We start from the raw sequence: 223682 nt of genomic DNA, 5'->3' as shown, positions 1-223682 counted from the left end.
CGATCCGGCGCGCGACCAGTCCTACTTCCTCTACGCGACGACCGAAAGCCAGCTCGATTTCCTCCGCTTCCCGCTCGGCGGCCTGCCGAAGAGCGAAGTGCGGCAGCTGGCCGAGACGGCCGGACTGCGCAACGCGGCCAAGCCCGACAGCCAGGACATCTGCTTCGTGCCCGACGGCGACTACGCCGCGATCGTGCGCAAGTTGCGCCCGGAAGGGGGCCGGCCGGGCCCGATCGTACACGCCGGATCGGGCGAAGTCCTGGGACGCCACAAGGGAATCGTCCACTACACGGTCGGCCAGCGCAAGGGGCTGGAGATCGGGGGGCAGCCCGAACCGCTCTACGTCGTCGGAATCGACGCGGCGAACCACGCCGTGCGCGTCGGCCCGCGCCGGATGCTCGCGGTCGATGCCGCCAGGATCGTCGAGAGCAACCGGATCGGCCCCCTTCCCGATGCGCCGCTGACCGCCAAGGTCCGCAGCCTGGCCCGGCCCGTGCCGATAACGCTCGAAGGCCCTCTGGGCGACGGGGCCGCGGCAACCCTGCGCTTCGCCCAGCCCGAATACGGCGTCGCCCCCGGCCAGGCCGCCGTCATCTACGCCGGCGAGCGCGTCGTCGGCGGCGGCTGGATCGAATCGACGGCCCAGAATGATGACGGCTCGGCACTATCGCCTTGAGTCAGAAAAGTTTATGACCCCGACAAGTCGTCTGCTAGGTGCCGGGACAGTATCCAGACTGCCCGGCAGTTCCATACAAACAATCGACAGGTCGAATCGTCAGTGAGCGAACAGGTTCAATCGCCCCGTCTTGGCCCCGCTGGCAGCATCGCGTGGCGTCAGTTGCGCGAGCGCACGCTACGCTTCATTCTGGGGCGGCCGCGGCTTCATCGACAACTTCTGGCCATTCTGTTCGACGCTGCCCTCTGCTTTGCGGCGGTGCTGATCGCGTTTTCACTGCGCCTCGGGGTGTGGGACCTCGTCTCGCGGCCGATCATGACCTTCGCCGCCATAGCGATTGCCACATGGTATCCCATTGCCTGGAGAACCGGCGTTTACCGCGCCCTCACGCGCTTTTCAGGCGCCCGAACGATCGCCAATCTCGCAGTGGCTACCGGCCTGATGGCGATTCCGCTGATCGTGGTTTGCGTGATCTTCCGGTTGCCCGACGTGCCGCGCACGTTGAGCGTCCTTCATCCGATCATATTCTTCCTCCTCCTGGCCTCGAGCCGCATCGCCATTCGATTCACGATGCTGGATCTGCTGAAAGCAGTGGATGTGAACGGGAAGCGCGTGCTGGTTTACGGCGCCGGTCGGGCCGGCCAGCAGCTCGCCTTGTCGTTGAGGCATGAGCCACAGATTCACCTCGTCGGGTTCCTCGATGACGATCTTCGGCTCCACGGACAGAGGCTGGATGGAGCGCCCGTCTTCGGATCCGATCGCCTTCGCGAAGTCGTTGCCGAGCGGGAGGTGGACGAGGTGCTGCTCGCCATACCCAGCGCGTCGCGTACGCGGCGCCGAGCCATAATCGAGACGCTCCAGAAGGAAGAAGTCTACGTTCGCTCCCTACCGAATCTGACGAACGTGATCGAAGGCAAAGTGACCGTCAGCGATTTGCGCGAGATCCAGATCGAAGAGCTGCTCGGTCGCGAAGCAGTCGCGCCCAATGAACTTCTGATGGGAAAGACGATCATCGGCCGCACCGTTCTTGTTTCCGGCGCGGGCGGGTCGATCGGCAGCGAGCTGTGTCGCCAGATCGTGCAATTCCGGCCCTCGCGGCTTGTCCTGCTCGAGCAGTCGGAATACGGCCTCTACGCGATCGAGCAGGAACTCCGCGAATTCTGCGCAGACGCGGGCGCCAGCGTGCAGATTATACCCGAGCTGGCCAACGCAGCCGAGCGTTCGTCCATGCGACGTGTTTACGCGCGTTACCGGCCCGACACAGTGTTTCACGCGGCCGCGTACAAGCACGTGCCCCTGGTAGAAGCGAATCCGATAGCGGGTCTTCGCAACAACATCATGGGCACGCTCCATAGCGTCGAAGCTGCCGAGGAAGTCGGCACCACCCATTTCACCCTCATCAGCACCGACAAGGCGGTACGCCCGACCAACATCATGGGCGCATCGAAAAGGATTTGCGAACTCATCCTGCAAGCCAAGGCGGCAGAAGAAAGGCGGGGGCCGGTTTTCAGCATGGTGCGGTTCGGCAATGTCCTGGGTTCGAGCGGGTCGGTCGTGCCGCGGTTCAAGGAGCAGATCGCGCAAGGGGGGCCGATAACCCTGACTCATCGGGACATCACCCGGTACTTCATGACCATCCCCGAAGCGTCACAGCTCGTGATCCAGGCGAGTGCCATGGCGAAAGGCGGCGAAGTATTCGTGCTGGACATGGGCGAGCCGATCAAGATCGCCGAGCTCGCTTACTCGATGGTGCGGCTCTCCGGCCTCAGCGTGCGGGACGCGGACAATCCGGACGGCGACATAGAAGTGGTTGAAACCGGCTTGCGGCCAGGCGAAAAGCTGTATGAAGAGCTCCTGATCGGCAACAACCCGGAACCCACCAATCACCCCCGGATCATGCGCGCGCGAGAAAACCTGCTGCCGTGGAACGATCTGCACGAGGCACTGGATGAGCTGAATTCCGCCCTCCGAGAAACGGGCAGTTCAACGACGGCAGTCCAGATCGTAAGCAAGCTCGTACCCGAATTTGTTCCCAGCAAGGAGTGGTCGAAGCGGTGTGCGGCGCAAACGCCGTAAACAGGGGATCGGGCCCAACGCCTTCATATCGTGTCCAGAGGCGCTGGCCGCATAAATTCCGTCAAAAGCTGGATCGTCGAAAGACCTTGCCAATCGTGGCCACCAGAATTCGCACGTAGGCGCCCAGAGCGGGATGCGATAGCCATCGCCGCTCCAGCGTGACGCGTTCTTCCAGCCCTCCTTTGTTCGCGTAAACCTGGGCAGGCCCTGTAATCCCCGGCCGCAAAGCATGCCGCTCTTCCCAGTAGCCGTCCTGGTAATCGACCTCTTGGGCAGGGGTGTCGGGCCGAACGCCCACCAGGGACATGTCGCCACGCAGGACATTCAGCAACTGCGGCAGTTCGTCCAGATGCGTCGAACGCAGGAAACGCCCTACCCGGGTAATCCGCGAATCTCCGGGGACGGTCGTCCTGAACGCCGCCCGCGCGGCTTTTTTCTCCGCGAGCGACCCGGCGGTGCCGCCCTGGGCGGCAGCCGCGGGATCCCACTTCATGGTCCTGAACTTCAGTATCGTGAAATGCCTCAGCCCTCTGCCGACGCGAATCTGGCGAAAGAATATCGGGCTGCCGTCGTCGGCCCTTATGGCAACAGCGATGAGGAGCATAAGGGGCGACAGGACTACACATGCCAAGGATGCGGCCCCGACGTCCAACAGGCGCCTCATGAAGTCGTCAACGTATTTCAATACGCTTGCTCCTGATCGGACGCTGCGACACTCATGGGGCGCAAGTCGCTGATGTAGAGTGACACCGCGTATACAAATGCTACCTGGACTGCCCTGTCCGCCCCGAACAGCATTGCCTCGGTGAAGCCGCTGCCGATCAGGGCCGCATGCACGGCGACGAGATATGCCTTGCACTCGACCGGAAGCTGTCGCGCAAAGCCGCGGTGGATCATTTTCAAGCTGCCTATGAACCACAGCGCGGTAAGGAAAATTCCCAGAACACCCAGTTCGACCAGAAACTGGATATAGGTGGAGTGAAAGTGCGGGAAACCCTGGTCAGTCAGAAGTATCCTGGGAACGATTTCCGAAGACGACCCCCATCCCCATCCGAACCAGGGCCTCTGTTCCCAAAGAGCGATGCCGCCCTCGTACAACGCGAAGCGCTCTTCGTACGAGTAATTCCTGTTTCGCTCCCATACGTCTTCAAGGAGCGCGAAGTTCACGACCAGGCCCGACACTGCCGCGGCAACCAGCCCCAACCTCCACCACAAGCTGCGCCACAGGAAAAACAACATGACGCAGATGCTCGAAATGCTCAGAAGTATGTTGATCCGGCTTGTAGCCTCGATTTGGGCGATAAAGAGAATGCCGATGAAAACCAGGTACCTTGGGGCTCGCGTCTGGATAAAAAGAAAGACGCTGGGGACCACGCCCATTATGACCAGGAACGTGGAAGCCTCGTTCGCACCTCTTGCGAGGAATATGGCCGGTGCTTCCGTCATTCCCGCCGCGGCAAGCAACAAGCCCAATAGTGCGACAGCCACTGCTCCGGCGGCGGAAGCCGCCATCAAACGGTCCATCTGACCGGGCTGATATACGGCAGCGCGAAGCAGAAAGAACATCCCGACATACACAGCAAGCTGGAGCAGCTCGCTCAGGACTCTCCATCCGGCGTCGGACAACATCGTGGCAAGCACGATGGCGAGGAACACCATGCACACCATGATGAACACCCTGTCGCGACGTGGCCCATCCCCTCGCAAGTTCAGGTCGGAAACCAGGAACACGCCGAGCGCGACCAGGGCCAGGTGAATCTGGCCGGCGCCTAGCGCGAAGAAGACCATGAAAGGCCGGACGAACCTGAAGGATTGCAGTCGAACAACCGCCAGGAGAAGCGCAAGAGCGGAAATTCCGATGCTTATGATTACATCCATGTCTTAGAAAGCATTCCGCTTGACTAGAAGTCTGGGGCTCCACTCGATCTGATCAATAGCGGACAGTAGTTCTTCATCCGAACGACCGTCTCCATAGAAATTTTGAAATGGCCCTTTTAGAGCCAGCGCCTGGCTCACTGCATTCTGAATCTCCTGCTCGCGAATCTCAGGGCAATCGATCGTATTGTCGTTGCGAAGCCGATCGTTCTGGCGCGAGCCGAGATTGACGCACGGGGTTCCCAAGCTTGCACTTTCTATGATCCCCGACGACGAATTGCCCACGAGCACATCGGCTGCGGCCAGCAGGGAAAGATAATGCCTTCGCTCGAGGTGCGTCAGCACCACGATGTCGGGATGCTCCCCGACGGCGTCGAGGCTCTGGTCGATGGCCTTGCCTCCTGCATCGGAGTTGGGGCGCAGAACCACCAGCTGATGACCCAGGCTTTGCAGGGACCGGATCACCGTGCGGATCTGCCCGCCTCCGTCTCCCGCCTCCTGCACCACCGGATGGAAGACAACAAGCGATAGCGGCCTGTCCACGCTCAGCCCGTACTCCGACAGTATAGCGCGCCGATCGATGCAGGCGGCTCGCGACCGGCAAAGATCGACCAGTCCTGGCGCCCCGATCACCCGTATAGTCTCTGGAAGCTCGCCCATTCGCTTCAGTCGCTGGGCTGCGTCCTCGGTGGCAGGAAAATGAACATGCGCCAGCTTGCTGATCGCGTGCCGAAGACTTTCATCCAGTGTTCCCGAACGTTCGCCGCCATGGATATGGGCCGTGAAGATGCCGAGATGCACCGCGGCCAGCGTTGCGGCCAGCATTTCGCCTCGATCACCGAGCACCAGCACCAGATCGGGTCGGTCACGCTCCCAAAGATCGATCATGCCGTCCATCTCGGCTGTGAAGGCGCGGGCCATTTCCCCCCCGCTCTCGCCCGTCAGACGTGCGGGTATCTGGGCAGCCAGGCTTAGACCGGCCGCGCGTATATCGTTCACGCTGCTGCCGTACTTCTCGAGAAGATGCTGCCCGGTTGCCACGACCGAGAGTTCATGCCGGCTGCCAGCAAGATGCTGAAGACAGCCTCGCATGAGGCCAAAATCGGCGCGACTGCCGGACACGTAGTGAATTTTCATGAATCTATGACCCGTAAGCGTGCGTCGACGATCGCTCGCGCCAGAGCGAGATCTTCTTCCTCGTCGATATCGAGGCTGTCAATGTGGCCCATCACGTAGCCCGCAACGCCATCGGGGAAGAGTGTACCCTGGTCACGAAAAGTCTTCACGTCGCAGAGATAGAGCGCACCGTTCGGCGCCAGCAAAGGCTCTGCATCCTGACGCCGGGAAACGGCGGGAACGGCCCTTGCGAGCGGCTGTAGCCGGCCAGTTTCATCGGTTGTGAACTGCCAAGCCGCCGGCTTGCCTTTGCCGACCGAAACCACCGCCGGCGAAGGCGTCCCGTCGTATATCCGCACGGCCTGCCGAATATGTTCTGCCGACCGGAATGGCGATGTAGGCTGCAGCAGGGCAAAAGCCCCTGTGGTTTTCGTGGCGGAGAGCGCATGGAGAACCACATCGCTGGATCGCGCCGCCGACGTTGCGAGTTCCGCGGGTCGCACGAACGGAACCTCGGCGCCAGCCGCCCTTGCGGCCGACATGATCGCTGGACCATCCGTGCTGACGATTACACGCCGGAAGCACCGCGATGCCATGGCGGCGCGCACGGTCCATGCGATAAGGGGCACACCGCCGAGCTCGGCGACGTTCTTGCCCGGCAGGCCGACCGAGCCAGCCCTTGCAGTTATGATGGCAAGATCCAGCATCAAGGGGCAAGATCCTGCGCCGACCCCACGTCTTGGTGGCTCAGACCATTGCGATCGAGCCAGGCCTGGAGTGCAAGCAACGACCAAATGCGGATGGAATGCTCGGCACGGCCCGAAATATGGGCTGCGAGGAGCTGCTCCAAGTCCGTCCGACGCATCATCCCCGCCACGGGCTGTCCCGGATCAAGCAGGCGACCACGGATGGAAGAAGCCAGTTTGGTGCGGAACCAGTCAGTCAGAGGCACACGGAAACCGTGTTTGGGCCGTTTCGTCACCTCATCCGGCAGGTATCGCGACAACAGGGATCTGAGCGGTGCCTTCCCGAGTCCCCCGGCTCGCTTCTCGGCACCCGAGATGGACTGGGCAAACGCAACCATCTCGAGGTCCAGAAACGGCACGCGGCATTCAAGGCTCGCGTACATGCTAACATGGTCGGTCTTCGGTAGCATCTGCCCCGACAGCTGTCCTCGCATATCGGCCTCGAACATTGCCGTATCAGACGTCGGCAAGGCCATCATCCAGTCGGGCATATCCGGGTTGACGGTGAGAAGGCGTTCATTGGGCCCGGAAAACGGCCCCGGAATGTACTCCGGATCGTCCAGAAGCCCAAAACCAACACGGATTCTTCGCAGGTTCTCCGCGAGGCCAGTCGACGGAGAGGTCGGCAGCCGCTGCACGATGCTCCTCGCCGCGTCGCGCAACTGAGGCGGGAGCCCGTGCCAGCGCCTCTTCCAAGGGGTCAGTGCATGCCGAGGATACCCTTGGAACAGCTCGTCGCCGCCATCTCCCGACAGGCAGACCTTCACATGGTCTCGCGCAAATCTCGACATCACGAGGAGCGGGAGGCACGCCGGGTCGGCGATGGGCTGATCCATCGCTGCGAGTCCGGCATCCAGTTCCTCAAGCAAGATGTCCGCATTTACCCGAAGTTCGTGATGCTCGGCATTGCAATGAGCAGCGACGAGCGCAGCCACGTCGGCTTCGTTCGCCGCAGCGATCCCATGGCCCTCCCCTTCAAATCGGACGGTAAAGGTGCGAGGCGCAAGGCCCATCTGATGAGCAACGGAAACCAGCAGCGACGAATCGATCCCGCCAGAAAGAAAAAAGCCGACCGGTACGTCTGCGATGACTTGCCGCCGTACCGACGCGAACAATACCTCTTCAAGGTTCCCAGCCCGTGCGGCGGGAAGAGTGCGCGGCGGCAGATCCTTTGTCTGCCCGTTGGACAGATCGATCTCCATTCTCGCCCCCGGCGTCAGCTTTCGCACCCCCTGAACCAGCGATCCCGGTTGGGGCACCCAGCCCTGGGCCAGGAACTGGGCGAGCGCGCGCCGATCGATAGCGACAGGAAATTCGAGCGCGCGCAGGGCCGCCAGGATTCCCCGCAGCTCCGAGGCGAAAAGCACCGCATCGGGGCCTTCCCAAACGTATAGCGGCTTCACGCCTACGGGATCGATACCCAGCTGCAGGCGCCCTCCGCCCGATCCCCCGTGAAGACCTGCCTCGTCGAGAACCGCATAGGCGTACATCCCGTTGAGCATGTCGTCGAAAAGGCGGCCGTCCTGGATATAACCGGCCAGAAGGACCTCGGTATCGGAACGGGTCCGGAACTGCCAGCCGCGGCGCTTCTGATCCTCCATCAACTGCGCGAAGTTATAGATCTCTCCGTTGAAGCTTAGCGCCACGTTCCCGTCTGGGGACGACATCGGCTGGGGCGCACCTTCGACGTCGATAATGGCAAGTCGCAAGTGGCCGAGGGCATGACGCTCGGCGACATGACGCCCCTGCCCATCAGGACCCCGGTGCCCCATTGCATCGAGCATGGCCGTGATCGCCAGGTTCGACCTTGGCGATACGTCGCCCCGGACCGAGGGTCGCCATACCAGACCGCAAATTCCGCACATTAGTTTCGGGAAATCCCCAAGTTAAAGAACGTCGAACGACCGAAGCCGCCCAGAAGCCCGAACGCAAGCACGGCCGCTGCAACCCCGCCCCCGGCAATTATCAGCCCGAGAATGCCGCCGCCAATCTGGGTATCGACTACATAAGCAACGGAAGATGCCAAGCCAAAACCGCACAACAACCTCGCGACGTCGGCGATGGGAAACGCCACGGTCCTGAGATGCAGTGCGATCACGACGAGGTTGCCGAAAGACTGAAGGACCGTCGCCACGACGGTAGCGGCCGCCAGCCCGAGAACACCGTACTCCCCCACCAATGAAGCGCTCATGAAAATTTTCGCCGGCAACACGATGGCGCTTATAATGAAGATCCAGCGGTGTCGATGCATAAGCACCACAACCCGTGTACTGATCAAGTTGACCGCAAGAGCAACCGAACCAAACGCAAATATCATCGTAAGGGCATTGATAGTTTCGCGATCCCCTACAGAAAATGAGCCGCTGTTATATACTATCCTCGTTATTTCTTCTGGATAGGAATATAATATAACCATTGGAATGGCCATGCAGCCCAATAGCGCAACGATATCCGGGCCGATTATGGAGCGCCAGGCCGTTTGTCCTCGATCTGCCAATGCATGAGCCCAGCGAGGCTCGGTGATGACCAAGGCGGAACCGACGACGAGCATGTTGGCCAACGCCGCCAGGCGGCTGGCAAAACCCAAAAGGCTTACCGAACCGGCCGAAAGTTTAGAGGCGAAATAGAAATCGACATATACGTAAAGCTCGTTCAGCAAGGCGACCAGGGCGAGCGCCAGAACCCCATGCCAGTAGCCATGCGGAGCGCGAAGACCGAGCGCGTTCCCGGCGCTCTTCCTGATACCGCTCACCATCCGCGTCTTGGGCGCCCGCGGAATAACCCAGAATTGCAGGATGCAGACGACGTAGGCTCCTATCGCCATGCCTGCCATCATCCAGAACGCGCCTGCTGCGGCGCCGCCGTGGTAGAAGCCTATCAGAAGCCCCGCAATGGCGGCGAGATTGGTCACGATCTGCGGAACGGAATACCAGACCGCATTATTCAGCAGCCGGTTCACCAATCCCAGGAAATGGGCGAGCGCGAGCCCGACGGGGGTCGCTGCGCTCGCCAGGAGCAAAGTGGAAAAGAGCTCGACCCCATATTCGTCAAAGCCAGGAGCAATCAGGACGGCCAGATTTTCCGAAAAAACTATCGCAAGCGCCGAAGCCCCAGAGGCGACCAGCGTACAGATCAAGGCGGCGTGCAGCCAGAAACGGATGGCGGCATCTCCGCCTTCGGCCGCGTCAACCTGGTATACTCGCGACACCAGGACGGGCATGACCGCGCTGGAAATGAAGACCGTTTCCAGCAGCCACACGAGCTGCATGGCGACCAGAACAGCATCGGAATAAATGCTGACACCCAAGGTCGAAGCAATCTGCTGGAGGCGGACAAACCCCAAAAGCTTGCCGGCCATCGAAGCGGCAAATGTCAGAAGGACCTGAGAACTCAGCTTGCGCTCGTCTCGCTCTAGCCAGCGGTCGGACACTAGATGACCTGCTGGCGTGGCAATCCCGTGTCCACGGCCGCTCCCGCCGCGCGATAGGCGCCCAAGATACGATCAACCACCTTTTCGATCGTGAGCTCTGCCTGGACGTGCTTCCTGGCTGCGCGGCCGCGAGACGCACGAAGCTCTGCATCGCCTGCGAGCCGGTCAAGATTGGCCGCCAGCGCGTCCACGTCCCCGGGCGGCGAAACCCAGCCTGCGGAATCACCTGCGGTCAGCTCTTTCAAGCCGGCGATGTCGCTCCCGATCCATGGCTTGCCCATCGCCATCGCCTCGATAATCGCATTCGGAAAGAATTCGCCGAAAATTGAGGGCTGGCAGTAGATGTCCATGGCGCTCAACATCTCCGGGATGTCGAATCGGCGGCCAGCAAATATTACCCGCCCTTCCATGCCGGTTTCGCGCACCACCTCTTCCACGCATGGGCGGGCAGGACCGTCGCCCACCAGCAGCACCGATAGTTCGGGATGCCGATCCCTCAAGGCAGCCACTGCCTTCACCAGGTTATGCTGCCCCTTGGTAGGGCCATTGACCTCGGAATGGGGAACCATGGCTCCAGTGGTTCCCACCACGATGCGCCCCTCCAACCCGAGTTCGCGACGATTTCGTTCGGACGATACCCGACCCGGGTCGAAACGCGCCAGGTCAACGCCATTGTAGGTCACGCAGGTCTTCGTTGCAGGGACGCCGAAACCGATAAGCCGCTCTCGTGTGCGCTCACAAACGCCCATCAAGATTCCGGGCAAGTGCTTCCAGATCCGGTTTCGCCACTGGTGGGTATCGCGTTCCTCGACCCCGCGTACACTTGTCACACACGGAATTTTCTCGCCGCCGAGACGGGCGGCGATGTGAGCGCACATCGTCGCCGCCGCATTATGGCCGTGAATCACGTCAGGCCGGGCTTGCCGAACTATGGCGGTGAGGCGCCGGATGGCGATCGCGATACTCCACGGCTGATGCCTGTTCGGGGCCAGCTGGGGCACGATGTGAACCGTAAAACCCGCGTCGCGCACCGCCTGAACATAGACCCCGCCGGAGGTGACGAACGTCACGTGATGTCCTCGCTCGCGCATCTGCCGGGCGATCACCAGGGGCTGTGTCCCAGGACCCGACTCGGTCAAGATGGAGCGAACCATGAGTATGTGCATAGTGGCGATCTCTTCGTATCTGGTATGCAATTGCCAGGGCCAAGACCTGCTTGTGATCAATCCCCCGGCTCAGAACTCTTCAACTTTTCCCAGGATCGTGAGCTGTTATTATATCCGTCACATAACCGATCACGCTGTCCGTAGCCGTTCCCAAAGGCGGAATGCCCGCCCCTTCCGACGGCAGTGACGTGAACTGGTCGATCCTGTCGATTGCTTCGTCGAGGTCGTCGACCACGTGAGCCAAACCATATCGCGGATATACGGCATAGTCGGCAAACCCCAGGCATACCACCGGCCGCCCCATCAGCGCGGCCTGCAAGCCCACGGTGCTGCATTCGACAAAGACGAGATCGGCCGCGAGGATGGCATCCTCCACGCTCATCACGGAGCTGTCCGGATTGTGGCCGCTCTTGCATTCGGAAGGCATCTCAAATGGAGCGTTCGGGTGCGCGCGCATCATGTATGTCAGCTCCGGGCGCCGCCTGCACAGGGCTTCCATTTTCCTGGCGAAGGTGGCCGGCGAGAGAAATGCCTGCCCGTTCTTGGCGTGACTGCTGCTGGATGCAGGGCATAGCACCAAACGCTTCTGCCCGATGCCGAGCGCCGCCCTCAGTTCCCTGCGGCGGGGTTCATCTTGCGCGACAATCGCAAGCCGATCGAACGCCGGATTGCCGGTGGCCCTTATCTGCCCTGCGAAGCCGTCGTCCTCCATCGACCGGCGCACCGGTTCCGACAGGACGGCCAGTTGGCGAGCATAGCCCGGCTGCAAGATCCATTGCCGTTCGTGTTCCAGGAACAAGTCTCCCACCGCCAGGCCGGGAATGCCTTCGGCATGAGCGCCAAGCTGGGCAGCGAGTTCGAATCTCGGGCTGGTGGTGCTGATGACGAGATCGGGCGTTGTGCGGCGAAAGTACCGTCGGAATGCGTCGACCGGACAAAAGGCCATGCGCCCCTGGTCTTCTACCCGCTCGATCGCGGCCTCCTCTCCCATCTCCAGCGCCAGGTCGCGAAGACCCAGCGCGAAATAGGCACGGGTCTGGCTCTCGGTGATGTCCGGATGAGCCGATTCGCCCAGGAATCGTTCAGCCAGCGACAGCCAGCGACGGTCTTGTTCGGGCACCAACAGGGCCTCGACCGACTTCGCCGCCACCCCTTGCCGTCGCAAGAGCGCGTAGGCCGTGGTCAGACCGATCGTGTCGGTTTCGAATCCGGCCGATTGCAGCGCCGGCACCAGAGCGGCGATGATCTGGGCATGCCCACCCCCGTAGCTGGTCAGAAAGATGCGACCGTTCATCGGTTGGCGCGTTGCTGTGGCCGTGCCGGAACGCCCGTCCAGGTTCCGCCGTGCGAGATATCTCGCGCAACCAGGGCGCCGCCGCCGACGATTGCTCCTGAAGCCACCCGCACGCCCGGGAGGACGACGGCGCCAGCGCCGATCAGGACGCCGTCACCCACCACGGCGCCCCCTCCGATCACGGCGCCCGATGCCACGTGCGAGAAGCTCCCCACGCTACAATCGTGCTCGACGACCGCGTTGGTGTTGATAATGGTACCCGCACCAATCCTGGCCTCCACGTTTACCACGGCGCCAGCCAGAATTTGCGTACCCTCGGCGATGTGATCGGTGTAGACCCGGCCCGGTTCGATGATGACCGCGGAAGCGATGCGTTCGGCAAGTCGTTCATGCAACTGCCGGCGTCGCTCGTTGTCGCCCAACGTGACGACCACGCGCAGATCGGATCCTGCAGCCAGGATGTCCTGGACCGATGCGAATGGCACCGGGTACCCGCAAACGCTCTGCCCCTGCAATGCGTGATCGCAGAATACAATCGAGCGCACTCCTGCTTGAGTAAGCTGCGACGCCACGACCCTTCCGTGGCCGCCGGCACCGAACAGGCACACGGCGGGGTCAGGCGACATCGACGTCGCTCACCATCTGATCCTTGCTCACAGAAGTCGCCAACCGCTGGCCAACGAAGCGGTCGTAACACTCCGGCGCCACCCCTCCGCCGGGTCTCTTCGCGGTGAGATCGCCGGGCCCAAGGACGTGCCCCTCGGCAAGCGCGCGCCGATAGACCAGGCTCTTGCGAGCGACCGCTCGCACGTCCATTTCGACTTCCCGGGGGCGCTTGACGCCGTCGCCGAGGCCCGCCTCCACCTGGCGCAGCAGCGTCACCAGGTTCTGGAAGGCATCCGGCTCCAGCGACGCGGAGTGGTCCGGCCCCGGCATACCAGCGTCCATGGTGAAGTGCTTTTCCAACACGGCCATCCCCAGAGCCCGGGCGACAAGGGCCGCATGCGGCCCCGCCGTATGGTCGGAAAATCCGACCGGACATTGAAAATGCTGCTGCAGCACGGGCAGAACCCGGAGATTCTGATCTTCGATCGCGGCCGGATAATTCGACACGCACTGCAGTATCACAACCGGGACATCGTTGCCGAGCCAGCTACGCGCCGCAACGATCTCTTCGAAGGTGCTCATGCCGGTCGACAGGATAATCGGCAGCCCCGAACGCCCCGCCAGGTCGAGCAGTGGCTTGTTAGTCATTTCGCCCGACGCCCATTTTAGACAGACCGGATCAAGCGATACGACAAATTCCAGGCTCGGGGCATCGAAAGCCGTCGAAATGAAATCGATCCCGATCCTGTCGCAGTGAGCTTTCAGATCGACAAAGGCAGAAAAAGGAAGCTCGTATTCCTTGAGCATGTCGAACTGCGAGCCATCGCCCACGTTCCGCGACTGATATTCTGCCTTGCGGGCCTGCGGCAGTATGAGCTCTTCCGTTACGTAAGTCTGGAACTTTACTGCGTCAGCGCCAGAAGATGCGGCGAGATCGATGAGCTTGTGCGCCAGCTCGAGGTTGCCGTTATGATTTACCCCTATCTCGGCAATCACGTAGGCAGGATGATCGCCGCCGATCGGGCGCTCGCCGAAATGAAGCAGCGGGGCGTTCAAGACTCATCTCCCTTTCGCGCGCGAATAAGCTGCGCCACATCGAATACCCGATCACGGGTCGCCACACGATTGTGCTCCAGCCCCTCCGCATCCATCGCAAGAAACCGTTGATAGATGGCCCGCAATCGCGCCATCTCATCGGGGAAATCAATGCTTTTCTTCAGCTCGGCGAGATTTTCCGGATTGCGGTGAAATGTCTGACTGAGGATCGCGGCCGTCGAACCCAACCGGACATGCTCGCCCAACAGGAACTCGGGGCTCACGATACCTTCACGGGCGCGCGCCAGTCCTCCAATTCCGAACCGGACGCCCGCATTCCTCAAGGCAGCGCAAGGCTCTTCGAGATAGCCGTTCGCCAAGGGTTCGAACAAGAAGACATCCCCCAGGTCGAGGTGCAAGTCGTTCAGGCCGATGTGCAACCTTCGCAGTCCAAGCTGTTTCACCATATCCGGCAGGGCCGCGACCGACCGCGCCGTTTCGAAGAGTGGGACCGGCTCAGCCCGGTCGCCGAGCAGATCGAGGAACCGGGCAAGGGTGTCGATATCGTGGAACATGGGGAGCATGACAGCGTCGGCTCCCCTGGCGATCACTTCGTCGAGCTGAGCCTTCGTACCGTCATGGAACGGATCGATCCGCACGAGCAGTTCGGCATCGCCTACGACGCCACGGATCCGGCTCACGTCCTCGATGTCTTGCTGGCTTTTCCAGGTACCCAGGTGTCCCTGGCGTTCGGCCTTCCCCAGTCTTTCGAGATCCACCATAGGCGTGACGCCCTTGTCCCGGCATATGTACCGGGCGATCTCCGGATCACTCAGGATCATCAAGAACTGCACAAAGTCTCCTGATTTTTACGCGTGTGCCAGCAGCAGCGGCCGGACAGCAGCGCATCGTGTCGATGACGAGATTACCCAAACGGGCGATAGGGGGCGGCAGCTTTCTCCAGCCAGACAGGGTCCTGGTCGATGAACAAGCGAAACCATATCTCGAGGGAGATCAAGGCCCGGATCTGCCGGGTATAGTTGTGAGTCCCGTGTATGTGGGCCTCCAGCATCTCCGAAAGCTTCCGGCTTTCGACCAGCCCCCGGCTTTCCAAGCGCCCGTCCAGCAGCAGCTCCCTGCAATAGCCCGCCAACGACTGGCGGAACCATTCGCCGATCGGCACGGTAAACATCTGCTTCTTTCGCCATGTCAGGGCGTCACCGAGAAGATCGCGTACGGCCAGCTTGTAGATCGCCTTGGTTTCCTGACCTTGCAGTTTCATGGCACCGGGCACCGAAAACGCGAACTCTGCCATACGGTAGTCTAGAAAGGGCGAACGGACCTCCAGCGAGTTGGCCATTGCCATCCTGTCCGGCTTTACCAGATTGTTGCCCGGAAGGAGGATCGCGGTTTCCGCATGGAGAACCTGGTTGATGGGGTCTCCGCCGGGAGCGCGCTGCATCTCCTTCAACAGCGCGCGATACGGGTCCGTCTCGCGAAATGCCGCAGCCAGCTCGCCGCTCAGCAACTGTTCGGGTTCGTCGTCCAGCAACAGGCCCGACTGCCTCGCAAAGTCATCCTGCCAACCTTCCGGAAGGTCTTCGGTCCCGCTGGCAAAAAAGCGTGCGTACTTCTCATAGCCTGCAAACAGCTCGTCGCCGCCGTCGCCGGTGAGTACCATCTTAACGTCGCGGGCAGCGAGCGCCGAAACCTGATACATTGGGATGAAGGACACATCGCCGTGCGGCTGGTCGACGTGCCAGATGAATTTCGGCCACAGCTCGGCAGCTTCGTATTCCGTGACGCGCCGCTCGTGCAAGGTTCCGAAACGCCTGGCCGCGGCCCGGGCATGGTCGCTCTCGTCAAACCGTGGATCGTCGAACCCGATCGAGAAGGTGCGAACGGGGTCCGTCTGGTACATGCTCATGAACCCGACCACGGACGAACTGTCGAGCCCACCCGAAAGGAACGCGCCGAAAGGCGCATCGGCCCGCATCCTTATGCGAGTTGCATCGTCGAGAAGAGCCAGAAGACCCGATTTCGCCTCGGCTTCGCTCATGTCCCGCTCGACCGCCACGGCGCTCAGGTCCCAGTAGCGAGTCAGACGAATGCCAGCCGGCGTTATCTCCGCCCAATGCGCTGGCGGCAGGTGTCGAATACCCTCGAAGGCGGTTTGATCGGGCGGTATATAGTTGAGCGCAAGATACTGTGCGATTGCATTCAGGTCCGGTGACCGCTCGATCCCTGTCGCCAGCAACGCCTTGATTTCAGATCCGAACCAGAGCCGGCCTGATTCCGGATCGCCCGACAGATAGAGCGGCTTGACGCCCAGCCGATCACGATACAGCCGAAGAGTTCCGCCCTCGTCGCGACCATCGTAGACGGCTATCGCGAACATCCCGTTGAGACGCGTTACGAAACCCGGGCCCCACGTCTCGTAGGCTCGCAGCAAGACCTCGGTGTCACCGCTGGTTGAAAAGCGCGCGCCCTCCCTCAGCAGCGATTCCCGCAGTTCCAGAAAGTTGTATATCTCTCCGTTCTGGACCAGCACGATCTGGCCGTCTTCGGAGAAAAGGGGCTGATCGCTCCTTTCGCTGAGATCGATGATCGAAAGACGACAGTTCCCGACCGCCGCACGCTCGTTGTTCCAGACGCCGCGGGCATCGGGTCCGCGGTGCCAGATTGACCCGGCCATTTCTTCCAATACTGCTGAATCGAAATCTTGCGCGCGAAACGAATAACCGCCGAAAATGCCACACATCAGACCAGGTTCTCCGTCAGGATGGACCGCACCGCGGCAATAATTCTGTCCTGCTCCGCCACGGTCAGGTTGGACCCGGTGGGAAGGCACAAGGCTCGCTGGAAGTGCGCAGCCGACACCGTGACCTTCTCGGAATGGGGAGCGAATGCAAAACCATGGCACAAGGGCTGCATGTGCAGGGGCTTCCATCCCGGGCGCGTCTCGATGCCGCCCTGTCGAAGCTTTCGCATGATCTGATAGGGATGGATCGCCAGGCGGTTGGGGTCGAATTCAATCGATGTCAGCCACCGGTTCCCGAGTGAGCGCGGACTATCTTCCTGAAAGGCAATGCCTGGAAGATCGCTCAACCCCGCCTTGTAACGCTCGAATATCGCGCGACGTGCCGCCACTCTGTCGGACAAGACGTCGAGCTGGCCCAGCCCCACCCCGGCCAGAATGTTCGACATGCGATAGTTGTATGCGATCGTGCTGTGCTGGTAATGCTCTACCGGATCGCGCCCCTGCGTCGCGAGATAACGCGCGCGCTCTGCGATCTTCGGATCGTCGGTGACCAGGGCTCCCCCGCTCGAGGTGGTTATGATCTTGTTGCCGTTGAACGAATAGACACTGATCACGCCATGCGCCCCGCTCGGGCGATTGTCATAGACCGCACCCAAGCTCTCGGCGGCGTCCTCGACCAGGGGCAGGCCATGTTCTTCCGCGATCGTCAGGATTTCCCCCACATTCGCGGACTGTCCATAGAGATGAACCAGGAGGATCGCCGCGCCTTTCCGATCACTCGCGGCATCGGCTTCAATCTGCCGACGCAGTGCCCCGGGCGACATGTTCCAAGTACCAGGTTCGGCGTCGATGAGGGCCGGTTCGAGACGTTCGTACAACAGCGGCTGTACGCTCCCGACAAAAGTCAGGTCCGAAACGTATACCCGCGCACCGCGCGGCAAGTTGAGCGCCCGCATGGCAAGGTGCAGGCCGGCGGTCCCGGATGAAACGGCAACGGCATGCTCCCTTGTGCTGAGAACCGCCAGACGTTTCTCGAACGCGTCCAGGTTGGGGCCCGCAGGCGCGACCCAGTTGTCGTCGAACGCCTGCTGTACGTGTGCCGCCTCGCCACCTCCCATATGGGGTGGGGACAAAAGGATCGCCCCGCTGAGCATTCCGCGATCGACCAGATCGACCGGCTCCCCCGCCGCATCCGTCACAACAAGTGCATTGACGCCATGCCGGTCCATTTCCTGAAGCAACTGAGCAGGCGCGGTCTTCTCCGGCACCGTAACGGCCCGCTGGGGAGGAAGGCATGAAATGGCATCGTCCAGCAAGGCGCCGCCCAGCAAGGCCCGGCGAATGTCGCCGTCTGTCACGGTCCGAAGAAGACGTCCCCCTTCGTCCAGCACCAAGCCAAGCTTGATCCTGTTGCGATCGAGACGGGCCATCACGGTGCGGATGCTGGCGTCAGATCGCACGATAGCGCGCTGCAAGGTGTCGTTATCGGTCATGCAAATCCACAAAGATAAACCCGGAGAAGAAGTCCGGCCCTCGGGCACGAAAAGGTCAGTATCGTTTCGTCAGCAACTTACAAGGCATCTAACCCTCCCACGGCTCCATCACGCAGCCGTATCCGTCGCGCAGGGTGGTGGTTTCGGCGGCGAGGAAGGGGAAGCGGGCGGTGACGCTGCGGTTCTCGACGTCTTCGGTCAAGGTGACGAGTTCCATCCCGGCCAGCTTGTCCTTCTCGCAATCGTCGAGACTGCGCCCCGCGACGAAGCGACACGAACAGGCCACGCGCGCCGAATAGGCCGCGGCTATGCCCGAGTAACCGGCGATCGGCGCGCGGAAATGCCAGGCCAGGCCGGCCAGGACGGCGGCCGCCAGCGCGAGCCACAGGGGCCAGCGCCTGCGCCGGGCGCGCCGGGTGCCATGCCGTGTTCCGCGGGATCTGTTTGCCATTGCCAAGCCCGGTTTGCTGCGCGAGGGAAAGCCGCATGTTCCCGCGGCCCGCCTCCCTTATCGCCTGCCTCGCCCTGCTGCCAGCCCTGCTTGCCTGCAGCGGTGCCGAGCCGCCGCCTCCGCCGCTGAGCGAAGAAGCGCTGGCCGCCGTGTCGGACGATCCCGGCGCCCCGGCGCAGCAGCTGGCGCGCCAGGTGGACGACCTGTTCGCCGGCGACGCCGCGGGCGAGACCCGCGCGCTGATCGTGATGCACGGGGGCGAGATCGCCGCCGAGCGCTACGCCCCCGGATATGGCCGCGAAACCCGCTTCGCCAGCTGGTCGATGGCCAAGACGGTGACCGCGGTGATGATCGGGATGCTCGTGGCCGACGGGCGTCTGGCGCTCGACGAATCGCCCCCCGTCCCGCGCTGGCAGCGGCCCGGCGACCCGCGCGGCGAGATCACCTTGCGCCAGCTGCTCCAGATGCGCAGCGGCCTGCGCCATACTGAAGCCGGCGACCCGCCCTACGAGTCGTCAGAGGTACGGATGCTGTTCCTCGACGGGCGCGACGACATGGCCGACTGGGCCGAGAGCCAGCCGCTGGAGGCGGAGCCGGGCAGCACGTTCGAGTATTCCTCCGCCACCAGCGTCATCCTGGCCGACATCGCCGCGCGCGTCCTGTCGCGGCGCGACGAGCCGGAGGCGCGGCGCGAGGCGGTCGCCGGCTATCTCCACACCCGCCTGTTCGGGCCGCTGGCGATGGAATCGATGGTGCCCGAATTCGACGCCAGCGGCACGCTGATCGGCGGCAGCCTGATCCACGGCACGGCGCGCGACTGGGCCCGGTTCGGCGACTTCCTGCGCCACAAGGGGTCATATCGCGGGAGCCAGCTCGTGCCGCGCAAGTGGGTCGAGGCGATGACCCGGCCCAGCCCGCGTCGCGAGAACTACGGGTTCCAGACCTGGCTCAACCGCCCGGTCCCGGGCGAAAGCGACAACCCGCTGTTCCCCGGCCGCGCGCCGCGTTCGATGTTCGCGGCGATCGGGCACATGGGCCAGTACATCCTGGTATCCCCCGAACAGAAGCTGACCGTCGTGCGGCTGGGCCATTCGGACGCGGAGGAACGCGCGGTCCTGTTGCAGGAGCTGGCCGATATCGTCGAGCTCTACCCCGCGACCTGACCGCCGCCGCCATCGGCCCCGTCGGGCAGGTGGAAGGTTCCCTCCACCACCATCACGCAGGCGCCGCCCAGCCAGGCCCGATCGCCTTCCAGCCGGCAGGCGAGATCGCCGCCGCGGCGCGAGGCCTGGTGCGCGGTGAAGCTGTCGCGCCCCAGCCGCGCGGCCCAGAAGGGGGTGAGCGCGGCGTGGGCCGAGCCGGTCACGCTGTCCTCGTCCACCCCGCCGCCGGGCACGAAGACCCGGCTGACCACGTCGCTCGCGCGTCCCGGCGCGGTGCAGATGAACTGGTCGTCGCCCAGCGCGCCGAGCCCGCGCAAGTCCGGGTCGAGCGCGCGGACCGCGTCCTCGTTCGCGTAGAGGTAGATGCCGTAGCCGTCGGGGTTGCGCCACACCTCCTCGGGCTCCGCGCCCAGCAGGGCCACGGCCTCGGGCCAGTCCGAACGCGCGGTCGGGATGGCGGGCAGTGCCAGCTCGTACCCGGCGGCGCTGCGCCGCACCTCGAGCACGCCGGCCTTGCGCGTGCGGAAGCGGACGCGATCGCCCCCGTCGCGGCCCAGCAGGACGTGCCCCGCCGCGAGCGTCGCGTGCCCGCAAAGACGGATCTCGCACGCCGGGGTGAACCAGCGCAGCTGCCAGTCGGCATCGCCGCCCGCGTCCTTCACCACGAAGGCGGTTTCGGCGAAGTTGTTCTCCTCCCCGATCGCCTGGAGCACCTCGTCGGGCAGCCAGTCGTCGAGAGGCATGACGGCCGCCTGGTTCCCGGCAAAGGGCCGGTCGGCGAAGGCATCGACGTGCCAGTAGGGCAGTTTCATCCGGCGTCCTTTCCCAGTTTCTCGAACTCGTCGGCCTCCACCAGCGGGTTGCCCGGGTCGTCCACGTGGCCCCGCGGGTCGATGTGGATCAGCAGCTCCATCTCGGGGAAGTGGCGGCACAGGTCGGCCTCGACCCGCTCGATGATCGCGTGTGCCGCGGCGACCGTGGTCGTGCCGGGCAGGTCGACGTGGAACTGCACGAAGTCGCGCGTCCCGCTCGACCGGGTTCGCAAGTCGTGCAGGTTGGACAGTTCCGGGTGGCGCGCGGCCAGTTCGACGAAGCGCTGGCGCTTCTCCTCCGGCCATTCGCGGTCCATGATCTGGTCCACCGCCTCGCTGCCCGCGCGCCAGGCGCCCCACAGCAGCCAGCCGGCAATCGCCAGCCCGAACAGCGGGTCGGCGCGCGAAAGGCCCAGGTACTGGTCGAGCACCAGCGCCGCGATCACCGCGAGGTTGAGCAGCAGGTCGGACTGGTAATGGACGCTGTCGGTCCTGATTGCGAGGCTGCCGGTGCGGCGGATCACGTGGCGCTGCCACGCGATCAGGGCGAAAGTCGCCGCGATCGCGACCAGCGAGACGGCGATCCCTTCCCCGGCGGCGGCGGTCTGCGTCCCTTCCACCAGGTGCGCGATCGCGCGAAAGGCGATGCCTGCGGCGGAGAGCGCGATCAGCATGACCTGGAAGATCGCCGCCAGCGCTTCCGCCTTGCCATGGCCGAAGCGGTGATCCTCGTCCGCCGGCATGGCCGCGATCCACACGCCGGCGAGCGTCGCCAGGCTGGCCACGAGGTCGAGCGCGGTATCGACCAGGCTGCCCAGCATGGCGGTCGAGCCGGTCCGCCAGGTCGCCCACCCCTTGATCGCGGCGAGGAACAGCGCGACCGCGATCGAGGCCCAGGCCGCGCTGCGGGTAAGCGCGGCCCGGCGCGCTGCCCCGTCCGCGGTCATGGATAGAGCAGGGTGCTGTCCCACCCTTCCCCCGTGCGGGTGAACAGGCGCCGGTCGTGCAGGCGATTGGGCCGGTCGAGCCAGAACTCGATCCGCTCGGGCGCCAGGGTGAAGCCCGTCCAGTGCGGCGGGCGCGGCACCTGGCCCGCGGCGCGGCACGCCTCGCCCAGCGCCTCGACCCGGGCGACGTAGTCGGCCCGGTCGGCCAGCGGGCGCGACTGGTCGCTGGCCGCCGATCCGACCTGGCTGACGAAGGCGCGCGAATGGAAGTAGGCGTCGGCCGCGGCCGGGGAGACTTCGGCCAGCGGCCCCTCGATCCGCACCTGGCGACGCAGGCTCTTCCAGTGGAACAGCAGAGCGGCGTGGGGGTTGGCGGCGATCTCCTCCCCCTTGCGGCTGCGGGCATTGGTGAAGAAGGTGAAACCGTCCGCCCCGTGCCCTTTCAGCAGGACCATCCGCACCGAGGGGCGCCCGTCGCGCGTCGCGGTGGCCAGCGCCATCGCGCCGGGATCGTTCGGCTCGGCCTCGCGCGCCTCGGCCAGCCAGGCGTCGAACAGCGCCAGCGGGTCCGATCCGGGCAGTTCGGAACGCGCGCCCTTCACCGCCCGCCCCCCGGACATGGGCCGCCCAGACATGGACCGCCTGTTACACTGTCCTGGGACAAGAAAACCGGGCCCGCGCGCCAGTCGGCGACAGGCGCGCGGCCGAGCGCCGAACGGGGGGGCGCAGAACGGGGGGGCGCGGAACGGGGGGGCGGGGCGATCATGCCTGCCGCCCTAACGCGCCCGCGGCATGTAGGAAAGCCTGGCGCGCCTTGCGCCCGCAGACTGTTGCACCTAGCTAACACGCCATGGCCGATCCTTACGCAACGCTGGGCATATCGCGCAACGCGACCGAGAAGGAGATCAAGAGCGCCTATCGCAAGCTGGCGAAGGAGCTTCACCCCGATCGCAACAAGGACAACCCGAAGGCGGCCGAGCGGTTCAGCAAGGTGACGCAGGCCTACGACCTCCTGGCCGACAAGGACAAGCGCGCCCGCTTCGACCGGGGGGAGATCGATGCCGACGGCAACCCGGCCAATCCCTTCGCCGGAATGGGCGGTGCGGGCATGGGCGGCGGGCCCGGCGGCTTCGGCGGCGGCGGACAGCGCGGCTTCCGGGCGGAGGATTTCCAGGGCTTCCAGCAGGAAGGCGTGGACCTGGGCGACATTTTCGAAGGGCTCTTCGGCGGCGGGCAAGGCGGCTTCTCGCGCAGTGGCGCGCGCGGGCCGGGCGGTTTCGGCCATCAGCGCCGGCCGCCCCCGCGCAAGGGCGCGGACATCGCCTATCGCCTGCGCGTGCCCTTCGTCGATGCGGCCACGCGCAAGGACCAGCGGATCACCCTGGCCGATGGCAAGACGATCGACCTCAAGCTGCCTGCCGGGGTGGAAGACGGGACGCAGATGCGGCTCAAGGGCAAGGGCGAACCGGGCGCGGGCGGCCATGGCGACGGGATCGTGACGATCGCGATCGATCGCCACAAGTTCTTCCGCCGCGACGGCGACGACGTGCGGCTGGATCTGCCGATCACCTTGTCCGAGGCGGTCGGCGGGGCCAAGGTCCGCTGCCCCACGGTGGACGGGCCGGTCATGCTGACGATCAAGCCCGGGACCAGCGGCGGCACGACCATGCGCCTGAAAGGCAAGGGGTTTTCAACCAGGTCCGGCACGCGCGGCGACCAGCTGGTGACGCTGGAGATCACCCTCCCGCGCGACACGGCGGAACTCGCCCGGCGGCTGGAGGGATGGCAGGACGACAGCAACCCGCGCGCGGACATGGGGGGCTAGCGGGCCGGGGCCGAACCCGCGCGCGCGAGGAACGCCGATGAGCGAAACCGACCTTCCCGATCCAGAGGAACGCCGCATCCACACCCTCTCGCCCGAAGAGCGGCGGCGCGAGGCGATCGAGCAGAAGATGGGCCTGCGCGGGCAGGTGGCGCGCCGCGTCGGCCCCGGCACCCGCGCATTCGAGGTGGGCAAGCGGGTCTTCATCGGCACCTACAACGACGGGTTCATCCACGCCGGCAACCTCGCCTACATGTCGATGCTGGCGATCTTCCCGTTCTTCATCCTGGGCGCGGCGATCTTCTCCCTCGTGGGGGAGGAGAGCGAGCGCGCCGCGACGATCGAGGCCGTGCTCTATGCCCTGCCGCCGATGGTGGGCAACGTGATCGAGCCGGTGGCGCGCAACGTGATCCAGTCGCGCACCGGCTGGCTGCTCTGGGCCGGCGGCCTCGTCGCGCTGTGGACCGTGTCGAGCCTGATCGAGACGATTCGCGACATCCTGCGCCGCGCCTACGGAACCGCCGCGACCGAGGCGTTCTGGAAATACCGGCTGCTGTCGGCCGGGGTGATCGTGGCCGCGGTGATCCTGCTGATGCTGTCGCTGATCGCGCAAGTCGTGATCGGCGCCGCGCAGGAGATGATCGACGCCTACCTGCCGTGGCTCTCGCACGTGATCGCCGAACTGCAGATCTCGCGCCTGATCCCCGCCTTCGGCCTGTTCGGCTCGCTCTACCTGCTGTTCTTCACCCTGGCGCCCAAGGCCTATCGCCAGCGGCGCTATCCCAAGTGGCCGGGCGCGCTCGTCACCACCGCCTGGTGGGTGGCGGTCACGATCGCGCTGCCCCCGGCGATCCGCCAGTTCTTCAGCTACGACATGACCTACGGCAGCCTGGCCGGCATCATGATCGCGCTTTTCTTTTTCTATCTCGTCGGCCTAGGGGTCGTTATAGGCGCCGAGCTCAACGCCGCGCTGGCCGAAACTCCCGAGGAAGAGGAGAACCGCATCGGCCAGGCCGACGATCGGCGCCGCGCCGCGGCCCGGCAGGCGGCGGAGCAGGAACGCGAAACGAAAGAGGATACGGCATGAGCGGTTTGATGGCTGGGAAACGCGGGCTGATCATGGGCCTCGCGAACGACAAGTCGCTGGCCTGGGGCATTGCCCGGCAGCTGCGCGAACAGGGCGCGGAACTGGCCTTTTCCTACCAGGGCGAGGCGCTGGCCAAGCGCGTGCGGCCGCTGGCCGAACAGCTCGGCAGCGATTTCGTGTTCGAATGCGACGTGTCGGACATGGATGCGCTCGACGAGGCCTTCGGCCGCCTGCGCGAACGGTGGGAGACGATCGATTTCGTCGTCCACGCGATCGGCTTTTCCGACAAGAGCGAACTGCGCGGGAAGTACCTCGACACCAGCCTCGAGAACTTCCTGATGACGATGAACATCTCCGCCTACAGCCTGGTCGCCGTGGCCCGGCGGGCGGCGGCGATGATGCCCGATGGCGGCAGCATCCTGACGCTGACCTATTACGGCGCGGAAAAGGTCATCCCGCATTACAACGTCATGGGCGTGGCCAAGGCGGCACTGGAAACCAGCGTGCAGTATCTCGCCAACGACCTCGGCCCCGACAACATCCGCGTGAACGCGCTCAGCGCCGGGCCGATCAAGACCCTGGCGGCCAGCGGGATCGGCGATTTCCGCTATATCCTCAAGTGGAACGAGCTGAACTCGCCCCTGCGCCGCAACGTCACGATCGACGACGTCGGCGGGTCGGGCCTCTACCTGCTCTCCGACCTCGCCTCGGGCGTCACGGGCGAGGTGCACCACGTCGACGCCGGATACCACGTCGTCGGCATGAAACAGGAAGACGCGCCGGACATCGCGCTCGACAAGTAAGGCTCAGGCCCCGGCAACCGGCGGCGCAGCAACGCCGCCGTTGAGGCGGGGGAAGCAGCGCGCCAGGGCAAGCAGGACGGTCGGCAGGGCCATGGTGAAGACAATGTCCCACGCGGTCTCCACCGCCAGCGCCCTGCCGGCCGAGCCGTAGGCCAGCGCCCGCGACCAGTCGAGCAGTTCGTTCCAGCACTCGAGCGCGAGAACGAGCAGCCAGGGCCACCAGCTCGCAAGCCCGCGACGGGCGAACGCGGCAAACAGGATCTGCGCCAGGACCCCGAGATAGGCGTGAAGTACCGGATGGCTCACCGCCGTCCAGTCCGAAAGCCACAGCTTCCACCCGATCCACACCTCTGCGAAGCGAACGAGCCAGGGCTCCACCTGCGCCACGAGCGCCACCGCCGAAAGGTCTGTCTCCATCGGTCGCCAGATAGGGGCGAGGGGGTGCCCGGCCAAGAGGAAATCCCGTGCGTTTTGCCCGTGTTGCTTGACAGGTCCACTCTGAGAGGAGACGGCGGCGGCCTGACGTATAACGCTGGAACAAGAGTGAGACGCGATCTGTGTCGAGGCAGAGCTCATTAGGCCGGGGTCGTTTGTCGCGATCGACATCTCGCGGTCGCCCCGGAGAGGAGGCCGGCCGGCTCCCCTCGCGCGTGCACGGCATCCGCGGCCGAGTTTTCTCGCCTGCAAGCAGACTGGTCGTGCTGTGCGGCTTTCTCCTCGTGGTGTTTCTCACTGGGGGCAGCTCGCGAGAGGACATGACCGGGTTGCTGGTTTTGCGGCCGGTTTCCATTCTCGTCCTCGGCTATGGCCTGCTGACGCTGTCCGGAGAGCACGTGCGTCGCTACTGGCCGCTCGTTCTCATAGCCGGTGCCGCCGTAATCCTCGCCGTGGCTCATCTCCTGCCCTTGCCGCCGGCGCTATGGCAGGCCCTGCCCGGGCGGGAGACCGTGGTGGCGATCGACCACGCACTGGGCTGGTCGGAGCTATGGCGACCGCTGACGCTCGATCCCCAGGCCTCGCGCAACGCCCTCATGGCCCTGGTTACGCCCTGCGCGGTCATGGTCCTGGCCATCCAGCTCGACGAGCGGCAGCGAGAACTGCTTTTGACTTCTCTGCTGGCCCTGGGCGCGCTCACCGCCCTTTGGGGCATCCTGCAACTGATGGGCAACCCGCGCGGGCCGCTCTATCTCTACAGCAAGACGAGCTACAGCTTTCCGGTCGGTCTGTTCGCCAACCGCAACCACCAAGCGGTTTTCCTCGTCAGCCTAATTCCGCTGCTCTACGCCTGGGTCAGGCTTGGGCACGGCTCCTGGACCGATATCCGTTCGTCCAGAGGACGGCGCGGAAGTGTCGCAATCGGGGGCATGCTGGTTCTCATACCCCTGGTGCTGATCGCGGGTTCGCGGGCAGGGCTTCTGACCCTGGTTCTCGCTTTGTGCGGTACGGCCGCCCTGCTCGTTCTGGCTCCCGCCGGCCGTGCCCGGACTTCCCGAACCCGGCGCCTCGCCCGGTGGGGGCCGGCAATGGTCGGCGCGGCCGCCATCGCCGGACTGGTTCTGGTTACGATCGGCGTGGGTCGCGACCGGGCGTTCGAGCGGCTGCTCGGCGCGGACTCGCTCGGCGGACTGAGGGCAGATCTCCTCCCGGCCACCTGGGACATCGCGCTGAGGCAACTTCCATGGGGTTCCGGCATCGGTTCGTTCGACGACGTCTACCGCATGTACGAACCGGATGGCCTCCTCATGCCGTCTTACGTGAATCACGCGCATAATGACGTGATCGAACTGTTCATGACGGGAGGAGTGCCCGCCCTCCTCATCCTGGCTTTTGCGATGGCCCTCTACGTCCACCGGTTCTGGACACTTGTGCGCAAACGGGCCGCGGGGCTTCGCGCTGCGCCGCTTTGCGGGGCGGCGCTGCTGGCGCTGGCCATCCTGTTCGTCGCGTCCCTGATAGATTATCCCCTGCGGGCACCCGCCATGGCCAGCTTCGCGGTTCTTCTGTCTATCTGGGCGAGCAAAAGCACGGTAGAGGATGCCGGAACGGATGCCCGCCGGTCGATCGATTCTTCGGGACCATGAAGAGAAACCAGGCCGGCATCGACTAAGCTTGCTTATCAGAAATGCTCGGCTAGTGCTGCCGCAGCACGATAGATTGGACGAATAGAAACGCATGTCGATATTCAGGTATTTCCTCGGTTGTTTTCTGGCGGCCGGTCTGCTGGCCGGCTGTGCCGGTGGGAACCGGCCCGTCGGCCTGTCCCCGGGGATCGAACTGACCGAACTGGACAGCCTTCCCGTGCCCGAAAGCGGCTACGTTACCCGGGTTCAGCCAGGCGACCTGCTCGAGATCACCGTTCTGAATTCGGAAGAACTGAGCGGGACATATGTCGTCGACGACGACGGCACGCTGGATTTCCCCCTCATCGGTCGCGTGCCGGTTGCCGGCGATTCGGCGACGACCGTCGGAAAGAAGGTCGCTTCGCAGCTGGAAGGCCGCTTTCTTCTCAACCCGAATATCAGCGTCATCCCGTCCGAGCTTTCGCAACCCACGGTGTCGGTGGGCGGCGAAGTGGAAAAGCCCGGCTCCTATCCGGCACGCCTTTCACGAACCCTCCTTCGGGCGGTGAACACCGCCGGCGGACTGTCCGAATTCGCGAAGTCGGACGATGTACTCGTGCTGCGCTCGGTCGGAGATGTCACGTATATCGGGGTGTACAACATCGAGGCGATCCAGCGCGGGAACTACCCCGATCCGCAGATCTATGCCGACGACATCATAACCGTGGGCGATTCACCCGGGCGTCGTCGCCTCCAGACCATCCTTCAACTCGTCCCCCTGCTGTCGACATCGGCGATCCTGGTCGATCGCATCGGCAACTAACGATCCGAGAAAAGCATAATGGCAGAAGCAGTCATATATTCCGCCCAGCCGGATCCGGCGGGGGACACCGGCGAGAGCAGCGGCATCCTCGCGTTTGAGCGCTATTGGCGCCAGGCGATCAACTCGCGCGTCTGGATTGCCGCGATCCTGGGCGCCGGCATCGTGCTGGGCCTGCTCGTCACCTTGCTGTCGACGCCACTCTACCAGAGCACGGCGGTAATCGAGATCAGCCGGGTGACCTCGAACGTGACCAACATCGAAGAGTCGGAGATCGAGGAGCTCCAGGCCGACGAGCAGTATTTCCAGACGCAGTATGAACTGCTCGGCTCCCGCTTCCTGGCCGAGGCGGTTGTGGATGCCGGCAATCTCACTGCCTCGACGGAGTTCCGCAATGCATTTGCCGACGACCCGGAAGTGCCGCTGGAGCGGCGCGAAGCCGTCAAGATCCTTCTCGACAATGTCAGCATAGACCCGGTCCGCATGTCGAACCTGGTCAATGTCCGGTTCTCCAGCCCCAGCCGCACCCTGTCGTCCGACATCGCGAACCTGTGGGCCGAACAGTTCCTTGCCGCCAATTACGAGAAGCGCTTCGGCGCCAATATCGATGCCCGGCGCTATCTGCGCGAACAGATCGCCGAGCTGCGTGAACGGCTGGCCCAGTCGGAAAAGGAACTGGTCGATTACGCCAATGCCAACCAGATCGTGATCGTCGATGCCAGCTCGGCCAGCGACGACAGCAGCAGCAGCACGGCGCGTTCGCTGATCGGCGACAGCCTGACGACGCTGAACGAGGCTCTGGCCCAGGCGACGGCCAAGAGGATCGCGGCGGAAAGCGCCCTGCGGGCCCGTTCGACAGCGCCGGAAACACGCAATGCGTCGAGCCAGCTGTTGACCGCGCTTGCCACGGCCGAGGCGAAGCTGGCGAGCCTGCAGGCGAACTTCGGCCCCGATTATCCCGAAGTCCAGGCAGCCCGTTCGGAAGTCGAGGCCATGCGCGAAGCGATCGCGGCTTCGCGCGGACGCGACATTTCGGCCCTCGAAGCCGCCTATCGCCAGGCACGCGGCGAGGAAGCCGCGCTCGAGGCCCAGGTCCAGCAAATCCAGCAGCGGTTTCTCTCGCAGCAGGGCGGCGGGATCCAGTACGGCATCCTCAAGCGCGAGGTCGAGACCAACCGCCAGCTTTACGACGCGCTGCTGCAGCGGTCGAAGGAACTCGAAGCCGCAGGCGCGGGCAAGAACAACATGACGGTGGTCCAGCCGGCAGTGCCGGCGGAAGAACCCTATCGCCCCTCGCTGCTGCTCAATCTCGCGCTCAGCCTGCTCGCCGCGGGCGTGGTCGCGGCGGCGTTCGTCTTCCTGCGCGAGACGATGGACCAGACGCTGCGCGATCCCAACGATGTCCAGCGCCTGCTGGGCATCCCGGCGCTCGGCCTGATTCCGCGGGTCAACGAGGACGATATTCTCGAGGAACTGAACCGGCGCAGTTCGGAGCTGTCCGAGGCCTATGTCGCGGTTCGCTCGAACATCTCGTTCCTGACCCCGCGCGGCGCACCCAAGTCGCTGATGCTGACCAGCACGCGGCCCAACGAGGGCAAGTCGCTGACCTCGGTCGCGATCTGCCGCAGCTTCGCCCAGCTGGGCAAGCGCACGCTGCTGATCGACGCCGACCTGCGGAACACCGCGCTGTCGGACTTCCTCGGCAAGCAGGCGCGCGCCGACACGGGCCTGAGCAGCCTGCTCGCCGGGCAGGGAGACCCCCTGTCGCACATGATCCCGATCGAAGAGCACGGCTTCGACCTGATCCCGAGCGGCGCGACCCCGCCCAACCCGGCCGACCTCCTGGCCAGCGATGCGCTCGCCCGCCTGATCCGTTCGCTCGAGGAATCCTACGACTTCATCCTCGTCGACGGACCGCCGGTCCTGGGGCTGGCCGACGCGCTGGAAATCTCCACCGCGGTCGAAGGCGCGGTCTACGTGATCGAATCGAACGACGTGAAGATCCGCGCGATCGAGACCGCGATGCGCCGTCTGCGCTCGGCCAACGCGAAGATCTACGGCGCGATCATAACCAAGCTCGACGAGCGCAACTCCGCCTATGGCTACGGCTATGGCTACGGCTATGGTTATGGCTATGGCGACACGGACCGCGACGCCCATGCCGCGACCGGCTGACACGCCCCGCGCCTGGCGCATCGTTCTCGCCGGGCTGGTTTTCCCGGTCCTGGCCATTGGCGCCGGCGCGCAGACGCTGGCGATCGTGGGCGAGAGCACCCGCCCCAAGGAAGCTGCCGCGGCGGCCCCCTGGGACGGCTCGGCCAAGGCCCACCTCGCCAAGGGCGCCTACCAGGGACAGCTCGCCGCGGGAGAAACGGTGGCGCCGCCCGAGCCCTGGATCGTCGAGCTGGCTCGCGACGCCTATCGCCGCCAGCCGCTGACGCCGGAGGCGCTTGCCGTCATCGGTGCGAGCCTGCCGGACGAGCAGGCGGACGCGTTCTGGGAGCTTGCGGCCCAGGTCAGCCGGCGCGATACGCTGTTGCAGGGCCTGTTGCTCGATCACCACCTGGGCCATGATGATCTTGATCGCTCGATCAGAGTGCTGAACCAGCTTCTTCTGGTCAGGGAAAATCAGCGCGAGAGGTTCTTCGCCGCGCTTAGCCAGGCCCTTCCCGATCCTCGATCGATCGACCCGTTCGTCGAGATCCTCGCCGCGGATCCGAAATGGGGCGACGCCTTCCTGGTTGCCGCGTCCCGAAACGAGGAGGGCCTCGAGAACCTCAGCCGCATTCGTCATCGGTTGCCGGACGGATCCATCGAAGCGCATGTGGACCAGGCGCTGATTTCGGCGTTCGCGCGGTCCGGCCAGCTGGACCTCGCCCATGATCTCCACCGCCGCCTCGCGCAGAAACAGGGCGAGCGTCCCGGGTGGCAGGCCAGCACCATTCCGCCCTTCGACTGGCGCTTCGTCGACGAACCCGGTTTTCGGGCCCAGCGCGATCCGGAAAGCGAACAGCTGGACCTGCTCATCGCCCGAGGCAAGGGCGGGCCGTTCGTGACGAGGATCTTCCGTGCCCAAGGCTCATCGATACGGTTGCGCGCCAACCACCAGCTCGAGCCCGCGGCCCAGGCCCGGCGTCTTTCGGTGTCGGTATCATGCGCCGCAACGGGAGAAGTCCTGGCACAGGAAAACTTCAGAGAGCGGCAAATCGCTCTCGATACTGCCATCCCGGAGCGATGCCCGTTCATCGCGGTTGTGCTGTCGGGCCGAGCCTGGTCGGACGAACCGCGACTGCATGGCACCATTTCACCGATAACCGTGACCTTCGGCGCCGGCGGGCAAGATGCCGATCAATAACGTCATGAAGCCGTAGCAGTCGGCGAGGCAGAAGCAGACACCATGCGCAAAGTGCTTGTCACCGGCAGTGCCGGCTTCATCGGTTACCACCTGTCGCAGCTGCTGCTGGACGAGGGGTTCGCGGTCGTCGGCTACGACGGGTTGACCGACTATTACGACGTGCGCCTGAAGCAGCGGCGCCACCAGATGCTGATGCAGAACCAGCATTTCAGCGCCACCGTCGGCATGCTGGAGGATTTCGACACGCTCCGCGATCTTGCCATGGCGGAGCGGCCGGATGTCATCGTCCATCTCGCGGCCCAGGCCGGCGTGCGCTACAGCCTCGAGAACCCGCGCGCCTATGTCGAGGCGAACATGGTCGGCACCTTCAACGTGATGGAGTGCGCGCGCGAACTCGATGTCGACCATCTGCTGATGGCCTCGACCAGCTCGGTCTACGGCGCCAACGAGGAAATGCCGTTTCACGAGCGGGAGAAGTGCGACACCCCGCTGACGCTCTATGCCGCGACCAAGAAGGCCAACGAGGCGATGGGTCACAGCTACGCGCACTTGTGGAACCTGCCGACCACGATGTTCCGCTTCTTCACCGTCTATGGCCCCTGGGGCCGGCCCGACATGGCGCTGTTCAAGTTCACGCGCGGCATTCTCGAAGGCACGCCGATCGACATCTACAACGACGGCGAGATGTACCGGGACTTCACCTACGTCACCGATCTGGTGCGCGGCATCCGCCTGCTGATCGACGCGGCGCCGGTCCGTCCGCAGGCACCGGAAGAGATTGGCGCACACGACAGCCTGTCTCCCGCCGCGCCGTTCCGGGTGGTCAACATCGGCAACAGCGACAAGGTCCGCCTGATGGACTTCGTCGAGGCGATTGAGGCCGAGTGCGGACGCGAAGCGGTCAAGAACTTCATGCCGATGCAGAAGGGCGACGTGCCCGCGACCTGGGCCGATGCGACGCTGCTGCAGGAGCTGACCGGCTATCGTCCGCAAACCGACGTGAAGGAAGGCATCCGCCGATTCGTCGCCTGGTACCGCGAGTATTACGGCGTCTAGCTAGCCCGCGAGGCGCAGGCCTGGTCGGCGGGGCGCGACCGGCGCGACGTCCGGCCAGATGCCGCGGGTGTCGTAGATGACGGCACGGCCGCGCTCTTCCGGGGGGACGACGCGGAAAATGTCGTGGTCGACCAAAACGACGAGAACGCCGCAGGTTTCGAGCGCGGTGTCGAGGTCGATCAGCGTCGCACCCGTCCCCTCGAACTCGATCGGCAGTTCGCTGGCGTAAGGTTCCACCACGTGCATCCGGTCCCCGAACTTTCGCGCCAGGCGTGCGGCGACGAAGCGGGCCGGGCTTTCGCGAAAGTCGTCGATATTCGCCTTGAACGCGAGGCCGAGACAGGCGACCGGCACGCCGGGGTTTGCCTCGATCAGCTGCTCCGCCCGTTCGACGACGTGATGCATCTTGGCATCGTTGATCTCGCGCGCGGAGCGGATCATGCGCGCCTGGTCGGGCGCGCCATGGACGATGAACCAGGGATCGACCGCGATGCAGTGCCCGCCGACGCCCGGGCCCGGCTGGAGAACGTTGACGCGGGGATGACGATTGGCGAGCCGGATCACCTCCCACACGTCGAGCCCCATGTGATCGGCGATCATCGACAGTTCGTTGGCGAAGGCGATATTGACGTCGCGGAAGGCGTTTTCGACCAGCTTGCACATTTCCGCGCTGCGGGCGTCGGTCGTGACGCAGCTCGCCCGCACGAAACGCTTGTAGAAGGCGAGCGCCTTGCGCGCGCAACGCGGCGTGATGCCCCCGATCGAACGGTCGTTGTTGGCGAGTTCCTCGAGGATGCGGCCCGGCAGGACCCGTTCCGGACAATAGGCGATCGCGACATCGGGCGTCTCGTCGGTCCGGCCGGGAAGCCGCAGGTCGGGGCGCAGGCCGGCGATCAGGTCGCGCATCGCCTCCGTCGTGCCGACCGGCGAAGTCGATTCGAGGATGACCGTGTCGCCCTTCTTCAGCACGCCGGCGACCTCGGTCGCGGCGGCCATGACATAGGACGTGTCGGGCGTATGGTTCCCGTCCTTCTCGAACGGGGTCGGCACGGCGATCACGAACACGTCGGCCGGGCCGATCTGGGTCGAAGCCGACAACAGGCCGCGCTGGACGACGCCCCGCACGAGCCCGTCGAGATCGACTTCCTCGATATGGATCTCGCCGCGGTTGATCGTGTCCACCACGTCCTGCGACAGGTCGACCCCGGCCACCGGGCAGCCCGCGCGGGCAATGATCGCCGCCGTGGGCAGGCCGATGTAGCCCAGGCCGATAACGCATACCTGTGGTTTGTTCTCGCCGCGCATTGTCGCTCCGCTCGTGTCCGCGTTCACGGCATGGCTCTAGGCGGCGCCGGTAAACATACCGGTAACGATGACGTTCGCCCGTTTCAGGCAGCGAGAAGCTCCAGAATGCGCCCGCTGGCCCGGCCGTCGCCGAACGGGTTGTGCGCCCGGGCCATCCGGTCGTAGGCCGCCGCGTCGTCGAGCAGGCAGGCGGTCTCTGCCACGATGCGCGCGGAATCGGTGCCGACGAGGCGCGCCGTCCCCGCCTCCACCCCCTCGGGGCGCTCGGTCGTCTCGCGCATGACGAGCACGGGCTTGCCCAGCGCGGGCGCTTCCTCCTGCACGCCGCCGCTGTCGGTCAGCATCAGGTGCGCGATATCGAGAAGCCGCGCGAAGTGGGGGTAGTCGAGCGGTTCGATCAGCGCGACGTTGTCGAGCCCGGCAAGCCGATCGTTCATCACCGCGCGCACGTTCGGGTTCAGGTGGACGGGAAAGACAACCGCCACGTCGGGCCGCTCCGCCAGGGTGCGCACCGCATCCGCGATCGATTCCATGCCCTGGCCGAAGTTCTCCCGCCGGTGGGTCGTCACGCCGATGATGCGCCGACCGGCAAAGCGGCCTTCCAGCGGGGCGAGATCGGCCGCAAGCTCGGGCTGCCGACCGATCTGCCCGGTGATCCAGTGGAGGGCGTCGATCACCGTGTTGCCGGTGACGTGGATCGCCGCCGGGTCGATGTTCTCGCGCCGCAGGGCCGCAGCGGCCGTGTCCGTCGGCGCGAAGTGCAGCGCGGCCATCGTGCCGATGATCTTGCGATTGACCTCTTCCGGCCAGGGGTGGTGGATATCGCCGCTGCGCAGGCCCGCCTCGACATGGGCGACGGGCACCTTGCGGTAATAGGCCGCGAGCGCACCGGCCATCGCCGTGGCGGTGTCGCCCTGGACCACGACCACGTCCGGCTGTTCGCTATCGATCACCTGACCCAGCCCGGTCAGCAGGCGCGCGGTCAGCGCGTCGAGCGACTGGTCGGGCTCCATCAGGTCGAGATCGTGGTGCGGCTCCACCCCGGCGATCGAGAGGACCTGGTCGAGCATCCCGCGGTGCTGCGCCGACACGCAGACGCGCGATTCGAAGCGCGAATCCGCCTCCAGCGCGTGGACGAGGGGAAAGAGCTTGATGGCTTCGGGCCGGGTCCCGAATACCGAGAGGATCTTGCGCGGCGAGGTCATGCGCCCGCCCATAGCGCAAGAGGGTTAACGACGCCTCAGCCTTCGGGCGGCGGCGTGGTTTCCTGTGCCTGGGGGGTCTCCATGATCGGCTCGGCCGTCTCGCTCGGCAGGATCGCGGGGTTCTCCTCGCCCGGCAGGTCGGCATCGCGCTCGCGCTCGAGCCGTTCCATGTATTCGCGCTCGATCTGCTCGACCCGCTCCTGCTCGGCCGCGGCGGCTTCGTCGATCGTGGAGAGCCGCTCGGCCCGGGCCGCGGCGATCAATTCGCTGAAGCGCACGTTGGCCGAAGTCGCCCGTTCGCCATAGGCCTGTTCGATCAGCTGCTGGGTGCAGCCGGTGAAGCCGCCGGCGCCGGCGGTCGAGCACGACAGCGTGCCGAAATCGCCGATCATCTCCAGCGTCTCGACCCGGCGGGTCCAGGCGACGTTTTCCGGGTCGTCGCTGAAGCGCAGCGTCTCGGGAATGCGGTAGCGTTCCGATTCGGGAAGCCGGGCGACGACGCAGATCTCTTCCTCCCCGCACGCCGGCGCGGCGTCTTCGCCATAGACGATCGACATGCGGACATCGTCGGTCAGGGCTTCCCCCGTTTCCTGGGCCGAAGCCGGCGCGGTCAGCAGGGCGATCCCGGCGAGGGCCGTTGCGGCGAAGAGCGATTTCATGGCGTTTCCCATCGTTTTCGGCGGCTGCGCGCCGGTTGTCGCGGTTTCGGCGTGAACTCTATATGAAGTGTCGCGGCCCCTGAAGGGGTTCCCGGCAAGCCGCGCCAGCCCCCTTCAGACCCGCTCGGCGAGCTTGATCGCAAGCCGGCAGCCAAGGCGGATCGCACCGGAAAGCAGGGGATAGGCCGGCGCCCGTTCCGCCCCGGCCGCGAGAGCCGCCTCGCGGTGCTGGCGCTCGTCCTCGCGGAACTCCTCGATCATGGCGGACAGTTCGGGATCGTCGCCCCGTTCGGCCAGTTCGTCGAGCTGCTGCGAATAGTGGCGGTCGATCTCCTCCTCGACTGCAGCGGTGCAGGCCATCGCGGCTTCCGGCCCGATCAGCGCGGTCCCGGCGCCGAGCGCGTAGCCGGCCGCCGACCAGAACGGCTGCAACGCGGTGGGGCGCACCCCGCGCCGCGCCATCAGCGCGTCGAAGCGCGCCCGGTGGCCTTTTTCCTGCTCGGCCATTTCGGCGATCTCGGCCGCATGGGGCCCGCGGTCGCCCATGACGTCGAGCTGGCCCTGGTAGATGCGCGTGGCCCCGAATTCGCCCGCCTGGTCGACCCGGATCATCCGCGCGATATCGCGTTCGCGCATCATGCCCGCCGCTCCCGCGCCAGCAGGCCCAGGATCGCCAGCCCGCCGGCGAACGAGAGGAGGGAGTTCCAGCCCGCGAGCGAGATTGAGAACAGGTCCCACGGGGCACTGTCGCAACGAACCACCGGAGCGTTCATGATCGCTTCGAGCGGATCGTCGCCCCCCTGCGTGGTCACGGCGCAGCCGGTGATCCCTTCCCACCAGCCATATTCGACGCCCGCGTGAAACGCGCCGATCGCCCCGGAAACGAGGATCGCGACCGCGGCCAGGGCGATCCAGGCCCGGCGCGGCGGCGCGAACGTGGACAGGAGCGCCAGTGCGAAAGCGGCGAAGTGGGGCCAGCGCTGCCACCAGCACATCTCGCACGGGAACAGGCCGAAGACGTATTGCGCGATATAGGCCCCGGCGAGCATGATCGCCGGCACGCCGAGCGCGAGGCGCTGCGCCAGGCGGCCGTGGGGGGTGGCGAGCATCATCGGTCGTCCCCCGTCACTTGCGCCGCGCCAGGGCCCCGGGGGCCGTACGCCGCAGCGTCTGCAGCGCGTAGTGCAGCTGGTAATCGTCGATCCCGCGCTCCTCCAGCTCGGCGGCGGTCAGGGTGAAGCGCGGGTCTTCGCGCCGGTCGCGTTCAAGCTCCTCGTCCTTCAGCGCGGCCTCGTTGACGAGATGGCCGCGCAAGTCGGATTCGCGCATGATGAAACGCGCGCGCTTGGCAAGGTCCGGGTCGGACAGCTGCGGCACCGCGATGTCCGGCTCGATCCCGCCTTCCTGCACCGAGTGGTCGGCCGGCGTGTAATAACGCGCCGTCGTGAGCTTCAGCGCGGCGTCGCGCCCCAGCGGCAGCAGGGTCTGCACGCTGCCCTTGCCGAAGCTGCGATCGCCCATGATCAGCGCCCGGCGATGATCCTGCAGCGCCCCTGCGACGATCTCGCTGGCAGAGGCCGAGCCGGCATCGATCAGCACGATCATCGGCACGTCTTTCGCGATTTCCCCGCGATAGACCGTTTCGGCATCGTAGATATAGGTTTCCCCCCGCGCGCGCCCGCGCTGCGAGACGATCCGCCCCTTGTCGAGGAACAGGTCCGACAGCGCGACGGCCTCGTCCAGCGACCCCCCGGGGTTGGAACGCAGGTCGAGCACGAGGCCGTTGACCCGTCCGCCGGCCTCGCGCTTCAGCGCCTCCCACGCGGAAAAGACGTCGGCCCCGACATCGCGCGAGAATTCGTTGACGAAGATCACGCCGATATCGCCTTCGGCGAGTTCGTGCGTCACCGGCTCCAGCTCGATCACGCCGCGCGTCACGGTCACGTCGAACGGTTCGTCGCGGACCGGGCGGAAGACGGTGAGGCGGATCGAGGTGCCGGGTGGGCCGCGCATGCGGCTGACTGCCTCGTCCAGGTCGCCGCCGTAGATCAGGTCGCCATCGAGATGGGTGATGTAATCGCCGGCCTTGAGGCCCGCTTCCATCGCCGGGCTGCCGCGGAAGGGCGAGATGATCTTCACCGCGCCATCGTCCATCTGCACCGAGAGGCCGAGGCCGGAGTAATTGCCGTCGATCATCGTTTCGAGCCGCTGGAGATCGGACCCGTCGAGATAGGCCGAATGCGGATCGAGGCTCGCCAGCATTCCGTCGATCGCGCCGCGGATCAGCTTCTCGTCATCGACTGGGTCGACGTAGCTGGCCTTGATCCGTTCGTACGTCGCGAAAAGGCGCGCGAACTCGGACCCGGCGCGCCCGTCCACCTGGGCGACGCCGGCGGTCGTCGCGGGGATCAGCGCCACCGCGGTGACCAGCGCGGCCGACCGGGCGAGAGCGGCGAATGTCATCGGCATCGGATCTCCTTAGCGAAGGCGCTTTTATCGCGCGGGCCGGCTGAATGCCAGATGAGGATTGCACAGGCGCCCGCCGCAAGGCGGATGGCCACGGGGCGTCAGCCGATGTGGTCGAGCGGGTTCACCGGGGTGCCCTCGCGCCGCAGTTCCAGCGTGACCACCGGCGCTTCGCCCCCGGCGACGCCGAGCGGCGCACCGGGCAGGATCTCTTCGCCGACCGCCACGTCGGTGCGCGCAAGGCCGGTGACGAGGCTGGTCCATGTCCCGTCGTGCTCGATGATCACGATCCGGTCGTAGCCGCGATATGCCCCGGCGAAGGCGACCCGGCCCCGCCCGGGCGAAACCACCTGGGCCCCGGGCCGGGGCGCGATCGCGACCCCGCTGCTGACCACGCCCCCGGGCGAGACCGCGCCGAACCCGGTGACCGTGCGGCCGACGACCGGCAGCTGGAAACTGCCCGGCGGCGGCCCCGCCTGTTGCTGCCCGGCGGCCTGGCCGCCGTCGAAGGCGACTTGCGAATCCTCCGGCCGCGGGGGGCGGATGATCGGGCCCGGCAGGGCGGCCAGCTCGCGGCGCAGCGCGCTGGCCGAATCGAGCCGTTCGACCAGTGCGTCGAGATCGCGGGCCTGCTCCGCCAGGGCGAGCGCGCGTTCCGATTCGCGCGCAGCGACCCCGCTCGCGCGGCGCGATTCGAGCCGCTGGCGGCTCTCGATCGCCGCCAGCCGCTTGCGCCGCTCGGCCAGCGATCGTTCGCTCGCGCGCAGGCTGGACAGGGCCTGGCGCGCTTCCGCCTCGAGCCGGCGCCCGCGCGCGATCTCTTCGCGCAGGGCGGCGGTGCGCGCGCGTACTTCGGGGATCGTCGTTTCCAGCATGGCCCGCAGGTAGACCGTCTCGCGCAGCGAACCCGGGCGCAGCGCCGAGAGGGCGAGCGGCCGGCGGGCGAATTTCTGCAAGGCCGCGGTCAGCCGCAGCAGGGGCTCGCGCCGCTGCGCCAGGCGGGCGGCAAGGCGGCTGCGCTCGGCGTCGATCAGCGAGATTCGCGCCTCGGCCGCGGCAATGCCGGCCTCCGCCTCCTGGATCCGGGCGGCGAGGGCCGCACCTTCGCGCGCGGTCTTCTCGGCCGCCTCGCTGGCGGCGCGCGCTTCCGCTTCCAGCCGTTCGCCGCGCCGCTGCGCCTCGCGCGCCTCGCGCTGGGCCCGCTGGAGCGCGGCGCGCGCTTCCTCCGGACCGGCGGCGAGCACTTCGGGCCGCTGCGCGACGGCGAGCCCGCCGAGCGCGGCGACGAGGGCAAGCGCGGCCACGGAGGCCGCGATGGTCGCAAAGCGCCACATCGGCCTATCCTGCCCGATGATAGGGATGGCCGGCAAGGATCGCGGTGGCGCGATAGAGCTGTTCGAGCAGCATGGCGCGGGCCATCAGGTGGGGCCAGGTCGCCTTGCCGAAGGCAAGCAGGAGATCGGCCTCCTCGCGCGCCTGTGCATCGTGCCCGTCGGCGGCGCCGAGGACGAAGCGCGCCTCGCGCATGCCGTCGTCGCGCCAGCGCCCCAGCAAGGCGGCGAAATCTTCCGACGACATCTGCCGGCCCCGCTCGTCGAGCAGGACGGTGCGGCTCGGCGCCTGGGCCGGGGGGATCCTGCCGCCGGTCTCGGGCAGCTCGGTCACCGTGCAGGGCCAGGTCAGCCGCTTGCGATAGCGGGCGACCAGTTCCGCTTCGGGCGAGCGGCCGATCTTGCCCCGCGCGACCACGTGCAGCAGCATGTCAGGCCCTCCCTCGCGCAGGGGCCGCCGGCGGGACGGCGAGCGATCTCGTTCAGGCGTTGCCGGCGGCGACCGGCGGGGCGTCGCCGAAAGCCCACATCCGTTCGAGGTTATAGAAACTGCGTACCTCGGGGCGGAACAGATGGACGACGACGTCGCCGGCATCGATCAGCACCCAATCGGCCTGGGGCAGGCCTTCGAGGCGCACCGGCCCGTGGCCGGCCTGCTTGATCCGCTCGGCCAGTTTCTGCGCCATCGAGGCGACCTGGCGGGTCGAGCGGCCCGACGCGATGATCATGTGGTCGGCAATGCTCGACTTGCCCTGGAGGGGGATCGAGACGAGGTCGAGCGCCTGGTCGTCCTCGAGCTGGTCGAGAACCATGGCGTGAAGCGAGCCGGGCTCGGCCTCGATCGCGGCTCGCCCTCGCGAATCGCGGTCGGGCGAATCCTGCTGTGACACGGATGTATGCGCCTGGGTCATAGGCGGTCGTTGCGCTCCTGCTGGTTGCGGACGGGGTGGCCGAGGCGGGCGAGCGCGTCATGGCGCCTGCACGTGCTCCCGATGGGCCGGATGGGATGCGGTCCTGCTGGACATGTTCCCGCCGGAGATAGGACGTATCGGCCGAAATGTAAGCTGGTCGCGCGGCGGAACCTGCGAATAGCGATCGGCCCAGTCGGGATCGTCACGGCGAATGGCCGTGGCCGATCGGGGATCCGGATCGAAACGCAATATCACCAGGCTCGGCGCACTCCATTCGCCCCCGTTCCTGAATGCTGCGGCATCGACACGATGGCGCCGCAGCCATGCCATCGCGGGGCTTGCGAAGGCGGCGCCATCATAACCCGGCCGCGCGATCACCGCAATCGGCAAGGCGCGCGCTATGTCGCGCCAGTCCCTCCACTGGTGGAACTGGGCGAGGTTGTCCGAGCCCATCAGCCAGGCGAAGCGATGCCGCGGGTAACGCGCGGCCAGCGCGCGCAGCGTGTCTGCGGTGTAGCGGGTGCCCAGTTCACGCTCGATCGCGGTCACCCGGATCGGCGCGCCGCGCGCCTGGCGCAGGGCGGATTTCACGCGCGCCGCCAGCGGCGCCATGCCGGCGCGGGGTTTGAGCGGGTTACCCGGCGAAACCAGCCACCAGATCTCGTCGAGACCCAGCGCCTCGCGGGCGAACAGCGAGATGCGCCTGTGCCCGCCGTGCGCGGGGTTGAAACTGCCGCCGAGCAGCCCGATCCGGCGCGCGAAAGTCAGGGCCGGGCCCCTGCCGGCGCGGTAGGGGCAGAAGCGGCCAGGTCAGGCGCGGTCGGGGCAGAAGGTACCATGTCCGCCGCCTAGCACCGTCGGCGCGCACTGTCAGGCGCCCCGGGCAAAGGCCGCGCAAAACGCCGGGCCCGGCGATTCGTTCCGGCGATTCGCCGGTTATTTCGTAAGACGGCAACGCTTCACCCCGCCAGCCATTCGATTCGCCCCCTTTGACGCGCGCCCGATTCGACCCCCGCCGATTCGCATGTTAGCCGCCCTTCCACGGATAAAAAGGACGGCAAGAGCGGGGTCGTTTCGAGTGTTCAAATCTACCGTTGGCGACTGGTCAGAACGCCTGCGGACCTGGTTTCCGGATCGCGAGTTCTTCATGCGATCGCAGGGGCAGGTGCGTTTCATCAAGATTTCCTCGCGCGTGCAGATCGCCGCGGCCGGCATTGCCACCGTCGCGCTGCTCGCCTGGTTGCTGAGCATGGCGATCATGGGCTGGACCCAGTACCGGGCCGAGGCCGACCGGCTCTCGCTGCTCGAGCGCGAGGCCAAGGTCGCCACGTCCGAAGAGCGGTTCCGCGCCTATGGCGACGATCTCGACGCGGTCGCGCGCGAGCTTCAGCAGCGCCAGGCCGTGCTCGAGGAAATGGCCGAGATGCTGCCCGACGACGTGGCCGGCGCATCGACCGTTTCGGATTCGAGCGGCGAGGCGGCCGAGACCGTTTCCAAGGTCAGCGCGGTCTTCCCCCAGGCCCGCCCCCTGGCCGAGATCGAGGCCCGCCAGCTCGCGCTGGTCGAGAAGATGACCCGCTTCGCCGATGCCCGGGCGCAGCGCGCGGTCGCCGCCATGCGCAAGCTGGGCCTCGACCCGTCCGCCATACTGCGTTCGGCCAGCACCGAGGCGATGGGTGGTCCGCTCGAGCTTCTCGCCACGCCCGATCCGCGGTTCGAGCGCCTGGGCCTCAGCCTGGCGCGAATGGCCGCGCTGGAGCAGGGGCTGGACCGCATTCCGCAGTTCCAGCCGGCCAGCATCAAGTACATCTCTTCGGGCTTCGGCTATCGCCGCGACCCGTTCACCGGCCGCAGCGCGATGCACAAGGGCCTCGACTTCCGCGGCCCGATGGGCGCGCCGATCTACGCCGCGGCCGACGGGCGGGTCACCTTCGTCGGGCGCAAGTCCGGCTATGGCAAAGTGGTCGAGATCACCCACGGGAACGGCTTGACCACGCGCTATGCCCACATGTCGCGCTTCTCCGCCCGGGTGGGCCAGGAGGTCGAGGCAGGGCACGTGATCGGCGCGATCGGCAGCACCGGCCGTTCGACCGGGCCGCACCTGCATTTCGAAGTCCGCATCAACGGGCGCGCGGTCAATCCGCGGCCTTTCCTGGAGAATGCCCCCAATGTTCTCAAAGAAGTCCGAACCCTCCCCGACGGGGGCCACGACCATGGCTAGGCAATCGCCTCCCTCGGGTTCGACTTTCTCGGTGATCGGCGCCGACGTGACGATCAAGGGCGACGTTTCGGCATCGACCGAGCTGCACGTCGATGGCCGGATCGAAGGCGATGTCGCCTGCGATTCGCTGGTCCAGGGCGAATCGAGCGTGATCGAAGGCGCGGTGAGCGCGGAGACCGCGCGCCTGGCCGGCCAGGTTTCCGGCTCGATCACCGCGCGCCAGCTGGTCGTGCTCAAGTCCGCCCGGATCGAGGGCGACGTCCATTACGATGCGCTGACGATCGAGCAGGGCGCGCAAGTCGAAGGGCGTTTCGCCCACCGCCTGCCTGAACAGGCCGCCGCCGATGCCGGCCCGGGCGCGGCGCAGGACGGCGAGCCCAAGCTCACCCTCGCCCAGTAAGCGCGCGGCAAAGGCGCCCTCGTCCCGCAGCTTCGTTTCTGGGGCGTGCCGCCGCGATGGCGGCCGGCGCTCAGTCCGCCTGGGCCATGACCTCGATGCGCAGCGCCTTGCGGTCGAGCTTCCCGATCATCGTGCGCGGCAGGTCGTCGCGCACGACCACGGCGGAGGCGCGCTCGTGCTTGCCCACCCGGGCGTTGAGCCAGGTGCGCAGCGCCTCCGCGCTTTCGTCCGCCCCATCCTGCAGGGTCACGTAGGCGCGGGGCGTTTCGCCGAGGTAATCGTCGGGCACCCCGATCACGAGCGCTTCCTTCACCGCCGGGTGTTCGAGCAGGATCGCCTCGACCTGGCTGGGGAAGACCTTGAACCCGCCGACCGCGATCATGTCCTTGATCCGGTCCACGATGGCGATGAACCCCTCGTCGTCGATCGTCGCCACGTCGCCCGTCCGCAGCCAGCGTTCCCCGTCGATCTCCGCAAACGAGGCCGCGGCCGCATCGGGCCGGTTCCAGTATCCCTGCATGACCTGCGGCCCGGCAATCGCCAGTTCGCCCGGCTCCCCCGCGGGTGCGCGCCGGGCCGGGTCTTCCTTGTCGAGCAGGATCACACGCGTCTGCGGGATGACCTGGCCGATCGTCCCCGGCTTGCGCAGCCCGGTATAGGGGTTGGTCGAGACCACCCCCGCGCTCTCGGTCAGACCATAGCCTTCGACGAGGCGGGAACCGGTCGCGTCCTCGAACTTCTCGCGCACCGGCGCGGGCAGCGGCGCCCCGCCCGAGATCGCCACCTTGAGCGCGGAGAAATCGGTGCGGGCAATATCGGGATGGTCGAGCAGCGCCTGGAACATCGTCGGCACGCCCGGGAAGGCGGTCGCCCGCGTTCGCGCCAGCGTCGCCAGCACCTGCTTGGCCTCGAACCGGGGCACCATCGCGATGCACCCGCCCTTGGCCACCGTGCGGTTGAGGACGCAGGTATTGGCGAAGACGTGGAACAGCGGCAGCGCGCCCATGATCACGTCGGCCTCTTCATCGCCGAACGGGTCGATCGCATCGACCTGGAGCGCGTTGATCGCCAGGTTGGCATGGGTCAGCATGGCGCCCTTCGGCCGCCCCGTGGTCCCCCCCGTGTACTGCAGCAGCGCGAGATCCGCCGGCGAGAGCGCCACCGCGGCAGGCGCGCGCGGGCGGGTGACATCGCCCCATTGGTGCACGTCGCCGCGGCGCGGGATCGCGGCGATCCGGCCGCGCCCGAGCAGCTTGAGCGCGATCCGCTTGGGCCAGGTCAGCATGTCGCCCAGACGGCCGACCACGAGCCCTTGCAGCGGCGATGCGTCGAGCACCTCCAGCGCCGTCGGCAGCAGGCTGGCGGCATCGATCGTCACCAGCATGCGCGCGCCCGAATCCTCCACCTGCTGGGCGAGTTCGTCGACCGTGTAGAGGGGCGAGAAATTGACCACGACCGCGCCCGCCATCATCGCGCCGTAATAGGCCGAGACGTAGATCGGGACATTGGGAAGGAACAGGCCGATCCGGTCGCCGCGCTCGATGCCCATGGCCTGCAGGCCGGCGGCGAAACGGCGCGCCTCTTCATGAAGCTCGCGGTAGGACGAGACCCGGCCGAGGAAATCCACCAGCGGCGCGTCGGGGCACCGGTCGGCCGTGCGCGCGAACAGGTGCGGCAGGGTCACCGGATCGAACGGCGTATCCCACGCGGCGGCATGCTGGTACTGCGCCCTATTGACATCCATGTCAGCATGGATGCGTCAACCGGCGCGCGAGGGCAAGGATTTTCTGATTCTGCCGGCGCCCAACCGGCGGGCACGCAGCGCGCGCCCGCTTCGGCAGGCCGGGCTGCGGAGGCCGCGTCAGGCGGGGCCGTCGCCCTCGTTCTCCGACGCACGCTTCGCCTCGAGCCAGGCGGCCGCTTCGGCCTCCTGCGCCGCTTCGGCGGCGGCTTTCTCGTTCGCTTCGCGCTCGGCGCGCAGCTCGGCAATCAGCTTCTCGCGGTCGCTGCCCGAATCGGCCGCAACCGGGGCCTCGCCCTCGGTCCCGGCCTTCTTGGCCGCCTTGGCGACGACGGCGTCGAGCTCGCGCTGCGAGCACAGGCCGAGGGTGACCGGGTCCTTGGGCTGGATGTTCTGGATGTTCCAGTGGCTGCGTTCGCGAATCGCGGTGATCGTGTTGCGCGTCGTGCCGATCAGCTTGGAAATCTGCGCGTCCGAAATCTCGGGATGATTGCGCAGGATCCAGGCGATCCCGTCGGGCTTGTCCTGGCGCTTCGACACCGGGGTATAGCGCGGGCCCTTGGTCCGGGTCACCTCGACCGGGGCCTTGTGCATCTTCAGCGCGTAGTCGGGATCGGCCTGGCCGCGCTCGATCTCTTCCTGCGTCAGCTCGCCCGAGTGGACCGGGTCGCGCCCGGTGTACTTGCTGCCGGCGAGATCGTCGGCCATCGCCTGCACCTCGAGAATGTGCAGGCCACAGAAATCGGCGATCTGCGAGAAGCTGAGCGAGGTGTTGTCGACCAGCCAGGTGGCGGTCGCGTGCGGCATCAGCGGGGTGGGTTGGGGCATGGCGAAACTGTCCTGAAAATATAAGGGCCGCCCCTCGCGGAGCGGCCGTTGCCGGTGCGATTTAGGCGATGCACCCGGCGAGGGCAAGCTTTTACGGGTAGCGCGGCCGTGCGGTCAGGCCGCGAGCGGCTCTGCATCGAAGGCGGCGAGCCCGGCCAGGAACTGGTCGGTCGCGGCATCCCAGGAATAGTGCGCGCCCAGCTCCGCGCAGTCGGCACGGTCGCTGAACAGCGCCCCGGCGATCGCGCGGTCGAGGTCTTCGGACAGGGCGCCGACCTTGTCGGTCACGATATCGACCGGCCCCGGCACCGGATAGGCGGCGACCGGCGTGCCGCAGGCCAGGGCCTCTATCATCACGAGGCCGAACGTGTCGGTGCGGCTGGGGAAGACGAACACGTCGGCGTGGGCGTAGCAGCCGGCCAGCTCCGCCCCGGTGCGCCGGCCGAGATAGTGCGCCTCGGGAAAGCGCGCGCGCAGGTCGGCCAGCGCCGGCCCGTCGCCGACCACCACGCGCGAGCCGGGATAGCTGCCGCGCAGGAACGCCTCGATGTTCTTTTCCACCGCGAGCCGGCCGACGTAGAGCTGGATCGGCCGGGGCAGGTCCGCATATTCGGGCGGGGCCGGGGCGCGCGGGTGGAAACAGGCGAGATCGACCCCCCGGCTCCACGAATGGAGCCGGTGCAGGCCCCGCGCGCGCAGCTCGGCGCGAATGCTCTCGGTCGCCACCAGGACCCGCCGTGCGGGCGCATGGAACCAGCGGATATAGCGCCAGAAGAGCCCGGGGGAGAGGCCGGTGCGCCGGGCCAGGTATTCGGGGAACTGCGTGTGGTAGGCGGTCGTGAACGGGATGTCGCGCGCCAGGCAGTGACGCCGCGCCGCCAGGCCCAGCGGCCCCTCGGTCGCGATATGGATCGCGTCGGGCTCGATCGCCGCCAGCCGCCGGCCGACCGCGCCCGGCGGGGCCATGGCGAGGCGGATGTCGGGATAGGTCGGGCACGGCACGGAGCGGAACAGGTCGGGCGAGATCACCTCGACCGCATGGCCGCGCGCGCGCAGGATCTCGCATGTCGTGGTCAGCGTGCGGACGACGCCGTTCATCTGCGGCAGCCAGGCGTCGGTGACGATCGCGATCCGCTGCGGAAAAGGGTGCCGGTTCCGCGTTTCGTCGGGGAAACCGGCCATCCGGTTCATGCCGCCGCCTTTGCCGTGTCCATCGCCGCCGCGTCCTGGCGCGCCCGGCGGGCCATTTCCTCTGGCCAGTGGAGCAGTTCCATCCGGCCGTCGAAGTGTTCGACCAGCGCGTTGCAGCCTTCCACCCAGTCGCCGTCGTTGTAGTACTCGATGCCGTCGAATTCGCGGATCTCGGCAGTGTGGATATGCCCGCACACGACGCCGTCCACGCCGTGCTCCCCCGCCGCGCGCGCGACGACTTCCTCGTACTTGGAAATGAACTCGACCGCGTTCTTGACCTTGTGCTTGGCCATCTTCGACAGCGACCAGTACGGCAGGCCGAGCATCCGGCGCACGCCGTTCACGTGGCGGTTCAGCGCCATCATCACGTGGTAGAGCGCGTCGCCGACGAAGGCGAGCCAGCGATGCGCGAGCATGATCGTGTCGAATTCGTCGCCGTGCAGGACCATCAGCCGCCGCCCGTCGGCCGTGTCGTGGAACGCGGCGCGGCGAATCTCGACCCCGCCGAAGTTCATGCCCGAGAAGGGGCGCAGCATCTCGTCGTGGTTGCCGGGGATATAGACGATCCGCGTGCCGCGCTTGGCCCGCTTGAGGATCCGCCAGACGACGTCGTTGTGTTCCGCCGGCCAGTAGAACTTCTTCTTCAGCCGCCAGCCGTCGATGATGTCGCCCACCAGGTACATCGTTTCGCTGTCGGTGCTGTCGAGGAAATCGATCAGCATCTCGGCATTGCAGCCCTTGGTGCCGAGGTGGACGTCGCTGATCCAGATCGTGCGATAGCGCCGCCGCTTGCCCTCGTCCGGCTCGGGAATCGCGCTGCGTATCGGCGGGAAACTGGCGACGCTCGCCAGGTCGGTCAGTTCTGCGGGCAATCCCTTGCCGAGCCTGTCGCTCATCGTCGCAACCCCGTCTCGCGAAAGCATTTTTACGGGGAGCAGCCATGGCAGGCCAATGTTACAGGCGATTCACGGTTCGATGACGGTTCGGCGAAAGCGTGACCGTTCGGGGTCAGCCGCCGGCCACCTCCAGCACGATCTTGCCGATGTGTTCGCCCGCCTCCATCCGCGCATGGGCGGCGGCCGCCTCCGCCAGGGGGAAGCTGCGATCCATCACCGGCCGCAGCGTGCGGTCTTCGAACAGCGGCCAGGCGTTCTTCTCGATCTCCGCCGCAAGCAGCGTCTTGAACGCGTCCGAACGCGGGCGAAGGGTCGATCCGGTCAGGGTGTAGCGGCGGCTCATGACAACGGCCATGTTCACTTCCGCCTTCATCCCGCCGAGGATCGCGATCGTGACGTGGCGGCCGTCTTCGGCCAGGCACTTGAGATTGCGCGCGACATAGTCGCCGGAGACCATGTCGAGCACGATCTCGACCCCCTTGCCGCCGGTGAAGGTCTTCACTTCCTCGACGAAATCCTGGTCGCGGTAGTTGATGGCCAGGTCCGCGCCCAGCGACCGCGCGGCCGCGCACTTCGTCTCGTCGCCGCAGGTCACGATCACGCGCAGGCCGAAGGCCTTGCCCAGCATCGTCGCCATCGTGCCGATCCCGCTCGTCCCACCGTGGACCAGCAGCGTTTCCCCCTCGCTCGCCCAGCCGCGCTCGAAAACGTTGTGCCAGACGGTGAACAGCGTTTCGGGAACGGCGGCCGCTTCCGCCAGCGGCATGGCATCGGGCACCGGCAGGCAGTGGCCGATATGGGCGAGGCAATATTCGGCATAGCCGCCCCCGGGCACCAGCGCGCAGTAGCGTTCGCCGACGTATTCCTCCAGCACCCCGGGGCCGACCGCAGCGATCGTGCCGGAGACTTCGAGCCCGGGAAGCGGCGAGGCGCCCGGCGGCGGCGGATAGAGGCCCTGGCGCTGCGCCACGTCGGGCCGGTTGACCCCGGCCCAGGCCACCCGGAGGAGAACCTGCCCCTCGCCGGGCCGGGGCACGGCGACCGTTTCGGGCCGCAGCACGTCCGGTCCGCCGGGCTGGTCGAAACCGATCGCGGTCATTTCGCCGGGCACTTGCGGCGCCATTGGCATTCCCCCCTGTGGCCAAGCCGTCACGCAAGCGCACCTAACGCGCTCCCCCATTGACAGCAAGCGCGGCGAATTGCGAGATTGCCGGCAATGGAAGAGGACGATCGTCCGCGCCCCCGGGGCGACGCCGCGAGCAAGCTCGCCAGCGAGGACCTCTCGCCGTATTCGCGCGACGAGCTGGCGGAACGGATCGCCCTGCTCGAGGCAGAGATCGCCCGGGTGGAGAAACACCGCCTGTCGGCGGCCGCCCAGCGCGAGGCGGCCGACGCCCTGTTTCGAAAGACAGGCCGGTGAGGGCCCCGGTTCGCAATCCGGACGCCTGCCCCCATATAGGTTTCGTTAACCACGCCGGTTCATATTTCCCCACCTTGGGGGCCCTGCATTCCGCCACGAAAGACCGCTAGATGCCCAGTTTCGCCCAGAACCTCGAGAGAACCCTCCATTCCGCGCTGGAACACGCCGGCGAGCGGCGGCACGAATATGCCACGCTGGAGCATCTCCTCCTGGCGCTGGTGGACGACGAGGACGCGGCCCAGGTCATGGTCGCCTGCGGCGTCGACCTCGACGAACTGGGCGAGGCGGTGCGTCAGTATCTCGACCAGGAATACCAGTCGCTGAAGACCGAGGACGACGGCGATCCGCAGCCGACCGCAGGGTTCCAGCGGGTGATCCAGCGCGCGATCCTGCACGTCCAGTCGAGCGGCAAGGACACGGTGACCGGGGCCAACGTGCTCGTGGCGCTGTTTTCCGAACGCGATTCCTACGCGGTCTATTTCCTGCAGCAGCAGGACATGAGCCGGCTCGACGCGGTGAGCTTCATCAGCCACGGGATCGGCAAGGGCGGCAAGCAGATCGAAAGCCGTTCCCCCCAGGGCGCGGAAGACGGCGGCAAGGCGGACGAGAAGGGCGAAAACAAGAAGGAAACCGCGCTCGACCAGTTCACCGTCAACCTCAATGCCAAGGCCGAGGCGGGCAAGGTCGATCCGCTGATCGGCCGCGGGCCGGAAGTGGACCGTACGATCCAGATCCTGTGCCGCCGCTCGAAGAACAACCCGCTCTACGTGGGCGATCCGGGGGTGGGCAAGACCGCGATCGCCGAAGGGCTGGCGCGCAAGATCATCGAAGGCGAAGTGCCCGAGGTCCTGTCCGACGCGGTGATCTACTCGCTCGACATGGGCGCCCTGCTCGCCGGGACGCGCTATCGCGGCGATTTCGAGGAACGGCTGAAGCAGGTCGTCAGCGAACTGGAAGGCATGCCCGAGGCGATCCTGTTCATCGACGAGATCCACACGGTGATCGGCGCCGGCGCCACCAGCGGCGGGGCGATGGACGCCAGCAACCTGCTGAAACCCGCGCTGTCGAGCGGGGCGATCCGCTGCATCGGCTCGACCACCTACAAGGAATTCCGCAACCACTTCGAGAAGGATCGCGCGCTCCTGCGCCGCTTCCAGAAGATCGACGTGAACGAGCCGACGATCGAGGACACGGTGAAGATCCTGCGCGGCCTCAGGACCGCGTTCGAGGCGCACCACAACGTCAAGTACACGCACGATGCGCTGAAGACCGCGGTCGAGCTGTCGGCGCGCTACATCAACGATCGCAAACTGCCCGACAAGGCGATCGACGTGATCGACGAAGTCGGCGCGATGCAGATGCTGGTGCCGCCCAGCCGGCGCAAGAAGAAGATCACCGCGCGCGAGATCGAGGCCGTGATCGCGACGATGGCGCGCATTCCGCCCAAGACCGTGTCGAGCGACGACAAGAAGGCGCTGGAAAATCTCGAACGCGACCTGAAACACGTCGTTTTCGGCCAGGACGAGGCGATCGAGCGGCTTTCCACCGCGATGAAGCTCAGCCGGGCGGGCCTGCGCGATCCCGACAAGCCGATCGGCAGCTTCCTCTTCACCGGCCCCACCGGCGTCGGCAAGACCGAGGTCGCGCGTCAGCTGGCGAGCGTGATGGGGATCGAGCTGAAGCGTTTCGACATGTCCGAGTACATGGAGCGCCACTCGGTCAGCCGGCTGATCGGCGCGCCCCCGGGCTATGTCGGTTACGACCAGGGCGGCCTGCTGACCGACGCGGTGGACCAGAACCCGCACTGCGTGCTGCTGCTCGACGAGATCGAGAAGGCGCATCCGGACCTGTTCAACATCCTGCTGCAGGTGATGGACAACGGCCGCCTGACCGACCACCACGGCAAGACGGTCGATTTCCGCAACGTCGTGCTGATCATGACGACCAATGCCGGCGCGGCGGACATGGCACGCCAGGGCATCGGCTTCGGCGACGTGAGCAAGGAAGACGCGGGCGAGGAAGCGGTGAAGAAGATGTTCACCCCCGAGTTCCGCAACCGGCTCGATGCGATCGTGCCGTTCGGCTACCTCGGCAAGAACACGGTCGCCCGCGTGGTCGACAAGTTCATCCTGCAGCTCGAGCTGCAGCTGGCCGAACAGAACGTGCATATCCAGTTCGACAAGGACGCGCGCGAGTGGCTGGCGAACAAGGGCTACGATCGTCTCTACGGCGCGCGCCCGATGGGCCGCCTGATCCAGGAGAAGGTGAAACAGCCGCTGGCCGAGGAGCTGCTGTTCGGCAAGCTTGCCGACGGCGGAGAAGTCCACGTCAGCGTCAAGGACGGCAAGCCGGCCTTCGAACTGACGCCGGCCCCGCCCAAGGCCCGGCCGAAGCGCAAGGCCGCCAAGAAACCGGCCGCGAAGAAGGGCGAAGCCGACAAGGCGCCCGACGCGAGCGAGGGCGCCGGCGGCAAGGGCGAATAGCGCCCGCGCGGCGCCTCGCCTCCACGCGTCCCGCGCGGCCGGGGCCGGGTGCCGGAGGAACCGCAGCGCGACGGGGCCATTGCTAGGGCATGGCGCGCGATTTCGCATGGATCCGGCCCGAGCCGCACGGCATCCATGTCGTTCCCGCGGATTGCTGGATCGATCCCTCGCAGGCCGTGGGCTGCGCGCTCGTCACCCATGGCCACGCCGATCACGCCCGCGGCGGCCACGGGCGGACCGTCGCGACCCCCGAAACGCTGGCGATCATGAAGTTGCGCTACGCGACTTGCGCGGGCGCGCGGCCGGTCGCCTATCACGAGACGATCAGCCTGCCCGGCGGGGTCGATGCGACGTACATCCCGGCCGGTCATGTGCTGGGCAGCGCGCAGATCCTGCTGGAGCATGCCGGGGAGCGGGTCGTGGTGACGGGCGACTACAAGCGGATGCCGGATCCCACCTGCCCGCCGTTCGAAGTCACGCCCTGCGACATCTTCATCACCGAGGCGACTTTTGGCCTGCCGGTCTTCTGCCATCCGCCGATCGCGGCCGAGATCGGCAAGCTGCTCGATCGCCTGGCCGCCCATCCCGATCGCTGCGTGCTCGTCGGCGCCTACGCGCTGGGCAAGGCGCAGCGCGTGATCGCGGAGCTGCGCGCCGCGGGGCACCGCGCGCCGGTCTACCTCCACGGCGCGATGGAGAAGATGTGCCGGCTCTACGCGGATTTCGGGATCGACCTCGGCGAACTGCGCCTCGTGGGCGAAACGGACAAGGATGCGATGCGCGGCCATGTCGTCGTCTGCCCGCCGTCGGCGCTCAACGACCGGTGGAGCCGCCGCCTGCCCGACCCGATCACCGCCATGGCGTCAGGCTGGATGCGCGTGCGCCAGCGGGCCCGCCAGCGCAACGTAGAGCTGCCGCTGGTCATCTCCGATCATGCCGACTGGGGCGAGCTGACCCGCACGGTCGAGGAAGTGGACCCGCACGAGACCTGGATCACCCATGGCCGCGAGGAAGCCCTGCTGCGCTGGCACCAGTTGCACCAGCGGCGCGCCCGCGCGCTCGCCCTCGTCGGGTACGAGGACGAGGACGACTAGCGGTGGAAGCCTTCGCCGCCCTGCTCGACGCGCTGGTCTACACCCGCAGCCGCAACGAGAAACTGCGCCTGATTGCCCGGTACCTGCGCGATGCGCCGGACCCCGATCGCGGCTGGGCGCTCGCCGCGCTGACCGGCGGCCTCGACTTCCCGGCCGTGAAATCCTCGACCATCCGCAACCTTCTCAAGGAACGGATCGACCCGGTCCTGTGGACGTTGAGCCGCGATTTCGTCGGCGACACGGCGGAAACCGCCAGCCTGCTCTGGCCGGCAGGGGAGGCGCCCGAAGACCCGCCAACGGTGAGCGAGGCGGTTGCCGCCCTGGCGGCAATGACGCGCAAGAGCGCACCCGCGGCGCTCGCCGCGCTGCTCGACCGGCTCGATGCCTCGGGCCGCTATGCCCTGCTGAAGATGGCGACGGGGGGGATGCGGATCGGCGTGTCCTCGCGCCTGGCCAAGGTCGCCTTCGCCCAGGCGTTCGACGTGTCGGTGGAGGAGGTGGAGGAGCACTGGCATGGGCTGGAGCCGCCCTATGGCCCGCTCTTCGCCTGGGCCGCGCACGGCGCCGCTCCGCCCGACACCGCCAACCTGCCCACCTTTCGACCCTTCATGCTGGCCCATCCGCTGGAAGACACCGTGGTCGATCTGGCCGACTACGTGGCCGAGTGGAAATGGGACGGGATACGCGTCCAGCTGGTGCGGATCGGCGGGGAGACGCGGCTCTATTCGCGCGGGGGCGATGATATCTCCGCCACGTTCCCCGAGCTGCTCGATGCGCTGCCTTTCGACGCCGTGCTTGACGGCGAGCTGCTCGTGCGCGGGACGACCCAGGGGGGCGAGGCGGGCGGTGCGGCCAGTTTCAACGCGCTGCAGCAGCGGCTGGGCCGCAAGACCGTGAGCCGCAAGATGCTGGCCGAGGCGCCGGCTTTCGTGCGCCTTTACGACGCGCTGATCGTCGAAGGGGAGGACTTGCGCGAGATGCCCTGGCAGGCGCGACGCGCCCGGCTGGAGGCGCTGGTCCCCCGCCTGCCGGCGGACCGTTTCGACCTGTCGCAAATGGTGGAGGCAGACGATTTCGACGCGCTTGCCCGAATTCGCGAGGGCGCGCGCGACGACGCGATCGAGGGCCTGATGCTCAAGCGCCGCGATTCGCCTTACGTCGCGGGCCGCCGCACCGGGCTGTGGTACAAGTGGAAACGCGATCCGCTGCTGATCGACTGCGTGCTGATGTATGCCCAGCGCGGCAGCGGGCGGCGGTCGAGCTTCTTTTCCGATTACACTTTCGGCTGCTGGGACGGCGACCCCGATGCCGGGGCGGACCTGCTGCCGGTGGGCAAGGCCTATTCCGGCTTCACCGACGAGGAGCTGAAGCGCCTCGATCGCCACGTCCGCACGCACACGATCAACCGTTTCGGTCCGGTGCGCGAAACCGACAAGTCGCTGGTGTTCGAAGTTGCCTTCGATTCGGTGCACGAGAGCCGGCGGCACAAGTCGGGCCTCGCCATGCGCTTCCCCCGCATCCACCGCATCCGCTGGGACAAGCCGGTCCACGAAGCCGACCGGATCGAGACCCTGCGGGCCCTGGTGCGCGACTAGCGCGAAGTCGCGCCGCGCGACTCGCGCGCGCCGGCCGGCCGATGCACCGTCAACCTTCCGCCCGGGCCACGGCGCTGGCGTGCGCGCGGCCGTTCTCGACATAGTGGGCCACGCCGGCGCGCATCCCGGCGATCGCCGCGTCGTCCAGATCGCGCATCTTGCGCGCGGGGCGGCCGCCCCAAAGTTCGCGCGCGGCCATGACCTTGCCTTCGGTCAGCATGGCCCCGGCCGCCAGCATGGCGTCGGACCCTATGACGGCCTTGTTCATCGCGATCGCGCCGAGGCCCACGAAGCCGCGATCCTCGATCGTGCAGCCGTGGACCATCGCCATGTGGCCGATCAGCACGTCGTCGCCGATCAGCAGCGGCGAACCGTCGGGATCGCCGGGCCGCTCGGGATCGCAGTGGAGCACGCTGCCGTCCTGCACGTTGCTGCGCGCGCCGATCACGATGCGGCTGACATCGGCGCGCAGGACGCAATTGTACCAGACCGAGCTGTCCGCCCCGATCGTCACGTCCCCCACCAGGACGCAGCCGGGCGCGACGAAGGCGCTGTCGTGGATGGTGGGCGTCTTGCCGTGGATCGGTACGATCGTCACGCCGGGGCGGCTTGCTGTCACTGTGCGCTCTCCCATTGCTGCCTTGTCAGCCAATACTGGATCGTCGGGTTGTCCTGCGGCGGGAAGGCCGGGTCTTCGAAGTCGAGATCCTCGCGCCGCACCATGCCGAGCTTCTCCATCAGCTTCCAGCTTCCGACATTGGCCTTGCTGGTCAGGGCGACGACATGGGGCGCACCAACGCGCGTGAAGGCCCAGTCGAGCACGGCGCGCATGGCCTCTTCGGCGTAGCCCCTGCGCCAGCGGTCCTCGCGCACCAGCCAGCCGATCTCGTGGTCGCCCGGGTTCGGTGCCAGCGGGTTGTCGACCCGCTTGATCCCGCAGTGGCCGACCATCTCGCCGGTCGCCTTCTCGATCATGAAGAGGAAGCTGAACCCCTCCCGCGCGTAAAGCGCCATGCCCTTGGCATGCTTCGCCTCGATCTCGTGCAGTTCCTTCACGCCCCCGAGCCGGGCCATGACCGCGGGCGTGTTGAGCAGGCGATGCTGGAGCGCGGCGTCGCCTTCGTCGATCGTGCGCAGGACGAGGCGCACGGTCTCGGCGACGATATCAGTCACGCGCCCCGGCCCATGTCACGCGGTCGATCGAATAGACGATCGTGTCGCGCCACGGCGGATCGTAGCGTTTGTCGGGATAGTCGAGTTCCTCGCGCCGGCGCATGCCGAGGCGGTGCATCAGGCCCCAGCTTGCCGCATTGCCCTCGACCGTCAGGGCAACGACCTCCTCGGCGCCGAAGCGGTCGAACGCCAGGTCGAGCGCGGCGGTCGCCGCTTCCCGGGCATAGCCCTGCCCCCAGGCGTCCTCGCGCAGGCGCCAGCCGATCTCGACCGCGCCGGAGACGGTCGAGCCCGGTGCGTCGGCGCGCTTCAGCCCGCAGAAGCCGAGCAGCGCCCCGTCGGCCTGGCGCTCGACCACCCAGAAACAGAATCCATTGCGCCTGGCACTGCCTTCGACCCGCTCGCGCTGGGCGGCCATGCCCGCCGCGTCGAACTCGCCGCCGAGCCAGCGCATGACCGCGGGCGTGTTGGTGTGGCGGAAGAACTCGGCCCAGTCGTCCCCGCGCCAGTCGCGCAGGACGAGCCGTTCCGTCTCGTGGCGGAATTCAGCCAATCCTAGGCCCCCAGAAGGCGGGCGGCATGGGCCGCGTGATAAGTCAGCACCCCGCTGCATCCCGCGCGCTTGAAAGCCGTCAGCGTTTCGAGGACGAGCGCGTCGCGATCGCCCGCCCCGGCCGCGGCGGCGGCCTCGATCATCGCGTATTCGCCGCTCACCTGGTAGGCGAAGACCGGCACGTCGAACCGCTCCTTCACCCGGCGCACGATGTCGAGATAGGGCAGGCCCGGCTTGACCATCACGCTATCGGCCCCTTCCGCCAGGTCGAGCGCGACCTCGCGCAGCGCCTCCTCCCCGTTGGCCGGGTCCATCTGGTACGATTTCTTGTCGCCTTTCAGCAGGCCGCCCGATCCCACCGCGTCGCGAAACGGGCCGTAGAACGCGCTGGCGTATTTCGCCGCATAGCTCATGACCTGGACATTGTGGTGGCCGCCCCTCTCCAGCGCCATGCGGATCGCCCCGACGCGCCCGTCCATCATGTCCGAAGGCGCAATGACGTCAGCCCCCGCCCGGGCCTGGTTCAGCGCCTGGTCCACGAGGACGGCGACTGTTTCGTCGTTCACCACGTAGCCGCTGTCGTCGAGCAGGCCGTCCTGCCCGTGGCTGGTATAGGGATCGAGCGCGACGTCGGTCAGCACGCCGATGTCGTTTCCGCAGGCGTCCCGGATGGCGCGGATCGCGCGGCACATCAGGTTGTCGGGATTGAGCGCCTCGGCCCCGTCGTCGGAGCGGCGGCCCGGCTGTGTATGGGGGAACAGGGCAATGCAGGGAATGCCCAGTGCCGCCGCCTCCCGCGCGCGCCGGGCGATCGCGTCGACCGACCAGCGCGACACGCCCGGCAGGCTCGCGACGGGCTCTTCCACCCCTTCCCCCTCGGTCACGAAGAGCGGCCAGATCAGGTCGGCCGGGGTCAGCACGGTTTCCCGGTGAAGCGCGCGGCTCCAGGCACTCGCCCGGGTGCGCCGCAGCCGGAGATTGGGATAGGAAGCGGTCATGCCCGCCTGTTGCCGCAAACGCCGCGCCCTGCCAAGCCGCGTCCTCCGCCGGCGCGCGCAGGCGGGGCGCGATCAGCCGACCGTGCGCGCGGCGTCCAGCCGGTCGATCTCGCGCAGCGGCTCGGCGGCGGCAGCTTCCGACGCGGTGGGCACGAGATCCTCCAGTGCGGCGCCCGGTTCCACCGTCTTGAGATTGGCCAGCGCGGAGCGGAAGCGGCGCAGTTCCTCGCCCGAAAGCTGCGCCCGGGTGACGAACCGGACCGAGGCCGGGTTCACCGCGCGGCCATTGCGGTACATCTCGTAATGCAGGTGCGGGCCGGTCGAGAGGCCGGTCGAGCCGACATAGCCGATGACCTGGCCCCGGCGCACGCCCTGCCCGGCGCGCACGGCCATGCGGCTCATGTGGCAATAGCGCGTGGCCAGCCCGCCGCCATGGTCCAGCCTGACCGCGTTGCCGCAGCCGCCCGCGCGGCCCGCGCTGACGACGCGCGCATCCGCCACCGCAACGATCGGCGTGCCGTAGCCGGCGCGGAAATCCATCCCCGAATGCATCCTGCGATAGCCGAGGATCGGGTGCCGCCGCATGCCGAAACCGGAGGAAACCGGCCCCGGGACCGGCGCGACCAGGCCATTGCGCTGTTCCCCGACACCCGAAGCCTCGTAGAAGCGGCCGTCCTTGCCCCAGCGCATCAGCTGGGTCGTCGGTTCGCCCGCGCGCTCGATCCCGGCATAGAGCAGCTGGCCGGCCTGCCGCTCCCCCGTGGCGGCGCGGCGATACTGGACGATCATGTCGAAGGTGTCGCTGGCGCGGACCGCGCGGTCCATGTCGACCTGGTCGCTCAGCGCCTTCAGGTATTGCTGGACCGCGCTCGCCGGGGCCCCGGCCGCGCGCATCGAGCGATAGAGGCTGGAGCCGACCGTGCCGCGGATCCGCAGCGGGGTTTCGTCCACCCGGATCGGCTTGCGCGTCAGCGAGAGGTTGCCGGCGGCGTCGCGCGCGATCTTCAGCTCGAGGTCGAACCGGGCGCGGAAGGCCAGCGAATCGAGCGGGCGGGCGGCACCGGGCTGCGGGCGCCGGCCGAGGGTGATATCCACCTGGGTGCCCGGTTCGATCGCGTCGAGCGCGATCGAGCGCGCGACCAGGTCGGCCACGCGGCTGGCGTCCTGCGTCCCCACGCCGGCGCGCTGGAGCATGCGGGTGAAGCTGTCCCCCCGGGCCAGCGTGGCCAGCAGTTCGATCCGCGGGCGCTCCGGCGCGGCGCGGAGCGGCACGACCCGCTCGGTCGCGCCCATGCGGCGGCCGCTGTCGGCGCCGAGGGCAAGCGGCATGATCATCTGGCTGCGGAACTCGTCGCGGGCGCTCTCGGTCATCGTCATCGCCGGCGCCGCCTCGACCGGGGCGAAATCGGGCCAGAAGGCAAGCGCCAGGGCGGACAGGCCGATCAGCGTGCCCAGACCGCGGAACCAGCGGCGGCTGCCGATCGCCTCGGCAAGGTCGGGCGCGAGGTCCGCCGCGGCGAGCCTCCCGGACACGTCCTCGCGCCAGGTATCGAACCGCTCGGCCAGGGTTCGCGCCCGCGCGATCACGCGCGGCGCGCCGCCGGGCAGGATCTGCGCGTGCGACAGCGACGCGGGGCGCCAGACGTCCTCGCCGTCCCCGGCGATCGCGCCCATTTCTGCCTCGTTCCGCTTGTACACCGCGCCTCCTCGGGAGGGCCGCGATCCGCGCGCGCCGCGACCCCGCGCCCTTTCCCGCGTCCTATGCGGGAATTCGTGCCGGATTAAAGTAAAGACGCGCTTAAGCCGCGACGGAACGAGTCCGCCGCGCGACGACTTGCGGGAACCGCCGCGCGCCCCCGCGCCACGGCGGTTGCCGCCGGCCGCCCCGCCTGCCACATTGCCCGGGTGACCCCCGATCGAGACGGTTCCCGCATCCAGGCGGTCCTAGGGCCGACCAACACCGGCAAGACGCACCTCGCCATCGAACGCATGTGCGCGCACTCCAGCGGGGCGATCGGCTTTCCGCTGCGCCTTCTCGCGCGCGAGGTCTACGACCGGGTCGTGGCGATCAAGGGCGAATCCCAGGTGGCCCTGATCACCGGGGAAGAGCGGATCGAGCCGCCCGGCGCGCGCTATTTCCTGTGCACGGTGGAGGCGATGCCGGTGCGACCGGGCCCGCGCGCGGAAACGCCGGCATCACCGGCAGCGTCCCCCGCCTTCGTCGCGCTCGACGAGGCGCAGCTTTCGGCCGACCGCGAGCGCGGCCATGTCTTCACCGATCGCCTGCTCCATGCCCGCGGGCGGGAGGAAACGATGCTACTGGGGGCGGCGACGATCGAGCCGCTGGTCCGCGCGCTGATCCCCGGGGCGACGATCGAATCGCGCGCGCGCTTTTCCACCTTGCGCCACATCGGCCCGCGCAAGCTCTCGCGCCTGCCGCCGCGCAGCGCGATCGTCGCCTTCTCGGCCGAGCAGGTCTACGCCGTGGCCGAGATGCTGCGCCGGTATCGCGGCGGGGCGGCCGTGGTCATGGGCGCGCTGAGCCCGGAGACGCGCAATCGCCAGGTGGCGATGTTCCAGTCGGGCGAAGTCGATTACATTGTCGCCACCGACGCGATCGGCATGGGTCTCAACCTTGACGTCAACCACGTCGCCTTCGCCTCGCTCGCCAAGTTCGACGGGGTTCGCCAGCGGCGGCTGATCCCGGCGGAAATGGCACAGATCGCGGGACGGGCGGGCCGGCACCAGAAGGACGGCACATTCGGCACCCTGGCCGGGACGAAGGGCCCTGCGCCCGAGTTTTCCGAGGACGAAATCCACGCGATCGAGGAACACCGCTTCGCCCCGCTGACGAAACTCTACTGGCGCGAGGCGGAACCGCGGTTCGACAGCCTCGCGGCGCTGATCGCGGACCTGGAGGCACCGCCCGCGCAGCGCGAGCTGGCCCCCGCGCCCGAGGCGATCGACCTCGCGGTGCTCAAGCGCCTGGCGGGCGAGCCACTGGCCGGCGACGTCAAGGGGCCGGGGATGGTCCGCCGGTTCTGGGAAGCCTGCTCGCTGCCCGATTTCCGCCAGCTCGGCCCCGACGTGCACGCGCGCTTCGTCGCGCGCCTGTGGCGCGACTTGCGCAGCGGCCACCTGGGCGCGGACTACGTCGCCGCGCGCATTGCCGAGCTGGACAGGGTCCAGGGCGACATCCATGCCCTGCAGGGCCGGATCGCCGCGATCCGCAGCTGGGCCTATATCTGCCAGCGGCCCGACTGGGTCCTGGCGCGCGACGAGATGGCGGCGCGCGCGCGGGCAGTGGAAGCGCGCCTGTCCGATGCGCTACACGGGCGCCTGACCGAACGCTTCGTCAACCGGAGGACTGCAATCCTGATGAAAACCCTGGGCACCGATCCGGCCCTTCTCCCCGTCAGCCTGGCGCAGGACGGGACCCTTCTGGTCGAAGACGAGCCGATCGGCCGGATCGAGGGCTTCCGCCTGACCGTCGATCACACGGCCAGCCACGACGATCGCAAGATGCTGCTCGCCGCGGGGGAGAAGGCGTTGCCGCGAATCCTGGCCGAACGCGCCGAGACGCTCGTCGCCTCGCGGCTCGACGAGGTATCGATCGCGGGCGGCAGCCTGCACTGGGAAGACCATGCCCTCGCGCGGATCGAGGACAGCGCCGACCCGCTGCACCCGCGGCTCGTGCCGGCGCGCGAGCTGGACCATCTCACCGCGCCGGTGCGCGAGCGGCTGCTCGAAGCGCTGTCGCGATGGCTCGCCGGAAAACTCGCCCCGCTCGCGCCGCTGGCCCGCCTAGCGGAGGCGGCCCGCGACCCGGCGGCGGGATCGCAGGCGCGCGCGCTCCTGCTCAACCTGCTGGCCGGGCACGGTTTCGTCGCGCGTGACAAGGCGGGGATCGAACACCTGCCCAAGGAAATGCGGCCCTTCCTGCGCCGGCTGGGGGTGACGTTCGGGGCGCTCGACGTCTTCGCCCCGGCCCTGCTCAAGCCCGCGCCCCGGGCCCTGCTCCACGCGCTGGGCCGCGATCCGCGCCCCTTGCACGAAACCATGCAACCGGTGATCGAGGCCCCTCGCCGCATGCCGGCAGGATATCGACCCGCGGGCAAGCAGGCGGTGCGGGTGGACGTGGGCGAGAAGATCCTGCGCGCCGCGCACAAGGCCCGCGCGGAGGCCGACGCGCGCCGGTTCCGGCTCGACCCGGCGCTTGCCATTTCCACCGGGCTTACTCTCGACAGCTGGCACAGGCTGCTCGGCGCCGCCGGGTTCCGCCGCCTGCCGGCCCGAACGCTGGCAGAAGGGGCATTCGGGCCCCCGGCGCCCGATGCCTGGCAATGGCAGCCGGGCCGCGCGCGCAAGGGGCGCGCCAGGGCCGCCCCGCCCCCGCCGCCCGCGAACAGCGCCTTCGCCGCGCTGGCGGATCTCAAGGTGCGGTGATGCGGATCGACCGGTTGCTGTGCCGGCTCCGGTTCTTCAAGAGCCGGGCGCGCGCGCAGGCAGTGGTCGAAAGCGGTCACGTGCGGTGCAACGGCCGGAGGGTCGGCCGTGCCAGCCTGGCGGTCGGCTGCGGCGACGTGCTGACTTTCCCGCTCGGCCGATCGGTGCGGGTGATCGAACTGACCGCCCTGCCGGGACGCCGCGGACCGCCGGCCGAGGCACGGGCATGTTATCGCGAGCTTGACCCGGACGGGCAAAGCGCCATAGCAGCGCATGGGCCCGGCGTTCGGGCCCCAGCCAGGAAGGGAAGCGATCCGAAATGACCTATGTCGTCACCGACGCCTGCATCAAGTGCAAGTACACCGATTGCGTCGAGGTCTGTCCGGTCGATTGTTTCTACGAAGGCGAGAACATGCTGGTGATCAATCCCAGCGAATGCATCGACTGCGGCGTCTGCGAACCCGAGTGCCCGGCCGAGGCGATCCTGCCCGATACCGAGGACGGGCTGGAGAAGTGGCTGGAACTGAACACCAAGTTCTCCGCCGAATGGCCCAATATCACCGGTCAGAAGGAGCCGCCCGCCGACGCGGACGAGCACAAGGGCGAAGAGGGCAAGTTCGACAAGTACTTCTCGCCCGAACCCGGCGAAGGCGACTGATCGACCGCCCTGCGCGGGGCGTGCGCCAGGCCGATCGGCCGGACTCGCAATTTTGTTACGAGTGTGTTATATAATGCACTAACTGCATCGGCGTCCGTCCGATCGCAGGCGTGACAGCAGAGAGGTCCGGACCACTCGCGACAGGACAAGACCGGCAATCGACCGCGCTCCGTGCGGCGCGGCGGGAAGCCGATTTGACTGTTCGTGCCGTCCGGCCCGCAGAAAGGACTTGTGCATGGCCAGCAAGGCTCCCGCCTTCGATGTCGGCGACTATGTCGTTTACCCCAAGCACGGCGTCGGCCGTGTGATCGAGCTGCAGAACGAAGAAATCGCCGGGATGCAGCTCGAGCTCTACGTGCTCCGTTTCGAGAAAGAGCGCATGACCCTGCGCGTTCCCACCAACAAGGTCGAGGCGATCGGCATGCGCAAGCTGTCGAGCGACAAGACCCTGAAGGAAGCGATGGAAACGCTGAAGGGCAAGCCCAAGGTCAAGCGGACGATGTGGAGCCGCCGGGCACAGGAATACGAGGCCAAGATCAATTCCGGCGACCTCGTTTCGATCGCCGAGGTGACGCGCGATCTCTTCCGGCCCGACGACCAGCCCGAACAGTCCTATTCCGAACGCCAGATCTTCGAGGCCGCTTCCAGCCGCCTCGCGCGCGAACTGGCCGCGATGGAAAAGACCGACGAGCCGACCGCGCTGGAGAAAATCCTCGCCGTCCTGCGCGAACACGCGCCGCAGTATTACGAGAACACCGAAGACGCCTGACGCTCACGTCTCCGGAATCGAGAGAAATGGAGGGTCGCCCCCGTCGGGCGGCCCTTTTTTCGTCTGCCGCCGCAGCGCCCGCCCCTCCCGCGCTTGCCTTTCCCGCACCTGCCATGCCTTGAACGGCGAGGCGCAGTGTATTACATCGGCAATACGGGCTGGGTCATGGCCGTGCTCCACGAGATCGCGCGGCCCGGAGACGAGGAAGAGAGACACTGATGCTGCACAGGATTTTCAAGGGCCTTGCCCCGCTGGTCGCGCTGATCGCCGCGAGCGGATGCAACGGCGTGACATCGATCAAGGGCTCCGAGGGCGTGCCGCTTGCCGAGCTCGACCTGGCGGGCAAGACCCCGACCGAAGTGGTCCTCGCCGGACCCGACGACGTCGTCGTCACGCGCGGCGATTCGCTCGACATCCGGGTCGACGGGGACGACGAGGCCGTGGCAGACCTGCGCTTCACGCTCGACGACGACACGCTCGGCATCATGCGGGAAAACGACAGCTGGCGCAGCGCCGACGGGCACGCGCAAGTCCACGTCACGCTGCCGCGGCTGGAGGAAGTCGTCCTCGCCGGGTCGGGCTCGATCGAGGCCGACGTTCTCGAGGGCGAAGCCGAGATCACCGTCGCCGGCAGCGGATCGACCCGCATCGACCGGGTCGAGGCGACTTCGCTCGACGTGACGATCGCGGGATCGGGCACGCTGGTCGCGGCCGGTCGCGCCGATTCGCTCGAACTCAACGTCGCCGGCTCGGGCACCGCGCGGATGGACCGCCTCGCGGTGGACAATGCCGAGATCACGATCGCCGGCTCGGGCAATGCCGCCTTCGCGTCGGACGGGACGGTGGAAGCCTCGATCATGGGATCGGGCGATGTCACGGTGACCGGCTCGGCCCGCTGCTCGGTCAACGCGATGGGCTCGGGCACGCTCAACTGCCGCGGCGGAACGACGGCTGCCGATTCGGCCGCTCCGCCCGAGGCTCCGCAGGCGCCTGCCGGGAACTGACCGCGCCCCGCCTCGCGCGCCAACCGGGATTTCTTGCAGGTATTCATCGCCGCGAAGCCCCCGATCGGTTATGCCGCGCCGCTGGAGGTAGACCAGATGCGCGGCATAGCCCTTTTCCCGATCCTGATTCCCGCGGCCCTGACCCTGAGCGGGTGCCTGGCCAAGACCGCCCTCGACGTGGCGACGGCCCCGGTCCGCGTGGCGGGCAAGGCCGTGGACCTGGCGACGACCAGCCAGTCCGAAGCCGACGAGAAGCGCGGACGCGAACTGCGCAAGCGCGAGGAGGAGCTGGGCCGGCTCGAGCGGCGATACGACCGGGAGATGCGCGAATGCGCCGAGGGTGACCGCCGCGCCTGCGACAAGGCGCGCAAGACCTATGCCGAGATCCAGGTCCTGATGCCCAGCGTCCCGCGCGAGCCGGAACCGCGCTGATGCGCCCCGGGCCGCCTAGGCGGCCGCGCGGCGCAGGCGATCGTTGATGGCGAGCCCGATCCCGCGCGCCGGCACCGGCGCCACGGCAATGCGCGGCTTGCCCGATCGCGCCGCCGCGTGGAGGCAGGCGTAAAGCCGCGCGGCGGCCTCGCCCAGGTCACCCGTTTCGGACAGGCTGATATCGCCGGCGACGGCGCCGAACCCGATCATGTACTCGTCCGCCGCGGCCGTCTCGCACCCCAGCCGCACCGGCTTGCCCGGCGCGTAATGGCTGGCGAGCTGGCCCGGCGCCTCGATCCCGCCGCCCGCCTCGCCACGATCGCCCTCGCCCGCCGCGGCCGCGAGGTCGGCCAGGCCGATCGGGCCGGGGCGCAGTTCCTGCCAGCTGCCGTCGGCGCGAACCGCGACGATCGTCGATTCGAGCCCGGCCTGGCACGGGCCGGCGTCGAGCACGAGATCGATCCTGCCGTCGAGCGAGGCCAGGACATGTTCGGCGCGGGTGGGCGAGATGAACCCGCTGCGGTTGGCCGAAGGGGCCGCGAGCGGAAAGTCGCACAGGGCGAGCAGGCCGCGCATGACCGGGTGGGCCGGGACCCGCAGGGCCACCGTCGGCAGGCCCGCGCTGACCGCCGGCGCCAGCCCCGCCCCCGGCTTGCGCGGCAGGACCATCGTCAGCGGGCCCGGCCACCAGGCCTGCGCCAGCCGCTGCGCCGTGCGGTTGAAATCGGCATGACGCTCAGCCGCCTGTGGCGAAGCCAGGTGCACGATCAGCGGATTGAACCCGGGCCGGCCCTTGGCCGCGTAGATGCGCGCGACCGCCTCCTCGCTGTCGGCGCGCGCGGCGAGCCCGTAAACGGTCTCTGTCGGCACGGCGACCAGGCCGCCGTCGCGCAGCGTGGCCGCCGCGCGGGCCATGCCGGCGTCGTTGGCCTCTACCGTTTCCGTAACGTATTTGCCGCGCATTCCCGTCCGCTATATCTGGAGCCGCGCAAAGCCAAGAGGAATGCCCGTGACCTATACCCCCGCCACCCAGGACCAGCTGCTCGCGATCCACGCCAATGCCGGCATGGCCGAACTCGCCGCGTCCGAACGCTTCGCCGCCGCAGAACCCGACATGGTCGAGGCGATCGTCGAGGGTATCGGGCAGTTCGCCGCCGGCGAATGGGCCCCGCTCGACCGCGTCGGCGACCTGACCGGCGCCGCGCTGGACGAAGGGCGAGTGCGCCTGCCCGACGGCTTTGCCGAGGCCTATCGCCACTATGTCGAGCAGGGGTGGAACGCGATTGCCGGCCCGGCCGCCTATGGCGGACAGGGCCTGCCCTTCACGCTGGCCTGCAACGTGCTGGAGAACCTGGGCACGGCCAACATGGCCTTCAGCCTCTTGCCGATGCTGTCGGTCGGCGCGACCGAGGCGCTCGAACATCACGGCAGCGAAGCGCAGAAGGCGAAGTACCTGCCCAAGCTGGTGAGCGGCGAATGGTCGGGCACGATGAACCTGACCGAGCCGCAGGCGGGCAGCGACCTCGGCGCGCTGCGCACCACGGCGACGCCGATCGCGGAAGGCGAGCACGCCGGCAAGTACCGGATCGCCGGGCAGAAGATCTTCATCACCTGGGGCGAGCACGACCTCGCCGGCAATATCGTCCACCTCGTGCTCGCGCGCCTGCCCGACGCGCCGGCCGGCAGCCGCGGCATCTCGCTGTTCCTCGTGCCCCAGTACCACGTGGCCGACGACGGCTCGCTCGGCGCGCGCAACGACGTTCGCTGCGTCAGCCTGGAGCACAAGCTCGGCATCCACGCCTCGCCGACATGCGTGATGAGCTACGGCGACAACGGCGAATGCATCGGCGAGCTGGTCGGGGCGGAGAACCGCGGGCTGATGGCCATGTTCACGATGATGAACAACGCGCGGATCAACGTCGGCAACCAGGGCGTGCAGGTCGGCGAGCGGGCGACCCAGGCAGCGCTCGCCTATGCCCGCGACCGGGTGCAGTCCGCCCGCGCCGGCTCGCCCGACAAGAGCCCGGTGCCGATCGTCGAACATCCCGACGTGCGCCGGATGCTGCTGCGGATGAAGGCCCTGACCGAGGGGATGCGCGCCCTGCTCTATCACACGGCGGGCCAGGTGGACCGGGGCACGCTGGGGGACGAAGACGCCGCGCGCCGGGCCGAAGTCCTCGTCCCGATGATCAAGGCCTGGGGGACCGACGCGGGGGTCGAAGTCGCCAGCCTGGGCATCCAGGTCCACGGCGGCATGGGCTTCATCGAGGAAACCGGCGCGGCGCAGATCTATCGCGACGCCCGGATCGCGCCGATCTACGAAGGCACCAACGGCATTCAGGCGGCCGATCTCGTGACCCGCAAGCTGGGGCTCGGGGACGGGGCGGTCTTCGCCGCGCTGATGGAGGACATCGTCCGCGATGCCGGGGAAGAGGACGCGCTGGCCGACCTGGCCCGGACCTGCCGCGCGATCGGCGAATGGATGCGCGACGACGCGACGCTGGACGACCGGCTGGCCGGCAGCGTGCCGTTCTGCACGATGAGCGCGGTCGCGGTCGCCGGCTGGCAGCTGACGCGCCAGCTGCGCGCGATCGAAGGAGGGGCCTTTGGCGGCCTGGCCGCGGCCAAGCAGGCCAGCGTGCGCTTCTTCCTCGACCGCGTGGTGCCCGAGGCGGCCGGTCTCAAGGCCTCGGCCACCGCTGGTGCCGAAGGCCTCTACGCGATCGACGCCGACCAGCTGGCAGGCTGATGGCCGACCAGGGCGATCCTCTGGCCCGTATTGCCACCGCGCTGGAGCGCATCGCCGGCCAGGCCCCGGCACCGACCGACTGGCACGCCGCACCCGCCTACGTCTGGGACGGCGCCGCCGCGCGGCCGGTCGCGACCTTGCCGGCGCTGCCGCTGGAGCTGCTGCGCGGAATCGAGGCCCAGCGCGATGCCGCCGCGGCCAACGTTACGCGGCTCGCCCGGGGTCACGCCGCCCACGACATGCTGCTCTGGGGCGCGCGCGGCATGGGCAAGTCGGCGCTCGTCCGCGCCGCGGTCGCCGCCGCGCAGGCGGAAACGCCGGGTGCGCTGGCGCTTGTCCAGGCCGGGACCGACGCGCTCCACACGCTGCCCCGGCTCTTCACCGAGCTCGGCCCGATCGACCGCAGTTTCCTCGTCTTCATCGACGACCTCGGGTTCTCCGAGGACGATTCGGTCGGTCCGCGCCACTTGCGCTCCTGGCTCGAAGGCGGGGTCGAGGCGCGGCTGGGCAACGTGCGCCTGGCGGTGACCGCCAACCGCCGGGCGATCGTCAGCCGCCACGCGGGCGAACAGGACGATCCGATCAACCCGCGCGACGCGGTCGACGACAAGCTCGCGCTGGCCGACCGTTTCGGGCTGACGCTCGGATTCCACAACTGCGGGCAGGACGATTACCTCGCCATCGTCGCCGCGTATGCCGCCGAACACGGCCTTGCCTGGGACGAGAGCGACGCGCTCGAATGGGCGCGGCGCCGGGGCGCGCGCTCGGGCCGGACGGCGTGGCAGTATATCGTCGAACTGGCCGGGCGCGCCGGCCGGGCGCTCTGACCGGTCGGCTCTGGCCGGATCGGCTCTGGCCGGATCGGCTCTGGCCGGGTCGGCTCTGGCCGGGCAGGCGGGGGCCGCCGCGGTTCAGGGCTGGACGCTCTCGCGCGCGTAGTCCTCGCTGAAGCTCGCGCTCGTTCCGCCCAGTTCACGCTGGGGCGGGAGCGACTCGTTCACGATCCGCTCGATCGCCGGTTGCGGCTCGGCACCGGGGGCGATGACGCGCCAGATGATCCCGGCCGTGTCGTCGCTCACCAGCAGCGCCCCGTCGCCGGACCAGTCCACCCAGGTCGGGCGCCCGCGCGTCGTCCCCTTGCCCGTCAGGAACCCGGTCAGCACCGGCACCGGCTTGCCCTGCGGGTTTCCGCGTTCGTCGAAGGCGACATAGACCACGTCGTAGCCCGCGGGCGGAATCCGGTTCCACGAACCGTGGCGGGCAATGAACGCGCCCTGCTGGAACCGTGGCCCCATCCGCGCGCCCTCGGCGCTGAAGACGAGGCCGAGCGCAGCGACGTGCGGGCCCAGCGCATATTCGGGCCGGCGGGTATATTCGACCAGGAAGTTCGGCATCGGTGCCTTCACCCGGCGGTCGAAGTTGTCCTTCCAGTAAACCCAGGGCCAGCCGTACTGCGCCCCGATCGGCACGTTGGTCAGGTAATCGGGAACGAGGTCGGAGCCGAGCATGTCGCGCTCGTTCACCGTGGTCCAGAGCTCGTCGCTCCAGGGATTCCAGTCGAGCCCGTTGGGATTGCGCAGGCCGGTGGCGAACATGCGCTGGCGATTCTCCGCCAGGTCGTATTCCCAGATCGCCGCGCGGCCTTCCTCGATCTCCATCCCCTTCTCGCCGATGTTGGAGGCGGAGCCGACCGCGACGTAGACATGCTCGCCTTCCGGATCGAGCGCGATATTGCGCATCCAGTGGTTGCCGGCCGGCGGCAGGTCCATCAGCACGCGCGGTTCGGAGGTGATCCGGGTCGCGCCCAGTTCGTAGGGAAAGGCGAGCAGCGCGTCGTGGTTCGCGACGTAGAGCGTATCGTCCGCCCAGGCGATGCCCGAAGGCGATTCGAGATCGCCGGTGAGGACGAAGCGCTGTTCGGCAGCGCCGTCGCCATCGCCATCGCGCAGGAGGACGAGTTCGTCCGGCGATTCGCCGCCCGCGCCGGCGCGCGACATCAGCAGGCCGGCGACCCAGTCCACGAACCCGCCCCCGCTCTCCTTGGCCGGCGCGCGGGTGAGCGTCACCAGGACATCGCCGTTGGGCAGGGTATGAATCACCCGGGGATGCTCCAGCCCATCGGCAAAGCGCGTCACAGCCAGGCCTTCGGCGGCCTCCGGGGTTTCGCCATCGGCCCATCCGACCGGTTCGGCGATGCGAACGGTGGGGACGATCTCCGATTCGGGCTCGACCAGCGCGGGATCGGTGCCGCTCACCTCATCGACCGCGAGTTCGGCCTCGTCGCCCTGCAACAGCCAGACTGCGGCGAAGATCAGGGCGAGGAGGAGGACGAGAATCCAGATCAGGATCTTGCGCTTGGTGCTCATGGCGCGAAGATTTACGCACTGGCGGCCCTTGCGGCAATGGCCGGGCGGGCTAGATGGCGAACATGTACGATTTCTCCGCCGATCCCGGTCTGTCGAAGTCCGAACGCTATCGCGAACTGGAGTCCGCCGCGCGGGCGCTGACCGATGGCGAGCCCGACCCGGTCGCCAACATGGCCAATCTCGCGGCCTTGCTGTGGGAGTTCCTGCCCGACCTCAACTGGGCCGGCTTCTATCGCATGGTCGAGGGCGAGCTCGTCCTCGGCCCGTTCATGGGTCGCCCGGCCTGCATTCGCATCCCGCTGGGCCGGGGTGTCTGCGGCACGGCCGCGCAGAGCGGGGAGACGCAGCTGGTGGAAGACGTCCACGCGTTCCCCGGTCACATTGCCTGCGACGCCGCCAGCCGGTCGGAACTGGTGGTGCCTGTCGTGCGCGAGGGCGAGGTCGTGGCGGTGATCGACCTGGACAGCCCCTCGCCGGCCCGGTTCGACCGCGAGGATGCCGCGGGGATCGAGCGGCTGGCCCAGGTCGTGGCTAACCGCATCTAACGATTTCCCGCCCCGAAACGGGACAATTGCCGCACGTGCATGGGCGCGTGCGGATCGTGATGGTAGATTTTCCGTTAACGCCGGGAATCCTCCCGGGCTAACGACCAAGGGGAATCGACCATGTCAGCCCGCCACATGTTCTCTTCCAGCGTTGCCGCGGGCGCGCTTCTCGCCGCCTTCCCGGCATCCGCCCAGCCCGAGATGACGTACGAGTACGCGCATCCGCTGCCGGAGGACGCAGCCGTGGTCTATCGCCAGGACCCCGTGGTCCAGCCGGTCCCGGCCCCGCCCGCCCCGGCTCCGCAAGCGCCGTACCGGCCGGCGGAACCCGCCGCGCACTACGCCGACCCCGTCCCCGCGGAGGAGTACCCCTACGAGGAAGAGGCCCGCTACGAGACTCGGCACGAGTACGAGACGCGCTACGAGGATAACCGTCCCGTCCATCCTGCCCGTCGCGCAGCACCGCCCGCTCCCTACCGCGTTGCAGCGCCGCACCCTGCCCCGGCGTTCGATCGCGAGGCCTGGCTCGACGAGTGCCGCGCACGCTACCGCGCGGAGAGGAAGCGCGGCGATGGCGGCGTGATCGGTGGGCTGCTGGGCGCCGCGACGGGCGGTCTGATCGGCAACCGGGTCGCAGATGGCGAACGGCTTGCCGGAACGCTGATCGGCGCCGGCGTCGGCGGGCTTGCCGGTCTCGCGATCGGCAGCGCGATCGGCGAAGTTGCAGGCCGCGACCGGGCGAAGGACTATTGCGAGGGCTGGCTCGACCAGCACCGCCAGGCCTATGCCCCGCCCGCTGCACCCGCCTACGGCCACCCGGCACCTTACGGCTATGCCCAGCCCGCCGGATACTACGGCGCCGCCTGCGCCTGCGCGCCGGCGGTCACCTACATGCCAGTGCTCGTCGCGGTGCCGCAGCGTGCCGTCGTGCGCGAATACGTGACCGAGGAATGGGTCGAGGTCGAAGCCAAGCCGCAGCCCAGGAAGCGCCGCACGGTTCGCCGCGCGCCGCCGGCCGACAAGCGGATCAAGTACGTGAAGGGGCAGTAACCTCCGGCCGGGCCGGCGGGAACCCGGTCCGTCCGTTCGTTTTCAACGGGTTATCGCGCGAATCCGGTCAGATATCGCCGCCGGTCAGCCGCTGGCAGATCAGGTCGAGCTGGTCGAGCGTGCGATAACGGATCGTGACCGCGCCCGATCGCGGGTCGGCGTCGGTCTTTATCTTGACGTTTAGGCCGAGGAACTCCTCCAGGTGGCTCTGGACCGCGGCGATGTCGGCATCCTTCGCCGGGTCGCGCGAGCTGCGCGGCTTGCGGCGGGTTTCGGGTTGGGGGCCGGCGGCAAGTTTCTCTATTTCGCGCACCGACAGCTTGCGATCGATCGCGTTGCGCGCCAGCTCGAGCGCGGATTCGTGGCCGATCAGCGCGCGGGCGTGGCCCATCGAGAGCTCCCCGTCCTCGACCAGGTCGAGGACTTCGTCGGGCAAGTTGAGCAGGCGCTGGAGGTTGGCAACGTGGCTGCGCGACTTGTCGACGAGGCGCGCGATCTCCGCCTGGGTCATGCCCTCGCGCTCCGCCAGCGCACTATAGGCCCGCGCTTCCTCGACCGGGTTGAGATCTTCGCGCTGGATGTTCTCGATCAGCGCCAGCGCCATGACTTCGCGCTCGTCCAAGTCGCGGACGATCGCCGGAATCTCGTGCAGGCGCGCCTTCTGCGCCGCGCGCCAGCGACGTTCGCCGGCGACGAGCTGGTAACGCCCACCCGCCAGCGGCCGGACGATGACCGGCTGGATCACCCCGCGCTGCGCGATCGAGGCGGCCAGTTCCTCCAGCGCGTCCTCGTCGAAGCGGCGGCGCGGCTGCCCGGGCAGCGGCTCGATGGCAGACGTCGCGATCGAGGCCAGCCCGCTGGCGGGGGCGCCACCCGCGCCGCCTTCGCCGCCCCCCTGTCCCGCACCATTGCCGCGGACCAACGGCTCTTCGCGCTGCGTTTCGCCCAGCAGCGCGCCGAGCCCGCGGCCCAGCTTCTTCTTGCGGTCGGCCGCGCTGCGCGTCGGCACCGAAAAGCGAACCGGATCGGTCGAGTTGCTCATGCCGCTTTCCTCCTTTCGGGCAGGCGCCCGATCAGCTCGCGCGCGAGCGCGATATAGGCACGGCTGCCCGCGCAAGCGTGGTCGTAGACAAGCGCCGGAAGGCCGTGGCTGGGCGCTTCCGACAGGCGCACGTTGCGCGGGATGACCGCCTCGAACACGAGGTTGCCCAGGCAATCGCGCACGTCGTCGGCGACCTGGTCGGTCAGGCGATTGCGCCGGTCGAACATGGTCAGGACCACCCCGACGATGCCGAGATCGGGGTTGAACCGCTGCTGCACCCGTTCGACCGTCTGGAGGAGCTGGCTCAGCCCCTCGAGCGCGAAGAACTCGCACTGCAAGGGCACGAGCAGGGTATCGGCCGCGCCGAGCGCATTCAGCGTCAGCAGGCCGAGCGACGGCGGGCAATCGATGAAGCAGATATCATGCCCGGCGTGCGCCGAGAGCGCGGTGCGAAGCCGGGCGGTACGGTCTTCGACCGAGACAAGCTCGACCTCGGCGCCGCTGAGATCGACCGTCGCCGGGACGATGTCGAGCCCGGGGATCGTGGTTTCGTGGACGCATTCGGCCAGCGGCACCTCGTCGACCAGGATGTCGTAGCTCGACCCCTCGCGATCGGCCGCTGCCACGCCCATGCCGGTCGAGGCATTGCCCTGGGGATCGAGATCGACCAGCAGGGTTCGCCACCCGGTCGCGGCCATCGCCGTGGCGATATTGATGGCAGTCGTGGTCTTGCCCACCCCGCCCTTCTGGTTCGCAATCGCGATTGTGATCATGACCCCGCCTTCCCGGCCAAACGGCCGACGATGATGCCCGATCTCGGGTCGGTCTGCGACTGTTCCACGTGAAACAGCGCGCTCTGCCGCTTGGGCAAGTCCTGCAATTCTTGCGCCGCCGACTGCCCCTTGGGCAACAGCCAGAGCGTGTCGGCTGTGGAAAATCGTGCCGACAAGCTGAGGATACGCGCGAGCGGCGCGAAGGCCCGCGCCGATATGACGCCGGCGGCAAAGGTCTGGACCTGCTCGAGTCGCGCCCCTTCGACCCTGCAGCGGGGCAGGTCGAGATGTGCGACCATGCGCTCCAGCCATTCGATCCGCTTGCGGCGCGATTCGACCAGGACCACCGGCCAATCGGGCCGCATGGCCGCGATCACGAGGCCGGGGAGCCCTGCCCCGCTGCCGAGATCGAGCCACGGCCCCGTTTCACGTGGAACATGATCGAGTAGCTGCGCCGAGTCGGCGATATGACGTTGCCAGACCGTTTCCAGCGTCGGCCGGGCGACGAGGTTCTGCCGCGCGTTCTCTTCGCGCAGCGCCTCTATGAAGCGCTCGATGCGCGCCATCGCCGCGGGATCGCAGCGCGCGGCGACGTGGGCGCGGGCCTGCTCTTCGCTGGCGATCACGCGGCCTGCTGCCGATCGTGGCGGCGGGCATGGACCAGCAGCGCGGAAAGGGCCGCGGGCGTGATGCCGGGCACGCGCCCGGCCGCAGCGAGCGTCTCGGGGCGCGCCGCAGCCAGCCGCTCGACCATCTCGTTCGACAGGCCCGGCACTTCGCCGAAGGGAAAGTCCGGCCCGAGCGGCACGGCTTCGCTGGCCCTCAGATCGCGCAGCTCGGCCTCCTGCCTTTCGAGATAGGGTGCATAGATCGCGTCCTCGGCCATTTCGCGCGCAATGTCTTCGGCCGGGTCGAAGCCTTCGCCCAGCCAGGTGGACAGCCCGTCGAGATCGATCCCGTTGTATCGCAGCCAGGCCGCGATCGGCTGCCGCCCGGCGTCGCGGCGAATCGGCAGCCCCGCCCCGGCCAGCTCGTGCGCCCCGATCTCCCGCGCGAAGACGTCGGCCCATTCGCGCCGGCGTTCCTCGCGCCGGGCGAACCGTTCGGCCCGCGCGGGGCCGACGCAGCCCGCCGCTATCGCCGCGGGGGTGAGGCGCGTCGCCGCGTTGTTGGCCCGCAGGCGCAGCCGATACTCGGCCCGCGCGGTCAACATGCGATAGGGTTCGCTGACCCCTTGCAGGGTCAGATCGTCGACCATGACCGCGAGGTACGAATTGGCGCGATCGAGCGGCGCCGGATCGCGGCCCAGCACGGCCGCGGCCGCGTTCATCCCCGCGACCAGCCCCTGGGCCGCGGCCTCCTCGTACCCGGTGGTGCCGTTGATCTGCCCCGCGCAATAGAGCCCGGCCAGGTCGCGCAGCTCCAGCCGCGGCGTGAGCGAGCGCGGGTCCACGTGGTCGTATTCTACCGCGTATCCGGGCACGACCATCTCGACCGCTTCCAGCCCTTCCATGCTCCGCAGCATGGCCAGCTGGATATCGACCGGGAGCGAGGTGCTGATCCCGTTGGGATAGACGAGGTGGGTGTCGAGGCCTTCGGGCTCGAGGAAGACCTGGTGCCCTTCCCTGTCGCCGAACCGGTGGATCTTGTCCTCGATCGACGGGCAATAGCGGGGCCCCTGGGCGTCGATCGCGCCGCTGAAAAGCGGCGACCGGTCGAGGCCGGCGCGAATGATATCGTGGCTGCGGGCATTGGTGCGCGTGATCGCGCAGAACACTTGCGGGTTGAGGCGCGCGGGCGTGAGCGACGACATTGTCCAGTCGCCATCGTCCGAAGGCTGTTCGGCCAGGCGCGCCCAGTCGATCGTTCGCCCGTCGAGCCGCGGCGGCGTCCCCGTCTTCAGGCGCGCCATCGGCAAGGCGGCTTCGCGCAACTGCGCGGCCAGACGATGCGCGGCGTTCTCGCCGATCCGCCCGCCGTCGAACCGCTCTTCCCCCCGGAACAGGCGCCCGCCCAGGAATGTCCCGGTGCACAGCACGACCGCGGGCGCGGCGAGCACGCTTCCGTCGCCCAGCTCCACCCCGGTCACCCGGCCGCCCTCGGTCGCCAGCGCCACAGCTTCGCCCGGAATGACGGTCAGCCCGTCCTGCCCGCTCACCGCCTGCTGCACCGCCGCGCGGAACAGCGCGCGGTCGGCCTGGACCCGCGGGCCCCAGACGGCGCTGCCTTTCGAAAGGTTCAACATGCGATAGTGGATCGCCGCCGCGTCGGCCGCGCGTGCGATCACCCCGTCGAAGGCATCGACTTCGCGCACGAGGTGGCCCTTGCCCAGCCCGCCGATCGCGGGGTTGCAGCTCATCGCCCCGATCGCCGCCGGGTCGAACGTGATCAGCCCGGCGCGCGCGCCCATGCGCGCGGCGACAGCCGCCGCCTCGACACCGGCATGGCCGCCGCCGATCACCAGGACATCGTAGGAATGCATGGCCCGGCAAATAGGTGATCCGCGCGCCCGGGTCAAAGCGTGCGTTCCACGTGGAACATCCCGCTATTTGCCGATGCAGAACCGGCCGAAGAGCGCGTCGAGCATGTCCTCGGTCGAACTGCGCCCGACCAGGCGGTCGAAGGCGGCGCGGGCCTGCCGCAGGTGCTCGGCGACGATCAGCGGGTCGATCGCCTGCCCGATCCCGTCGAGCGCCGCATGGGCTTCGGCCACCAGCCCCGCCTGCCGCTCGGTCAGCGCCACGTCCCCCGGCGCCGGCAGGGCCGCGCGGGCATGGCCGATCATCCGTTCGCGCAGTACGTCCAGTTGCTCGCCGGTGCGCGCGGACACCGCCATCGCGCCGCGCGACTTGGTCTGCCGCGCGGGATCGTCGGCCTTGGCATCGATCTCCCATGCGCCGGCCGGCCCCTGCCCTTCCGGCCCGAGCCAGAGGACGAGGTCGGCCCGCTCCACTTCCGCCTGGGCGCGGGCAATGCCGATCGTCTCGATCTCGTCGCCGGCGGTGCTGTCGCGCAGGCCCGCGGTATCGACGAAAGTGAAGGGAACCCCGGCCAGCGCGACCGACCGTTCGATCACGTCGCGCGTGGTGCCGGCTATGGGCGAGGTAATGGCCGCCTCGTTCTCTACCAATGCGTTGAAAAGAGTTGATTTTCCGGCGTTGGGCGGGCCTGCGAGAACCACCCTGAACCCTTCGCGCAGGACGCGGGCGCGCGGGCGGGCAAGCCAGGCGCCAAGCTCGCCCGCGAGCGCGGCAACGCGTTCGCCGAAGCCCTGCCCGAGGTCGCCGGCGTCTTCCTCGTCCGAGAAATCGAGCGCGGCCTCGACCTCGGCAGAGAGCGCCAGGACACGGTCACGCCAAGTTCCGACCTCTTGCGACAACCGCCCCCCGGCCAGCGCCATCGCGGCGCGCCTTTGCAGCTCGGTTTCCGATTCGAGCAGTTCGGCCAGCCCCTCGGCCTCGGCCAGGTCGATCCGGCCATTGGCGAAGGCACGCCGGGTGAACTCCCCCGGGGTCGCCGGTCGCAGCCCGGCGCACCGGGCGAGCGCCGCCTCGACCGCGGCGACCACCGCGCGCCCGCCGTGGAGGTGAAGCTCGGCAATGTCTTCCCCGGTCGCGGTGCGCGGCCCCGGCATCCACAGAACGAGCGCGTGATCGAGCGGCCCGCCCTCCGCGTCGCGCAGCGTCCGCGCCGCCGCGCACCGCACCGGGGGCAGCCTGCCGCCCGCCAGCATGCGCAAGGCCTCGCCCGCGGCCGGGCCGCTGACGCGAATGACCGCGATGCCGGCCGGCGGCGATCCGCTCGACAGCGCGAAAATCGTGTCGCGGGGCAAGCCTGCCGCCCCTCAGTCGGTTCCGCCTTCGGGCTTCCTGTCCCCCTTCCGGTCGGCCCGCGACGCGCCTTCGACGAAGCTCTGGAACATCTTCAGCCCGATCTGCCCCATCGGCGCGAGCTGCCGGGCATAGTCCTGCAGCTGGTCGGGGTTGCTGACCCCCTTCATCGCCTTGGCCATCATGTCGACATAGACGTCGTTGGCCTTGCCCACGTCGGGCAGGCCCATGAAGGTCCGGGCCTCTTCGGGCGTGCAGTCGATCTCGATATGGACCTTCATCGCGTTTCCTCCGTTGGGGTCGGGGGACAAACTGGGTTTGGCATTGCCCCCGCGCAAGCGTTAAGCCTGCCGATGGCGATCGCAACCGCCATGATGGCCAGGACTGGAAGGGACAAGGATATGAGCGAAACCGCGAAGATCGAAACGCTTTCGGGCAGCGACAGCTTTTCCGCCTACGTCGCGCGTCCCGAGGGGCAGGCCCGCGCGGCGATCGTCGTGATCCAGGAAATCTTCGGCGTGAACGCCGGCATCCGGCGCAAGTGCGATCGCCTGGCCGAAGACGGCTATCTCGCGGTGGCGCCGGACCTGTTCTGGCGACTGGAACCGGGGGTCGAGCTCGATCCCGATGTCGAGCCCGAGTTTCAGCGCGCGCTCGACCTGATGGGCAAGTTCGACCAGGACACCGGCATCGGCGATATCGAGGCGACGATCCACTGGATCCGGCGCAGCGAAGGCGTGGAGAAGGTCGGCGCGGTCGGTTACTGCCTCGGCGGGCGGCTGGCCTACATGACCGCGGCACGCACCGACGTCGATGCCTCGGTCGGTTACTACGCGGTCGGGATCGACGATCTCCTGCGCGAAAAGCACGCGATCGCGCGCCCGCTGATGCTGCATGTCCCGACCGAGGATGGGTTCGTCGATGCGCAGACGCAGGCCGCGATGCACGAGGGACTGGACGATCATCCCAGGGTGACGCTGCACGACTATCCCGGGCTCGACCACGGCTTCGCGACCGAGTTCGGCAAGCGGCGCGACGAAGACGGGGCCCAGCTGGCCGATTCCCGCACCGCCGAGTTCTTCGCCCGCCACCTGGCCTGAGCGCGCGGCGGCGATGATCAACCGCGCACCCCTGCGGTTCTCCGGCAAAGTGGCGGGGCGCTTCGCGGCGCCGGTCGTCCTGCTGCTTCTCTCGGCCCTGTTCGCGGCCTGGCCGCCGCTGCGCTGGGGGCTGGTGGCCACCCTGCCGCTGCTGGCCCTGGCGCTGTGGGATTTCTTCCAGCACCGGCACACCTTGCGCCGCAACTACCCCCTGGTCGCGCGCATCCGCTGGCTGATGGAGGACCTGCGCCCCTATGCCCGCGCCTACGTCGTCGAAGGCGACCTGGAGGGCCGGCCGTTCAACCACGACGAGCGCGCACTGGTCTATGCCCGGTCGAAGGGGGAGCTCGATTCGCATCCCTTCGGGACCGAGCTCGACGTCTATTCGGACGAGTACGAGTGGCTCGGCCATTCGATCGTGCCCAACGAGCAGGCCCCGGCCGACTGGCGGATCGACGTGGGCAGCTCGCAGTGTTCGCGCCCCTATTCCGCCTCGCTGCTCAACATCTCGGCGATGAGCTTCGGCTCGCTCTCCGCCAATGCCGTGCTCGCGCTCAACAAGGGCGCGGCGGCGGGCGGTTTCTATCACGACACCGGCGAAGGCGGGATCTCGCGCTACCACCGCGAGCACGGGGGCGATCTCGTCTGGGAAATCGGCAGCGGCTATTTCGGGTGCCGCGACGCGCAAGGGCGCTTCGACCCGGCCCGCTTCGCCGACAATGCCCAGGCCGATCAGGTCAAGATGGTCGAGATCAAGCTGAGCCAGGGCGCGAAGCCGGGCCACGGCGGGGTCCTTCCCGGCGCCAAGGTGACTGCCGAAATCGCCGAAGCCCGCGGCGTAACCCCCGGAAAAGACTGTATTTCCCCGGCCGCCCACGCGACCTTTTCGACCCCGGTCGAGCTGCTCGAATGGGCGGCACAGCTGCGCGACCTCTCGGGCGGGAAGCCGATCGGCCTGAAGCTCTGCGTGGGCAAGCCGCACGAGGTCTTCGCGCTGGCCAAGGCGATGCGCGAAACGGGGATCCGGGTCGATTACATCATCGTCGACGGCGGCGAAGGCGGAACCGGGGCCGCGCCGGTCGAAATGTCCAACCGCGTGGGCATGCCGCTGCGCGAAGGGCTGATCCTGATGCGCAACGCGCTGGTCGGGTGCGACCTGAAGGACGAAGTCCGCCTCGCGGCCGCGGGCAAGATCCACTCGGGCGCGGGCATGGCGATGAGCTTCGGCCTCGGCGCCGACTGGTGCAATGCCGCGCGCTCCTTCATGTTCGCGCTCGGCTGCGTCCAGTCGATGCGCTGCCACGACGATACCTGCCCGACCGGGATCACGACCCAGGACGCGACCCGCCAGCGCGGGCTGGTGGTGGATGACAAGGCCGAACGGGTGACGCGGTTCCACCGCCACACCCTCCACGCCCTGCGCGAGCTGGTCGTATCGATGGGGCTCGACAATCCCTGGCAGATCGAACCGTGCAATATCTCCGAACGGCAGAACAGCGCGCGGTCGGACAGCATCGACCAGATCTACCAGTTCCTCGAGAGGGGGCAGCTCCTCGCCGATCCCGGCTCGACCCAATATGCCCGCGAATGGGCCTATGCCCGCACCGACAGCTTCGCCCGCGCGCTCTGACCCGCCCGGCCCCGGTCAGCGCCCGCCGCCCCGGTGCGGCGAGATCAGTTGAGGCGGGAAAAGTTCACCACCATCTGCCGGATTTCCGGCTCGAGCGCGCCGGGCAGGATGGCTTCCACGGCGTCGCGGCGCTCGGCCGGGTCGTCGGCCAGCCACAAGCGCTCCATCGCCCATTCGGGGCACGCGCGCTGCTGCGTCGGGCGATCGTAGAGCCGCACCATGCCGTGGTGGCGCCGGTCGCGCGCGAGGCGGTTCATCAGCACGATCAGCTCGGCCTGCTGCCCTTCGATCATCTGCAGGAAATTGCGCCCGTTGTAGAGCAGGAAGCCGGTGATCCCGTTGGTCGCGTTGTTGCGCACGGCAGTCGCGAGAATGGCCGCCACATCCCCTTCGGGGAGCGAAGGGGCGGTGCTGATATAGACGAATTGTCGGATGTCGGTCCTCCGCGCCGGGGTCGAGAAAAGCCTGGTCCCGGTCAGAGGATCAGCTGGATGCAGCGGCCGTCCTTAGACGATCGAAGCCGCGCAATCCACCCGCCCCCGCGAAACATCCGCCCACGCGAAACACGCGCGACGCCTCGAACGCCGGCCGGGCCTAGTCCCTTTCTCCGGCGGCTGCGTCCATATGGGCGAGAACGAAGGCGACCCGATCGGCAACCCCGGCCAGCGGAAGGTCGACCGGCGCATAGCCGTAGTCGCGCCAGGCAGCGCAGACGGCGGCATCGCTCGCACGGGCGTCGTCCCAGTCCTGGATCCGTTCGTCGTCGCGGCGATAGATCGCGCGCCATGGCGGGGCGCGAAAGACCGGCCCGTCATAGCGCAGGTTCCGGCAGGCCTCGTCGATCGGCGCCGGCACCGGCAGGCCTTTCAGCCGCAGGAAGCCGACGATGTCGGGAAAGCCGCGATCGTAGACGATCGGCGAACCACCCTCCTCCGCGCGGCGATATGCGGCCAGTTCGGCATCGAACATGGCCCGCGCGAACCCCTGCGGGTCGTCGCGCCGCAGCGCCATGCCGCCGGGCTCGCGCAGGAGGGCGCGGGCCACCTCGGGCTCGGTCGCCAGTCCGCGCGCGGCGAGCGCATCGATCAGGGTCGATTTCCCCGTTCCGGGCCCGCCGGTGACGACCGTGCGAAGCGGGGCCGCCACGCCCGGCCCTTACTGGTTCATCGTGGCGAAGAAATCCTCGTTGGTCTTGGAATCCTTCATCTTGTCGAGGAGGAATTCCATCGCGTCGACCGTGCCCATCTGCATGAGGATGCGGCGCAGGACCCACATCTTCGACATGATGTCCTTCGACACCAGAAGCTCTTCCTTGCGGGTGCCGGACTTGCCGACGTCGAGCGCGGGGAAGATCCGCTTGTCGGCGACCTTGCGATCGAGCACGATCTCCGAATTGCCGGTGCCCTTGAACTCCTCGAAGATCACCTCGTCCATCCGGCTGCCGGTGTCGATCAGCGCGGTGGCGATGATCGAGAGCGACCCGCCTTCCTCGATATTGCGCGCCGCGCCGAAGAAGCGCTTGGGCCGCTGCAGCGCATTGGCATCGACGCCGCCGGTCAGGACCTTGCCCGAGCTGGGCACGACCGTGTTGTAGGCCCGGCCGAGGCGCGTGATCGAATCGAGCAGGATCACCACGTCCTTCTTGTGCTCGACCAGGCGCTTGGCCTTTTCGATAACCATTTCAGCAACTTGCACGTGACGCTGGGCCGGTTCGTCGAACGTGGAGGAAATCACTTCCCCGTTCACGCTGCGCTGCATGTCGGTCACTTCCTCGGGCCGTTCGTCGACCAGGAGGACCAGCAGGAACACCTCGGGGTGGTTGTCGGTGATCGCCTTGGCAATATTCTGCATCAGCACCGTCTTGCCGGTCCGCGGCGGGGCGACGATCAGCGCGCGCTGCCCCTTGCCCTGCGGCGAGATGATGTCGATCACCCGCGCGCTCTTGTCCTTCACCGTCGGATCGAGCGTGTCGAGGCTCAGCTTCTCGTCGGGATAGAGCGGGGTGAGGTTGTCGAAATTGGTCCGGTGGCGAACCTGGTCGGGATCGTCGAAGTTGACCTTGCTGAGGCTGGTCAGCGCGAAATAGCGTTCGCCGTCCTTCGGCGCGCGGATCTCGCCCTCGACGGTGTCGCCCGTCCTCAGGCCCCACTTGCGGATCTGGTTCGGCGAGACGTAGATGTCGTCGGGCCCGGCGAGATAGTTCGCCTCGGGGCTGCGCAGGAAGCCGAAGCCGTCCTGCAGCACCTCGATCGTGCCGACGCCCATGATCTTCTCGTCGTATTCCTCGTCTTCGGCGAGCTCGCGCAGGATGCAGAACATCAGGTCCTGCCGGCGCATCGTCGAAGCCCCTTCGACACCGAGTTCCTCGGCCATTTCGACCAGCTCGGCGGGGGCTTTCTGCTTCAGTTCTTTCAGGTGCATCTTCGAAAATCCGTGGTGGAAATGGCCAGGAGGTCGGTGGGGCCCGGCGCCGCGGGGGACGCAGGGGCATGCTTGGGGAAAGCGGACCCGGCAACCGCAGGTCGTGCGGCGCCTCAGCCGTAAGGGAAGTGGGGGAAATACGCCCGCCGGCAGGCGCCGTCAATTCGCATTTCGCCGGCCCGGCCCGCGCGCGCGGCGACCGGTCAGAACGGGCGCACGACCACCAGGACGACGATCAGCGCGGCCGCGATCCCCGGCACTTCGTTGAGCAGGCGCAGCCGCCGCCCTTCCAGCCGGCGATCGCCCGCGGCAAGCTTGCGCGCGTAGCCCGCCATCCAGCCGTGATAGGCGGACAGGGCCAGGACCAGCGCCAGCTTGCCGTGGAACCAGCCCTGGCTCCACGCATCGACGGTGAAGGCCAGCGCCAGGCCGAGGATCCACACGACCGCGATCGAGGGCGCGAGGATGATCCTGAGCAGGCGCCGCTCCCGCTCGACCCAGGCGGCTTCCTCGGCCGATCCCGGCGCCGTTTCCTGGTGGTAGACGAAGAACCGCGGCAGCATGAACAGGCCCGCCATCCAGAAGATCACGAAGATCAGGTGGCCGGCCTTCAGCCAGGGGTAGAGCGTGCCGAGAATCTCCTGCATGGGCCCGGTCTAGGCCCGGGCGCCGCGTTCGTCACCCCCCGTCATCGCGCCCCCTCGTTCCGCCGCGCCGCGGACCGTTTCGATCAGCGTCTCGACATGGGCGATCGGCGTGTGCTGGCCGATCCCGTGGCCGAGGTTGAAGACGTGGGGGCGCCCGGCGAAAGCGCCGAGGATCGCCCGCGTTCGCGCGACCAGCCGGTCGCCCCCGGCCAGCAGGAGCAGCGGATCGAGATTGCCCTGGACCGGCATGTCGGCGGGCAGTTCGCGGTTGACCCACTCGGGGTCGAGCGCCTCGTCCACGCCGACCGCGTCGACCCCGGTTTCCCGCGCGTAGGCCGGCAGCTTCTCGCCCGCCCCCTTGGGAAAACCGATCACCGGCACGCCGGGGAACCGTGCGTGGATGGCCCCGGCGATCGCCGCATTGGGCGCGACGACCCAGCGTTCGAACTCGTCGGGGGCGAGGCTGCCGGCCCAGCTGTCGAACAGTTGCACCGCTTCCGCACCCGCCTCGATCTGGCCGGCGAGGTAATCGATCGTGACCGAGGCGATCCGGTCGATCAGCGTGCGGAAGGCGGCCGGGTCGCGATAGGCCATCGCGCGCGCGGCGTGCTGGTCGCGGCTCCCCTCCCCCGCGACCATGTAGGTCGCCACGGTCCAGGGGCTGCCAGCAAAGCCCAGCAGGGTCGTCCCCTCGCCCACCCGCGCCTTCACCCGTCGCACCGTCTCGTAGATCGGGGCCAGCCGTTCGGGCACGGCCTCCAGCTCGGCCAGCGCGCTTTCGGCCAGCGGGGGCGAGAGCCGCGGCCCCTCGCCGGCGACGAAGGCCAGGTCCTGCCCCATCGCATAGGGGACGATGAGGATGTCCGAAAACAGGATCGCCCCGTCGAAACCGAACCGATCGATCGGCTGCATCGTGATCTCGGCCGCGGCCTCGCTGTCATAGACCAGTTCGAGGAAACCGCCCTTGCGCGCCCGCAAGGCGCGGTACTCGGGCAGGTAGCGGCCGGCCTGGCGCATGAGCCACAGCGGCACGCGATCGCATGGCTTGCCGTTCAGGGTATCGAGGAGAAGGCCGGGCATTCGGGAAGGTCCAATCAATAAAATAAGAGTCTTTAATAAGGATTCTGGAGTCTGTTGGCCCTGTGGATAGCGGGGACGGTTCGGCCCTGCCCGATTTCTCCCGCCCTGAACAGGCCCGGGCGGTTCGGGACTCGCCGCGATTGCGCGTCAATCGATCGTTTTCCCCGCTGTCCCCAGCCTGTCGACAACCGGCCCGCCCTGTCCAGAACCCCGGCGCGATCGGGCCGGTAGCGGGCACGAATCCGGTGCCCGAACTTGTCGCCAGCCTTGTCCCGTGGTTTATGCCGCACATTCTCCACAGCCGATCGTCCAAGGACGCACCCGCCCGGATGACCCGTCTCCACCTCCATCTCGTGTCCGATTCCACCGGCGAAACGCTGGAAATGGTGGCCAAGGCGGCGCTGGCCCAGTTCGACGATGCCGAGATCGTGCGCCATTTCTGGCCCATGGTCCGTTCGCGCCAGCACCTTTCGCGCATCCTGCCCGATCTCGCCGACAATCCGGGGCTGGTTCTGTTCACGCTGGTCAACCCGGAAACGCGCGCGACGCTGGAAGAGCATTGCCGCCAGGCGGGCCTGCCGGCCGTCCCCGCGCTCGACGCCGTGACCGAGGCGCTCGAGACGCAGCTGGGCCAGGCGGCGCACGGCCGGCCGGGCCGGCAGCACGCGATGGACGATGCCTATTTCCGGCGGGTCGACGCGATCCATTTCACCATCGCGCACGACGACGGCGTGGGGTGGGAAGACTGGGAAGAGGCCGATATCGTTCTCGCCGGCGTCTCGCGCTCGTCGAAGACGCCGACCAGCATTTACCTCGCCAACCGCGGCTACAAGGTCGCCAATATCCCGCTGGTCATGGAAAGCCCGCCGCCGCCCTCGCTCTTCGCCTTGCGGCGCCCGCTGGTCGTGGGGCTGACCACCGCGCCCGAACGACTGGTGCAGATCCGGCGCAACCGCCTGCTGAGCCTGAACGAGGGGACCGAGACATCCTATGTCGACAACGAACGGGTGCGGGCCGAGGTGCAGTTCGCCCGCCGCATGTTCGCCGACAACGGCTGGCCGGTGATCGACGTCACCCGCCGCTCGATCGAGGAGACCGCCGCGGCGGTGATCCGCCTCCACGCCGAACGCGGCGACCGGCGCGACGAGACCGGGCCGTCGGCGCTGTCGGGGGGCAAGCCGATATGATCGTGCTCGCATCCAGAAGCGCCTCGCGCGCGGCCATGCTGGCGGCCGCCGGGGTCGCCTTCGAGGCCCGGCCCGCGCCGATCGACGAGCGCGCGCTGGAGGCCGCGATGGACGGCGCGGCCCCCGGCCAGGTGGCGCTCGCGCTGGCCGAGGCCAAGGCCCTCGCGGCGGGCGACCCGGCCGTGCCCGTGCTGGGAAGCGATTCGCTGGTCGTGGTCGATGGCGCGCGCTTCGACAAGCCGGCCGACCGGGACCGGGCGGCCGAGCACCTGCGGGCCTTTTCCGGCCGCACGATGGAGCTGCATTCGGCCGCCGCGATCGCGCGCGGGGGCACGATCGCCTGGCGCCACGCAGCGGTCGCGCGGCTGCAGGTGCGCCGCCTGTCGCAACGGTTCATCGAAAGCTACCTCGATGCCGAGTGGCCCGCGGTGTCGCACTGCGTCGGGGCGTTCCGGATCGAGGGGCCCGGGGTCCAGCTGTTCGAGACGATCGAGGGCGACCATTTCACGGTCCTGGGCATGCCGCTCCTCCCCGTGCTCGGCGCCCTGCGCGACATGGACGTGCTGCCGGCATGACGCGCCTGATTGCAGAAGTGATCGGCGACCCGATCGGTCATTCGAAGTCGCCGGCGATCCACGGCTTCTGGATTGCCGAACTCGGGCTGGAGGCGGATTACCGCGCGCACCGCGTCACGGCGGAGGGACTGGGCGACTATCTCGCCCGCCGGCGCGCCGAGCCGCAATGGCGCGGGTGCAACGTGACGATGCCGCACAAGCAGGCGATCATCCCCCTGCTCGACCGGATCGATCCCTTCGCCGCGCGGGTCGGGGCGGTCAACACCGTCGTGCGCGAGGGCGAGGAACTGGTCGGCTACAACACCGACGTCGCGGGCTTTCTCGAACCGCTCGGCCCGGTGCTGGAGCGCCGGCACCTGTTTCGCATGGCACGCGTGCTGGGCACGGGCGGCGCGGCGCGGGCGGTCGTCGCCGGGCTGGTCGATCACGGGTTCACGCTGGTCGTCGCGGGCCGCAACCCGGACAAGGCGCGCGCCCTGCTCGACCGGTTCGATCCCGAAGGCGAGCACCACGTGGCCGAACTGCGCCATTTCGCCGCGCCGACGGCGTTCCGGTTCGACGACCGCGCGCATTGCTGCGATCTCGTGATCAATGCCAGCCCGCTGGGAATGCGCGGCCAGCCGCCGCTCGCTTTCGACTGGAGCCATGCCCCGCCGGGCAGCATTGCCTACGACATCGTGACCGACCCGGTGGAGACCGGGTTCCTCGCCGATGCACGCGCGGCCGGCTTCGACACGATCGACGGTCTCGCCATGCTGATCGGCCAGGCGCGCGAGGCCTTCGCCCGCTTCTTCGGCCGGCAGCCCCCGCGCGAGCGCGACGCCGCCCTGCGCGAAAGAATCGCGCCATGACCCAGCCGCGCATTGTCGGGCTGACCGGGTCGATCGGGATGGGCAAGTCGACCGTCGCGGCCATGTTCGCGCGTGCCGGCGTGCCCGTGTTCGATGCCGATGCCGAAGTGCGTGCGCTCCAGGGGCCGGGCGGCGACCTGCTGGCGCCGATCGAGGCGGCTTTCCCCGGCACGACGGGCCCCGACGGGGTCGATCGCGATCGCCTGGGGCGCGAGGTGTTCGGCAATGCCGAGGCGCTGGGCCGGCTGGAGGCAATCGTCCATCCCGCCGTCGCCCGCCGCCGCGAAAGCTTCCTGCTCGAACACGCGGGCGCGCCCCTGGTCGTGTTCGACATCCCCTTGCTGTTCGAGAAAGGCGGGCACGCGTCGGTCGATACCGTGGTCGTCGTCTCCGCGCCCGAGGACGTCCAGCGCGAGCGGGTTCTCGCCAGGCCGGGAATGACGCCGGAAAAGTTCGCGCAGATCCTCGCGCTCCAGGTGCCCGACGCGGAAAAGCGTCGGCGCGCCGACCACGTGATCGACACCGGCGTGCCCCTTGCCCAGACCGAGGCCGCGGTGCGCGACCTCGCCGCCCGCCTCGCGCGCTAGCGCCGGGGGCAAAAAAGGCGCGATCCCCCTTGTCACCGGCCGGCCGGAGTCCGATAGATAGCGCAATGCGCGAGATCGTGTTCGACACCGAAACCACCGGCCTAGACCCCGCCAGCGGGGACCGGATGGTCGAGATCGGCTGTGTCGAGCTGATGAACCGCGTACCCACCGGGCAGACCTTCCACGCCTATTTCAACCCGGAACGCGACATGCCCGCCGGGGCCGAGGCGGTCCACGGCCTGTCGAGCGCCTTCCTGGCGGACAAGCCGCTGTTCCGCGACACGGCGCAGGCCCTGCTCGAATTCATCGCCGATTCGCCGCTCGTCGCGCACAACGCGGCGTTCGACTTCGGCTTTCTCAATGCCGAACTCTCGCTCTGCGAGCGCGAGGCCGTGTGCATGAGCCGGATGATCGACACGGTTGCGCTGGCGCGCAAGCGGCACCCGGGCGCGAAGCTCTCGCTCGATGCCTTGTGCAGCCGTTACGGCGTCGATCGCAGCCACCGGGTGAAGCACGGCGCCCTGCTCGATGCCGAGTTGCTCGCCCAGGTCTATGTCGAATTGACCGGCGGGCGGCAGATCGGGCTGGAATTGGCGGCCGAGACCTCGCGCACCGACGTGATCGCCGTCGTCAGCCGCCCCCGGGCGCAGCGGACCCCGCGGCCGGCGCGGCCCCACGCGGCCAGCGCCGAAGAGCTTTCCCGGCACCGGGCCTTCCTCGCGCGCATGGAGGCGCCGCTTTGGAGCAGCTGACCGGGATCGGGGGGTCGCACTAGCAACGGAGAAGACCGTCGATGGATATTCGCGTTTCAGGCCACCAGATCGAAACCGGCGCTGCCCTGCAGGACCACGCTGCCGACCGGCTCAACAGCATCGTCGACAAGTACTTCAACCGGGCGCTCGCCTCGCAGGTCACGTTCGGCAAGGCCCCGGCGGGCGCGTTCAGTTGCGACATCGTGACCCATGTCATGCAGGGAACCGTGGTGAAGGGCCATGCGGAGGCGCAGGACGCGCACCAGGCCTTCGACCGCGCGGCGGAAAAGATCGACAAGCAGCTGCGCCGTTACAAGCGCCGCCTGCAGGACCGCCATGCCCAGGCCGTCCACGCCCAGCGCGAGGAAGAGGCCGCCTATACGATCTTCGCCGCCCCGGACGAGGAAGCGGAGGAGGTCGCGGGCGACGACACGCCGATGATCGTTGCCGAAACGACCGCCGATATCCCGGAAACCAGCGTGGCCGACGCGGTGATGATGCTCGACCTGCGCGACACCAATGCCCTGTTCTTCAAAAACGCTGGCACGGGGCGGCATAATATGGTCTATCGCCGCCGGGACGGTTCGATCGGCTGGGTCGAGCCACGTTGACCGGCAGGGCATGCCAACCCGCACGCCCTGGAAAAATCCGCCGGATTGCAGGGATATAATTCCCGAACGCCGCGTTATCGACGCTCCCTTACGCCGATCCGCGGCGCGTTGGACAGAATCACGACCGAACGATGAATGCACATTTCAGATTGATTCCCGAGGCCATCGCGATGAGCGATGCGCCATCCAAGCCCGCCGTGCTGGAAGCGCTGGCCGCCTGTTTCGAGAATGCCTACGGCATTCGCGCGGCGGACGTGCTCGAGGCGCTGGACGAGCGCGAGAAGCTCGGCAGCACCGGGTTCGGCCGCGGGGTCGCGATACCGCACGCCCGGCTGGGGCAGGTCAACCGCCCGGTTGCCGCCCTGCTCAAGTTGTCGTCCCCGGTCGCCTTCGACGCGGCCGACGGCATGCCGGTGGAGCTCGCCTTCGGCCTGATCTCGCCCGAGAACGCGGGTGCGGCGCATCTCCACGCGCTCGCCGCGATCTCGCGCATGGTGCGCGAGGAAACTACGCATCGCATCCTGATGGAGGCCACCGACGCGGAAACGCTGCGCGCTTCGCTGGCCAATGCCAACGACCGTGACGTCGCCTGAAACCCCGTCCGGCGCCGGGCCGCATTACCGCGCGCTCGAATCGCTCTACAGCTCGGCCCCGGTCAACGCCCTGTTCGATTCGCGGCTGGACATCGTCGGCGAGGGGCAGACCCGGATCGAGTTCACCGTGACCGAGGCGGCCTATCACGCCGCCGGGGCGGCCCACGGCACGATCTATTTCAAGATGCTCGACGACGCGGCCTTCTATGCCGCGAACACGCTGGTCACCGATCGATTCCTGCTCACGACCTCGTTCAACCTCCATTTCACCAAGCCGGTGAAGGCGGGCAAGGTCCTCGCCGAAGGGCGCTGGGTCAGCGGCCGCCGGCGGGTCCTCGTCGCCGAATCGCGCCTGGTGGACGGCGAGGGGGACGAGGTCGGCCGCGGTACCGGGACCTTCATGCGCTCGCGCATCGCGCTTTCCAGCCTGCCCGGCTACCGCTCGCACGGGGGCTGACATGGAGGGCGCGCGCCTGCCCGCCCACCTCGAGGCCCATGCCATCCTGCGCCTGGCCGAATCGCTCGGGGGATTCGCCTCGGTTATCGAAAAAGGTGAACGCGACGCCGGCACCCTGCTGGTGGTAACGATCTATCGCAGCGAGCCGGCGCGCCTTTTCGAAAGGATGCCGCAGCTCGACGGATCGCGGCGATTCGTACAGGCTCGGATTCAAGATACTGAAAACCCTGAGGAATTTTGGGACTATCTGAAAAAGCGGAAGCGCCAGGACGGCGATATCTGGATTCTGGAGGCAGATATCGCGGACCATGCACGGTTCGTCGCAGCAATTAACGGATAAGTTGACATGAAACGGCCGCACCCTATTTGGCCGCGCAACTCTCCGAGGCGCAGGCGGTTCGGGCGGCAATGTGGCCGCGCAACTGGCACGCAGACGGGGAACGGCCGGCAGGCCCGATAACTGGACCCACCATACAACGCCAAGAAACGCGATCAGGTCCCAGCCTGCGACAGTGCTCGTTCACCGCCCAGATATGACGGATAGATGAGTCGCAAGACCCGCTTTTCCCTGTACGCGGCCCTCGCCGCATGCACGGCTTTTACGATTGCCAGCGCCGAAGGTTCCGGCGCCAATGCCCAGCCGGGCGAGAACCCCGAAATTGCCGAGACGGCCGTGACCGAAGAGGTCGTGCCGGTCTTCGTCGAAAACGAAGTCGTCCAGCCGGTGCCCGAACGGGCGGCCGAGGACGAGGTGGACGCCGCGGTGTCCTCGGCATCCTCGCTGCGCGAGCTTGTCCGCCGCATACCCGACCGCGAGGCGCTGTCCCGCGACATGGAATGCCTGGCCGGCGCCGTCTATTTCGAATCGCGCGGGGAGCCGCTTGCCGGCCAGCTCGCGGTGGCGCAGGTCGTGATCAACCGCGCCGATTCGCATCTCTTCCCCGAAAGCTATTGCGCCGTGGTCTACCAGCGCGCGCAGTTCTCCTTCGTTCGCGGCGGCACGATGCCCCGCATCCGCCGCGGTTCGGCCGCGTGGAAGCGCGCGAAGGCGGTGGCGCGGATCGCGCACGAGGGGCTGTGGGAAAGCGAGGCGGCCGATTCGCTCTATTTCCACGCGAACTACGTTCGCCCTGCCTGGAGCCGCACGAAGCAGGCCCGGGCGACGATCGACACCCACATCTTCTACCGCTGACCGGGCGATGGCCGGGAAGGGGCGGGCCGCGCATGGCCTGCCCCCTGCCCCTGCGCACAGCCCCGCCCGGGGTTTTCCGGCCGCGGATCAGTCGCCGATCTCGACCCAGACCGGGGCGTGGTCGCTGGCTTTCTCGCGCCCCCGATACTCCTTGTCCACGCCGGCCGCGGTCATCCGGTCGGCCAGCTCGGGGCTCAGCAGCAGGTGGTCGATGCGAAACCCGTGGTCGCGCGGCCAGGCCCCGGCCTGGTAGTCCCAGAACGTCCATACCCCGCCCCGCGGATTGAGCGTGTCGATCGCGTCGGTCCACCCGTCGGCCAGCAGGCGCCGATAGGCCGCGCGCGATTCGGGCTGCATCAGCGCGTCGCTGGCCATCGCGGCCGGCGACCAGACGTCCTTGTCTTCCGGAATGACGTTGAAATCGCCCACTACGGCGCAGGGAATCTCCTGCGCCCACAACTCGGCCATGCGCGCGCGCAGGCGGTCCATCCAGGCGAGCTTGTAATCGAACTTCGGGCCCGGCTGCGGGTTGCCGTTGGGCAGGTAGATGCAGGCGATCCGCACGCCGTTGACGTCGGCCTCGATATAGCGGGCGTGCAGGTCCTCCGGATCGCCGGGCAGCGTGCGCTGTGCCTCGACCGGTTCGACCCCGTCGGCGAGGATGGCGACGCCGTTGAAGCCCTTCTGGCCATGCCAGATCGCGCGATAGCCGATCTTCTCGAACTCGGCGGCGGGGAAGCTTTCGTCCTGGCTCTTGATTTCCTGCAGGCAGGCGACCGCGGGGCGGGTCTCCTCGAGCCACTCGATCAGCCGCGGCAGGCGCGCCTTGACCCCGTTGATGTTGAAACTGGCGATGCGCACCGGGCTCCCCTTCTTCGGCGGGCCGGCCCGGCATGCGGGGCGCGGCCGTTTGCGTCGGGTGCCAGCGCTAGACAATAACCGGGGGGCGCGACAAGCGCGCGCGCCCGCGACCGGTCAGATTCCGAAGCTCGATCCGCAGCCGCAGCCGGCCGCCGCATTGGGGTTTTCCACACGGAAGGCCGCGCCGCCCAGCGATTCGACGAAATCGACCGTGCTGCCCGCGACGAGGTCGAGGCTGACCGGATCGACGACCAGGCGCACGCCGTCGGTCTCGCTCACGCTGTCGTCGGCGTCGGGCGCATCGGCCAGGTCGAAGCGGTACTGGAAGCCCGAACAGCCCCCGCCCTCGACCGAGAGGCGCAGGAGCGCCGGTTTCGACTGGCGCTCGGCGATCCAGGCGACTCGCTTCGCGGCGGCGGGGGTCAGGGAAGGAATATCGGCCATGGACGGGATATGGGCGCTCCGGCCCGCGCCCTCAAGCCGTGCGGATGTAATCGCGCATCGCGGCCGCCTCGCGCTCGGCCTCGTCGATGCGCGACTTGACCAGGTCGCCGATCGAGATGAAGCCGCACATCACCTCGCCTTCCATTACCGGCAGGTGCCGGATGCGCCGCCGCGTCATCAGCGAAAGCGCCTCGTCCACCTTGGTCGCCGGGGTCGCGGTGATCGCCGGCGCCGTCATCACCTCGCGCACCGAGCGGTCGAGCGCGGCGCCGCCTTCTTCGGCCAGGCAGTAGAGCACGTCGCGTTCGGAAACGATCCCGGCGACGCGCCCCCCCTCCATCACCGGCAGGGCGCCGATCCGCCGCCGGGCGAGCGTCGCCACGACATCGCGCACCCGCGCGTCGGCATCGCACCGGACGATCTCGGCGCTCGAACGGCCTGCGATAAGCCTTGCTATCTCCATGATATTCCACCTCCTCCGCGGAAATGCGGAGGATGCCATGAAACGCGCGCCATTGCCAATCGCCGGCGGACGGCCCAAAGACGGGCCCCATGGTACCGCCTTCCCCGCTCGACGATCCCGACAAGGCCGCGTTCGCCTGGGCGCGCTACAAGCGCCTGATGCGCGCCATGGTCCTGGTGACCCTGGTGGTCGTCGCGCTGGTCCTGGCCTATCTCTACCTGACCGACAGCGCGCACTCGTTCCATTTCTACATCGCCACTGCGCTCGGCGTGGGCGCGACGATGATGCTCACGGCGGCGCTGATGGGCCTGGTGTTCCTTTCCAGCGGCACCGGCCACGACGAGAGCGTGACCGACCTGACCGAGGACGAGCGCGAGCGCTGATCCCCGCCCGGCTCAGTGCCGGTACAGCGCGTCGAGACGCGGCCCGTAGCGTTCGCGGATCTTGTGCCGGCGGATTTTCATCGACGGCGTCATTTCCTCGTTCTCGATCGTGAACGGCTCGTCCGCGAAGGCGAACTGGCGGATTTTCTCGATCACCGACAGCTCGCGGTTCACCTCGTCGATCACCGCGCGGATCGCGCTGCGGAAGGCGGGCAGGTCCTGCAGCGCCGGCAGGTCGAACTTCTCGCCATTCGCGCGCGCCCATTCGAGCGCCCATTCGGCATCGGGCACGATCAGGCCGACGACATAGGGGCGCTTGTCGCCGCTCACCATCGCCTGCGCGATCTCGGGCCGCAGCGTCAGCATGCCTTCCAGCTTCTGCGGCGCGACATTGTCGCCCTTGTCGTTGACGATCATGTCCTTCTTGCGATCGGTGATCACGATCCGGCCATTCTCGTCCAGGTGGCCGATATCGCCGGTGTGGAGCCAACCGTCCTTCAGCGCGCGCTCGGTCTCCGCCTTGTTCTGCCAGTAACCGTGCATGACCAGCTCGCCCCGGCAGAGGATCTCGCCGTCGTCGGCGATCGCGATCTCGACCCCGCGCAGCGGCGGGCCGACCGTGTGCATGGCAATCCCGGCGCGCGGGCGGTTGCAGCTGATGACAGGCCCGGCCTCGGTCTGGCCATATCCCTGCAGCATGGTCAGCCCCATCGACTGGAAGAACACGCCGACTTCGGGGTTGAGCGGCGCGCCGCCCGAAACCATCGCCTTGATGCGCCCGCCGAAACGCTGGCGGATCTTGGGCCGCAGCAGCCGTTCCAGCACGAAGTCGAGCGTCTTGTCGCCCAGGCGGTAGCGGCCTTCCGCCTTGCGCTGGCCGAGCGCGAGCGCGCGGTCCATCAGGGCCTTGGCCGCGCCGCCCTGCTTGTCCACTTGCTTCATGATCCGCTGGCGCAGGACCTCGAACAGGCGCGGGACGACGACCATGATCGTCGGGCGCGTTTCCTCTATGTTGCTGGCCAGTTTCTCTAGCCCCTCGGCATAGAAGATCTGCGCCCCCACGGCGATCGGCAGGCATTGCCCCCCCGTGTGCTCGTATGCGTGGCTGAGCGGCAGGAACGAGAGGAAGCGGTCGTCCTCGTCGAGGCCGAAGTCGTTTGCCAGGATTTCCGCCGCGCCGGCGACGTTGCACAGGATCGCGCCGTGGTGCTGCAGCACGCCGCGCGGCGCGCCGCCGGTGCCGCTGGTATAGATGATGCAGGCGGTGTCGGACCGGCCGACCGAGGCCATCCGCTTATCGACCGCCTCGCGCGCGGCGGCTGCATCGCCTTCGGTCATGGCCGACCAGCCGTGGCAGGTCAGGCTGCCCGACTGGTACTGGCGAATGCCGTCGATCGGGATCACGTGCTCGGCAATCCCGGTCCGCATGATCGCGGGCAGCAGCGGCTGCGACAGCTTCTCGGTCGAAACGATCACCGCGCGGGCGCCCGAGTTGTCGAGGATATGGACGTGGTCGCGCTCGGTATTGGTGACATAGGCGGGCACCGTCACGCAGCCGGCCGCCATGATCGCGAGGTCGGCGATGCACCACTCGGGCCGGTTTTCCGATACCAGCATGACCCGGTCCCCGTCCTCGAGGCCGAGCGCGCGCAGGTTCTGGGCCAGGACGCAGACCGTTCGGGCCGCCTCGCGCCAGGACATCGTCTGCCAGGTGCCGTCGCGCTTCGCCCCCAGGAAAGGGGCGTCCCCCTTGGCGTCGGCGCGCCGGAGAAACAGTTCGACGAGGTTGTTCGCCGCATCGATGTCAGACAATTGCAAGGCTAGGGGCTCCTGATCCCGCATCCGGCTTCGTCGTGGCCGGTCGCGGTGAATTACGCGCCTGCCGCGGCGCCAGCAAGCCTGCATCGGGGCCGCCCGGTGGCATGAGCGGTGGGATGGGCGGTGGCACGGGCGCGGGGCGGGGGTCAGGGGACCACGATCTGCGCGGCGATCCGCGGATCGCGCGCCGGCGTCCACTTGCCGTCGCGATAGAGGACCGCGTTGGCCTTCAGCCCCACTTCGCGGGCGGTGACCGTTTCGTGCCCCAGCGCGCGCAGCCGCGGGATCGCCCGTTCGAGCCAGGTGCCCTTTTCCACCAGCACGGCGTCGCCGTAAGCCATGGCGAAAGGCAGGGCGAGCGCGGCCTCGGCGTCGAGGCCGAAATCGATCACGCCGACGATGCTGCGCGCGGTCTGGACTGGGATCGTGCTGCCGCCGGCCGCGCCGATCGCCAGGACGGGCCGGCCCTGCGGGTCCCAGACCACCATCGGCGCCATCGAGCTGCGCGGCCGCTTGCCCGGCTCGACCCGGTTGGCGACCAGGCGCCCCTCGACCGTGGGCGAGCGGCTGAAATCGGTCAGCTCGTTGTTGAGGAAGAACCCGCCGCTCATCAGGCCCGAGCCGAAGGCGCTCTCGATGGTGGAAGTATAGCTGACCATCGTGTTCGCGCCATCGACCACCGCGAAGTGCGACGTGCCGCGCTCTTCCGGCTCGTCGCCGTCGGCCAGGGCGCGCGGGGCGCCTTCGGGGACCCCGGCGGCGACGGTCGCCATCGTCGCGTCGGGCGCGATCAGCGCGCTGCGCCGCGCAAGGTAGCCCGGATCGACGAGGCCCGCGACCGGCACCGATACGAAATCGGCATCGGCCAGGTACAGCTCGCGGTCGGCATAGGCGAGGCGCTGCGATTCGACGAAGAGGTGCCAGGTCACCGGGTTGTCCACGCCGAGCGCGGCAAGGTCGAAGCGTTCGAGCTGGCCGAGGATCTGCAGCACGGCGACGCCGCCCGACGTGGGCGGGCCCATCCCGCAGATGCGATAATCGCGGTAGGTCCCGCAGACCGCGTCGCGCGCCCTGGCCTCGTAGGCGGCGAGATCGCCCGCGGTCATCGCGCCCGCGCGCGGCGTCTCGGCGGCGACCGTCGCGGCCAGGGACGCTGCCCGCTCGCCGTGATAGAAGGCCTCGGGCCCGCCGGCGGCGATCGCTTCCAGCGTCTCGGCCAGCGCCGTGTTCACCACCAGGTGCCCGGCGGGGTGCGGATTGCCTTGGGCATCGAAGAACAGCGCGCGCCCTTGCGCGGTCCAGCCCGCCCGCTCGGCCGTTCCGGCCAGCGAGCGGTGGAGCCGCGGGGTCATGCGGAACCCGTCGCGCGCCAGCTCTATCGCCGGTTCGAACAGCCGGGCCCAGGGCAGCCTGCCATGTTGCCGGTGCGCCAGCGCGGCCAGCGCGACATTGCCCGGGACGCCGACGCTGAGCCCGCTCCTGACCGATTCGGAAAAGGGCGGGACTTCGCCGTTCTCGTCGAGGAACCAGTCGGGCGTCGCCCCGGCCGGCGCGGTTTCGCGCCCGTCGAAGGTTTCCACGGTGCCATCGGCCGTGCCGCGAACGAGGAAGCCCCCGCCGCCGATGCCCGAGCTTTGCGGTTCCACCACGGTCAGCGCCAGCATCGTCGCGATCGCCGCGTCGGTCGCGCTGCCACCGGCGCGCAGCATGGCGAGGCCGGCGGCCTCGGCGCGCGGGTCGGCGGCGCTGACCGTCCCGGCCACGCCGGCGGCGGAAGCGGGCGGCAGGTCGGCCGGGGTGGGCGCGGACGCGGATGCCGGCGGGGGCGGCGCGGTGCAGGCGGCGAGCGGGAGGACGGCGGCGAGCGACAGGATGGCGTGGCGGATCATGCCTGCCGGGCTATTCGCTCCCGACCGCCTCGGCAAGCGTTGCAAAGCCCTCGCGCCGCATCAGCGTTTCCAGCCCGCGAACGATGCCGCGGGCAATCCCGGGCCCGTGGTAGACCATGGCGCTGTAAAGCTGGACCAGGCTGGCCCCGGCGCGGATGCGGGCCCAGGCGTCCTGCGCGCTGGCGATCCCGCCCACGCCGACGAGCGGGATCGCGCCGCCGGTCGCCGAACGGAAATCGCGCAGGCGCTGCTGCGCCAGGTCGCGCAGCGGGGCGCCCGACAGGCCGCCGGCTTCGCCCGCGTGGGGGGAGGCGAGCGCGGGGCGCGAGATCGTCGTGTTCGACACGATCAGCGCGCCCAGTTGCCGTTCCAGCGCGATCCGCGCGATTGCGTCGATATCCGCCGGCTCGAGGTCGGGCGCGACCTTGAGGAAGACCGGCGGGCCCGCCTCGGGCCGCGCCGCCAGGACCGCGTCGAGCAGCGCGACGAGCGCGCCCTCGTCCTGCAGCGCGCGCAGGCCCGGGGTGTTGGGGCTGGATATGTTGACCGTGAGATAGCTGGCCCAGGGCGCGAAACGGCGCGTCAGCGCGACGTAATCGGCGATGCGATCGGGCGAATCCTTGTTCGCCCCGATGTTGATGCCGAGGATTCCGGCGCGCGCGCCCCGGCGGCGAAGCCGTGCCTCGGCCGCCGCGGCCCCGCCGTTGTTGAAGCCCATGCGATTGATCACCGCGCGGTCTTCCTCCAGCCGGAACAGGCGCGGGCGCGGGTTGCCGGCCTGCGGCCGCGGGGTGATCGAGCCGACTTCGACCGAGCCGAAGCCGAGGCCCAGGACCGCGTCGGGCACTTCGGCATCCTTGTCGAAGCCCGCGGCCATTCCCACCGGGTTGGGGAACGAAAGGCCGGCAACCTCGATCCCGAGCAGCCCGCCCGCCTGCGGCCTGCGTGCGGGGGCGACCTTCAGCGCCGCGATCGTCGTGCGATGCGCGGTTTCGGGGTCGAGGGCGAACAGCGCGGGGCGGACGAGGCGGAACAGCATGGGCCGATGCCTATGGCAAGCGGCCGCATCGCTGTCGACCGGGGCCGGCTGCCGACACAATTTTGCAACATAATTTCTCCGCCTGGCTGTCGCAAACATACAATCGTTCGCAGCCGACTCGTCTAGAGGAGCTTTGCGACCCGAAGGGCCCGGCGCCACCCGGCGCGGGGTTCTTGCCTTTTGCGGGGCGGTGCCGCTTTGCCGGCGCCGCCCCCTTTTTGTCCGGCTGGCCAGCAGGCGATTTTCGCGCCACAAGCCCGGTGGATGGAACAAGGAGGTCGCAGATGACGAAGACGAAACGGCTGGTCGCGCTCGGCGCATCGGTTGCCGCCCTGGCGATGGCGGGTGGCGCCCAGGCCCAGACACAGGCACAGGAAGCGGGCGCCGCCGATGCGCAGGCGCGGCAGGTCATCGTCCTGCCGGGGCCCGAGGCGGGGATCGACGCCCTGTTCGAAGCCTACGACGAGGCCCAGCTCTCGCTCTCCCCGCTGTCCAAGGCCTACCGCGGCATCCGCGACGAGGACTATGGCGAATGGGGCGACGTCAGCGATGCGGGGGAACGGCGCCAGCACGAGCTGCTCCAGGCGGCGGCCGAAACGATGCGGGCGAACTTCGACCCCGATGCCCTGCCCCCGCAGGATGCGCTGAGCTATCGCCTGTTCGATGCAATGGCGAAGCGGCGCGCCTCGCTCTTCGCCTTCCGCGACTATGGCTATATCTTCGACCAGATGAACGGCGCGCAGAGCGAGCTGCCGGCCTTCCTCATCAATATCCACTCGGTGGCCGACGTGCAGCAGGCGCGCGACTACATCAGCCGGATCAAGCGGCTCGGCCCGGTGCTCGATACCCTCGTGGCCGAATCGCGCGAACGCGCGGCGGAAGGGATCATGCCGCCCGACTGGGTCTATCCCTACGTCATCTCGGACATCGAGAACCTGCTGGGCGCCGGCGCGGACAACGCCGTGCTCGAAGACTTCGAAGGCAAGGTGGCCGCGCTCGACCTGCCGCCGGCCGAGCGGGCGGACCTGGTCGCCCGGGCGCACCAGGCCTGGGACGTGTCGGCCCGCCCGGCCTATCGGCGCCTGCTCGCCGAAATGCGCCGCCAGCAGCCGATGGCGCCGACGCAGGACGGCGTGTGGCGGTTCGAACGCGGCGACGAATACTATGCCGCCCTGCTCGCCAACTACACGACGACCGATCTCACCGCGGACGAGATTCACCAGATCGGGCTCGACAACGTCGCCCGGATCCACCGCGAGATGCGGGCGATCATGGACCAGGTCGGTTTCGAGGGGACGCTGCAGGATTTCTTCCACCACGCGCGCACCGATCCGCGGTTCTACTACGAAACGCGCGAGGAGTACCTCGCCGACGTGGAGAAGCACCGCGTCGCGATCGAGCGGGTGCTGCCCGATTTCTTCGCCACCCTGCCGACCGACCCGATGGTGGTGAAACCGGTCGAGGCCTTCCGCGAGAAGAGCGCGGGCAAGGCTTTCTATTCGCGCCCCGCGCCCGACGGGTCGCGCCCCGGCACTTATTACGTCAATCTCTACAACCTCAACGACATGAGCCGGAACGAGCTGGAGGCCCTGTTCTACCACGAGGGGCTGCCGGGCCACCACCTCCAGCTCTCGATCCAGACGCAGCTGGGCGACGTGCCGGCCTTCCGCCGGTTCGGCGGGATTACCGCCTATTCCGAGGGGTGGGGCCTCTATGCCGAGGAACTGGGCAAGGACATGGGCTTCTACACCGATCCTTATTCCGATTTCGGCCGGCTGGGGATGGAACTGTGGAGAGCCTGTCGACTGGTTGTCGATACCGGCCTGCACCACAAGCGCTGGAGCCGGGAGGAGGCGATCGCCTACCTGACCGAGAACACCCCCAACCCCGAGGGCGACATCCGCAAGGCGATCGAACGCTATGCCGTCTATCCCGGGCAGGCGACCGCCTACATGATCGGCAAGCTCAAGATCATGGAGCTGCGCGAAAGTGCGCGTGCGCAGCTGGGCGAGCGGTTCGACATTCGCGGGTTCCACGACGCGATCCTGAAGAGCGGCCCGGTCCCGCTGTCGATCATGGAGGAGAACGTCGAGGCCTGGGTCGCCTCGCAGAAGGGGGCCTGAGCCGGCGGGGCCGGGCCCGGCCACTCGCTAACGACTCGCAACTGGCGGTTTTCCGTTGAAAACCGCCGCCGCGGTCCATACCTGCAAATCGGAACGAAAAGGTCCGATTTGCCGATGCGACTGTCCAACCTGGCCGACTATGCCGTCGTGACGATGAGCGCCGCCGCACGCCATTGCGGCGGCGAACGCACGAGCGCGGCCGAGCTGGCGGCCGAAACCGGCCTTCCGGCGCCGACGGTCGCCAAGCTGGTCAGCCGCCTTTCCGCCGCCGGGCTCCTGCGCTCGGTGCGCGGGGCCGGCGGCGGGCTGCAGTTGGCCCGGCCGGCGGCGGCGATCACGCTGGCGGACATCATCGAGGCGGTCGAAGGCCCGATTGCGCTGACCCAGTGCGTCGAGGGCGACGATTGCGCGGTCGATCACACCTGCAGCGTCAAGCCGCACTGGCCGATCGTCAATGCCGCCCTTCGCGGGGCGCTCGCCGGCATTCCGCTGACGCAGCTTGCCGCCGATCCCGTGCCGCCGGGCGCCACCGGGCGGGCATCTCCCGCGCGCGAAAACACTCTATCCGGAACATCTGCATGAACGAAGAGATCGACATCCAGGACCGCGAGGCCCGCGAGGCCGCGGCGAAAGCGGCCGAGTACGAATTCGGCTGGCATTCGGACATCGACACCGAGTTCGCGCCCAAGGGGCTGAACGAGGACACGGTCCGGTTCATCAGCGCCAAGAAGCGCGAGCCGGAATGGATGCTCGAATGGCGGCTCAAGGCCTTTCGCCTGTGGCAGGACATGGCGGAGCCCGACTGGGCCAAGGTCGGCTATCCGCCGATCGATTACCAGGACGCCTATTACTACGCCGAGCCGAAGAAGAAGCCGCAGCTCGAATCGCTCGACGAGCTCGATCCCGAGATCAAGTCGGTTTACGACAAGCTCGGCATCCCGCTGGCGGAGCAGGAAGTGCTCGCCGGGGTGAAGGGCGCGCGCAAGGTCGCGGTCGATGCCGTGTTCGACAGCGTTTCGGTCGCGACGACTTTCCGCGAGGAGCTGCAGAAGGCGGGCGTGATCTTCCTGTCGATCAGCGAGGCGATCCGCGAACATCCCGAACTGGTGAAGAAATGGCTCGGCAAGGTCGTGCCCCAGCGCGACAATTACTTCGCCACGCTCAACAGCGCGGTCTTTTCCGACGGCACTTTCGTCTACGTGCCCGAAGGCGTGCGCTGCCCGATGGAGCTTTCCACCTATTTCCGCATCAATGCCGAGAATACCGGCCAGTTCGAACGCACGCTGATTGTCGCCGAGAAGGGCAGCTATGTCAGCTATCTCGAAGGCTGCACCGCGCCGATGCGCGACGAGAACCAGCTCCACGCCGCAGTGGTGGAACTGGTCGCGCTCGACGATGCCGAGATCAAGTATTCGACCGTGCAGAACTGGTACCCCGGCAATGCCGAGGGCAAGGGCGGGATCTACAATTTCGTCACCAAGCGCGGCCTGTGCCAGGGCGCGCGCAGCAAGATCAGCTGGACGCAGGTCGAAACCGGCAGCGCGGTGACCTGGAAGTATCCGAGCTGCGTGCTCAACGGAGAGGATTCGGTCGGCGAATTCTACTCGGTTGCCGTCACCAACAATTACCAGCAGGCCGATACCGGCACCAAGATGATCCACAACGGCAAGGGCAGCCGTTCCACGATCATCTCCAAGGGCATTTCGGCGGGCAAGAGCAACAACACTTATCGCGGCCTCGTGCGCGTTGGCCCCAATGCCGAAGGGGTGCGCAACTTCACCCAGTGCGACAGCCTGCTGCTGGGCGACAAGTGCGGCGCGCATACCGTGCCCTATATCGAAGTGAAGAACCCCAGCGCCCAGATCGAGCACGAGGCGACGACCAGCAAGATCAGCGACGACCAGCTGTTCTACGCCATGCAGCGCGGGCTGGACGAGGAAGAGGCGGTGGCCCTGATCGTCAACGGCTTCGCGCGCGAGGTGCTGAAGGAACTGCCTATGGAATTCGCGGTCGAGGCGCAGAAGCTGCTGGCCATCTCACTCGAGGGGAGTGTGGGGTGATCTGGATCGCGATGCTCTTTGCACTCTGCCTGCTGATGGCAGGCGCATCACTGTTTCGCCTCCGCGAAATGCTCGTCGCGCGTGAGGTCAACGTGTGGGGAACCATTTGGCGCAAGTCGGCGGAGACGAAGGGCTACTGGTTTTGGGTAAGCCTAATGGCATTCTTTGCGCTGGCTGGCTTTGCATTCGCGGTCGTAAGTTCTGTGGCCCTAGCACACGGAGCGGGTCTCCTTCCATGACTGACCGCAAAACCCTCCAGCTGCGCGATCCGTCCGAGACCACCGACGCGCCCGCGATCAAGAAGCGCGGGCGCGGGTGGGAGATCTCGGAGAAGCGGCTCGACGCGCTGCACGAGCGGGCGCGCGAGATGCGGCGGCATGCGTCGGACGCGCACAAGGCGCTGGCGGAGCGTTTCGCCAAGGCCGATCTCGGGCGCTATACCTTCAAGCGCTTCGCCGTGGTTGGCAGTGCGATCGTCGATTTCAACTGCCACAATCTCGGCATGGCGATCATCATCGACGAGGATGGCGCGGACCCGGCGCTCGCCCGCCGCCGTGACAAGAGCCTCGAGGCCGTGGGCGTGCGCGTCATGCATATCGCGGCCAGGGAAGTGCTCGAAAACATCGACGATGTCCTCGCCCGGATCACCGCCGGGATGCGCATGCGCATTGCCGACAAGAGCGAGGCGCGCCGCCAGCACAACGCCAACAATCCCCGGCAGACCCGGCCGCGCTACGACCGCGCGGGCAACGGTCCGCCGCGCAAGCCCCGGAAAGACTGATGCTGAAAATCGAAAACCTCCATGCCGAAATCGACGGCACGCAGATCCTCAACGGCCTGACGCTCGAAGTGGGCGCGGGCGAAGTCCACGCGATCATGGGCCCCAACGGCGCGGGCAAGTCCACGCTCGCCTACGTGCTCGGCGGGCGCCCCGGCTACGAGGTCACCGCGGGATCGGTGACGTTCAAGGGGCAGGACCTGCTGGAGCTGGAGCCGCACGAACGCGCCGCTGCCGGCATGTTCCTCGGCTTCCAGTACCCGGTCGAGATCCCCGGCGTCTCCAACGTCCAGTTCCTGCGCGAAGCGCTCAATTCCCAGCGCAAGGCGCGGGGCGAGGAGCCGCTTACCGGCGGGGATTTCCTCAAGCTGGCCAAGGAAAAGGCCGGGCTGCTCAAGCTCGACATGGACATGCTCAAGCGGCACGTGAACGTCGGCTTCTCGGGCGGCGAGAAGAAGCGCGCCGAGATGGTCCAGATGGGTATTCTCGACCCGGTTCTCGCCGTGCTCGACGAAACCGATTCGGGCCTCGACATCGATGCGCTGCGCGTCGTGGGCGAAGGGATCAACGCGATCATGCGCGCGCCCGACAAGGGCGTGCTGCTGATCACCCACTACCAGCGGCTGCTCGATTACGTGAAGCCGGACTATGTCCATGTCCTGAGCAAGGGCCGGATCGTGAAGACCGGCGATGCCGACCTGGCAAAGCGGCTCGAGGCCGAGGGGTACGAGGCCGTCGCGGCATGAAGCTGCTTGCATTGCCTCTCCTGCTCGCGGCCAGTGGATTGCAGGCCCAGCCGGCAGCCCGGCCTTCCGCCCCGCAGCCCGCTCCGCTCGATGCCCAGAGCGCCGCGGCCAAGCTGAAGGGATGGAAGGGCAGCGTCGCGCGTGCAGACGGGCGGCTGGTCTGCCGCACGCGCACCAGCACCGGCGATCGCCGGCTCGACGCGATCCGTTGCGGCGCCATGCTGACCTGCGCCCGCCCGTTGCAGGGCGAGATCGACCGGCTGGCAGCCACCGCCATACCCGCGGGCGAGCGGCGGCTCGCTTTCGACCGCCTGATGGCGACCGCGCGCCCGTGCATGGACCGATACCAGGACGAGGCAATCGCGCGCCTGCTGACCGAAGAAGGAGGGCGATCATGAACGCCACCACCACCCTGCCCACCCGCAAGGACGAAGCCTGGCGCTATTCGGCGGTCGAGGCGCTCGATGGCGTCGATCTCGACGCCTGGCGCGAAATCGACGTCGCGGCCGGAGAGACGTTCCGCGAATGCCTGACGATCGAGGACGGGCCCGGGACCGGCGCGAGTGAACTGCGCCGCCTGCGCGTGACGCTGGGCGCGGGCGCGCGGTGCGAGCTGTTCGCCGTCATCGCCGCTGCCGAGCTGGGCCGGATCGAGGTCGAGGTGCGCCTGGCCGAAGGCGCGCATTTCGAACTCGGCGGAGTCACGCTGGGCGGCCGCGAGACCGTGCGCGAATTCGTCACCCGCGTGGTCCATGCAGAGCCTGGTGCGACCAGCAACCAGGTGGTCCGCGCGGTTCACTGGGGCCGGGGGACGGGCAATTTCCTCGGCAATATCGACGTCGTGCGCGACGCGCAGCAGACCGACGCGGCGCAGAGCTTCAAGGGCCTGCTGCTCGAAAAGGGCGCGAGCGTGAACGCCGTGCCGCAGCTGGAGATCTTTGCCGACGACGTCAAATGCGCGCACGGCGCGAGCGTGGGCCAGATGGACGAGATGGCGCGGTATTACATGGCGGCGCGCGGTCTCTCGCCCGAGCTTTCGCGCCGGCTGCTGGTCCAGGCCTTCATCGGCGATGCTTTCGTTGCGCTCGATGACGAGGGCGAGCGCGAGCGGATGATGGACATCGCCCTCGCCAAGCTGGACAAGCACCTGTGAGCGTGGCGACGACTCTCGATATCGCCAGCGTGCGCGAGGATTTTCCCGGCCTCCGCGCGCCCGGGGGCGAACCGTGGCACTACCTCGACACCGCGGCCACGGCGCAGAAGCCGCAGGCCGTGATCGATGCCGTGTCGCGCGCGATCGGCGCGGATTACGCCACCGTCCATCGCGGCGTCTATTCGCGCTCCGCCGAAATGACGCTGGGTTACGAGGCCGCCCGGCGGCGCGTGGCCGCCTTCGTCGGGGGGCAGGAGGCGGAACTGGTCTTCACCCGCGGCGCGACCGAGGCGATCAACCTCGTCGCCCATTCCTGGCCCGACAAGGGGCGCGTCCTGCTCTCGGTGCTGGAGCATCATTCGAACATCGTGCCCTGGCAGCTCGCCGGCTGGCAGGTCGATGTCTGCCCGCTGACCGAAGACGGCGCGATCGATCTCGACGCGGCAGAGGCCATGCTGACGCGCGAGCATACGATGGTCGCCTTCGCCCATGTGTCCAACGTCCTCGGTTCGACGCTGGATGTGGAGCGCGCCGCCGCCCTGGCGCATTCGGTGGGCGCGAAGCTGCTGATCGACGGGTGCCAGGCCGTGCCGCGCCTGCCGGTCGATGTCGCGGCGCTCGGCTGCGATTTCTATGCCTTCAGCGCGCACAAGCTCTACGGCCCGACCGGCGTGGGCGCGCTGTGGGGCCGGGCCGAGCTGCTCGATGCCATGCCCCCGTGGCAGGGCGGCGGCTCGATGATCGAGAAAGTCGCCTTCGACGGGACCATTTACGCCCCGCCGCCCCAGCGGTTCGAGGCGGGAACGCCGGCGATCGTCGAGGCGATCGGGTTTGCCGCGGCCTGCGATTATGTCGCCGGGATCGGACCCGGGCGGATCCACGCGCACGAGGCCGCGCTGGTCGCGCGCCTGCGCGAAGGCCTGCGGGGGATGAACGACGTGACCCTGTTCGGCCCCGCCGAGAGCGCGGGAATCGTCAGTTTCGCGATGAACGGGGTTCACCCGCACGATCTGGGCACCATATTGGATGAAGAAAACGTCGCGATCCGCGCCGGGCATCATTGCGCGCAGCCGCTGATGGCCCATCTCGGCGTTCCCGCCACCGCGCGCGCGAGTTTCGGCCTCTATTCGAACGAGGACGACCTCGAGGCGCTCTTGCGCGGGATCGATCGCACCAGGAGGATCTTCGGATGACCGAAGCGAACGAGAAGAAGAAGGATTTCGTCGCCGCGCCGACCCCCTACGAGGCGGTCGAGAAGCCGCCGCGCGCCCGGGTGGAGGACGCCGTGGACGAGGCCCCTCGGGAAGACGCGGGGGCCGAAAGCGCGCGCGACACGATGACGCGCAAGCGCGACTATCTCGAAGGGTTCCTGCAGAAGAAGCCGGAAAACCTCCCCGCCGGGGCGCCGGGGGGCGAGCTCTACGAGGCCGTCGTCGCCGCGCTGAAGGAAATCTACGACCCGGAAATCCCGGTCAACATCTACGATCTCGGGCTGATCTACGGGGTCGATGTCGATGACGAAGGCGGGGTCGTCGTCACGATGACGCTGACCACCCCGCATTGCCCGGTGGCCGAGACGATGCCGGGCGAAGTCGAACTGCGCGCCGCCAGCGTGCCCGGCGTGCGCGATGCCGAAGTCAACCTCGTCTGGGATCCGCCCTGGGGGCCGGACAAGATGACCGACGAGGCCCGCCTCGAACTGGGGATGCTGTGATGGTCGATACGAAAACCCGCCCCGCGCCCAAGGCCGCGGTCGTCCTGACGGCGGCGGCCGAGAAGCGCATTGCCGATCTCATGGCCCAGGCCCCGGACGATGCGGTGGGGGTCAAGCTGTCCACTCCGCGGCGCGGGTGTTCGGGCCTTGCCTACTCGGTCGACTATGTGAGCGAGGAACAGGCGTTCGACGAGAAGATCGAAACGCCCGGCGGCACGTTCTACATCGACGGGGCGAGCGTGCTCTACCTCGTCGGCAGCACGATGGACTGGCGCGAGGACGATTTCACCGCCGGCTTCGTGTTCGAGAATCCCAATGCCAAGGGCGCCTGCGGCTGCGGCGAGAGCTTCATGGTCTAGCGCCCCGGCGCCAGCACCTCCGCCGCATTCTCGCCCGCAGACAAGGCCCGGCCGAGACACGCGCCGGCGACATCGCCGAGGAGGAGCGCCCATTCGGGCGAGTTCGCCCCGTCCTCGCTCGCCTGCGCGATCCGGAGCAGCGCCTCGCGCGCCTGTTCGCCGGGAATCGCCCGCTGCCTGCCGCCCGAGGCGAGGAGGATGCGGCGGGCGAGCCGGCATTCGGCCCCAGTGACGTGCCGCGGCCCCGGCGTGCCGCCCACGCGGGTCGGGCCGTGTCCTTCGATCACCGCCAGCTCGATCTGTTGCAGGGCATAGAGCCGGACGCTGTCGGGCACGGCGCCGGCCCGCTCGACGAGGCGCACGAGCAGTTCCAGCTCCGCCATCGTGATCGGCGATCCGCCGCTGTCGATCGCCCCGATCAGCCAGTGCGCCTCGCACGCGTCGCAGGTGTCGGGCGGGTCGCTCGCGCCCAGCACGAACTCGCACAGGGCATCGACGAAGAAGTCGGCCCATTCGCCGCTCGGGTGGTCGAGCGCGCGGTTGAGCATGAACAGCGTTTCGGCCTCGTGCCGCGTGATCGTGCCCTCGCTCCAGCCCAGCTGGCGCAGGGCGAGCAGCGAAGGCGGGGAGATCTCTCTCTCCGCCGCGGCAGACCGTGCCAGGTCGGCAAATCCGATGGTCATCGCGTCGGCCCTTTCTTCCCGGGACGGCCGCGATTCTCCGCCCGGGGCGTTAACGGCGCGTTACCGCGCGCTGCGGGCTGTCGCCTATCGGCGTCGCAATGCCGCAACGCAGGCGGCGCGGTCCACGTCCAGCCCGTCGGACGCCCGCCGGGCATCGACGTAGGTTGCCGTGGGTTCGGCGCCGGGCCGCAACGGGTAGAGATAGACGTCGAGCACGCAGGCCTCGCCGGTGAACTGCAGCTTGCGCGCATCGCCTTCCCACACGTTCAGCCGCGCGGTGCCGAAAGTCCGCTCCAGCGCCTCCGCATCGGCGCCGATGACGCCTTCCAGCCCCGGCAGATCCATTACGCGGGGCGCGCGAAAGCCGGCGGATGCAGGCGGCGGGGCCGGCCGGGTCGGCGGCGGGGCGGGCTGCGCCGACCCCGGGCGATCGGGGGTGTTCCCGCCCGCAGACGGGGCCGGCACCGTGGCGCAGGCGCCCAGCAGCGGGAGGGCAAGAACGGCGAGGAACCGGGAACGGGCGAGCGACGGCAATGGTTTATCCCTTGCGGCGATGGACGAGGTGGACGGCGGCGGCGGCCCCCAGCACGGGGCCGAGCAGGTTGACGAACGGCACCGCGAGAAGGCCGGCGATCGTTCCGCCGAGGAGGAAACGCTGCGCGCCGGTCAGCGGCGGTTCGGCCGCGGGGGCCGCGTGCCGGTGGCGCGCCCAGGCGAGGTCCTGGAACTCGCGGCCGAGCAGCCAGGCGTTGACCAGCCAGAAGACCAGGGCCGGGCCGATCGCGGTGAAGGCCAGCGGGATCGCGACGATCAGCGCGCCGAGGTTGGCGGCGAGCGCGCGCGCCGTGGCCCGCACGCTGGCCGCCAGCTCCGCCCGCCAGGGCAGCGCCCGCGCGCGGGCGCGCGCCTGCGGATAGTGTCGCGATTCGACGGCGGCGACGATCTCGTCGGCGAAGAACTGCAGCACGGCCAGCGCGACCAGCCGGAACAGCAGCCACCCGCCGACCACCGCGAGCAGCAGGCCGACGAGGGCGCCGATGCCTTCGCTGCCGGCGATGTCGCGCCGTTCCAGCAGGGCATCGATCGCGAAGCCGGCGCCCAGCCCCAGCAGGACGAAGACGACCAGCGTGATCGCGATCGATTTCGCCAGGACGCGCAGGATCGCGGGATCGGCCAGCTGGGCGGCAGCACGGCCGAGGGCGGAGGGAAGCGCGAGCATTGCCGGCGAAAATGCGGCCGCGCGCAGGCACAAGTCAATCGCAAAGCGGCAATGCGCGCCCTTGGCGCGAGTGCCGGCAGCCGCTAGGCGCGAAGGCATTCCTTCCCCGAGGCTTTTCAGGACCGGCCGTGACCCAGCAGACCACCGAACCCCGTTACGACGTGATCGCCATCGGCAATGCGATCGTCGATGTCATGGCCCCGTGCAGCGAGGAACTGCTGGAGGAACTGGGGCTGGCCAAGGGCGGCATGACGCTGGTCGATGCCGCGCGGGCGGAAGAGCTTTATGCCGCGATGGGCCCCGCGCGCGAGATTTCCGGCGGCTCCGCGGCCAATACGCTGGCCGGCCTCTCGGCGCTCGGCGCGCAGTGCGCCTTCATCGGCCAGGTGGCCGACGACCAGCTCGGCGCTGTCTTCGCCCACGATATCCGCGCCGTCGGGATCGATTTCGACACGCCGCCGAGGCAGGACGATCCGCCCACGGCGCGTTGCCTGATCTTCGTCACGCCCGACGCGCAGCGCACGATGAACACGTTCCTCGGCGCGAGCCAGTTCCTCCCGCCGTCGACGCTCGATGCGGAGGCGGTCGGGGCGGCGAAGATCCTCTACCTCGAAGGGTACCTGTGGGACCCGGAAGAACCGCGCGCCGCGATGCGCCGGGCGATCGAGGCCGCCCGGGCCGCCGGGCGCAAGGTGGCCTTCACCTTGTCGGAGGTGTTCGTGATCGATCGCCACGGCGACGATTTCCGCGCTCTGATCGACGACGGGCTGATCGATATCCTGTTCGCCAACCACCTCGAGCTCGCCGCCCTGACCGGCAAGGACACGCTCGACGCCGGCATTGCCGCGCTGCAGGACAAGGTGCCGACGCTGGTCGTCACCCGCAGCGCGGATGGTGCCGTCGCCGTGCACGACGGGCAGCGGGCCGAAGTGCCGGCGGAGCCGATCGAAAAGGTGGTCGACACGACCGGCGCGGGCGATCTCTTCGCGGCCGGGTTCCTCTATGGCTACGTGCGCGAGGAATCGCTGGAGACCTGCCTGCGCCGCGGTGCGATCGCCGCGTGCGAGATCATCTCGCACTATGGCGCGCGGACCGAGGCCGACCTGTCCCGCCTGATGGACGACAAGCTGGGCTGAGCGGCAGGGCCGCCGCGCGCGGCCGGCTTCAGCCGGCCTTGCCCTCGCGCTCCACCTCGCGCCAGCCGATGTCGCGGCGGCAGAACCCGTCGGGGAAATCGATCGCGGCGATCGCGGCATAGGCCGCCGCCTGCGCCTCGCCCACCGTATCGCCCATCGCGGTCACGTTGAGCACGCGGCCGCCGTTCGCGCGCAGCGTCCCGCCGTCGCGGCGGGTGCCGGCGTGGAACACCTTGGCCTTGTCGCGATCGACCTTCCCCAGGTCGATCGCGCCGCCTTTCTCGGGCGCGCCGGGATAACCCCTGGCCGCCATGACCACGGTCAGCGCGGAGCGGGGCGAACGCCGGACCGGGTCGCAGGTGCCGAGCCGGTTCTCGGCACAGGCGAGCATCAGTTCGCCCAGGTCGCTTTCCATCCGCATCATCAGCACCTGGCATTCCGGGTCCCCGAAACGGGCGTTGTACTCGATCAGCTTGGGGCCTTCCTCGGTCAGCATCAGCCCGGCGTAGAGCACGCCCGAATAGGGCATTCCCTCGTCCGCCATTGCGCGCACGGTCGGCGCGATGATCCGCTTGAGCACTTCGCCGTGGAGCGTGGGCGTCAGGACCTTGGCCGGGCTGTAGGCGCCCATGCCGCCGGTATTGGGCCCGGTATCGCCGTCGCCCACGCGTTTGTGATCCTGCGCGGTGCCGCAGGGCAGGATCGTCGCCCCGTCGGTCAGCGCGAAGAAGCTGGCTTCCTCGCCTTCGAGGAATTCCTCGATCACCACTTCGGCGCCGGCCGCGCCGAACTGGCCGCCGAACATGTCGGCGAGCGCGGTCTCGGCCTCCTCGCGGGTCTGCGCGATCACCACGCCCTTGCCCGCGGCGAGGCCATCGGCCTTGAGCACGAAAGGCGCCGTGAACCGGTCGAGCGCGGCGGTCGCCGCCTCCAGCGAGCCGGCGCGGACATAGCCGGCCGTGGGAATGCCGGCCCGTTCGCACAGCTCCTTGGTGAAGGCCTTGCTCCCCTCGAGCCGGGCCGCCGCCTTCGACGGGCCGAAGACCGCCACGCCGCCGCCGCGCAGCGAATCGGCAAGCCCGTCCACCAGCGGCGCTTCCGGCCCGATCACGACCAGGCCGATGCGCCGTTCCTCGCAGAAGGCGAGGACGGCCGCGTGGTCGCGCGCGTCGAGATCGACGCAGGTCGCGTGTTCGGCAATGCCGGGGTTGCCCGGCGCGGCGTAGAACCTATCCTCCTCGCGCGAGAGAAGGCGGGATTGCGCGAGCTTCCATGCCAGCGCATGTTCGCGCCCGCCCGAGCCCAGCAGAAGGATGTTCATGGCCGCTCCAGATTTCGAAGATGGTGGCAGTGGCGGGCTCGTAGCGCGCTCGCAGCGGGGGGACAACGCCGAGCCGCTGACGATCACCGAAGTTTCCGGCCTGCTCAAGCGGACGGTGGAGGAGCGCTTCGGCTTCGTGCGGCTGCGCGGCGAGCTGTCGGGCGTCAAGCGCGCGGCGTCCGGCCACGTCTACTTGTGCCTGAAGGACGAAGGCGCGGTGATCGACGGGGTCATGTGGCGCAGCACGGCCCAGCGGCTGAGCTTCGCGCCCGAAGACGGGCTGGAAGTCGTCGCCTCGGGAAAGCTGACGACATACCCGGGGCGCTCGAAATACCAGATCGTGATCGACCGGCTGGAAGTCGCGGGCGAGGGGGCCCTGCTCGCGCTGCTCGAGAAGACGCGGGCCCGGCTGGCGGCCGAAGGGCTGTTCGCGCCCGAGCGCAAAAGGCCGCTGCCCTTCCTGCCGCGCACGATCGGGGTCGTGACGAGCCCGACCGGCGCGGTGATCCGCGACATCCTGCACCGCCTGGCAGACCGGTTTCCCAGTCACGTGGTCGTCTGGCCCGTCCTGGTCCAGGGGCAGGGCGCGGCCGAACAGGTCGCCGCGGCGATCCGCGGTTTCGGCGCGCTTCCGCCTGATGGCGCCGTGGCGCGGCCGGATCTCCTGATCGTCGCGCGCGGCGGCGGGTCGATCGAGGACTTGTGGAGTTTCAACGAGGAGGCCGTGGTCCGCGCCATTGCCGACAGCCCGGTGCCGGTGATCAGCGCGGTCGGCCACGAGACCGATACGACGCTGGCCGATCACGCGGCCGACCGGCGCGCCCCCACGCCGACCGCGGCCGCGGAAATGGCCGTGCCCGTGCGGGCGGAGCTGGCGGCCGCGGTGGCCGACTATGGCCTGCGCAAGCGGCGCGCGATCCTGCGCCCGGTGGCGATCGGCCGCGAACGGCTGGAGGCGCGGGCCCAGCGCCTGCCGCGCGCCGACGCGCTGCTCCAGCCCCAGGCCCAGAAGCTCGACGAGCTGGCGGAGCGGCTGCGGCGCGGGCTCGCCGACCGGGCCGGGCGCGGGCGCGAGCGCCTGTCCGAACTGCGCCTGTCGCCTGCCGTGCTGCGCCACGCCCTGCGCGATGCGCGCCAGCGGCTCGACGCGCAGCGCCTGACCCCGATGCTGCCGACCCTGCGGCTCCAGCGCGAGCGGGAGCGGTTCGGCGCGCTCGAACGTCTCCACCTCTCGCTCGACCCCAAGGCGCCGCTCGCGCGCGGTTTCGTGCTGGTGAAGGACGCGCGCGGCGATCTGGTCCGCTCGCGCGCCGCGGCGGCGGGGGAGCCTTCGCTGGAGCTCGAATTCGCCGACGGCGCGCTCCACGTCGCGCCGGCCGGTTCGGCCGGGGGCAGGGCGGGCCCCGCCCGGCCGGCGAAGCGTGCGCCAAAGCCCACGAATGCCGCCGCGCCGCGGCAAGAGGATTTGTTCGGCCGCGAATGACTTGCTAGGGCGATGGTCATGTTGATGAATTCCGGCAATGGCGGCGAAGCGAAGCTCGCCTACGGCCCCAACGGCTTCCGCGTCCTGCGCGCGGGCCAGCACGTCTTCTGCGCGGTTACCGGCGAGGCGATCCCGCTGGAGGAGCTGCGGTACTGGAGCGTCGAGCGGCAGGAAGCCTATGCCAGCGCCGAAGTCGCCACCCGCCGGATGACGCAGGGCGGATGAGCGGGCGGCGTTTCGCGCTCCGCCTGGCGGGCGCCGCGGGCGCGCTGCTCGCGCTGGCGAGCTGCATCCCTTCGCCCGGCGTGCCCGACGAAGTTGTCCAGCCCGTCCCGTCGCCGGTCCCCGCCGAAACGCCGGACGCCGCGGCGCCCGAACCCGAACCCACGCCCGAGCCGCCCGCCGGCCCGACCACTTTCGTGTTCGAGGGCGAAACCACGCAGGGCGGATGGATCCGCGGCCAGGCACCGGCGGGCACGGTGTCCGCGCGGCTCGACGACCAGCCGCTGGTGCTCGACGAAGAAGGCCGGTTCTTTGCCGCGTTCGATCGCGATGCCGGAACCCGCGCCACGCTGAGCGCGCGGCTGGCCGACGGGCGCACGATCGAAAGCCCGATCGCGATCGCCCCGCGCGAGTGGAACATCGAACATGTCAACGTCGCCCGCCGTCGCGGCGGCGCGAGCGAGGCTTTCATGAAGATTCGCCGCCCCGAGCTGGCGCGGATCGTCGCGGCGCGCGCGGTCGAATCGCCGGTCGACGGCTGGCGGCAGGATTTCATCTGGCCCGCGACCGGGCGGATCTCGGGCCGGTTCGGCTCGCAGCGGATCTATCGCGGAGAGCCGGGCAGCTATCATTCCGGCCTCGACATCGCGACGGGCGAAAGCGGCACGCCGTTCGTCGCCCCCGCCGACGGGGTCGTCGTGCTCGCCAGCGAGCGCCCTTTCAGCCTCGAAGGCAACCTGCTGATCATCGATCACGGGCAGGGGCTGAACAGCGCCTTCCTGCACCTCTCGCGGATCGCGGTGGAGGAAGGGCAGGTCGTGCGCCGCGGCCAGGTGCTCGGCAATATCGGGGCCACGGGGCGGGCAACCGGCCCGCACCTGCACTGGAGCATCAAGTGGCGCGACGCGCGGCTCGACCCGCTGCTGTTCCTCGGCCCCATGCCCTGAGGCCGCCTCCCTTCGCGCGATGGCCCTGCGACCCGTGACCGTTCGCCGGATCGCGGCGCTTTTCATCGCGCTGCTCGCCGCCCCGGGCACCTGGCTGCGCTCGCCCCTGCCGGAGCCGGATTATCGCCCGATCCTGGCGGTCGAGCGGCTCGAGGTCGAGCGCGACCGGATCGGCCCTTTCACGATCGAGGGGGCCTGGGCGCTGACCAGCCCGAACAGCCATTTCGGCGGCTACTCGGGCCTCGTCTCCCTGCCCGACGGGCGGCTGCTGGCGGTCAGCGACCACGGCCGCTTCCTGCGCTTCGATCCGCCGGGGGGCGAAGGGCGCGCCCCGGTGTTCGGCGCGATCGGCGGCCGGGCCGACGTGCGCAAATATGCCGTCGATGCCGAAGCGGTGACGAGCGCGCCCGGCGGCCGGCACCTGTGGGTCGCTTACGAGGGCAGCAATTCGATCGTCCGTTTCGATCCCGGGCTGGAGGGCGGGGAAACCGTCACGCCGGCGGCGATGCGCGGCTGGTCGGGCAATGGCGGGCCCGAATCGCTCGCCCGCCTGCCCGACGGGCGGTTCCTGGCGATCGAGGAAGGCGCACCGACCGCCGGCTCCACCGGTGCGGCCGTGCTCTTTCCGGCGGACCCGGTGGACGGGGGGGAGCCGATCGCGTTCCGCTATGCCTCGCCCGAGGGATTTCGCCCGTCCGATGCCGCCGCCCTGCCCGACGGCCGGGTCCTGGTGCTCCATCGAAGGGTGACGATCGGTCTGCCCTTCGCGTTCGAAACGGCGATCGCGGTCGCCGACCCGGAGGCGATTCGCGCGGGTGCAACCTGGCGCGGAGAGGTGCTGGCCACGATCGGCGGGCCGCTGCCTGCCGACAATTTCGAAGGCATGGCGGTCGTGCCCCGGGCCGACGGTTCGGTGACGATCTGGTTGATCAGCGACGACAATCGCGGCGTTCTGCAGCGCACGCTGCTCTATCGGCTCTCGCTCGATCCCGGCGACCTGGGCTGATCCGAAGCGTCCGGGGCGACGTGCCGACGCCTTGCGGACGTGCCAGCGAAGGGCGCGCAAGCAAAAGGGCGCGCGGATCGCTCCGCACGCCCTTTTCGCGTGCCCTTTTTGCGTGCCTTGTCGCAGGGCCCGGCTCGGCGGCCGGGGGCCGGCCGATCAGGCGGCGTCCTGCGCCTTCTTCAGCTCGCGCTTCACCTTCAGCGCGCGCGCGCTGAGCTTCTCGTCGCGGGTCTTCAGCAGCCAGTTGTCGAGGCCGCCGTTGTGTTCGACCGAACGCAGGCCCTGGGTGGACACGCGGAACTTGAAGCTGCGATCCAGCTTCTCGCTCATCAGCGTGACGTGCTGCAGGTTCGGCAGGAAGACACGCTTGGTCTTGTTGTTGGCGTGGCTCACGTTGTGGCCGACCTGGCGGCCCTTGCCGGTCAGTTCGCAAATGCGCGACATGGGAAATCTCTCGTTCTTGGCTGCAGGGTTCGGGGCATGCCCGTCCCGGAAAGCGGCGCGCTTAGCGGGGCAGGCCCGAATCGTCAAGCGCGTTGCGGCCTGCCGCGCGAGCGGGTAGCGCGGTCGGGCGATGACGCGCTGGCCCATTCCCGAACCGATGGAGCGCGCGCTGGCCCTGGCCCGCGCCGCGGCGGCCGACGGCGAAGTGCCGATCGGCGCGGTGGTCGTGCGCGGCGGGCAGGTGATCGCCGAGGGGCGCAATGCCCCGCGCGTGACGCACGATCCGACCGCCCATGCCGAGATCGCCGCGATTCGCGCCGCCGCCGCCGCCCTGGGAGCGGAACGCCTCGTCGATTGCGACCTCTACGTCACGCTGGAACCGTGCGCGATGTGCGCGGGCGCGATCGTCCATGCGCGAATCGCGCGCCTTTACTACGCGGCGGCGGATGCCAAGGGGGGCGCGGTGGAACACGGCGCGCGGGTTTTCGACCACCCGCAGTGCCTCCATCGGCCCGAAGTCTACGGCGGGATCGGCGAAGGCGAAGCGGCGGCGCTGCTGCGCGGCTTCTTCCGCGATCGCCGCTGACCGTCGCCGGGCCGCGGTCACAGCGGAGTGAAATCCAGCCCGATATCGGCCGCGGGGGCGCTCTGCGTCAGGCGGCCGACCGAGACGTAATCGACCCCCGTGGCCGCCTTGGCCGCGATGGTCGACAGGTCGATGCCGCCGCTCGCCTCGGTCGGGACGCGCCCGTCCACGATCGCCACGGCCTCGCGCAGGGTCGGCGGGTCCATGTTGTCGAGCAGGAGGCGCGTGGCCCCCGCGGCCAGCGCCGGCTCGATCTGGTCCAGCCGGTCCACTTCGCAGATGACGTCGCGCACCCCGGCTGCGACCGCGCGGCGCACGGCTTCGCCCACGCTGCCGGCAACCAGGACGTGGTTGTCCTTGATCATCGCCGCGTCCCACAGGCCCAGCCGGTGGTTGGCCGCGCCGCCTTGCCGGGTCGCGTATTTTTCCAGCATCCGCAGCCCGGGCAGGGTCTTGCGCGTGTCGAGCAGGGTGCAGCCCGGGTTGGCCATGGCCTCGACATAGGCGCGGGTCATCGTGGCGATGCCCGAAAGGTGCTGCACGGTGTTGAGCGCGCTGCGCTCCGCCGTCAGCATGGCCCGTGCATTGCCCGAAAGCCGCATGACATCGTGCCCGGCGGGCACGCTTTCGCCCTCTTCCGCCAGGATCTCGATCTCGATCCGCGGGTCGAGCGCGCGGAAGAAGGCCGCGGCCACCGGCAGGCCGGCGACGACGATCGCGTCGCGCGTGTCCATCACCCCGGCGAAGCGGGCATCGGCGGGGATCACGCTCTCGCTGGTGACGTCGCGCCCGCCGCCGTCCAGCCCTTCGCCGAGGTCCTCCGCCAGCGTGTCGCGAACGAAGCGGTCGAGGTCGAAACCGGGGAGGGTGAACTGCGCCATCGCGCCGGTCTGGCCGATTTTCACCCCCGTCTCAAGCCGCCGCGCGCCCGGAGGCTCCTGCAATCGATCAGTGGACGAAGCGCGCCACCACGTCGCGATAGCTGCGGCTGACCTTCACCTCGGCGCCGCTGTCGAGCACGAGGAAGCATTCGCCGTTGGTATGCGGGCGCACCTGGCGGACCTGGTCGAGGTTGACGATGGTCGAGCGGTGGACGCGCTGGAACTTGCGCGGATCGAGCCGCCGCTCCAGATCCTTCATCGTTTCGCGCAGGATCAGCGAGTTGTCGCCGGTGTAGATGCACATGTAGTCGCCGGCGGCCTCGATATGCTCGATCGAGCTTACCTCGACGCGGAAGATCTGGCCCCGGTCCTTGACGTTGATCAGCTTCTCGAACCGGTCGCTCGCCTCGCTTTCGCTGTCGACGAATTCCTCCGCCGCATCGGGCGCGACTTCGGACAGGACGTTGAGCAGCTTCTCCGCCTCTTCCGCCGAACGCTTTTCCGCCAGGCGCAGGCGGACGCGCTCGATCGTGTCGGCCAGCTTGTCGGGATCGACCGGCTTCATCAGGTAATTGACCGCGTTCGCCTCGAACGCGCGGATCGCGTGTTCCTGGAAGGCGGTGACGAAGACGAACAGCGGCGGTTCGATCTCCATCACCCCCTTGACCACCGAGAAGCCGTCGAACCCCGGCATCTGGATGTCGAGGAAGACCAGGTCGGGCTTTTCCGTCTTGATCTTGCGAATGGCCTCGCGGCCGTTGGCGCAGGTATCGATCACCTCGACGTCGTCGAAGGCTTCGAGGCGGACCTGCAGGCCCTGGATGGCGAGCTTTTCGTCGTCGACGATAATGGTGCGAATGGTCATGTTTCGGTTCCGATTGGCCGCGCCGTCGCGGGCGCGGCAGGGGGGGATATCGATTGTTCGGAGATACGCGGGCGGGGGGCGGCCGGTTCCGCCGCCTCGGCGGGTTCGTGCGGGATTTCGATGATCACGGTGAAGCCGCCTTCGGGCGGCGTGCGGATTTCGAACAGGTGATCGTCGCCATAGGCCTGTGCAAGCCGGTTCCTGATATTGGCGAGGCCAACCCCGGTCGAAACCGCCTGCCCGTCGCCGGTGAGTGCCAGCGGCAGGCTGGGGCGCATCTGGCCCTGTTGCAAGCCCGGCCCGGTGTCGGAAACGGCGATGCGCAGACGGTTTCCGACGAGCCGAGCCGAAAGGCTGATCCGCGCCCCTTCCTCCTGCGGCGAGACCGCGTACTTGATCGCGTTTTCAACCAGCGGCTGAAGCAGCATCGAGGGCAGGCAGGCCTGGGCGGCGGCCGGTTCGATGTCGAACTCTGTCCGCAGCCGTTCCTCGAACCGCATCCGCTCGATCCCGAGGTAGAGCTTGAGCGTCTCGACCTCCTGCGCGAGCGTCACTTTCCCGCCGGGCTGGCTGATCAGCGTGTGCCGCAGGAAGGAGGACAGCCGCGTCAGCATGGCATTGGCCGGCTCGGTCTGCTTGAGCAGGACGAGCGTGCTGATCGAATTGAGCGTGTTGAACAGGAAATGCGGGTTGAGCTGGTATCGCAGCATGGCCAGCTGCGCGCCGGTGGCCTGGGCTTCCAGCCGCTCCAGCCGGTCGGCCTGTTCCTCGATCTGGAGGAAGAAGTTGATCGCGTAGTAGAGCGCCGACCAGGTGCCGAGCAGCGTCAGCGGATAGATCAGGTAGGCGATCAGCAGAGCGGTGAAGCCGGCCTCGCTCTCGGGCAGGGTCAGGCTCTTGGCCCAGACGCCGATCGCCGCGAAGGCCAGCACGGCGACCGCCAGCGCCAGGGTCGAAAGGCTCCAGGTCAGAAGCGGGCGGCGGCTGATCAGTTCGCGGTAGAGCACGGACAGGACGAGGCTGATCGAAAAGCCGGTGATCGTTTCGATCACCACGATCACGAAGAACGAGAAATCGAGCGCGTTGATCGCCCCCGAAACGGCGCGCAGCAGCAGCGCGCCGCCCCACCCGGCGAACTGGAGGTTCCAGAACGCGCGGCTCTTGTCCTCGAAAAAGGGCGTCGGTCTGAAGGGCAGCATGGCCATGGCCAGGGTCTTTAGCCGATTTGGCGTGGCTTCGTCAGATTGTTTTGACCGCCCGCGCCCGGGGCGGCTAGGCTGCCCGCGTGGGAGAGAAGACGATGGACAGCACCGCCAGCGCCGAGCGCGCGCAATTTCGCGAAATGAAGCAGGGCACGGCCGAAGACTGGGCCATTATCGGGGGCGAATACCGGGCCTTCGCCCGCGGCCTGCCCGATCGCGTGCTCGACCACTTGCGCCTGCTGGAAGGGGATTTCGGCGGTTTCCCCGTATGCCGGCTGGAGCATTCGCTGCAGACCGCGACCCGCGCCCACCGCGACGGGCGCGACGAGCAATACGTCGTCATGGCCCTGCTCCACGACATCGGGGACACGCTGGGCAGCTACAACCACCCCGACGTGGCGGCATCGATCATCGCGCCGTTCGTGCGCGAGGAAGTGCACTGGATCTGCCAGCACCACGGCCATTTCCAGGGGTATTACTTCTTCCACTTCCTCGGCATGGACCGCGATGCTCGCGAGGCCTTTCGCGGGCACGAACATTTCGATGCCTGCGCCGAATTCTGCGAGAAGTACGACCAGGCGGCGTTCGATCCCGATTACGAGAGCGAGCCGCTGTCGTTCTTCGAACCGATGGTGCGCCGCGTGATGGCCCGGCCGCTGGCGAGCCTCTACCGGCTCGACGAATCGGCCGAAGCTGCGGCGTAGATACCGCCGCCGCCGCTGGTCGTGTCGCGGCGGAAGTGGCGCGACCAGTCGGCCGCCCCCGGGGCCGCGGCGAGGCGATCCAGCAGGGCGGCCTCGGCCTCGATCGCCTCGACCCTTTCGTCCCACCCGTCATGGGTGCGCTTGCGAAAGAGACCGCCGCCGTGCCGCGGGCCCCAGCGCTGCATGAACCGGACCCCGGCCCGCGGATCGTATCCCGCGTTGGCGAGCAGCCAGGGGATCAGCCGGTCGGCCTCGCGCTCGCTCAGGCGCACGTCGCGCCGCTTGCGCCCGCGCGAATCCAGCCAGACCCGGTGGGCGAGCAGGTTGTGCGCCAGCTCGTGCGCGACGACCGCGGCCAGTTCTTCCTCGTCGTAACCGAAGGCGGGAAAATCGCGGCCCACGATGACCCGCCGGCCATCGGCCACCGCGCGCTTGCCCGCGATCACCTCGAACCGGCTGCGACAGGCGGGCACGCCGGCGAGGTCGAGCACGGTGCCGTCGCGCAGGGTCAGCGCCACGCTGCCGTCGCGCACCAGCGCCCGTTCGATCGCCTCGTGAAGGCGGGCCAGCCGCCGCCAGTCGCGGGCGGGCGCGGCCTCGATCGCCGCGACGGGCAAGTCGCCGATGGCGACGATCTCGTCGCCCGGCGCAAGGCCCGCCGCGGCCGCGGGGGAGCCGGGGGCGACGGCCTGGACGGCGACGGGCCCCTCGATCCCCAGCGCGGCGCTCACCGCGGCCGGCTCGGCAAAGGCCGCCGTGTCCTGCAGGAGGAGGCCGATCGAAGGCCACGTCTGCTCGCAATAGGGGGCGTTCCCGGTGACCAGCCGCCAGCCGATCGCGAGCAGGCGATGATCGGCTGCGCGCAGGGCGGCGAGGTCCGCGGCCAGCGCGCCCGCGCGGCTGTCGGGCGCCGCGGCAGCGCCTTCGTCCGGCGCGCGGGCGCTTGCCGGCATTGCGGCGGCCGGGCCGGGCAAGGGCGCGAGAAGGGCGGGCAGCAGCGCGAGGGCGGCCGCGCGCGACATCACGATCCGCGGGCTTCGGCCAGGGCTTGCGCCAGCCCCTCGTACCCGACGGCCCCTTCGAGCACGCGGTCGCCGATCACCCAGCTCGGCGTGCCCGAGAAGCCCAGCCGCTCGGCGAAACCGGCGTTCTTGGCCAGTTCGAAAGAAACCTCGTCCGACGCGGCGAAGGCGCGGGCGGCCTCGAGGTCGAGCCCGGCCGCGCGGGCGGCCCGCTCGATGCTGGCCGCGTCGGGCGGGCCATGTTCGAACATGGCCTCGTGGAAGGCGGCGAACTTGCCCTGGTCGGCGGCGGCCAGGGCCATGCGCGCGGCCGCCTCGCTCCCCTGGAAGATCGGCCATTCGCGGACCACGACGCGCAAGTCGGGATGGGCCTCGACCAGCCGGGCGACATCGGGCTGGCTCATGCGGCAGTAGGTGCAGCCGTAGTCGGTGAATTCGACCAGCGTCACCGTGCCTTCGGGGTTGCCGAGCACGGCGCCGGGGAACGGCGCGGTCACTTCGCCCGCGAGGTCGGCAAGGCGGCCCTGCGCCTCGCGCGCCTGGTACCGTTCCGCCATTTCGGGCAGGATTTCCGGGTTGTCGAGCAGGTAGGCGCGCGTGCGCGCGTCGCCGAGGCCGCTGAACGACCACAGCGCGGCACCGGCAAAGCCGAATACGAGCGCGACGATCGCGACGAGGATGTGATCACGTCTTGTCATCGGCCGGGCGCTATCGCCGGTCCTGCTCGCGTTCAAGCGCGGCGCGCGCCTGGAGCGCGATATCCTGCGCGCGTATCCAGTCCGCCGATCCCTCGGGCAGGCCGGCCTCGGCCGCCTGCGCGCTGCGGATCGCCATCGCGTACTGGCGGCTCATTACCTGCTGTTCGGCGCTGGCCAGGCGGGCGCGGGGCATGTCTCCGCGCGCGGCATAGACCACGCCCAGCTGGTACCAGGCGAAGGGGTTCAGCCGGTCGCGCGCCACCGCCGCGCGCAGGACCTGCTCGGCTTCCTCGAAATGGTCCCGGTTCTCGGTCGCGATCAGGGCGTGCCCGAACATCGAGGCGATCAGCGGCTGGTGCCGGGTAAGCTCGCTCGCACGGCGCAGCGGGCCGAGCGCGGCCTCCGGCTGCCCCGATTCGAGCAGGATCTGGCCCTTGAGCTCGAGGAAATAGGGATCGTCCGGCGCGGCCGCGAGCAAGGCGTCGGTTTCCGCCAGCGCGCGGTCCATCTGCGCGTCCTTGTGCCAAGCATAGGCGCGGGCATAGCGCGCGGGAATGCCGCTCATCGTCTCGGGATAGACCTGCAGCGTGCGCTGGGGTTTCTGCTGGTATCCGAACAGCTTGGCCTTGACCCGTTCGAACCGCCGCTGGAGCGCGGGATCGTCGGGCGCGTCCCATGCTGGATCCGCCTGGTAAACCTCGCGCAAGTGGGCGATCCGGTCGCCCGAGAGGGGGTGGGTGCGGGCAAAGGCCGCGTCGTCGCTCTGGCTGTAGCCGTAGCGGAATTCCTGGTTCTGCAACTTGGCGAAGAATGCCAGCGAGCCGCGGCCCGATATGCCCGCCTTCGAAAGGTATTCGGCGCCGGCGGCATCGGCAGAGGATTCCTGGACCCGGCTGAAGGCGAGATACTTGCCCAGCGCGGCCTGCTGGCCGGCCATCATCACGCCCATCGCCGCCTCGCCCGCGCCGGCCAGCGCGGCACCGACGCCGAGCAGGAGGGAGAGCAGCGAGATATTGGTCGCCGCCCCGGCACCCTCGGCATGGCGGATGATGTGTCCGCCGGTGATATGGCCCAGTTCGTGCGCGATCACGCCCTGGACCTCGTTCGCCGTGTCGGCCGCGTCGATCAGGCCGGTGTGGATATAGACCGCCTGCCCGCCGGCGACGAAGGCATTGATCGAGCTGTCGTTGATGAGGACGATCTCGACATTGCCGGGCTGCAGCCCGGACGCCTCGACCAGGGGGGCGGCCATGTCGTCGAGCAGGGCCTCGGTCTCGGCATCGCGCAGGATCGACTGGGCCGCCGCCGGCTGGGCCGCGAGCGACAAGGCCGCGACGAGCGCGAGGATTCGGGCAAGGAGGCGCATCGCCGCCTTGCTAGCCGCTTGCGGCCTGAACCGCCAATGAAGATCGGCCCGTCCCGCCGTCTCGGCGAGGCGGGTAAGCGGCGTCAGGCGACCAGTCGCCGCGCCGCGCGGTCGACCAGCGCCTCGTCGCCGGAGACTTCGCCCAGCACGGCCACGTCGCCGGTGTCGAGGCGGCGAATCACGACCAGGCCGAATTCGTCGCCCTCGGGGGCGATCGCCTCCAGCCCCTGCGGCTCGATCGCGCGCAGCTTGCGCTGCAAGGCCGCGCGCGGCTTGCGTTCGCGCGCGGTGCGCCCGCTTTCCTCGCGGCGCAGCCTGCGCTCTTCCCTGACCACGCCCTTCAGCCCGCCATCGGCCTCGGCCAGGAAGCCCGCGAGCGCGCCCGGGGCGAGCTGGCGGCGATGGGCATGGGCGAGAACGGCGGCATATTCGGTCAGGCGCGTCTTGTCGTAATCGGCGCCGAAGACGAGCTTCACCACCGGCGTCATCGGGGCGCGCTGCTGCACCTTCAGCCCGGCTTCTTCGACCAGGCGCGCGAATTCCTCCGGCGCTTGCCCGGCCGCGACGCTGAAGTCGTAAGCGCGCGAAACCGCCGCGTAGAGCGCGCCGCGGGTGCGATCCTCGCTGTTGCCTGCCGCTTCGGCGCATTCGCGCGCGGCCGAGAGCAGCCCGGCGAGGCCTTCGGCTTCGGGCGCGGCAGGGTGCGCTTGCCCGGCCACCGATGCCGGGTCGGGATCGCCGGTGGGGACGGCCTCGGCCGCGCCGGCCGGATCGAGCGGGTCGAGCGGGATCGCATAGGCCTTGCGCGGGGTGGACTGGCGCGCGATCATCTCGGCCATGCGCCAGGGCCCTTCGGGGATCGGGGCGGGGGCGGCCGGTTCCGCCGCGCCCGCCGGGTCGGCATCGTCCCGGCCGTCGTTCCAGCCATCCTCGGCCGCGGCGCCTGCGGGGCCGTCGGCCCAGTCGGTCACGGGATCGGGTTCGCGCGGGCGGCCTTCCGCCGCCTCGTCGCCGTCGAGGGCCTGGTCGATCTCGAGCATCAGCTCGTCGGTGGTCAGCTGGTCGGCCAGTTCCTTCCAGTTGATGACGCCGTAGATGAAGTCGATCGTGTCGTCGTCACTCGAGAACGGCAGCAGGATGCCGCGGTAGAGGATCGTCGCCCCGCGCTGGTTCACGAACTCGGCCTCGAACCCGATCGGGGCCTGGTTGGCGAGGATCTGCAGGTAATGGTCGGTGATGCGGCTCAGCAGCGAGCGCGGCGGCACGTCGGCCAGCGACCTGATCGCGTCCTGGGCCCCGCATTCGCGCGCGAGTTCCGCGCCGAGGTAGGGGACCGCGGGGTTTTCCACCCCGCAGGAGAAATCGAGCAGGACCGAGTAGGGGCCGAAGTCGGGCAGGTTCTCCGGATCGAGATCCTCGATCGAGGGGTATGTCCGTTCGTCGAGCAGGCCGGCCCAGTGGTTGTAGGCGCGCACCTGCATCCGGCGTTCGTCGGTGCCGATTCCCGCAGGCGGGGGTTCGCGCCCGCCCTCGTCCTCGCCGGTGTCGAAGTCGCGATCGTCTTCGCCGTAGTCGGGCGAATCGAAGTTTCCGCGAAGTGTGTCCATTGCCGTTTCGTAGCCCCCGGATGCGGTCTGCCCTGCCCGTTCTGGCGCGACGTGGTAAAGTTACCGTTAAGTCGCGCCGGGCGGCCTCTCCAGGGGGCGGCGATGACGTCACGCCGCCGGGTCGGCACCCGATATAAGTCGCAAAAAGAAACGCACTATTGACATGCGGGTAAGCGGGGGCAGGATGGTCGTGCCACGCACCCGGTCCAACAAATCAGAAACGGTGCGGGCGAGGAGAGAGAAGCCATGGCCACCCAGATTGCCGAGCAGCCCGACACCTATCGTTCGTCGCCCAGCGCGGTCGACGCGCTGAAGGAGCACCTGTCCCGCCACCCGGAGGAAAAGTGGGTCCACACCCACCCTTATGACGTCAGCCGGAGCGACATCTATTACGAGGACCGGTGGCAGCCGATCTTCGCCGAGATGCGCGCCAAGGGGCCGCTCCACTGGGTCGATGAAAGCCCGGTCGGACCTTACTGGAACGTCGTCGGCCACAAGGCGATCGGCCACGTCGAGGCCCTGCCCGAGCTGTTCTCCTCCAGCTGGGAACACGGCGGGATCACGATCCTCAACCGGCTGGACGAGGACGAGCTTGCCGCGCAGGGCCGCGAGCGGTTCGAGCTGCCGATGTTCATCGCGATGGACCGGCCCAAGCACACCGGGCAGAGGCGCACCGTCGCGCCGGCCTTCACCCCGGCGGAGATGAAGCGGCTGGAAGACGACATCCGGCACCGCACCGGCGAACTGCTCGATTCGCTGCCGCGCGGCGAGGTCTTCGACTGGGTCGACAAGGTCTCGATCGAGCTGACGACGGGGATGCTGGCGATCCTGTTCGATTTCCCGTGGGAGGATCGCCGCCTGCTGACCTTCTGGTCCGACTGGGCCGGCGATACCGAGATCGCCATGGTCCGCGACCTCGACGAGATGCGGCAGGGCATCCTGCGCGAGATGGCGGCCTATTTCCAGCAGCTCTGGGCCGAGCGGGCGAACCGAGAGCCGGGGCCGGACCTGATCTCGATGATGATCCATTCGCCGGCGATGAACCAGATGAGCCCGCAGGAATTCATGGGCAACCTGGTCCTGCTGATCGTCGGCGGCAACGATACCACGCGCAACACGATGAGCGGGATCATCCACGGGTTCGACAAGTTCCCCGACCAGCGCAAGCTGTTCGAGGAGAACCCCGATCTGATCCCCAACGCGGTGCAGGAATGCATCCGTTACCAGACCCCGCTGGCGCACATGCGCCGGACCTGCACCGAGGATACCGAGCTGTTCGGCCAGCAAGTCAAGGCGGGCGACAAGCTCGTGCTGTGGTACCTATCGGCCAACCGCGACGCGGAGGTGTTCGAAAACCCGGACAAGCTCGACATCACGCGCGAGAACGCCCGCCGTCACCTCTCGTTCGGTTACGGCATCCACCGCTGCGTCGGCGCCCGGCTGGCCGAGTTGCAGTTGCGCGTGCTGCTCGAGGAAATGCACGCGCGGCGCATGCGGGTCCATGTCGCCGGCGACGTGGAGCGCGTACGGGCCAACTTCGTCCACGGGTTCCGCAAGCTGGAAGTCGAGGTCACGACTTTCTGAACCCGGCCCGGAGGACAAGAGGGCCAGCCATGGCGTGACGCGGGTCGGCGGCGTTCACGCCCCGCTCACGCGCCGGGGCCCATCGTGGCGGCGATGCCTCGCTTGCCCGACCTCGATCATCCGGTTCCCGGCCGCCCGGCCGGGCGGCGCGCCGTCCTGCGGCTTTTCGTGCTGGGTGGCGGCGCCCTGCTGCTCGGCGCCTGCGGCAGCGGGCGGGCCGAGGGGCGGCAATGGAAAGTCAGGCACAGCGAGGCCGAGTGGCGCCGGCGGCTGACGAAGGCGCAATACCGCGTGCTGCGCGAAGCCGGGACCGAGCGGGCCTTCTCGTCGCCGCTCGACAGGGAAACGCGCGCCGGCACGTTTCTGTGCGCGGGATGCGGCAACGCCCTCTATTCCTCGCGCGCGAAGTACGACAGCGGGACCGGCTGGCCCAGCTTCCGGCAGCCCCTGCCGGGGGCGATCGCGACGGCGACCGATTTCAAGCTCGGCTATCCGCGCACCGAGGTGCTCTGCGCCGACTGCGGCGGCCACCTCGGGCATGTCTTCGGCGACGGGCCGCGCCCGACCGGCAAGCGCTATTGCATGAACGGCACGGCAATGCGGTTCCGCCCGGCCTAGCGAGCGGGCGGCGCCCCGCGTTCAGTCCCTGTCGGGCTGGACCGCGAGCAGCGACGGGCACTGCACCCGCGCGGAAACCTGCGCCAGCCGGCGCAAGTCGAACGTCGTGTCGAACGCCAGGCCGTAGTGATGGTGGTCGCGCCAGCGCACCTTGGCGTGGATTTCCGGCAGGCGGCGCGAGACGAGGCGCAGCGGCTGGTCGATCGCGAGGAAAGTCGCGCACTCGATGCAGGCGCCCTGCTGCGAGATGTTGACCAGCTCGCCTTCGAGGACCTGGCCGGTCAGCTCGACGCGCAGCGGCAGGCCGATATCGAGCCGCAGCGGGCGCTTGGGATAATCGCTCGGCTCGGCCAGCAGCTCGGCCACCTCGACCGCTTCGCCGAAACGGTATCCGGCTTCCGTCCCCCGGTTCCAGACCTGCTCCAGCGCGTATCGCGCGCCGCTCTGCAGTTCCAGCTGCAGGCCTTCGCCTTCGGGCAGGGCGTGGAACCCGCGCAGGCTGACCCCGGTCGCCGACACGTCGCGGATCACGCACAGGAACTGGCCCTGCGGCGCGAGCAGCTTGGCCGCCCGCAGCAGCAGCGTGAAACGCGGCGCCGCCCGTGCATCGGCGGCGCTGTTGTCGTTGATCGTTCCCTGGCCGGGAGCCTGCTCCATCGAAAGCCTTTCGCCAGCGGCGGTTCGTAATCTTCGCCCACCCGTCGGGATCGCATGAATCTATCAGCGATTGGTTGTCAAAGTTCTAAGGGTGACTTCATACCACAGGTGTCGCCGGGCCGGAATGCCGGGCGCGCCTGTGGTGCGGGCGGCGGGACTCGAACCCGCACGAGGGAAACCTCAGGGGATTTTAAGTCCCCGGCGTCTACCATTCCGCCACGCCCGCGGTGCCTTGACGTCACGCCGCCCGGTGCGGGCGGGCGGCGCGGGATCAGTCGGCGTTCAGCCGCTCGCGCATTTCCTTGCCCGGCTTGAAATAGGGCACCCGCTTGGCCGGAACGTCCACCGGCTCGCCGGTCCGCGGATTGCGGCCGACGCGGGCCTTGCGCTCGCGGGTCGAGAAGGCGCCGAAACCGCGCAGTTCCACCCGGCCCCCTTCGGCAAGGCGCGTGGCGATCTCGTCGAAGAAGATGTCCACCACCTGTTCGACTTCCTCCGCGCGCAGTTCCGGGTTGTCCCGGGCAAGCGCGCTGAGCAGTTCGGATCGTATCATTCGTTTCCTCCCGCTGTCGGCCGAACCGCCACCGTCCCGTTGCGGAGGTTCGAACCAGGCAGGCCCCGGCGCCGTAGGGGAACCGGCAGTCCGCTGCGTTCCCGTTGCAATGCCAGATGTCCCCGGCGGGCGCAATCGCCGCGCGCCGGGCGCGGCGCCGCCGGTCAGCCGCGTTCGAACAGGTCGGCCGGCTCGATCCCCAGGCGCGCCATGCGCGCGCGCAGTTCGGGCCACTCCTCGGCCAGGAAATGCTCGCGCTCGGCCCGGCGCAGCCGCTCGGCCGCGCCGGCGACCACGTACATACCGACCCCGCGCTGGACCTCGACCAGGCCGTCGGCCTGGAACTGCTGGTATGCCTTGGCCACCGTCAGCGGGTTGGCCCCCTGTTCGGCGGCGAAGGCGCGGACGGAGGGCAGCATCTCGCCTTCCGGGTACTCGCCCTCGATAATGGCCGCGGCGATCTGGTCGCGCAGCCTGAGATAGACGGGGCGGCTCTGCTGGGTCATGTCTGCTGGATCATCGGTTTCGTCCCCGGCGCGGGCCTGGCGCGCCACCTGGTGCTTCAGTGACATAATACAGCGCGGCGCGCAAGGTTCCCTCCGCTTGCGGCATCTGGCCGCGAAACGCCGGTTTCGCCTGTAACTAATACTTCACATGGGAAAATCTGGCGTTAGGGTGCGCGGGCTGAATCGGGCCTCGGGGGGTCCGGGAAACGGCTTTGATCCGTCAAGGGAGGCGCATTCTTAATGGCAACGCAGTCCATGCCGCACGGGGATTCCGCGGGAACGATCCTCGGCCACCCCAAGGGGCTCTTCGTCCTTTTCTTCGCCGAGATGTGGGAACGCTTCTCCTACTACGGCATGCGCGCGCTGCTGATCTTCTACCTGGTCCAGCACTGGCTGTTTTCCGATTCCCAGGCCTCGATCATCTACGGGGCCTATACCGCGCTGGTCTATATCGCGCCGGTGGTCGGCGGATACCTGGCCGATCGCTACCTCGGGCAGCGAAAGGCGGTCCTGTTCGGCGCGGTGCTGCTGACGCTGGGCCACTTCTTCATGGCGTTCGAGGGCGATGGCGGGCAATCGAGCGTCATCATCAACGTGTTCTGGCTGGCGCTGGCGCTGATCATCGTCGGCTCGGGTTTCCTCAAGGCCAATATCTCGGTCATGGTCGGCCAGCTCTATCCGCGCACCGACATCCGGCGCGACCCGGCCTACACGATCTTCTACATGGGCATTAACCTCGGCGCGGCGCTCGGCTCGCTGATCTGCGGCTATCTGGGGATGCATCCCGACTACGGCTGGTCCTACGGCTTCGGCGCGGCGGGCATCGGCATGCTCCTGGGCCTGGTCGTGTTCGTCTGGGGCAAGCCGCTGCTGCTCGGTCGCGGCGAACCGAAGGAACCGGCCAAGCTCAAGCAGCGCCGGGCGGGCCTCAACCTCGAATGGTGGACCTATATCGCCGGTCTCGCGATGGTCGCGCTCTGCTGGCTCGCGATCCAGTACCAGGACCTCGTCGGCTGGGTTCTCGCCATCTTCGGCCTCGGCCTCGTCGCTTACGTCGTCTTCATCGCGATCAAGCGGCTGGCATCGGAAGACCGCGACCGGATTTTCGCGGCGCTGTTCCTGATCTTCGTCTCGATCGTGTTCTGGGCCCTGTTCGAACAGGCCGGGTCGTCGCTGAACCTGTTCACCGACCGCCACGTGGACCGTTCGTTCTTCGGGATCGAGCCGACTGCGGCCCAGTTCCAGTCGCTCAACGCGATCTACATCGTCCTGCTCGCGCCGATCTTCGCGATCGTCTGGACCTGGCTCGGCCGCCGCGGGTGGGAACCCTCGACGCCGATGAAGTTCGGCCTTGCCGTCATCCAGGTCGGCCTGGGCTTCCTGGTGCTGGTCTGGGGCGCGCAGGCCGCCGGCGTCCAGAACGCGACGCCGGTCCTGTTCATCTTCCTGATCTACCTCCTCCACACGACCGGCGAACTGTGCCTGTCGCCGGTGGGCCTGAGCGCGATGAACCGCCTCAGCCCCGTGCACATGGCCTCGCTGATCATGGGGACCTGGTTCTTCGCCTCGGCCACCGGCAACTTTGCTGCCGGCCTGATCGCTTCGGCGACCGGGGGCGAGAACGTGGGCGAGGAGGCCGGGCGCGAGGTCGTGCTGGGCGTCTACGAGACGGTGGGCCTCTACGCCGTGGGCATCGGGATCGTGGTCATGGTCATCAGCCCGCTCGTCAAGCGGCTGATGCATCTCGACACGCTGGCCGACGACACGGTCGACGACGACCTGCTGGGTGGCGAGGAAGTGGGCGAGCCGCAGGCGGCCGGCATCCATCCGGCCACGCGCCAGCGCGACTGAGGAATGGCAACAGGCAGGGGGCGCGGCAGGGTCGCGCCCCCGTTCTTTCGGGGGCAAGACATGAATGTGAACACTCGCCTGCTCTTCGCGGCCGCGGCCGGGACACTGCTGGCGGCCTGTTCCGCCGGCGGCGGTTCGGGCAAGGCGCCGGTCGCCTCGGCCAGCGCGCGCGACTATCCCGAGGTGCCCTACCCTTCGACCTACCGCCCCTATCCCGGGGTGCCGACCGCGCTGGTCGGGGCCACGATCTACGACGGCGCAGGCGGCCGGATCGACAAGGGCACCGTGCTGTTCCGCGACGGGGAAGTGGTCGCGGTTGGCGATGCGGGCCTTTCGACCGAGGGCTATACCCGCATCGACGGCACTGGAAAGTTCGTCACCCCCGGCGTCATCGACATCCACAGCCACCTGGGCGACTATCCGACTCCTTCGGTCGATGCCCATTCGGACGGTAACGAGGCGACCGCCCCGACCACGCCCGACGTCTGGGCCGAACACTCGGTCTGGCCGCAGGACCCCGGCTTTACCCGGGCCCTGGCCAACGGCGGGGTCACCGCGCTGCAGATCCTGCCCGGTTCGGCCAACCTGATGGGCGGGCGCTCGGTCACGCTGAAGAACGTGCCCAGCCGCACGGTCCAGGGGATGAAGTTTCCCGGCGCGCCCTACGGGTTCAAGATGGCCTGCGGCGAGAATCCGAAGCGCGTCTATGGCGGCAAGGGGCGCAAGCCCTCGACCCGCATGGGCAATTTCGCCGTCAACCGGCAGACCTGGTACGAGGCGAAGGAATACGCGGCCGGCGACCGCAAGGATCGCGATCTCGCCAAGGAAACCCTCGCCGGCGTGCTCGACGGCGAAATCCTGGTCCACAACCATTGCTACCGCGCCGACGAGATGGCGCTGGTGATGGATATGGCGAAGGAAATGGGATACCGCGTCACCGCGTTCCACCACGCGGTGGAGGCGTACAAGATCGGCGATCTCCTGCGCGAAAACGACGTCTGCAGCGCGATCTGGGCCGACTGGTACGGGTTCAAGATGGAAGCTTACGACGGCATCCTGGAGAACGCCGCCCTGCTGCGCCAGGCGGGTGCCTGCGTGGTGATCCATTCGGACAGCGACCAGGGGATCCAGCGGCTCAACCAGGAAGCGGCCAAGGCCCAGGCGGCCGGTGCGCGCATGGGGATCGACATTCCCGATGCCGAAGTGGTCGGCTGGTTCACGCTCAACGCTGCGAAGGCGATGGGCATCGCGGACATGACCGGCAGCCTTGAACCCGGCAAGATGGCCGACGTCGTGCTGTGGAACGGCGATCCGCTGTCGGTCTATTCGCGGCCGGAGAAAGTATGGATCGACGGCGCGCTGATGTACGACGCGCTCGATCCCAAGCGGCGGCCGGTCAGCGATTTCGAACTCGGCCAGCCGGGCGAAGGAGACGTGAAATGATCCGCGCAGGCATTCTTGCGGGCGCCATCGCCTCCGTATTCGCGCTGGCGGCCCCGGCTGCGGCGCAGAGCTTCGTCGTCACCAACGCCACCGTCGCCACCGGCGACGGCAGCGAGCCGATCGAGAACGGCCACGTCGTCGTGCGTGACGGGCAGGTGGCCGAAGTCGGCAGCGGGGCCGCGCCGGCCGGCTACCCGGCGATCGACGCAGGGGGTGGCTGGGTCACCCCCGGGCTGGTCGCGACGGTGACCTCGCTCGGCCTGTGGGACGTGGGCGCGGTGGGCGAATCGAACGACACGCGCGCCGGCCGTTCGCCGTTCAGCGCCGCGCTCGACGTCGCGCCGGCGATCAATCCCAATTCGCAGCACGTGATGATCCACCGCGCGGCGGGGATCACCCGTGCCGCGACGGTGACGATGCCGTCCAGCTCGATCTTCGGCGGGCAGGGCGCGATCATCGACCTGGGCGCCGATGGCGAGCCGGTCACGCGCGCCCGCGCGTTCCAGATCGTCGCGCTGGGCGAGAGCGGCGCGCGCCTTGCCGGCGGCAGCCGCGCGTCGGCCCACGCGCTGTTCCGCAATGCCCTGCGCGAGGCGGACCGGTTCGGGCGCGACGCCCGCATCCCCGGGCGCCAGTCGCGCCCGGCCGAAAGCGACACTGGCGACGACATGCCGCTCGACCCGCGGCTCGCGGCCGGCAATGCCGAGCGGGGCGACGACGTGCTGCTGACGCGCTTCGATGCGGCCGCGCTGGTGCCCGTCGTGCGCGGGGAGCAGCGCCTCTACGTCGAGGTGGAGCGCGCTTCGGACATTCGCAGCGTGCTCGACCTCAAGCGCGAGTTTCCGCGGCTCGACATCGTCCTGGTGGGCGCGAGCGAAGGCTGGCTGGTGGCCGATGAGATCGCCGCCGCCGGGGTCTCGGTGATCGCCGACGGGCTCGACGACCTGCCCGAACGGTTCGAGGAACTGGCCTCGACCCAGTCGAACATCGGCCGCATGGCGCGCGCGGGGGTGAAAGTCGCCATCAACGCCTCGGCAATGGAAAACCCGCGCAATCTCAACCAGTTCGCCGGCAACCTCGTCGCCCTCACCCGCGTTCCGCGGGCCGCGGGGCTGAGCTGGGGGCAGGCGCTGGCGGCGATCACCTCGGTCCCGGCAGAGATCAGCGGGCTGGGCGGGCGCGCCGGCGTCCTCGCGCCCGGCGCGGCGGGCGACCTGGTGATCTGGGACAACGATCCGCTCGAAGTCGGCTCGATGCCGGTACGGGTCTTCATCGACGGGGTCGAGCAGCCGCTCGACAATCACCAGAGCCGGCTGAAGGAGCGTTACCGCGACCTCGACGAAAGCCGGCTGCCCAAGGCCTACGACTGGTAAGGCGATGCGCCGCGCAAAGGCCCAGCACCCCGTCGGCGCGCTTCCGACCCTCGCCGCGCTTGGCGCGGCGGCGATGGCGGTCGCGATCTTCGCCCTCGTGCCGGCAACCGCGCAGGACGCCGCGCCGCCCCGAACGCAGGACGCGGCCTGGCACAACGAACAGCAGGCGGCGCTCGCCCGCCTGAGGCCCGAGGACGGCTGGCGCACGCTCGACGGCGGTCTGCGGATCAGGCGGATCGCGGGCGACGGCATCGGCCCGCGCCCGACGGTGGAGGACCGGGTCACGATCCACTACGCCGGGACGCTGACCGACGGCACGACGTTCGACAGTTCGTGGGATCGCGGGGAGCCGGCGACGTTCCCGCTCGGCCGGCTGATCCCCGCCTGGCAGATGGCCGTGCCGCGCATGGCGGTGGGCGACACGATAGAGATCGCGGTGCCCGCCGATCTCGCCTATGGTCCGCAGGGCAAGCGCACGATACCGGGCAACGCGACCCTGCTGTTCACGATCGAGCTTATCGCGATCGAAGGACGCTAGCGCCGCCCGGAAGAGAGGGGGGTGTCGGCAATGGACCCGTTGGTTTCCCTGGCTGCGGCAACCGCGGCCTTCGTCGGCAGCCATTTCGCCATGTCCCATCCCTTGCGGGCCCCGCTGGTGGCGACGGTGGGCGAGAAGCCCTTCCTGGGCCTCTATTCGCTGGTGGCGCTGGCCACCTTCGCCTGGATGGTCGCGGCGTTCCGCGCCGCGCCGCCCGCCGACCTCGGCGGATCGGGCCACGCGGGCTGGATCGTCGCCAGCGTGCTGACCCTTCCGGCGCTGGTCCTCTTCCTCGGCTCGCTGTCGAAGAACCCGGCCCTGCCCGATCCGCGCGCCGAAACGCTCGCCGCGCGCGATCCCGCAGGGGTTTTCGCGGTTACCCGGCACCCGATGATGTGGAGCTTCGCCCTCTGGGCCGTCGCGCATATCGCCCTGTGGTGGAGCGTGCGGACGCTGATCGTCGCCGGCGCCGTCCTGTTCCTCGCGCTGGTGGGCGCGCACATGCAGGACCGCAAGAAGCGCGCCTTGATGGGCGCGGCCTGGGACGGCTGGCAAGCGCGCACCCGCTACTGGCCGCGCTGGAGCGCCTTGCCCCGCGCCGGGCCGGTGCTGTGGCTGGTTGCGTTGGCCCTATGGCTGCTCGTCACCTGGGCGCATGTCCCCGCCGCCGGCATTCCCGCCGGCCCTTGGCTCTGGATCGGCTGAAGGCGCGGCGGGCAAGCGGTCCAGGAACGTCAGCATCCGCTCCGCCGCCTCCGCGCGCCAGGCCAGCTCGTGCCCGGCCCCGGCGACGATCGCAAGCTCGGCCGCCGGTTGCCGCGCGGCCAGGGCGCGGGCATGGGCCGGCGGGATCAGCCGGTCGGCATCGCCGTGCAGGATCAGCATCGGCGCATCGATCGCGCCGATCTTGTCGATGTTCTCGAACCGGTCGCGCAGCAGGAGGGCCGTGGGCAGCCAGGGAAACTGCTCGGCCACGACTTGCGAGAGGCTGGCGAAGGGTGAAACCAGCACCAGCGCGCCCACGGGGTGCTCGCGCGCCATCTGCACCGCCACGCCCGAGCCGATCGAGTTGCCGACGATCACCACCGCCGAAGGTTCGACCCCGCGCCGGCGGAGGAAAGCCAGCGCCGCGCGCCCGTCGGCATAGAGGCCGTGCTCGCTCGGCCGCCCCGGGTTACCGCGATAGCCGCGGTATTCGGCCGCGAGCACGCCGTAACCTTGCGGAACCAGCCGGCCGGTCGCGACCGCGCTCGATTGCCAGTCGGCGCCGTTGCCGTGGAAATAGAGGATCGTCGGCCGCCCGGCCTGCGCCGGCCTGTAGCCGGCCGTGAGCGCAAGGCCGTCGGCGGTTTCGTAAGTCACCGGCGCGAAGCCGGCCGGCCGGCCGCCGGGGCCGTGCGGAGCGGGATAGATCAGCGTGCGCTGGGCGAGGAAAAGCCCGCCGGCGAGCGCGAGGTAGCCGGCGGCGAGGGCCGCGAGCGCGATCAGCAAGCGCCGCCGCGTCCGCGCGCGCATCCCGCGATCCCGGTCAGGCCCGCGCCTCTTCCACCCCGGCGCTGTTATGGCGCAGCGCCTTGAGCACGGTCTCGACGATATGTGGCGCGTTCAGCCCGGCTTCGTCGTACTGCTTTTCCGGCGCGTCGTGGTCCTGGAACAGGTCGGGCAGGCGCATCGTGCGAATCTTCAGCCCGGCGTCGAGCAGCCCCTGGTCGCTGGCATATGTCAGCACGTGGGCGCCGAGCCCGCCGATCGCGCCTTCCTCGATCGTGACGACGACCTCGTGGCTGGCGGTCAGCTGTTCGATCAGCGCGGTGTCGAGCGGCTTGGCGAAGCGCATGTCGGCCACGGTCGCGGGCAGGCCCTTCGCCTCCAGCTGGTCGGCGGCCTTGAGCGCCTCGTGCAGGCGGGTGCCGAGCGAGAGGATCGCGACCTTGCCGCCGCTCGCCTTGCCGCGCACGATCCGGCCCTTGCCGATTGCGAGCTTCTCCGGCGTTTCGGGCAGGGGCACGCCCACGCCGGCGCCGCGCGGATAGCGGAAGGCGATCGGCCCGTCGTCGTGTTCGGCGGCGGTATAGGTCATGTGGACCAGCTCCGCCTCGTCCGCCGCGGCCATGACGACGAAATTGGGCAGGGTGGCGAGATAAGTGACGTCGAACGATCCGGCATGGGTCGCGCCGTCCGCGCCGACCAGCCCGGCGCGGTCGATCGCGAAGCGGACCGGCAGGTTCTGGATCGCGACGTCGTGAACCACCTGGTCGTAGGCGCGCTGGAGGAAAGTCGAATAGATCGCCGCGAAAGGCCGCATGCCCTGGGCCGCGAGCCCGGCGGCGAAAGTGACGCCATGCTGTTCGGCGATCCCGACGTCGAAAGCGCGGTCGGGGTGCGCCTTCGCGAACTTGTCCACCCCGGTGCCGCTGGGCATGGCCGCGGTGATCGCGCAAATGCGCTTGTCGCTCTCGGCCAGACGGGCCAGCGTCTCGCCGAAGACGTTCTGGTAATTGGGCGGCCCGCCGCTCGATTTCTTCTGCTTGCCGGTGATGACGTCGAACCGGGCGACGCCGTGGTACTTGTCGGCGCTGTTTTCCGCCGGGGCGTAACCCTTGCCCTTCTTGGTCACGACGTGGACCAGGACCGGGCCCTGTTCACTGTCGCGCACGTTTTCCAGCACGGGCACGAGGTGATCGAGGTTGTGGCCGTCGATCGGGCCGACGTAATAGAACCCCAGCTCCTCGAACAGGGTGCCGCCGGTGACCATGCCGCGGGTATATTCCTCCGCCTTCTCGAGGCTCGAATGGACCCTGCGCGACAGCTTGCGCGCGAAGCGGGAGGCGAGGCTGCGCAGGCCGAGGTACTCGCTGGAGGACACCATCCGCGCGAGATAGGCCGAGAGCCCGCCGACGGGGGGCGCGATCGACATGTCGTTGTCGTTGAGGATCACGACCAGGCGGTTGCCCGCCTGTTCGGCGTTGTTCATCGCCTCATAGGCCATGCCCGCGCTCATCGCGCCATCGCCGATCACCGCGATCGCCTTGCCCGGCCGGTCGTTGAGCTTGTTGGCGATGGCAAAGCCCAGCCCGGCGGAGATCGAGGTCGAGGAGTGCGCTGCGCCGAACGGGTCGTATTCGCTTTCCGCCCGCTTGGTGAAGCCGCTCAGCCCGCCGCCCTGACGCAGCGTGCGGATGCGGTCGCGCCGGCCGGTCAGGATCTTGTGCGGGTAGGCCTGGTGCCCCACGTCCCAGATCAGCTTGTCTTCCGGGGTGGCGAAGACGTAGTGGATCGCCACCGTCAGCTCGACCACGCCGAGGCCGGAGCCGAGATGCCCGCCGGTGCTGCCGACGGCATCGATCATCTCGGTCCGCAGTTCGTCCGAAAGCTGGCGCAGCTGGCTCTTATCGAGCCGGCGCAGGTCGCCCGGCGTATCGACCGTGTCGAGGAGAGGGGTTTCAGGGGCTTGGCTCATCCCATCGGCCTTACACCGATGAAAGCAGGCTGTCGATCAAGCGCCGCAAAGCCCGGCTCGGCGGTCACTCGGCGCAGGCGCTGCACAGCCCGCGCACCTCGATGATCGGGCGCCGGGTGCTGAACGCGCTTTCCCCCGCGACCGCGCGGACCCGGTCCGACACCGCCTCGTCATCGACATGCGTCGCCTCGCCGCATTCATCGCAGACCAGGAAGATGCAGTCGTGCGCGCAGCCGGGGTGGGTATTGGCCAGGTAGGCATTGGCGCTCTCCACCCGCATGGCGAGATTGTTGGCCACGAACAGGTCGAGGATGCGATAGACGCTGTTGGGTGCGACCCGTTTCCCCCGGGCGGCGGAAAGGTTGTCGGCAATGTCATAGGCGGAGGCGGGCCGGTCGTGCCGGGCCAGTTCCTCGAACACCGAACCGCGCATGTCGGTCCATTGCTCCCCCGCCGCCACCAGCGCGTCGCGCGCGGCCTTCACCAGCGCTTCGCCGCTGTGTTCGCGGTGCGCATGCCTGTCCACGGTTGCCATCGTTCGGATATAGCGATTGACCGCGCGCTGTGCCAGCGCGGCGGCGCCCGCGCCCCTCAGCCGCGCTGGAAGGCGGCGCTGTAGTGCGCGGGATAGAGACGCGCGAGCGCCGCGACCTTGGGCGCGTCCCACCGCTCGACATAGGAATGGCCCGGATTGCGGGCGACGAAGTCCTGGTGGCGGCTTTCGGCCGGGAAGAAGGCCTGGGCGCGCTCGATCCCGGCGACGATCGGCCGCTGCCACAGGCCCGACCGCTCCATCTGCGCGAGGTAGGCGCGCGCGACCTCGAGCTGTTCGGCGCTCGTCGGGATCAGCGCGGTGCGATAGTGCGCGCCGACATCGGGCCCCTGGCGGTTCCTCTGCGTGGGATCGGCGACGACGGAAAAGAAGATGCGGACCAGTTCGTCGTAGCGAACGAGAGCGGGGTCGTAAGTCACGCGGACCGCCTCTGCGTGGTCGGTCACGCCGGAGGCGACGAGCTCGTAGCGGGCCTGGCGCTCGGTTCCGCCGTGATAGCCGGAAACCGCGCTCTTCACGCCCCTCACGTGGCTGAACACGCCCTCCACGCCCCAGAAGCAGCCGCCGGCGAAGATCGCGGTCTTCAGCGGGCCCGTTTCGCGGGCCACGCGCTCGGCGGCGGGGGCCGCGACGATCGTTTCACCGGGGTCCGGCGCGGGCTGGCAGGCGACGATCGCCAGCGCGCCCGCGAGGGCAGGCAGCGCCCTCACTGCACCTGCGCGGCCTCGGCCGACGGGGCGATCGCACCGACGATGTCGGGACCGGCCTGCAGGCCGACAAGCAGCGCCCCGGCGGCGAAGCCGATGGCGAAATTGCGGAACAGGTCGGTCTTGAACAGTTTCATGGGCGTTGCGTCTTCGTGCGAATCTGGTGCGGTCGCGGTCTAGCAGGCCGCGCTTGCGACAAGGTGAACATGGGGTTCGCCCCCCGTTTACGTAAGGGATCGCCGGGCCAGCGATTCTATCAGGGGGTAAACCGGGGGCGGGGCGGCTAGTGGCGGAAGTGGCGCATGCCGGTAAAGACCATGGCCAGGCCGGCTTCGTTCGCGGCGGCGATCACTTCCTCGTCGCGGATCGATCCGCCCGGCTGGATCACCGCGCTGGCGCCCGCCTCGACCGCGGCCAGAAGGCCGTCGGCAAAGGGGAAGAAGGCATCGGACGCGACCGCGCTGCCGACCGTTCTCGGGGCTTCCCAGCCGTATTTTTCGGCCGCCTCGGCCGCTTTCATCGCCGCGATGCGGCTGGAATCCCGGCGGTTCATCTGGCCCGCGCCGATCCCGGCGGTCGCGCCGTCGCGGGCATAGACGATCGCGTTCGACTTGACGTGGCGGGCCACCGTCCAGGCGAACAGGCAATCCTTCAGTTCCTGCTCGGTCGGGGCGCGTTCGGTCACGACTTTCAGGTCTTCGGCGGCGATCGCGCCCTTGTCGCGCCCCTGGACCAGCAGGCCGCCGGTGATCGGCTTGACCGCCAGCCCGTCGCGGCGCGGATCGGGCAGTTCGCCGGTCACCAGCAGGCGCAGGTTCTTCTTGCGCGCGAAGGCCTCGCGCGCGGCCTCGCTCACCGAAGGGGCGATGACGACTTCGGTGAAGATCTCGCAGATCGCCTCGGCCGTCGCGCCGTCCAGCTCGGTATTGACGCACACGATGCCGCCGAACGCCGACACGCTGTCGCAGGCGAGCGCCGCGTCCCATGCCTCGCGCAGGCTCGCGCGCTGGGCCACGCCGCAGGGATTGGCATGCTTGACGATCACCACCGCCGGGTCCTGGCCGCGGAACTCCGCGCACAGCTCGAGCGCGGCGTCGGCATCGTTGTAATTGTTGTAGCTCAGCTCCTTGCCCTGGAGCTGCTCGGCCTGGGCGATGCCGCGCGCGTGAGGGCCGACCGGGGTGTAGAGCGCGGCCTCCTGGTGCGGGTTCTCCCCGTAACGCAGCATGGTCGGCGCGCGCCCGTTGAGAGCCAGGAACCCGGGAAAGGCCTCCCCCTGGTCGGCGAAGGCGAACCACTGGCTGATCATCGAATCGTAAGCCGCGGTGGCGGCAAAGGCCTTGGCCGCCATCCTGCGCCGGAAGGCGAGCGATGTCGCGCCGTCGTTGGCGGCCAGTTCCTCGATCAGCCCGGCATAGTCGGCCGGGTCGGTCACGATCGTCACGTCCTGGTGGTTCTTGGCCGCGGAACGGACCATGCTCGGCCCGCCGATGTCGATGTTCTCGATGATGTCGTCGCGCCCGGCGCCGCGGGCGACGGTCGCCTCGAACGGATAGAGGTTCACCACGACCAGGTCGATCGCGCCGATGCTGTGCGCTTCCATCGCCGCGGCATGATCGGGATTGTCGCGCACTGCCAGCAGGCCGCCGTGGACCATCGGGTGCAGCGTCTTGACCCGGCCGTCCATCATCTCGGGAAAGCCGGTCAGGTCCGACACGTCGCGCACGTCGAGCCCGGCTTCGCGCAGGGCCCGCGCGGTGCCGCCGGTGGAAACCAGTTCCACCCCGCCCTGCGCGAGCCGGGTGCCGAGATCCACGAGGCCGTCCTTGTCGGACACCGAAAGCAGTGCCCGCCTGATGGTCACGTCGCTCACAATCGAATCTATCCCATTTTCTTGAGCAGCCAGGAGAACGTCCCCCCGCTGCGCGATGTCATTCCCTGGATGACCAGTTGCTCGACCGGATGGGCCCTGCCCTGCCCGTCGACCCACAGGCTTTCCTCGATCGACAGCTCGCCGCCGTCGCCGCCGCCGGCCATGCGGAACTGCCAGTAACTGCCGTCCGGCAGGGCCAGCCCCGCGCCGCGCCTGTCGTCCGACAGGCGCGCCTCGACCCCGCGGCCGAGGTGGAAGCGAATCGCGTAGCCGATCTTGCCGCGCTTGCCCGTCTTGCCCGCCGGAAGCAACACGTCCTCGCCGCGCAGTTCGTGCCCGGTGTCGCGCAGGATCAGGATGCGGCGGTGGACGAGGCCGTGGCGGGCGGCATAGCCGTCGTGGCTCGCCTCGATCCGGGTCGCGCTGCCGCCGGTGAGGTCAAGCGTGCGGCGGTCGATCTCGACCTCGTTCACCCCGGTGCCGAGCTTTCCGTGCATCAGGACCGCGGTGGAATTGGTCTCGTCCAGCACCAGGGTCGAATGCGCGGCCGTCGCGCGCAGGCCCTGCTCGATGCGCGCCGGCACCTGGCCGCCGGCAAAGGCGGCGCCGCCGCAATTGACGACGATACGCTGCCCGTCGGCGGAAAATTCGAACGCCAGCGTCGATGCGCAGCCGGCCCGCGCGTGGCGCGGCAGCGGCGGCGGCGCGGCGTCGAGCACGAGGACGGACTTGCGCGCGGCCACCCGCTGGTACCCCCACTGGCGCGCGTCCTTGAGCGGCCGCGTGCGCACGCCGCTCGCCTCGACCAGGGCGGCGATGCGTTCGGCGCGCACCGCGCCCGCGCCCTGCCAGTTGCCGAGCCCACCGTCGCCGTGGAGCAGCGAGAGCAGCGGCGGCACGAGCAGCTCCAGCATCGTGCCGACGAACGGCGGGGGATCGCGCTTCACCGCGGCATAGCAGGCGCGCAGGTCCACCAGCGCGGCAATCGCGTCGACCTGCGCCAGCGGGCTGCGCGACAGCGTGCCGCCGTCTTCGGCGACCAGTTCGCCCAGCGCGCGGGCCAGCCCCGCCTCGGCATAGAGCCGGCGCGGCTTGCCTTCCGGCAGGAGGAGGCCGGCGGCGACGAGCGCGGTCCAGCCCATGACCGCGCCGAGCCCGTCCGAGGCCTTGCCCACCTTGCGGTCGAGCCAGCGGGCGGTGGCGGCGATCGCGTCGAGCGTGGCGGCGCGCAGCTGCGTGCCCTCGCCCGAAAGGATCCACGGGGCGAAGACGAGCCAGTGCCGCAGGCGGTTGCCGACGTGCTCGATCTCCCACGCCGGGCCCTTGCCCGGGGCGGGATTGGCCTCGATCCAGGCGCGCAGGACGCGCTCGGCGGTGGCCAGGCACTGTTCGCGCGGGGCGCTGGCGGCGAGGTCGCGCAGCCAGCCGAAGCCGTGGATCACCCGTTCGAACGGCGGCGTCAGCCGGGTGCTCGATTCGAACTCCATCTGCGCGATCGGCGCCTTGACGCCGTGGACGAGGAAATGGCCCGCGCGCAAGGCGACGCCGGCGGCGCGGTCCCCCTCCAGCGGGGTTTCGACCGTGCCGAGCAGGCGCGGCCGCGCGGCCTTGGCGAAGGGCGCGGCCAGGGTCGATCCGGGAACGCCCATGCGATAGGCAAGCCGGATCAGCGCCTCGCCCGCGCCCAGGCGCGGCGGGGCCAGATCGGACAGGACGAGGGCGCGGCCGGGCTCGAGCAGTTCCTGCCGCTCGTCGCGCGCGGTCACCAGCGGCTCGCCGGCCGCGTTGTCGAGCGGCAGCGCCGGTTCGGCGGTCGGCGCGCCCGCCGGCGTGGGGGGCGGCGTGGGGGCGGCATCGGCGCCGGGGCGGCGAGCGCCGGGTTCCACCAGCGACGCCGCCTCCGCCATCAGCGCGCCTCCTTCAGCGCGGCGATATTGTCAGCGTAGCGCTCCGGCCCGCCCTTGAAGGTGGCGGAGCCGGCGACGAGCACGTCGGCCCCGGCATCGACGCACAGGCGCGCCGTCTGCGGGTTGACCCCGCCGTCCACCTCCAGGTGGATGTCGCGCCCGGTGGCGTCGATCATCCCGCGGATCGCCTCGATCTTGCGCAGCTGGCTGTCGATGAAGCTTTGCCCGCCGAACCCGGGATTGACGCTCATCACCAGGACCAGGTCGGCGAGGTCGAGCAGGTATTCGAGCGCCGATGCCGGGGTGCCGGGGTTCAGGACCACGCCCGCCTTGCAATCGAGCGCGCGAATGGCCTGGAGCGTGCGGTGGACGTGGGCCCCGGCTTCCGGGTGGACGGTGATGATGTCGGCCCCGGCCTCGGCGAAAGCTTCGAGGTAGGGATCGACCGGGGCGATCATCAGGTGCACGTCGAACGGCTTTTCGGTGTGCGGGCGCAGTGCCTTCACCACCGCCGGGCCGATCGTGATATTGGGCACGTAATGCCCGTCCATCACGTCGATATGGATCCAGTCGGCGCCGGCCGCGTCGATCGCGCGCACTTCCTCGCCCAGCCGGGCGAAGTCGGCCGAAAGGATGGATGGGGATACGAGCGGAACGGTCATTTTCGATCGCGTAGCGGCGGTGGTTGCCGTTCCGCCTAGATGGCCGGCCGAATCGCGACAAGCGCCCCGGGCAGGCTTTTCCACACTGCGCCTGCGGGCCGCGCCGCGGGTGCGGCAGGCCGCGCGGGCGCGCAATTCAGCGGCAATTCAGGGCCGATCGCCTAATTGCAGCGCACAAGGCGCGGAAATTCGCGCCGGCGTGTTACGATCGCCGGCGATTCGATGCCGCCGTTTTTCCAGCCATTTACAGGCCAGCACGACAGGACCGACGCAGACCATGATCCTGAAGACGACCCTTCGCCTTGCCGCCGGCGCCGCGCTTGCCGCGGGCCTCGTGGCCAGCTTCCCCGCCGGCGCCTATCGCCAGGCGATCCCGAACGACATGGGCCGCTGTGCCGCGGGCAGTGGCCCCGCGGTGAAAGTGACGGTGACCGGGATCAAGACCTCGCGCGGGACGATGCGGGTCCAGACCTACCGCGGGACCAGCAGCGAATGGCTGGCCAAGGGCAAGTGGCTCCACCGCGTGGAGGCGCCGGCCCGGCGCGGCACGATGACGTTCTGCCTGCCCGTTCCCGAGGCGGGGACATACGCCGTGGCGGTGCGCCATGACGTCAACGGCAATGGCAGCACCGACTTGCGCGAAGACGGCGGCGGGATGTCGAACAATCCCAGCATCAATATCTTCAACCTCGGCCGGCCGAGCTACAAGAAGACCGCCTTTTCCGTCGGCGGCGAGGTCAAGCCGATCACGATCACCATGCGTTACTGGGGCTGAGGCCGGCGGCTAGCGGGACTGGCGGCGCCGCTCGCGCCACACCCGCAGCAGGACGCCCGGCGCGGCCAGTACCGGGTGCCGTTCGCGCCAGGGCGTCAGCGCCACGGCGACCCCGGTATGGCGCTCGATCTTCCACGCGGCATAGCGTGCCGCGCCGTCGAACGTCGTGCTCGCCTTCAGCAGGCGGACCAGGTTGAGCGGCTTGCCCAGGCGCCGCCGCCGCGCCCACCAGCGCAGCACCTCGCGCCGGCGCGCGGGGTCGAGCCGGGGGGCCAGGCGCTTCCCCTCGCGGGCGAAATCGATCCCCTGCGCTTCCCACGCCAGCGGCAGCAGGCCGTCGAAATGGGCGGCGTTGACGGCCAGGATCGAATCCTCGCGCCCCGGCTTTTCCACGCGGAACTCCGCCCGGTAGGTCGCCCGGAACAGCGCGCGCCAGAAATCGGCCGCGGTCCCGCTTTCCGGCCCCAGCGCCGCCGCCAGCCGCGCGGCCGTCTGCGCCGCGTCGGCCACGGCCTCGGCCACTGGCGCGCGCAGGCGATCCTCGGCGATCCAGACCAGCGCGCTCGGCTGGACGAAGCGTGCCCAGATCGTCGTGTCGCGGCTGTCGCCGCGCGCGGCGCGGGCGAAAGTCGACAGCGCCATGCGCGCGACCTTGGCGCGCAGCGTCCGCCCCTCGTGCTCCCACTCGCGGTAGCTGACGCGCGGCCAGATCCGCTCCTGCTGGTCGCCCGGCAGGAGGAGGTAGAAATCGAGCACCCCCTCCAGTTCCCCGGTCCGCAGGTTGGAGCCGTAGAACAGCGCGGCACAGGCCCCCGCTTCCCGCGCCAGGCGCGCCGCGAAGGCGCCGACCGCGGGATGGACCGGGGCATCGAGCTGGCGATCGATCCGCTGGTGCAGGCGGAAGCTCACGGCACGAGGAACCGCAGTTCGGGGCCCGAGGACAGGCGATAGCGCCCGGCCGGGAAGGCTTCCCCGTCGAGGATGATCTCGTCCGCCACGGCGATCTCGACCGGGTCGGCGCCCAGGCGGTGGAGGCCCCACTGCTCGAGCCGCGCCGGCCCGCGCCCGGTCAGCGCCGCCGGCATCGACAGCAGCAGGCGCCGGCGGGGATGATCGACCACGAGCAGCTTCAGCCCCTCGACCAGTTCGCCGAAGACCTTCAGGCCCGCGGGAAAACGCTCGAGCGTGGAAGCGAGCATGAAATGCCGCCGGGCCGGGTCGCCGACCGCGGTGCGCGGCATCGGCTGCCGTTCGGGCCCGAGCGCAATCGCCATGTCCACGCCGCGCCGCCAGGCGTTGCGATCGGTCCCCAGCAGCGCCTGCAACATGCCCCAGGCGGCGGTGACGCCGACCGCGAGGCTGTCGAACGCGCCCAGGCGATGGGCATCCTGCCCCGCGCGAATGCCCAGGGTATAGGCCCCGGCGCCGAAGATGAAGCCGAGCATCGGGGCGCCTTCGCGGTCGAGCGGTTCGACCAGCAGCGGCCGCCGCGCGATCCGCCGCGCGCGCGGCCAGGCGGCGATCGCCTCGCCGATCGTCCAGCCCGGCGGCGCGCCGAGATCGACATTGAGCGCGTTGGTCTTGCCCTTGGGCAGGACGGCGAGATCGGGCCAGGCCCGGCCGAACACCGGCACGCCCGCGGTCAGGACGTCGCGCACCGTGCCGTCGCCGCCGTTGATCACCAGGTAATCGATCCCGCGCGCGGCGAAGCGGGCCAGGGCCTCGCGCAGGCTGGCAATGTCGGCCGGCTGGGCGACGAAGATGTTCGCGCGCACCCCCAGGTTCAGGTCCTGCCCGCGATTGCGGTGGCTGCGCGGATTGTAGATCACCCCGACCGAGGGGGTCTCGGTCGCGGGCGGGCTGGCGTCGGCGGGGGTCATCCGGCAGCCCTTAGCCGCTCGGGGCGGGTGGAATACAGGTCTTTTCGCTTCATGAGCGTGGGCCGCTCGCCTATCCTGGCGCCATGCTGCACCCCGACCTGCTCGATTCCGCCCGTTCGCTCTCCGATCGCATCGTTGCCCTGCGCCGCGCGATCCATGCGGAGCCGGAACTGGGCCTGCACACCCCGCTGACGATGGCCAAGGTGCGCGAGGCGCTGGCGCACCTGCCGCTCGATTGGCGCGAAGGCAGCTCGACCACCGGCCAGGTCGCGGTGCTGCGCGGCGAGCGGGCGGGGCGGCGCGTTCTCCTGCGCGGGGACATGGACGCCCTGCCGATGGCCGAAGAAACCGGCCTGGACTTCGCCTCGACCATCCCGGGGCGGATGCACGCCTGCGGCCACGACACGCACACCGCGATGCTGGCCGGCGCGGCCGAACTCCTCGCCGCCCGGCGCGGGGACTTCGCGGGCGAGATCCTGTTCATGTTCCAGCCGGGGGAGGAGGGGTTCCACGGCGCGCGCTTCATGCTCGAAGACGGGTTGCTGGGCGGCGACCGGTTCGGCCCGCTGCCCGATGCCGCCTTCGCGCTGCACGTCATGCCCAATGCGCCGCACGGCGTCTTCGCCGGGCGGGCCGGGCCGCTGATGGCGGCGGCCGACCAGTTCGATATCGTGGTGAAGGGCCAGGGCGGCCATGCCTCCCTGCCGCACGAGACGCGCGACCCGGTGCCTGCCGCCTGCGCGATCGTCACCGCCTTGCAGGCGATGGTAACGCGCCGCTTCGACGCCGCCGACGCGGTCGTCGTCACCGTGACGCGGCTCGATGCCGGAACCGCGCACAACATCATCCCCGACAGCGCGCGCCTGCGCGGCACGATCCGCACGCTCTCGGCGAAGAACCGCGCCGCGGTGCACGCGGCGATGGAGGGCGTCGCCAGCGGCGTGGCCGCCGCCCACGGGGTCGCCGCCGACGTGACGATCACCGAAGGCTTCCCGGTCACCGTGTGCGACGAGCGCGCGGTCGCGACCGGCAGGGCGGTCGCGGCCGAGGCGTTCGGCGACGGCGCCTGGCGCGAACTGCCCGCGCCGATCATGGGGGCGGAGGATTTCGCCTACGTGATCGAGAAAGTCCCCGGCGCGATGTTCTTCCTCGGCGTCGCGCACGAGGGCGAGGACTGGCGCCAGTGCTGCGGCATCCACAGCCCGCGCATGACGGTCGATGAAAGCGCCCTGCCCCACGGCACCGCGATGCTGGCCGGCTGCGCGCTGCGCTTCCTCGAACGCGGCTTCGCCTAGCCGGCCTCGCGCGCGGGGGCCGCCAGCGGCCCGAGGGCGTCGCGCAGCTCGCCGAGCCAGGGATCGAACGGGACCCACGCGCCCTGGCCGGCCCGGTTGATCGGCCGGCGCACCTGTTCCGAACTGGCCGTGCGTACCGCGCGCCGCGTCTTGTGGAAATCGAGACAGGCCGGCTCGAACGGCAGGCCGAGGAAATAGAGCATCCGGCGGACCTGCCCCTCCAGGTCGTCGAGCACGTCCTCGTGCTGCACGCGCAGGACCTTGCCCGGCAGGACGCTGTCCCAGTGGTCCATCAGCGCGACGTAATCGGCGTAGTAGCGTCCGATCTCGCGAAGGCCGTAAGTGAACTCCTGCCCTTCGGCGAAAAGCTGGCGAAAGCCCGAGAAGCAGCAATCCATCGGCGCGCGGCGGGCGTCGATGATCTTCGCATTGGGCAGGATCAGGTGGATCAGTCCGATGTGGCGGAAATTGTTGGGCATCTTGTCGATGAAGAACGGCGCGCCCTGCCGGTGAATCCGGGTGTTGACGATATAGTCGCGGCCCATCTGCGCGAGCTGTTCGGCCGTCAGCTCGTGGAGGACCTGCGGGTAGCGGGACGCGCCCGGCTGGCGCCCGCGCAGCCGGTGGGCCAGAGCCAGGATGTCGGGCAGTTCCAGCGTCCCGTCCACCTGGCTGTGGCTGGCCAGGATCTGTTCGAGCAGGGTCGATCCCGCGCGCGGCAGGCCGAGGATGAAGATCGGGTCGCACGCATCGTGCCCGGCCCCGCGGTGCCGTTCGAACAGGGCGGGGGTGCAATGTTCGGCCTGGGCGCGCAGCTCGGCCGTCATCCGGTCGGCATCGTAGCGCGTCTGGCGGCGCTTGAGCGCGTTGCCCTGTTCGTAGAAACGGAAGCTGTCGGCATATTCGCCGCGGTCCTCGTGCGCCTTGCCGAGCGCGAAGCAGATGTGGACCCGGTCCATGAAGGCGAGCCCGGGCCGCGCGAGCGCGGCGTGCATGGCGGCGATCTCGCCCCCGGTGAAGCGATAGGTCTTGAGGTTGGCGAGGGCGTAATAGGCATCGCCGTGGTCCGGGCGGGCGGCGAAGGCGGCGCGATAGGCCTCGATCGCATCGTCCTGCCGGCCCATCGTCTTCAGCGCGTGCCCCTTGCTCGTCAGCGTCGCCGGATCGCCGGGCACTTTCGCCAGGACGGCATCGAACAGCTCGAAGGCGCGATCGTAATCGCCGGTCTGCATCGATTCGATCGCGAGGTGCGACTGGAACAGGACATTGCCGGGATCGCTGCGATAAAGCGCCTCGGCCTGCTCGCGCGCCCTGGCGAAGCGCTGGCGGCGGCGCAGTGCGTCGATGTAGTCGAGCCGTACCTGCACGTTGTCGGGCGCGAAGGCGAGTGCGCTTTCGAGCAGGAACTCCGCGTCGTCGAGAATGCCCAGCCGCTTGCCGATCTCGGCCAGGAGCCGCATCCCCTCGACGTCGCGCGGGTGGCGCCGCAGGTAGTGGCGGCAGATTTCCTCTGCCCGCGCCAGGCGCCCTTCGTGGAGGTGGTTGGTAACGGCGACCAGCTCGCGCGGGAGGTCGGCGATCCGCTGCGCCTGGGCCAGGGCCGCCCGGGCCGCGGCCGGCTGGCCCTGCGCGGCCAGGATCTCGCCCTGGGCGCGCCAGCTCGCCGCGAGCGCGGGATTGTGGCGCGTGGCGCGGACATAGGCGTCGAGCGCCGCCGCCGCATCGCCGCGTACGCGTGCGAGGTGGCCGCTTTCCTGCCAGGCGCGGCCATATTCGGGCGAGGCGGCGTGAAGCCGGCGGAGGAAATCTTCCGCCTGCGCGTAGTCCTTCCGGTAGCGGGCGCCGACCGCCGCGACGTAGAGCGCCTCGGTATCGTCGGCGTCGGCCGCCAGCAGGCCTTCGGCCAGCGCGACGGCCTGCGCATGACGGCCGGCGCGCAAGGCGTCCTGCGCCTGTTCCAGCTGCGCCGCGCGATCGTTTCCGGCCCCGGTCATCCCGGCTCCCTGCCAGAAGGCGGGCCCCGGGGACAAGCGCTGCCGCCTGCCCCCGGGGCCGCCGTCCGGCCGGCGCGTCAGTAGTCGACCGAGACGCGCAGGCCGACGGTCAGCGGACGGTTCACCGTCACCCGCGCGCGGTCGAAGTTGAAGCTGCCGGCGACCTGGGCCCGTTCGTCGGTCAGGTTCTCGCCGAAGACCTCGAACGACCAGCGGTCCTTCTCCACCCCGGCCGAGAGGCTGAAGGTGGTGTAGCCATCGAGCTTGAGCTTGTTGATCTCGATGATGTCGGTGTACTTCGAGGAGGAATGGACCACCTGCGGCATGACGTAGGCGTCGAGCTCGTCCGACAGGGCCCATTCGTAGCGCACCCGCAGGTTGCCCTGGAACTCGGGCGCATAGGCCAGCGGCCCGCCTTCCACGACGTCTTCGGTCGGGGTCAGGACCTCGGTGATCTCGGTGTCGAGGACCGAGAAGGCCCCGGCCACGGTCAGACCCGGCACGCCGTAGGGCTGGTAGACGAAGTCGCCCTCGATCCCCTTGATTTCCGCGTTCGCCGCGTTGTCGGAGAAGAACAGGTTGGTGATCGACGGGTCGAAGATCGTCGTCTGCAGGCGGCTCACGTCGACGAAGAAGGCGCTGCCGTTCAGCCGCAGCTGGCGGTCGAACAGCTCGGTCTTCCAGCCGATCTCGTAGTTCTGCACCTCGTCGGTATCGAGCGCGAAGGGCACGACGTAGTCGCCGGGGCCCTGCGCGCCGCCCGGGCGGTTGAGCAGGCCGGGCCGGAAACCTTCCGAATAGGTGGCGTAGAACAGCAGGTCGCGCGTCGGTGTCAGCGTGACGGTGCCCTTGAAGATCGTCCCGTCGGTCTTCGCCTTGTCGGGATTGCCGTAGGGGTTGTCGGGCCCGTACTTGTCCGACAGGTTCGTGCCGCCGCAGCCGGGGATGTTAACCTGGTCCTCGACCGGGACGCCGGCATTGGCGCCGAAGATCGGCGCGTTGAGCTTGCAGAAGGCGGAGGTCGCCGCGCCCTCGATATCGACCTCGATATCGTAATAGCGCGCGCCGCCGGTCACCGTCAGCAGGTCGGGCACGATGTCGAACGAGACTTCGCCGAACAGGCCGAACTGCTTGTCGGTCCGCTTCACGTCGTTACGGAAACCGACGTTCTCGGGCAGGGGGCCCGGATCGCTGTAGTACCCGGGCGCGGCGTTGCCGACGATGCCCGTCACCTCGGTATTGGTGAACGGGTAGATGGGCGAGAAGCCGCGCGTTTCCCCGTCCGAACCGCGCACCAGCTCCGACGCGTAGTAGTAGTCGTTGCGTTCCTTCAGCACGAGGTTCGAATAGAACCCGCCGACCGTCGCGCGGATGCGTTCCTGCTGCGGCGTGTTGATCCGCAGTTCCTGCGTGAACACGCTCGTGTCGGTATCCGAGGTGACCGAGAGGTTCGGCGCGTAGCAGGTCGGGTCGGCCGGTGCCTGGGCGACGCTGCCGGGATAGGAAACCGCCGTGTCGCACATGTAATAGGGGATGTACTGGCCGACGAAGAGATAGTCGGAATAGCCGACCGCCTGCTGCGTCTCGCGATCGGTATAGGCACCGGTATAGACGACGTCGAGCGCGGCCAGGCGGCCTTCCAGCGTCCAGCTCGTGTTCGAGAAATCGTCTTCCAGCCGGTCGTCGGAGAAGCGCTGGATATCGAGCTCGTCGAGGTCCAGCTCCGGATCGGCGAAGAACACGCCGTCGGATTCGAGGCTCTGCCGGCTGTGCGCGACCGTCAGGCGCCAGTCGGGCGAGAACTCGTAGAGCGCGCTGACGCGGAAGCCGGCGTATTGCGTGTCGTTGAAGTTGTCTTCCACCAGCCGCGCGTTGTCGGCTTCCTGAAAGGTCACTTCGCTGTCGATATAGGCAAGCGAGGCGGGGTCGGACTGGAAGCCGGCGCGCTTGTCGCTGACCACGACGCCGTTGTCGCGCACCGTGCCCGCCGGGCGATAGCGCGCGCTTTCGCGCATCGAGCGCGTGCCGTGGACATTGTCGATATAGCCGCCCTGGTCGTCGAGGTAGGCCACCCCGCGCAGCGCCAGCCGGTCGGTGACCGGGACGTTAAGCATGACTTCGGCGTTGTAGCTCGTTTCGCCGCCCTTGGTGAACGAGACCCCGGCCTTGCCCGAGCCGTAGAAGCCGGTGAGATCGGGCTTGTTGGTGATCAGGCGCACGACGCCGGCCTGCGAGCTGGCGCCGAACAGCGTGCCCTGCGGCCCGGCGAGCACCTCGATCCGCTCGAGGTCGGCGGCATAGACGTCGAGGTTGCGGCCCGGCTGGGCCAGCGGCTGCTCGTCGAGATAGAGCGCGACGTTGGGCGCGAGCCCGGCGACGCCCGCGGTGGTGAGGTTGGGCGTGGTCGAGGCGAGGCCGCGGATATAGATCGTGCTCTGCGACGGCCCGCTGCCGCCCGCGGTCACGTTGGGCAGCTGTTCCAGGTAATCGTCGAACGTGTCGATGCTGAGCTGTTCCAGCCCTTCGCTGTCCATCGCCTGGAGCGCGATCGGCACGTCCTGCATGCTCTCGCTGTTCTTGGTCGCGGTGACGATGATTTCCTTCAGGCCGCCCTGCTGGGCGTCGGCGGGCGCCGCGTCCTGCGCGATGGCGGGGCTGGCGGCGAGGGCTGCGGCGAGTGCGCCGAGGCTGCCGCTGCTGCGGAATGTGAGCATGGTTCTTTCCTGCGTCGTTGTTCTTTGGTCGGTCTCGGGGCGAACCGATGCGGGGGGATGCATCGGCCAGCGGCGCGGTCGTGAAAAGAAATGCACGAGTAGCCGGGCGGCCCGATTGTCCACGGGCCGGTCGCCGGGGGCCCGCTAGCAAAGCAAAGGGGTGGCCACCACCGACCGGGCGACGCAGGGTGCCAAAAGGATCACGGCGCGTTGCATAATCGCAACAGGCGACTGTTCAAGCTGGCCGTGGTGCGCGCCGGGAACCAAAAGTCAAAACGCGTTGGGGCATTATATTGAAGATACTTGATATCGTCCGAAGTTGTCGCAGGAACAACGAACAGAATAGGAAAGTTGAAATCGCCCAATATTGTTCATGACAATGTCGTGACAAGGCGTTCGTCTTGCCTCGCGGGAGGCCTGGTCGAAGCCTCTCGGCCAGCGGATCGCGCGGCTGGACATGGCCCGGCGAATCGCTATTAGGCCGTCGATATGTTGTATCGTCATGCTATCGCGAATCGCTCGCTCGCCCTTCCCGTCGCCCTTGCCCTTTGTGCAGTGGCGGCACCCGCCCATGCCCAGGATGCCCGGGCCCAGGATCGCTCTTCGGACCCGGGCGCGGCCCCTGCCGCTCCGGAAACCGACGATTTTCACGATCGCCGGATCGCCCCGACGGGCGAGATCGTGGTCACCGCGACCGGGCTCGAACAGCTCGACGTGCTGGCCGGGACCACGGTGGTCGAGAGCGCGGAACTGCAGCGCAACCTCGACGGGCAGATCGGCGAAGTCCTGGTCAAGGTCCCGGGCGTTTCGGCAACCGGTTTCGCGCCCGGCGCCTCGCGCCCCGTCCTGCGCGGCTTCTCGGGCGAGCGGGTCAAGGTCCTGATCGACGGGATCGGCGCGATCGACGCCTCGAACACCTCGGCCGACCACGCGACCGCGATCGACCCGCTGACGGCCGAGCGGATCGAGGTTCTGCGCGGCCCCGCGGTCCTGCTCTACGGCAGCCAGGCGATCGGCGGCGCGGTCAACGTGATCGACAAGCGCATCCCGCTGCGCCGGCTGAACGAGCCGTTCCATCTCGACGCGCTGGCCGGGGTCGATACCGCTTCCGACCTGCGCGAGGGCGGGGCCTCGCTCGACGTGCCGCTGGGCGAGCGCTTCGTGGTCCACGTCGACGGCGCCTATCGCAAGACCGGCGACCTGGAGATCCCGGGCTACGTCGTCGTGCCGGAACTGCGCGCCGATCTCCTCGCCGACGCGGCGGAGGAAGAGGAAGAAGGCCACCTGGAAGAGGCCGAGGAACTGCGCGAGGCGGCCAATCACCGCGGCACGCTGCCCGGCAGCGGGACCGAGACCTGGAGCGCCAACGCCGGCTTCGCGTTCTTCGAAGGCGACAGCAACCTGGGCGCCTCGTTCGGGATCTACGACACCACTTACGGCGTCCCGCTGCGCCCCGGCACGAGCCATCACCACGGCGAGGAAGACCACGACGACGACCATGATCACGACCACGATCATGAACACGACGACGACCACGACGATCACGAGGATCACGAGGGCGAGGAGGAGCACGGCCACGAGGACGTGACGATCGCCCTGCGCCAGTACCGCGCCGACTTGCGCGGCCGCCTGGCACTGGGCGACGGGTTCCTCGCCGCGCTCAACACCCGGGTCGGCTTCAGCGACTATACCCACACCGAGTTCGAGGGCGACGAAGTCGGCACCGTGTTCGAGGTCAAGGGGATCGAGGCGCGCGCCGAGCTGGAGCAGAACCGCCGCGGCAACTGGGGCGGTTCGACCGGCATCCAGTACTATTACCGCGATTTCGACGCCTATGGCGCGGAAGCCTACGTGCCGAAGAACCACACCGACCAGGTGGCCGTGTTCACCCTGCAGGAAATCGATTTCGACCCGTTCCAGGTCGAGCTCGCCGCACGTTACGAGGCGACCGACGTCGAATCGCAGGTCGCCGGGTTCGACCGTTCGTTCGACACTTTCTCGGGCGCGCTGGGCCTGGTCTACGAGACGGCCGGCGGGCTGCGCTTCGGCGTGACCGGCAGCCGCGCCGAACGCGCGCCGAGCGCGGAAGAGCTGCTGTCCGACGGCCCCCATATCGCGACCCAGGCCTACGAGATCGGCGACCGCGACCTGGAGGTCGAGGGCGCCTGGGGGCTGGAAGCCTTCGTCCGCGGCGCGCTGGGCGACGGGACGGTCGGCCTCGCGGTCTATCGCAACTGGTTCGACGACTACATCTACCTCGCCGAAACCGGGGAGGAGGAAGACGAACTGCCGGTGTTCCAGTACCTGCAGGGCGATGCCCGCTATTTCGGGGTCGAAGGCCAGGTCACCTATCCGCTCTACCAGGCCGACGGCTTCACCCTGATGGCGGACCTGCGCGGCGACTACGTCCGCGCGGAGCTGGACGACGGCACCCCGCTGCCGCGCATTCCCCCGCTGCGCCTGCTCGGCGCGCTCGAGGCGCAGACCGGGCCGGTCGATGCGCGGGTGGAAGTGCAGTGGTTCGACGGGCAGGACCGTGTCGCGCCGTTCGAAAGCGCGACCGATGCGTTCACTTTCGTCAACGCCTCGATCGCGTGGAAGCCGCTGCGCGGCAACGACAACGTGACCGTCCTGCTCCAGGCGAACAACCTGTTCGACGCCGAGGGGCGCCGCCATGCGAGCTTCACCAAGGATTTCGTCCCGCTCGCCGAGCGCAACTTCAAGATCGGCCTGCGCACGAGCTTCTGATTTTCCTCCCCGGCCGCCCGTTCCCGCAGCGGGACGGGCGGCCGACCGGGGGGCGCCTCACCCCTCTTCGGGGGCGAAGCGCAGCTCGGCGCGTTCCTCCAGCCGCGCGACCAGGGCCTCGCCCAGGAAGTGCCCCGGCGTGCCGACACCGCCGGGCGCCTCGCACGACAGCAGGGCCATGCCGGTTTCGCCCAGCATCCGGCTGGTCGATCCGTAGCCGGGATCGTAACGGCCCTTCACCGCGTAATGCAGGCGCTCGCCGCCCGGCATCTCGCCGACGAACAGCAGGTCGTAGGAACCCGCCTCGCGCTCGGCCTTGCTCGGCCCCTCGCCGGGCTTGGGCGGCTTGGCGCCGAAGGGGTTCTTGAGCATCTCGGTTACCGCGTCGGCCGCCGCCTTGCCCGCTTCGCCGGGGCTGGTCAGCATCATCTCGTCGTAACGGAAATCCTCGCCGTAGGGGAAACCGCCGAGGAAATTGGTCCGGTGGACGTTCTTGACGTTGATCGTGGCCATGATGAACGGCGCCGCCCACTTGCCCAGGTCTTCCTCGTAACGCGGGACCATGCCGCCGGGCTGTTCGGGCCCCTCGAAACCCGGGGTCAGGCCGAAGGGGCTCTGCAGGATCGGGATCAGCTTCGGATTCTTCGCCACGGCCTTCATCGTCGCGCCCAGGCTGGCGGCGGTCCCGCCGGAGAACGTGCCCTGCATCGAGCGGACCCGGCCGCGCACGCGCGGGGCGGGCGCGCCGAAGCGCCGCTGCGCCTCTTTCTGCAGCATCAGCACGCCCAGGTCGAAGGGGATCGAATCGAAACCGCTCGAAAAGCAGATGCGCGCCCCGCTTTCCTTCGCCGCCGCGTGGTGCCGGTCGATCTGCTCGCGCATCCAGCCCGGTTCCCCGCACAAGTCGGCATAGTCGGTCCCGGTCGCGACGCAGGCCGCGACCAGCGCGTCGCCGTAGAGCTGGTACGGGCCGACAGTCGTCAGGACAACGCGCGTGCGGCGGCACATGGCCTCCAGCGCGGCGGTGTCGTCGGCGTCGGCCACGACCAGTGGCGTTTCCGCCGGCGCGCCGATCGCGTCGCGCACGTCCTGCAGCTTGGTCAGGCTGCGGCCGGCCATCGCCCACTTCGGCCCATCCTGCCGGTCGCCGTATTCGCGCACGAAATGCTCGGCCACCAGGCGCCCGGTATAGCCGGTCGCGCCATAGACCACGATGTCGAATTCACGGTTTGCCATCAAAGCGATTCTCCCTTGCGGGCGGGAGAATGGAACAGCGCGCGCCGCCTTACAACCGGCGCGCGGTCACAGCCGGGGCAGGGTTACCCCGCGCTGCCCCATGTACTTGCCCGCGCGGTCGCGATAGCTCGTCTCGCACCGCTCGTTGCCCTGCAGGAACAGGAACTGGCATGCCCCCTCGTTGGCGTAGATCCGGGCCGGCAGCGGGGTCGTGTTCGAGAATTCGAGCGTGACGTGCCCTTCCCACCCCGGCTCGAGCGGGGTGACGTTCACGATGATCCCGCAGCGCGCATAAGTGCTCTTGCCCAGGCAGATCACCAGCACGTCTTCGGGTACGCGGAAATATTCGACCGTGCGCGCCAGGGCGAAGGAATTGGGCGGGATCACGCAGACGTCGGTCTTGCGGTCGACGAAGGAATTGGCGGCGAAGTCCTTCGGATCGACCACCGCGCTGTCGACATTGGTGAAGATCTTGAACTCGTCCGCCACGCGCGCGTCGTAGCCGTAGCTGGAAAGGCCGTAGGAAATGCATCCCTCGCGCCGCTGCGCCTCGACGAAAGGCTCGATCATGCCTTTCTCCTGCGCCTGGGTGCGGATCCACCGGTCGGAAAGAATCGCCATGGCCCGGTCATTCCCCAGCCTCGCGGACAGGGCAAGCCGCGCGCCGGCGTTATCCCCTTCCGCCGGCCGCCCCGCGCGTCAGTCGATCGGGCGCGCACCCAGCTGCGGGTTGAGCCGGGTCACATGGTTCAGCCACTTCTTCGGGCGGCGCAGCATGTCCTTGGGGTATTCGACCTTCAGCCCGGCGATCCGGGCCATCGCGCCGACGAAATGGATGCAGTTGCGCCGGTCGAGGTCGTAGTACTTGCCCGGCGCATCGCGCCATTTCGCCACTTCGGCGCGCACGCGCCAGTACTGCGCGTCGGTGAGGGTGACGGTGAAATGGCGGTTGGTCTTGCGCAGGTATTTCTCTTCCTCGGTCATGATCGCGTGTTCGACCGGGCCGCTCAGAATGCGGGTGGAGATCGTCTTCGCCGTGAAGCCGTAGTTTTCCTGCACCGGGGCGCCGGTTTCCTCCAGCGTCCCTTCGAGCACGATGAAGGCATGGGGATAGCGGCCGAACAGGACCGAGCCGTTGAAGCTGTGGAAGCTCATCCGCACCTCGGCCGCCGCGCCGGCCGACCAGGCCAGCGCGACGAGCGCGAGAAGCATTGCGAGGAAGCGGCCCATTGCCCGCCTGACTAGCAAATCGCGGCGCGGAGGAAAGCCCCGGTCAGCTCGCCAGCAGCGTGGCGTTGCCGCCCGCCGCGGTCGTGTCGATGCACACGACCCGCTCGGTCGCGAAGCGCGCGACGTAGTGCGGGCCGCCGGCCTTGGGGCCGGTGCCCGACAGGCCCTCGCCGCCGAACGGCTGGCTTTCCACGACCGCCCCGATCTGGTTGCGGTTGACGTAGAAATTGCCGACCCGGGCGCGCGCCTCGACGAAGCGGCGGGTCGCCTCGATCCGGCTGTGGAGGCCGAGCGTGAGGCCGTAGCCGGTGGCATTGATGTCCTCGATCACCCGTTCCAGCTCGCTTGCCTTGTAGCGCACGACGTGCAGGATCGGGCCGAAGTTCTCGCGCCGCAGGTCGAGGATCGAATCCATCTCGATGATCGTCGGCGCGACGAAGCAGCCCTGGGCCGCCCCGCGCGGCAGCTTGCGCCGCCAGACCTTGCGCCCGTGCTTCTTGCGCCGCGCGACGTGCCGTTCGAGCGCGGCCTTGGCGTCGGGGTCGATCACCGGGCCGACGTCCGTCGCCAGGTCTTCCGGGTCGCCGATCACCAGCGCCTCGAACGCGCCCTTGATCATTTCCAGCATCTCGTCGGCCACGTCGTCCTGCAGGTAGAGCACGCGCAGCGCGCTGCACCGCTGGCCCGCGCTCTGGAACGCGCTGTTGACGACATCGCGGGTGACCTGTTCGGGCAGGGCGGAGCTGTCCACGATCATCGCGTTCTGGCCGCCGGTCTCGGCGATCAGCGTCGCGATCGGCCCCTCGCGCGCGGCGAGGCTGCGGTTGATCGCCTGGGCCGTCTGGGTCGATCCGGTGAAGGCGACCCCCGCGATCCGCGGGTCGGAGGTGATCAGCTGTCCCACCTCGCCGGCCCCGGGCAGGAGCTGGAACACGTCTTCGGGAATGCCCGCTTCGTGGCACAGCTTCACCGCCAGCGCGGCGATCAGCGGGGTCTGCTCGGCCGGCTTGGCGACGACGGTATTGCCCGCCGCAAGCGCCGCCGCCGCCGGGCCGATGAAGATCGCCAGCGGGAAGTTCCACGGGCTGATCGTCGCGAAGACGCCGCGGCCGTGCAGGCTCAGCCGGTTCTCCTCGCCCGTCGGGCCGGGCAGGGGCAGGGGGGCGGTGAACAGGCGCCGCGCCTCGTTGGCGTAATAGCGCAGGAAATCGACCGCCTCGCGCAGTTCGAGAACCGCGTCCATCAGCGTCTTGCCCGCTTCGCGCTGGCACAGGCTGAGGATCTCGTCGGTATGGGCCTCGAACATGTCGGCCGCGGCTTCGAGCAGGAGCGCGCGCTTTTCCCCGCCGAGCGAATCCCAGCCGGGCTGGATCGCGATCGCCCGGGTGATCGCGACGTCGATCTCCTCGGGCAGGGCATCGCGCCGCGTGCCGACCTCGTGGGTGAGATCCTGCGGCTGGGTGATCGGCGCGACTTCCCCCTGTTCGGGCGAACGCAGCGTCGGCTCGGCATGCCAGCGGCGCGCGTCGAGCACGTGCAGGCGTTCGAGCAGGGGTTCGACCACCAGCGGATCGGCCAGGTCGATCCCCGCGCTGTTGCGGCGGCCCGGGAAGATGTCGGCCGGCAGGGGGATCTGCGGGTTGCGCCGCGGCTCCATCGCCGCCAGCTCGGCCACCGGGTCGCCGGTCAGCGCCGCCACCGGCACTTCGGCATCGGCCATGCGGTTGACGAAGCTGGAATTGGCGCCGTTCTCGAGCAGGCGCCGCACGAGGTAGGCCAGCAGGTCCTTGTGCGTGCCCACCGGGGCGTAGATCCGCACCGGCGTCTTGCGGTTGCCTTCCAGTTCGCCCAGTTCGGCATAGACTTCCTCGCCCATGCCGTGCAGCCGCTGGAACTCGTAGGACGGCCCCTGCCGGTCGGCCGGCTCGCCCTGCTCCGCCAGCGCCTTGACCGCGCCGATCGTATAGGCGTTGTGCGTGGCGAAGGCGGGGTAGATCGCGTCGCGCGCCTCCAGCAGGCGCGCCGCGCAGGCGAGGTAGGACACGTCGGTCCCGACCTTGCGGGTGAAGACGGGGAAATCCTTGTAACCGCCGACGTGGCTGATCTTGATCTCGGTATCCCAGTACGCGCCCTTGACCAGGCGCACCATCAGCCGGCGGCCGTGGCGCCGTGCCAGCTTGGCGATCCAGTCGCACAGCGGCACGCCGCGCTTCTGGTAGGCCTGGATGGCGAGGCCGAAGCCTTCCCACGGCTGCCCGCCGGGCCGGGCGAAGATCTCGTCGTCGGCCACCAGCGCCTCGATGATGTCGAGCGACAGCTCCAGCCGCTCGGCCTCTTCGGCGTCGATGGTGAAATGCATGTTGGCGTCGCGCGCCTTGATCGCGAGCCCCTTGAGCATGGGGACGAGCGCCTTGGTCGCGGCGGCCGCGTGGAAATGGTCGTAGCGCGGATAGAGCGCGGAAAGCTTGACCGATATGCCGGGCGAGCGGGCGATCCCGCCGTCGACTTCGCGCGCGAGCCGCTCGATCGCGTGCTCGTAGGCCTGGCGATAGCGTTCGGCGTCGGGAAACGTCATCGCCGCTTCGCCCAGCATGTCGAAGCTGTGCGTCAGGCCGCGCGCGCGTTCGGGGGCGGCGCGCTTCAGCGCCTCCTCGATCGTCCGGCCGAAGACGAACTGCCCGCCCAGGATTCGCATGGCCTGCAGCGTCGCCCGGCGGATCACCGGTTCGCCGAGGCGGTTCATCGCGTTGCGCAACGTGCGGCCCATGCCGCGCTGGTGCTCTTCGGGGCGTTCGAGCACTTCGCCGGTGAGCATCAGCGAGAAGGTCGCGGCGTTGACGAAAGTGGAACTGCTTTCGCCCAGGTGTTCGGACCAGTCGATGTCGCCGATCTTGTCGCGGATCAGGGCATCGGCGGTGCGGCTGTCGGGCACGCGCAGCAGCGCCTCGGCCAGGCACATCAGCGCGATGCCTTCCTCGGTCGCGAGGCCGAACTGCTGGAGGAAGGCATCGATCCCGCTCGCCTTGCGTTCGCGCGCGCCGGAAATCAGCTTCCTGGCGATCGACGCGGCCTGCGGATGGACGGCGCCGGCAGGGGCGGCCTGTCGCAGCCGTTCGGCCACGCAGGCTTCCTCGTCCTGGCGATAGGCGAGGCGGATAGCGGTTCGGTCGAGCGGAGCGGAAACGGGCATAGTGCGACTCGGGGTGAAAGTTGCGGTGAATTCGGCGCCCTTGGACGCGCTTCGGGCGGCAATCAAGCGAAGTCGGCAGCGAGGCTGGCCGCTACGTTTTCGTGGGCTTCTTGGGGCAGGTGGAGCCCCAGTTTGCTCCGCCGCCAGAGAACGTCTTCGCTCGTCTGCGCCATTTCTTCGCGGCGCATGTAATCGACTTCCGCCTCGCTCAGCCCGCCGCCCAGGTCGCGGCCCAGGCCGTCCGGCGCGCGCGCTTCGCCGATCACCCGTTCGATCCGGGTGCCGTAGGCGCGCGCCATGCGCCGCGCGGTTGCCGCCGGCAGCCAGGGCCAGAGCGCGCGGACTTCGGCCAGGAAGGCATCGAAGCCGCCGGCAAAATCGCCGCCCGGCAGCGGCGCATCGCCGGTCCAGGGCCGGGCGGGCACCGCGAGATGGCGCGCCAGCCGCTCCATCGCGTGTTCGGCCAGGCGGCGATAAGTGGTGATCTTGCCCCCGAAGATGCTCAACAGGGGCGGTGCGCCGTCCGGCGCATCGACGGCAAAGACGTAGTCGCGGGTCACGGTTGCGTCACTCGCGGCATTGTCTTCGTAAAGCGGCCTGATTCCTGCATAGGACGAAACGACGTCTGCGGGGCCAACCGGTTCCGAGAAATAGGCGCTGGCCGCCGCGCAGAGGTAGTCGCGCTCCTCACCCGATATCGCCACCGCGTCGCGATCGCCGGCGAAGGGCCGGTCGGTCGTGCCGATCAGGGTGAAGTCGTCCTCGTAGGGGATCGCGAAGACGATTCGCCCGTCGCCGTTCTGGAAGATATAGGCGTGCGCGCCTTCGAACTTGCGGCGCACGACGACGTGGCTGCCTTGCACCAGGCGCAAGTGCGCTTCGGCCCGGCCGGCGGTGGCGAGCGCGGCGATGTCGTCCACCCACGGCCCCGCGGCGTTGATCACGGCGCGCGCGCGGACGGTCTGCTCCCCCCCGGGCGAAACCAGCTTGGCGCGCCAGTGGTCGCCGGCGCGGGCGAGCGCGGTGCAGCGGGTGCGCGTCATGATCCGCGCGCCGCGTTCGCGCGCGTCGATCGCATTGAGCACGACCAGCCGCGCGTCGTCCACCCAGCAATCCGAATAGGCGAAGCCCCGGGCGAAGCGGTCCTTCAGCACGGCCGCGTGGGGCGGCGCGGACAGGTCCACCGCCTCGCTGCCCGGCAGCGACCGGTTGCCGCCCAGGTGATCGTAGAGGAACAGGCCCAGGCGCAGCATCCAGCGCGGGCGCAGCCCCTCGTGGTGCGGCAGGACGAAGCGCAGCGGGCGCACGAGGTGCGGCGCGATCCGCAGCAGGACCTCGCGCTCGCGCAGCGACTCGCGGACCAGCCGGAACTCGTAGTGTTCGAGATAGCGCAGCCCGCCATGCACCAGCTTGGTGCTGGCCGACGACGTGTGGCTGGCGAGGTCGTCTTTCTCCGCCAGGGCGACCGACAGCCCGCGGCCCGCCGCGTCGCGGGCGATGCCTGCGCCGTTGATGCCCCCGCCGATCACCAGGAGATCGTACATGGCGCGCAGCCCTATCGGTTCGCGCCCCGCATGGCGAGCCATTTGCACCGCCTGCGCCCCCGTCTATGGCGGGCGGGAACTGGCAGTAACGGGAAATGCAGACATGGCAGGCCGCTATTTCGACGAATGGCAGGTGGGCGACCGGATCGAGCACGAGATCCGCCGCACGGTGACCGAGACCGACAACCTGCTGTTCACGACGATGACCCACAATCCCCAGCCGCTGCACCTCGATGCGGAGGCGGCGCGCGAATCCGAATTCGGGCAGATCCTCGTCAACGGCACTTTCACATTTGCGCTGATGGTGGGGCTGAGCGTGGGCGACACGACGCTCGGCACGCTTATCGCCAACCTCGGGTACGACAAGGTCGCCATGCCGGCGCCGGTCGCGATCGGCGATACCCTGCGCGCGACCAGCGAAGTCGCGGCCCTGCGCGAATCGAAATCGCGGCCCGGGGCCGGGATTGTCACGTTCACCCACCAGATGCTCAACCAGCGCGACGAGGTCGTCTGCCGCTGCGAGCGCTCGGCCCTGGTTCGTCGCAAGCCGGCCTAGGGCCCTTTTCGCCGCCCGCCCTCTCTCCCTCCCGTCCGCCTGGCCCCGTCGGGCGGGAGCCTATCGGCCCGCCGGGCGTTGCCCGGGCAGGCATGAAGGAAGACCCGCACAGCATCGGGGACGTCCTCGACGGGATCGAGGACCTCGGCGAACGGCGCGACAAGGTCTGCGTCGGCGACGCGCTGGACGAATTCGGCCGTCGCAGTTTCGGGCCGATCCTGCTGTTCCTGCCGCTGATAGAGCTTTCGCCGATCGGCGGGATTCCCGGCGTGCCGACGTTCCTCGCGGTGATGATCGCGCTGATCGCGGGCCAGCTGCTGTTCGGGCGCGAACATGTCTGGCTGCCCGATTTCGTCGAACGCCGCGCGATCGACGGCGACCGGCTGGCGCGCGGGGCGCACCGGCTGGACAAGGTGGCGGCGACGATCGACGGCTGGTTCCACGGGCGCCTCAGGTGGCTTACCCGCGGCATCTGGCCGCGGGTGGCGGCGCTGGTGGTGGTCCTGCTGTGCTGCGCCGTGCCGCCGCTGGAATTCCTGCCTTTCGCCAGTTCCGCGCCGATGATCGCGATCGCCGCCTTCGGCCTCGCGCTCATGGTGCGCGACGGGCTGCTGATGGTGATCGCCTTCGCCATTTCGACCGGCGCGGTCGCGGTCGTCGCCGGGGTGCTGACCTCGGGCGGCTCGGGCTAGGCGCCGCCGGCGCCCCGTCCGGCCGGAACGGGCGCCGGCCGTTATCTTGCCATTCACCTCGCCGCCCCTACATTGGCAGGCGAAAGGATCACTGTTTCAGCGATGAACGACGATAGGCAGCCCGACGGCCCCGAGAACGGCGGCGGTCCCAACCCCTGGATGAAGAGCCTGATGGTCTGGGGCGGGATCTTCCTCGCGCTGGTCCTGCTCGTCTCGATGTTCGGCAATGCCGGGCAACCGGCGGGCAACGAGATCGGCTATTCCACCTTCCGCGAGAACGTGGAGGCCGGGATGGTCAAGGACGTGACCATCTCGCCCGAGCAGATCACCGGCACGATGAAGAACGGGGAGGCCTTCTCGACCGTCCCGGTCACCAGCGACACGCGCCTGACCGAGCTGCTCGAGGCCAATGGCGTCGAATATACCGGCAGCGCGCCCGAGCGCATGAGCCTGCTGATGGCGATTCTCGTCCAGTCGCTGCCGTTCATCCTGATCCTGGGCATTGCCTTCTTCGCCCTGCGCCAGGTGCAGAAGGGCGGCGGCGGCGGGGCAATGGGCTTCGGCAAGTCCAAGGCCAAGATGCTGACCGAGAAACAGGGCAAGGTCACCTTCGACGACGTGGCCGGGATCGACGAAGCGCGCGAGGAGCTGGAGGAAATCGTCGAGTTCCTCAAGGATCCGCAGCGCTTCTCCAAGCTTGGCGGTCAGATTCCCAAGGGCGCGCTGCTGGTCGGCTCGCCCGGCACCGGCAAGACCCTGCTCGCACGCGCGATCGCGGGCGAGGCGGGCGTGCCCTTCTTCACCATCTCGGGCTCCGACTTCGTCGAGATGTTCGTCGGCGTCGGCGCCAGCCGCGTGCGCGACATGTTCGAACAGGCGAAGAAGAACGCGCCGTGCATCGTCTTCATCGACGAGATCGACGCGGTCGGCCGCCATCGCGGCCACGGCCTCGGCAATTCGAACGACGAGCGCGAACAGACATTGAACCAGCTCCTGGTCGAGATGGACGGGTTCGAGGCGAACGAGGGCATCATCATCATCGCCGCGACCAACCGCCCCGACGTGCTCGACCCCGCGCTGCTGCGCCCCGGCCGGTTCGACCGGCAGGTCGTCGTGCCCGTGCCCGACATCGAGGGGCGCGAGAAGATCCTGGGCGTGCACATGAAGAAAGTGCCGCTGGCGCCCGACGTCAACCCGCGCACGATCGCGCGCGGCACGCCGGGCTTTTCGGGCGCGGACCTCGCCAACCTCGTCAACGAGGCGGCCCTGCTGGCCGCGCGGCGCAACAAGCGCCTCGTCGCGATGCAGGAGTTCGAGGACGCGAAAGACAAGGTCATGATGGGCAGCGAACGCCGTTCAATGGTCATGACCGACGACGAGAAGAAGATGACCGCCTATCACGAGGCGGGCCATGCCCTGGTGTCGCTGAACGAGCCCGCGTCGGACCCGATCCACAAGGCCACGATCATCCCGCGCGGGCGCGCGCTGGGCATGGTCATGCGCCTGCCCGAGCGCGACAACTACTCGTATCACCGCGACAAGATGCACGCCGACCTTGCCGTGGCGATGGGCGGGCGCGTGGCGGAAGAGATCATCTTCGGCCACGACAAGGTGTCGAGCGGCGCATCGTCCGACATCCAGTACGCGACCAAGCTGGCGCGCAACATGGTGACCAAGTGGGGGATGAGCGACAAGCTCGGCCCGCTGCAGTACGAGGAAAGCCAGGAAGGCTATCTCGGCATGGGCCAGACCGCGCGCACGATGGGTTCGGGCGATACCAACAAGCTGATCGATGCCGAGATCCGCAAGCTGGTGGAGGGCGCGCACAAGCGCGCGACCGATATCCTGAAGGAGCAGGAGGACAAGCTCCACCTGCTCGCCCAGGCCATGCTCGAGTACGAGACGCTGACCGGCGACGAGATCAGGGAACTGCTCGACAACGGCAAGATCGACCGCCCGGACGAGCCAAAGGGCCCGGCGGTGCGGCCGGTGACCGGTTCGGCCATTCCCAAGGCGGGCAAGCGTTTCGGGTCCAGCGGCGAGGGCGCCCCCCAGGGCGCCTGAACCGCGCCCCGGCGGCGGCCCGTCAGCCGCCCGCCATCATCGCGATCCCGGTGACGAACAGGCTGATCGCGATCCACGCGAACAGGCTCAGCGCGAGCATCCGCCAGAATGCGCCGAACCGCCCGAGGCCGTAGGCCTCGCGCAGCTGGCGGTACATGTGCCAGGGCGCGTAGAGCAGCACGAGCCCGCCGATCGACGGGTAGCCGAAGAAGAACAGCAGGCTCGACACTGCGGCCAGCGCGATCATGAAGGTGATCGAATAAGTCGCGAAGACCGTGTGGTCGTAGCCGCGGAAGCGCCGGCTGAACGGGAACAGCAGCCAGACGAAGGGCACCGAGAGCGGGATCAGCATCCAGCTGAACTTGTAGGCGTTGGTCTGCAGCTTGTAGATCGTGAGCTGCGGATTGGCCGAAGCCTTTTCCCACGCTTTCGCCACCGCGCTGCCCGAGGGCAGGGGCGTGCGTTCGAAGCCCGAGGCGAAGCGCGTGGCGAAGTCGTTGCCGGGTTCGCCCAGCACCAGCTCCAGCCCGGCCTGATCGTCCTCCAGCGCGGCGATGCGCGTGTCGATCTCGGCCGCGCGCTCGCCTTCGTCGGGCACGGCGGCGCGTTCCTCCTCCAGCTCGGCCAGCCGTTCCGCGTTGGCCGCGTGAACCTCGCGCACCCGTTCCATCCCGGTGACCTCGGTCCCCAGCGCGCTGCCACCGCCGAGCAGGCTGAACGTCGCGTAGCTGAGGAAGACCACGAAGAGGAACAGCGCGATCGGGCTGACGTAGCTCGCCCGGCGCCCGTCGATATATTCGCGCGTCAGCCGCCCCGGCCGCCAGGCGAGCAGCGGCAGCGTGCGCCAGGTCTTGCCCTCGAAATGGAGTACGCCGTGAACGAGGTCGTGGACGAACGCGCTCAGCGTGCGGTGGACGTGGGCGCGCTGGCCGCAGGCATGGCAATGCGATCCGACCAGGCGCGTGCCGCAGTTGAGGCACGCATCCTCGCGGGTATGCCCGCCCGGGCCGGGTGCGGAGCCGGGGGTGGCACCGGCGGCCTTCGCGCCTTCCGCGCGCGGCTCCAGCGCCCGCGCTGCCAGGCCGCCGGTGGCCATGTCGGCCACGCTTTCCCCGATGTCTCCCGCCATGGCGCCGTTCTACGGCGCGATCGGCCGGGCGGCAATGGCCGTGACAGCGCGCGCGGGCGCGTTTACCGTGCCCGGCGCATAGCAGGGAGGGGATCGGGCAGGCCGCGCCGGCGGCAGGCCCCGGGGCAAATGGGCAGGCACGTTCATCGGCGGCGATCCCTGCGCGCGGCGGCCGCGCCCCTCGGCGCCTGCCTGCTCGCCCTCGCCGCGCCAGCGCAGGCCCGGGAAGCAGAACGCGAGGCGCCCGCCGCCCTTGCGCCACCCGCGCCCCTGCCGACCGCCCCGGCCATGCCCGCGGAGGCCGGCACCCCCTCGCCCGAAGCGCCCGCCGCGGCCGCTGCCCCGGCGGAGAGGATCGAGGTGCGCGCGGTCTGGTCGCAGTTCGCCGATCTCCCGCTGGCCGGCGATGCCGACGCGGTGCTGCGCCACGGCGGCAAGGTCGATGCCCATGTCGCGATCGCGGGCGATGCCTTCGGGGCGGAGGGCGGCTGGACGCTGAACCTGCACCCCGAACTGCGCTATGGCCGCAGCGCCAACGGCGCGCTGGGCCTGATACCGTCGAACACGGCGCTCTATTATCCCGACAGCGAGGGGACGGCCTTCGATCTCTCGATCGACGTCACCCGGCGCTGGGACAGCGGCGCCAGCCTGACGGTGGGCAAGATCAACGTGCTCGACCTCGCCGCCGACCTGCCGATCGTGGGCGGGGGCGGGCACGAGGGGTTCCAGAACCTCGCGCTGGCCCTGCCGCCCAGCGCGATCGTGCCCGGTTCGCTGACCGGGGCGATGCTCAGCGTGCCGACCGACAAGGCGCTGCTGCGCCTCTGGGTCTTCGATCCCGAGCTGCAATCGCAGCGCAGCGGGCTGGAAAGCCCCTTCGCCGACGGGGTCGGCTTCCTCGGCTCGGTCACGGTCCCGGCCAGGCTGGGCGGGCGGCGCGGATACTATGCCGTCAAGCTGGCCGGTTCGACGCGCGACAGCATTGCCGACGATGCCCTGCCCGCCGTGCTCGTGCCCCCGCCCGGCGCGCCCTTCGGCGGCCGCCGGGGCGAAATCAGCGCCGTGATCGCGGCCTACCAGTACATCGCCGAATACCCGGAGCACCCGGGCGCGGGGATCGGCCTGTTCGGCCAGGTCTATCTGTCCAACGGCGACCCGACGTTCCTCGACCGCAGCGGCTTCATCGGCATTGCCGGGAACCCGCGCACGCGCCCGCGCGACCGGTTCGGGCTGACCTATTTCCGCTATTCGCTGACCGACCGGCTCGTCTCCGCCCTCGCGGGCCGGGTCGCGCTGGAAGACGAGGAGGGGGTGGAGGCGTTCTACACCTTGGCGCTGGCCGACCGGCTGCGCCTGACGATCGATCTCCAGGCGGTCGACCCGGCGATCTCCGCGCGCGACCTGGGCGTGATCGGGAGCCTGCGGCTGACGACTAGCTTCTGAGCTGCCAGTCGATTGCGCCGCGGCCCTGCGCCTCGAGGAAGGCATTGGCCCGGCTGAACGGGCGCGAGCCGAAGAAGCCGCGATGGGCCGACAGCGGGCTGGGATGCGGCGAGCGCAGGACGAGGTGGCGCTGCGTGCCGGCGAGGTCGGGTATCCGCGCGGCCTTGGCCTGGGCGTGGCTGCCCCAGAGGATGAACGCGCTCGGTTCCGGCCGCGCCGCGACCGCCGCGACGCAGGCGTCGGTGATCGCTTCCCACCCCTTGCCCGCGTGGCTGCCGGCGCGCCCGGCCTCCACCGTCAGGGCATTGTTGAGCAGCAGGACCCCTTGCCGCGCCCAGGCGCTGAGATCGCCGTGGCCGGGCCGCGGCAGGCCGAGATCGCTTTCCAGTTCCTTGTAGATGTTGAGCAGGCTCGGCGGAACGCGGACCCCCTGGGGCACGGCGAAGCACAGGCCCATCGCCTGCCCCGGCCCGTGATAGGGGTCCTGCCCCAGGATCACCACGCGCACCCGGTCGAGCGGGGTCAGGTCGAGCGCGGCAAGGCGCGTGCCGCGCGGCGGGTAGATCGTGCGCCCGGCCGCTTCCTCGGCCTGCAGCCAGCCGCCCAGCCGCCGTGCCTCGGGCGCGGAAAGCACCGGCTCCAGCGCCGCCTGCCAGCTCTCGGGGATTGCCTCGCTCATCGCGCGCGACGATAGGGCCGGTCGCCGCCGCCCGCCAGCAGCCCTTCCCCTCAATCCCCAATCGGCCTAAGGGCGGGCCATATGGCAGTGCATTTTCACGAAGAAGACCTGCCCGAAGGCGTTCTCGCGCCCGGGCCGGTCGCCGTCGATACCGAGACGATGGGTCTCGTCACCCCCCGCGACCGGCTGTGCCTGGTGCAGATCAGCGACGGCGGGGGCGACGAACACCTCGTGCGCTTCGCGGTCGGCAGCCGGTTCGACGCGCCCAACCTCAAGGCCGTGCTCGCCGATCCCGCGCGCCTCAAGCTGTTCCATTTCGCCCGGTTCGACCTGGCGGCGATCGAATATTACCTCGGCGTCACCGCCGCCCCGGTGTTCTGCACCAAGATCGCGAGCAAGCTGACCCGGACCTACACCGATCGCCACGGCCTGAAGAACCTCGTCCAGGAACTGCTCGGCGGCGAGATTTCCAAGGCGCAGCAGAGCTCCGACTGGGGGGCGGAAGAGATCAACGATGCGCAGCGCGACTATGCCGCGTCCGACGTGCGCTTCCTCCACCGCCTGCACGAGGTCTTCGTCGAGCGGCTCGCGCGCGAGGGGCGCAGCGAAATGGCGCAGGCCTGTTTCGATTTCCTGCCCACCCGCGCCCGGCTGGACCTTGCAGGATGGGCCGAACAGGACATATTCAGCCATGCCTAGGGGGCGCAGCGGCAGGCCCGGTCGATGGTTATCAAGCGACGCATAGAAACCCGCGAAGCGGCGCAGCTGCGCAGCAAGCGCCAGCATTTCGCCGCGCCCGGCGGCTCGCACGACCGGCTGGTCGGGTTTCTCGCCCGGGCCCTGCCGATGGGTGTCGGCGTGGTCGCGGCGCTGATGGTGATCACCCCGCTCAGCCCGCGCGGCGAAGTCAGCTTCCTGCTCGATCGCAACAAGGTCGCGATGATCGACGAGCGGCTGCGGGTCGACAACGCGATGTACCGCGGCCAGGACGACCGCGGCCGCCCGTTCTCGCTGACCGCGGGGGAGGCGGTCCAGCGTTCCAGCGCGGAAGGGGTGGTGCGGATGAACGACCTCGTCGCGCGCCTCGCGATGACCGAGGGGCCCGCGCGGCTGACCGCGCAGGCCGGAGCCTACGACATCAGCGCGGACCTGGTGACCGTGTTCGGCCCGGTCCGGCTGACCGCGGCCGACGGTTACCGCATGGTCGCGCGCGGGGTTTCTGTCGATCTCGCGGCCAAGCGCATGGTCGGCACCGGCGGGATCGAGGGGGCAATCCCGGCCGGCACGTTCTCCTCCGACCGGCTCGAGGCCGACCTGGAGGCCCGCACGGTGGCGCTTGACGGCAATGCCCGCTTGCGCATGGTTCCCGGTGAATTGAGGATTCCCTGATGACTTCGCACCTTTCCACTGCATCGCGCCGGTCCACCGTGTCGCGTTGGGGCCTTGGCGGCTTCGTCGGCGCCCTGGCGATCTTCGCCGGCATCCAGGCGGGCGCGCAGGCGATCGCCGGGCACAATTCGAACGCGCCGGTGAACTATGCCGCCGACCGGATCGAGCTGCAGGACCGGCAGAACCGCGTCGTCCTGTCGGGCAACGTCGATATCACCCAGGCCGGGCTGCGCGTGCGCGCGGCGCGCACGCTGGTCAATTACTCCGATGCCGGGACGCTCAGGATCCAGCGCATCACCGCGACCGGCGGGGTGCGGGTGACGCGCGGCAGCGAATCGGCGACCGGCGACGTCGCGGTTTACGATTTCAACCGCCGCATCATCACGATGGCAGGCAACGTCCGCCTGCGGCGCGGCAGCGACACGCTGAACGGCGGCCGCCTGGTGATCGATCTCGCCAGCGGGGTTTCCAGCGTGGACGGCAGCGCGGCCGGCTCTTCCGGGGTGACCGGGCAGACCCGCGGTTCGGAGGGGCGTGTGTCGGGCACGTTCCAGGTGCCGGAGAACTAGCCGCCGTCAGCGGCGCGCCGCGTGGCGGGCGATCTCCGCCAGCCCCTGCGCCAGCAGCAGCTCGGCCGACTGGCTGTTGGCCAGCAGCGCGCGGTGGAGCGCGACGACCTTCGCCACCAGCCGGTCGAGGTCGCGCCCGCGCCAGCGCTGGAGCTGGGCGGCGATGTCGCGTTCTTCCTTCCAGAAGATGCCCAGCCGCGCCTTGGCCCCGCGGTCGAGGTCGCCCAGCCGCCGCCCGCCCAGGGTCGCGGCAAGCCGGGCGAGCTGCGCCGCGCGCCGCTCTATCGCCAGCAGCACGCCGACCGGGTTCAGCGAGAGCGTTCGCATGCGCTGGATCTCTGCCGGGATCTTGCGCACCTCGCCCCCCAGCACGGCGTTGACGAGCGCGGCGAAGCCGTCTTCCTCGGTGGTCGCGCCGATCGCCTCCAGCGCCTCGGCATCGGCGTTGCGCGGGGCGGCGGGCGAGGCATCGAGATAGAGCGCCAGCTTCTCCACCTCCGAACGCGCCAGCCGCACGTCGAGCCCGGCGGCGCGTGCGATCCGTTCGGCGATGTCGCCGTTGAGCCGCAGCCCGGCGGCATCGGCCATCGTCCGCACGCTGGCGGTGACCGAGGGCAGGTCCGGCGGCCAGAACATCGCCACCAGCGCATCGTCGCGCTTCTCCAGAAGCTTGGCCGTGCGCGACTTGTCGGTGGCGGAAGTGGCGACGATCAGGACCGGGCAGGCATCGCCGGTGCCCTGGACCAGGTTGGCGACGGCATCGTGCGCCTCGTCGCCGGTGGCGCGCACGTAGATATGGCGCGCGCCGCCGAACAGCGAGCTGGATCGGGCCTCGTCGCCCAGCAGGACCGGGTCCTTGCGCAGGGCCGCGCCGGCCAGCTCGACCCGCTCGCCCGGGTCGTCGAGCAGTTCCACGATGCGGTCGGCGGCGGCCGAGGCGCCGGCCTCGTCCGGGCCGCAGAAGAAGAACACCCGGCACTGCCGCGCCGCCCGCTGCGCGGCGCCGGCGAAATCGCGCTGGGTCGCCTTCACCGGCCCTGCTGGCGCAAGGTCAGCGAAAGCTGGGTGACGATGCGCTCGGCCACTTCCTGCGCCAGGTTTTCCAGCGCGGTCTGTTCGGCCGCGATGGTTGCATACTCGCTGGAGACGACGTCGATCCCCGCGTCGGAACCGGCCGTGGCGTCGAGCAGGATCGTCCCGTCCGCCGTGTCGACCAGCTGGTAGCGCGCGCGCAGCGTGCGCCGTTCGCGGCCGACCGTGTCGTCGCTCAGCACGCCGAGCCCTTCGAGCTGGTCGTCGAGCCGCACGTCGAGCCGATAGCGCGGGCTTTCCGCCCCGGCCGCGCCCAGCCGGTCGCGCAGCGCGTTGCGCACCAGCCATCCCGCGCGCCCCTCGATCGGGGGGACGTCCACCGCCGCCAGGCCGCGCGCGACCGTGCCGCTGCCCCCGCCGGCGTACATCGGCTGCAGCCCGCAGCCGGCCAGCGCGAGGAGCGCCGCGGCAAGGGCGGCGGGGCGGATCATGTAACGATGTTCACCAGCCGGTCGGGCACCACGATCACCTTGCGCACGCTTGCTCCGTCGATCGAACGCTGCACTTTCTCGCTGGCGAGGGCAAGCGTCTCCAGCTCCTCTTTCGGCAGCCCCTTGGCGACCGTCAGCGTATCGCGCAGCTTGCCCTTGTGCTGGACGGCGATGGTCACTTCGTCCTCCACCAGCAGGGCCGGGTCGAAGGCGGGCCAGGGCGCGTCGGCGACCAGCCCCTCGCCCCCGATCGCGGCCCAGCCTTCTTCGGCCAGGTGCGGCATCATCGGGCTGGAAAGCAGCAGGATCGTGCGGATCGCCTCGCTGCGCGTGGCCGAGGGTTCGGCCTTCTCGATCGCGCCGGCCAGTTCGTAAAGGCGCGCCACGGCCTTGTTGAACGAAAGCGATTCGATGTCCTCGGCCACGGCGGCGATCGTCTGGTGGGTCTTGCGCAGCAGCGCCTTGTCCTCGCCCGCGGCATCGCGTTCGTGCTGGCCGAACAGGCGCCAGAGGCGCTGGACGAAGCGCCAGCAACCCTCGATCCCCGCTTCGGACCACGGCAGGTCGCGTTCGGGCGGGCTGTCCGACAGCATGAACCAGCGGACCGCGTCGGCGCCGTATTTCGCGATGATCTCGTCCGGGTCGACGGTGTTCTTCTTCGACTTGGACATCTTGATCACGCGGCCGATCGACACTTCGCCCCCGTCGGCCTTCGACAGGGCGCGATCGGCCTCGCGGCTGATCTCGTCCGGCGCGTAATAGACGGTCTTGCCGCCTTCCTCGCGGCTGTACGTCTCGTGCGTGACCATGCCCTGCGTGAACAGGCTGGCGAACGGTTCGGCGAAGTCGAGATGGCCCATGCGCTGCAGCGCGCGGGTCCAGAACCGGGCATAGAGCAGATGCAGGATCGCGTGCTCGATCCCCCCGATGTACTGTTCCACCGGCAGCCACGCGGCCACTTCCTCGCGGTCGAAGGGCCGGTCTGCCGGCTGGCTGGCGAAGCGCAGGAAATACCAGCTCGAATCGACGAAAGTGTCGAGCGTGTCGGTCTCCCGCTCCGCCTTGCCGCCGCATTTCGGGCAATCGACGTGCTTCCAGGTCGGGTGCCGCACCAGCGGGTTGCCCGGGGTCTGGAAATCGACGTCTTCGGGCAGGGTGATCGGCAGGCTGTCCTTGGGCGCGGGCACGACGCCGCAGGTCGGGCAATGGATGAAGGGGATCGGCGTGCCCCAGTACCGCTGGCGCGACACGCCCCAGTCGCGCAGGCGCCAGACGGTCTTGCCCTCGCCGCGCCCTTCGCCCTCGATCCGGCGGATCACCTCGCGCTTCGCGCTTTCGACGTCCATCCCGTCGAGGAAGCCGGAATTGACGATCACGCCTTCGCCCGACTCGGCCTCGCCGTCGAAGGGCTTGCCGGCATCTTCCACGCTCGGGGCGACGACGCGCGGGATCGGCAGATCGTACTTGGTCGCGAACTCGAAATCGCGCTGGTCGTGGCCGGGCACGGCCATGATCGCGCCGGTGCCGTAATCCATCAGCACGAAATTGGCGATGAAGACGGGCAGGTTCTCGCCGGTGAACGGGTGCCGGGCGCCGATCCCGGTGTCGAAGCCGAGCTTCTCCGCCGTTTCCAGCTCCGCCGCGGTCGTCCCGCCGCGCTTGCAGCGTTCGATGAACTTCGCCGCGTCGCAATTCTGCGCGGCGACCGCCTGGGCCAGCGGGTGATCGGGCGCGACGGCGACGAACGTCGCGCCGAAGATCGTGTCGGGCCTGGTGGTATAGACGGGCAGCGTCTCGCCGTTCGACAGGTCGAAGGCGAACTGCAGCCCGCGCGATTTGCCGATCCAGTTTTCCTGCATCAGGCGGACTTTCTCGGGCCAGTCGTCGAGCTTGCCGAGCCCTTCGAGCAGATCCTCGGCAAAGTCGGTGATCTTCAGGAACCACTGGTTGAGCTTGCGCTTCTCCACCTCGGCGCCCGAGCGCCAGCCCTTGCCGTCGATTACCTGCTCGTTGGCGAGCACGGTCATGTCGACCGGGTCCCAGTTTACCTCGCTCTCCTTGCGATAGACGAGGCCGGCTTCGTAGAGATCGATGAACAGCGCCTGCTCGTGGCCGTAATACTCGGGATCGCAGGTAGCGACCTCGCGGCTCCAGTCGAGCGCGAAGCCGATCCGCCTGAGCTGCGCCTTCATGTTGGCGATATTGTCGCGCGTCCAGCCGCCGGGGTGGACGCCCTTTTCCATCGCCGCGTTTTCCGCCGGCATTCCGAAGGCGTCCCAACCCATCGGGTGGAGCACCTCGTGCCCGGTCATCCGCTTGTAGCGCGCCAGGACGTCGCCCATCGTGTAATTGCGCACGTGGCCGATATGGATGCGCCCCGAAGGATAGGGAAACATCTCGAGCACGTAGCTCTTCGGCTTGTCGGACTGGCTGTCGGCTTCGAAGCAGCGGGCTTCGTCCCACGCGCGCTGCCAGCGCGCATCGGCTTCGGCGGGATTGAAACGGTTATCGGTCATCGCACGCCCTGTTAGGCGATTTGCGCGCTATTGGAAGGCGCGAGTTGCAGGCGGGATCGGCCCCCAAAGGGCCTGCGCGGCGGCAGCTCGCCGGCGGGCTGCCGGCGGGGGCCGGCGATCAGCTGACCGTCTGGCGGCGCAGGTCGCGCGCCTTGGTCAGGATGATGCTTTCCAGTTTCTGCACGGTCGCGGCCTGGACCGGGGCATCGACCCAGGCGCCGCCGCGGTTGACCTGGCGGCTGGCGGCGACGCGCACCGCGTCGGCCCGCAGGTCCTGGTCGAGGATCGAGACGGTCAGCTTGACCCGCTCGGCCGGGTTGTCGGGGTTGGCATACCAGTCGGTCACGATCACCCCGCCGGCGCTGTCGGCCTGGAGCAGGGGCGCGAAGCTGACCGTTTCCAGCGCCGCGCGCCAGAGATAGGAATTGACGCCGATCGTCGTCACCTGGCTGGCGGCGAGATCGGCCGCCGGGCGGTCGCGACCGCCGCAGGCGGCGAGGCCCGCGAGGGCCAGCGTCGCGAGAAGGGCGCGGGATGCGGTCGGTGAAAAGCGGGTGACGTTCATGATGATCCGGTGATGTCCTGTCGCTATGCTCGTCGGCCTCTATAACCCCCCGCGCGCGGGCGGCAAGCGCAGCGTGGCAAACGCTGCCGGTGCGCCCGGTTGGCCTTCCCGCGCTTGAACAACGCCTTAATCGCCGGCCGGGCCTGTGTGCCCGGCGCAACAGTCGCCGCGCATTCGCGCGCGGCGGCTTGTGGAAAAGCTGGCCAAAGCGCGCATTTGCACCTAGTTTGGCGACCGAGTGGAGAGCGATTCCCACTCCTGGCAGCGGGGCACGCAGCGAGCAGACAGGAACCGTTCAGGCGCAGGCGCGTCTGGATAGACGGGGAAAGGGCTGGAAGAAGGTTATGGCACGGCCAGGCAACAAGACGGGCAAGGGCGGGTTCGCACCCGTGCTGCTGTCGGCTGCCTGCCTGGCGCTGGCGATGCCCTCGGCCGGGATGGCGCTTGCCGGGATCGATGCCGGCGATGCCTTCGCCGATCCGGCCCGCATCGCCCCGTTCACCCCCGCCTCGGTCGATCCCGAACTGGCGCAGCGGGTCGCCGCGCGCGGCCAGGCGCTGCGCTTCACGCCGGCCGGCCCGGCGCGGCCGCTCGACCGCACGGTCACCGTGGCGGTCCGCGTGGACGGCGAAACCGCGCGCGCCATCTCGTTCCGTTCGGCGCTCGCCGCCGCCTCGGGTGAACCGGGCAAGGCCCCGGCGCTGGCCGCCACGCGCTACAACCTCGGCATTGCCCGCGGGTACCAGAGCTTCGCCAAGACGCCCGCCCTCCCGGCCGGCGTGCGCGAGATGGACGTGCCCGACCTTGCCACGTTCAAGCCTTCCGAAGGGGTGAAGGACAAGCCGGCCCGCCTGCAGCCGCGCATCTCGTTCGAACGCGATCGCGCGCTCGGCCGCTCGCCGCGCACGCTCGAGGGGATGAGCGACCAGTCGGTGGACCTCGGCGGCGCCTACCGGGTGACGCGCAACCTCGACGTGACCGCCGGCGTGCGCCTGTCGCAGGATCGCAACCGGCTCGCCCCGCTGACCGACATGGAAGACGACAGCCAGGCCGTCTACGTCGGCACCCAGTTCCGCTTCTGACGCGCCGCCCGCGCGGCCGCGCGCAGGCACGGCACGATCCGCCCCGCCCGAATGCTTCGCGGCGGGGTTTTTCGTTGTATCTGGGCGCGCGGGGCATAAACTCCGCCCGGCAGGCGCGGCATCGGGGGCGCCTTTTGACGGGAGAATCCTTCGCATGGCACGGGTTGCAATCGTTACCGGCGGAACGCGCGGCATCGGCGAGGCGATCAGCCTGGCGCTGAAGGCCCAGGGCCGCACCGTCGTCGCCAGCTATGCCGGCAACGAGGAAAAGGCGCGGCGCTTTTCCAACGCCCACGGCATCCCCGCCTACAAGTGGGACGTGGGCGACCACGAGGCGTGCCTGGACGGGTGCCGGCGGGTCGAGGCCGAAGTGGGCGAGATCGACATCGTGGTGAACAACGCGGGGATCACCCGCGACGGCACCTTGCACAAGATGACCTTCGACGACTGGAACGAGGTCATGCGGATCAACCTCGGCGGCTGTTTCAACATGGCCAAGGCTTGCTTTCCCGGCATGCGCGAGCGCGGCTGGGGCCGGATCGTCAACATCGGTTCGATCAACGGCCAGGCGGGCCAGTACGGCCAGGTCAACTACGCCGCGGCCAAGAGCGGCATCCACGGCTTCACCAAGGCGCTGGCGCAGGAAGGCGCGCGGTTCGGGGTGACGGTGAACGCGATCGCGCCCGGCTATGTCGATACCGACATGGTCGCCGCCGTCCCCGCGCCGGTGCTGGAGAAGATCGTCGCGAAGATCCCCGTCGGGCGGCTGGGCCAGGCGGAGGAGATCGCGCGCGGCGTGGCCTTCCTGACCAGCGAGGATGGCGGCTTCGTCACCGGCTCGACGATGAGCATCAACGGCGGCCAGCACATGTACTGACCGGGAACGATCGCTGCCCGCCCCCTATCATCCGCCGGTGAAGCGCTCGGTCGAGATCGCCGGGCACAAGACCTCGATCAGCCTCGAGCCGCTGTTCTGGGACATGCTGCGCGCGGCCGCCGCGCGCGAGGGCGTGCCGGTCAACGCGCTGGTCGCGCGGATCGACGAGGAGCGCATCCGGGCCGAGGTGCCGCCCGGGCTGGCCGGCGCGATCCGCCTGTGGCTGGTCGCCAATGCCCCCGCGCCGGACGGCTAGCGTCGCTCTCGATCGAGCCGGCGCGGGCCGGCGCCGCTTCACCCTCCGCAGGGAACGAACCTAGCGCACCGGTGCCGGTTCGCCCGCGGCGTCGCCGTTCGCCTCGATATCGGCGATCAGCGTGTTCATCTCGTCGATTTCCTTCACCTGCGCCTCGATGATGCGATTGGCGAGGTCGCGCACCCGCGGGTCGGAGATCTCGGCCCGGCGGCTGGTCATGATCGCGATCGAATGGTGCGGGATCATCGCCTTCATGTAACTGACGTCGCCCACCGTCTCCTGGCTCCGCACGAGCCAGAGCGAGCCGGCGAAGCCCGCTATGGCGAGGCCCAGGATCGCGAGGTTGAGCTGCAGCCGGCCATACATGCGCCACATGAAGCCGAGCATGATCACCGCCATCGTCGCGCCCATCAGAAGCGCCATCCAGACCCGCGTCTGGCTGAAGCGGACGTGGTCCCATTCATAGGTGTTGAGGTACATGAGGCCGTACATGACCACTGTCCCCGTCGCGATCATGGCGAGGAAGCGGGTGTAGCCCATGCCGGAATGCTGCGATGTGTCTGCCATGCACGAAAAAGCGGGCGAAACCGCGATCGGTTCCGCCCGCCTTCCATGCCGGGCCCGGCCCGCGCGTTCAGTAATTGGCCGGCGGGTCGCTGGCGGGGAAGCTCTGGTCGCTGGCCTCGTCGGCCTTGCTCCACCCGCGCTTGGGCTTGTCGCGCATCGATTCCGGCCCGGCGTCGCGCACGTCCGCCTCGCCCTGGTTGCCCGCGAAAGCGGCGTGGTCGGCCTTCTGCTTCTCGTAGAACTTGTACCCGGCGTAGCCGAGCGCGCCGAGCGCGGCGAGTTTGATCAGTGCCATCGAAACGGTCTCCTTTCACGCGTTTGCCCGGTCAACGCCGGACGGGGCGGAAAGGTCCGCGGCGGCGGGCGCGGGCGGGCCTACTCGTCGCCCACACGTTCCACCTGCGCGCCGACCAGCGCCAGCTTCTCCTCCAGCCGCTCGTACCCGCGGTCGAGGTGGTAGAGGCGGCGCACCTGCGTCTGCCCCTCGGCCGCGAGGCCCGCGATCACCAGGCTCATCGAGGCGCGCAGGTCGGTCGCCATCACTTCGGCCCCGGTCAGGCGGCCGACGCCGTGGACGATCGCGGTGCGGCCCGATGTCTCGATATGCGCGCCCATGCGGTTCAGCTCGGGCACGTGCATGTAACGGTTCTCGAAGATCGTTTCGGTCAGCACGCTCGTCCCCTCGGCCCGGGTCAGCAGGGCCATCAGCTGCGCCTGCATGTCGGTGGCGAGCCCGGGGTAGGGCGCGGTCGAAAGGTTCGCCGCGCGCAGCGTGCCGTCGGCCGCGACGCGCACGCCCTTGCCTTCGCCTTCGGCATGGACGCCGATCGTGCGCAGCGCGTGGAGCGTGGCCTGCATCTCGTCCGCCTTCGCCCCGTCGAGCAGGACTTCGCCCCCGGTGATCGCGGCCGCGCAGGCATAGGAACCGGCCTCGATCCGGTCGGGCATGACGCGGTAGGTCGCCCCGTGCAGCCGCCTGACCCCGTGGACGGTGAGGTCGGAGGTGCCGATCCCCTCGATCTCCGCCCCCATCGCCACCAGCAGGTTGCACAGGTCCACGATCTCCGGCTCGCGCGCGGCGTTGTAGAGGCGGCAGGTCCCGTTCGCCAGCACCGCGGCCATCAGCGCGTTCTCGGTCGCGCCGACCGAGACGACGGGGAAGTCGAACTCCCCGCCCGGCAGCCCGCCGTCGGGCGCATGGGCGCGGACGTAGCCCTGGGCCAGCTCGATCTCCGCGCCGAAGGCTTCCAGCGCCTTCAGGTGCAGGTCGATCGGGCGGTTGCCGATCGCGCAGCCGCCGGGCAGCGAGACGGTCGCCTCCCCCATGCGCGCCAGCATCGGGCCGAGCACGAGGATCGATGCGCGCATCTTGCGCACTAGCTCGTAAGGGGCGACGGTGCCGGTGATCCGCGGCGCTTCCAGCGTCATGACCCGGCCGAAATCCTCCGGCCGCGAACCCTGGATCGAGGTCGTGACCCCGAACTGGTTCACCAGGTGCTGGAACCCGTCGATATCGGCCAGCCGCGGCAGGTTGCGCAGCGTCAGCGGCTCTTCGGTCAGCAGGGCGCAGGGGATCAGGGTGAGCGCGGCGTTCTTCGCGCCCGAGATCGGGATCGTGCCGGAAAGGCGCTTGCCGCCTTCGATGATGATCTTGTCCATCCGCGCGCTTTAGCCGGAATCGAGGTCGCGGCAAGTTCGCGTTCGCCCGCGTCACCGCTTGCACCGGCGCGGACCGCTACCTATCCATGGTGGATGAGCGAACGCAAACCGATCCGCAAGGCCGTGTTCCCCGTCGCCGGGCTCGGCACCCGTTTCCTCCCCGCCACCAAGGCGATCCCCAAGGAATTGCTGCCGATCGTCGATCGCCCGCTGATCCAGTACGCGGTGGACGAGGCGCGCGAGGCGGGGATCGAACAGATGATCTTCGTCACCGGGCGCGGAAAGTCGGCGATCGTCGAACATTTCGACGTCGCCTACGAACTGGAATCGACGATGGCGGAACGGGGGAAGGATCTCTCGATCCTCGATCCCACGCGCGCCACCCCGGGCGACATCATCACCGTGCGCCAGCAGGTCCCGCTCGGCCTTGGCCACGCGATCTGGTGCGCGCGCGCGATCGTCGGCGACGAACCTTTCGCCATCCTCCTGCCCGACGAACTGATGGTGGGCAACCGGGGAGAGGGGGCGGGCACCGGCGGCACCGGCTGCATGAAACAGATGGTGGAGGCTTACGAGGACGTGGGCGGCAACCTCGTCTCCGTGCTCGAGGTTCCGCGCGAAGACGTGTCGAGCTACGGCGTGATCACCCCGGGCGAAAGCCGCGGCGCGCTGACCGAAGTGCGCGGCCTGGTGGAAAAACCGCCGGTGGAACAAGCGCCCTCGAACAAGATCGTCTCGGGCCGCTACATCCTCCAGCCCGAAGTCATGCGCACGCTGGAAGGGCAGGAAAAAGGCGCGGGCGGCGAAATCCAGCTGACCGACGCCATGGCCCGCATGATCGGCACCCAGCCGTTCCACGCCGTAACCTTCAACGGCCGCCGTTTCGACTGCGGCAGCAAGACCGGCTTCGTCGAAGCCACCCTGGCCCTGGCGCTGGAGCGCGAGGACATGGGCGAAGAAGTGCGTGCGATGGCGGAAAGGTTGCTGGGGTAGCGCGGTTGTTGGAGGTCAGGCGCGGCCGCGCAAGACCATCGCTTCTTCCTCGGGCGTCAGTCCGAACAGAGTCGCTGTGAGTTCGTGGAGCTGGCGCTCGTCGTCGGCGATTACCGCGCCGAGGTCGACCAGTTGTTGGCCGATGGCGAGGATCTGCTCGCGCAGCGCAGCGGGCGCTTCGACCACCACTTTGCGCAGGCCGTCGACGAGACGCTTGCCATCGTTCTTGCCCTTGGGTGTGAAGGCGAGCGCAAAGGCGCGCCACTGCGCCGCGATCAGGTCTTCCTGCTCGGGCGCGACGAACAGCCGTACCGCTTCGACCTCGTCGATCACCAGCGCCAGCTTGCCCCGTTCGAGCGTCACCTCGAGCACGCTTTCCGGGCTCAGCAAGGCGTCGATCCGGGCGAGCGCGGCCTCTTCCTCCTCCTGGCGGCGCTCGTCGGCCCATTTCTTCAGATCGGCGCGTGGCAGACTGCGCGGCGCCTCGGCCTCGATCGCGGCGATGGCCCGCACTTCGGGCAACAGCTCTTCCAACGGGATCGTCCGCCGGGCCGCAGCAGCGACCCGCTCGGCGAGATCGGCGCGGAGTTGCACGCGCAACGAAAAGCGTTCCTGCATTCCCTTGGCGAGCGCCGCGTAAGAGGCGCGGGCCGCGCGATCGGCATCGGGAATTGGAAGCCATTCGATGAACTGCTTGTTCGCTTCGAAATAGCCATTGTCTTTGGGCTTCCCTCGCCACTTGAACAAGTAATCGGATGTTGGGCTGTTCAGGATTCCGAGAATAAACCATCCAGTCTCCGGTTTCACGAGAATGCCATTCACGCGAACATTGTTGACGTAAAATTTCCCTCGCGAGTCGAAGGTGACGTTTAGTCTGGAAACCAACTGAGCTACGAGAAGTTTAACTCGTTCCTGCTTGTCTAGATTTTGGTTGCGGCCCATGCGGTACCATTGGACATCGCGAAACTTGCCGCCCTCGCGCGCCTCCAGCTCCTCGCGGAACTGATTGAGATACTTCCATGCCTTCGGAAACTGCCCGGCCATTTCCTCCGGCGTGAACAGCCGCGCGCCTTCGGCATCGACCTTGTAGGGAAACAGCAGGTAGGTCTCGGTTGCTGGCTCAATAAAGCGTTTGGCCTCGCGGCCCGAGACGAGCGGCTTCATCAGGGCATCTTCCAGCTCGACGACCACTTCGGCCTGTTTCTTGCCGCGCACGCGCGGCGTGTAGGCGTACTTGCCGCGCGCCACCTTGCGCAGGTGGAAGATGTGATCGGCGCTGGTGATGATGCCCTGGAAGATGGCCGAAGTATTCTTCGCGTCGCCCAGCGGTGTCGTTTCGCGCCCCAGCCGTTCGATCAGCTTGCGCACCGGGCCCGGTGCGATCAGCCACGGCTCGCCCGGTTGCGCGATGTCGGCATAGGGCAGGACATTGTCCGCATTGTGCCAGTCCACGCGGCTGACATCGCCGTCGCCAGCGAAGGCCAGCCGGATGGCCGCGACCGGTGCCTTCGAGAAGATCTGGATCGCGGTGTAGACGGTCGCTTCCTCGAACACTTGGTGCGAACGAAAATCGAGCCACTTTTCGAGATGCCGCCCTTCGTGAACCAGCCGCCGCAACCCTTCGCCGTATTCGAGCGTCGGCCACAGGTTGGGCGCGACGTAGCCCATCCGCCCATGCTCGTTCAGCAGCGAAAGCCCCTTCTCGATGAACGGCAGGTAGAGATCGAAATTGCCCGTCTGCGTCGAACGATACGGCCCTTCGCGGCTCGCGCCCGAAACCAGCCAGTCCGCCATGTCGGGATGGACCTTGGTGAAATTCTGCAGCTTCACATATGGCGGGTTGCCGATTACCGCGTCGAAGCTGCCGAGGGCGAAATCGCCATCCCACTCGAACGTGTTGATGCGGTCGCGCTCTTCTTCGTCGGCCAGGTCGCGGCGTTTGTGGAAGTTGCCGTCGATCAAGCTGTTGCCACAGCGGATGGTGTCGTCGAGGCTGGACAGGGGCTCCTTGGCTTCGGCGGTATGGAGCCACAGCGATAGCTTGGTGATCTCGACAGATGCGGGGTTGATGTCCACGCCGAACAGGTTGCGGGCAAGGATGTTGCGGGTGATCTCACTTGGCGACGGGCGGCTGGCGATCGCCTTTGCCGTATAGGCCGCCTCCGCCGCTGCCTCGAATTCGCGGCGCAGATGGCGCAGCGCCACGATCAGAAACGCGCCCGATCCGCACGCCGGGTCGATCACCCGGATCGCCTGCACCCGCTCCCAATAAGCGGCCGCCGCCCCGCGATCCGGTTCGCTGTCGTCCTCCGGCCATCCGGCCTCGGCCTTCCACCGCGCGAACAGCGGATCGATCGTCTCTTCGACTATCCGCGTCACCACCCATTCGGGGGTGTAATAGACCCCGTCGCGCTTGCGCTTGGTGATCTCGGTCAGCGACGGGCGGTCCTCGAAATCGGCCTCGATCTTCTCGAGTTCGACGATCGATTGTTCGAAGATATGGCCGAGCGTGTAGAGACCGATGCTGTTGTGCGCGTCGCCTTCGCTCGCGAAATTGTAGGTCGCGGCAAGGAACAGCAGTGTCCTGCGGTTGATATCGACATTCTGCGATTGGCCGAATTCGACGAACAGGCGGTTCTCCAGCTCCAGCGCGTCGAGATCGGGATCGGGCGCGAACAGCCCGCCGTTGAAATTGTGGATCGTCGTCTTTCCGAGCGGTCCACCATCGTTCATCGTACGGAAGATTCGCTTGAGCCGCCGCCAGACCTCGTCGCCATTGGGTTCGAGAAACTGGTCCTGGCTCTGCCGTTCGAGTTCTTCCTTGAGTGCGTTGGTGGGGAAGCCCACGCGCTGCCCCATGTCTTCGGCGAACATGACGAAGATCAGGCGATCGAGCAGCTTTTGTGCCAGCCAGATCGCGCGGCCCTTGGTCATGCCCTGAGGGCGTTGCGGTACGATGTTGTTGATCAGCAGCTCGCGATAGGCGCGGTAATTGTCGTAGAAGTCGCCTTCGAGCTTCTTCGCTGCCTTGCCCTGCTTGGCGATCAGCCGTTCAAGGCGGGGCCTGCCCGCTTCCGACAGCAGCATGTCGCGGCGGAACAGCCGCCAGAACAGGAAGCGGTCGAACTGCGCGTCCTCGCCCGCCGCCAGCATGGTACGCTGCGCGAAGAGATCGGTCTTGCTGATCGAAAAACGCAGATAGCGATCGGGGAAGTAGTCCCACCAGTAAAGGCGGAACTCGTCCATGTCGGTGACGATGGCGAAGCGCGGCTGGACGGGTTCGTTGCCGAACATGCCTCGGCGCGCATTCCACAAGTAATCGCGAGCCTGCATCACGGGGGAGCGGCTGTTGCCCTTGCGGTTCTGCGGAGCATCGAGGTTCGAACGGATATCCTTGAATTCGCAGACCACTTGCGGGACCTGGCCCGTTTCGCCCTCGAAATTGCCGAGCGCCAGATCGGCTTTCCCTTGTCCGCCAGTCTGCCCCGAGTTGGCAATGGGAAACTGTTGGTAGAGATGGAAGCGTTCTCCGCCGCCCCCGTCGCGATGGTAGCCCCAGGTTTCCTCGAAAAAAGTACGGACAAAGTTGGCCTCGGCCTGCGTTTCCTTCTTGAGGTAGCGGTCACGCCAATGCTCGAGCCGCTTGAGCAGCATCTCGTCCTCGCTGGACGATTTGTAATCCTCGAACTCGTAGTGGAACTCCGCGCGGAGGAAATCCCGTTCGAGCAACGGCTTGTATCGGTCCATGGGCATATGCTGCGGTGCCTTTCCCCCAACTTTTCCGCAACCTGGCCGGTCGTTCGTCTGTGAACGTCGATCCCCATTTGCTATTCGCTGACTAGGACAGTTCCTTGCCCCACAGCAACCGCGAAGGCCCAGCCATGGACGATAACAGCACCGGTTCTGGTCAGCTCGGCTTCGGTTTTGCCGAAGAGAAGCCAGTCGTCGGCTGGACTCCCGATCCCGACGAAGTGCGCGAGGATGCGCAGGCGATTCTCGCCTCGGCGCGCGCGGTGACGGCGGGGAACCTGTGGGACACGCGCACCTATCGCTACAACAAGGTCGTGTTTCCGCAGATGACCCGCTGGCTGCCCGACGACGAGCGCGACCAGTTGTGCTTCGAATTCTTTCGCGAGCTCGAGCGGATCGAACACCTGATGGCGGCTTAGCTGTGCTCGCTTGCCACGCCGGTGGCGTGAACCTTGCGAATTTCGTCCAGATAAGCGGCGATATCCATCGTCGTGCCGGTTCCCCCTGTCGCCCCATCCTATCGCCCGGCGGGGCGCGGTTGCGCAAATGGTTTTCCTACAGCTGCCCCGGTGTGCTTCAATGTCCGCCATGCGCGGATTTGCGGGGCATTGTTGGCGGCCAGGTGCACGGGTTTCGGGCCTGTGGGGGCGCGGGGGTGCGTGTAAGGTCACGAGGGGTGGTGGCGGTGGAAGGTCACACTCGCGCGGTGCGGGGCCGCGTGGTTCCGGTGCGCCGGGCGATGGTGTGGCGGGCGTGGGTGTGCGGATTGGTGGAGCGGTTTCAGTGGGTTGTGCCCATGCGCCGGCACTTGCGGCATGGCCGCCCGGCGGAGCGGGGGCGCGGAAGGTCACGCTTTCAACCCGTGCAACGAGCGTAACGGGCGGGCGTGACCTTCGGCGGAGCGGCGGGTGGGGCGGCGGCGGTCAGGCCTCGGCCCGGGCGCGGGCGGCGAACTCCTCGCGCAGCTCGCGCTTGTACAGCTTGCCGTTCGCCTCGCGCGGCAGCTCGGGGCGGAAGTCGAACAGGCGCGGCATCTTGATCCGCGCGAGCTGGGGGGCGAGGAAATCGCGCAGCTCCTGCTCCAGCGCGGCGGCGCCCTCGCCCCGTGCCGCGTCCATGTCGCGCGGCTGCACGACCGCGACGACCTGTTCGCCCAGGTCCGGCTCGGGCGCGCCGATGACCGCCGCGTCCATCACCTTCTCGTGCGTTATCAGGAGGTTCTCGATCTCCTGCGGGTAGATGTTGACCCCGCCGGAGATGATCATGTGGCTCTTGCGGTCGGTCAGGTAGAGGAAGCCGTCCTCGTCCACGTGGCCGATGTCGCCCAGCGTCATCCAGCCTTGCGGATGCATCGCCTCCGCCGTCTTGGCCGGATCGTTGTGATAGGTGGGGATCGTGTCGTTCTCGAAGTAGATCAGCCCGTCGGCGCCCGCGGGCAGCTCCTCCCCGTCGGGCCCGCAGACGTGGACCTTGCCGTGGATCGCCGGGCCGACCGAGCCGGGGTGGGTCAGCCACTGATCGCTGCGGATCAGGGTCATCCCCACGCCTTCGGAGCCGGCGTAGTATTCGGTGACGATCGGCCCCCACCAGTCGATCATCGCCTGCTTGACCGGGATCGGGCACGGCGCGGCGGCGTGGATGGCGCGCTGGTGGCTGGACAGGTCGTGGCGGCTGCGCGCCGCCTCGTCCAACTTGAGCATGCGGACGAAATGGGTCGGGACCCACTGGCTGTCGGTCACGCGGTAGCGCTCGATCGCGGCGAGCGCGCCTTCGGGATCGAACTTCTCCATCACCACGACCGTGCCGCCGAGCCGGTGGACCGTGCAGCACCAGCCGAGCGGCGCGGCGTGGTAGAGCGGGGCGGGCGAGAGATAGACCATCTCGCCGTCCGCCGGCATCCCCGCGCCCATCGTGGCGAGCATGACCAGCGGATTGCTCGCCTCGACGTCCGGCTCCTTCGGCGGGGCCGGGCGAATGCCCTTGGGCCGGCCGGTCGTGCCGGAGGAATAGAGCATGTAGAGGCCGGGCCAGGGATCGTCGATCGGGCCCGCCGGCTGGCGCGCCAGCGCGTCCTCGAGCGAGCCTTCCTCTCCCTCGCCGACCATGTGCACGGCGAGATCGGGCCGCTCGCGCCGCAGCGTCTCCACCACCTCGGCATAGCGGGTGGAGGCGACGAGGAACTTCGCCCCGCTGTCTTCGAGGATATAGGCGATCTCGGGCGCGGTGAGGCGGGTGGAAACGGGCACCATCATCGTGCCCGCGCGCTGCGATCCCCAGACGAGCTGGAGATAGAGCGCGTTGTTCTCCATCAGCAGGGCGAAGGCGTCGTCGCGGCCGAGGCCCTGCTCGCGCAGGAAGTGGGCGAAGCGGTTGGCGGTATCGTCCAGCTCGGCATAAGTGACGCTCTCCCCCGAACCGGCCATCACGATGGCGGGGCGGTCGGGGCGCGTCCGGGCATGGGTTATCGGGTGCATCGGCGGTCTCTCTCCACTCGCTGCGCCCCTTTGCATTTCGCGCCGGCCCGGCTTTGCCCGGTACCGCCAGGGGCGTCTGGTTGTGATTAGAAACCTAGCTTGCCCTGCCCGCGCGGCAAGCAAAAAGGCGGCAGGTCGAAACCCGCCGCCTTTATGGAAGGACTTGTGCCCGCAAGGTGCCCCGTCCGCGGGGCGCACGGTGCCGGCCGGGTTACTCGGCCGCTTCGTCGCCCCCGCCCATGCCACCTTCGCCGGTGGCGAGCGCGAAGGCCTGCTGCGCCTCGCTCTCGATCATGTAGGGCATCGGGTTCACCGCCTTGCCGTCCACCCGCACTTCGTAGTGAAGGTGCGGCCCGGTGGAGCGGCCGGTCGAGCCGACATAGCCGATCAGGTCGCCCTTCTTCACCCGCTGGCCATCGGCCACCGCGAGCTTGGACAAGTGGGCATAGCGCGTCTGCAGGTTGGCGCCGTGTTCGATCTGGATGAACAGGCCGTAGCTGCTGAACCAGTTGGCGCGGCCCACGATGCCGTCGGCCGTGGCATAGACCGGGGTGCCGGTCGGCGCGGCAAGATCGACCCCGCTGTGCGCACGGCGTCCGCCGAGCACCGGGTGGTTGCGCATCCCGTAACCGCTCGTCAGCCGCGAATCGTCGAGCGGCATGCGCGAGGGGATCGAGATCCCCGGGGTGGCGACCGGCTGTTCGTCGGCCCCGTCGAGCGAGCGCCAGCTGGCGAAGAGTTCGCGGAACTGCGCGTCGCCGCCGGCCGGCCCGGCCTGGGCATCCTGCACCGGGGCGGCCATGTCGACGGCGGCGGCGCTGGAATTGGCAAGCGTGGGCGTGGCGGCGAGCGTGGCGGCGCCGGCGACGGCCATCGCCAGCGCACGGGCGATCCGCCGAATGAAAGGAGTTGCGACCAAAGTCCCGTCCTCTTTGTTCGCGGCGCAAGGGCCGCAGCGATCCGTATTCGCACCCGGCCCAGCGGCCGGCGCGACATTTTTATGCGAGACTTGGGAACCCCCCGCCGTCTCAGGTATTCTGGGGTAACCGGGCATTCGCCCCGGACGCAACCGCAGCGTAGAACTCTCGCGACAAACCGGCTGCCGAACGCGCCGAGTCGTTGAATGGCGGCTTCAGCGCCCCGCGAAAATGCCTTTTCACCAGCGTTTTCCAGCATTCCGGCGGGTTTTCGCCCGCCTTTTCGCAGCCCTGGACGAAATGCCTTGTGCCGAAACGGACGTGGCGGATTTCGTCGTCAAGGATTCGTTGAAGGATTCGCGCGCCGTCCTCGTCCCCCTGCGCGCGCACGCGGTCGCGGGTCGCCGGGGTCACGTCGAGCCCGCGCGCTTCCAGCACCATCGGCACCACGGCCAGGCGCGCGCGGACGTCGTGGCGCGTCTCGTGCGCGGCCTGCCACAGGCCGCCGTGCGCCGGCAGCGCGCCGTAATGGCTGCCCAGGCGGCGCAGCTTGCGTTCGAGCAGCGCGAAATGCATCGCCTCGTCCGCCGCGACCGAGAGGAAATCGTCCACCAGCGCGCGGCCTGCCGCCGCCCCGAAGCGCCCCGCCATGTCGAGCGCGAGGTCGATCGCGACGAACTCTATATGCGCGAGCGCGTGCCATAGCGCGATCCGCCCCCGCTCCGAGCCGGCCTTGCCCCGCTTGGGCATCCGGTTCGGGGGGAGCAGCTCGGGCCGGTCGGGCCAGGCGGGCCGGTCGGGCATGGCGACGTCGAACCGCCAGGCGAGCCGGCCGAGGCGCCAGTTGCGGGCCACTTCGCGCGCGGCGAAGACTTTCGCCCGCGGTTCGGGGGTCAGAAGCGCGCAGCGTATCGCCGCCGCGACCGATTCGCCCGTCTGCGTGCGCGCGCCGGTCAAAGCGCGCGGGCGGCGTCGAGCACGTCCTGCGCGTGCCCTTTCACCTTCACCTTGTTCCACACCTGCGCGATCCGCCCATCGGCGTCGACGAGGTAGGTCGTGCGGATCATGCCCATGAAGGTCTTGCCGTACATCTTCTTCTCGCCCCAGGCCCCGAGTGCATCGGACAGGCCGCCTTCCTGCGCATCGGTGGCGAGGGGAATGCCGAGATCGTGCTTGGCGATGAAGTTGCGGTGTTTCTGCGGCGAATCCTTGCTCACCCCGAGGATCGCCGTGCCGGCCTTCTCGAACTCGGCGGCGAGCGCGGTGAAGTCCTTCGCCTCGGTCGTGCAGCCGGGCGTGTTGTCTTTCGGGTAGAAGAACAGCACGAGCTTGCGCCCGCGGAAATCGGACGGGCGCACGGTGCCGCCATCGGGGGTTTCCATCGCCACGTCGGGCATCATGTCGCCGGCTTGGGCAGGTTGGCTCATCGGTCGGTCTCCAGTGGTTCGTCGAATATTGCGTGCCAGGCGCCTGCGACGCACCGGCGCGCGTCGGCCAGGCGATCCAGCAGGTCGTCCAGGCCGTCGCAACCGCAGGCACCGGCGAGCGCGCGGGCCGCCGCGGGCGGCGGGGCGACGAGATCGGGCGCCAGCAGCCGCGCGGCCACCAGCAGGCGGGTCATCGTCGCTTCCGCCTCGCGCATGGCGGGGGGCAGGTGGCCCCGCTCGACCAGGCAGGCGACGGCCTGCGCGAGGTCGGGGACGATGCAGCCCCCCCGGTGGGTGCTGTCGCGCAGTTGCAGGAAATGGACCAGGAATTCCAGGTCCACCAGGCCGCCGCGCAGCAGCTTGGCATCGAGCGGGCCGCGCGGGGGCTTGTTCGCCGCCATCTCCGCGCGCATCCGCAGGACGTCGTGGCGCAGCGCGTCCGCCTCGCGCGGGCGCAGGAGGGCGTCGGCAATCGCGCTCTCCAGCGCGGCGCGCGCATCGGGCGAGCCGTTGAGCGGCCGCGCCCGGGTCAGCGCCATGTGTTCCCAGGTCCAGGCGTCTTCCCGCTGGTAGCGGGCGAAACTGTCGAGGCTGACGGCAAGCGGCCCCTGCGCGCCCTGCGGCCGCAGCCGCGTATCGACCTCGTAGAGCGCGCCCTGCGCGGTCGGCACGCTGAGCGCGCCGCTGACCCGCTGCGCCAGGCGGTTGAAGTAGAGCGTGGCCCCGAGCGGCCGCTCGCCGTCCGATTCGGCGCCGTGGTCGCCGGTGAAGAGGTAGATGATGTCGAGGTCCGAGGCATGGGTCAGCGCCCCGCCGCCGAGCCGGCCGAGGCCGAGGACCAGCAGTTCCGACCCGGGCACGACGCCGTGGCGGACGGCGAAGTCCCGCTCGGTCGTGCGGACCGCGATGTCGAGCGCGGCCTCCGCCGTGCGCGAGAGCGCGGCGGCGATGTCCAGCGGATCGTGGACCCGCTCGATCAGCTGGACGCCGAGGGCGAAGCGCGTTTCGCCGGTGACGATGCGAATGCGGTCGAGCGCGGCCTCGTAATCGTCGCCCGCCTCGCCGCGGGCCATGCGCGCGGCCAGTTCGGGCACGTCGCCCGGCAGGTCGAGCGCGCTGCGATCGATCAGCGCGTCGAGCAGGTCGGGGCGGCGCGCCAGTTCCTCGGCCAGCGGCGGGGCGAGGGTCAGCACGCCGATCAACTGGTCGAGCAGGGCGGGCCGGGCGTCGAGCAGGCGGAACAGGTTGATCGCGCTCGATGCCTTGGTGATCAGGTCTTCCCACAGGATCAGCGCGCGGCGGGGATCGGGCGCCTCGGCGAGCGCGTCGAGCAGGCGCGGCAGGAGCGCTTCGAACGATGTCCGCGCCGCCTCGCTCCGCAGCGAGCGGATGCGCCCGTCGCTCCACCCGGCGATGCGCTCGGCCAGCGCGGCGGGGTCCGGAAAGCCGAGCCGCTCGAGGCGGGCGGGCAGGCTTTCCTCGGCCGCCGCGCCCGCCGTCGCGGTGCCGCCCGCGGGATCGTCCTTGCCCAGCAGGCGGGCGTAGCGGGCCGCGACATCGGCGCAGAGCGGGCGCAGCTCGTCGAGCAGGGCCGCCCCGCCGGAAAGGCCGTCGAGCCGGGCCACGCGGTCGAGCGCCTCGCCCTCGGGCAGGCTGTGCGTCTGGTGATCCTCGATCATCTGCAGCCTGTGTTCGACCGTGCGCAGCCGGTCGTAGGCGTCGCCGAGGCGGGCCGCATCCTCGGCCGAGACGTGCCCGGCCGCGGCCAGGGCGTCGAGCGCGGCGCGCGTCCCGCGTTCGCGCAGGCCGTGGTCGCGCCCGCCGTGGATCAGCTGGTGCGCCTGGGCGAAGAACTCGATCTCGCGAATGCCGCCGCGGCCCTGTTTCAGGTTGAACCCCGGCCCGGGCTCGAGCGGGCCCGAATACTGTTCGCGGATCCGCGACGTCAGCCGGCCGATGTCCTCGATCGCCCCGAAATCGAGGCTGCGCCGCCAGACGAAGGGGCGGATGGCGGCGAGGAACTCGTCCCCCGCGGCCCGATCGCCCGCCGCCGGCCGCGCGCGGATATAGGCCGCGCGCTCCCACGCCAGGGCGGAGCTTTCGTAGTGGCTCAACGCAGCATCGAAGGAGATCGCGAGCGGGCTGACCTCCGACGCCGGGCGCAGCCGCAGGTCCACCCGGAAAACGTAACCTTCGGCCGTGTTGGCCGAGAGCAGCTGAACCACGTCGCGGGCATAGCGCTGGGCCGCTTCGCCCGGCTCGTCGCGCGCACGGCGCGGCAGCGTTTCGGGATCGTAGAGCAGGATCGGATCGATGTCGGAGCTGTAGTTCAGCTCGCCCGCGCCGTGCTTGCCCAGCGCCAGCGCGGCGAACCCGTCGCTGGCGGCCCCGTCCACGCGGCGGCCGATGGCCTCGCGGATCGCGTCGTCGAGCGCGCGGTCGGCCAGGTCGGACAGCTCGGCCATCACGCGCGCCAGCGGGAAGGCGCCGGCGAGATCGCCGATCGCCAGCGCCGTCGCCAGCGCGAGCCGCTCGCGCCGCAGCGCCGCCTCGCAGCCCGGCGCCCCGTCGCCCGCGGCGCGCGCCCAGGCGAGCGCGTCCTCCCCCTGCCCCTCGCGCAGGAGGGATTCCAAGTCCGGCTGGCGGTCGAGCGCGCGCGCGAGGAACGGCGCATGGGCGCGGGCGCGGGCGATCGCGTCTGGCCAGTCGAAGTCCATGCACGCTCCCTGCCCACTCGCCGCGATCGGCACAAGCGGCTTGCCGCACGGCTTGCGGGCGCGCGCGCGACCTGCCAAGCAGGGCCCATCGCAGAACCTTGAGAGAGAGTTGCCATGATCCGCCACGTCCTCGCCGCCACCGCGGCGCTGTCGGTCGCCGCCTGCAATGCCGCCATGGAAGAATCGCAGGCCGATGCCGCGCTCGACATCCCCGAGGTCGAAGTGCCCGAAATCCCGGTCGACACGATCCGCGAGGCGACGCGGGTCCTCTCGTCCGACGAGTTCGAGGGCCGCCTGCCCGGCACGGCGGGCGAGGAGAAGACGCTCGCCTACCTGGTCGAGCAGTTCGAGCAGGCCGGCCTGCAGCCGGGCAACGACGGCAGTTGGTTCCAGGACGTGCCGCTGGTGGAGATCACCGGCCGCGACTTCGCGCCGCTGACGGTCGAGGCCGGCGAACAGACGATGACGTTCGACTATGCCGACGACTGGGTCGGCGTGTCCTACCGCGAAACGCCGCGGACCACGGTGGAAGACAGCGAACTCGTCTTCGTCGGCTACGGCATCAACGCGCCGGAGAAAGGCTGGAACGATTACGAGGGCGTGGACATGACCGGCAAGACCGCGGTCATCCTGGTCAACGACCCCGATTACGAGGCCGAGACGCTCGACGGGCCGTTCAACGGCAAGGCGATGACGTACTACGGCCGCTGGACCTACAAGTACGAGGAGGCCGCGCGCCAAGGCGCGACCGGCGCGATCATCGTTCACGACACCTATCCCGCCTCTTACGGGTGGACGACGGTGCGCAACTCGTGGTCCGGCCCGCAGGCCTATGCCCAGCGTGAGGACGGCGGGGCAGACCAGACGGTGATGAACGGCTGGGTCCAGAAGGCAGTGGCCGAACGGATCCTCGATGCCACGGGGCACAGCCTGGCCGACCTGTCGGCCGCGGCGAAGCAAAAGGGGTTCGAGCCCGTGCCGCTCGGGGCCACGGTCTCGACATCGTTCGCGAACGACACCCGCAGTTTCTCCTCGAAGAACGTGGTCGGCATCCTTCCCGGGGCCGAGCGCCCTGATGAATACGTGCTTCACACCGCGCACTGGGACCACCTCGGCCGGTGTGCGCCCGGGGAGGAGGACGAGATCTGCAACGGCGCGATCGACAACGCCACCGGCACGGCGGCGCTGATCGCGCTGGCCGAAGCCCACGCCAAGGCCGGGGCGCCCGACCGGACGCTGGTGTTCCTCGCCGTGACGGCGGAGGAACAGGGGCTGCTGGGCTCCGAATACTACGGCGCGAACCCGGTCTTCCCGTTCGAACGGACGGTAGGCGGGGTCAACATGGATGCGCTCTCGCTCGCCGGGCCGGCCAACGACGTGACCGTCGTCGGCCCGGGCAAGTCGCAGCTCGACGATTTCCTTGCCGCCGCGCTGGAAGCCGAAGGCCGCGTGGGTACGCCCAACCCCTCGCCCGAGGCGGGCTATTACTATCGTTCCGACCACTTCTCGATGGCCAAGCGCGGGCTGCCGATGCTCTACGTCGATGGCGGGCAGGACCTGGTCGAAGGCGGCACCGAAGCCGGCAAGGCCTATGAAGACCGCTATCGCGAAACCGCCTATCACGCGGTCGGCGACGAGTTCGACGAGAACTGGGACTGGTCGGGCGTCGCCCAGGACCTGCGCCTCTATTACCGGCTCGGCCGGATGCTGGCGATGTCCACCGCCTGGCCGAACTGGCGCGAAGGCGACGAGTTCCGCCGCACCCGCGACGAATCCTGCGCCGCGGAGGGCGGGTGTTGACGCCCGGCCGTTGATCGCAGGAGTCCGGCAGATGCCGACGATGCCGCCCGAATGGGCGCCGCAGGCGTGGCTGTGGATCGGCTTCCCGCACGATGCCGACGAATGGCCCGGCTATCTGGAACGGGCGCAGGAGCAGGTGGCCGCTTTCGCCAATGCCGTGGCCGAAAGCGGGCAGGACGTGCGGCTGCTGGTGCGCGATGCCGCGAACGAGGCGCGCGCGCGGTCGCTCGTCTCCGCCGGCGTCCGGCTGGAACGGCGCACCTTCGGCGACATCTGGCTGCGCGACACCGGCCCGCTGGTCCGCGACGACGGCTCTGCCCTGCGCTGCGCTTTCAACGGCTGGGGCGGCAAGTACGAGATGCCCGGCGACCGCGAGATCGGGGCGGATCTGGCGCGCGATGCCGGCCTGCCGCTCGCCGTGTCGGACTGGATCCTCGAAGGCGGGGCGATCGACGGGGACGGGACCGGCCTGGTCGTGACGACCGAGCAGTGCCTGCTCAACCCCAATCGCAACCCCGCTCTCTCGCGGGCGGAGATCGAGGCGCGGCTGGCGCGCGACCTCGGCTTCACCCGCGTGCTGTGGCTGGGCGACGGGCTGGTCAACGACCATACCGACGGGCACGTCGACAACCTCGCCCGCTTCGTCGGCCCCGGCCGGCTGGCCCTGCCGCGCGCGACCGGGCCGGACGATTCCAATGCCGCGATCTATGCCGATGCGCGGGACCGGGCCGAGGCGTTCGGGGTGGACGTGTGCGAGATCCCGTCCCCCGGCCTGGTGACGCGGGGCGATATCGTCGAGCCGGCAAGCTACGCCAACTTCGCGATCACGACGAACCTGGTGGTCGTGCCGACGTTCGGCTCGATCCACGACGAGGACGGGGTCGCGGCCATCGCCTCGCTATTCCCCGATCGGGCGACGATCGGCCTTCCCGCCGACGCGGTCCTGGCCGGCGGCGGCGGGTTCCACTGCGCCAGCCAGCAGATGCCGGCCCTGGGCCCGCGCGCTTAACCCTTCGTTAGCCACCTCGGCGCATAGCGGGCGGCATGGACCTGCAACGCGCCCTTGCCCCCGCGCCCGAACCGCGGGCCGTCGCATGGCTTCGCACCGCGCTGGTATGCGCCTGCGCGGGTGCGCTGATCGCCGCAGGGCCGCTGGCCCCCGCGCTGCCGCTATAGGAGCTTGACCAGCGCGGCGATCGCCGCTGCTGCCAGCACCACCGCCGCGAAGATCCGCCACGCGGTTTCGCCGATCCGGCCGAATGCAAGGCTCCCCAGCCAGTTTCCGAGCAGCACCACCGGCAGAAGCAGCAGCCCGAGCCCGAGTTGACGCCAGTGCAGCTCTCCGAGAAGCGCGCCCGAAGCGAGCCCGGCCGCCGAGGCGAATGTGAAAATCAGGATCATCGATGCCTTGGCGGTCGCCCGCGGAATCGCGCGCCCGATGTAGTACGGCACGACAGGCGGCCCCGGCATTCCCGCAAAGCCGGTGAGGAACCCGCTCGAAAGCCCCGTCAGCCCGGTTGTCGCCTTGCCTGGAAGATGGGCGGGGCGTGACGGAAGCAGGATGGCCGCGAAAGCGGAGAGTGCGACCAGGGCGATCAGGAACCGCGCGAGTGGCGCCGGCGTGACAGACAGCACCGCCAGCCCCGGCAACGTCGCCAGAAGGACAAGGCCCGAAATGATCCAGGCGGAGCGTTCGGCGTGCTGCCGCAGACGTCTGAACTCGCTAAGGCCGAGGAGCAGCGAGAGCGTGTGGGTCACCAGCACAGCCTCTATGGGCATAAGCGCGAGCGCCAGCACCGGCACCAGCAGGATTGCCATGCCGAACCCGGCCAGCCCGCGTACGAACGCTGCGCCAAGCCCGCCGGCCAGCGCCACGATGATCTGGAACGGGGTGAAGTCGGCGATCAATGCCCGGCGCGGGCCTTGCGACTGCCGGCCCCGTCATAACGCAATCGCACCAGGGGATACGGCCGGCCTTGCGGATCGGTTTCCGACCGCCCGATCCGCACGAAACCCCGCGCTTCGTAAAAGGGCAGAGCATTGCTGGCCTGCTCGCTCGCCTCCACCGTCGCATGCGGAGAGAGCGTGAGCGCATGCTGGATCAGGGCCGTGCCGTAGCCCTGCCCATGCACAGCGGGATCGACGAACAGCGCATCGATCTCGTCACCGTCCATCACCAGGAAGCCGACCACCTTTCCGGTGCCGCTCTCGACCAGCCACAGCCCGGCCTGGGGCAGAAACTGCTCGGCCACCATGCGATCGATCTCGGTTCGATCTCCGGGCGTCAGAAAGCCATGCGTTGCGTCGACCGCCGCGCGCCAGATTTCGAGCGCACGCGGAACGTCCGCCGGCGATCCCTGGCGTATCTTCATCGTAGATCGGGCGGTGTGGCTTCCTCCGCCAGCATCGCGATCGCTTCGTCCAGCGGCACGACCTTCTGCTGCTGCTGGCCCAGGGTGCGCACGGCGACCGTGCCTTCCTCCGCCTCGCGCTTGCCCACGACCAGCAGGTGCGGGACCTTGGCCAGCGAGTGTTCGCGCACCTTGTAGTTGATCTTCTCGTTCCTCAGGTCGCTTTCTGCCCGGATCCCGGCCTCGGCCAGCTTCTGCAACACCTCCCCCGCATAACCGTCTGCATCCGAAACGATCGTCGCGACGACGGCCTGCGTCGGGGCGAGCCAGACCGGCAGGCGACCGGCGTAATGCTCGATCAGGATGCCGATGAAGCGTTCGTAGGAGCCGAAGATCGCCCGGTGCAGCATGACGGGGCGATGCTTCTCGCCGTCTTCGCCGACATAGGTCGCGTCGAGCCGTTCGGGCAGGACGCGGTCGGACTGGATCGTGCCGACCTGCCAGGTGCGGCCGATCGCGTCGGTCAGGTGCCATTCCAGCTTGGGGGCGTAGAACGCGCCTTCGCCGGGCAGTTCCTCCCACCCGTATTCCGCGGTCGCCATGCCGGCATCGATCACCGCCTGGCGCAGTTCCGCTTCCGCCTTGTCCCAGTCGGCGTCGCTGCCGAAACGCTGCTCGGGCCGCAGGGCGAGCTTGATCTCGTAGGTGAAGCCGAAATCCTTGTAGATCCGGTCGGCCAGTTCGCAGAACTTGCGCACTTCGTCGACGATCTGGCCCTCGGTGCAGAAGATGTGGGCATCGTCCTGCGTGAACTGGCGCACCCGCATCAGGCCGTGCAGCGCCCCGTGCGGCTCGTTGCGATGGCAGCAGCCGTTCTCGTAGAGGCGCAGCGGCAGGTCGCGATAGCTGGTAATGCCCTGCTTGAAGACGAGCACGTGGGCCGGGCAGTTCATCGGCTTGAGCGCCATCCATTCGGCCGCGTCGGACACCAGTGGCCCCTCGTCCTCGACATTGGGAACCTCGTCCGGGATCACGAACATGTTCTCGCGATACTTGCCCCAGTGGCCGGACTGTTCCCACTGGCGCGCGTCCATCACCTGCGGCGTCTTGATCTCGCGATAGCCGGCATCGTCGATCGCCCGGCGCATGTAGGATTCGAGCGCGCGCCAGATGCGATAGCCCTGCGGGTGCCAGAACACGCTGCCGTGAGCCTCTTCCTGCAGGTGGAACAGGTCCATCTCGCGGCCCAGCTTGCGGTGGTCGCGCTTGGCGGCTTCCTCCAGCCGGGTCAGGTGGGCGTTGAGCTGCTTCTTGTTGAGCCAGCCGGTGCCGTAGATCCGCGTGAGCTGCGCGTTCTTCTGGTCGCCGCGCCAGTAGGCTCCGGCCACCCGCATCAGCTTGAACGCCTGGGGGTCGAGCTTGCCGGTGCTGGCAAGGTGCGGCCCGCGGCACATGTCGAGCCAGGCGCCCTCGCTGCCCGGCTCGCCCGACCAGTAGACGGTCAGTTCCTCGTCTTCCGGCAGTTCCTTCGCCCATTCGGCCTTGAACGTCTCGCCCTCGGCCTCCCACTTGGCGATCAGCTGCTCGCGGCTCCAGACCTCGCGCACCAGCGGCTTGTCGGCCCTGATGATCTCGCGCATCTTCTCCTCGATCGCCGGCAGGTCGTCCATCGAGAACGGATCGCGGCTGTCGGGGGCCTTCACGTCGTAATAGAACCCGTCATCGGTCGCCGGGCCGAACGTGATCTGCGTGCCCGGCCACAGGGCCTGGACCGCCTCCGCCAGGACGTGGGCGTAATCGTGGCGGACCAGCTCCAGCGCCTCGTCCTCGTCGCGCGCGGTGATCAGCGCCAGCTCGGCATCGCCCTCGAACGGGCGGTTGAGGTCGCGCACCTCGCCCCCCGTGCCGTGATCGACCCGCGCCGCCAGCGCGGCCTTGGCCAGGCCCGGGCCGATCGCGGCGGCGACGTCGGCCGGGGTCGTCCCCGGCTCGACCTCGCGCACCGATCCGTCGGGCAGGCTGATCTTGAGCAGTTCCGTCATCGTTTCCCGTTACCGTTTTTCGCGTGCGGCGCCCCCGTCGGCACCGGTCGCAGGTGCCATGGCACAGGCGCGCGCGCGCTTGAAGAGCGGCGTTGGCTGATTGGCGATTTCGGGGAGGAACGCCGCACCACCCGAAACCGGGCGGCGGCGGATCGCGTCAGCGCGCGACCGACCGCACCCGGCGGGGCCGGGTAGTGGTGGTAGTCGCCGCGAAGAAGCGTGTCGCGTTCATGCCAGGCGCGATAGCCGGTGGCGGGTGGCGGATCAAGGCAGGAGGCACGACAAGCCAGCGCGTCAAAATGTCCAGTGTCTTTGACATAGACTGTTGGTGTGTCCATGTTCCTTTACATCGAATCAAGGGAGCTTGACCTTATGCCCTCTATCCGGCCCTTTCTCTGGGCGATTGCCGTTGTCACCGTGGCGCTGCTCAACATCGCTGATGTGCTGCCCGACTGGGCGACGATCGCTGCGATCCTGACGCTGCCGTTCATGGCTACGCTCTCGGGAATGCACTGCCGGCCTGCGAAGGGGATCGACCAGTGACATCCGATCATTCCGTTTCCGGCCGACCGCCGGCCGGTCGCGCCCGCTGGCTGTGGGGCGGCCTGATGGTTGCATCTTTCGCCGTGATCGCAGGTCTGCGCTTGAGCGGGGCGATCAATGAACCGACCGGCTTCATCCTGCTCGCTCTGGCCATGTTGCAGATGATCCCTCTCGTTCGCGCCGGACTGGCGCACCAACGCGAAACCGGACATCTCAGCCCCGCCGTCCTGCGCTACACCCGGCGCTTCATGGGTGCGACGTTCGGCTATGTCCTGGGAATGGGCCTGGCTGTGATGCTGCACGAGCGGATGGGGCTGAACGGTCCGGAAGCCTTCGCCATCGCATTGCTGCCGGTGCTGCCGGTTTTCGCCATGATCTGGGCGATGGGGCGCTATCTTGTTGAGGAGGACGACGAGTTCCTGCGTCACCGTGCGACGCTCGCTTCGCTGTTCGGGCTGGGCGTCGTGCTCGCGCTGGGCAGTTTCTGGGGGTTCCTGGAGACTTTCGGCGTGGTTCCGCATATCTGGGCCTGGTGGACCTTCCCGGTCTGGGCGATCGGCATGGGCCTGTCGCAGGGCTGGATGGCCTGGCGCGATCGCGCGGGTGGCGAAGAGTGAAGAACCGCCTCAAGGTGCTTCGCGCCGAACGCGACTGGAGCCAGCAGGACCTGGCGCGGCGGCTGGAAGTTTCGCGCCAGAGCGTCAACGCGATCGAGACGGGACGTTACGATCCCTCCCTCCCGCTGGCCTTCCGTATTGCGGCATTGTTCGAAATGCCGATCGAGGATATATTCATCCCCGACTGAGAGGGAGCCATGAAGCACGTCGCTGCACTGCTGCTCGCCTGCCTGCTGGTTGCCGGGTGCAACGGGCGGACGGAGGAGCCGTCGTACTTCGAATACGCGCCGCCGCTCTACTGACGCGGGTTGCCTTGGGCCCCGCCCGGCGGGCATGGCCGGGGCATGACCGACGAAATCGATTTCCACGAACCGGGCGACGGCCGCCGTATCGCCTTCCGTTACCACCCGGGCGAGGGCGAGGGCGCGGCGCGGCCGACGCTGGTTTTCCTGCCCGGCTACATGTCCGACATGGCCGGAGGAAAGGCCACGGCGATCCATGGCTGGGCCGTGGCCCGGGGGCGGCCGTGCCTCCTGCTCGATTATTCCGGATGCGGGCGCAGCACGGGCGATTTTGCCCAGGGCACGCTGTCGCGCTGGCGCGAGGAAGTGCTGTCGCTGGTCGAGGCGCAGGTCGCGGGCGCCGTCGTCCTGATCGGCTCCTCGATGGGCGGATGGCTGATGCTGCTGGCCGGCGAGGCGCTCGGCAGCCGGCTGGCCGGAATGGTCGGGATCGCGGCCGCGCCGGATTTCTCCGACTGGGGGTACGACGATGATCAGAAGGCCCGGCTGGCGGCCGGGCACACGGTGTTCGAAGACAATCCCTACGGGCCCGAGCCGACCCCGACCCACCCGGGTTTCTGGCAGGACGCGCAGCGCCAGCGCCTGCTGTCGCGCGAGATCGCGATCGATTGCCCGGTGCGCCTGCTGCATGGCCAGGCCGATCCCGACGTCCCGTGGGAGACCAGCCTGCGCACCGCCGCTGCCCTGCGTTCGGACGACGTACAGGTGACTTTCGTGAAAGACGGCGATCATCGCCTCTCGCGCGAACAGGATATCGCCCTGCTGTTGCGGACGCTGGCCGCGCTCCCCATCCCATAGCAGGCAGCAAACGATCAGGAGCCTGCCCCGATGACCCTGCTTCTTGCCCTCATGCTCCAGGTCGGCCCCGCGCCGACGTCCGAGCCGATTCCCGCGCTTCCGCCGGAGATGGAGCAGCAGCGCGCCGACCGCGCGCGGCGGGCCGCGGCCGCGGAAGATGCCGTGGCGCCCGGCAGGCTGGCCCAGTGCCTTGCCCGCACCCGCCGCGACCCCGGCGGCGCGGTGGAGGAGGCGGAGGCCTGGCTGGAAAGCGCGCGCGGAGCGCAGCGGGGCGACGCGGGCCAGTGCCTCGGCGTCGCCCAGGCGCAGCTGGGGCAGGGGGCCGCTTCGGCCGAGACGTTCCTGGCCGCGCGCGACGCGACCCCGGAAGGCGACTTGCGCCTGCGGGCCCTGCGCGGCGCGCTCGCCGGGGGCGCCCTGCTGGGCGAAGGCGATCCCGCCGGCGCGCTCGCGCTGCTCGATGCCGCGCGCGAGGATGCGCACGCGGCCGGGGAAGGAACGATTGCCGGGCAGATCGCGCTCGACCGGGCGATCGCGCTCGTCGCGCTCGACCGGGCGGACGAGGCGGCACAGGCCCTGGCGGCGGCGCGCGCCGCCCTGCCCGACAATGCCCAGGCCTGGTTGCTTTCGGCGACCCTCTCGCGCCGCACCGGCGACCTGGCCGAGGCCCAGGCGCGGATCGAACGCGCGGCCGAACTGGCGCCCCGCGATCCGGCAGTGGGGCTGGAAGCGGGCGTCATCGCCGCCATGGCCGGCCGCGACGAGGCCGCGCGGCGCAGCTGGCTCTCGGTAATCGAAATGGCACCCGACAACCCGGCCGCCGCGCGCGCACAGGCCTATATCGACCGACTGGAGCCTGCATGACCGACCTTTCCGTTCTCGATCTCGTCCCGGTGCGCGAAGGCGGCACGCTGGAAGAAGCCTATGCCGCCAGCGCCGCGCTCGCCCGCACGGCGGAGGCTGCCGGTTACAAGCGTTTCTGGATCGCCGAACACCACGCGATGGAGGGGATCGGCGGGGCCGCGACCGCGGTCGTGATCGGCCATGTCGGCCAGGCGACCTCGACCATTCGCATCGGCGCGGGCGGGATCATGCTGCCCAACCACAACCCCTTCGTGATCGCCGAGCAGTTCGGCACGCTCGCCGCGCTTTTCCCCGGGCGCATCGATCTCGGCCTCGGCCGTGCCCCCGGCGCCGGGCCCGAACTGCAGCGCGCCTTGCGCAAGGACCTTCACCGCGCCGCCGAGCTCTTCCCGCAGGACGTGGCCGAGCTGCGCGCGATGCTGTCGGGCGATCCGGACCTGGCGGTCCGGCCGACGCCGGGCCACGGCGCGCAAGTGGAAATGTGGATGCTCGGCTCCAGCCTCTTCGGCGCGCAGCTCGCGGCGCGGCTGGGCCTGCCCTATGCCTTCGCCAGCCATTTCGCGCCGACCCACCTCGACGCCGCCCTGGCGCTCTATCGCCGCGACTTCCAGCCTTCGGAACACCTCGGCCGGCCGCATGTCATGGCGGCGATGACGGTGTTCGCGGCGCCGAGCGAGGAAGAGGCGGAGCTGATCGCCTCGTCGCAGGCGCAGAGCTTCGTCCGGCTGCGCACCGGCAACCCGGGGCGCCTGCCGCCGCCGGTTCCCGGCTATCGCGACTCCCTGCCGCCGCAGGCGCGCGCGATCCTCGACCACATCGGCGAAGCCTCGGCCATCGGGACCCCGGCGCAAGTGAAGGACCGGATAGAGGCCTTCGTCGCGCGCACGGGGGCGGACGAGATCATGCTCTCGGGCGCGACATATGCCCCCGAAGCGCGGGCCCGGACGCTCGAACTGGTGGCCGAGGCCCTGGCCTGAGCCGGCCCCCCGGCGGCCGGCCGGGCGGGTTTTCGCCCGCCCCCGCCGTAGCGGAAAGGCGGGCCGGAAACGTGGCTTGCAGCGCGAACGACTTGGGCGTAGGCGCGCAATATTATTGCCGCGTCGTCGGCGTCTTTGGGCGGGCGTTCGAGCGCCCGATGGAGCGATTTCGATGGGTTCCCGAGCAGCTGCGCCTTCCGGCAAGTCTCAACGCGAACAGGCCGTTCCCTCCTCTCTCGTCGGCGCGCTGACCGACCGGATCTGCGATTCGCTCCTGCCCGGCGACACGCCTTTCGCGACCGAGAAGGTGCGCGACGCGGCCGGTTTCATGCTCGAGGCGGCGACCCGGCGCGAACCGGGCGAAGCGGCGATCGCGCTCGCTTCCGCCACCGACGAGCGGCGCTTTATGCGCATCGCGCTGATCAACGACGACATGCCGTTCCTGGTCGATTCGATCGCGGCGACGATCGCGGCGCAGGGGCTGGCGATCGACCGGCTGGTCCACCCGGTGATCCATACCCGCCGCGACGCGGACGGCACGCTGCGCGAGATCGCTTCCCAGCGGGGCGAGGACACGCGGCGCGAATCGATGGTCTACGTCGAGACTGTGCGGATCGACGCGCGCCAGCGGCGGGGGCTGGAGCGCGAACTGCGCACGACCCTGGCCGACGTTCATGCCGCCGTGGCCGACTGGCCGAAAATGCGCGAGGCGATGCGCGCCGACGCCGCGCGAATCGACGATGCCGAAGGGGCGGAGCTGCTGCGCTGGCTCGAAGGCGGGATGCTGACGCAGCTCGGCCACTTGCGCCGCCACCGCGACGGCAGCCATTCCGATCTCCTGGGGATCTGCCGCAAGAGCGCGCGCCAGATCCTGGCCGACGCGTCCTACGAACGCGCGTTCGACTGGTTCGGCGCGGCCGAGGAAGGGCGCGAACTGCTGATCATCAAGGCCAACCGCCTTTCCAACGTCCATCGCCGGGTCCCGCTCGACCTGTTCATCGCCCCGATCCGCGAGGGCGGGAAGGTCACCGCGCTGTCGATCCATGCCGGCGTGTGGACGAGCGCGGCCCTCGCGGCCACCCCCACCCAGGTGCCGCGCCTGCGCGCGCGGGTTTCCAGCCTGATGGAGAAATTCGAGTTCGACGCCGGCGGCCATGCGGGCAAGGCGCTGGTCCATGCGCTGACCGCGCTGCCGCACGATCTCGTGATCGGCTTTTCGGACGAGGATATCGAGCGGGTGGCGACCGCGATGATGAGCCTGGTCGATCGCCCGCGCCCGCGCCTCGCGCTGGTCGAGGCGCCGCTCGCCCGGCACCTCTTCGCCTTCGTGTGGATGCCGCGCGACATGCTCTCGACCCAGGTGCGCCACCAGATCGTGGACCTGCTGGAGCAGGGCGCCGGGGCGACGATGCTCGACTGGAGCCTGCAGGTCGAAGGCGGCAACCTCGCCATGCTGCGCTTCGTGCTCGACTTGCGCGGCGGCCAGGTCGCCACGCCCGAGGCGGAGCTGGAAGTGCGGTTGCAGAAGATGCTGCGCGGCTGGGCCGAGGCGGTCGAGGGCGAACTGGCCGAACAGATGGAAGCCGGCCGCGCGGCCGCCATCGCGACCCGGTTCGCCGAGGCTTTTCCCGCCGCCTATCGCGCGGACTACGGCCCGGCCGAGGCCGCGCGCGACATTGCCCGGATGCGCCATCTCTCGGCGCTCGAATCGGAAACCCCGGGCGAGGCCGCCCTGCAGCGCGATGCGCGGCTCTATGCGTTCGAGCGCGACGGCGCGGCCGAACTGCGGCTCAAGATCTACGAGCACGAAGGCGCCCTGCCGCTTTCCGACGCCGTGCCGGCGCTGGAGAACTTCGGTTTCCGCGTCCTGGCCGAGATCCCGACCCCGCTCGAGGACGGACGGCTGGGCACGGTCCACGATTTCACGCTCGCCCTGCCCGAAGGCGATGCGATCGACCCGCTGCTGGAGCGGGCCGACGCGATCGAGCAGGCGATTGCCGCGGTCCTCAACGGCTGGGCGGAGGACGACCCGTTCAACCGGCTGGTGATCGGCGCCGCCCTGAGCGCGGACGAGGCGAACTGGCTGCGCGCGTTCTATCGCTACCTGCGGCAGGCGGGGGTCAGCTTCACGATCTATACCGTCGTCGATGCGCTCGACCGCGCGCCCGGCGTCACCCGCGCGCTGGTGCGCCTGTTCGCCGCCCGCCACGATCCCGATTTCGAGGGCGACCGGGAAGCGGCCACGCGCGAGTGCGAGGCGGCGATCAAGCAGGGCCTCGCCCGGGTCGCGGCGATCAACGACGACAGGCTGCTGCGCCTCTATCACGCCGTCATCGGCGCGATTTTGCGGACCAACGCCTTTGCCCCGGCCGGGCAGGAGGCGCTGGCCTTCAAGATCGATTCGCAGCTCGTGCCCAACCTGCCGCGGCCGATCCCCTGGCGCGAGATCTTCGTCTATTCGCGGCGGGTCGAGGGCATTCACCTGCGCGCCGGCCCGGTCGCGCGCGGGGGCCTGCGCTGGTCCGACCGGCGGGACGACTTCAGGACCGAGATCCTCGGCCTGATGAAGGCCCAGCGGGTCAAGAACGCGGTGATCGTGCCGACCGGCGCGAAAGGCGGGTTCTATCCCAAGCAATTGCCCGCCCCGGACAAGGACCGCACCGCCTGGGCCGCCGAAGGGCAGGCGAGCTACGAGATCTTCATCCGCACCCTGCTGTCGGTGACCGACAACCTCGAAGGCGACAAGGTCGTCCACCCGCCGCGGGTGGTGATCCGCGACGGGGAAGATCCCTATTTCGTGGTCGCGGCCGACAAGGGCACGGCGCGCTTTTCCGACGTCGCCAACGCGATCGCCGAGAAACGCGATTTCTGGCTCGGCGACGCCTTCGCCAGCGGCGGGTCCAACGGCTACGATCACAAGGCCATGGGCATTACCGCCCGCGGCGCCTGGGTCTCGGTCCAGCGGCACTTCCTCGAAATGGGGATCGACGTGCAGAGCGAGCCGGTGCGCGTGGCCGGCTGCGGCGACATGTCGGGCGACGTCTTCGGCAACGGCATGCTGCTGTCGAAGGCGATCAAGCTGGTCGCCGCCTTCGACCATCGCCACATCTTCATCGACCCCGATCCCGATCCGGCGAAAAGCTGGCAGGAACGCAAGCGCCTGTTCGACCTCCCGGCCTCGAGCTGGGAAGACTATGACAAGGCGCTGATCTCCAAGGGCGGCGGGGTCTGGTCGCGCACGACCAAGCGGATCCCGATCTCCGCCCCGATGCGCCGCCTGCTGGGGGTCGATGCAAGGGAGCTGGAGCCCGAGGCGCTGATTTCCGCGATCCTGAAAGCGCAAGTGGACCTGATCTGGTTCGGCGGCATCGGCACTTATGTAAAGAGCCGTTCGGAGAACAACGTCCAGGTCGGCGACCCGGCGAACGATGTCCTGCGCGTCGATGCCGCGGACCTGCGGGCGCGGGTGATCGGCGAAGGCGCCAACTTGGGCGTGACCCAGGCCGGGCGGATCGAGTTCGCGCTGCGCGGCGGGCGGATCAACACCGATTTCATCGACAACTCGGCCGGGGTCGACTGTTCGGACAACGAGGTGAACATCAAGATCGCGCTGGCCGGCGCCCGCCGGGCCGGCCGCCTGTCGGAACCGCGGCGCAACAAGCTGCTGACCGAGATGACCGACGAGGTCGCGGAACTGGTGCTGGAAGACAACCGGCTCCAGGCCCTGGCACTCTCGATCGCCGAGCTGGGCGGCGCGAAGGCCACCGCCTCGCAGCTGCGCCTGATCGAGACGCTGGAAGATCGCGGATACCTCGACCGGCGGACCGAGGGGCTGGCCGACGGCGAAGCCCTGGCGCGCCGGGCGAGCGACGGCGCGGGCCTGGCCCGGCCCGAGCTGGCGGTGCTCCTGTCTTCCACCAAGCTGGTCCTGCAGGACGCGATCGAGCAGTCGCCCCTGCCCGACGAGCCGGCGCTGGAGCCCGACCTGTTCGGGTATTTCCCCGCGCCGATGCGGGCGAAGTTCAAGGCGCACATCCTCGATCACCGGCTCCGCCGCGAGATCATCGCGACCAGCCTTGCGAACCGGATCGTGAACCGCCTCGGCCTCGTCAACCCGTTCGAACTGGCGGAAGAGGAAGGGGTCGAGCTGGCGCAGGTCGCCGCGGCTTTCGTCGCCGCGGAGAAGCTGTTCGGGATCGAGGCGCTGTGGGACCGGCTCGACCGGGCCGCCATGCCCGAATCGGCGCGGATCATGCTGTTCGACCGGGTCGCGACCGCGATGCGCAGCCAGATGGCCGACCTCCTGCGCGCCGGCGTCGGCCGCGCGGGCCCCTCGCGCATCGTCGAGGAACTGTCGCGCGGCGTGGGCGAACTGGCGTCGGACACCGAGGGGCTGCTGGCGGCCGAATCGCGCCAGCAATCGGCCAAGATGCGCGCCGCCTTTGCCGAGATGGGCGCGCCGGCCGACATTGCCGCCGATGTCGCCCACCTGTTCGACATGGACGGCGCGGTCGGCCTCGCCCGCCTCGCCCGCGATGCCGAGATCGGGGCGCGGAACCTCACTTGCGCCTTCACCGATCTCGGGGCCCGGCTGGGGCTCGACTGGGCGCAGGGCACCGCCGCGCTGATGGACCCGTCCGACGTGTGGGAGCGCCTGCTGGTGGCCGGGCTTGCCCGCGATTTCCAGCAGATGCGGCTCGATTTCCTGCGGCGGCTCTCGCGGCGCAAGGATGCCAGGTCCGACCCGGCCGGGGCGGTCGCCGCGTGGGCGGAGGAGAACGAGACCGCGATCCGGCAATTCCGCGCGATGATCGGGCGGGCGCAGGCACATTCGCCGGTGGCCCCCGCGATGCTGGCGCAGATCGCCAGCCAGGCGCGCAACCTGCTCGGGCGCTGACGGGCGGGGCCGGCCGGCGGGCTTGACCCGGCGCCGGATTTGTCCAAACCCGGCGGGATGCAGAGCGCCGATATAGTTATCGTCGGCACGGGGCATGGCGGCGCACAGGCCGCCATCGCCTTGCGCCAGAACGGGTTTGCCGGATCGATCGCGATGATCGGCCGCGACAGCGAGCCGCCGTACGAACGGCCGCCGCTGTCGAAGGAATACCTTGCCGGCGAAAAGCCGTTCGAGCGGATCTATATCCGCCCGCCGCAGTTCTGGGCCGACAAGGACGTGGCCCTGCGGTTGGAGACTTCGGTGGTCGCGATCGACCCGCAGGCCCGCGAAGTCGTCCTGTCCGACGAAAGCCGCATGGCTTACGGCAAGCTGGTCTGGGCCGCCGGAGGCGATCCGCGGCGGCTGGATCGCCCGGGTGCCGACCTGCCGGGCGTGCACTCGGTTCGCAACCGGGGTGACGTCGACCGGATGATGGCCGAGCTGGAGGCCGGCGCGCGCCGCGCGGTGGTGATCGGCGGCGGCTATATCGGGCTGGAGGCGGCGGCGGTCCTGCGCAAGGTCGGCTGCGAGGTCACCTTGCTGGAGGCGCTGCCCCGCGTGCTGGCCCGGGTGGCGGGGGAAGAACTCTCGCGCTTCTACGAGGCCGAGCATCGCCGGCAGGGCGTGGACGTCCGGCTGGAGGCCGCGGTCGAGCGGATCGTGGGGGAGGACAAGGTCACCGGCGTCGCCCTGAACGGGGGCGAGACCATCCCGGCGGACCTCGTGGTCGTGGGCATCGGGATCGTCCCTTCGGTCGGCCCGCTGATCGCGGCCGGGGCCGCCGGGGCGAACGGGGTCGACGTGGACGAGTTCTGCCGCACTTCGCTCGACGACGTCTATGCCATCGGCGATTGCGCGGCCCATGCCAATCCCTATGCCGGCGGCGCGGTGATCCGGCTGGAATCGGTGCAGAACGCGAACGACATGGCCAATGTCGCGGCCCGGTCCATCTGCGGCGAGGCGCGGCCCTACAACGCCGTGCCCTGGTTCTGGTCGAACCAGTACGACCTGCGCCTGCAGACCGTGGGCCTCTCGCTCGACCACGACGAGACGGTGCTGCGCGGCGACCCCGATGCGCGCAAGTTCTCGGTCGTCTACCTCAGCGAAGGGCGGGTGATCGCGCTCGATTGCGTCAATGCGACCAAGGACTATGCCCAGGGGCGCAAGCTGGTGGAGGCCGGTGCGCGCCCGGACCGCGAGGCGCTCGCCGACCCGGAGATATCGCTCAAGGCGCTGGTCTGAGCTCGCCCAGGGCCCACCGGGCCGCTTCGGCCACGACCGGGTCGGGATCGTCCAGCAGTGCGCGTACCGGCCCTTCGAGCGCGCGGTTGCCGCTGTTGCCCGCCGCGATCAGGCAATTGCGCACGAAACGGTCGCGTCCGATCCGCTTGATCGGGGAGCCGGAAAAGAGCCGCCGGAAGCCGGGATCGTCGAGCGCGAGCAGTTCGGCGAGGCGCGGCGCGACGAGTTCGGCGCGCGGGAGGAAGGCCCGGTTGCGCGCGGCGGTGGCGGCGAACTTGTTCCACGGGCACACCGCCAGGCAATCGTCGCAGCCGTAGATCCGGTTGCCGATCGCCTTGCGGAACGCGTGCGGTATCGGGCCCTTGTGCTCGATCGTGAGGTAGGAAATGCACTTGCGCGCATCGAGGCGATAGGGCGCGGGGAAGGCGTCGGTGGGGCAGGCGTCCTGGCAGGCGCGGCACGATCCGCAATTGTCGCGATGGGGCGCCGCCGGCTCCAGCTCCAGCGTGGTGTAGATCGCGGCCAGGAACAGCCACGATCCATGCTCGCGGCTGACCAGGTTGGTGTGCTTGCCCTGCCAGCCGATCCCCGCCGCCTCGCCCAGCGGTTTTTCCATCACCGGCGCGGTATCGACGAAGACCTTCAGCTCGGTGCCCGGCGCGCGTTCGACCAGCCAGCGCGCGAGCGCCTTCGCCGCCTTCTTCACCGTGTCGTGGTAATCGCGCCCCTGGGCATAGACCGAGATGCGCGCGCGTTCCCGGTCGCCCTCCAAAGCCAGTGGGTCGTGCGCGGGGGCATAGCTCATGCCCAGGGCGATGACGCTCTTCGCCTCGGGCCACATCGCCTGCGGGCCCTGGCGCACGTCGGCCTGGTCCTCCATCCATTCCATCGTCGCGTGGTGGCCGGCCGCGATCCATTCGCGCAGCCGCTGCGCCCGCTCCGGGTCGTCCGCCGCCGGGGCGATGCCCACCGCGACGAAGCCCAGCCGCGCCGCCTCGGCAAGCAGCTCGTCGCGCAGCGTGGCATCTTCTCTGTCGCCGGACATGCGAACGGGGGTTGCTCCCTGCAAGGCGCGGAGGCTACCGCGCGAAACATGGAAACCGCGCTAAGCGATCCGCCCCGCGCGGGCAACGATACCGCACCATCGCACCCGCTGGCGATCGAGGCGCGCGGGCTGGTCAAGCGCTTCGGCGCGACGACGGCGGTGGACGGGGTGGACCTGGCCGTGCCCGAAGGCGCGATCTACGGCGTGCTCGGCCCCAACGGCGCAGGCAAGACGACGACGCTGCGGATGCTGCTGGGGATCATCGATCCCGACCGGGGTGTGCGGCGGCTGTTCGGGCACGACGATCCGCACGATATCGCCGGTCTGATCGGCTACCTGCCCGAAGAACGCGGGCTCTACCCGGCGATGAAGGCCTGCGACGCGATCGCCTTCATGGGCGCCCTGCGCGGCATGGCGCTGGCCGACGCGCGCGAGCGCGGGCGCGCCTTGCTGGAGGAACACGGCCTGGGCCACGCGGCGGACAAGCAGATCCGCCAGCTTTCGAAGGGCATGGCCCAGACGGTGCAATTGCTCGGCACCCTGGTCCACGATCCGGGCCTCGTCATCCTCGACGAGCCGTTTTCGGGCCTCGACGCGATCAACCAGGGCAAGCTGGAAGTGCTGATCCGCGGCCTCGCGGCGCGCGGGACGACGGTGATCTTCTCGACCCACGTGATCGCCCATGCGGAGCGGTTGTGCGAAGGCGTCGCCATCATCGCTGGGGGCAAGGTGCCCTATGCCGGATCGGTCGATGCCGCGCGCGACCGCATCCCTGCGCAGGTCCGGCTGGAGACGCGCGCGCGCGAGGGGCGCTGGCGCGACGCCCTGCCGGGCGATGCCAGGCGCGAAGGCGATTTCTGGTATTTCTCGCTCCCCGCGACGGGGATCGAGCCCCTGCTGCGCGCGCTGATCGAGGGGGAGGCGGGCATTCTCTCGCTCTCGATCGAGCGGGCGGGACTCCACGATGCGTTTGTCCATATCGCGGGCGAGGCGGCGGCCCGCGCGCTGGAGGAAGACAGCACGGCGGAGGCCGGCCGATGAGCGACGCTTCCCCCGCCGGCGCAAGGGCGCGTCTGCCGCTGTGGCGCGCGGCCTGGGTGATCGCGCGGCGCGATTTCACCGCGATCCTGCTGTCGAAGGCGTTCCTGTTCTTTCTCGTCGGGCCCCTGTTCTTCATCGGCATCAGCGGTGCCGCGGGCGCGCTCAGCGCGCAGGCCGTGGGCAGCGTGGACAGCCCGCGCCTGGCGGTCGCCCTCCCGCCGGCGGAAGGGCGCGCCTTCGCGGCGGCCCATGCCGGGCTGGACGCGCTGCTGAACCTGCCCGAGATCGAGGTGGTGGAGGCTGGCGAGGCGAGCGACGCCGCGCGGCTCCTCGCCGACGACGCGCGCAATTTCGGCGCCGTGCTGGGCGGCACGCTGGCCGCGCCGCGGCTGACCGGCACGGCCGAACGGATCGAGAGCTGGAGCGGCCGCGTGGCCCTGCTCGCGGCAGAGGCGCAGGGCGGGGCGGCGGCAGGCTATCCCGCGGTCGCGCTCGAGCCGACAGCGGCCACGGTCGCCAGCAAGCGCAGCGCCAATGCCGCGACAGCGACCGCCGGCCTGACCCTGCTGTTCCTGCTCACGATGCTGCTGGCGGGCATGGTCATGTCGAACCTGGTGGAGGAAAAGGGCAACAAGATCATCGAGATCCTGGCGGCGGCCATCCCGATGGACGCGGTTTTCTTCGGCAAGCTCTTCGCCATGCTGGCGGTCAGCTTCGTCGGGATCGCGATCTGGGGCAGCGCCGCCGGGGCGATCGTCGTCGCGACCGGGGTTCTGGACGATTTCTCCCCGCCCGCCGTGGGCTGGCCCGCCTTCGCCGCGCTGTTCCTCGCTTATTTCGCGATGGCCTACCTGCTAATCGGGTCGATCTTCCTCACGATCGGATCGATGGCGCCGACGGTGCGCGACGTGCAGACGATGTCGATGCCGGCGACGATCCTGCAACTCCTCGTGTTCTTCCTCGCCAGCTTCGCGATGACCGACATCGGGTCGCCGGTGGAGCTGGCGGCGGTGGCCTTCCCGCTCAGTTCGCCTTACGCGATGGTGGCGCGGGCGGCGCAGGAGCCGGCGCTCTGGCCGCATCTCGTCGCGCTTGCCTGGCAGGTCCTGTCGGTCGTGGTCTTCGTCCGCTTCGGCGCGCGCCTGTTCCGCCGGCGGGTGATGAAATCGGGCCCCGCACCGGCGAAGCCGGGCCGCGGCTGGCGGGCGCTCTTCGCGCGGCGATAGGGCCGCGTCAGGGGCGCACGAAGCGGTCGGACAGCCCGCGGTCGGTGCCGCAGAGGCGATCCCAGAAGCGGAAATAGAGCCCGTAGTTGCAGCGATAGTGGTCGTGATGGCGCTGGTGGTGGCTCGCGGTGATCAGCCATCCGCCGATCCGCGACCGGATGAGCGCGCGGGGAAAGATCTCCCATCCCATGTGGTTGGTCACCCCCATGACGGTCATGATCGCGAGGACGAGCGCGAGCACGCCGACGTGGATCGGGATGAGGAAGACCAGCGCCGGGATCACCACCGCGCCGGTAATCGCCTCCAGCGGGTGGAAGCTCATCGCCGCCCAGGCGGTCGGCGGGCGGCTGGCGTGGTGGACCGCGTGGGCGAGACGGAACGGGCGCGGCCGGTGCATCCAGCGGTGCGTCCAGTAGAACCAGGTATCGTGCGCGAAGAGATAGGCGAAGAGCGAGAGGGGCATGGCCCACAGGGGGTAGGCCTGCGGATCGCTGTAGATCAGCGTCCAGCCGCGCTCGTGCCAGCCCCAGGCGACGATCCCGGCGGGCACGCCGTAGATCGCGGCCGAGAGCAGCGACCAGCCGATCTCGCGCCGGATCTGCGGGGCGAGGCCGGCGTAGAGCCCGGGCCGGACGCGCTCGGTGGCCCAGGCGAACAGCCCGCTGGCGGCGAGATAGCGCAGCGCGACGATGGCGGTCATCGCCAGCGCGGACAGGATGATGGCCACGACCATGACGGCGGCCAGTATGCCCGAACCCGGCCCGCCGGGCGACAGTCTTTCGCACCGGCCGCCGGCGGTGTCAGGCGGCTTCGCGCTCGATGTACTCGGGATAGAAGGCCGGCGCGCGGTCGGACCAGCCCGGTGCCGTTGCGGCCGCCTCGCTGAGCGACTGGAGCAGGAGCTTGCGCCGGTGGGGGCGGATCTGCGGCAGCGCGCTGGCGGCGCAGAATGCACTCGGCAGCCAGGGGCGCACGGCGGCGCCCAGCAGGCGTTCGTAGAGGAACCGGAAGGCCGAGAAACACTCGATCCGTTCCTGCGCCAGGTCGAAGGCGGCCACGCGGGTCAGCTTGCCGATGAAGCTTTCGGCAATGTCTGGCCGGCTTTCGGCCGGCACGGTTTCGCGCAGGACCTTCAGTTCCTGGTAGGCGACGTACTGGCTGCGGATCGCCGCGCTTTCCCCGGCATCGCGGGCCCAGCGCTTGAAGGCGTCCTGGCGGCCCAGCCCGATGTCGAGGCTGCGGCGGATATAACGCTGTTCGGCAGGGGTGAAGCTCGCGAACTCGCGCATTTCGGCGATGGTGAGCGATGCTGTGGCGGCCTTGGGCATGGTGGCGGTTCCCTGTTGCAGGGCCACCATCGCCGGACTTGGTTAATTTGGCGTTAGCCCGCGCCTGCGCGCGGCTCCGCAAGCGCTAGATCAGCCCGGCCAGCGGGCTGGACGGGTCGGCATACTTGCGCGTCGCCATCCGCCCGGCGCGATAGGCCTCGCGCCCGGCCTCCACCGACAGCTTCATCGCGCGGGCCATGCGCACAGGGTCCTTCGCCTCGGCGATCGCGGTGTTCATCAGCACGCCGTCGCAACCCAGTTCCATCGCCACAGCGGCATCGCTGGCGGTGCCGACGCCGGCATCGACCAGGACCGGGACGCTGGCCCCTTCCACGATCAGGCGGATGGTGACGCGGTTCTGGATCCCCAGCCCGGACCCGATCGGCGCGCCCAGCGGCATGACCGCCACCGCGCCGGCCTCTTCCAGCTGCTTGGCGGCAATCGGGTCGTCGACGCAGTAGACCATCGGCAGGAACCCCTCCTTCGCCAGCGTCTCGGTCGCCTTCAGCGTTTCGCGCATGTCGGGATAGAGCGTGCGCGCTTCGCCCAGCACTTCCAGCTTCACCAGGTCCCAGCCGCCCGCTTCGCGCGCCAGGCGCAGGGTGCGGATCGCGTCTTCGGCGGTGAAGCACCCGGCGGTGTTGGGCAGGTAGGTGACCTTCTTCGGATCGATGAAGTCGGTCAGCATCGGCGCCTTCGGATCGCTGACGTTGACGCGACGCACCGCGACGGTGACGATGTCGGCGCCCGACGCCTCCACCGCGGCGGCGTTCTGGGCGAAATCCTTGTACTTGCCGGTGCCCACGATCAGGCGCGAACGGAACGTGCGGCCGGCGACGGTCCAGCTGTCGTCGTCGCCGCTGCCGCCGCCGACGAAGTGGACGATCTCCAGCTTGTCGCCCTCGGCCAACGGGGCCTCGCCCAGCGTGGAGCGCGGCACGATCTCGCCGTTGCGCTCGACCGCGACTTTCTCGGGCGCGAGATCGAGCTCGCGCACGAGGGCGGCGATCGTGTTGGCATGGGTGCGGCGGATTTCGCCGTTGACGGTGAGGGTGAGCGGGGCAGACATGCCCGGCGAGATAGCGTTCAATCCGCGCGGCGCAAGTTCAGCAGGTGCCCGATCGACACCAGCACCACGCCGATCACGGTCAGGATCACCTCGCCCGCCCCGTGCGGCATGGCCAGCGCGCCGCCCATGAACGTCAGGCCCGTCATCGCGGTGACGAAGGGCACGCGCCGCCGGTGCGTCAGCGCGCCCCAGCCGATCGCGATCGCGGCGATCACCAGGGCCACGGCCAGCCCGACCCTGTGGAAGGCGGGCGACAGCAGGAACTCGGCCCCGATGCCGAGCGCGGAAACGACCACGATCGAGGCGATGCAGTGCACGATGCACAGGCCCGACAGCATGATGCCGGCACGGTCCAGCCGTCCGCGAATCGAGGAATGAGGCGCATCCATGGAAGCCCGCCATGTATGAGACGGTGTAACATGATGCAAGGGCTAATTGCCCCGCGCGCTCCGGGCTGGTTGCCGCCCCTGTTAGTTGACACAAGGGATTAGAGGGCCGCGGAGGCGGGATTATCCGGGCTTGGCCGGGATCGTGTGGGACTGGAACGGCGAAATTCTGCGGTTTCGGTCACTTCGGGCCTCGCGCGGCTGGTCGGTCTGACCGTCTAGAGCGACGGTTAATTTAGTCGATCCGCTGACAGGTCTAGCTGGAGTCCGCGACTCTGAGAAGGCGGCGCCGCAGGGGCTTCTTAATGGCGGTTTTCCGGCCCCTGAGGCACCTCTGAGAGGTACGTGAGCGGCGCGTGGTGGCGTGCGAACCGGGACGAAACCGGGGCAAAGCGTGTCCCAGTTCGCGATTTGGGGCCTCAAACTGGGCACCCATTGAAAGATAACGGATAATTGGCGGCCGCCTCAACAGATGCTGCCGGCTGGGCACGGTCGAACTGGGACAAGTTTCGACGGGCGCTCGGAAGCGTGACAGCGCCCGGCTGGGTGCTATAACTCCCCGGTCCAAACTAGGGGGGACTACATGAAGAAGATGATCGTGTGCGCCGCACTGGCGCTGAGCCTTTCCGCATGCGCCAACAGCGCGCTTACCGTCGAATCTGCCGATCGCTCGGATTACCGATCGAGCACTGCCATGGTCGAGCGCGACCGCGAGATGGTTGTGCCGGTGGACGCGGAGAATCTGACCTACACTCAGAAGCAGCTTGAGGAGGCGCTGTTCGCCGGTGATGCTCCGCTCTTCAAGCGTGGTGATGGTCTGACGGTTCGCTATCGCTACGTCGGCTTCAACGAGGGCAGCCGCGTCGGCCGGTATCTCACCGCCGGCCTCACGGGCGGGTCCAAGGTCGTGCTTGAAGTCGACTTCGTCGGTCCCGATGGCACGGTGCTCTCGACAGTTCGCGGCGAAGGCAGTGTCAGCGGCGGTATGTTCGGCGGCTCGAACAAGAGCGGCATCGACAAGGCTGTCGATCGCGTCGCTGAATATGCGGCGATGCACTACCGCTGAGACGCATCGAATGAGACTAAGGCGGGCCGCAGCGGGGAGTATCCTGCGGCCCGCAGATCTCAATCCAAGATGGGTTTTCCGTCCGGACCGACCCAGTTCTGCAGGGTGTAGTCGTAGCGTTGGCCAGCGAGCTCGCGGGCCTCGGTCCAGGCGTCTTTGATCAGCAGACTAAGATAATGGTCCCAGCGCGATGGGCCGAAGAGGCGCTCATACTCGTCCACGACGACCCGGTGTTGTCGGGCGGCCTGGTCCTGGTCGATGACCAGCTTTTCGAACTCATTGATCCGCTGCGACGGCCGGTAGGCGCGGTAGAGCGCGCGGAGATAGCGCCCCTTTTCCTCGTTCGGCCGATCGGGCGTGATCGACGGATCGGGCAGCTCGTTTGGCCATCCAATGTCGCGCATCACATCTCGCGCTCTACGGTTACGGTGCGCGAGCGCGGATACCTTCGTTCGCCCACCTCGATCCAAGCGAGTGGCCCCAGGGTGATGCGGCCGCGACCATCTTCGAAGGTGACCTTGTGGGGCACGCCGGCTTCGAACGCCTCGGCTCTGCTGGGAAGCCACCCGCTGTAGCGTTTGCGGCCGCACCACAGGCGGTAAAACTTGAGCGACTGACGGGACACGGAACCTCCTCTCAGCGAGTCGGCTCCGCGCACTAGAACAAATTGAGAACGGCGGCAATCATATGCACCCCCGAGCCCAGTTCTCGGCCTTGCCGTCCCACGAGGAATGTCCCTCCACCGCAACGGTTCGGCGTTCGCCCTCGTCTCGCACTGAAATCACGAAGAGCACGGGCTCGCCGCCCATTGACGCGTAGATCAGTACCCGGCTTTCTCCATGCAGCGTAACCGGCAATACGGACTTCGCCGCCGCGAGCCCGATGCAGTATTCCAGTGCCTCAAGGCTCTTCGCGCTCGACATCGTCGGCGCCGGCAGTTTCGCTACCCGTTCGTCCAAGGTGTCTGCCGAGACCGGCACCGCCAGCGCTATCGCCAGAGCGGCAGTAATGGACTTCCTCATCGTTCTCCCCTCAGTCGTCTGGCCAGATCTCGTCCGGATAGAAGTCAGGCTCTTCGGGTGCATCTTCGGTCGCGCCTCGATCTTCGACGCTCGGGCCCTCTCCGTCGAATGCGACGCGGATCCACGCGCCAAAGGGAGACGGTGCCTGGAACACAGCCTGCAGCTCACGCCCTTCGCGAATAAGCCCGCCGATGCGTCCGCAGCGCTCGGCGGTCAGATAGCCGATCTGCACTCCGCGGGTCGAGTATACCGCAACCGCGCGCTCATCACGCTTGTTCTTCGGTTCCGGCCGCAAGTCGACCGGCTCGCCGGTCTCGCACAGAAGTATCTCGAACCGCCGGTTTGACCCATCGCGGTTCGGATACCTCGCCCCGACCACTGCCAGTGACATCGGAGGAAGCGGACGATTTGCGTCCTGCATCAATGACGCCGCACGGTAGCCACGACGCGCCCGATGATGTGCAACTCGTCTCCGGTCGCGATCTCGTCTGGATAGGTCCGGTTGGCCGACATGATCTTCACCGTGCCGTCCGGCATCGGCCGAAGCCGCTTGATCATGCCGATGTGGCCGTAGGCGAATACCCACATCTTATCGCTGAGATGATCCTCAAGCCGTGCCGAGCGGTCGAAAATCACGATGTCGCGATCAGAGATGACCGGCTCCATAGAATCCCCGATCCCTTCGGTGCTGCCGAGATCCTCTGGCGGGGCATGCGTAAACCGGCGCAGCCATCTCCGGGAGAACTTGACCTTCTCCACGTCTGCATCGCCTACGTCGAGGAAGGTGCCGCCCATGCCGTAGGAAAGGTCGATATTATCGATTTCCACGTCGTCAGGATCGTGGCCGGCGCGAGCCCCCTCTGAGATTTCCGCCCAGACGTCGGGGAAGTTCGCGCGTAGCTTCTCCAACGTAGGTTGGCTGAGGCGCGTAGTCGCGGTGCCGTTGTACGAGCGATTGATCGTTGTGACCGCCAATCCTGCCCGCTTCGCAATAGCTGCCGGCGTCAGGCCTGTGGTGTCGACCAGGCGCCTGAGAAGCTCCGTGTCCTGCTCAAATCCGCTCATGCAAGGAACATTAGCAGGAATGCTAACACGCCCGGCATAGCAAGATTGCTATTGCAGGTTAGCATTAATGCTATATGGTCCGCCGCATGGACCAGCAAACCATCATCGACGAGATCGAGCAGCGCGCCTTCGAGCTGCGCGTTTCGATCCGCTTCGTCTGCCAGCGCGCCGGAGTGCACCCGACGACTTTCAGTCGTTGGAAGAAGTCGCCCAACAATCCGGACCCGATTGCGCCGAACTTCACGACGGTGAGCAAGCTCTACGGAGCTCTGCGCTCGATCGCTGCCGAACAGGCTCGCACACAGATGATGCGCCAGGAGCGGCTTTCGGCATGAGCGATTTCGTCGATGCGAGGGCAGGCATTGCCGCAGCCCGCCGAATTCGCTCCGAGATGCATAACCGCGCCGTTCAGGCCGCACTTGGACTGATGGCCGAGAGGGATGCGCAACGCGCATCAATCGTTCGCCGGCAAATCGCGGAAGTTCTCGATATCATCGACCAGCGAGTCGAGCGCCGCCTGCAGCGGCCCGACGCGATCCAGGCCGCGCCTGGTCATGACGGCGGAGGCCACGTCTGCCGCGCGTTGTGCGCTGCCGGGCGCTTTCTGGTCCGCCTGGGACAGGTGCGCCATCAGGAGACCCCGCATAGCTTGGACCTCGACATCGAGCGCATCCAGGCGGTGCTCGATCTGCCAAATTCGCTGGGTATCACTCGGCATTCCGCTTCTCGCACTTGTTGTCGTGGCGAAGAGGCTAGCCACGCCGAACCGGACGCGCATCGTCTAAGTGGAGGCGCGAAATGAGCGATCGTCTGCTGGCGAACGCCGTCCTCATCCAGCTTGACCCGACGTGCGTCGACGAAGGCGAGCGCATTGGCTTCTTGCATGAAGACAAGGCTGCGGCGTTGGGACGCCTGATGGCGGTCGACGGACAGCGCGATCCCATCAAGGTGGTCGCCAACCCGAAGAATCCCGATAAGCCGTGGCGCCTTGTCACCGGTATGCATCGCCTGATCGGCGCGCGCCTTGAAGGGCTCCAAGTCTGGGGCATTCAGGTCGAGGGCAAGCGGGAGGAGCTCGCCGACCTCGAAGCGTCAGAGAACCTTCATCGCCGGCCACTGGCACCAATCGAGCGCGCCAAGTTCACGGCCGCGCTCGTCCAGGCGGCGCAGGAACGCATCGCCCGTGAGCATGGGGAACTCAGCCATCAGAGGTTGGGCGCCAAGCTACGCTGGCAGCGCGTCAAGTCCGGCGAAACTCGCGTCGAGGAGGCTCTGCGGGACGAGTCCGAGGATGCTTGTGCAAAGTTTGCACAAGCATATGGTTGGGAGGAGTCCGTTGGCGAAGCGCTCGGCATGTCCCGCCGGACGATCCACAATGATCTCTCGCTCTATCGCCTCCTGATCGAGCCGTTCCCCGACCTGATCGAACTGCTGTCGAACCATCCGGTCGTCGGAGAGAACGCCAGTCAGCTCAAGGCGATCGCGGCGATCAAAGACGAGCAGAAGCGGCGCGAAGCCATCGAGCTCCTGCTCGCGGACGACGAGTTGAGTGTCGAGCTTGCCCGCGCGAAGGTCGGCGTCGATCGGCCGGGCGGACCTGCTCCGACCGCCGAGCAGAAGGTGCTCAGCGCGGTCATCGGCAACATGGCGCGGCTGACCGCGACCCAGCAGAAGCATCACGTCGATAGCTTCGTTCGCGCTCTGAAATCCGACGAAGTGAAGCGCCAGCTCCGCGACCGGCTCAATGAGGAGCTCGGCGATGGCTAGAGGAGAAGTCTCCACCGGCCGCAAGCGCAATAGCCACCCGCAGGACTGGTGTGTCGATCAGTCCTGGGTGGCTTGGCAGCTCTATGTGGCGCTCGGCGGCTTTGCGCAGGAGAGGGCGGCGGGCGAGGCGATCTGGGACCCTTGCGCGGGAAGCGGCCGGACGATGGTCACCTTCGCCGAGGACGGCTTCCGGGTGTTCTGCTCGGACATCGTGAACCGTATCGACCCGGCTCTCTTCGCCGGCCTGTCGCTTCCGTCGTTCTTCCACGCCGACTTCCTTGAAGCCGCCAGGGCGCCCGCGCCTTGCAGCATCGTCGGCAACCCGCCCTACAGTTACATCGAAGGCATTGCGGAGGCGTTTGTCCGCCGGGCTCTGCAGCTCGCGACGCGCCGCGTCTGCATGGTGATGCCGATCAAGTGGCAGGGCAGCCAGGTCCGGTTCGACTTGTTCGACCAGGACTTCCCTCCGCAGGCCGTATTGGTGCTCACTCAACGGCCTTCCATGCCTCCCGGCGACATGATTCCCATGCTCGAAGCTGTGGGCAAAGCGTTCAAAGGGGGCGTTGTCGACTACGCCTGGTTCGTCTGGAACGTCCAGCAGCCGACCGCTCGCCACCAGACACGTATCATCTGGCTCCCGCCGCTCGATCGGCCGGAGCTGCAGCTGCCGGTCGAGGGGCTTGCCTGATGCGCAGCGCGGCACCCGGCGACCTGATCCTGTACGCAGACCGCACCGATTACGGCGTGGCCCGCGTCGAGCTGGTGCGCGATCGTCACTACACGTCTTACCCGTGGCTTCACGAACATCGCCGCTGGGATCGCCGGCGTTTCCGCGTGGCACGCCCTCGTGTGCTCGCCGTGCTGCCGGCATCGACCGACCCCGCCTCGATCGCCGAGAAGCTCAACCTCTTTGCCAACCAGCGCGCCGCCGAGAAGGCCAGCGCGCAATCTCGATTCCTTCGCCGGGTCGAGGGCTTGGCGACCACGCTGCACAAGGTTCGGGAGGATGCATGATGGCCCGATTTGCCAGCGAAGCGGAGCGTCTGCGGCACCATCGAAGGTGCTTCGAGTACGCGCTCGCGCACGACATGACGCCGAAGGATGCCGAGAGGGAGATCCGGCGGCTCGATGCGCGCGAGGCCAACCGCACGGCGATGGCCCGGCTCGCGGCCAAGCAGGAGGCGTTGTCGATGCCCGCGCCCTTCCAGCAGTGGGACGCCCAGTGGATGGCGCGCGACTGATGGCCGGAAACGTCAAGCCCGCGCCGTTGCAGCTCACGGAAAGTGTCGTCGCCAAACTGGTCGGCGATCGTCCGGCGTACGGCGGCGGCATCGTGCGTGTGCCGTTCGAAGGCGTGCTGGTCGATCGGCCGCGCGGCGGGAGCGCGTCCGATGAGTGATTTCGAACAGATGCGCGCCGGCCTCGTGAGCCGCGGCCTCGTTGCCTTCGATGGCGATTGCTTCCGGCTGACGGACGCCGGGCATCTGCATGTCGATGAGATGATGTCCGATCTGCGCGAGGCAGAGGCAGGGTGCGATCCGTGCCTGGCGCGGGTCTTCTGGCGTCACAATTTCCGGCAGCGGGAGAGGTCCTGTGCCGATTGATCCGCGCATCCAAGCCGCCCTCGACGCGCCCCTACGCGGTCGTCCGAATACGCCGAAGATGAAGGCGAAGCGCGGCTATGCGTTCCCGCCCGGCACAGGCCCGCACGGCGAGACCTGCCGCACCTGTCGTCATGCGACGCCTCACGACTGCAGCAAGCGCTACTGGAAGTGTGGGCTCGTCAACTGGACGCGGGGGAGCGCTACCGACATCGTCCTGCGCTCGCCGGCCTGCAGCGGTTGGGAGCAACCCGATGCCTAAGGCGAAGGCGCATCCCGATCAACTCGGCTTCCTGTTCGAAACGCCGCGCGTCGCGACTGGCGAGGCTGCGCTTGCGGGGCTGGAGAAGCGCATCTCCAGCATGGTCGGGACGATCCTCAACAGCGACGGACGCTCGCGCGAGGTCATCGCGGCCGAGATGAGCGTTCTCCTGGGCGAGGAAGTCAGCCGATCGATGCTCGACGCCTACGCGAGCCCGGCGCGCGATCAGCACAAGGTGATTTTCAGCCGTCTGCTCGCGCTGGTCGCGGTGACGAAGCGGCACGATCTGCTCGACGCAATCCTGCGCGAGATCGGCGGTTCGCTGCTGGTCGGCGATGAGATTCTGACGGCCCGCCTGGGCCACATCAAACAGCAGATGAGGGAGCTGCAGGAAGAGGAGCGAAAGCTCCGCGCCTCGGCCCCGCTCATCAGGGGATCGGACAAAGCATGAGCAAACGGGGGGTCGTACCAGTGCAGGGGGTCGATCGGCAGGAGTGGTTCTCGGCCGCCGAGCTCGCGGAGCTGGGGTTGCCGGGACTTCCCGGTGACAAGCGGTCGATCACGCGCCGCGTCCGCGAAGAGCGGTGGAACACGCGAACCAACGCCGAGGGTGAACTGCTCGTGCGGCCGCGCGCCGGGCGTGGCGGCGGGGTCGAGTTTCATTTCTCCCTGCTGCCCGGTGCGGCCCAGCTCGAGCTGGCCCAGCGCGGCATTCTCAACGCCTCGGATGCCGATTCCGAAGCCGACGAGAAGGCCAAGGGCCCAACGTGGGAGTGGTTTGCTGCGCAAAGCGCGAAGGTCCGTCAGGACGCGGAGCGCCGCCTGGTCATCGTCGAGGAGATCGAGCTTCTGATCGGGGCTGGCCTGACGAAGAGCGCCGCGATCGCGGAGGTCTCGGGGCGGCACGCGGTCGGCCAGTCGACGCTGTGGTCGTGGCTGGGAGCCGTCGAGGGCATCGCACCCACGAACCGTCTGCCCGCGTTGGCGCCGCGTCGTACGGGCGGCGGAAAGGCGGCGGAGATGGATGAGGAACTCTGGCTCATCTTCAAGAGCGACTATCTCCGCCCTTCCGAACCGACACTGACGAGCTGCTACGCCCGCACCGCCAAGATCGCGGCTGAACGTGGGTTGCCGATGCCGAGCGAGCGCACCTTCCGCCGGCGCTTCGAACGCGAGGTAGATCCGCACATCGTCGAGTATCGGCGCAAGGGGCCAGAAGCGTTCCGCCGTGCCATCCCGTCCCAGCGGCGCACGGTCGACGATCTCCACGCCATGGAGCTCGTCAACGTCGACGGCCACAAGTTCGACGTGTTCGTGACGCCGCCCGGCGGCGGCAAGCCGATCCGGCCCATGATGGTCGCGATTCAGGACATTCGTAGCAGCAAGGTGCTCGCCTGGCGCATCGGCGAAACCGAGAGCGCCGCCCTGGCCCGGCTCGCGTTCGCGGATCTGTTTCGCGACTGGGGCATCCCCCATCACGCACTGCTCGACAACGGGCGCGGCTTCGCGAGCAAGTGGCTGACCGGCGGCGCGGTGAGCCGCTTCCGGTTCAAGATCAAGCCGGAGGAGCCGACCGGTCTCCTCACGGCGTTCGGCATCCAGATCCACTGGGCGCTGCCCTATCGCGGCCAGTCGAAGCCGATCGAGCGCGCCTTCCGCGACCTCTGCGACACAATCTCGCGCCATCCTGCGACAGAGGGCGCGTACACCGGCAACAGCCCGACGAACAAGCCGCACAACTATGGCGAACGCGCCATGCCGTGGGACGCGTTCGTCGCGCACGTCAATCGCGGCGTGGCCGATCACAACGCGAAGCTGGGCCGTCGCGGGCGTGACTATCGTGGGCGCAGCTTCGACGAGGTGTTTGCCGAAAGCTACGCGAGCGCGCCGATCGGCAAGGCGAGCGATGAACAACTGCGCATGGCGCTGCTCGCGGCCGAGCAGAAGCGAGTGAACCGCCAGACGGGCGAAGTCGAGCTGTTCGGCAATCGCTACTGGTCGGTCGAGTGCGCGCGCCTTGCCGGCGACCTCGTCACGGTGCGGTTCGATCCGGACAACCTGCATTCGCAGATCCACCTCTACGCCCAGGACGGGCGGTATCTGACATCGGCCGAGAACATCGAAGCACTCGGCTTCCTGGACGTCGAGGGCGCGAAGGCCACCCAGAAGCGGGTTGCCGATGCACGCAAACGCATGCGCGATGGTCTCGAGGCCGAGCGGCTGCTCAGCGCGGAGGAGCTCGCTGCGCTGCAGCCGGACGCTGTGGAGATCCCGACGCCGCAGCCGGGAGCGCTGCGCCTGGTCCACACGAAGAACACAGCCGGCGCCGCACGCGAAGCGCGCGTGGCGGCGCGCAAGGCCGCGATCGACGAACACGAGAGAGAATCCCGACTTTTCGGCGCCCTTCGCATCGCGACGGGCGGCGAATGAAGCGGCGCGTGGGGGCCGCCTAGGAAACCGCCCCCACGCGCCTGTCCCACTGAGTGAGTGAAACAGGAGAACCGGTAGCATGAACGACCCCAAAGCACAGCAGATCGAGATCGAAGAGCAGCGCAACTGGCTGATCGAGCATCGCAAGGCGACCGGCGCGAGCTGGGCCGAACTGGCGAAGCGCATCAACATACCGCAGGGCACGCTGAGCCAGTTCGGCAGCGATCGCGGCTATCGCGGCGACGAGAAGTCGCTCGCGGAGAAGATCTACCGGTATCGCCAGATGCTGGCGGAGCAGGCACAGATCGACGTCGAGGCGCCGGAGATCCCGAGCTATTTCCAGACCGAGACGAGCGCTCAGCTCGAGCAGTTGCTGAAATGGGCCCAGCGCGGGCGCATCGTCGTCGCTGCCATGAACGCCGGGCTCGGCAAAACGACGACGGCGCGGCACTACGCCGAGTGCTTTTCCAACGTCTACCTCGCGACGATGAGCCCAAGCACCGCGGGCGTGAACAACATGCAGCAGGAAGTGCTCGAAGCGCTCGGCGAGCGCGACGCCGTGGGCACGCCGCAGAAGCTGTCGCGCCGTATCCGAGAGCGGGTGCGCGATCAGAAGAATCCGCTGATCATCATCGATGAGGCTCAGCATCTCTCCGAGAAAGCGATCGAGGAGGTTCGCAGCTGGCATGACGCGACCGGTGTGGGCATCGCCCTGTTCGGCAACGTCGGCGTCATGCAGCGCCTCACGGGCGGTACGCGCAGCGCGGCGTTCGCTCAGCTCTTCAGCCGGGTCAGCATGCCGCTGCTGCGTACAACGGCCCTGCGCGGGGATGCCGATGCGCTGGCCCTGGCGTGGAACGTCCACGGCAAGGCGGAAGTGGATTTCCTCCGCAAGATCGTGACGCTGCCGGGCGGCCTACGCGGCGCGACGATGGCGCTCGAACTGGCATCGATGCTCGCCTCGGCGGATGGCGAGACGCTGAAGGATCAACACCTGCAGGACGCGTGGGCGCAGCTCTCCACGCGCCGGGTGACGGCATGATCGCGCCCTTCGAAGCCGACCTGTGCCCGGACACCTTGGCTCCGCGCATCCGGTTCAACTTTCCCAATGGATGGACGGCATCGATCCTGCTGCGGGAGGCGCGGCCGAAGTGCGCGGAGTTCCGGCTCGCGTCGATGGTCGTGTGTCCCACGGGCCGCTGGGGCAAAGGCGAGACGCGCGCAATAGGCCATGAGTTGACCTCCGATGAGGTCGCCCATTGGCTTGTAGATACAGCCATGCGGAGGGCGCCGTCATGCGCAGCGTGATCCGCCGGGCGAAGCGCGATTTCGACCTTCTCCGCGGAGAGGGAGCGGCCCTGCGCGACGGCCTGATCGTCATGGCCTTCACTGTCCTGTTCTGGGGCGCGATCTACTCGATCGCCGTGATGGCGGAGGGCTGAAATGGACCTTTCAACCGCTCCCAAGGCAGTCATCAG

The 223682-nt window shown here is 68.7% G+C and carries 223 protein-coding genes and 1 tRNA gene (2 of these 224 only partly in view); 106 read left to right on the top strand and 118 right to left on the bottom strand.

Annotated elements, in window-relative coordinates:
- Together mnmA and T8T98_RS15585 are read left to right on the top strand one after the other, a co-directional pair.
- A protein-coding gene (gene mnmA, locus T8T98_RS15590) for a tRNA 2-thiouridine(34) synthase MnmA (protein ID WP_251104540.1) crosses the window boundary here: on the top strand, nt 1-676 show its 3' portion. 500 nt of this gene lie to the left of the window's left edge; 676 of the gene's 1176 nt are visible here — the last part of the coding sequence; its start codon lies off the left edge, out of view; the stop codon is at nt 674-676.
- A gap of 102 nt (nt 677-778) precedes the next feature.
- Complete coding sequence (locus tag T8T98_RS15585) at nt 779-2752, top strand: polysaccharide biosynthesis protein (RefSeq protein ID WP_251104541.1); 1974 nt, start codon at nt 779-781, stop codon at nt 2750-2752.
- A gap of 61 nt (nt 2753-2813) precedes the next feature.
- Here T8T98_RS15585 and T8T98_RS15580 read toward each other — a convergent pair whose 3' ends face one another.
- The 14 genes from T8T98_RS15580 to T8T98_RS15515 all read right to left on the bottom strand — a co-directional run bounded on the left by T8T98_RS15580 (nt 2814) and on the right by T8T98_RS15515 (nt 18725).
- On the bottom strand, nt 2814-3437 hold the full coding sequence (locus T8T98_RS15580) for a sugar transferase (protein WP_251104542.1): 624 nt from the start codon (nt 3435-3437) through the stop codon (nt 2814-2816).
- Entirely contained in the window at nt 3434-4630 is a 1197-nt protein-coding gene (locus T8T98_RS15575; protein ID WP_251104543.1) for an O-antigen ligase family protein, read from the bottom strand. The genes T8T98_RS15580 and T8T98_RS15575 overlap by 4 nt, the downstream gene beginning before the upstream one ends.
- 3 nt (nt 4631-4633) lie before the next feature.
- On the bottom strand, nt 4634-5764 hold the full coding sequence (gene neuC / locus T8T98_RS15570; RefSeq protein ID WP_251104544.1) for a UDP-N-acetylglucosamine 2-epimerase: 1131 nt from the start codon (nt 5762-5764) through the stop codon (nt 4634-4636).
- Nucleotides 5761-6450 carry an acylneuraminate cytidylyltransferase family protein gene (locus T8T98_RS15565; protein ID WP_251106024.1) on the bottom strand — a complete coding sequence of 230 codons (690 nt, stop codon included), beginning with the start codon at nt 6448-6450 and terminating at the stop codon, nt 5761-5763. The genes neuC and T8T98_RS15565 overlap by 4 nt, the downstream gene beginning before the upstream one ends.
- The gene (gene asnB, locus T8T98_RS15560) at nt 6450-8354 is read right to left on the bottom strand and encodes an asparagine synthase (glutamine-hydrolyzing) (RefSeq protein ID WP_251104545.1); all 1905 of its coding nucleotides are present in this window, start codon (nt 8352-8354) and stop codon (nt 6450-6452) included. Before asnB (T8T98_RS15560) ends, T8T98_RS15565 begins: the two co-directional genes overlap by 1 nt.
- The gene (locus T8T98_RS15555) at nt 8354-9919 is read right to left on the bottom strand and encodes a lipid II flippase MurJ (protein WP_251104546.1); all 1566 of its coding nucleotides are present in this window, start codon (nt 9917-9919) and stop codon (nt 8354-8356) included. Before T8T98_RS15555 ends, asnB (T8T98_RS15560) begins: the two co-directional genes overlap by 1 nt.
- Entirely contained in the window at nt 9919-11025 is a 1107-nt protein-coding gene (locus T8T98_RS15550) for a glycosyltransferase (RefSeq protein ID WP_251104547.1), read from the bottom strand. Before T8T98_RS15550 ends, T8T98_RS15555 begins: the two co-directional genes overlap by 1 nt.
- Before the next feature lie 139 nt (nt 11026-11164).
- A complete protein-coding gene (locus tag T8T98_RS15545) occupies nt 11165-12379 on the bottom strand; it encodes a hypothetical protein (protein WP_251104548.1) in 1215 nt (404 codons plus the stop codon).
- On the bottom strand, nt 12376-12951 hold the full coding sequence (locus T8T98_RS15540; protein ID WP_251104549.1) for an LbetaH domain-containing protein: 576 nt from the start codon (nt 12949-12951) through the stop codon (nt 12376-12378). The genes T8T98_RS15545 and T8T98_RS15540 overlap by 4 nt, the downstream gene beginning before the upstream one ends.
- A gap of 43 nt (nt 12952-12994) precedes the next feature.
- Nucleotides 12995-14041 carry an N-acetylneuraminate synthase family protein gene (locus T8T98_RS15535; protein ID WP_251104550.1) on the bottom strand — a complete coding sequence of 349 codons (1047 nt, stop codon included), beginning with the start codon at nt 14039-14041 and terminating at the stop codon, nt 12995-12997.
- The gene (locus T8T98_RS15530; protein ID WP_322295759.1) at nt 14038-14865 is read right to left on the bottom strand and encodes a hypothetical protein; all 828 of its coding nucleotides are present in this window, start codon (nt 14863-14865) and stop codon (nt 14038-14040) included. The genes T8T98_RS15535 and T8T98_RS15530 overlap by 4 nt, the downstream gene beginning before the upstream one ends.
- A gap of 80 nt (nt 14866-14945) precedes the next feature.
- Nucleotides 14946-16781 carry an asparagine synthase (glutamine-hydrolyzing) gene (asnB, locus tag T8T98_RS15525; protein ID WP_251104552.1) on the bottom strand — a complete coding sequence of 612 codons (1836 nt, stop codon included), beginning with the start codon at nt 16779-16781 and terminating at the stop codon, nt 14946-14948.
- Nucleotides 16781-18274 carry a DegT/DnrJ/EryC1/StrS family aminotransferase gene (locus T8T98_RS15520; protein ID WP_251104553.1) on the bottom strand — a complete coding sequence of 498 codons (1494 nt, stop codon included), beginning with the start codon at nt 18272-18274 and terminating at the stop codon, nt 16781-16783. The genes asnB (T8T98_RS15525) and T8T98_RS15520 overlap by 1 nt, the downstream gene beginning before the upstream one ends.
- Before the next feature lie 88 nt (nt 18275-18362).
- A complete protein-coding gene (locus tag T8T98_RS15515; RefSeq protein ID WP_251104554.1) occupies nt 18363-18725 on the bottom strand; it encodes a hypothetical protein in 363 nt (120 codons plus the stop codon).
- Nucleotides 18726-18760: 35 nt separating this feature from the next.
- Between T8T98_RS15515 and T8T98_RS15510 the strand changes: the two genes are divergently transcribed.
- Nucleotides 18761-19888, top strand: coding sequence for a serine hydrolase domain-containing protein (locus tag T8T98_RS15510; RefSeq protein WP_160733428.1), 1128 nt, complete (start codon nt 18761-18763; stop codon nt 19886-19888).
- Here the strand turns inward: T8T98_RS15510 and T8T98_RS15505 are convergent.
- Genes T8T98_RS15505 through pdxH form a run of 3 tightly spaced genes read right to left on the bottom strand, consistent with a single transcriptional unit; the run spans nt 19873 to nt 22267 of the window.
- The gene (locus T8T98_RS15505) at nt 19873-20700 is read right to left on the bottom strand and encodes a PhzF family phenazine biosynthesis protein (protein WP_251104555.1); all 828 of its coding nucleotides are present in this window, start codon (nt 20698-20700) and stop codon (nt 19873-19875) included. The genes T8T98_RS15510 and T8T98_RS15505 overlap by 16 nt on opposite strands.
- Nucleotides 20697-21647 carry a cation diffusion facilitator family transporter gene (locus tag T8T98_RS15500; RefSeq protein ID WP_160733430.1) on the bottom strand — a complete coding sequence of 317 codons (951 nt, stop codon included), beginning with the start codon at nt 21645-21647 and terminating at the stop codon, nt 20697-20699. Before T8T98_RS15500 ends, T8T98_RS15505 begins: the two co-directional genes overlap by 4 nt.
- Complete coding sequence (gene pdxH, locus T8T98_RS15495) at nt 21644-22267, bottom strand: pyridoxamine 5'-phosphate oxidase (protein ID WP_407675050.1); 624 nt, start codon at nt 22265-22267, stop codon at nt 21644-21646. Before pdxH ends, T8T98_RS15500 begins: the two co-directional genes overlap by 4 nt.
- 230 nt (nt 22268-22497) lie before the next feature.
- On the opposite strand from pdxH, the gene T8T98_RS15490 reads away from it, so the two are divergent.
- The 3 genes from T8T98_RS15490 to fabI are packed head-to-tail and all read left to right on the top strand — an operon-like array spanning nt 22498 to nt 25359.
- Nucleotides 22498-23472 carry a DnaJ C-terminal domain-containing protein gene (locus T8T98_RS15490; RefSeq protein ID WP_251104557.1) on the top strand — a complete coding sequence of 325 codons (975 nt, stop codon included), beginning with the start codon at nt 22498-22500 and terminating at the stop codon, nt 23470-23472.
- A gap of 37 nt (nt 23473-23509) precedes the next feature.
- On the top strand, nt 23510-24556 hold the full coding sequence (locus tag T8T98_RS15485) for a YihY/virulence factor BrkB family protein (RefSeq protein ID WP_251104558.1): 1047 nt from the start codon (nt 23510-23512) through the stop codon (nt 24554-24556).
- Nucleotides 24553-25359: an enoyl-ACP reductase FabI gene (fabI, locus tag T8T98_RS15480; protein WP_160733434.1), complete on the top strand. Its 807-nt coding sequence runs from the start codon at nt 24553-24555 to the stop codon at nt 25357-25359. The genes T8T98_RS15485 and fabI overlap by 4 nt, the downstream gene beginning before the upstream one ends.
- A 3-nt stretch (nt 25360-25362) precedes the next feature.
- Here fabI and T8T98_RS15475 read toward each other — a convergent pair whose 3' ends face one another.
- A complete protein-coding gene (locus T8T98_RS15475) occupies nt 25363-25776 on the bottom strand; it encodes a hypothetical protein (protein ID WP_251104559.1) in 414 nt (137 codons plus the stop codon).
- 338 nt (nt 25777-26114) lie between these two features.
- On the opposite strand from T8T98_RS15475, the gene T8T98_RS15470 reads away from it, so the two are divergent.
- The 5 genes from T8T98_RS15470 to T8T98_RS15450 all read left to right on the top strand — a co-directional run bounded on the left by T8T98_RS15470 (nt 26115) and on the right by T8T98_RS15450 (nt 32650).
- Nucleotides 26115-27440 (top strand): O-antigen ligase family protein, encoded by a 1326-nt coding sequence (locus T8T98_RS15470; protein ID WP_251104560.1) that lies wholly within the window; start codon nt 26115-26117, stop codon nt 27438-27440.
- Between the two features lie 91 nt (nt 27441-27531).
- Nucleotides 27532-28242, top strand: a complete 711-nt coding sequence (locus T8T98_RS15465) for a polysaccharide biosynthesis/export family protein (protein ID WP_160733437.1) — start codon at nt 27532-27534, stop codon at nt 28240-28242.
- A gap of 18 nt (nt 28243-28260) precedes the next feature.
- A complete protein-coding gene (locus T8T98_RS15460; protein ID WP_322295758.1) occupies nt 28261-30414 on the top strand; it encodes a GumC family protein in 2154 nt (717 codons plus the stop codon).
- Complete coding sequence (locus T8T98_RS15455; protein WP_251104562.1) at nt 30374-31594, top strand: hypothetical protein; 1221 nt, start codon at nt 30374-30376, stop codon at nt 31592-31594. The genes T8T98_RS15460 and T8T98_RS15455 overlap by 41 nt, the downstream gene beginning before the upstream one ends.
- A 42-nt stretch (nt 31595-31636) precedes the next feature.
- Entirely contained in the window at nt 31637-32650 is a 1014-nt protein-coding gene (locus tag T8T98_RS15450; protein WP_251104563.1) for an NAD-dependent epimerase/dehydratase family protein, read from the top strand.
- On the opposite strand, the gene wecC is transcribed toward T8T98_RS15450, so the two are convergent.
- The 10 genes from wecC to T8T98_RS15400 form a co-directional block, all read right to left on the bottom strand.
- The gene (gene wecC, locus T8T98_RS15445) at nt 32651-33955 is read right to left on the bottom strand and encodes a UDP-N-acetyl-D-mannosamine dehydrogenase (RefSeq protein ID WP_160733441.1); all 1305 of its coding nucleotides are present in this window, start codon (nt 33953-33955) and stop codon (nt 32651-32653) included.
- Between the two features lie 83 nt (nt 33956-34038).
- Nucleotides 34039-35160, bottom strand: a complete 1122-nt coding sequence (wecB, locus tag T8T98_RS15440) for a non-hydrolyzing UDP-N-acetylglucosamine 2-epimerase (protein ID WP_251104564.1) — start codon at nt 35158-35160, stop codon at nt 34039-34041.
- 35 nt (nt 35161-35195) lie between these two features.
- A complete protein-coding gene (locus T8T98_RS15435) occupies nt 35196-35819 on the bottom strand; it encodes a hypothetical protein (RefSeq protein ID WP_251104565.1) in 624 nt (207 codons plus the stop codon).
- A 114-nt stretch (nt 35820-35933) separates the two neighbouring features.
- Nucleotides 35934-36455, bottom strand: coding sequence for a demethoxyubiquinone hydroxylase family protein (locus tag T8T98_RS15430; RefSeq protein WP_251106025.1), 522 nt, complete (start codon nt 36453-36455; stop codon nt 35934-35936).
- Nucleotides 36455-36928 (bottom strand): disulfide bond formation protein B, encoded by a 474-nt coding sequence (locus tag T8T98_RS15425; protein WP_251106026.1) that lies wholly within the window; start codon nt 36926-36928, stop codon nt 36455-36457. Before T8T98_RS15425 ends, T8T98_RS15430 begins: the two co-directional genes overlap by 1 nt.
- 16 nt (nt 36929-36944) lie before the next feature.
- Nucleotides 36945-38282, bottom strand: coding sequence for a S41 family peptidase (locus tag T8T98_RS15420; protein ID WP_251104566.1), 1338 nt, complete (start codon nt 38280-38282; stop codon nt 36945-36947).
- A gap of 104 nt (nt 38283-38386) precedes the next feature.
- Nucleotides 38387-39619: a murein hydrolase activator EnvC family protein gene (locus T8T98_RS15415; protein WP_251104567.1), complete on the bottom strand. Its 1233-nt coding sequence runs from the start codon at nt 39617-39619 to the stop codon at nt 38387-38389.
- A gap of 4 nt (nt 39620-39623) precedes the next feature.
- Nucleotides 39624-40046: a 23S rRNA (pseudouridine(1915)-N(3))-methyltransferase RlmH gene (locus T8T98_RS15410; RefSeq protein WP_160733445.1), complete on the bottom strand. Its 423-nt coding sequence runs from the start codon at nt 40044-40046 to the stop codon at nt 39624-39626.
- Between the two features lie 52 nt (nt 40047-40098).
- Nucleotides 40099-40428, bottom strand: coding sequence for a ribosome silencing factor (rsfS, locus tag T8T98_RS15405; RefSeq protein WP_237487003.1), 330 nt, complete (start codon nt 40426-40428; stop codon nt 40099-40101).
- A 156-nt stretch (nt 40429-40584) separates the two neighbouring features.
- Nucleotides 40585-41295, bottom strand: coding sequence for a nicotinate-nucleotide adenylyltransferase (locus T8T98_RS15400; RefSeq protein WP_160733668.1), 711 nt, complete (start codon nt 41293-41295; stop codon nt 40585-40587).
- 379 nt (nt 41296-41674) lie between these two features.
- On the opposite strand from T8T98_RS15400, the gene T8T98_RS15395 reads away from it, so the two are divergent.
- Nucleotides 41675-42748, top strand: a complete 1074-nt coding sequence (locus tag T8T98_RS15395; RefSeq protein WP_407675126.1) for a M23 family metallopeptidase — start codon at nt 41675-41677, stop codon at nt 42746-42748.
- Nucleotides 42741-43148: a bactofilin family protein gene (locus T8T98_RS15390; protein ID WP_160733447.1), complete on the top strand. Its 408-nt coding sequence runs from the start codon at nt 42741-42743 to the stop codon at nt 43146-43148. The genes T8T98_RS15395 and T8T98_RS15390 overlap by 8 nt, the downstream gene beginning before the upstream one ends.
- Before the next feature lie 70 nt (nt 43149-43218).
- Here T8T98_RS15390 and T8T98_RS15385 read toward each other — a convergent pair whose 3' ends face one another.
- The 5 genes from T8T98_RS15385 to T8T98_RS15365 form a co-directional block, all read right to left on the bottom strand.
- Entirely contained in the window at nt 43219-44892 is a 1674-nt protein-coding gene (locus T8T98_RS15385) for a long-chain-fatty-acid--CoA ligase (RefSeq protein ID WP_251104569.1), read from the bottom strand.
- 117 nt (nt 44893-45009) lie between these two features.
- On the bottom strand, nt 45010-45717 hold the full coding sequence (locus T8T98_RS15380; RefSeq protein ID WP_251104570.1) for a DUF1013 domain-containing protein: 708 nt from the start codon (nt 45715-45717) through the stop codon (nt 45010-45012).
- A gap of 114 nt (nt 45718-45831) precedes the next feature.
- Nucleotides 45832-46908, bottom strand: a complete 1077-nt coding sequence (locus T8T98_RS15375) for a glycosyltransferase family 4 protein (RefSeq protein ID WP_251104571.1) — start codon at nt 46906-46908, stop codon at nt 45832-45834.
- Nucleotides 46905-47804, bottom strand: a complete 900-nt coding sequence (locus T8T98_RS15370; protein WP_251104572.1) for a UDP-2,3-diacylglucosamine diphosphatase — start codon at nt 47802-47804, stop codon at nt 46905-46907. The genes T8T98_RS15375 and T8T98_RS15370 overlap by 4 nt, the downstream gene beginning before the upstream one ends.
- Nucleotides 47805-47916: 112 nt before the next feature.
- A complete protein-coding gene (locus T8T98_RS15365) occupies nt 47917-48903 on the bottom strand; it encodes an NAD(P)H-quinone oxidoreductase (RefSeq protein ID WP_407675049.1) in 987 nt (328 codons plus the stop codon).
- A 117-nt stretch (nt 48904-49020) separates the two neighbouring features.
- Between T8T98_RS15365 and T8T98_RS15360 the strand changes: the two genes are divergently transcribed.
- The 4 genes from T8T98_RS15360 to T8T98_RS15345 all read left to right on the top strand — a co-directional run bounded on the left by T8T98_RS15360 (nt 49021) and on the right by T8T98_RS15345 (nt 54396).
- The gene (locus T8T98_RS15360) at nt 49021-49224 is read left to right on the top strand and encodes a DUF1192 domain-containing protein (RefSeq protein ID WP_160733453.1); all 204 of its coding nucleotides are present in this window, start codon (nt 49021-49023) and stop codon (nt 49222-49224) included.
- A 110-nt stretch (nt 49225-49334) separates the two neighbouring features.
- Entirely contained in the window at nt 49335-51707 is a 2373-nt protein-coding gene (clpA, locus tag T8T98_RS15355) for an ATP-dependent Clp protease ATP-binding subunit ClpA (RefSeq protein ID WP_251104574.1), read from the top strand.
- Between the two features lie 89 nt (nt 51708-51796).
- Nucleotides 51797-52801 (top strand): ligase-associated DNA damage response exonuclease, encoded by a 1005-nt coding sequence (locus tag T8T98_RS15350; protein WP_251104575.1) that lies wholly within the window; start codon nt 51797-51799, stop codon nt 52799-52801.
- A 2-nt stretch (nt 52802-52803) separates the two neighbouring features.
- Complete coding sequence (locus tag T8T98_RS15345) at nt 52804-54396, top strand: cisplatin damage response ATP-dependent DNA ligase (RefSeq protein WP_251104576.1); 1593 nt, start codon at nt 52804-52806, stop codon at nt 54394-54396.
- Nucleotides 54397-54445: 49 nt separating this feature from the next.
- Here the strand turns inward: T8T98_RS15345 and T8T98_RS15340 are convergent, their stop codons facing one another.
- The 5 genes from T8T98_RS15340 to T8T98_RS15320 form a co-directional block, all read right to left on the bottom strand.
- Nucleotides 54446-55030 (bottom strand): gamma carbonic anhydrase family protein, encoded by a 585-nt coding sequence (locus tag T8T98_RS15340; protein WP_251104577.1) that lies wholly within the window; start codon nt 55028-55030, stop codon nt 54446-54448.
- A complete protein-coding gene (locus T8T98_RS15335) occupies nt 55012-55569 on the bottom strand; it encodes a GNAT family N-acetyltransferase (protein WP_251104578.1) in 558 nt (185 codons plus the stop codon). Before T8T98_RS15335 ends, T8T98_RS15340 begins: the two co-directional genes overlap by 19 nt.
- The gene (locus T8T98_RS15330; protein ID WP_251104579.1) at nt 55562-56122 is read right to left on the bottom strand and encodes a GNAT family N-acetyltransferase; all 561 of its coding nucleotides are present in this window, start codon (nt 56120-56122) and stop codon (nt 55562-55564) included. The genes T8T98_RS15335 and T8T98_RS15330 overlap by 8 nt, the downstream gene beginning before the upstream one ends.
- Nucleotides 56123-56124: 2 nt before the next feature.
- Complete coding sequence (gene hemB / locus T8T98_RS15325) at nt 56125-57120, bottom strand: porphobilinogen synthase (protein WP_322295757.1); 996 nt, start codon at nt 57118-57120, stop codon at nt 56125-56127.
- 72 nt (nt 57121-57192) lie between these two features.
- Nucleotides 57193-58794 carry a M23 family metallopeptidase gene (locus T8T98_RS15320; RefSeq protein WP_251106027.1) on the bottom strand — a complete coding sequence of 534 codons (1602 nt, stop codon included), beginning with the start codon at nt 58792-58794 and terminating at the stop codon, nt 57193-57195.
- A 315-nt stretch (nt 58795-59109) separates the two neighbouring features.
- Between T8T98_RS15320 and T8T98_RS15315 the strand changes: the two genes are divergently transcribed.
- The 6 genes from T8T98_RS15315 to T8T98_RS15290 all read left to right on the top strand — a co-directional run bounded on the left by T8T98_RS15315 (nt 59110) and on the right by T8T98_RS15290 (nt 64429).
- The gene (locus tag T8T98_RS15315) at nt 59110-61566 is read left to right on the top strand and encodes a helicase-related protein (protein ID WP_251106028.1); all 2457 of its coding nucleotides are present in this window, start codon (nt 59110-59112) and stop codon (nt 61564-61566) included.
- Nucleotides 61566-61889: an RNA-binding S4 domain-containing protein gene (locus T8T98_RS15310; RefSeq protein WP_251104581.1), complete on the top strand. Its 324-nt coding sequence runs from the start codon at nt 61566-61568 to the stop codon at nt 61887-61889. The genes T8T98_RS15315 and T8T98_RS15310 overlap by 1 nt, the downstream gene beginning before the upstream one ends.
- The gene (gene fdxA / locus T8T98_RS15305; protein WP_160733462.1) at nt 61886-62224 is read left to right on the top strand and encodes a ferredoxin FdxA; all 339 of its coding nucleotides are present in this window, start codon (nt 61886-61888) and stop codon (nt 62222-62224) included. The genes T8T98_RS15310 and fdxA overlap by 4 nt, the downstream gene beginning before the upstream one ends.
- Before the next feature lie 235 nt (nt 62225-62459).
- Nucleotides 62460-62993: a CarD family transcriptional regulator gene (locus T8T98_RS15300; RefSeq protein WP_160733463.1), complete on the top strand. Its 534-nt coding sequence runs from the start codon at nt 62460-62462 to the stop codon at nt 62991-62993.
- 218 nt (nt 62994-63211) lie between these two features.
- Nucleotides 63212-63997, top strand: coding sequence for a head GIN domain-containing protein (locus tag T8T98_RS15295; protein WP_251104582.1), 786 nt, complete (start codon nt 63212-63214; stop codon nt 63995-63997).
- 96 nt (nt 63998-64093) lie between these two features.
- A complete protein-coding gene (locus T8T98_RS15290) occupies nt 64094-64429 on the top strand; it encodes a hypothetical protein (protein ID WP_160733672.1) in 336 nt (111 codons plus the stop codon).
- Between the two features lie 15 nt (nt 64430-64444).
- Here the strand turns inward: T8T98_RS15290 and T8T98_RS15285 are convergent, their stop codons facing one another.
- Nucleotides 64445-65392: an L-threonylcarbamoyladenylate synthase gene (locus tag T8T98_RS15285; protein ID WP_251104583.1), complete on the bottom strand. Its 948-nt coding sequence runs from the start codon at nt 65390-65392 to the stop codon at nt 64445-64447.
- A gap of 40 nt (nt 65393-65432) precedes the next feature.
- Here T8T98_RS15285 and T8T98_RS15280 point away from each other — a divergent pair, with 40 nt between their 5' ends.
- Both T8T98_RS15280 and T8T98_RS15275 read left to right on the top strand, forming a co-directional pair.
- The gene (locus T8T98_RS15280) at nt 65433-67178 is read left to right on the top strand and encodes an acyl-CoA dehydrogenase (protein WP_251104584.1); all 1746 of its coding nucleotides are present in this window, start codon (nt 65433-65435) and stop codon (nt 67176-67178) included.
- Nucleotides 67178-68005, top strand: a complete 828-nt coding sequence (locus T8T98_RS15275; protein WP_251104585.1) for a DUF815 domain-containing protein — start codon at nt 67178-67180, stop codon at nt 68003-68005. Before T8T98_RS15280 ends, T8T98_RS15275 begins: the two co-directional genes overlap by 1 nt.
- A gap of 84 nt (nt 68006-68089) precedes the next feature.
- Here the strand turns inward: T8T98_RS15275 and T8T98_RS15270 are convergent, their stop codons facing one another.
- A complete protein-coding gene (locus T8T98_RS15270; RefSeq protein ID WP_251104586.1) occupies nt 68090-69544 on the bottom strand; it encodes a PQQ-dependent sugar dehydrogenase in 1455 nt (484 codons plus the stop codon).
- Between the two features lie 62 nt (nt 69545-69606).
- On the opposite strand from T8T98_RS15270, the gene T8T98_RS15265 reads away from it, so the two are divergent.
- Together T8T98_RS15265 and T8T98_RS15260 are read left to right on the top strand one after the other, a co-directional pair.
- Nucleotides 69607-70089 carry a GAF domain-containing protein gene (locus tag T8T98_RS15265; protein ID WP_251106029.1) on the top strand — a complete coding sequence of 161 codons (483 nt, stop codon included), beginning with the start codon at nt 69607-69609 and terminating at the stop codon, nt 70087-70089.
- A 120-nt stretch (nt 70090-70209) separates the two neighbouring features.
- Nucleotides 70210-71139: a hypothetical protein gene (locus T8T98_RS15260; RefSeq protein WP_251104587.1), complete on the top strand. Its 930-nt coding sequence runs from the start codon at nt 70210-70212 to the stop codon at nt 71137-71139.
- Nucleotides 71140-71206: 67 nt separating this feature from the next.
- Here T8T98_RS15260 and T8T98_RS15255 read toward each other — a convergent pair whose 3' ends face one another.
- The 6 genes from T8T98_RS15255 to T8T98_RS15230 form a co-directional block, all read right to left on the bottom strand.
- Nucleotides 71207-72181 (bottom strand): ParB/RepB/Spo0J family partition protein, encoded by a 975-nt coding sequence (locus T8T98_RS15255; protein WP_251104588.1) that lies wholly within the window; start codon nt 72179-72181, stop codon nt 71207-71209.
- On the bottom strand, nt 72178-72954 hold the full coding sequence (locus T8T98_RS15250; protein WP_160733471.1) for a ParA family protein: 777 nt from the start codon (nt 72952-72954) through the stop codon (nt 72178-72180). Before T8T98_RS15250 ends, T8T98_RS15255 begins: the two co-directional genes overlap by 4 nt.
- Entirely contained in the window at nt 72951-73580 is a 630-nt protein-coding gene (gene rsmG / locus T8T98_RS15245) for a 16S rRNA (guanine(527)-N(7))-methyltransferase RsmG (protein WP_251104589.1), read from the bottom strand. The genes T8T98_RS15250 and rsmG overlap by 4 nt, the downstream gene beginning before the upstream one ends.
- Nucleotides 73577-75436 carry a tRNA uridine-5-carboxymethylaminomethyl(34) synthesis enzyme MnmG gene (gene mnmG, locus T8T98_RS15240; protein WP_251104590.1) on the bottom strand — a complete coding sequence of 620 codons (1860 nt, stop codon included), beginning with the start codon at nt 75434-75436 and terminating at the stop codon, nt 73577-73579. The genes rsmG and mnmG overlap by 4 nt, the downstream gene beginning before the upstream one ends.
- A 63-nt stretch (nt 75437-75499) precedes the next feature.
- Entirely contained in the window at nt 75500-76786 is a 1287-nt protein-coding gene (mnmE, locus tag T8T98_RS15235) for a tRNA uridine-5-carboxymethylaminomethyl(34) synthesis GTPase MnmE (RefSeq protein ID WP_251104591.1), read from the bottom strand.
- 12 nt (nt 76787-76798) lie between these two features.
- Nucleotides 76799-77065 (bottom strand): DUF6489 family protein, encoded by a 267-nt coding sequence (locus T8T98_RS15230; protein ID WP_160733475.1) that lies wholly within the window; start codon nt 77063-77065, stop codon nt 76799-76801.
- Nucleotides 77066-77185: 120 nt separating this feature from the next.
- On the opposite strand from T8T98_RS15230, the gene T8T98_RS15225 reads away from it, so the two are divergent.
- Both T8T98_RS15225 and T8T98_RS15220 read left to right on the top strand, forming a co-directional pair.
- A complete protein-coding gene (locus T8T98_RS15225; protein ID WP_251104592.1) occupies nt 77186-77884 on the top strand; it encodes a dienelactone hydrolase family protein in 699 nt (232 codons plus the stop codon).
- Between the two features lie 13 nt (nt 77885-77897).
- The gene (locus T8T98_RS15220) at nt 77898-79514 is read left to right on the top strand and encodes an FMN-binding glutamate synthase family protein (RefSeq protein ID WP_251104593.1); all 1617 of its coding nucleotides are present in this window, start codon (nt 77898-77900) and stop codon (nt 79512-79514) included.
- Nucleotides 79515-79558: 44 nt separating this feature from the next.
- Here the strand turns inward: T8T98_RS15220 and T8T98_RS15215 are convergent, their stop codons facing one another.
- From T8T98_RS15215 to hemE, 5 genes are all read right to left on the bottom strand, one after another.
- A complete protein-coding gene (locus T8T98_RS15215; RefSeq protein WP_251104594.1) occupies nt 79559-79897 on the bottom strand; it encodes a BLUF domain-containing protein in 339 nt (112 codons plus the stop codon).
- A 211-nt stretch (nt 79898-80108) separates the two neighbouring features.
- The gene (locus T8T98_RS15210) at nt 80109-80660 is read right to left on the bottom strand and encodes an AAA family ATPase (protein ID WP_251104595.1); all 552 of its coding nucleotides are present in this window, start codon (nt 80658-80660) and stop codon (nt 80109-80111) included.
- A gap of 9 nt (nt 80661-80669) precedes the next feature.
- Nucleotides 80670-81935, bottom strand: a complete 1266-nt coding sequence (gene rho, locus T8T98_RS15205) for a transcription termination factor Rho (RefSeq protein WP_160733479.1) — start codon at nt 81933-81935, stop codon at nt 80670-80672.
- Between the two features lie 203 nt (nt 81936-82138).
- Nucleotides 82139-82582, bottom strand: coding sequence for a CopD family protein (locus tag T8T98_RS15200; RefSeq protein ID WP_251104596.1), 444 nt, complete (start codon nt 82580-82582; stop codon nt 82139-82141).
- Nucleotides 82583-82591: 9 nt separating this feature from the next.
- Nucleotides 82592-83662: a uroporphyrinogen decarboxylase gene (hemE, locus tag T8T98_RS15195; protein WP_251104597.1), complete on the bottom strand. Its 1071-nt coding sequence runs from the start codon at nt 83660-83662 to the stop codon at nt 82592-82594.
- A 329-nt stretch (nt 83663-83991) separates the two neighbouring features.
- Here hemE and T8T98_RS15190 point away from each other — a divergent pair, with 329 nt between their 5' ends.
- The 10 genes from T8T98_RS15190 to T8T98_RS15145 all read left to right on the top strand — a co-directional run bounded on the left by T8T98_RS15190 (nt 83992) and on the right by T8T98_RS15145 (nt 90467).
- Nucleotides 83992-84849, top strand: a complete 858-nt coding sequence (locus T8T98_RS15190) for a pyruvate, water dikinase regulatory protein (RefSeq protein WP_160733482.1) — start codon at nt 83992-83994, stop codon at nt 84847-84849.
- The gene (locus tag T8T98_RS15185; RefSeq protein WP_251104598.1) at nt 84846-85424 is read left to right on the top strand and encodes a Maf family protein; all 579 of its coding nucleotides are present in this window, start codon (nt 84846-84848) and stop codon (nt 85422-85424) included. Before T8T98_RS15190 ends, T8T98_RS15185 begins: the two co-directional genes overlap by 4 nt.
- Nucleotides 85421-86275: a shikimate dehydrogenase family protein gene (locus tag T8T98_RS15180; protein WP_251104599.1), complete on the top strand. Its 855-nt coding sequence runs from the start codon at nt 85421-85423 to the stop codon at nt 86273-86275. The genes T8T98_RS15185 and T8T98_RS15180 overlap by 4 nt, the downstream gene beginning before the upstream one ends.
- Nucleotides 86272-86862 (top strand): dephospho-CoA kinase, encoded by a 591-nt coding sequence (gene coaE / locus T8T98_RS15175; protein ID WP_251104600.1) that lies wholly within the window; start codon nt 86272-86274, stop codon nt 86860-86862. The genes T8T98_RS15180 and coaE overlap by 4 nt, the downstream gene beginning before the upstream one ends.
- A 65-nt stretch (nt 86863-86927) precedes the next feature.
- Nucleotides 86928-87614 carry a DNA polymerase III subunit epsilon gene (gene dnaQ / locus T8T98_RS15170; RefSeq protein ID WP_251104601.1) on the top strand — a complete coding sequence of 229 codons (687 nt, stop codon included), beginning with the start codon at nt 86928-86930 and terminating at the stop codon, nt 87612-87614.
- 41 nt (nt 87615-87655) lie between these two features.
- Nucleotides 87656-88225 (top strand): ribosome hibernation-promoting factor, HPF/YfiA family, encoded by a 570-nt coding sequence (hpf, locus tag T8T98_RS15165; protein ID WP_160733487.1) that lies wholly within the window; start codon nt 87656-87658, stop codon nt 88223-88225.
- 170 nt (nt 88226-88395) lie between these two features.
- The gene (locus T8T98_RS15160) at nt 88396-88818 is read left to right on the top strand and encodes a PTS sugar transporter subunit IIA (RefSeq protein WP_237486950.1); all 423 of its coding nucleotides are present in this window, start codon (nt 88396-88398) and stop codon (nt 88816-88818) included.
- The gene (locus tag T8T98_RS15155; RefSeq protein ID WP_407675047.1) at nt 88793-89275 is read left to right on the top strand and encodes a PaaI family thioesterase; all 483 of its coding nucleotides are present in this window, start codon (nt 88793-88795) and stop codon (nt 89273-89275) included. Before T8T98_RS15160 ends, T8T98_RS15155 begins: the two co-directional genes overlap by 26 nt.
- Before the next feature lies 1 nt (nt 89276).
- A complete protein-coding gene (locus T8T98_RS15150; RefSeq protein ID WP_160733490.1) occupies nt 89277-89615 on the top strand; it encodes a DUF1491 family protein in 339 nt (112 codons plus the stop codon).
- A 204-nt stretch (nt 89616-89819) separates the two neighbouring features.
- Nucleotides 89820-90467, top strand: coding sequence for a cell wall hydrolase (locus T8T98_RS15145; protein WP_251104603.1), 648 nt, complete (start codon nt 89820-89822; stop codon nt 90465-90467).
- Between the two features lie 87 nt (nt 90468-90554).
- On the opposite strand, the gene xth is transcribed toward T8T98_RS15145, so the two are convergent.
- The 3 genes from xth to T8T98_RS15130 all read right to left on the bottom strand — a co-directional run bounded on the left by xth (nt 90555) and on the right by T8T98_RS15130 (nt 92235).
- Nucleotides 90555-91328, bottom strand: a complete 774-nt coding sequence (gene xth / locus T8T98_RS15140) for an exodeoxyribonuclease III (RefSeq protein ID WP_160733492.1) — start codon at nt 91326-91328, stop codon at nt 90555-90557.
- A 114-nt stretch (nt 91329-91442) separates the two neighbouring features.
- Entirely contained in the window at nt 91443-91772 is a 330-nt protein-coding gene (locus T8T98_RS15135) for a HesB/IscA family protein (RefSeq protein ID WP_160733493.1), read from the bottom strand.
- Nucleotides 91773-91803: 31 nt separating this feature from the next.
- Complete coding sequence (locus tag T8T98_RS15130) at nt 91804-92235, bottom strand: CBS domain-containing protein (RefSeq protein WP_160733494.1); 432 nt, start codon at nt 92233-92235, stop codon at nt 91804-91806.
- 89 nt (nt 92236-92324) lie between these two features.
- On the opposite strand from T8T98_RS15130, the gene T8T98_RS15125 reads away from it, so the two are divergent.
- Nucleotides 92325-92618: a hypothetical protein gene (locus tag T8T98_RS15125; RefSeq protein ID WP_160733495.1), complete on the top strand. Its 294-nt coding sequence runs from the start codon at nt 92325-92327 to the stop codon at nt 92616-92618.
- A gap of 12 nt (nt 92619-92630) precedes the next feature.
- Here the strand turns inward: T8T98_RS15125 and T8T98_RS15120 are convergent, their stop codons facing one another.
- The 3 genes from T8T98_RS15120 to T8T98_RS15110 form a co-directional block, all read right to left on the bottom strand.
- Entirely contained in the window at nt 92631-94460 is a 1830-nt protein-coding gene (locus tag T8T98_RS15120) for an AMP-dependent synthetase/ligase (protein ID WP_251104604.1), read from the bottom strand.
- A 122-nt stretch (nt 94461-94582) separates the two neighbouring features.
- Nucleotides 94583-96325 carry a gamma-glutamyltransferase gene (gene ggt / locus T8T98_RS15115; RefSeq protein WP_251104605.1) on the bottom strand — a complete coding sequence of 581 codons (1743 nt, stop codon included), beginning with the start codon at nt 96323-96325 and terminating at the stop codon, nt 94583-94585.
- A 10-nt stretch (nt 96326-96335) separates the two neighbouring features.
- Nucleotides 96336-97364, bottom strand: coding sequence for a quinone-dependent dihydroorotate dehydrogenase (locus tag T8T98_RS15110; RefSeq protein ID WP_251104606.1), 1029 nt, complete (start codon nt 97362-97364; stop codon nt 96336-96338).
- A 284-nt stretch (nt 97365-97648) separates the two neighbouring features.
- Here T8T98_RS15110 and T8T98_RS15105 point away from each other — a divergent pair, with 284 nt between their 5' ends.
- From T8T98_RS15105 to T8T98_RS15055, 11 genes are all read left to right on the top strand, one after another.
- Nucleotides 97649-99487 carry a DUF885 domain-containing protein gene (locus T8T98_RS15105; RefSeq protein ID WP_251104607.1) on the top strand — a complete coding sequence of 613 codons (1839 nt, stop codon included), beginning with the start codon at nt 97649-97651 and terminating at the stop codon, nt 99485-99487.
- A gap of 114 nt (nt 99488-99601) precedes the next feature.
- Nucleotides 99602-100069 (top strand): SUF system Fe-S cluster assembly regulator, encoded by a 468-nt coding sequence (locus T8T98_RS15100; protein ID WP_251104608.1) that lies wholly within the window; start codon nt 99602-99604, stop codon nt 100067-100069.
- Nucleotides 100066-101547: a Fe-S cluster assembly protein SufB gene (gene sufB, locus T8T98_RS15095; RefSeq protein WP_251104609.1), complete on the top strand. Its 1482-nt coding sequence runs from the start codon at nt 100066-100068 to the stop codon at nt 101545-101547. The genes T8T98_RS15100 and sufB overlap by 4 nt, the downstream gene beginning before the upstream one ends.
- A complete protein-coding gene (locus tag T8T98_RS15090; protein WP_160733502.1) occupies nt 101544-101786 on the top strand; it encodes a hypothetical protein in 243 nt (80 codons plus the stop codon). Before sufB ends, T8T98_RS15090 begins: the two co-directional genes overlap by 4 nt.
- Nucleotides 101783-102328: an endonuclease domain-containing protein gene (locus tag T8T98_RS15085; protein WP_251104610.1), complete on the top strand. Its 546-nt coding sequence runs from the start codon at nt 101783-101785 to the stop codon at nt 102326-102328. Before T8T98_RS15090 ends, T8T98_RS15085 begins: the two co-directional genes overlap by 4 nt.
- Nucleotides 102328-103071 carry a Fe-S cluster assembly ATPase SufC gene (sufC, locus tag T8T98_RS15080; RefSeq protein WP_251104611.1) on the top strand — a complete coding sequence of 248 codons (744 nt, stop codon included), beginning with the start codon at nt 102328-102330 and terminating at the stop codon, nt 103069-103071. The genes T8T98_RS15085 and sufC overlap by 1 nt, the downstream gene beginning before the upstream one ends.
- Nucleotides 103068-103469 carry a hypothetical protein gene (locus tag T8T98_RS15075; RefSeq protein WP_251104612.1) on the top strand — a complete coding sequence of 134 codons (402 nt, stop codon included), beginning with the start codon at nt 103068-103070 and terminating at the stop codon, nt 103467-103469. Before sufC ends, T8T98_RS15075 begins: the two co-directional genes overlap by 4 nt.
- The gene (locus T8T98_RS15070) at nt 103466-104224 is read left to right on the top strand and encodes a SufD family Fe-S cluster assembly protein (RefSeq protein ID WP_251104613.1); all 759 of its coding nucleotides are present in this window, start codon (nt 103466-103468) and stop codon (nt 104222-104224) included. Before T8T98_RS15075 ends, T8T98_RS15070 begins: the two co-directional genes overlap by 4 nt.
- Before the next feature lie 2 nt (nt 104225-104226).
- Complete coding sequence (locus T8T98_RS15065) at nt 104227-105417, top strand: aminotransferase class V-fold PLP-dependent enzyme (RefSeq protein ID WP_251104614.1); 1191 nt, start codon at nt 104227-104229, stop codon at nt 105415-105417.
- Nucleotides 105414-105938, top strand: coding sequence for an SUF system Fe-S cluster assembly protein (locus T8T98_RS15060; protein ID WP_160733508.1), 525 nt, complete (start codon nt 105414-105416; stop codon nt 105936-105938). The genes T8T98_RS15065 and T8T98_RS15060 overlap by 4 nt, the downstream gene beginning before the upstream one ends.
- Nucleotides 105938-106297 (top strand): HesB/IscA family protein, encoded by a 360-nt coding sequence (locus tag T8T98_RS15055; protein WP_251104615.1) that lies wholly within the window; start codon nt 105938-105940, stop codon nt 106295-106297. Before T8T98_RS15060 ends, T8T98_RS15055 begins: the two co-directional genes overlap by 1 nt.
- Here T8T98_RS15055 and T8T98_RS15050 read toward each other — a convergent pair.
- From T8T98_RS15050 to T8T98_RS15040, 3 genes are all read right to left on the bottom strand, one after another.
- Entirely contained in the window at nt 106294-106980 is a 687-nt protein-coding gene (locus T8T98_RS15050; protein ID WP_251104616.1) for a hypothetical protein, read from the bottom strand. The genes T8T98_RS15055 and T8T98_RS15050 overlap by 4 nt on opposite strands.
- Before the next feature lie 84 nt (nt 106981-107064).
- Nucleotides 107065-107514, bottom strand: coding sequence for a hypothetical protein (locus T8T98_RS15045; protein ID WP_160733511.1), 450 nt, complete (start codon nt 107512-107514; stop codon nt 107065-107067).
- Between the two features lie 4 nt (nt 107515-107518).
- Entirely contained in the window at nt 107519-108199 is a 681-nt protein-coding gene (locus T8T98_RS15040) for an EI24 domain-containing protein (RefSeq protein ID WP_251104617.1), read from the bottom strand.
- 128 nt (nt 108200-108327) lie between these two features.
- Here T8T98_RS15040 and T8T98_RS15035 point away from each other — a divergent pair, with 128 nt between their 5' ends.
- Entirely contained in the window at nt 108328-109335 is a 1008-nt protein-coding gene (locus T8T98_RS15035) for an adenosine kinase (RefSeq protein ID WP_407675045.1), read from the top strand.
- A gap of 28 nt (nt 109336-109363) precedes the next feature.
- Here the strand turns inward: T8T98_RS15035 and purD are convergent, their stop codons facing one another.
- Nucleotides 109364-110656, bottom strand: a complete 1293-nt coding sequence (gene purD / locus T8T98_RS15030; protein ID WP_251104618.1) for a phosphoribosylamine--glycine ligase — start codon at nt 110654-110656, stop codon at nt 109364-109366.
- On the opposite strand from purD, the gene xseA reads away from it, so the two are divergent.
- From xseA to T8T98_RS15010, 4 genes are read left to right on the top strand one after another with little or no spacing between them, the layout of a single operon-like run.
- Nucleotides 110655-112139 (top strand): exodeoxyribonuclease VII large subunit, encoded by a 1485-nt coding sequence (xseA, locus tag T8T98_RS15025; protein ID WP_251104619.1) that lies wholly within the window; start codon nt 110655-110657, stop codon nt 112137-112139. The two genes, purD and xseA, sit on opposite strands and share 2 nt — an antisense overlap.
- A gap of 18 nt (nt 112140-112157) precedes the next feature.
- Entirely contained in the window at nt 112158-112364 is a 207-nt protein-coding gene (locus tag T8T98_RS15020; protein WP_160733516.1) for a DUF2093 domain-containing protein, read from the top strand.
- Entirely contained in the window at nt 112361-113308 is a 948-nt protein-coding gene (locus tag T8T98_RS15015; RefSeq protein WP_251104620.1) for a M23 family metallopeptidase, read from the top strand. The genes T8T98_RS15020 and T8T98_RS15015 overlap by 4 nt, the downstream gene beginning before the upstream one ends.
- A gap of 19 nt (nt 113309-113327) precedes the next feature.
- A complete protein-coding gene (locus tag T8T98_RS15010; RefSeq protein ID WP_251104621.1) occupies nt 113328-114314 on the top strand; it encodes an esterase-like activity of phytase family protein in 987 nt (328 codons plus the stop codon).
- Nucleotides 114315-114470: 156 nt separating this feature from the next.
- Here T8T98_RS15010 and rpmB read toward each other — a convergent pair whose 3' ends face one another.
- Nucleotides 114471-114758, bottom strand: a complete 288-nt coding sequence (gene rpmB, locus T8T98_RS15005) for a 50S ribosomal protein L28 (RefSeq protein WP_251104622.1) — start codon at nt 114756-114758, stop codon at nt 114471-114473.
- 130 nt (nt 114759-114888) lie between these two features.
- Here rpmB and tadA point away from each other — a divergent pair, with 130 nt between their 5' ends.
- Complete coding sequence (tadA, locus tag T8T98_RS15000; protein WP_251104623.1) at nt 114889-115344, top strand: tRNA adenosine(34) deaminase TadA; 456 nt, start codon at nt 114889-114891, stop codon at nt 115342-115344.
- Between the two features lie 17 nt (nt 115345-115361).
- Here tadA and nadC read toward each other — a convergent pair whose 3' ends face one another.
- From nadC to T8T98_RS14985, 3 genes are all read right to left on the bottom strand, one after another.
- On the bottom strand, nt 115362-116225 hold the full coding sequence (gene nadC / locus T8T98_RS14995) for a carboxylating nicotinate-nucleotide diphosphorylase (RefSeq protein ID WP_251106032.1): 864 nt from the start codon (nt 116223-116225) through the stop codon (nt 115362-115364).
- Between the two features lie 67 nt (nt 116226-116292).
- Nucleotides 116293-117090, bottom strand: coding sequence for a LytR/AlgR family response regulator transcription factor (locus T8T98_RS14990; protein ID WP_160733521.1), 798 nt, complete (start codon nt 117088-117090; stop codon nt 116293-116295).
- A complete protein-coding gene (locus T8T98_RS14985) occupies nt 117087-118295 on the bottom strand; it encodes a sensor histidine kinase (RefSeq protein ID WP_160733522.1) in 1209 nt (402 codons plus the stop codon). The genes T8T98_RS14990 and T8T98_RS14985 overlap by 4 nt, the downstream gene beginning before the upstream one ends.
- A gap of 95 nt (nt 118296-118390) precedes the next feature.
- Between T8T98_RS14985 and T8T98_RS14980 the strand changes: the two genes are divergently transcribed.
- Nucleotides 118391-118996, top strand: coding sequence for an HD domain-containing protein (locus T8T98_RS14980; RefSeq protein WP_160733676.1), 606 nt, complete (start codon nt 118391-118393; stop codon nt 118994-118996).
- On the opposite strand, the gene T8T98_RS14975 is transcribed toward T8T98_RS14980, so the two are convergent.
- From T8T98_RS14975 to T8T98_RS14960, 4 genes are all read right to left on the bottom strand, one after another.
- Nucleotides 118960-120018: a PDZ domain-containing protein gene (locus T8T98_RS14975; protein WP_251104624.1), complete on the bottom strand. Its 1059-nt coding sequence runs from the start codon at nt 120016-120018 to the stop codon at nt 118960-118962. The genes T8T98_RS14980 and T8T98_RS14975 overlap by 37 nt on opposite strands.
- Entirely contained in the window at nt 120018-120716 is a 699-nt protein-coding gene (locus T8T98_RS14970) for a DsbA family protein (protein ID WP_251104625.1), read from the bottom strand. The genes T8T98_RS14975 and T8T98_RS14970 overlap by 1 nt, the downstream gene beginning before the upstream one ends.
- Nucleotides 120717-120726: 10 nt before the next feature.
- On the bottom strand, nt 120727-122082 hold the full coding sequence (locus T8T98_RS14965; protein ID WP_160733525.1) for a M48 family metalloprotease: 1356 nt from the start codon (nt 122080-122082) through the stop codon (nt 120727-120729).
- An 83-nt stretch (nt 122083-122165) separates the two neighbouring features.
- Nucleotides 122166-123689 carry a flagellar biosynthesis protein FlhF gene (locus tag T8T98_RS14960; protein ID WP_251104626.1) on the bottom strand — a complete coding sequence of 508 codons (1524 nt, stop codon included), beginning with the start codon at nt 123687-123689 and terminating at the stop codon, nt 122166-122168.
- Nucleotides 123690-123935: 246 nt separating this feature from the next.
- On the opposite strand from T8T98_RS14960, the gene T8T98_RS14955 reads away from it, so the two are divergent.
- Complete coding sequence (locus tag T8T98_RS14955) at nt 123936-125273, top strand: cytochrome P450 (protein WP_251104627.1); 1338 nt, start codon at nt 123936-123938, stop codon at nt 125271-125273.
- A 93-nt stretch (nt 125274-125366) separates the two neighbouring features.
- On the top strand, nt 125367-125891 hold the full coding sequence (msrB, locus tag T8T98_RS14950) for a peptide-methionine (R)-S-oxide reductase MsrB (protein ID WP_251106033.1): 525 nt from the start codon (nt 125367-125369) through the stop codon (nt 125889-125891).
- 21 nt (nt 125892-125912) lie between these two features.
- On the opposite strand, the gene T8T98_RS14945 is transcribed toward msrB, so the two are convergent.
- The 4 genes from T8T98_RS14945 to T8T98_RS14930 form a co-directional block, all read right to left on the bottom strand.
- A complete protein-coding gene (locus T8T98_RS14945; protein WP_251104628.1) occupies nt 125913-126548 on the bottom strand; it encodes a PilZ domain-containing protein in 636 nt (211 codons plus the stop codon).
- A 140-nt stretch (nt 126549-126688) separates the two neighbouring features.
- Nucleotides 126689-126774, bottom strand: a tRNA-Leu gene (locus T8T98_RS14940).
- 45 nt (nt 126775-126819) lie between these two features.
- Nucleotides 126820-127101 carry an integration host factor subunit beta gene (locus T8T98_RS14935; protein WP_160733529.1) on the bottom strand — a complete coding sequence of 94 codons (282 nt, stop codon included), beginning with the start codon at nt 127099-127101 and terminating at the stop codon, nt 126820-126822.
- Nucleotides 127102-127265: 164 nt separating this feature from the next.
- Nucleotides 127266-127607 carry a GntR family transcriptional regulator gene (locus T8T98_RS14930; protein WP_160733678.1) on the bottom strand — a complete coding sequence of 114 codons (342 nt, stop codon included), beginning with the start codon at nt 127605-127607 and terminating at the stop codon, nt 127266-127268.
- A gap of 240 nt (nt 127608-127847) precedes the next feature.
- Between T8T98_RS14930 and T8T98_RS14925 the strand changes: the two genes are divergently transcribed.
- The 5 genes from T8T98_RS14925 to T8T98_RS14905 are packed head-to-tail and all read left to right on the top strand — an operon-like array spanning nt 127848 to nt 133517.
- Entirely contained in the window at nt 127848-129458 is a 1611-nt protein-coding gene (locus tag T8T98_RS14925) for a peptide MFS transporter (RefSeq protein WP_160733530.1), read from the top strand.
- Between the two features lie 60 nt (nt 129459-129518).
- Nucleotides 129519-130901: an amidohydrolase gene (locus T8T98_RS14920; RefSeq protein ID WP_251104629.1), complete on the top strand. Its 1383-nt coding sequence runs from the start codon at nt 129519-129521 to the stop codon at nt 130899-130901.
- Nucleotides 130898-132274 carry an amidohydrolase family protein gene (locus T8T98_RS14915; protein ID WP_251104630.1) on the top strand — a complete coding sequence of 459 codons (1377 nt, stop codon included), beginning with the start codon at nt 130898-130900 and terminating at the stop codon, nt 132272-132274. The genes T8T98_RS14920 and T8T98_RS14915 overlap by 4 nt, the downstream gene beginning before the upstream one ends.
- Nucleotides 132275-132278: 4 nt before the next feature.
- On the top strand, nt 132279-132812 hold the full coding sequence (locus tag T8T98_RS14910; RefSeq protein WP_251104631.1) for an FKBP-type peptidyl-prolyl cis-trans isomerase: 534 nt from the start codon (nt 132279-132281) through the stop codon (nt 132810-132812).
- A gap of 30 nt (nt 132813-132842) precedes the next feature.
- On the top strand, nt 132843-133517 hold the full coding sequence (locus tag T8T98_RS14905; protein WP_251104632.1) for an NnrU family protein: 675 nt from the start codon (nt 132843-132845) through the stop codon (nt 133515-133517).
- Here T8T98_RS14905 and T8T98_RS14900 read toward each other — a convergent pair.
- The 8 genes from T8T98_RS14900 to rpe form a co-directional block, all read right to left on the bottom strand.
- The gene (locus T8T98_RS14900; RefSeq protein ID WP_251104633.1) at nt 133443-134327 is read right to left on the bottom strand and encodes an alpha/beta hydrolase; all 885 of its coding nucleotides are present in this window, start codon (nt 134325-134327) and stop codon (nt 133443-133445) included. The two genes, T8T98_RS14905 and T8T98_RS14900, sit on opposite strands and share 75 nt — an antisense overlap.
- A gap of 13 nt (nt 134328-134340) precedes the next feature.
- On the bottom strand, nt 134341-136272 hold the full coding sequence (gene dxs / locus T8T98_RS14895; RefSeq protein ID WP_251104634.1) for a 1-deoxy-D-xylulose-5-phosphate synthase: 1932 nt from the start codon (nt 136270-136272) through the stop codon (nt 134341-134343).
- Nucleotides 136273-136336: 64 nt separating this feature from the next.
- Entirely contained in the window at nt 136337-136807 is a 471-nt protein-coding gene (locus tag T8T98_RS14890) for a Fur family transcriptional regulator (RefSeq protein WP_251104635.1), read from the bottom strand.
- 56 nt (nt 136808-136863) lie between these two features.
- Nucleotides 136864-137535 carry a peptide-methionine (S)-S-oxide reductase MsrA gene (msrA, locus tag T8T98_RS14885; RefSeq protein ID WP_251104636.1) on the bottom strand — a complete coding sequence of 224 codons (672 nt, stop codon included), beginning with the start codon at nt 137533-137535 and terminating at the stop codon, nt 136864-136866.
- Complete coding sequence (locus tag T8T98_RS14880) at nt 137532-137669, bottom strand: hypothetical protein (protein WP_160733538.1); 138 nt, start codon at nt 137667-137669, stop codon at nt 137532-137534. Before T8T98_RS14880 ends, msrA begins: the two co-directional genes overlap by 4 nt.
- A 146-nt stretch (nt 137670-137815) precedes the next feature.
- Entirely contained in the window at nt 137816-139405 is a 1590-nt protein-coding gene (purH, locus tag T8T98_RS14875; RefSeq protein ID WP_407675043.1) for a bifunctional phosphoribosylaminoimidazolecarboxamide formyltransferase/IMP cyclohydrolase, read from the bottom strand.
- Between the two features lie 8 nt (nt 139406-139413).
- Nucleotides 139414-141312 carry a heparinase II/III family protein gene (locus T8T98_RS14870; RefSeq protein ID WP_251104637.1) on the bottom strand — a complete coding sequence of 633 codons (1899 nt, stop codon included), beginning with the start codon at nt 141310-141312 and terminating at the stop codon, nt 139414-139416.
- The gene (gene rpe / locus T8T98_RS14865) at nt 141312-141974 is read right to left on the bottom strand and encodes a ribulose-phosphate 3-epimerase (RefSeq protein WP_160733540.1); all 663 of its coding nucleotides are present in this window, start codon (nt 141972-141974) and stop codon (nt 141312-141314) included. The genes T8T98_RS14870 and rpe overlap by 1 nt, the downstream gene beginning before the upstream one ends.
- A gap of 277 nt (nt 141975-142251) precedes the next feature.
- Here rpe and T8T98_RS14860 point away from each other — a divergent pair, with 277 nt between their 5' ends.
- A complete protein-coding gene (locus T8T98_RS14860) occupies nt 142252-142749 on the top strand; it encodes a DUF2141 domain-containing protein (RefSeq protein ID WP_160733541.1) in 498 nt (165 codons plus the stop codon).
- A gap of 9 nt (nt 142750-142758) precedes the next feature.
- On the opposite strand, the gene T8T98_RS14855 is transcribed toward T8T98_RS14860, so the two are convergent.
- Nucleotides 142759-143658, bottom strand: coding sequence for a hypothetical protein (locus T8T98_RS14855; RefSeq protein WP_251104638.1), 900 nt, complete (start codon nt 143656-143658; stop codon nt 142759-142761).
- Nucleotides 143655-144629, bottom strand: a complete 975-nt coding sequence (locus tag T8T98_RS14850; protein WP_251104639.1) for an acylglycerol kinase family protein — start codon at nt 144627-144629, stop codon at nt 143655-143657. Before T8T98_RS14850 ends, T8T98_RS14855 begins: the two co-directional genes overlap by 4 nt.
- Nucleotides 144630-144712: 83 nt before the next feature.
- Between T8T98_RS14850 and T8T98_RS14845 the strand changes: the two genes are divergently transcribed.
- Nucleotides 144713-145924 (top strand): M20 metallopeptidase family protein, encoded by a 1212-nt coding sequence (locus tag T8T98_RS14845; RefSeq protein ID WP_251104640.1) that lies wholly within the window; start codon nt 144713-144715, stop codon nt 145922-145924.
- Here T8T98_RS14845 and T8T98_RS14840 read toward each other — a convergent pair.
- Nucleotides 145921-147918 carry a tetratricopeptide repeat-containing sulfotransferase family protein gene (locus tag T8T98_RS14840; RefSeq protein WP_251104641.1) on the bottom strand — a complete coding sequence of 666 codons (1998 nt, stop codon included), beginning with the start codon at nt 147916-147918 and terminating at the stop codon, nt 145921-145923. The two genes, T8T98_RS14845 and T8T98_RS14840, sit on opposite strands and share 4 nt — an antisense overlap.
- A 77-nt stretch (nt 147919-147995) precedes the next feature.
- On the bottom strand, nt 147996-150632 hold the full coding sequence (locus T8T98_RS14835; RefSeq protein ID WP_251104642.1) for a TonB-dependent receptor: 2637 nt from the start codon (nt 150630-150632) through the stop codon (nt 147996-147998).
- A 555-nt stretch (nt 150633-151187) separates the two neighbouring features.
- On the opposite strand from T8T98_RS14835, the gene T8T98_RS14830 reads away from it, so the two are divergent.
- Nucleotides 151188-153380, top strand: a complete 2193-nt coding sequence (locus tag T8T98_RS14830) for a TonB-dependent receptor (RefSeq protein WP_322295754.1) — start codon at nt 151188-151190, stop codon at nt 153378-153380.
- A 57-nt stretch (nt 153381-153437) separates the two neighbouring features.
- Here T8T98_RS14830 and T8T98_RS14825 read toward each other — a convergent pair whose 3' ends face one another.
- The 5 genes from T8T98_RS14825 to glpD all read right to left on the bottom strand — a co-directional run bounded on the left by T8T98_RS14825 (nt 153438) and on the right by glpD (nt 160622).
- Nucleotides 153438-154616 carry a saccharopine dehydrogenase family protein gene (locus T8T98_RS14825; RefSeq protein ID WP_251104644.1) on the bottom strand — a complete coding sequence of 393 codons (1179 nt, stop codon included), beginning with the start codon at nt 154614-154616 and terminating at the stop codon, nt 153438-153440.
- Nucleotides 154617-154682: 66 nt separating this feature from the next.
- Complete coding sequence (gene dcd / locus T8T98_RS14820; RefSeq protein ID WP_160733549.1) at nt 154683-155237, bottom strand: dCTP deaminase; 555 nt, start codon at nt 155235-155237, stop codon at nt 154683-154685.
- 78 nt (nt 155238-155315) lie between these two features.
- Nucleotides 155316-155846 (bottom strand): hypothetical protein, encoded by a 531-nt coding sequence (locus T8T98_RS14815; protein ID WP_251104645.1) that lies wholly within the window; start codon nt 155844-155846, stop codon nt 155316-155318.
- Between the two features lie 43 nt (nt 155847-155889).
- Nucleotides 155890-159036, bottom strand: a complete 3147-nt coding sequence (gene putA, locus T8T98_RS14810) for a bifunctional proline dehydrogenase/L-glutamate gamma-semialdehyde dehydrogenase PutA (protein WP_251104646.1) — start codon at nt 159034-159036, stop codon at nt 155890-155892.
- A gap of 62 nt (nt 159037-159098) precedes the next feature.
- On the bottom strand, nt 159099-160622 hold the full coding sequence (glpD, locus tag T8T98_RS14805) for a glycerol-3-phosphate dehydrogenase (RefSeq protein WP_251104647.1): 1524 nt from the start codon (nt 160620-160622) through the stop codon (nt 159099-159101).
- Nucleotides 160623-160683: 61 nt separating this feature from the next.
- Here glpD and T8T98_RS14800 point away from each other — a divergent pair, with 61 nt between their 5' ends.
- The 3 genes from T8T98_RS14800 to ftsH all read left to right on the top strand — a co-directional run bounded on the left by T8T98_RS14800 (nt 160684) and on the right by ftsH (nt 163892).
- Nucleotides 160684-161136 carry a MaoC family dehydratase gene (locus T8T98_RS14800; RefSeq protein WP_160733552.1) on the top strand — a complete coding sequence of 151 codons (453 nt, stop codon included), beginning with the start codon at nt 160684-160686 and terminating at the stop codon, nt 161134-161136.
- A gap of 92 nt (nt 161137-161228) precedes the next feature.
- A complete protein-coding gene (locus T8T98_RS14795) occupies nt 161229-161828 on the top strand; it encodes an exopolysaccharide biosynthesis protein (protein ID WP_251104648.1) in 600 nt (199 codons plus the stop codon).
- Nucleotides 161829-161930: 102 nt separating this feature from the next.
- Nucleotides 161931-163892: an ATP-dependent zinc metalloprotease FtsH gene (gene ftsH / locus T8T98_RS14790; protein WP_160733554.1), complete on the top strand. Its 1962-nt coding sequence runs from the start codon at nt 161931-161933 to the stop codon at nt 163890-163892.
- Nucleotides 163893-163914: 22 nt separating this feature from the next.
- On the opposite strand, the gene T8T98_RS14785 is transcribed toward ftsH, so the two are convergent.
- Nucleotides 163915-165021 (bottom strand): DUF3667 domain-containing protein, encoded by a 1107-nt coding sequence (locus T8T98_RS14785; protein WP_251104649.1) that lies wholly within the window; start codon nt 165019-165021, stop codon nt 163915-163917.
- A gap of 288 nt (nt 165022-165309) precedes the next feature.
- Between T8T98_RS14785 and T8T98_RS14780 the strand changes: the two genes are divergently transcribed.
- Nucleotides 165310-166464, top strand: coding sequence for a carbohydrate porin (locus T8T98_RS14780; protein WP_251104650.1), 1155 nt, complete (start codon nt 165310-165312; stop codon nt 166462-166464).
- Here T8T98_RS14780 and ung read toward each other — a convergent pair.
- Nucleotides 166454-167143 (bottom strand): uracil-DNA glycosylase, encoded by a 690-nt coding sequence (gene ung, locus T8T98_RS14775; protein WP_251104651.1) that lies wholly within the window; start codon nt 167141-167143, stop codon nt 166454-166456. The two genes, T8T98_RS14780 and ung, sit on opposite strands and share 11 nt — an antisense overlap.
- Nucleotides 167144-167224: 81 nt before the next feature.
- Between ung and T8T98_RS14770 the strand changes: the two genes are divergently transcribed.
- Genes T8T98_RS14770 through T8T98_RS14760 form a run of 3 tightly spaced genes read left to right on the top strand, consistent with a single transcriptional unit; the run spans nt 167225 to nt 169101 of the window.
- A complete protein-coding gene (locus T8T98_RS14770; protein ID WP_251104652.1) occupies nt 167225-167842 on the top strand; it encodes a ribonuclease D in 618 nt (205 codons plus the stop codon).
- Between the two features lie 24 nt (nt 167843-167866).
- Entirely contained in the window at nt 167867-168532 is a 666-nt protein-coding gene (locus T8T98_RS14765; protein WP_251104653.1) for an LPS export ABC transporter periplasmic protein LptC, read from the top strand.
- The gene (locus tag T8T98_RS14760) at nt 168532-169101 is read left to right on the top strand and encodes an LptA/OstA family protein (RefSeq protein WP_251104654.1); all 570 of its coding nucleotides are present in this window, start codon (nt 168532-168534) and stop codon (nt 169099-169101) included. Before T8T98_RS14765 ends, T8T98_RS14760 begins: the two co-directional genes overlap by 1 nt.
- Nucleotides 169102-169107: 6 nt before the next feature.
- Here the strand turns inward: T8T98_RS14760 and holA are convergent, their stop codons facing one another.
- The 4 genes from holA to T8T98_RS14740 form a co-directional block, all read right to left on the bottom strand.
- A complete protein-coding gene (holA, locus tag T8T98_RS14755; RefSeq protein ID WP_251104655.1) occupies nt 169108-170133 on the bottom strand; it encodes a DNA polymerase III subunit delta in 1026 nt (341 codons plus the stop codon).
- A complete protein-coding gene (gene lptE, locus T8T98_RS14750) occupies nt 170130-170624 on the bottom strand; it encodes an LPS assembly lipoprotein LptE (protein ID WP_251104656.1) in 495 nt (164 codons plus the stop codon). The genes holA and lptE overlap by 4 nt, the downstream gene beginning before the upstream one ends.
- The gene (gene leuS, locus T8T98_RS14745) at nt 170621-173140 is read right to left on the bottom strand and encodes a leucine--tRNA ligase (RefSeq protein WP_251104657.1); all 2520 of its coding nucleotides are present in this window, start codon (nt 173138-173140) and stop codon (nt 170621-170623) included. The genes lptE and leuS overlap by 4 nt, the downstream gene beginning before the upstream one ends.
- Before the next feature lie 118 nt (nt 173141-173258).
- Nucleotides 173259-173705 (bottom strand): DUF3576 domain-containing protein, encoded by a 447-nt coding sequence (locus T8T98_RS14740; RefSeq protein WP_160733564.1) that lies wholly within the window; start codon nt 173703-173705, stop codon nt 173259-173261.
- A 344-nt stretch (nt 173706-174049) separates the two neighbouring features.
- Here T8T98_RS14740 and T8T98_RS14735 point away from each other — a divergent pair, with 344 nt between their 5' ends.
- The 3 genes from T8T98_RS14735 (at nt 174050) to T8T98_RS14725 (ending at nt 175920) form a co-directional block, all read left to right on the top strand.
- Nucleotides 174050-174787, top strand: a complete 738-nt coding sequence (locus T8T98_RS14735) for a hypothetical protein (protein ID WP_251104658.1) — start codon at nt 174050-174052, stop codon at nt 174785-174787.
- A 154-nt stretch (nt 174788-174941) separates the two neighbouring features.
- Nucleotides 174942-175664, top strand: coding sequence for an acetoacetyl-CoA reductase (phbB, locus tag T8T98_RS14730; protein ID WP_251104659.1), 723 nt, complete (start codon nt 174942-174944; stop codon nt 175662-175664).
- A 13-nt stretch (nt 175665-175677) separates the two neighbouring features.
- Nucleotides 175678-175920: a ribbon-helix-helix domain-containing protein gene (locus tag T8T98_RS14725; protein WP_160733680.1), complete on the top strand. Its 243-nt coding sequence runs from the start codon at nt 175678-175680 to the stop codon at nt 175918-175920.
- A 60-nt stretch (nt 175921-175980) separates the two neighbouring features.
- On the opposite strand, the gene T8T98_RS14720 is transcribed toward T8T98_RS14725, so the two are convergent.
- From T8T98_RS14720 to murA, 3 genes are all read right to left on the bottom strand, one after another.
- Nucleotides 175981-176487 (bottom strand): DUF305 domain-containing protein, encoded by a 507-nt coding sequence (locus T8T98_RS14720; RefSeq protein ID WP_202389026.1) that lies wholly within the window; start codon nt 176485-176487, stop codon nt 175981-175983.
- Between the two features lie 67 nt (nt 176488-176554).
- Entirely contained in the window at nt 176555-176782 is a 228-nt protein-coding gene (locus T8T98_RS14715) for a hypothetical protein (RefSeq protein WP_160733567.1), read from the bottom strand.
- An 80-nt stretch (nt 176783-176862) separates the two neighbouring features.
- On the bottom strand, nt 176863-178146 hold the full coding sequence (gene murA / locus T8T98_RS14710; RefSeq protein WP_160733568.1) for a UDP-N-acetylglucosamine 1-carboxyvinyltransferase: 1284 nt from the start codon (nt 178144-178146) through the stop codon (nt 176863-176865).
- A gap of 93 nt (nt 178147-178239) precedes the next feature.
- Between murA and T8T98_RS14705 the strand changes: the two genes are divergently transcribed.
- Nucleotides 178240-179139, top strand: coding sequence for a UTP--glucose-1-phosphate uridylyltransferase (locus T8T98_RS14705; protein WP_251104660.1), 900 nt, complete (start codon nt 178240-178242; stop codon nt 179137-179139).
- A 15-nt stretch (nt 179140-179154) separates the two neighbouring features.
- On the opposite strand, the gene T8T98_RS14700 is transcribed toward T8T98_RS14705, so the two are convergent.
- Nucleotides 179155-182892, bottom strand: a complete 3738-nt coding sequence (locus T8T98_RS14700) for an Eco57I restriction-modification methylase domain-containing protein (protein ID WP_251104661.1) — start codon at nt 182890-182892, stop codon at nt 179155-179157.
- A gap of 128 nt (nt 182893-183020) precedes the next feature.
- Here T8T98_RS14700 and T8T98_RS14695 point away from each other — a divergent pair, with 128 nt between their 5' ends.
- The gene (locus T8T98_RS14695; RefSeq protein ID WP_251104662.1) at nt 183021-183308 is read left to right on the top strand and encodes a hypothetical protein; all 288 of its coding nucleotides are present in this window, start codon (nt 183021-183023) and stop codon (nt 183306-183308) included.
- A 504-nt stretch (nt 183309-183812) separates the two neighbouring features.
- Here the strand turns inward: T8T98_RS14695 and T8T98_RS14690 are convergent.
- The 5 genes from T8T98_RS14690 to glnE form a co-directional block, all read right to left on the bottom strand.
- A complete protein-coding gene (locus T8T98_RS14690) occupies nt 183813-185363 on the bottom strand; it encodes an acyl-CoA synthetase (RefSeq protein ID WP_251104663.1) in 1551 nt (516 codons plus the stop codon).
- Between the two features lie 211 nt (nt 185364-185574).
- Nucleotides 185575-186237: a M23 family metallopeptidase gene (locus T8T98_RS14685; RefSeq protein ID WP_160733682.1), complete on the bottom strand. Its 663-nt coding sequence runs from the start codon at nt 186235-186237 to the stop codon at nt 185575-185577.
- 154 nt (nt 186238-186391) lie between these two features.
- The gene (locus T8T98_RS14680) at nt 186392-187237 is read right to left on the bottom strand and encodes a ferritin-like domain-containing protein (RefSeq protein ID WP_251104664.1); all 846 of its coding nucleotides are present in this window, start codon (nt 187235-187237) and stop codon (nt 186392-186394) included.
- Nucleotides 187234-187707, bottom strand: a complete 474-nt coding sequence (locus T8T98_RS14675) for a peroxiredoxin (RefSeq protein WP_251104665.1) — start codon at nt 187705-187707, stop codon at nt 187234-187236. The genes T8T98_RS14680 and T8T98_RS14675 overlap by 4 nt, the downstream gene beginning before the upstream one ends.
- Nucleotides 187704-190424, bottom strand: a complete 2721-nt coding sequence (gene glnE, locus T8T98_RS14670) for a bifunctional [glutamate--ammonia ligase]-adenylyl-L-tyrosine phosphorylase/[glutamate--ammonia-ligase] adenylyltransferase (protein WP_251104666.1) — start codon at nt 190422-190424, stop codon at nt 187704-187706. The genes T8T98_RS14675 and glnE overlap by 4 nt, the downstream gene beginning before the upstream one ends.
- Before the next feature lie 114 nt (nt 190425-190538).
- Here glnE and T8T98_RS14665 point away from each other — a divergent pair, with 114 nt between their 5' ends.
- Together T8T98_RS14665 and T8T98_RS14660 are read left to right on the top strand one after the other, a co-directional pair.
- Entirely contained in the window at nt 190539-192224 is a 1686-nt protein-coding gene (locus tag T8T98_RS14665) for a M28 family metallopeptidase (protein ID WP_160733575.1), read from the top strand.
- A gap of 40 nt (nt 192225-192264) precedes the next feature.
- On the top strand, nt 192265-193233 hold the full coding sequence (locus T8T98_RS14660; RefSeq protein WP_251106035.1) for an agmatine deiminase family protein: 969 nt from the start codon (nt 192265-192267) through the stop codon (nt 193231-193233).
- A gap of 161 nt (nt 193234-193394) precedes the next feature.
- On the opposite strand, the gene T8T98_RS14655 is transcribed toward T8T98_RS14660, so the two are convergent.
- Genes T8T98_RS14655 through thrS form a run of 3 tightly spaced genes read right to left on the bottom strand, consistent with a single transcriptional unit; the run spans nt 193395 to nt 196617 of the window.
- Nucleotides 193395-194132 (bottom strand): TSUP family transporter, encoded by a 738-nt coding sequence (locus tag T8T98_RS14655; protein ID WP_251104667.1) that lies wholly within the window; start codon nt 194130-194132, stop codon nt 193395-193397.
- Entirely contained in the window at nt 194129-194596 is a 468-nt protein-coding gene (locus T8T98_RS14650; protein ID WP_251104668.1) for an acetyltransferase, read from the bottom strand. The genes T8T98_RS14655 and T8T98_RS14650 overlap by 4 nt, the downstream gene beginning before the upstream one ends.
- Entirely contained in the window at nt 194593-196617 is a 2025-nt protein-coding gene (gene thrS, locus T8T98_RS14645; protein WP_251104669.1) for a threonine--tRNA ligase, read from the bottom strand. Before thrS ends, T8T98_RS14650 begins: the two co-directional genes overlap by 4 nt.
- Before the next feature lie 336 nt (nt 196618-196953).
- On the opposite strand from thrS, the gene T8T98_RS14640 reads away from it, so the two are divergent.
- The 8 genes from T8T98_RS14640 (at nt 196954) to T8T98_RS14605 (ending at nt 206896) form a co-directional block, all read left to right on the top strand.
- Complete coding sequence (locus T8T98_RS14640; protein ID WP_160733578.1) at nt 196954-197160, top strand: hypothetical protein; 207 nt, start codon at nt 196954-196956, stop codon at nt 197158-197160.
- Nucleotides 197157-197777: a hypothetical protein gene (locus tag T8T98_RS14635; protein WP_251104670.1), complete on the top strand. Its 621-nt coding sequence runs from the start codon at nt 197157-197159 to the stop codon at nt 197775-197777. The genes T8T98_RS14640 and T8T98_RS14635 overlap by 4 nt, the downstream gene beginning before the upstream one ends.
- Nucleotides 197774-197965 carry a helix-turn-helix transcriptional regulator gene (locus T8T98_RS14630; protein ID WP_160733580.1) on the top strand — a complete coding sequence of 64 codons (192 nt, stop codon included), beginning with the start codon at nt 197774-197776 and terminating at the stop codon, nt 197963-197965. The genes T8T98_RS14635 and T8T98_RS14630 overlap by 4 nt, the downstream gene beginning before the upstream one ends.
- 156 nt (nt 197966-198121) lie before the next feature.
- Nucleotides 198122-198877 carry an alpha/beta fold hydrolase gene (locus T8T98_RS14625; RefSeq protein WP_251104671.1) on the top strand — a complete coding sequence of 252 codons (756 nt, stop codon included), beginning with the start codon at nt 198122-198124 and terminating at the stop codon, nt 198875-198877.
- Nucleotides 198878-198907: 30 nt separating this feature from the next.
- On the top strand, nt 198908-199741 hold the full coding sequence (locus T8T98_RS14620) for a tetratricopeptide repeat protein (protein ID WP_251104672.1): 834 nt from the start codon (nt 198908-198910) through the stop codon (nt 199739-199741).
- The gene (locus T8T98_RS14615) at nt 199738-200718 is read left to right on the top strand and encodes an LLM class flavin-dependent oxidoreductase (RefSeq protein ID WP_160733583.1); all 981 of its coding nucleotides are present in this window, start codon (nt 199738-199740) and stop codon (nt 200716-200718) included. The genes T8T98_RS14620 and T8T98_RS14615 overlap by 4 nt, the downstream gene beginning before the upstream one ends.
- 172 nt (nt 200719-200890) lie before the next feature.
- Nucleotides 200891-205615 (top strand): NAD-glutamate dehydrogenase, encoded by a 4725-nt coding sequence (locus T8T98_RS14610; RefSeq protein ID WP_251104673.1) that lies wholly within the window; start codon nt 200891-200893, stop codon nt 205613-205615.
- Between the two features lie 57 nt (nt 205616-205672).
- Nucleotides 205673-206896 carry an NAD(P)/FAD-dependent oxidoreductase gene (locus T8T98_RS14605; protein WP_251104674.1) on the top strand — a complete coding sequence of 408 codons (1224 nt, stop codon included), beginning with the start codon at nt 205673-205675 and terminating at the stop codon, nt 206894-206896.
- Here the strand turns inward: T8T98_RS14605 and queG are convergent.
- A complete protein-coding gene (gene queG, locus T8T98_RS14600) occupies nt 206880-207941 on the bottom strand; it encodes a tRNA epoxyqueuosine(34) reductase QueG (protein WP_251104675.1) in 1062 nt (353 codons plus the stop codon). The genes T8T98_RS14605 and queG overlap by 17 nt on opposite strands.
- Before the next feature lie 48 nt (nt 207942-207989).
- Between queG and T8T98_RS14595 the strand changes: the two genes are divergently transcribed.
- On the top strand, nt 207990-208982 hold the full coding sequence (locus tag T8T98_RS14595) for an ABC transporter ATP-binding protein (RefSeq protein ID WP_251104676.1): 993 nt from the start codon (nt 207990-207992) through the stop codon (nt 208980-208982).
- Nucleotides 208979-210208, top strand: coding sequence for an ABC transporter permease (locus T8T98_RS14590; RefSeq protein WP_251104677.1), 1230 nt, complete (start codon nt 208979-208981; stop codon nt 210206-210208). Before T8T98_RS14595 ends, T8T98_RS14590 begins: the two co-directional genes overlap by 4 nt.
- A 7-nt stretch (nt 210209-210215) precedes the next feature.
- Here the strand turns inward: T8T98_RS14590 and T8T98_RS14585 are convergent, their stop codons facing one another.
- The 4 genes from T8T98_RS14585 to T8T98_RS14570 form a co-directional block, all read right to left on the bottom strand.
- On the bottom strand, nt 210216-210941 hold the full coding sequence (locus T8T98_RS14585; RefSeq protein ID WP_251104678.1) for a sterol desaturase family protein: 726 nt from the start codon (nt 210939-210941) through the stop codon (nt 210216-210218).
- A 67-nt stretch (nt 210942-211008) separates the two neighbouring features.
- Entirely contained in the window at nt 211009-211536 is a 528-nt protein-coding gene (locus tag T8T98_RS14580; protein WP_160733590.1) for a hypothetical protein, read from the bottom strand.
- An 85-nt stretch (nt 211537-211621) separates the two neighbouring features.
- Nucleotides 211622-212605, bottom strand: a complete 984-nt coding sequence (gene thiS / locus T8T98_RS14575) for a sulfur carrier protein ThiS (RefSeq protein ID WP_322295753.1) — start codon at nt 212603-212605, stop codon at nt 211622-211624.
- Between the two features lie 17 nt (nt 212606-212622).
- Entirely contained in the window at nt 212623-212994 is a 372-nt protein-coding gene (locus tag T8T98_RS14570; protein WP_160733592.1) for a MerC domain-containing protein, read from the bottom strand.
- Nucleotides 212995-213574: 580 nt separating this feature from the next.
- Between T8T98_RS14570 and T8T98_RS14565 the strand changes: the two genes are divergently transcribed.
- Entirely contained in the window at nt 213575-214057 is a 483-nt protein-coding gene (locus tag T8T98_RS14565) for a hypothetical protein (protein WP_322295752.1), read from the top strand.
- Nucleotides 214058-214116: 59 nt separating this feature from the next.
- Here the strand turns inward: T8T98_RS14565 and T8T98_RS14560 are convergent, their stop codons facing one another.
- From T8T98_RS14560 to T8T98_RS14540, 5 genes are read right to left on the bottom strand one after another with little or no spacing between them, the layout of a single operon-like run.
- On the bottom strand, nt 214117-214464 hold the full coding sequence (locus T8T98_RS14560) for a hypothetical protein (RefSeq protein WP_322295751.1): 348 nt from the start codon (nt 214462-214464) through the stop codon (nt 214117-214119).
- Complete coding sequence (locus tag T8T98_RS14555; RefSeq protein ID WP_322295750.1) at nt 214461-214682, bottom strand: hypothetical protein; 222 nt, start codon at nt 214680-214682, stop codon at nt 214461-214463. Before T8T98_RS14555 ends, T8T98_RS14560 begins: the two co-directional genes overlap by 4 nt.
- Nucleotides 214683-214740: 58 nt before the next feature.
- A complete protein-coding gene (locus T8T98_RS14550) occupies nt 214741-215079 on the bottom strand; it encodes a hypothetical protein (RefSeq protein WP_322295749.1) in 339 nt (112 codons plus the stop codon).
- Between the two features lie 10 nt (nt 215080-215089).
- Nucleotides 215090-215470 (bottom strand): HIRAN domain-containing protein, encoded by a 381-nt coding sequence (locus T8T98_RS14545; RefSeq protein WP_322295748.1) that lies wholly within the window; start codon nt 215468-215470, stop codon nt 215090-215092.
- 29 nt (nt 215471-215499) lie between these two features.
- Complete coding sequence (locus tag T8T98_RS14540) at nt 215500-216144, bottom strand: LexA family transcriptional regulator (protein ID WP_322295747.1); 645 nt, start codon at nt 216142-216144, stop codon at nt 215500-215502.
- Nucleotides 216145-216230: 86 nt separating this feature from the next.
- Between T8T98_RS14540 and T8T98_RS14535 the strand changes: the two genes are divergently transcribed.
- The 13 genes from T8T98_RS14535 to T8T98_RS14475 all read left to right on the top strand — a co-directional run.
- Nucleotides 216231-216479 carry a hypothetical protein gene (locus tag T8T98_RS14535; protein WP_322295746.1) on the top strand — a complete coding sequence of 83 codons (249 nt, stop codon included), beginning with the start codon at nt 216231-216233 and terminating at the stop codon, nt 216477-216479.
- Nucleotides 216476-216946: a hypothetical protein gene (locus T8T98_RS14530; protein ID WP_322295745.1), complete on the top strand. Its 471-nt coding sequence runs from the start codon at nt 216476-216478 to the stop codon at nt 216944-216946. Before T8T98_RS14535 ends, T8T98_RS14530 begins: the two co-directional genes overlap by 4 nt.
- A complete protein-coding gene (locus T8T98_RS14525) occupies nt 216943-217911 on the top strand; it encodes a hypothetical protein (protein ID WP_322295744.1) in 969 nt (322 codons plus the stop codon). Before T8T98_RS14530 ends, T8T98_RS14525 begins: the two co-directional genes overlap by 4 nt.
- A complete protein-coding gene (locus T8T98_RS14520) occupies nt 217904-218599 on the top strand; it encodes a TRM11 family methyltransferase (protein WP_322295743.1) in 696 nt (231 codons plus the stop codon). The genes T8T98_RS14525 and T8T98_RS14520 overlap by 8 nt, the downstream gene beginning before the upstream one ends.
- Entirely contained in the window at nt 218599-218925 is a 327-nt protein-coding gene (locus T8T98_RS14515) for a hypothetical protein (protein WP_322295742.1), read from the top strand. Before T8T98_RS14520 ends, T8T98_RS14515 begins: the two co-directional genes overlap by 1 nt.
- Nucleotides 218922-219152: a hypothetical protein gene (locus tag T8T98_RS14510; protein ID WP_322295741.1), complete on the top strand. Its 231-nt coding sequence runs from the start codon at nt 218922-218924 to the stop codon at nt 219150-219152. The genes T8T98_RS14515 and T8T98_RS14510 overlap by 4 nt, the downstream gene beginning before the upstream one ends.
- Entirely contained in the window at nt 219152-219310 is a 159-nt protein-coding gene (locus tag T8T98_RS14505) for a hypothetical protein (protein ID WP_322295740.1), read from the top strand. The genes T8T98_RS14510 and T8T98_RS14505 overlap by 1 nt, the downstream gene beginning before the upstream one ends.
- The gene (locus T8T98_RS14500) at nt 219303-219515 is read left to right on the top strand and encodes a hypothetical protein (RefSeq protein ID WP_322295739.1); all 213 of its coding nucleotides are present in this window, start codon (nt 219303-219305) and stop codon (nt 219513-219515) included. Before T8T98_RS14505 ends, T8T98_RS14500 begins: the two co-directional genes overlap by 8 nt.
- 251 nt (nt 219516-219766) lie before the next feature.
- Entirely contained in the window at nt 219767-220225 is a 459-nt protein-coding gene (locus T8T98_RS14495) for a hypothetical protein (RefSeq protein ID WP_322295738.1), read from the top strand.
- A 20-nt stretch (nt 220226-220245) separates the two neighbouring features.
- Nucleotides 220246-222204: a transposase domain-containing protein gene (locus T8T98_RS14490; protein WP_322295737.1), complete on the top strand. Its 1959-nt coding sequence runs from the start codon at nt 220246-220248 to the stop codon at nt 222202-222204.
- A gap of 79 nt (nt 222205-222283) precedes the next feature.
- Nucleotides 222284-223246: an AAA family ATPase gene (locus tag T8T98_RS14485; protein ID WP_322295736.1), complete on the top strand. Its 963-nt coding sequence runs from the start codon at nt 222284-222286 to the stop codon at nt 223244-223246.
- Between the two features lie 253 nt (nt 223247-223499).
- A complete protein-coding gene (locus T8T98_RS14480; RefSeq protein WP_322295735.1) occupies nt 223500-223646 on the top strand; it encodes a hypothetical protein in 147 nt (48 codons plus the stop codon).
- A 1-nt stretch (nt 223647) separates the two neighbouring features.
- Nucleotides 223648-223682: the beginning of a helix-turn-helix domain-containing protein gene (locus tag T8T98_RS14475; protein ID WP_322295734.1), read on the top strand. It continues 307 nt past the right edge of the window; only the first 35 of its 342 coding nucleotides appear in the window; its start codon is at nt 223648-223650; the stop codon falls past the right edge of the window.

Origin of the sequence: Pelagerythrobacter marinus (assembly GCF_034375205.1) — a bacterium.
Classification (GTDB): domain Bacteria; phylum Pseudomonadota; class Alphaproteobacteria; order Sphingomonadales; family Sphingomonadaceae; genus Pelagerythrobacter; species Pelagerythrobacter marinus.
Note: the sequence above shows the minus strand (reverse complement) of the source record. Positions and strands in the feature narration are given on the sequence as shown.

Bases quoted from the DNA above. Each gene is read 5' to 3' on its own strand.
- T8T98_RS14785 (WP_251104649.1), bottom strand. From the start codon at position 165,021: ATGGCGGGAGACATCGGGGAAAGCGTGGCCGACATGGCCACCGGCGGC.
- T8T98_RS15110 (WP_251104606.1), bottom strand. From the start codon at position 97,364: ATGCTGTTCCGCCTCGTCCGCCCCGCGCTGTTCGCCCTCGACCCCGAA.
- sufB (WP_251104609.1), top strand. From the start codon at position 100,066: ATGAACGAAGAGATCGACATCCAGGACCGCGAGGCCCGCGAGGCCGCG.
- T8T98_RS15450 (WP_251104563.1), top strand. From the start codon at position 31,637: ATGCGCAAAGTGCTTGTCACCGGCAGTGCCGGCTTCATCGGTTACCAC.
- T8T98_RS15520 (WP_251104553.1), bottom strand. From the start codon at position 18,274: ATGACCGATAACGACACCTTGCAGCGCGCTATCGTGCGATCTGACGCC.
- T8T98_RS15290 (WP_160733672.1), top strand. From the start codon at position 64,094: ATGCGCGGCATAGCCCTTTTCCCGATCCTGATTCCCGCGGCCCTGACC.
- T8T98_RS15510 (WP_160733428.1), top strand. From the start codon at position 18,761: ATGTTCCCGCGGCCCGCCTCCCTTATCGCCTGCCTCGCCCTGCTGCCA.
- T8T98_RS14535 (WP_322295746.1), top strand. From the start codon at position 216,231: ATGGACCAGCAAACCATCATCGACGAGATCGAGCAGCGCGCCTTCGAG.
- glpD (WP_251104647.1), bottom strand. From the start codon at position 160,622: ATGGCTCGCCATGCGGGGCGCGAACCGATAGGGCTGCGCGCCATGTAC.
- T8T98_RS15395 (WP_407675126.1), top strand. From the start codon at position 41,675: ATGCGATCGCAGGGGCAGGTGCGTTTCATCAAGATTTCCTCGCGCGTG.
- T8T98_RS14955 (WP_251104627.1), top strand. From the start codon at position 123,936: ATGGCCACCCAGATTGCCGAGCAGCCCGACACCTATCGTTCGTCGCCC.
- T8T98_RS15105 (WP_251104607.1), top strand. From the start codon at position 97,649: ATGACGAAGACGAAACGGCTGGTCGCGCTCGGCGCATCGGTTGCCGCC.
- hemB (WP_322295757.1), bottom strand. From the start codon at position 57,120: ATGACCGCTTCCTATCCCAATCTCCGGCTGCGGCGCACCCGGGCGAGT.
- asnB (WP_251104552.1), bottom strand. From the start codon at position 16,781: ATGTGTGGCATTTTCGGCGGTTATTCGTTTCGCGCGCAAGATTTCGAT.
- T8T98_RS15470 (WP_251104560.1), top strand. From the start codon at position 26,115: ATGACCGGGTTGCTGGTTTTGCGGCCGGTTTCCATTCTCGTCCTCGGC.
- T8T98_RS15160 (WP_237486950.1), top strand. From the start codon at position 88,396: ATGAGCGATGCGCCATCCAAGCCCGCCGTGCTGGAAGCGCTGGCCGCC.
- T8T98_RS15465 (WP_160733437.1), top strand. From the start codon at position 27,532: ATGTCGATATTCAGGTATTTCCTCGGTTGTTTTCTGGCGGCCGGTCTG.
- dcd (WP_160733549.1), bottom strand. From the start codon at position 155,237: ATGGCGATTCTTTCCGACCGGTGGATCCGCACCCAGGCGCAGGAGAAA.
- T8T98_RS14770 (WP_251104652.1), top strand. From the start codon at position 167,225: ATGGCAGTGCATTTTCACGAAGAAGACCTGCCCGAAGGCGTTCTCGCG.
- T8T98_RS15220 (WP_251104593.1), top strand. From the start codon at position 77,898: ATGATCAACCGCGCACCCCTGCGGTTCTCCGGCAAAGTGGCGGGGCGC.
- xseA (WP_251104619.1), top strand. From the start codon at position 110,655: ATGGCCGCTCCAGATTTCGAAGATGGTGGCAGTGGCGGGCTCGTAGCG.
- wecB (WP_251104564.1), bottom strand. From the start codon at position 35,160: ATGACCTCGCCGCGCAAGATCCTCTCGGTATTCGGGACCCGGCCCGAA.
- T8T98_RS15415 (WP_251104567.1), bottom strand. From the start codon at position 39,619: ATGTGGCGCTTTGCGACCATCGCGGCCTCCGTGGCCGCGCTTGCCCTC.
- wecC (WP_160733441.1), bottom strand. From the start codon at position 33,955: ATGCGCGGCGAGAACAAACCACAGGTATGCGTTATCGGCCTGGGCTAC.
- T8T98_RS14540 (WP_322295747.1), bottom strand. From the start codon at position 216,144: ATGAGCGGATTTGAGCAGGACACGGAGCTTCTCAGGCGCCTGGTCGAC.
- T8T98_RS15515 (WP_251104554.1), bottom strand. From the start codon at position 18,725: ATGGCAAACAGATCCCGCGGAACACGGCATGGCACCCGGCGCGCCCGG.
- T8T98_RS14620 (WP_251104672.1), top strand. From the start codon at position 198,908: ATGACCCTGCTTCTTGCCCTCATGCTCCAGGTCGGCCCCGCGCCGACG.
- T8T98_RS14935 (WP_160733529.1), bottom strand. From the start codon at position 127,101: ATGATACGATCCGAACTGCTCAGCGCGCTTGCCCGGGACAACCCGGAA.
- T8T98_RS15150 (WP_160733490.1), top strand. From the start codon at position 89,277: ATGGAGGGCGCGCGCCTGCCCGCCCACCTCGAGGCCCATGCCATCCTG.
- purD (WP_251104618.1), bottom strand. From the start codon at position 110,656: ATGAACATCCTTCTGCTGGGCTCGGGCGGGCGCGAACATGCGCTGGCA.
- T8T98_RS14580 (WP_160733590.1), bottom strand. From the start codon at position 211,536: ATGCCCAAGGCCGCCACAGCATCGCTCACCATCGCCGAAATGCGCGAG.
- T8T98_RS14585 (WP_251104678.1), bottom strand. From the start codon at position 210,941: ATGGTCGTGGCCATCATCCTGTCCGCGCTGGCGATGACCGCCATCGTC.
- T8T98_RS14900 (WP_251104633.1), bottom strand. From the start codon at position 134,327: ATGCGCGCGCGGACGCGGCGGCGCTTGCTGATCGCGCTCGCGGCCCTC.
- T8T98_RS14720 (WP_202389026.1), bottom strand. From the start codon at position 176,487: ATGGCAGACACATCGCAGCATTCCGGCATGGGCTACACCCGCTTCCTC.
- T8T98_RS14570 (WP_160733592.1), bottom strand. From the start codon at position 212,994: ATGGATGCGCCTCATTCCTCGATTCGCGGACGGCTGGACCGTGCCGGC.
- T8T98_RS15040 (WP_251104617.1), bottom strand. From the start codon at position 108,199: ATGCTCGCGCTTCCCTCCGCCCTCGGCCGTGCTGCCGCCCAGCTGGCC.
- T8T98_RS15500 (WP_160733430.1), bottom strand. From the start codon at position 21,647: ATGACCGCGGACGGGGCAGCGCGCCGGGCCGCGCTTACCCGCAGCGCG.
- T8T98_RS15575 (WP_251104543.1), bottom strand. From the start codon at position 4,630: ATGGATGTAATCATAAGCATCGGAATTTCCGCTCTTGCGCTTCTCCTG.
- T8T98_RS14780 (WP_251104650.1), top strand. From the start codon at position 165,310: ATGCCCGCGGAGGCCGGCACCCCCTCGCCCGAAGCGCCCGCCGCGGCC.
- clpA (WP_251104574.1), top strand. From the start codon at position 49,335: ATGCCCAGTTTCGCCCAGAACCTCGAGAGAACCCTCCATTCCGCGCTG.
- ggt (WP_251104605.1), bottom strand. From the start codon at position 96,325: ATGATCCGCCACGCCATCCTGTCGCTCGCCGCCGTCCTCCCGCTCGCC.
- T8T98_RS14660 (WP_251106035.1), top strand. From the start codon at position 192,265: ATGCCGCCCGAATGGGCGCCGCAGGCGTGGCTGTGGATCGGCTTCCCG.
- T8T98_RS15100 (WP_251104608.1), top strand. From the start codon at position 99,602: ATGCGACTGTCCAACCTGGCCGACTATGCCGTCGTGACGATGAGCGCC.
- ftsH (WP_160733554.1), top strand. From the start codon at position 161,931: ATGAACGACGATAGGCAGCCCGACGGCCCCGAGAACGGCGGCGGTCCC.
- dxs (WP_251104634.1), bottom strand. From the start codon at position 136,272: ATGAGCCAAGCCCCTGAAACCCCTCTCCTCGACACGGTCGATACGCCG.
- T8T98_RS14495 (WP_322295738.1), top strand. From the start codon at position 219,767: ATGCCTAAGGCGAAGGCGCATCCCGATCAACTCGGCTTCCTGTTCGAA.
- T8T98_RS14515 (WP_322295742.1), top strand. From the start codon at position 218,599: ATGCGCAGCGCGGCACCCGGCGACCTGATCCTGTACGCAGACCGCACC.
- T8T98_RS15425 (WP_251106026.1), bottom strand. From the start codon at position 36,928: ATGCTCGCCACCCCCCACGGCCGCCTGGCGCAGCGCCTCGCGCTCGGC.
- T8T98_RS15010 (WP_251104621.1), top strand. From the start codon at position 113,328: ATGGCCCTGCGACCCGTGACCGTTCGCCGGATCGCGGCGCTTTTCATC.
- T8T98_RS15360 (WP_160733453.1), top strand. From the start codon at position 49,021: ATGGAAGAGGACGATCGTCCGCGCCCCCGGGGCGACGCCGCGAGCAAG.
- T8T98_RS14920 (WP_251104629.1), top strand. From the start codon at position 129,519: ATGAATGTGAACACTCGCCTGCTCTTCGCGGCCGCGGCCGGGACACTG.
- T8T98_RS14525 (WP_322295744.1), top strand. From the start codon at position 216,943: ATGAGCGATCGTCTGCTGGCGAACGCCGTCCTCATCCAGCTTGACCCG.
- T8T98_RS14530 (WP_322295745.1), top strand. From the start codon at position 216,476: ATGAGCGATTTCGTCGATGCGAGGGCAGGCATTGCCGCAGCCCGCCGA.
- T8T98_RS15300 (WP_160733463.1), top strand. From the start codon at position 62,460: ATGGCCAGCAAGGCTCCCGCCTTCGATGTCGGCGACTATGTCGTTTAC.
- T8T98_RS14625 (WP_251104671.1), top strand. From the start codon at position 198,122: ATGACCGACGAAATCGATTTCCACGAACCGGGCGACGGCCGCCGTATC.
- hpf (WP_160733487.1), top strand. From the start codon at position 87,656: ATGGATATTCGCGTTTCAGGCCACCAGATCGAAACCGGCGCTGCCCTG.
- T8T98_RS14985 (WP_160733522.1), bottom strand. From the start codon at position 118,295: ATGGCCATGCTGCCCTTCAGACCGACGCCCTTTTTCGAGGACAAGAGC.
- T8T98_RS14740 (WP_160733564.1), bottom strand. From the start codon at position 173,705: ATGAACGTCACCCGCTTTTCACCGACCGCATCCCGCGCCCTTCTCGCG.
- T8T98_RS15225 (WP_251104592.1), top strand. From the start codon at position 77,186: ATGAGCGAAACCGCGAAGATCGAAACGCTTTCGGGCAGCGACAGCTTT.
- T8T98_RS14765 (WP_251104653.1), top strand. From the start codon at position 167,867: ATGGTTATCAAGCGACGCATAGAAACCCGCGAAGCGGCGCAGCTGCGC.
- T8T98_RS15565 (WP_251106024.1), bottom strand. From the start codon at position 6,450: ATGCTGGATCTTGCCATCATAACTGCAAGGGCTGGCTCGGTCGGCCTG.
- T8T98_RS15180 (WP_251104599.1), top strand. From the start codon at position 85,421: ATGACGCGCCTGATTGCAGAAGTGATCGGCGACCCGATCGGTCATTCG.
- T8T98_RS15020 (WP_160733516.1), top strand. From the start codon at position 112,158: ATGTTGATGAATTCCGGCAATGGCGGCGAAGCGAAGCTCGCCTACGGC.
- T8T98_RS14705 (WP_251104660.1), top strand. From the start codon at position 178,240: ATGAGCGAACGCAAACCGATCCGCAAGGCCGTGTTCCCCGTCGCCGGG.
- thiS (WP_322295753.1), bottom strand. From the start codon at position 212,605: ATGTCTGCCCCGCTCACCCTCACCGTCAACGGCGAAATCCGCCGCACC.
- tadA (WP_251104623.1), top strand. From the start codon at position 114,889: ATGACGCGCTGGCCCATTCCCGAACCGATGGAGCGCGCGCTGGCCCTG.
- T8T98_RS15505 (WP_251104555.1), bottom strand. From the start codon at position 20,700: ATGAAACTGCCCTACTGGCACGTCGATGCCTTCGCCGACCGGCCCTTT.
- T8T98_RS15410 (WP_160733445.1), bottom strand. From the start codon at position 40,046: ATGCTGCTGCACGTGGTCGCGCGGGGCAAGATCGGCCGCTCGCCCGAA.
- mnmG (WP_251104590.1), bottom strand. From the start codon at position 75,436: ATGCATTCCTACGATGTCCTGGTGATCGGCGGCGGCCATGCCGGTGTC.
- T8T98_RS14945 (WP_251104628.1), bottom strand. From the start codon at position 126,548: ATGGAGCAGGCTCCCGGCCAGGGAACGATCAACGACAACAGCGCCGCC.
- T8T98_RS14910 (WP_251104631.1), top strand. From the start codon at position 132,279: ATGCGCCGCGCAAAGGCCCAGCACCCCGTCGGCGCGCTTCCGACCCTC.
- T8T98_RS15070 (WP_251104613.1), top strand. From the start codon at position 103,466: ATGAACGCCACCACCACCCTGCCCACCCGCAAGGACGAAGCCTGGCGC.
- T8T98_RS15050 (WP_251104616.1), bottom strand. From the start codon at position 106,980: ATGACCATCGGATTTGCCGACCTGGCACGGTCTGCCGCGGCGGAGAGA.
- T8T98_RS14800 (WP_160733552.1), top strand. From the start codon at position 160,684: ATGGCAGGCCGCTATTTCGACGAATGGCAGGTGGGCGACCGGATCGAG.
- T8T98_RS14930 (WP_160733678.1), bottom strand. From the start codon at position 127,607: ATGACCCAGCAGAGCCGCCCCGTCTATCTCAGGCTGCGCGACCAGATC.
- rpe (WP_160733540.1), bottom strand. From the start codon at position 141,974: ATGACCGTTCCGCTCGTATCCCCATCCATCCTTTCGGCCGACTTCGCC.
- T8T98_RS14550 (WP_322295749.1), bottom strand. From the start codon at position 215,079: ATGAGGAAGTCCATTACTGCCGCTCTGGCGATAGCGCTGGCGGTGCCG.
- asnB (WP_251104545.1), bottom strand. From the start codon at position 8,354: ATGTGCGGAATTTGCGGTCTGGTATGGCGACCCTCGGTCCGGGGCGAC.
- T8T98_RS15265 (WP_251106029.1), top strand. From the start codon at position 69,607: ATGTACGATTTCTCCGCCGATCCCGGTCTGTCGAAGTCCGAACGCTAT.
- T8T98_RS14485 (WP_322295736.1), top strand. From the start codon at position 222,284: ATGAACGACCCCAAAGCACAGCAGATCGAGATCGAAGAGCAGCGCAAC.
- T8T98_RS14510 (WP_322295741.1), top strand. From the start codon at position 218,922: ATGATGGCCCGATTTGCCAGCGAAGCGGAGCGTCTGCGGCACCATCGA.
- T8T98_RS15120 (WP_251104604.1), bottom strand. From the start codon at position 94,460: ATGCGGGATCAGGAGCCCCTAGCCTTGCAATTGTCTGACATCGATGCG.
- sufC (WP_251104611.1), top strand. From the start codon at position 102,328: ATGCTGAAAATCGAAAACCTCCATGCCGAAATCGACGGCACGCAGATC.
- T8T98_RS15085 (WP_251104610.1), top strand. From the start codon at position 101,783: ATGACTGACCGCAAAACCCTCCAGCTGCGCGATCCGTCCGAGACCACC.
- T8T98_RS14980 (WP_160733676.1), top strand. From the start codon at position 118,391: ATGGACAGCACCGCCAGCGCCGAGCGCGCGCAATTTCGCGAAATGAAG.
- T8T98_RS15490 (WP_251104557.1), top strand. From the start codon at position 22,498: ATGGCCGATCCTTACGCAACGCTGGGCATATCGCGCAACGCGACCGAG.
- T8T98_RS14960 (WP_251104626.1), bottom strand. From the start codon at position 123,689: ATGGACACACTTCGCGGAAACTTCGATTCGCCCGACTACGGCGAAGAC.
- dnaQ (WP_251104601.1), top strand. From the start codon at position 86,928: ATGCGCGAGATCGTGTTCGACACCGAAACCACCGGCCTAGACCCCGCC.
- leuS (WP_251104657.1), bottom strand. From the start codon at position 173,140: ATGACCGATAACCGTTTCAATCCCGCCGAAGCCGATGCGCGCTGGCAG.
- T8T98_RS15055 (WP_251104615.1), top strand. From the start codon at position 105,938: ATGGTCGATACGAAAACCCGCCCCGCGCCCAAGGCCGCGGTCGTCCTG.
- T8T98_RS15125 (WP_160733495.1), top strand. From the start codon at position 92,325: ATGGTACCGCCTTCCCCGCTCGACGATCCCGACAAGGCCGCGTTCGCC.
- msrB (WP_251106033.1), top strand. From the start codon at position 125,367: ATGCCTCGCTTGCCCGACCTCGATCATCCGGTTCCCGGCCGCCCGGCC.
- T8T98_RS15060 (WP_160733508.1), top strand. From the start codon at position 105,414: ATGACCGAAGCGAACGAGAAGAAGAAGGATTTCGTCGCCGCGCCGACC.
- T8T98_RS14500 (WP_322295739.1), top strand. From the start codon at position 219,303: ATGAGTGATTTCGAACAGATGCGCGCCGGCCTCGTGAGCCGCGGCCTC.
- T8T98_RS15435 (WP_251104565.1), bottom strand. From the start codon at position 35,819: ATGAAATCGCTCTTCGCCGCAACGGCCCTCGCCGGGATCGCCCTGCTG.
- T8T98_RS14990 (WP_160733521.1), bottom strand. From the start codon at position 117,090: ATGACCATTCGCACCATTATCGTCGACGACGAAAAGCTCGCCATCCAG.
- T8T98_RS14735 (WP_251104658.1), top strand. From the start codon at position 174,050: ATGGCACGGCCAGGCAACAAGACGGGCAAGGGCGGGTTCGCACCCGTG.
- T8T98_RS15230 (WP_160733475.1), bottom strand. From the start codon at position 77,065: ATGAAGGTCCATATCGAGATCGACTGCACGCCCGAAGAGGCCCGGACC.
- T8T98_RS14835 (WP_251104642.1), bottom strand. From the start codon at position 150,632: ATGCTCACATTCCGCAGCAGCGGCAGCCTCGGCGCACTCGCCGCAGCC.
- T8T98_RS14610 (WP_251104673.1), top strand. From the start codon at position 200,891: ATGGGTTCCCGAGCAGCTGCGCCTTCCGGCAAGTCTCAACGCGAACAG.
- T8T98_RS14605 (WP_251104674.1), top strand. From the start codon at position 205,673: ATGCAGAGCGCCGATATAGTTATCGTCGGCACGGGGCATGGCGGCGCA.
- fdxA (WP_160733462.1), top strand. From the start codon at position 61,886: ATGACCTATGTCGTCACCGACGCCTGCATCAAGTGCAAGTACACCGAT.
- T8T98_RS14850 (WP_251104639.1), bottom strand. From the start codon at position 144,629: ATGACCCCCGCCGACGCCAGCCCGCCCGCGACCGAGACCCCCTCGGTC.
- T8T98_RS14665 (WP_160733575.1), top strand. From the start codon at position 190,539: ATGATCCGCCACGTCCTCGCCGCCACCGCGGCGCTGTCGGTCGCCGCC.
- coaE (WP_251104600.1), top strand. From the start codon at position 86,272: ATGACCCAGCCGCGCATTGTCGGGCTGACCGGGTCGATCGGGATGGGC.
- T8T98_RS15350 (WP_251104575.1), top strand. From the start codon at position 51,797: ATGGCGCGCGATTTCGCATGGATCCGGCCCGAGCCGCACGGCATCCAT.
- T8T98_RS14520 (WP_322295743.1), top strand. From the start codon at position 217,904: ATGGCTAGAGGAGAAGTCTCCACCGGCCGCAAGCGCAATAGCCACCCG.
- T8T98_RS14870 (WP_251104637.1), bottom strand. From the start codon at position 141,312: ATGGCGGAGGCGGCGTCGCTGGTGGAACCCGGCGCTCGCCGCCCCGGC.
- hemE (WP_251104597.1), bottom strand. From the start codon at position 83,662: ATGCCCGGCCTTCTCCTCGATACCCTGAACGGCAAGCCATGCGATCGC.
- T8T98_RS15455 (WP_251104562.1), top strand. From the start codon at position 30,374: ATGGCGACACGGACCGCGACGCCCATGCCGCGACCGGCTGACACGCCC.
- T8T98_RS15310 (WP_251104581.1), top strand. From the start codon at position 61,566: ATGCGGATCGACCGGTTGCTGTGCCGGCTCCGGTTCTTCAAGAGCCGG.
- T8T98_RS14925 (WP_160733530.1), top strand. From the start codon at position 127,848: ATGGCAACGCAGTCCATGCCGCACGGGGATTCCGCGGGAACGATCCTC.
- T8T98_RS15380 (WP_251104570.1), bottom strand. From the start codon at position 45,717: ATGCCCCAACCCACCCCGCTGATGCCGCACGCGACCGCCACCTGGCTG.
- pdxH (WP_407675050.1), bottom strand. From the start codon at position 22,267: ATGTCCGGGGGGCGGGCGGTGAAGGGCGCGCGTTCCGAACTGCCCGGA.
- T8T98_RS14640 (WP_160733578.1), top strand. From the start codon at position 196,954: ATGTTCCTTTACATCGAATCAAGGGAGCTTGACCTTATGCCCTCTATC.
- T8T98_RS15430 (WP_251106025.1), bottom strand. From the start codon at position 36,455: ATGCGCGAACGCGATATCGCGCGGATGATCCGGGTCGACCAGGCGGGC.
- T8T98_RS15295 (WP_251104582.1), top strand. From the start codon at position 63,212: ATGCTGCACAGGATTTTCAAGGGCCTTGCCCCGCTGGTCGCGCTGATC.
- nadC (WP_251106032.1), bottom strand. From the start codon at position 116,225: ATGGCGCAGTTCACCCTCCCCGGTTTCGACCTCGACCGCTTCGTTCGC.
- T8T98_RS14695 (WP_251104662.1), top strand. From the start codon at position 183,021: ATGGACGATAACAGCACCGGTTCTGGTCAGCTCGGCTTCGGTTTTGCC.
- T8T98_RS15475 (WP_251104559.1), bottom strand. From the start codon at position 25,776: ATGGAGACAGACCTTTCGGCGGTGGCGCTCGTGGCGCAGGTGGAGCCC.
- T8T98_RS15260 (WP_251104587.1), top strand. From the start codon at position 70,210: ATGTCAGCCCGCCACATGTTCTCTTCCAGCGTTGCCGCGGGCGCGCTT.
- T8T98_RS15155 (WP_407675047.1), top strand. From the start codon at position 88,793: ATGCCAACGACCGTGACGTCGCCTGAAACCCCGTCCGGCGCCGGGCCG.
- T8T98_RS15315 (WP_251106028.1), top strand. From the start codon at position 59,110: ATGTGCGCGCACTCCAGCGGGGCGATCGGCTTTCCGCTGCGCCTTCTC.
- T8T98_RS14685 (WP_160733682.1), bottom strand. From the start codon at position 186,237: ATGGCCGTCGCCGGCGCCGCCACGCTCGCCGCCACGCCCACGCTTGCC.
- T8T98_RS14505 (WP_322295740.1), top strand. From the start codon at position 219,152: ATGGCCGGAAACGTCAAGCCCGCGCCGTTGCAGCTCACGGAAAGTGTC.
- T8T98_RS15460 (WP_322295758.1), top strand. From the start codon at position 28,261: ATGGCAGAAGCAGTCATATATTCCGCCCAGCCGGATCCGGCGGGGGAC.
- T8T98_RS14890 (WP_251104635.1), bottom strand. From the start codon at position 136,807: ATGGCAACCGTGGACAGGCATGCGCACCGCGAACACAGCGGCGAAGCG.
- murA (WP_160733568.1), bottom strand. From the start codon at position 178,146: ATGGACAAGATCATCATCGAAGGCGGCAAGCGCCTTTCCGGCACGATC.
- rho (WP_160733479.1), bottom strand. From the start codon at position 81,935: ATGCACCTGAAAGAACTGAAGCAGAAAGCCCCCGCCGAGCTGGTCGAA.
- T8T98_RS14860 (WP_160733541.1), top strand. From the start codon at position 142,252: ATGATCCTGAAGACGACCCTTCGCCTTGCCGCCGGCGCCGCGCTTGCC.
- T8T98_RS14615 (WP_160733583.1), top strand. From the start codon at position 199,738: ATGACCGACCTTTCCGTTCTCGATCTCGTCCCGGTGCGCGAAGGCGGC.
- T8T98_RS15275 (WP_251104585.1), top strand. From the start codon at position 67,178: ATGGCCGACCAGGGCGATCCTCTGGCCCGTATTGCCACCGCGCTGGAG.
- T8T98_RS14965 (WP_160733525.1), bottom strand. From the start codon at position 122,082: ATGCGCCTCCTTGCCCGAATCCTCGCGCTCGTCGCGGCCTTGTCGCTC.
- thrS (WP_251104669.1), bottom strand. From the start codon at position 196,617: ATGACGGAACTGCTCAAGATCAGCCTGCCCGACGGATCGGTGCGCGAG.
- T8T98_RS15485 (WP_251104558.1), top strand. From the start codon at position 23,510: ATGAGCGAAACCGACCTTCCCGATCCAGAGGAACGCCGCATCCACACC.
- T8T98_RS15130 (WP_160733494.1), bottom strand. From the start codon at position 92,235: ATGGAGATAGCAAGGCTTATCGCAGGCCGTTCGAGCGCCGAGATCGTC.
- T8T98_RS14545 (WP_322295748.1), bottom strand. From the start codon at position 215,470: ATGTCACTGGCAGTGGTCGGGGCGAGGTATCCGAACCGCGATGGGTCA.
- T8T98_RS15145 (WP_251104603.1), top strand. From the start codon at position 89,820: ATGAGTCGCAAGACCCGCTTTTCCCTGTACGCGGCCCTCGCCGCATGC.
- T8T98_RS15365 (WP_407675049.1), bottom strand. From the start codon at position 48,903: ATGACCGCGATCGGTTTCGACCAGCCCGGCGGACCGGACGTGCTGCGG.
- T8T98_RS15285 (WP_251104583.1), bottom strand. From the start codon at position 65,392: ATGCGCGGCAAATACGTTACGGAAACGGTAGAGGCCAACGACGCCGGC.
- T8T98_RS15340 (WP_251104577.1), bottom strand. From the start codon at position 55,030: ATGGGAGAGCGCACAGTGACAGCAAGCCGCCCCGGCGTGACGATCGTA.
- glnE (WP_251104666.1), bottom strand. From the start codon at position 190,424: ATGGACTTCGACTGGCCAGACGCGATCGCCCGCGCCCGCGCCCATGCG.
- T8T98_RS15185 (WP_251104598.1), top strand. From the start codon at position 84,846: ATGATCGTGCTCGCATCCAGAAGCGCCTCGCGCGCGGCCATGCTGGCG.
- T8T98_RS14595 (WP_251104676.1), top strand. From the start codon at position 207,990: ATGGAAACCGCGCTAAGCGATCCGCCCCGCGCGGGCAACGATACCGCA.
- T8T98_RS15135 (WP_160733493.1), bottom strand. From the start codon at position 91,772: ATGGCCGATATTCCTTCCCTGACCCCCGCCGCCGCGAAGCGAGTCGCC.
- phbB (WP_251104659.1), top strand. From the start codon at position 174,942: ATGGCACGGGTTGCAATCGTTACCGGCGGAACGCGCGGCATCGGCGAG.
- T8T98_RS15370 (WP_251104572.1), bottom strand. From the start codon at position 47,804: ATGAGCGACAGGCTCGGCAAGGGATTGCCCGCAGAACTGACCGACCTG.
- T8T98_RS15375 (WP_251104571.1), bottom strand. From the start codon at position 46,908: ATGAACCGGATGGCCGGTTTCCCCGACGAAACGCGGAACCGGCACCCT.
- T8T98_RS14970 (WP_251104625.1), bottom strand. From the start codon at position 120,716: ATGACAAGACGTGATCACATCCTCGTCGCGATCGTCGCGCTCGTATTC.
- rsfS (WP_237487003.1), bottom strand. From the start codon at position 40,428: ATGGTTCTCGACCAGCTCGAGGACGACCAGGCGCTCGACCTCGTCTCG.
- T8T98_RS14975 (WP_251104624.1), bottom strand. From the start codon at position 120,018: ATGTCGCGCGCGGCCGCCCTCGCGCTGCTGCCCGCCCTTCTCGCGCCC.
- T8T98_RS14905 (WP_251104632.1), top strand. From the start codon at position 132,843: ATGGACCCGTTGGTTTCCCTGGCTGCGGCAACCGCGGCCTTCGTCGGC.
- fabI (WP_160733434.1), top strand. From the start codon at position 24,553: ATGAGCGGTTTGATGGCTGGGAAACGCGGGCTGATCATGGGCCTCGCG.
- T8T98_RS14650 (WP_251104668.1), bottom strand. From the start codon at position 194,596: ATGAAGATACGCCAGGGATCGCCGGCGGACGTTCCGCGTGCGCTCGAA.
- T8T98_RS14675 (WP_251104665.1), bottom strand. From the start codon at position 187,707: ATGAGCCAACCTGCCCAAGCCGGCGACATGATGCCCGACGTGGCGATG.
- T8T98_RS14825 (WP_251104644.1), bottom strand. From the start codon at position 154,616: ATGGCAAACCGTGAATTCGACATCGTGGTCTATGGCGCGACCGGCTAT.
- T8T98_RS14715 (WP_160733567.1), bottom strand. From the start codon at position 176,782: ATGGCACTGATCAAACTCGCCGCGCTCGGCGCGCTCGGCTACGCCGGG.
- T8T98_RS14565 (WP_322295752.1), top strand. From the start codon at position 213,575: ATGAAGAAGATGATCGTGTGCGCCGCACTGGCGCTGAGCCTTTCCGCA.
- T8T98_RS14690 (WP_251104663.1), bottom strand. From the start codon at position 185,363: ATGCACCCGATAACCCATGCCCGGACGCGCCCCGACCGCCCCGCCATC.
- T8T98_RS15320 (WP_251106027.1), bottom strand. From the start codon at position 58,794: ATGGGCGCGATCGCCGGGGACGGCGAGGACGTCTGGCGCCCCGCGTCG.
- T8T98_RS14795 (WP_251104648.1), top strand. From the start codon at position 161,229: ATGAAGGAAGACCCGCACAGCATCGGGGACGTCCTCGACGGGATCGAG.
- T8T98_RS14840 (WP_251104641.1), bottom strand. From the start codon at position 147,918: ATGACCGGGGCCGGAAACGATCGCGCGGCGCAGCTGGAACAGGCGCAG.
- putA (WP_251104646.1), bottom strand. From the start codon at position 159,036: ATGCCCGTTTCCGCTCCGCTCGACCGAACCGCTATCCGCCTCGCCTAT.
- T8T98_RS14480 (WP_322295735.1), top strand. From the start codon at position 223,500: ATGCGCAGCGTGATCCGCCGGGCGAAGCGCGATTTCGACCTTCTCCGC.
- lptE (WP_251104656.1), bottom strand. From the start codon at position 170,624: ATGATCCGCCCCGCCGCCCTTGCCGCGGCGCTCCTCGCGCTGGCCGGC.
- T8T98_RS15255 (WP_251104588.1), bottom strand. From the start codon at position 72,181: ATGAGCAACTCGACCGATCCGGTTCGCTTTTCGGTGCCGACGCGCAGC.
- T8T98_RS15270 (WP_251104586.1), bottom strand. From the start codon at position 69,544: ATGAGCACCAAGCGCAAGATCCTGATCTGGATTCTCGTCCTCCTCCTC.
- T8T98_RS14915 (WP_251104630.1), top strand. From the start codon at position 130,898: ATGATCCGCGCAGGCATTCTTGCGGGCGCCATCGCCTCCGTATTCGCG.
- T8T98_RS15200 (WP_251104596.1), bottom strand. From the start codon at position 82,582: ATGCAGGAGATTCTCGGCACGCTCTACCCCTGGCTGAAGGCCGGCCAC.
- T8T98_RS14590 (WP_251104677.1), top strand. From the start codon at position 208,979: ATGAGCGACGCTTCCCCCGCCGGCGCAAGGGCGCGTCTGCCGCTGTGG.
- T8T98_RS15545 (WP_251104548.1), bottom strand. From the start codon at position 12,379: ATGAACGGTCGCATCTTTCTGACCAGCTACGGGGGTGGGCATGCCCAG.
- T8T98_RS15015 (WP_251104620.1), top strand. From the start codon at position 112,361: ATGAGCGGGCGGCGTTTCGCGCTCCGCCTGGCGGGCGCCGCGGGCGCG.
- T8T98_RS14880 (WP_160733538.1), bottom strand. From the start codon at position 137,669: ATGAAACTGTTCAAGACCGACCTGTTCCGCAATTTCGCCATCGGCTTC.
- T8T98_RS14815 (WP_251104645.1), bottom strand. From the start codon at position 155,846: ATGGGCCGCTTCCTCGCAATGCTTCTCGCGCTCGTCGCGCTGGCCTGG.
- T8T98_RS15075 (WP_251104612.1), top strand. From the start codon at position 103,068: ATGAAGCTGCTTGCATTGCCTCTCCTGCTCGCGGCCAGTGGATTGCAG.
- T8T98_RS15280 (WP_251104584.1), top strand. From the start codon at position 65,433: ATGCCCGTGACCTATACCCCCGCCACCCAGGACCAGCTGCTCGCGATC.
- neuC (WP_251104544.1), bottom strand. From the start codon at position 5,764: ATGAAAATTCACTACGTGTCCGGCAGTCGCGCCGATTTTGGCCTCATG.
- queG (WP_251104675.1), bottom strand. From the start codon at position 207,941: ATGTCCGGCGACAGAGAAGATGCCACGCTGCGCGACGAGCTGCTTGCC.
- T8T98_RS15390 (WP_160733447.1), top strand. From the start codon at position 42,741: ATGGCTAGGCAATCGCCTCCCTCGGGTTCGACTTTCTCGGTGATCGGC.
- T8T98_RS15250 (WP_160733471.1), bottom strand. From the start codon at position 72,954: ATGATCACAATCGCGATTGCGAACCAGAAGGGCGGGGTGGGCAAGACC.
- rpmB (WP_251104622.1), bottom strand. From the start codon at position 114,758: ATGTCGCGCATTTGCGAACTGACCGGCAAGGGCCGCCAGGTCGGCCAC.
- ung (WP_251104651.1), bottom strand. From the start codon at position 167,143: ATGAGCGAGGCAATCCCCGAGAGCTGGCAGGCGGCGCTGGAGCCGGTG.
- T8T98_RS15385 (WP_251104569.1), bottom strand. From the start codon at position 44,892: ATGGATGTCAATAGGGCGCAGTACCAGCATGCCGCCGCGTGGGATACG.
- T8T98_RS15420 (WP_251104566.1), bottom strand. From the start codon at position 38,282: ATGACATTCGCCGCTCTCGCCCGGTCGGCCGCGCTGGTCACCGCGGTG.
- T8T98_RS14700 (WP_251104661.1), bottom strand. From the start codon at position 182,892: ATGCCCATGGACCGATACAAGCCGTTGCTCGAACGGGATTTCCTCCGC.
- T8T98_RS14845 (WP_251104640.1), top strand. From the start codon at position 144,713: ATGCTGCACCCCGACCTGCTCGATTCCGCCCGTTCGCTCTCCGATCGC.
- T8T98_RS14760 (WP_251104654.1), top strand. From the start codon at position 168,532: ATGACTTCGCACCTTTCCACTGCATCGCGCCGGTCCACCGTGTCGCGT.
- T8T98_RS15190 (WP_160733482.1), top strand. From the start codon at position 83,992: ATGACCCGTCTCCACCTCCATCTCGTGTCCGATTCCACCGGCGAAACG.